The sequence below is a fragment of the Oscillospiraceae bacterium genome (assembly GCA_022483045.1).
In the GTDB taxonomy this organism is placed as follows: domain Bacteria; phylum Bacillota; class Clostridia; order Oscillospirales; family Acutalibacteraceae; genus Caproicibacterium.
The window spans coordinates 140,053-370,738 of sequence record JAKVOA010000001.1; the positions used below are offsets into that span (position 1 = coordinate 140,053).

208 protein-coding genes, 5 tRNA genes, 2 other RNA genes, 1 CRISPR repeat array and 2 riboswitches (2 of these 218 running past the window's edge) are annotated in these 230,686 nt (G+C 50.9%); of the genes, 154 read left to right on the forward strand and 61 right to left on the reverse strand.

Annotated features, from left to right (window positions below):
* From LKE53_00745 to LKE53_00810, 14 genes are all read left to right on the forward strand, one after another.
* Positions 1 to 279, forward strand: the 3' portion of a protein-coding gene (locus tag LKE53_00745; GenBank protein MCH3971293.1) for a peptidase dimerization domain-containing protein. It extends 933 nt beyond the left edge of the window; 279 of the gene's 1,212 nt are visible here — the last part of the coding sequence; the start codon falls outside the window, past its left edge; the stop codon is at positions 277 to 279.
* Positions 276 to 1,394, forward strand: a complete 1,119-nt coding sequence (locus LKE53_00750) for a threonine synthase (GenBank protein ID MCH3971294.1) — start codon at positions 276 to 278, stop codon at positions 1,392 to 1,394. The genes LKE53_00745 and LKE53_00750 overlap by 4 nt, the downstream gene beginning before the upstream one ends.
* A gap of 341 nt (positions 1,395 to 1,735) precedes the next feature.
* Positions 1,736 to 2,107: a DUF2294 domain-containing protein gene (locus LKE53_00755; protein ID MCH3971295.1), complete on the forward strand. Its 372-nt coding sequence runs from the start codon at positions 1,736 to 1,738 to the stop codon at positions 2,105 to 2,107.
* A complete protein-coding gene (locus LKE53_00760) occupies positions 2,104 to 2,676 on the forward strand; it encodes a UbiX family flavin prenyltransferase (GenBank protein MCH3971296.1) in 573 nt (190 codons plus the stop codon). Before LKE53_00755 ends, LKE53_00760 begins: the two co-directional genes overlap by 4 nt.
* The gene (locus LKE53_00765) at positions 2,663 to 4,003 is read left to right on the forward strand and encodes a UbiD family decarboxylase (protein MCH3971297.1); all 1,341 of its coding nucleotides are present in this window, start codon (positions 2,663 to 2,665) and stop codon (positions 4,001 to 4,003) included. The genes LKE53_00760 and LKE53_00765 overlap by 14 nt, the downstream gene beginning before the upstream one ends.
* 41 nt (positions 4,004 to 4,044) lie before the next feature.
* On the forward strand, positions 4,045 to 4,350 hold the full coding sequence (locus tag LKE53_00770; protein MCH3971298.1) for a BMC domain-containing protein: 306 nt from the start codon (positions 4,045 to 4,047) through the stop codon (positions 4,348 to 4,350).
* Positions 4,350 to 5,429 (forward strand): hypothetical protein, encoded by a 1,080-nt coding sequence (locus LKE53_00775; GenBank protein MCH3971299.1) that lies wholly within the window; start codon positions 4,350 to 4,352, stop codon positions 5,427 to 5,429. The genes LKE53_00770 and LKE53_00775 overlap by 1 nt, the downstream gene beginning before the upstream one ends.
* Positions 5,430 to 5,462: 33 nt before the next feature.
* The gene (locus LKE53_00780; GenBank protein ID MCH3971300.1) at positions 5,463 to 5,765 is read left to right on the forward strand and encodes a BMC domain-containing protein; all 303 of its coding nucleotides are present in this window, start codon (positions 5,463 to 5,465) and stop codon (positions 5,763 to 5,765) included.
* A gap of 32 nt (positions 5,766 to 5,797) precedes the next feature.
* Positions 5,798 to 6,091, forward strand: a complete 294-nt coding sequence (locus LKE53_00785; GenBank protein ID MCH3971301.1) for a BMC domain-containing protein — start codon at positions 5,798 to 5,800, stop codon at positions 6,089 to 6,091.
* Positions 6,092 to 6,097: 6 nt separating this feature from the next.
* Complete coding sequence (locus tag LKE53_00790; GenBank protein ID MCH3971302.1) at positions 6,098 to 6,727, forward strand: hypothetical protein; 630 nt, start codon at positions 6,098 to 6,100, stop codon at positions 6,725 to 6,727.
* A complete protein-coding gene (locus tag LKE53_00795) occupies positions 6,724 to 7,008 on the forward strand; it encodes a EutN/CcmL family microcompartment protein (protein MCH3971303.1) in 285 nt (94 codons plus the stop codon). The genes LKE53_00790 and LKE53_00795 overlap by 4 nt, the downstream gene beginning before the upstream one ends.
* A gap of 2 nt (positions 7,009 to 7,010) precedes the next feature.
* Positions 7,011 to 8,840, forward strand: coding sequence for an amidohydrolase family protein (locus LKE53_00800; protein MCH3971304.1), 1,830 nt, complete (start codon positions 7,011 to 7,013; stop codon positions 8,838 to 8,840).
* A gap of 2 nt (positions 8,841 to 8,842) precedes the next feature.
* Positions 8,843 to 9,520, forward strand: coding sequence for a cyclase family protein (locus tag LKE53_00805; GenBank protein ID MCH3971305.1), 678 nt, complete (start codon positions 8,843 to 8,845; stop codon positions 9,518 to 9,520).
* 27 nt (positions 9,521 to 9,547) lie between these two features.
* A complete protein-coding gene (locus LKE53_00810; GenBank protein ID MCH3971306.1) occupies positions 9,548 to 10,153 on the forward strand; it encodes an urea carboxylase-associated family protein in 606 nt (201 codons plus the stop codon).
* Positions 10,154 to 10,234: 81 nt separating this feature from the next.
* Here LKE53_00810 and LKE53_00815 read toward each other — a convergent pair whose 3' ends face one another.
* Positions 10,235 to 11,422 carry a M20/M25/M40 family metallo-hydrolase gene (locus tag LKE53_00815; GenBank protein ID MCH3971307.1) on the reverse strand — a complete coding sequence of 396 codons (1,188 nt, stop codon included), beginning with the start codon at positions 11,420 to 11,422 and terminating at the stop codon, positions 10,235 to 10,237.
* 142 nt (positions 11,423 to 11,564) lie between these two features.
* On the reverse strand, positions 11,565 to 12,617 hold the full coding sequence (locus LKE53_00820) for an IS30 family transposase (protein ID MCH3971308.1): 1,053 nt from the start codon (positions 12,615 to 12,617) through the stop codon (positions 11,565 to 11,567).
* Between the two features lie 320 nt (positions 12,618 to 12,937).
* Between LKE53_00820 and rihC the strand changes: the two genes are divergently transcribed.
* The 5 genes from rihC (at position 12,938) to LKE53_00845 (ending at position 16,406) form a co-directional block, all read left to right on the forward strand.
* On the forward strand, positions 12,938 to 13,858 hold the full coding sequence (gene rihC / locus LKE53_00825) for a ribonucleoside hydrolase RihC (GenBank protein MCH3971309.1): 921 nt from the start codon (positions 12,938 to 12,940) through the stop codon (positions 13,856 to 13,858).
* A 149-nt stretch (positions 13,859 to 14,007) separates the two neighbouring features.
* Entirely contained in the window at positions 14,008 to 14,250 is a 243-nt protein-coding gene (locus LKE53_00830; protein MCH3971310.1) for a hypothetical protein, read from the forward strand.
* Complete coding sequence (locus LKE53_00835; protein ID MCH3971311.1) at positions 14,217 to 14,474, forward strand: cell wall metabolism sensor histidine kinase WalK; 258 nt, start codon at positions 14,217 to 14,219, stop codon at positions 14,472 to 14,474. The genes LKE53_00830 and LKE53_00835 overlap by 34 nt, the downstream gene beginning before the upstream one ends.
* Positions 14,471 to 14,764, forward strand: a complete 294-nt coding sequence (locus tag LKE53_00840) for a sensor histidine kinase (GenBank protein ID MCH3971312.1) — start codon at positions 14,471 to 14,473, stop codon at positions 14,762 to 14,764. Before LKE53_00835 ends, LKE53_00840 begins: the two co-directional genes overlap by 4 nt.
* Before the next feature lie 175 nt (positions 14,765 to 14,939).
* The gene (locus tag LKE53_00845) at positions 14,940 to 16,406 is read left to right on the forward strand and encodes a sodium:alanine symporter family protein (protein ID MCH3971313.1); all 1,467 of its coding nucleotides are present in this window, start codon (positions 14,940 to 14,942) and stop codon (positions 16,404 to 16,406) included.
* A gap of 193 nt (positions 16,407 to 16,599) precedes the next feature.
* Here the strand turns inward: LKE53_00845 and LKE53_00850 are convergent, their stop codons facing one another.
* Positions 16,600 to 17,691, reverse strand: coding sequence for a PTS sugar transporter subunit IIC (locus LKE53_00850; protein ID MCH3971314.1), 1,092 nt, complete (start codon positions 17,689 to 17,691; stop codon positions 16,600 to 16,602).
* Positions 17,692 to 18,187: 496 nt separating this feature from the next.
* Between LKE53_00850 and LKE53_00855 the strand changes: the two genes are divergently transcribed.
* The 13 genes from LKE53_00855 to LKE53_00915 all read left to right on the forward strand — a co-directional run bounded on the left by LKE53_00855 (position 18,188) and on the right by LKE53_00915 (position 30,577).
* Entirely contained in the window at positions 18,188 to 19,087 is a 900-nt protein-coding gene (locus LKE53_00855) for a DUF2520 domain-containing protein (GenBank protein MCH3971315.1), read from the forward strand.
* Positions 19,077 to 19,931, forward strand: coding sequence for a 3-methyl-2-oxobutanoate hydroxymethyltransferase (panB, locus tag LKE53_00860; protein ID MCH3971316.1), 855 nt, complete (start codon positions 19,077 to 19,079; stop codon positions 19,929 to 19,931). Before LKE53_00855 ends, panB begins: the two co-directional genes overlap by 11 nt.
* 3 nt (positions 19,932 to 19,934) lie before the next feature.
* Positions 19,935 to 20,807, forward strand: coding sequence for a pantoate--beta-alanine ligase (gene panC / locus LKE53_00865; protein MCH3971317.1), 873 nt, complete (start codon positions 19,935 to 19,937; stop codon positions 20,805 to 20,807).
* Position 20,808: 1 nt separating this feature from the next.
* Positions 20,809 to 21,174, forward strand: a complete 366-nt coding sequence (locus LKE53_00870; GenBank protein ID MCH3971318.1) for an aspartate 1-decarboxylase — start codon at positions 20,809 to 20,811, stop codon at positions 21,172 to 21,174.
* Between the two features lie 204 nt (positions 21,175 to 21,378).
* A complete protein-coding gene (gene thiS, locus LKE53_00875; GenBank protein ID MCH3971319.1) occupies positions 21,379 to 21,573 on the forward strand; it encodes a sulfur carrier protein ThiS in 195 nt (64 codons plus the stop codon).
* Between the two features lie 2 nt (positions 21,574 to 21,575).
* A complete protein-coding gene (gene thiF, locus LKE53_00880) occupies positions 21,576 to 22,211 on the forward strand; it encodes a sulfur carrier protein ThiS adenylyltransferase ThiF (GenBank protein ID MCH3971320.1) in 636 nt (211 codons plus the stop codon).
* A gap of 87 nt (positions 22,212 to 22,298) precedes the next feature.
* Positions 22,299 to 23,075 (forward strand): thiazole synthase, encoded by a 777-nt coding sequence (locus tag LKE53_00885; GenBank protein ID MCH3971321.1) that lies wholly within the window; start codon positions 22,299 to 22,301, stop codon positions 23,073 to 23,075.
* A 13-nt stretch (positions 23,076 to 23,088) separates the two neighbouring features.
* Positions 23,089 to 24,342 (forward strand): 2-iminoacetate synthase ThiH, encoded by a 1,254-nt coding sequence (thiH, locus tag LKE53_00890; protein ID MCH3971322.1) that lies wholly within the window; start codon positions 23,089 to 23,091, stop codon positions 24,340 to 24,342.
* Positions 24,335 to 24,934 carry a thiamine phosphate synthase gene (locus LKE53_00895; GenBank protein MCH3971323.1) on the forward strand — a complete coding sequence of 200 codons (600 nt, stop codon included), beginning with the start codon at positions 24,335 to 24,337 and terminating at the stop codon, positions 24,932 to 24,934. Before thiH ends, LKE53_00895 begins: the two co-directional genes overlap by 8 nt.
* Positions 24,935 to 25,270: 336 nt before the next feature.
* Positions 25,271 to 26,149, forward strand: coding sequence for an ABC transporter permease subunit (locus tag LKE53_00900; GenBank protein ID MCH3971324.1), 879 nt, complete (start codon positions 25,271 to 25,273; stop codon positions 26,147 to 26,149).
* Positions 26,150 to 26,165: 16 nt separating this feature from the next.
* Positions 26,166 to 27,122: a carbohydrate ABC transporter permease gene (locus LKE53_00905; protein MCH3971325.1), complete on the forward strand. Its 957-nt coding sequence runs from the start codon at positions 26,166 to 26,168 to the stop codon at positions 27,120 to 27,122.
* Positions 27,123 to 27,215: 93 nt separating this feature from the next.
* Positions 27,216 to 29,009 (forward strand): ABC transporter substrate-binding protein, encoded by a 1,794-nt coding sequence (locus LKE53_00910; protein ID MCH3971326.1) that lies wholly within the window; start codon positions 27,216 to 27,218, stop codon positions 29,007 to 29,009.
* A gap of 83 nt (positions 29,010 to 29,092) precedes the next feature.
* Positions 29,093 to 30,577, forward strand: a complete 1,485-nt coding sequence (locus tag LKE53_00915) for an alpha-L-fucosidase (protein ID MCH3971327.1) — start codon at positions 29,093 to 29,095, stop codon at positions 30,575 to 30,577.
* A 107-nt stretch (positions 30,578 to 30,684) separates the two neighbouring features.
* Here LKE53_00915 and LKE53_00920 read toward each other — a convergent pair whose 3' ends face one another.
* Both LKE53_00920 and LKE53_00925 read right to left on the reverse strand, forming a co-directional pair.
* The gene (locus tag LKE53_00920; protein ID MCH3971328.1) at positions 30,685 to 32,241 is read right to left on the reverse strand and encodes a response regulator transcription factor; all 1,557 of its coding nucleotides are present in this window, start codon (positions 32,239 to 32,241) and stop codon (positions 30,685 to 30,687) included.
* Between the two features lie 33 nt (positions 32,242 to 32,274).
* The gene (locus tag LKE53_00925) at positions 32,275 to 34,068 is read right to left on the reverse strand and encodes a histidine kinase (GenBank protein MCH3971329.1); all 1,794 of its coding nucleotides are present in this window, start codon (positions 34,066 to 34,068) and stop codon (positions 32,275 to 32,277) included.
* A 240-nt stretch (positions 34,069 to 34,308) separates the two neighbouring features.
* Here LKE53_00925 and LKE53_00930 point away from each other — a divergent pair, with 240 nt between their 5' ends.
* The gene (locus LKE53_00930) at positions 34,309 to 36,462 is read left to right on the forward strand and encodes a glycoside hydrolase family 3 C-terminal domain-containing protein (GenBank protein MCH3971330.1); all 2,154 of its coding nucleotides are present in this window, start codon (positions 34,309 to 34,311) and stop codon (positions 36,460 to 36,462) included.
* A gap of 121 nt (positions 36,463 to 36,583) precedes the next feature.
* Positions 36,584 to 39,400 carry a beta-glucuronidase gene (locus LKE53_00935; protein ID MCH3971331.1) on the forward strand — a complete coding sequence of 939 codons (2,817 nt, stop codon included), beginning with the start codon at positions 36,584 to 36,586 and terminating at the stop codon, positions 39,398 to 39,400.
* Positions 39,401 to 39,559: 159 nt separating this feature from the next.
* On the opposite strand, the gene xylB is transcribed toward LKE53_00935, so the two are convergent.
* On the reverse strand, positions 39,560 to 41,077 hold the full coding sequence (xylB, locus tag LKE53_00940) for a xylulokinase (protein ID MCH3971332.1): 1,518 nt from the start codon (positions 41,075 to 41,077) through the stop codon (positions 39,560 to 39,562).
* Between the two features lie 32 nt (positions 41,078 to 41,109).
* Entirely contained in the window at positions 41,110 to 42,153 is a 1,044-nt protein-coding gene (locus LKE53_00945; protein MCH3971333.1) for a LacI family DNA-binding transcriptional regulator, read from the reverse strand.
* Positions 42,154 to 42,342: 189 nt separating this feature from the next.
* Here LKE53_00945 and LKE53_00950 point away from each other — a divergent pair, with 189 nt between their 5' ends.
* The gene (locus LKE53_00950; protein MCH3971334.1) at positions 42,343 to 42,963 is read left to right on the forward strand and encodes a DUF4867 family protein; all 621 of its coding nucleotides are present in this window, start codon (positions 42,343 to 42,345) and stop codon (positions 42,961 to 42,963) included.
* A 49-nt stretch (positions 42,964 to 43,012) separates the two neighbouring features.
* Positions 43,013 to 44,500, forward strand: coding sequence for a fucose isomerase (locus LKE53_00955; protein ID MCH3971335.1), 1,488 nt, complete (start codon positions 43,013 to 43,015; stop codon positions 44,498 to 44,500).
* Between the two features lie 145 nt (positions 44,501 to 44,645).
* On the opposite strand, the gene LKE53_00960 is transcribed toward LKE53_00955, so the two are convergent.
* Positions 44,646 to 44,722, reverse strand: a tRNA-Val gene (locus LKE53_00960).
* Between the two features lie 181 nt (positions 44,723 to 44,903).
* Between LKE53_00960 and LKE53_00965 the strand changes: the two genes are divergently transcribed.
* Entirely contained in the window at positions 44,904 to 45,758 is an 855-nt protein-coding gene (locus tag LKE53_00965; protein ID MCH3971336.1) for a patatin family protein, read from the forward strand.
* A 455-nt stretch (positions 45,759 to 46,213) separates the two neighbouring features.
* Positions 46,214 to 46,585, forward strand: a complete 372-nt coding sequence (locus tag LKE53_00970; GenBank protein ID MCH3971337.1) for a dinitrogenase iron-molybdenum cofactor biosynthesis protein — start codon at positions 46,214 to 46,216, stop codon at positions 46,583 to 46,585.
* Between the two features lie 373 nt (positions 46,586 to 46,958).
* Here LKE53_00970 and LKE53_00975 read toward each other — a convergent pair whose 3' ends face one another.
* The 6 genes from LKE53_00975 to LKE53_01000 all read right to left on the reverse strand — a co-directional run bounded on the left by LKE53_00975 (position 46,959) and on the right by LKE53_01000 (position 52,140).
* Complete coding sequence (locus LKE53_00975; protein ID MCH3971338.1) at positions 46,959 to 47,804, reverse strand: metal ABC transporter permease; 846 nt, start codon at positions 47,802 to 47,804, stop codon at positions 46,959 to 46,961.
* Positions 47,801 to 48,544, reverse strand: coding sequence for a metal ABC transporter ATP-binding protein (locus LKE53_00980; GenBank protein MCH3971339.1), 744 nt, complete (start codon positions 48,542 to 48,544; stop codon positions 47,801 to 47,803). The genes LKE53_00975 and LKE53_00980 overlap by 4 nt, the downstream gene beginning before the upstream one ends.
* A gap of 24 nt (positions 48,545 to 48,568) precedes the next feature.
* A complete protein-coding gene (locus tag LKE53_00985) occupies positions 48,569 to 49,462 on the reverse strand; it encodes a metal ABC transporter substrate-binding protein (protein ID MCH3971340.1) in 894 nt (297 codons plus the stop codon).
* 131 nt (positions 49,463 to 49,593) lie between these two features.
* Positions 49,594 to 49,946: RNase P RNA component class A (gene rnpB, locus LKE53_00990), an RNA gene on the reverse strand.
* 209 nt (positions 49,947 to 50,155) lie between these two features.
* On the reverse strand, positions 50,156 to 50,671 hold the full coding sequence (locus tag LKE53_00995; GenBank protein MCH3971341.1) for a YcxB family protein: 516 nt from the start codon (positions 50,669 to 50,671) through the stop codon (positions 50,156 to 50,158).
* A gap of 26 nt (positions 50,672 to 50,697) precedes the next feature.
* Positions 50,698 to 52,140 carry a nicotinate phosphoribosyltransferase gene (locus tag LKE53_01000; GenBank protein ID MCH3971342.1) on the reverse strand — a complete coding sequence of 481 codons (1,443 nt, stop codon included), beginning with the start codon at positions 52,138 to 52,140 and terminating at the stop codon, positions 50,698 to 50,700.
* Positions 52,141 to 52,552: 412 nt separating this feature from the next.
* On the opposite strand from LKE53_01000, the gene LKE53_01005 reads away from it, so the two are divergent.
* The 4 genes from LKE53_01005 (at position 52,553) to LKE53_01020 (ending at position 54,874) form a co-directional block, all read left to right on the forward strand.
* A complete protein-coding gene (locus tag LKE53_01005; protein ID MCH3971343.1) occupies positions 52,553 to 52,810 on the forward strand; it encodes a helix-turn-helix domain-containing protein in 258 nt (85 codons plus the stop codon).
* A gap of 180 nt (positions 52,811 to 52,990) precedes the next feature.
* Complete coding sequence (locus LKE53_01010; protein ID MCH3971344.1) at positions 52,991 to 53,422, forward strand: GNAT family N-acetyltransferase; 432 nt, start codon at positions 52,991 to 52,993, stop codon at positions 53,420 to 53,422.
* Between the two features lie 151 nt (positions 53,423 to 53,573).
* The gene (locus tag LKE53_01015; GenBank protein ID MCH3971345.1) at positions 53,574 to 54,200 is read left to right on the forward strand and encodes a TrkA family potassium uptake protein; all 627 of its coding nucleotides are present in this window, start codon (positions 53,574 to 53,576) and stop codon (positions 54,198 to 54,200) included.
* 11 nt (positions 54,201 to 54,211) lie between these two features.
* Positions 54,212 to 54,874 carry a TrkA family potassium uptake protein gene (locus LKE53_01020; GenBank protein MCH3971346.1) on the forward strand — a complete coding sequence of 221 codons (663 nt, stop codon included), beginning with the start codon at positions 54,212 to 54,214 and terminating at the stop codon, positions 54,872 to 54,874.
* A gap of 113 nt (positions 54,875 to 54,987) precedes the next feature.
* Here LKE53_01020 and LKE53_01025 read toward each other — a convergent pair whose 3' ends face one another.
* Complete coding sequence (locus LKE53_01025) at positions 54,988 to 56,367, reverse strand: cation transport protein (protein MCH3971347.1); 1,380 nt, start codon at positions 56,365 to 56,367, stop codon at positions 54,988 to 54,990.
* A gap of 300 nt (positions 56,368 to 56,667) precedes the next feature.
* Here LKE53_01025 and sufC point away from each other — a divergent pair, with 300 nt between their 5' ends.
* The 7 genes from sufC to LKE53_01060 all read left to right on the forward strand — a co-directional run bounded on the left by sufC (position 56,668) and on the right by LKE53_01060 (position 63,777).
* The gene (sufC, locus tag LKE53_01030) at positions 56,668 to 57,423 is read left to right on the forward strand and encodes a Fe-S cluster assembly ATPase SufC (protein MCH3971348.1); all 756 of its coding nucleotides are present in this window, start codon (positions 56,668 to 56,670) and stop codon (positions 57,421 to 57,423) included.
* Positions 57,420 to 58,832: a Fe-S cluster assembly protein SufB gene (gene sufB / locus LKE53_01035; protein MCH3971349.1), complete on the forward strand. Its 1,413-nt coding sequence runs from the start codon at positions 57,420 to 57,422 to the stop codon at positions 58,830 to 58,832. Before sufC ends, sufB begins: the two co-directional genes overlap by 4 nt.
* A gap of 86 nt (positions 58,833 to 58,918) precedes the next feature.
* Positions 58,919 to 59,953 (forward strand): SufD family Fe-S cluster assembly protein, encoded by a 1,035-nt coding sequence (locus LKE53_01040; protein ID MCH3971350.1) that lies wholly within the window; start codon positions 58,919 to 58,921, stop codon positions 59,951 to 59,953.
* A gap of 7 nt (positions 59,954 to 59,960) precedes the next feature.
* Entirely contained in the window at positions 59,961 to 61,169 is a 1,209-nt protein-coding gene (locus LKE53_01045; protein MCH3971351.1) for a SufS family cysteine desulfurase, read from the forward strand.
* The gene (locus LKE53_01050) at positions 61,159 to 61,611 is read left to right on the forward strand and encodes an SUF system NifU family Fe-S cluster assembly protein (GenBank protein ID MCH3971352.1); all 453 of its coding nucleotides are present in this window, start codon (positions 61,159 to 61,161) and stop codon (positions 61,609 to 61,611) included. The genes LKE53_01045 and LKE53_01050 overlap by 11 nt, the downstream gene beginning before the upstream one ends.
* Before the next feature lie 140 nt (positions 61,612 to 61,751).
* On the forward strand, positions 61,752 to 62,384 hold the full coding sequence (gene udk, locus LKE53_01055) for a uridine kinase (GenBank protein MCH3971353.1): 633 nt from the start codon (positions 61,752 to 61,754) through the stop codon (positions 62,382 to 62,384).
* Positions 62,385 to 62,421: 37 nt separating this feature from the next.
* On the forward strand, positions 62,422 to 63,777 hold the full coding sequence (locus LKE53_01060) for a GH1 family beta-glucosidase (GenBank protein ID MCH3971354.1): 1,356 nt from the start codon (positions 62,422 to 62,424) through the stop codon (positions 63,775 to 63,777).
* Positions 63,778 to 64,036: 259 nt separating this feature from the next.
* Here the strand turns inward: LKE53_01060 and LKE53_01065 are convergent, their stop codons facing one another.
* From LKE53_01065 to LKE53_01075, 3 genes are read right to left on the reverse strand one after another with little or no spacing between them, the layout of a single operon-like run.
* On the reverse strand, positions 64,037 to 65,032 hold the full coding sequence (locus LKE53_01065) for an ROK family protein (protein MCH3971355.1): 996 nt from the start codon (positions 65,030 to 65,032) through the stop codon (positions 64,037 to 64,039).
* Between the two features lie 20 nt (positions 65,033 to 65,052).
* The gene (locus LKE53_01070; GenBank protein ID MCH3971356.1) at positions 65,053 to 65,997 is read right to left on the reverse strand and encodes a class I mannose-6-phosphate isomerase; all 945 of its coding nucleotides are present in this window, start codon (positions 65,995 to 65,997) and stop codon (positions 65,053 to 65,055) included.
* Between the two features lie 5 nt (positions 65,998 to 66,002).
* A complete protein-coding gene (locus LKE53_01075) occupies positions 66,003 to 67,688 on the reverse strand; it encodes a phospho-sugar mutase (GenBank protein MCH3971357.1) in 1,686 nt (561 codons plus the stop codon).
* 252 nt (positions 67,689 to 67,940) lie between these two features.
* Here LKE53_01075 and LKE53_01080 point away from each other — a divergent pair, with 252 nt between their 5' ends.
* Complete coding sequence (locus LKE53_01080) at positions 67,941 to 70,124, forward strand: alpha-galactosidase (GenBank protein ID MCH3971358.1); 2,184 nt, start codon at positions 67,941 to 67,943, stop codon at positions 70,122 to 70,124.
* A 189-nt stretch (positions 70,125 to 70,313) separates the two neighbouring features.
* Positions 70,314 to 71,348 carry a LacI family DNA-binding transcriptional regulator gene (locus LKE53_01085; protein ID MCH3971359.1) on the forward strand — a complete coding sequence of 345 codons (1,035 nt, stop codon included), beginning with the start codon at positions 70,314 to 70,316 and terminating at the stop codon, positions 71,346 to 71,348.
* Between the two features lie 69 nt (positions 71,349 to 71,417).
* On the opposite strand, the gene LKE53_01090 is transcribed toward LKE53_01085, so the two are convergent.
* The gene (locus tag LKE53_01090) at positions 71,418 to 72,230 is read right to left on the reverse strand and encodes a helix-turn-helix transcriptional regulator (protein MCH3971360.1); all 813 of its coding nucleotides are present in this window, start codon (positions 72,228 to 72,230) and stop codon (positions 71,418 to 71,420) included.
* Between the two features lie 367 nt (positions 72,231 to 72,597).
* Here LKE53_01090 and LKE53_01095 point away from each other — a divergent pair, with 367 nt between their 5' ends.
* The 14 genes from LKE53_01095 (at position 72,598) to LKE53_01160 (ending at position 89,276) form a co-directional block, all read left to right on the forward strand.
* Positions 72,598 to 73,995, forward strand: coding sequence for an extracellular solute-binding protein (locus LKE53_01095; GenBank protein MCH3971361.1), 1,398 nt, complete (start codon positions 72,598 to 72,600; stop codon positions 73,993 to 73,995).
* A gap of 90 nt (positions 73,996 to 74,085) precedes the next feature.
* Positions 74,086 to 75,072: a sugar ABC transporter permease gene (locus tag LKE53_01100; protein MCH3971362.1), complete on the forward strand. Its 987-nt coding sequence runs from the start codon at positions 74,086 to 74,088 to the stop codon at positions 75,070 to 75,072.
* Positions 75,073 to 75,109: 37 nt separating this feature from the next.
* On the forward strand, positions 75,110 to 75,991 hold the full coding sequence (locus LKE53_01105; GenBank protein MCH3971363.1) for a carbohydrate ABC transporter permease: 882 nt from the start codon (positions 75,110 to 75,112) through the stop codon (positions 75,989 to 75,991).
* Between the two features lie 24 nt (positions 75,992 to 76,015).
* A complete protein-coding gene (locus LKE53_01110; GenBank protein ID MCH3971364.1) occupies positions 76,016 to 77,038 on the forward strand; it encodes a glycoside hydrolase family 130 protein in 1,023 nt (340 codons plus the stop codon).
* A 24-nt stretch (positions 77,039 to 77,062) separates the two neighbouring features.
* Complete coding sequence (locus LKE53_01115) at positions 77,063 to 78,259, forward strand: AGE family epimerase/isomerase (GenBank protein MCH3971365.1); 1,197 nt, start codon at positions 77,063 to 77,065, stop codon at positions 78,257 to 78,259.
* A complete protein-coding gene (locus LKE53_01120) occupies positions 78,246 to 79,427 on the forward strand; it encodes a glycosidase (GenBank protein ID MCH3971366.1) in 1,182 nt (393 codons plus the stop codon). The genes LKE53_01115 and LKE53_01120 overlap by 14 nt, the downstream gene beginning before the upstream one ends.
* A gap of 6 nt (positions 79,428 to 79,433) precedes the next feature.
* Complete coding sequence (locus LKE53_01125; GenBank protein MCH3971367.1) at positions 79,434 to 80,951, forward strand: sialate O-acetylesterase; 1,518 nt, start codon at positions 79,434 to 79,436, stop codon at positions 80,949 to 80,951.
* Between the two features lie 198 nt (positions 80,952 to 81,149).
* Positions 81,150 to 81,866: a LytTR family DNA-binding domain-containing protein gene (locus LKE53_01130; GenBank protein ID MCH3971368.1), complete on the forward strand. Its 717-nt coding sequence runs from the start codon at positions 81,150 to 81,152 to the stop codon at positions 81,864 to 81,866.
* A complete protein-coding gene (locus LKE53_01135) occupies positions 81,863 to 82,516 on the forward strand; it encodes a hypothetical protein (protein MCH3971369.1) in 654 nt (217 codons plus the stop codon). Before LKE53_01130 ends, LKE53_01135 begins: the two co-directional genes overlap by 4 nt.
* A 75-nt stretch (positions 82,517 to 82,591) precedes the next feature.
* Positions 82,592 to 83,209 (forward strand): ATP-binding protein, encoded by a 618-nt coding sequence (locus tag LKE53_01140; GenBank protein ID MCH3971370.1) that lies wholly within the window; start codon positions 82,592 to 82,594, stop codon positions 83,207 to 83,209.
* A gap of 676 nt (positions 83,210 to 83,885) precedes the next feature.
* Positions 83,886 to 84,872 carry a LacI family DNA-binding transcriptional regulator gene (locus tag LKE53_01145; protein MCH3971371.1) on the forward strand — a complete coding sequence of 329 codons (987 nt, stop codon included), beginning with the start codon at positions 83,886 to 83,888 and terminating at the stop codon, positions 84,870 to 84,872.
* 180 nt (positions 84,873 to 85,052) lie between these two features.
* The gene (locus LKE53_01150; protein ID MCH3971372.1) at positions 85,053 to 86,954 is read left to right on the forward strand and encodes a glucose PTS transporter subunit IIA; all 1,902 of its coding nucleotides are present in this window, start codon (positions 85,053 to 85,055) and stop codon (positions 86,952 to 86,954) included.
* The gene (locus LKE53_01155) at positions 86,951 to 88,315 is read left to right on the forward strand and encodes a glycoside hydrolase family 32 protein (protein MCH3971373.1); all 1,365 of its coding nucleotides are present in this window, start codon (positions 86,951 to 86,953) and stop codon (positions 88,313 to 88,315) included. The genes LKE53_01150 and LKE53_01155 overlap by 4 nt, the downstream gene beginning before the upstream one ends.
* The gene (locus tag LKE53_01160; protein ID MCH3971374.1) at positions 88,305 to 89,276 is read left to right on the forward strand and encodes a carbohydrate kinase; all 972 of its coding nucleotides are present in this window, start codon (positions 88,305 to 88,307) and stop codon (positions 89,274 to 89,276) included. Before LKE53_01155 ends, LKE53_01160 begins: the two co-directional genes overlap by 11 nt.
* A gap of 132 nt (positions 89,277 to 89,408) precedes the next feature.
* Here LKE53_01160 and glgB read toward each other — a convergent pair whose 3' ends face one another.
* Positions 89,409 to 91,235 carry a 1,4-alpha-glucan branching protein GlgB gene (glgB, locus tag LKE53_01165; protein MCH3971375.1) on the reverse strand — a complete coding sequence of 609 codons (1,827 nt, stop codon included), beginning with the start codon at positions 91,233 to 91,235 and terminating at the stop codon, positions 89,409 to 89,411.
* Between the two features lie 127 nt (positions 91,236 to 91,362).
* Complete coding sequence (locus LKE53_01170) at positions 91,363 to 92,178, reverse strand: Cof-type HAD-IIB family hydrolase (GenBank protein MCH3971376.1); 816 nt, start codon at positions 92,176 to 92,178, stop codon at positions 91,363 to 91,365.
* Positions 92,179 to 92,397: 219 nt separating this feature from the next.
* On the opposite strand from LKE53_01170, the gene LKE53_01175 reads away from it, so the two are divergent.
* Complete coding sequence (locus LKE53_01175; GenBank protein ID MCH3971377.1) at positions 92,398 to 93,060, forward strand: HAD hydrolase-like protein; 663 nt, start codon at positions 92,398 to 92,400, stop codon at positions 93,058 to 93,060.
* A 75-nt stretch (positions 93,061 to 93,135) separates the two neighbouring features.
* On the opposite strand, the gene LKE53_01180 is transcribed toward LKE53_01175, so the two are convergent.
* From LKE53_01180 to LKE53_01195, 4 genes are all read right to left on the reverse strand, one after another.
* Positions 93,136 to 93,432: a hypothetical protein gene (locus tag LKE53_01180; protein ID MCH3971378.1), complete on the reverse strand. Its 297-nt coding sequence runs from the start codon at positions 93,430 to 93,432 to the stop codon at positions 93,136 to 93,138.
* A complete protein-coding gene (locus tag LKE53_01185; protein MCH3971379.1) occupies positions 93,410 to 93,880 on the reverse strand; it encodes a hypothetical protein in 471 nt (156 codons plus the stop codon). The genes LKE53_01180 and LKE53_01185 overlap by 23 nt, the downstream gene beginning before the upstream one ends.
* 24 nt (positions 93,881 to 93,904) lie before the next feature.
* Positions 93,905 to 94,366 carry a Cys-tRNA(Pro) deacylase gene (gene ybaK, locus LKE53_01190; GenBank protein MCH3971380.1) on the reverse strand — a complete coding sequence of 154 codons (462 nt, stop codon included), beginning with the start codon at positions 94,364 to 94,366 and terminating at the stop codon, positions 93,905 to 93,907.
* A 93-nt stretch (positions 94,367 to 94,459) separates the two neighbouring features.
* Positions 94,460 to 94,885 carry a (deoxy)nucleoside triphosphate pyrophosphohydrolase gene (locus LKE53_01195; protein ID MCH3971381.1) on the reverse strand — a complete coding sequence of 142 codons (426 nt, stop codon included), beginning with the start codon at positions 94,883 to 94,885 and terminating at the stop codon, positions 94,460 to 94,462.
* Positions 94,886 to 95,275: 390 nt separating this feature from the next.
* Here LKE53_01195 and LKE53_01200 point away from each other — a divergent pair, with 390 nt between their 5' ends.
* From LKE53_01200 to LKE53_01245, 10 genes are all read left to right on the forward strand, one after another.
* Positions 95,276 to 95,587 carry a hypothetical protein gene (locus tag LKE53_01200; GenBank protein ID MCH3971382.1) on the forward strand — a complete coding sequence of 104 codons (312 nt, stop codon included), beginning with the start codon at positions 95,276 to 95,278 and terminating at the stop codon, positions 95,585 to 95,587.
* Between the two features lie 30 nt (positions 95,588 to 95,617).
* Complete coding sequence (locus LKE53_01205) at positions 95,618 to 97,633, forward strand: V-type ATP synthase subunit I (protein MCH3971383.1); 2,016 nt, start codon at positions 95,618 to 95,620, stop codon at positions 97,631 to 97,633.
* Positions 97,634 to 97,635: 2 nt separating this feature from the next.
* The gene (locus tag LKE53_01210) at positions 97,636 to 98,118 is read left to right on the forward strand and encodes a V-type ATP synthase subunit K (protein ID MCH3971384.1); all 483 of its coding nucleotides are present in this window, start codon (positions 97,636 to 97,638) and stop codon (positions 98,116 to 98,118) included.
* Positions 98,119 to 98,197: 79 nt separating this feature from the next.
* On the forward strand, positions 98,198 to 98,788 hold the full coding sequence (locus LKE53_01215) for a V-type ATP synthase subunit E family protein (GenBank protein ID MCH3971385.1): 591 nt from the start codon (positions 98,198 to 98,200) through the stop codon (positions 98,786 to 98,788).
* A gap of 36 nt (positions 98,789 to 98,824) precedes the next feature.
* Positions 98,825 to 99,790: a V-type ATPase subunit gene (locus tag LKE53_01220; protein ID MCH3971386.1), complete on the forward strand. Its 966-nt coding sequence runs from the start codon at positions 98,825 to 98,827 to the stop codon at positions 99,788 to 99,790.
* Entirely contained in the window at positions 99,783 to 100,109 is a 327-nt protein-coding gene (locus LKE53_01225) for a V-type ATP synthase subunit F (protein MCH3971387.1), read from the forward strand. The genes LKE53_01220 and LKE53_01225 overlap by 8 nt, the downstream gene beginning before the upstream one ends.
* Positions 100,110 to 100,231: 122 nt before the next feature.
* Positions 100,232 to 102,007, forward strand: a complete 1,776-nt coding sequence (locus LKE53_01230) for a V-type ATP synthase subunit A (GenBank protein ID MCH3971388.1) — start codon at positions 100,232 to 100,234, stop codon at positions 102,005 to 102,007.
* Positions 102,008 to 103,411, forward strand: a complete 1,404-nt coding sequence (locus tag LKE53_01235; protein MCH3971389.1) for a V-type ATP synthase subunit B — start codon at positions 102,008 to 102,010, stop codon at positions 103,409 to 103,411.
* Between the two features lie 33 nt (positions 103,412 to 103,444).
* Positions 103,445 to 104,119: a V-type ATP synthase subunit D gene (locus LKE53_01240; GenBank protein MCH3971390.1), complete on the forward strand. Its 675-nt coding sequence runs from the start codon at positions 103,445 to 103,447 to the stop codon at positions 104,117 to 104,119.
* A gap of 107 nt (positions 104,120 to 104,226) precedes the next feature.
* Positions 104,227 to 104,751 (forward strand): O-acetyl-ADP-ribose deacetylase, encoded by a 525-nt coding sequence (locus tag LKE53_01245; protein ID MCH3971391.1) that lies wholly within the window; start codon positions 104,227 to 104,229, stop codon positions 104,749 to 104,751.
* A gap of 68 nt (positions 104,752 to 104,819) precedes the next feature.
* On the opposite strand, the gene LKE53_01250 is transcribed toward LKE53_01245, so the two are convergent.
* Positions 104,820 to 105,467, reverse strand: coding sequence for a glycerol-3-phosphate acyltransferase (locus LKE53_01250; protein MCH3971392.1), 648 nt, complete (start codon positions 105,465 to 105,467; stop codon positions 104,820 to 104,822).
* Positions 105,464 to 106,606 carry a glycosyl transferase gene (locus tag LKE53_01255; protein ID MCH3971393.1) on the reverse strand — a complete coding sequence of 381 codons (1,143 nt, stop codon included), beginning with the start codon at positions 106,604 to 106,606 and terminating at the stop codon, positions 105,464 to 105,466. Before LKE53_01255 ends, LKE53_01250 begins: the two co-directional genes overlap by 4 nt.
* A 165-nt stretch (positions 106,607 to 106,771) precedes the next feature.
* A riboswitch (TPP riboswitch) is annotated at positions 106,772 to 106,881 on the forward strand.
* Positions 106,882 to 106,957: 76 nt separating this feature from the next.
* On the opposite strand from LKE53_01255, the gene thiM reads away from it, so the two are divergent.
* From thiM to thiD, 3 genes are read left to right on the forward strand one after another with little or no spacing between them, the layout of a single operon-like run.
* Positions 106,958 to 107,779: a hydroxyethylthiazole kinase gene (gene thiM / locus LKE53_01260; GenBank protein ID MCH3971394.1), complete on the forward strand. Its 822-nt coding sequence runs from the start codon at positions 106,958 to 106,960 to the stop codon at positions 107,777 to 107,779.
* On the forward strand, positions 107,766 to 108,410 hold the full coding sequence (gene thiE / locus LKE53_01265; GenBank protein ID MCH3971395.1) for a thiamine phosphate synthase: 645 nt from the start codon (positions 107,766 to 107,768) through the stop codon (positions 108,408 to 108,410). The genes thiM and thiE overlap by 14 nt, the downstream gene beginning before the upstream one ends.
* Before the next feature lie 9 nt (positions 108,411 to 108,419).
* Positions 108,420 to 109,220, forward strand: a complete 801-nt coding sequence (gene thiD, locus LKE53_01270) for a bifunctional hydroxymethylpyrimidine kinase/phosphomethylpyrimidine kinase (GenBank protein MCH3971396.1) — start codon at positions 108,420 to 108,422, stop codon at positions 109,218 to 109,220.
* On the opposite strand, the gene LKE53_01275 is transcribed toward thiD, so the two are convergent.
* A complete protein-coding gene (locus tag LKE53_01275) occupies positions 109,214 to 110,293 on the reverse strand; it encodes a YdcF family protein (protein MCH3971397.1) in 1,080 nt (359 codons plus the stop codon). The two genes, thiD and LKE53_01275, sit on opposite strands and share 7 nt — an antisense overlap.
* A 237-nt stretch (positions 110,294 to 110,530) precedes the next feature.
* Entirely contained in the window at positions 110,531 to 112,132 is a 1,602-nt protein-coding gene (locus LKE53_01280) for an L-lactate permease (protein ID MCH3971398.1), read from the reverse strand.
* A gap of 473 nt (positions 112,133 to 112,605) precedes the next feature.
* On the opposite strand from LKE53_01280, the gene larA reads away from it, so the two are divergent.
* From larA to LKE53_01305, 5 genes are all read left to right on the forward strand, one after another.
* Complete coding sequence (gene larA / locus LKE53_01285) at positions 112,606 to 113,883, forward strand: nickel-dependent lactate racemase (GenBank protein MCH3971399.1); 1,278 nt, start codon at positions 112,606 to 112,608, stop codon at positions 113,881 to 113,883.
* Positions 113,884 to 114,013: 130 nt separating this feature from the next.
* The gene (locus tag LKE53_01290; GenBank protein MCH3971400.1) at positions 114,014 to 115,435 is read left to right on the forward strand and encodes an FAD-binding protein; all 1,422 of its coding nucleotides are present in this window, start codon (positions 114,014 to 114,016) and stop codon (positions 115,433 to 115,435) included.
* 45 nt (positions 115,436 to 115,480) lie between these two features.
* Positions 115,481 to 116,284 (forward strand): electron transfer flavoprotein subunit beta/FixA family protein, encoded by an 804-nt coding sequence (locus LKE53_01295; GenBank protein ID MCH3971401.1) that lies wholly within the window; start codon positions 115,481 to 115,483, stop codon positions 116,282 to 116,284.
* 12 nt (positions 116,285 to 116,296) lie between these two features.
* Entirely contained in the window at positions 116,297 to 117,301 is a 1,005-nt protein-coding gene (locus LKE53_01300) for an electron transfer flavoprotein subunit alpha/FixB family protein (protein MCH3971402.1), read from the forward strand.
* Between the two features lie 35 nt (positions 117,302 to 117,336).
* Entirely contained in the window at positions 117,337 to 118,479 is a 1,143-nt protein-coding gene (locus LKE53_01305; protein MCH3971403.1) for an acyl-CoA dehydrogenase, read from the forward strand.
* 309 nt (positions 118,480 to 118,788) lie between these two features.
* Here LKE53_01305 and LKE53_01310 read toward each other — a convergent pair whose 3' ends face one another.
* Both LKE53_01310 and dcd read right to left on the reverse strand, forming a co-directional pair.
* Positions 118,789 to 119,235 carry a GNAT family N-acetyltransferase gene (locus LKE53_01310; GenBank protein MCH3971404.1) on the reverse strand — a complete coding sequence of 149 codons (447 nt, stop codon included), beginning with the start codon at positions 119,233 to 119,235 and terminating at the stop codon, positions 118,789 to 118,791.
* A 106-nt stretch (positions 119,236 to 119,341) separates the two neighbouring features.
* Positions 119,342 to 119,881: a dCTP deaminase gene (gene dcd / locus LKE53_01315; GenBank protein ID MCH3971405.1), complete on the reverse strand. Its 540-nt coding sequence runs from the start codon at positions 119,879 to 119,881 to the stop codon at positions 119,342 to 119,344.
* A gap of 216 nt (positions 119,882 to 120,097) precedes the next feature.
* Between dcd and cas3 the strand changes: the two genes are divergently transcribed.
* The 8 genes from cas3 (at position 120,098) to asnB (ending at position 140,304) form a co-directional block, all read left to right on the forward strand.
* The gene (gene cas3 / locus LKE53_01320; GenBank protein MCH3971406.1) at positions 120,098 to 122,269 is read left to right on the forward strand and encodes a CRISPR-associated helicase Cas3'; all 2,172 of its coding nucleotides are present in this window, start codon (positions 120,098 to 120,100) and stop codon (positions 122,267 to 122,269) included.
* A gap of 204 nt (positions 122,270 to 122,473) precedes the next feature.
* Positions 122,474 to 123,124, forward strand: coding sequence for a type I-C CRISPR-associated protein Cas5c (cas5c, locus tag LKE53_01325; GenBank protein MCH3971407.1), 651 nt, complete (start codon positions 122,474 to 122,476; stop codon positions 123,122 to 123,124).
* Complete coding sequence (gene cas8c / locus LKE53_01330) at positions 123,121 to 124,887, forward strand: type I-C CRISPR-associated protein Cas8c/Csd1 (protein MCH3971408.1); 1,767 nt, start codon at positions 123,121 to 123,123, stop codon at positions 124,885 to 124,887. Before cas5c ends, cas8c begins: the two co-directional genes overlap by 4 nt.
* Positions 124,880 to 125,797: a type I-C CRISPR-associated protein Cas7/Csd2 gene (cas7c, locus tag LKE53_01335; protein MCH3971409.1), complete on the forward strand. Its 918-nt coding sequence runs from the start codon at positions 124,880 to 124,882 to the stop codon at positions 125,795 to 125,797. Before cas8c ends, cas7c begins: the two co-directional genes overlap by 8 nt.
* Positions 125,794 to 126,462, forward strand: a complete 669-nt coding sequence (gene cas4, locus LKE53_01340) for a CRISPR-associated protein Cas4 (protein MCH3971410.1) — start codon at positions 125,794 to 125,796, stop codon at positions 126,460 to 126,462. Before cas7c ends, cas4 begins: the two co-directional genes overlap by 4 nt.
* Positions 126,459 to 127,490 carry a type I-C CRISPR-associated endonuclease Cas1c gene (gene cas1c, locus LKE53_01345; protein MCH3971411.1) on the forward strand — a complete coding sequence of 344 codons (1,032 nt, stop codon included), beginning with the start codon at positions 126,459 to 126,461 and terminating at the stop codon, positions 127,488 to 127,490. The genes cas4 and cas1c overlap by 4 nt, the downstream gene beginning before the upstream one ends.
* Before the next feature lie 7 nt (positions 127,491 to 127,497).
* Complete coding sequence (gene cas2 / locus LKE53_01350; GenBank protein MCH3971412.1) at positions 127,498 to 127,788, forward strand: CRISPR-associated endonuclease Cas2; 291 nt, start codon at positions 127,498 to 127,500, stop codon at positions 127,786 to 127,788.
* A 185-nt stretch (positions 127,789 to 127,973) separates the two neighbouring features.
* Positions 127,974 to 138,006: direct repeats of the CRISPR family, unit length 34 nt; unit sequence GTCGCTCCCTATTGCGGGGAGCGTGGATTGAAAT.
* A gap of 465 nt (positions 138,007 to 138,471) precedes the next feature.
* Positions 138,472 to 140,304, forward strand: a complete 1,833-nt coding sequence (gene asnB / locus LKE53_01355; protein MCH3971413.1) for an asparagine synthase (glutamine-hydrolyzing) — start codon at positions 138,472 to 138,474, stop codon at positions 140,302 to 140,304.
* A 253-nt stretch (positions 140,305 to 140,557) separates the two neighbouring features.
* Here asnB and LKE53_01360 read toward each other — a convergent pair whose 3' ends face one another.
* On the reverse strand, positions 140,558 to 141,787 hold the full coding sequence (locus tag LKE53_01360; GenBank protein MCH3971414.1) for a Zn-dependent hydrolase: 1,230 nt from the start codon (positions 141,785 to 141,787) through the stop codon (positions 140,558 to 140,560).
* Between the two features lie 756 nt (positions 141,788 to 142,543).
* Here LKE53_01360 and LKE53_01365 point away from each other — a divergent pair.
* The 11 genes from LKE53_01365 (at position 142,544) to LKE53_01415 (ending at position 153,602) form a co-directional block, all read left to right on the forward strand.
* Entirely contained in the window at positions 142,544 to 143,347 is an 804-nt protein-coding gene (locus LKE53_01365; GenBank protein MCH3971415.1) for an ABC transporter ATP-binding protein, read from the forward strand.
* A 3-nt stretch (positions 143,348 to 143,350) separates the two neighbouring features.
* On the forward strand, positions 143,351 to 144,157 hold the full coding sequence (locus LKE53_01370; protein MCH3971416.1) for an ABC transporter permease subunit: 807 nt from the start codon (positions 143,351 to 143,353) through the stop codon (positions 144,155 to 144,157).
* A complete protein-coding gene (locus LKE53_01375; protein ID MCH3971417.1) occupies positions 144,154 to 144,936 on the forward strand; it encodes an ABC transporter permease subunit in 783 nt (260 codons plus the stop codon). The genes LKE53_01370 and LKE53_01375 overlap by 4 nt, the downstream gene beginning before the upstream one ends.
* Positions 144,937 to 144,993: 57 nt before the next feature.
* Positions 144,994 to 146,076: an ABC transporter substrate-binding protein gene (locus tag LKE53_01380; GenBank protein ID MCH3971418.1), complete on the forward strand. Its 1,083-nt coding sequence runs from the start codon at positions 144,994 to 144,996 to the stop codon at positions 146,074 to 146,076.
* 21 nt (positions 146,077 to 146,097) lie between these two features.
* Positions 146,098 to 146,559 (forward strand): DUF523 domain-containing protein, encoded by a 462-nt coding sequence (locus LKE53_01385; GenBank protein MCH3971419.1) that lies wholly within the window; start codon positions 146,098 to 146,100, stop codon positions 146,557 to 146,559.
* 74 nt (positions 146,560 to 146,633) lie between these two features.
* The gene (gene hydA, locus LKE53_01390; protein ID MCH3971420.1) at positions 146,634 to 148,013 is read left to right on the forward strand and encodes a dihydropyrimidinase; all 1,380 of its coding nucleotides are present in this window, start codon (positions 146,634 to 146,636) and stop codon (positions 148,011 to 148,013) included.
* A gap of 12 nt (positions 148,014 to 148,025) precedes the next feature.
* Entirely contained in the window at positions 148,026 to 149,522 is a 1,497-nt protein-coding gene (preA, locus tag LKE53_01395; protein ID MCH3971421.1) for an NAD-dependent dihydropyrimidine dehydrogenase subunit PreA, read from the forward strand.
* A 24-nt stretch (positions 149,523 to 149,546) separates the two neighbouring features.
* Entirely contained in the window at positions 149,547 to 150,710 is a 1,164-nt protein-coding gene (locus LKE53_01400) for a PucR family transcriptional regulator ligand-binding domain-containing protein (protein ID MCH3971422.1), read from the forward strand.
* Between the two features lie 24 nt (positions 150,711 to 150,734).
* Entirely contained in the window at positions 150,735 to 152,057 is a 1,323-nt protein-coding gene (locus LKE53_01405) for an aminotransferase class III-fold pyridoxal phosphate-dependent enzyme (protein MCH3971423.1), read from the forward strand.
* A gap of 20 nt (positions 152,058 to 152,077) precedes the next feature.
* Positions 152,078 to 153,178 carry an iron-containing alcohol dehydrogenase family protein gene (locus LKE53_01410; GenBank protein MCH3971424.1) on the forward strand — a complete coding sequence of 367 codons (1,101 nt, stop codon included), beginning with the start codon at positions 152,078 to 152,080 and terminating at the stop codon, positions 153,176 to 153,178.
* Positions 153,179 to 153,200: 22 nt separating this feature from the next.
* Positions 153,201 to 153,602, forward strand: a complete 402-nt coding sequence (locus tag LKE53_01415; protein MCH3971425.1) for a hypothetical protein — start codon at positions 153,201 to 153,203, stop codon at positions 153,600 to 153,602.
* 240 nt (positions 153,603 to 153,842) lie between these two features.
* Here the strand turns inward: LKE53_01415 and LKE53_01420 are convergent, their stop codons facing one another.
* The 7 genes from LKE53_01420 to LKE53_01450 form a co-directional block, all read right to left on the reverse strand.
* Positions 153,843 to 154,139 carry a hypothetical protein gene (locus LKE53_01420; GenBank protein MCH3971426.1) on the reverse strand — a complete coding sequence of 99 codons (297 nt, stop codon included), beginning with the start codon at positions 154,137 to 154,139 and terminating at the stop codon, positions 153,843 to 153,845.
* Between the two features lie 75 nt (positions 154,140 to 154,214).
* Positions 154,215 to 154,664 carry a hypothetical protein gene (locus tag LKE53_01425; GenBank protein ID MCH3971427.1) on the reverse strand — a complete coding sequence of 150 codons (450 nt, stop codon included), beginning with the start codon at positions 154,662 to 154,664 and terminating at the stop codon, positions 154,215 to 154,217.
* Positions 154,665 to 154,759: 95 nt separating this feature from the next.
* A tRNA-Met gene (locus LKE53_01430) sits at positions 154,760 to 154,836 on the reverse strand.
* Positions 154,837 to 154,953: 117 nt separating this feature from the next.
* Positions 154,954 to 155,331 (reverse strand): MerR family transcriptional regulator, encoded by a 378-nt coding sequence (locus tag LKE53_01435; GenBank protein ID MCH3971428.1) that lies wholly within the window; start codon positions 155,329 to 155,331, stop codon positions 154,954 to 154,956.
* A 21-nt stretch (positions 155,332 to 155,352) separates the two neighbouring features.
* The gene (locus LKE53_01440) at positions 155,353 to 156,222 is read right to left on the reverse strand and encodes a DUF362 domain-containing protein (protein ID MCH3971429.1); all 870 of its coding nucleotides are present in this window, start codon (positions 156,220 to 156,222) and stop codon (positions 155,353 to 155,355) included.
* A gap of 285 nt (positions 156,223 to 156,507) precedes the next feature.
* Positions 156,508 to 157,377, reverse strand: a complete 870-nt coding sequence (locus tag LKE53_01445; protein ID MCH3971430.1) for an AraC family transcriptional regulator — start codon at positions 157,375 to 157,377, stop codon at positions 156,508 to 156,510.
* Positions 157,378 to 157,555: 178 nt separating this feature from the next.
* Positions 157,556 to 157,647, reverse strand: a tRNA-Ser gene (locus LKE53_01450).
* Positions 157,648 to 157,784: 137 nt separating this feature from the next.
* Here LKE53_01450 and LKE53_01455 point away from each other — a divergent pair.
* Entirely contained in the window at positions 157,785 to 159,026 is a 1,242-nt protein-coding gene (locus tag LKE53_01455) for an ATP-binding protein (protein ID MCH3971431.1), read from the forward strand.
* Positions 159,027 to 159,072: 46 nt separating this feature from the next.
* The gene (locus tag LKE53_01460) at positions 159,073 to 160,296 is read left to right on the forward strand and encodes a peptidoglycan-binding protein (protein ID MCH3971432.1); all 1,224 of its coding nucleotides are present in this window, start codon (positions 159,073 to 159,075) and stop codon (positions 160,294 to 160,296) included.
* 139 nt (positions 160,297 to 160,435) lie between these two features.
* Here LKE53_01460 and LKE53_01465 read toward each other — a convergent pair whose 3' ends face one another.
* From LKE53_01465 to LKE53_01475, 3 genes are all read right to left on the reverse strand, one after another.
* A complete protein-coding gene (locus tag LKE53_01465; protein MCH3971433.1) occupies positions 160,436 to 161,320 on the reverse strand; it encodes a DegV family protein in 885 nt (294 codons plus the stop codon).
* A gap of 145 nt (positions 161,321 to 161,465) precedes the next feature.
* A non-coding RNA gene (ssrS, locus tag LKE53_01470) (6S RNA) lies at positions 161,466 to 161,658 on the reverse strand.
* Between the two features lie 7 nt (positions 161,659 to 161,665).
* The gene (locus LKE53_01475) at positions 161,666 to 161,986 is read right to left on the reverse strand and encodes a DUF1292 domain-containing protein (protein ID MCH3971434.1); all 321 of its coding nucleotides are present in this window, start codon (positions 161,984 to 161,986) and stop codon (positions 161,666 to 161,668) included.
* Positions 161,987 to 163,369: 1,383 nt separating this feature from the next.
* Here LKE53_01475 and trxB point away from each other — a divergent pair.
* The 17 genes from trxB to LKE53_01560 all read left to right on the forward strand — a co-directional run bounded on the left by trxB (position 163,370) and on the right by LKE53_01560 (position 181,033).
* Positions 163,370 to 164,296: a thioredoxin-disulfide reductase gene (gene trxB / locus LKE53_01480; GenBank protein MCH3971435.1), complete on the forward strand. Its 927-nt coding sequence runs from the start codon at positions 163,370 to 163,372 to the stop codon at positions 164,294 to 164,296.
* A 178-nt stretch (positions 164,297 to 164,474) separates the two neighbouring features.
* Positions 164,475 to 165,671 carry an NADP-dependent malic enzyme gene (locus LKE53_01485; GenBank protein MCH3971436.1) on the forward strand — a complete coding sequence of 399 codons (1,197 nt, stop codon included), beginning with the start codon at positions 164,475 to 164,477 and terminating at the stop codon, positions 165,669 to 165,671.
* 459 nt (positions 165,672 to 166,130) lie between these two features.
* Positions 166,131 to 167,216 (forward strand): 3-phosphoserine/phosphohydroxythreonine transaminase, encoded by a 1,086-nt coding sequence (serC, locus tag LKE53_01490; GenBank protein MCH3971437.1) that lies wholly within the window; start codon positions 166,131 to 166,133, stop codon positions 167,214 to 167,216.
* 23 nt (positions 167,217 to 167,239) lie between these two features.
* Positions 167,240 to 168,397, forward strand: a complete 1,158-nt coding sequence (locus tag LKE53_01495; GenBank protein ID MCH3971438.1) for a 3-phosphoglycerate dehydrogenase family protein — start codon at positions 167,240 to 167,242, stop codon at positions 168,395 to 168,397.
* Positions 168,398 to 168,557: 160 nt separating this feature from the next.
* Complete coding sequence (locus LKE53_01500; GenBank protein ID MCH3971439.1) at positions 168,558 to 169,832, forward strand: dihydroorotase; 1,275 nt, start codon at positions 168,558 to 168,560, stop codon at positions 169,830 to 169,832.
* Between the two features lie 41 nt (positions 169,833 to 169,873).
* On the forward strand, positions 169,874 to 170,797 hold the full coding sequence (pyrF, locus tag LKE53_01505) for an orotidine-5'-phosphate decarboxylase (protein ID MCH3971440.1): 924 nt from the start codon (positions 169,874 to 169,876) through the stop codon (positions 170,795 to 170,797).
* Entirely contained in the window at positions 170,794 to 171,552 is a 759-nt protein-coding gene (locus tag LKE53_01510; GenBank protein MCH3971441.1) for a dihydroorotate dehydrogenase electron transfer subunit, read from the forward strand. The genes pyrF and LKE53_01510 overlap by 4 nt, the downstream gene beginning before the upstream one ends.
* A gap of 11 nt (positions 171,553 to 171,563) precedes the next feature.
* Positions 171,564 to 172,475: a dihydroorotate dehydrogenase gene (locus LKE53_01515; GenBank protein MCH3971442.1), complete on the forward strand. Its 912-nt coding sequence runs from the start codon at positions 171,564 to 171,566 to the stop codon at positions 172,473 to 172,475.
* The gene (locus LKE53_01520) at positions 172,469 to 173,140 is read left to right on the forward strand and encodes a histidine phosphatase family protein (protein MCH3971443.1); all 672 of its coding nucleotides are present in this window, start codon (positions 172,469 to 172,471) and stop codon (positions 173,138 to 173,140) included. Before LKE53_01515 ends, LKE53_01520 begins: the two co-directional genes overlap by 7 nt.
* Positions 173,137 to 173,577, forward strand: a complete 441-nt coding sequence (gene ruvX, locus LKE53_01525) for a Holliday junction resolvase RuvX (protein ID MCH3971444.1) — start codon at positions 173,137 to 173,139, stop codon at positions 173,575 to 173,577. Before LKE53_01520 ends, ruvX begins: the two co-directional genes overlap by 4 nt.
* An 85-nt stretch (positions 173,578 to 173,662) precedes the next feature.
* Positions 173,663 to 174,514: a pyridoxamine kinase gene (locus LKE53_01530; GenBank protein ID MCH3971445.1), complete on the forward strand. Its 852-nt coding sequence runs from the start codon at positions 173,663 to 173,665 to the stop codon at positions 174,512 to 174,514.
* Positions 174,515 to 174,669: 155 nt separating this feature from the next.
* Complete coding sequence (locus LKE53_01535) at positions 174,670 to 176,433, forward strand: FtsW/RodA/SpoVE family cell cycle protein (GenBank protein ID MCH3971446.1); 1,764 nt, start codon at positions 174,670 to 174,672, stop codon at positions 176,431 to 176,433.
* Position 176,434: 1 nt separating this feature from the next.
* Positions 176,435 to 177,826, forward strand: coding sequence for a penicillin-binding protein (locus tag LKE53_01540; GenBank protein ID MCH3971447.1), 1,392 nt, complete (start codon positions 176,435 to 176,437; stop codon positions 177,824 to 177,826).
* An 85-nt stretch (positions 177,827 to 177,911) separates the two neighbouring features.
* A riboswitch (TPP riboswitch) is annotated at positions 177,912 to 178,023 on the forward strand.
* A 97-nt stretch (positions 178,024 to 178,120) separates the two neighbouring features.
* Positions 178,121 to 178,423: a thiamine-binding protein gene (locus LKE53_01545; protein ID MCH3971448.1), complete on the forward strand. Its 303-nt coding sequence runs from the start codon at positions 178,121 to 178,123 to the stop codon at positions 178,421 to 178,423.
* Entirely contained in the window at positions 178,395 to 179,177 is a 783-nt protein-coding gene (locus LKE53_01550) for an ABC transporter permease (protein ID MCH3971449.1), read from the forward strand. The genes LKE53_01545 and LKE53_01550 overlap by 29 nt, the downstream gene beginning before the upstream one ends.
* Positions 179,178 to 179,223: 46 nt before the next feature.
* On the forward strand, positions 179,224 to 180,279 hold the full coding sequence (locus tag LKE53_01555; protein MCH3971450.1) for an ABC transporter substrate-binding protein: 1,056 nt from the start codon (positions 179,224 to 179,226) through the stop codon (positions 180,277 to 180,279).
* A gap of 10 nt (positions 180,280 to 180,289) precedes the next feature.
* Positions 180,290 to 181,033 (forward strand): ABC transporter ATP-binding protein, encoded by a 744-nt coding sequence (locus LKE53_01560; protein ID MCH3971451.1) that lies wholly within the window; start codon positions 180,290 to 180,292, stop codon positions 181,031 to 181,033.
* Positions 181,034 to 181,135: 102 nt separating this feature from the next.
* On the opposite strand, the gene LKE53_01565 is transcribed toward LKE53_01560, so the two are convergent.
* The 3 genes from LKE53_01565 to LKE53_01575 form a co-directional block, all read right to left on the reverse strand.
* Positions 181,136 to 181,540: an HIRAN domain-containing protein gene (locus LKE53_01565; protein MCH3971452.1), complete on the reverse strand. Its 405-nt coding sequence runs from the start codon at positions 181,538 to 181,540 to the stop codon at positions 181,136 to 181,138.
* A gap of 84 nt (positions 181,541 to 181,624) precedes the next feature.
* Positions 181,625 to 184,264 (reverse strand): cation-translocating P-type ATPase, encoded by a 2,640-nt coding sequence (locus LKE53_01570; GenBank protein ID MCH3971453.1) that lies wholly within the window; start codon positions 184,262 to 184,264, stop codon positions 181,625 to 181,627.
* 292 nt (positions 184,265 to 184,556) lie between these two features.
* Positions 184,557 to 185,552, reverse strand: coding sequence for a hypothetical protein (locus tag LKE53_01575; protein ID MCH3971454.1), 996 nt, complete (start codon positions 185,550 to 185,552; stop codon positions 184,557 to 184,559).
* Between the two features lie 170 nt (positions 185,553 to 185,722).
* Here LKE53_01575 and LKE53_01580 point away from each other — a divergent pair, with 170 nt between their 5' ends.
* The 5 genes from LKE53_01580 to LKE53_01600 are packed head-to-tail and all read left to right on the forward strand — an operon-like array spanning position 185,723 to position 188,769.
* On the forward strand, positions 185,723 to 186,073 hold the full coding sequence (locus LKE53_01580; GenBank protein ID MCH3971455.1) for a GntR family transcriptional regulator: 351 nt from the start codon (positions 185,723 to 185,725) through the stop codon (positions 186,071 to 186,073).
* Between the two features lie 5 nt (positions 186,074 to 186,078).
* Positions 186,079 to 186,933, forward strand: a complete 855-nt coding sequence (locus tag LKE53_01585; GenBank protein ID MCH3971456.1) for an ABC transporter ATP-binding protein — start codon at positions 186,079 to 186,081, stop codon at positions 186,931 to 186,933.
* Positions 186,930 to 187,544 (forward strand): ABC-2 transporter permease, encoded by a 615-nt coding sequence (locus LKE53_01590; protein ID MCH3971457.1) that lies wholly within the window; start codon positions 186,930 to 186,932, stop codon positions 187,542 to 187,544. The genes LKE53_01585 and LKE53_01590 overlap by 4 nt, the downstream gene beginning before the upstream one ends.
* Before the next feature lie 51 nt (positions 187,545 to 187,595).
* A complete protein-coding gene (locus LKE53_01595; GenBank protein ID MCH3971458.1) occupies positions 187,596 to 188,069 on the forward strand; it encodes a methylated-DNA--[protein]-cysteine S-methyltransferase in 474 nt (157 codons plus the stop codon).
* A gap of 7 nt (positions 188,070 to 188,076) precedes the next feature.
* Positions 188,077 to 188,769, forward strand: a complete 693-nt coding sequence (locus LKE53_01600) for a DNA alkylation repair protein (GenBank protein ID MCH3971459.1) — start codon at positions 188,077 to 188,079, stop codon at positions 188,767 to 188,769.
* Here LKE53_01600 and LKE53_01605 read toward each other — a convergent pair.
* Positions 188,766 to 189,380, reverse strand: coding sequence for a cytidylate kinase-like family protein (locus LKE53_01605; protein ID MCH3971460.1), 615 nt, complete (start codon positions 189,378 to 189,380; stop codon positions 188,766 to 188,768). The two genes, LKE53_01600 and LKE53_01605, sit on opposite strands and share 4 nt — an antisense overlap.
* 510 nt (positions 189,381 to 189,890) lie before the next feature.
* On the opposite strand from LKE53_01605, the gene LKE53_01610 reads away from it, so the two are divergent.
* From LKE53_01610 to LKE53_01620, 3 genes are read left to right on the forward strand one after another with little or no spacing between them, the layout of a single operon-like run.
* Entirely contained in the window at positions 189,891 to 190,940 is a 1,050-nt protein-coding gene (locus LKE53_01610; protein ID MCH3971461.1) for an ABC transporter substrate-binding protein, read from the forward strand.
* A gap of 46 nt (positions 190,941 to 190,986) precedes the next feature.
* Positions 190,987 to 191,907 (forward strand): ABC transporter permease, encoded by a 921-nt coding sequence (locus LKE53_01615; protein MCH3971462.1) that lies wholly within the window; start codon positions 190,987 to 190,989, stop codon positions 191,905 to 191,907.
* Positions 191,876 to 192,685, forward strand: a complete 810-nt coding sequence (locus LKE53_01620; protein MCH3971463.1) for an ATP-binding cassette domain-containing protein — start codon at positions 191,876 to 191,878, stop codon at positions 192,683 to 192,685. The genes LKE53_01615 and LKE53_01620 overlap by 32 nt, the downstream gene beginning before the upstream one ends.
* A 172-nt stretch (positions 192,686 to 192,857) precedes the next feature.
* Here LKE53_01620 and LKE53_01625 read toward each other — a convergent pair whose 3' ends face one another.
* The gene (locus LKE53_01625; GenBank protein ID MCH3971464.1) at positions 192,858 to 194,516 is read right to left on the reverse strand and encodes a polysaccharide biosynthesis C-terminal domain-containing protein; all 1,659 of its coding nucleotides are present in this window, start codon (positions 194,514 to 194,516) and stop codon (positions 192,858 to 192,860) included.
* A 268-nt stretch (positions 194,517 to 194,784) separates the two neighbouring features.
* Here LKE53_01625 and LKE53_01630 point away from each other — a divergent pair, with 268 nt between their 5' ends.
* Complete coding sequence (locus LKE53_01630) at positions 194,785 to 195,345, forward strand: TIGR01440 family protein (GenBank protein MCH3971465.1); 561 nt, start codon at positions 194,785 to 194,787, stop codon at positions 195,343 to 195,345.
* 247 nt (positions 195,346 to 195,592) lie between these two features.
* Here the strand turns inward: LKE53_01630 and LKE53_01635 are convergent, their stop codons facing one another.
* Both LKE53_01635 and LKE53_01640 read right to left on the reverse strand, forming a co-directional pair.
* Entirely contained in the window at positions 195,593 to 196,351 is a 759-nt protein-coding gene (locus tag LKE53_01635; protein MCH3971466.1) for a YwaF family protein, read from the reverse strand.
* Positions 196,352 to 196,380: 29 nt separating this feature from the next.
* Positions 196,381 to 196,878: a nitroreductase family protein gene (locus LKE53_01640; GenBank protein MCH3971467.1), complete on the reverse strand. Its 498-nt coding sequence runs from the start codon at positions 196,876 to 196,878 to the stop codon at positions 196,381 to 196,383.
* Between the two features lie 186 nt (positions 196,879 to 197,064).
* Between LKE53_01640 and LKE53_01645 the strand changes: the two genes are divergently transcribed.
* From LKE53_01645 to LKE53_01675, 7 genes are all read left to right on the forward strand, one after another.
* Complete coding sequence (locus LKE53_01645; GenBank protein ID MCH3971468.1) at positions 197,065 to 198,177, forward strand: SGNH/GDSL hydrolase family protein; 1,113 nt, start codon at positions 197,065 to 197,067, stop codon at positions 198,175 to 198,177.
* A 274-nt stretch (positions 198,178 to 198,451) separates the two neighbouring features.
* Complete coding sequence (locus LKE53_01650; protein ID MCH3971469.1) at positions 198,452 to 199,252, forward strand: transporter substrate-binding domain-containing protein; 801 nt, start codon at positions 198,452 to 198,454, stop codon at positions 199,250 to 199,252.
* A 79-nt stretch (positions 199,253 to 199,331) separates the two neighbouring features.
* On the forward strand, positions 199,332 to 200,063 hold the full coding sequence (locus LKE53_01655) for an amino acid ABC transporter permease (GenBank protein MCH3971470.1): 732 nt from the start codon (positions 199,332 to 199,334) through the stop codon (positions 200,061 to 200,063).
* Positions 200,050 to 200,784 (forward strand): amino acid ABC transporter ATP-binding protein, encoded by a 735-nt coding sequence (locus LKE53_01660; protein ID MCH3971471.1) that lies wholly within the window; start codon positions 200,050 to 200,052, stop codon positions 200,782 to 200,784. Before LKE53_01655 ends, LKE53_01660 begins: the two co-directional genes overlap by 14 nt.
* Before the next feature lie 210 nt (positions 200,785 to 200,994).
* Positions 200,995 to 201,885: a PRD domain-containing protein gene (locus LKE53_01665; GenBank protein MCH3971472.1), complete on the forward strand. Its 891-nt coding sequence runs from the start codon at positions 200,995 to 200,997 to the stop codon at positions 201,883 to 201,885.
* A 3-nt stretch (positions 201,886 to 201,888) separates the two neighbouring features.
* Positions 201,889 to 203,814, forward strand: a complete 1,926-nt coding sequence (locus tag LKE53_01670) for a beta-glucoside-specific PTS transporter subunit IIABC (GenBank protein MCH3971473.1) — start codon at positions 201,889 to 201,891, stop codon at positions 203,812 to 203,814.
* Between the two features lie 196 nt (positions 203,815 to 204,010).
* Positions 204,011 to 204,871 (forward strand): YitT family protein, encoded by an 861-nt coding sequence (locus LKE53_01675; GenBank protein ID MCH3971474.1) that lies wholly within the window; start codon positions 204,011 to 204,013, stop codon positions 204,869 to 204,871.
* Between the two features lie 57 nt (positions 204,872 to 204,928).
* On the opposite strand, the gene LKE53_01680 is transcribed toward LKE53_01675, so the two are convergent.
* Positions 204,929 to 205,780 (reverse strand): DegV family protein, encoded by an 852-nt coding sequence (locus LKE53_01680; GenBank protein MCH3971475.1) that lies wholly within the window; start codon positions 205,778 to 205,780, stop codon positions 204,929 to 204,931.
* Between the two features lie 250 nt (positions 205,781 to 206,030).
* Here LKE53_01680 and ptsP point away from each other — a divergent pair, with 250 nt between their 5' ends.
* Complete coding sequence (gene ptsP / locus LKE53_01685; protein MCH3971476.1) at positions 206,031 to 207,653, forward strand: phosphoenolpyruvate--protein phosphotransferase; 1,623 nt, start codon at positions 206,031 to 206,033, stop codon at positions 207,651 to 207,653.
* A gap of 311 nt (positions 207,654 to 207,964) precedes the next feature.
* Here the strand turns inward: ptsP and LKE53_01690 are convergent, their stop codons facing one another.
* The 4 genes from LKE53_01690 to LKE53_01705 form a co-directional block, all read right to left on the reverse strand.
* Positions 207,965 to 208,834 carry a MetQ/NlpA family ABC transporter substrate-binding protein gene (locus LKE53_01690; protein MCH3971477.1) on the reverse strand — a complete coding sequence of 290 codons (870 nt, stop codon included), beginning with the start codon at positions 208,832 to 208,834 and terminating at the stop codon, positions 207,965 to 207,967.
* 72 nt (positions 208,835 to 208,906) lie between these two features.
* Positions 208,907 to 209,566: an ABC transporter permease gene (locus tag LKE53_01695; GenBank protein ID MCH3971478.1), complete on the reverse strand. Its 660-nt coding sequence runs from the start codon at positions 209,564 to 209,566 to the stop codon at positions 208,907 to 208,909.
* Positions 209,556 to 210,569 carry an ATP-binding cassette domain-containing protein gene (locus LKE53_01700; protein MCH3971479.1) on the reverse strand — a complete coding sequence of 338 codons (1,014 nt, stop codon included), beginning with the start codon at positions 210,567 to 210,569 and terminating at the stop codon, positions 209,556 to 209,558. Before LKE53_01700 ends, LKE53_01695 begins: the two co-directional genes overlap by 11 nt.
* Before the next feature lie 428 nt (positions 210,570 to 210,997).
* Positions 210,998 to 211,252 (reverse strand): hypothetical protein, encoded by a 255-nt coding sequence (locus LKE53_01705; protein MCH3971480.1) that lies wholly within the window; start codon positions 211,250 to 211,252, stop codon positions 210,998 to 211,000.
* A gap of 427 nt (positions 211,253 to 211,679) precedes the next feature.
* Between LKE53_01705 and LKE53_01710 the strand changes: the two genes are divergently transcribed.
* Genes LKE53_01710 through LKE53_01725 form a run of 4 tightly spaced genes read left to right on the forward strand, consistent with a single transcriptional unit; the run spans position 211,680 to position 215,675 of the window.
* The gene (locus tag LKE53_01710) at positions 211,680 to 212,840 is read left to right on the forward strand and encodes an ABC transporter ATP-binding protein (GenBank protein MCH3971481.1); all 1,161 of its coding nucleotides are present in this window, start codon (positions 211,680 to 211,682) and stop codon (positions 212,838 to 212,840) included.
* Positions 212,837 to 213,652, forward strand: a complete 816-nt coding sequence (locus LKE53_01715; protein MCH3971482.1) for an ABC transporter permease — start codon at positions 212,837 to 212,839, stop codon at positions 213,650 to 213,652. Before LKE53_01710 ends, LKE53_01715 begins: the two co-directional genes overlap by 4 nt.
* Complete coding sequence (locus LKE53_01720) at positions 213,649 to 214,479, forward strand: ABC transporter permease (GenBank protein ID MCH3971483.1); 831 nt, start codon at positions 213,649 to 213,651, stop codon at positions 214,477 to 214,479. The genes LKE53_01715 and LKE53_01720 overlap by 4 nt, the downstream gene beginning before the upstream one ends.
* Positions 214,476 to 215,675 carry a spermidine/putrescine ABC transporter substrate-binding protein gene (locus tag LKE53_01725; protein ID MCH3971484.1) on the forward strand — a complete coding sequence of 400 codons (1,200 nt, stop codon included), beginning with the start codon at positions 214,476 to 214,478 and terminating at the stop codon, positions 215,673 to 215,675. The genes LKE53_01720 and LKE53_01725 overlap by 4 nt, the downstream gene beginning before the upstream one ends.
* Positions 215,676 to 215,753: 78 nt before the next feature.
* Here LKE53_01725 and LKE53_01730 read toward each other — a convergent pair whose 3' ends face one another.
* The 4 genes from LKE53_01730 to LKE53_01745 all read right to left on the reverse strand — a co-directional run bounded on the left by LKE53_01730 (position 215,754) and on the right by LKE53_01745 (position 220,726).
* Positions 215,754 to 216,557: a TatD family hydrolase gene (locus LKE53_01730; GenBank protein MCH3971485.1), complete on the reverse strand. Its 804-nt coding sequence runs from the start codon at positions 216,555 to 216,557 to the stop codon at positions 215,754 to 215,756.
* 81 nt (positions 216,558 to 216,638) lie between these two features.
* Positions 216,639 to 217,208 (reverse strand): GNAT family N-acetyltransferase, encoded by a 570-nt coding sequence (locus LKE53_01735; protein ID MCH3971486.1) that lies wholly within the window; start codon positions 217,206 to 217,208, stop codon positions 216,639 to 216,641.
* A gap of 10 nt (positions 217,209 to 217,218) precedes the next feature.
* Entirely contained in the window at positions 217,219 to 219,165 is a 1,947-nt protein-coding gene (metG, locus tag LKE53_01740; protein MCH3971487.1) for a methionine--tRNA ligase, read from the reverse strand.
* A 178-nt stretch (positions 219,166 to 219,343) separates the two neighbouring features.
* Complete coding sequence (locus LKE53_01745) at positions 219,344 to 220,726, reverse strand: LCP family protein (GenBank protein MCH3971488.1); 1,383 nt, start codon at positions 220,724 to 220,726, stop codon at positions 219,344 to 219,346.
* Between the two features lie 360 nt (positions 220,727 to 221,086).
* Between LKE53_01745 and LKE53_01750 the strand changes: the two genes are divergently transcribed.
* The 7 genes from LKE53_01750 to LKE53_01780 all read left to right on the forward strand — a co-directional run bounded on the left by LKE53_01750 (position 221,087) and on the right by LKE53_01780 (position 225,049).
* Complete coding sequence (locus LKE53_01750; protein MCH3971489.1) at positions 221,087 to 221,452, forward strand: hypothetical protein; 366 nt, start codon at positions 221,087 to 221,089, stop codon at positions 221,450 to 221,452.
* A 164-nt stretch (positions 221,453 to 221,616) separates the two neighbouring features.
* Positions 221,617 to 221,931 (forward strand): YbjQ family protein, encoded by a 315-nt coding sequence (locus LKE53_01755; protein ID MCH3971490.1) that lies wholly within the window; start codon positions 221,617 to 221,619, stop codon positions 221,929 to 221,931.
* Positions 221,932 to 222,208: 277 nt separating this feature from the next.
* A complete protein-coding gene (locus LKE53_01760; GenBank protein MCH3971491.1) occupies positions 222,209 to 223,006 on the forward strand; it encodes a lysophospholipase in 798 nt (265 codons plus the stop codon).
* Between the two features lie 138 nt (positions 223,007 to 223,144).
* Positions 223,145 to 223,233 (forward strand) — tRNA-Ser (locus LKE53_01765).
* Between the two features lie 50 nt (positions 223,234 to 223,283).
* Positions 223,284 to 223,373 (forward strand) — tRNA-Ser (locus LKE53_01770).
* Positions 223,374 to 223,683: 310 nt separating this feature from the next.
* The gene (locus tag LKE53_01775) at positions 223,684 to 224,790 is read left to right on the forward strand and encodes a DUF362 domain-containing protein (protein ID MCH3971492.1); all 1,107 of its coding nucleotides are present in this window, start codon (positions 223,684 to 223,686) and stop codon (positions 224,788 to 224,790) included.
* Between the two features lie 37 nt (positions 224,791 to 224,827).
* The gene (locus LKE53_01780) at positions 224,828 to 225,049 is read left to right on the forward strand and encodes an aspartate dehydrogenase (GenBank protein ID MCH3971493.1); all 222 of its coding nucleotides are present in this window, start codon (positions 224,828 to 224,830) and stop codon (positions 225,047 to 225,049) included.
* Here the strand turns inward: LKE53_01780 and gluQRS are convergent.
* Positions 225,046 to 226,050 carry a tRNA glutamyl-Q(34) synthetase GluQRS gene (gene gluQRS / locus LKE53_01785; protein MCH3971494.1) on the reverse strand — a complete coding sequence of 335 codons (1,005 nt, stop codon included), beginning with the start codon at positions 226,048 to 226,050 and terminating at the stop codon, positions 225,046 to 225,048. The two genes, LKE53_01780 and gluQRS, sit on opposite strands and share 4 nt — an antisense overlap.
* A gap of 123 nt (positions 226,051 to 226,173) precedes the next feature.
* Between gluQRS and LKE53_01790 the strand changes: the two genes are divergently transcribed.
* From LKE53_01790 to LKE53_01800, 3 genes are read left to right on the forward strand one after another with little or no spacing between them, the layout of a single operon-like run.
* Positions 226,174 to 227,307: an aldo/keto reductase gene (locus tag LKE53_01790; protein ID MCH3971495.1), complete on the forward strand. Its 1,134-nt coding sequence runs from the start codon at positions 226,174 to 226,176 to the stop codon at positions 227,305 to 227,307.
* A 42-nt stretch (positions 227,308 to 227,349) separates the two neighbouring features.
* The gene (locus tag LKE53_01795; GenBank protein MCH3971496.1) at positions 227,350 to 228,843 is read left to right on the forward strand and encodes an FAD-dependent oxidoreductase; all 1,494 of its coding nucleotides are present in this window, start codon (positions 227,350 to 227,352) and stop codon (positions 228,841 to 228,843) included.
* A gap of 24 nt (positions 228,844 to 228,867) precedes the next feature.
* On the forward strand, positions 228,868 to 229,443 hold the full coding sequence (locus tag LKE53_01800; GenBank protein ID MCH3971497.1) for a nitroreductase family protein: 576 nt from the start codon (positions 228,868 to 228,870) through the stop codon (positions 229,441 to 229,443).
* Positions 229,444 to 229,528: 85 nt separating this feature from the next.
* Here LKE53_01800 and LKE53_01805 read toward each other — a convergent pair whose 3' ends face one another.
* Both LKE53_01805 and LKE53_01810 read right to left on the reverse strand, forming a co-directional pair.
* Positions 229,529 to 229,981 carry an Lrp/AsnC family transcriptional regulator gene (locus LKE53_01805; protein ID MCH3971498.1) on the reverse strand — a complete coding sequence of 151 codons (453 nt, stop codon included), beginning with the start codon at positions 229,979 to 229,981 and terminating at the stop codon, positions 229,529 to 229,531.
* 209 nt (positions 229,982 to 230,190) lie between these two features.
* A complete protein-coding gene (locus LKE53_01810; protein MCH3971499.1) occupies positions 230,191 to 230,487 on the reverse strand; it encodes a GIY-YIG nuclease family protein in 297 nt (98 codons plus the stop codon).
* Between the two features lie 161 nt (positions 230,488 to 230,648).
* Here LKE53_01810 and LKE53_01815 point away from each other — a divergent pair, with 161 nt between their 5' ends.
* Positions 230,649 to 230,686 carry the 5' end (the start) of a C1 family peptidase gene (locus LKE53_01815; protein MCH3971500.1) on the forward strand. Its footprint extends 1,297 nt past the window's final position, so the window shows 38 of its 1,335 coding nt (coding positions 1-38); its start codon is at positions 230,649 to 230,651; the stop codon falls past the right edge of the window.

The window sequence follows — 230,686 nt, forward strand, 5'->3', positions numbered from 1 at the left end:
GCGGATTCTCAGCATTACTGCTGGGATATGGGAAATGTCAGTCATGTCTGCCCGTCTCTTGGCGCATACATGAAAATCGGCCCTGCTGACCTAGTCGGCCATACACCGGAATTTCGCATGGCCGCGGATTCATCACAGGCATATGAAGCTATGCTGAACGCGGCAAAAGCCATGGCAATGACGGCAGCCTCATACATCGTAAATGCTGCCTTCCGGGATGCGGTTAAAAAAGAATTTGCAGCTTTAAAACAGGGAACCGGGGAAAAGGAGCAGATATGAATTTTGTATGTACCAAATGCGGAAAGCGCGTACCTGTCTCTACGCGCATGCCAAATTGCGCGTGCGGCGGACTTTGGCAGTTGGAATTCACGCCGCCGGCTTTCACAGAAAGGGAAATCGACAAAGACTTGTGGGGCATGTTTCGCTATCACAACTTCATGGCGTTGGAAGATGACAGCTGGAAAGGCATAACGCTTGGAGAAGGTATGACGCCGATTATTCATTTTAATGACGATGTTTTGCTGAAAATGGATTATTTTATGCCGACGCTGTCTTTTAAAGACAGAGGAGCGGCGGCCCTCATTTCGCACTGCAAATCCATTGGCGTCCAAAAAGTTATTCAGGACAGCAGCGGCAACGCTGGCAATAGCGTGGCTGCCTATTGCGCAAGAGCGGGCATTACCTGTGAAATCTTTGTGCCACAGGGTACGTCACCGCAAAAAATAGGTATGATAAAGGCATACGGCGCAGAGGTAACCGTGGTGTCGGGCAACCGTGACCACTGCGCAGATGTCTGCCGGGAAAAGGTGAAAAAAGAGGGCGCTTATTATGCCAGCCATGTCTACAATCCGTTTTTCTATGAGGGGACAAAAACCTATATTTATGAAGTCTTTGAGCAACTGCACCGCATTCCGGAAAATTTGGTGGTGCCTGTCGGCAACGGTACCCTGTATCTCGGTATTTTTAAAGGACTGGAGGAATTGTACAGAAGCGGTGCCATTAGCCACATGCCGCAGGTAATCGCTCTGCAAAGCGAGTGCTGTGACCCACTGCTGCAAGCAGCTGCCCATAAAGAGAAAAAACCCCGCCAAGTGACCCCGCTGCCGACAATGGCAGAGGGAATCGCTATCGGCAGGCCAATGCGCGGCGAAGAAATTCTGCGGTATGCCGAAAAATACGATGTGCGCTTTGTGCATGCACCCGAAGACAGTATTTTAAAGGCACGGACAGAGCTGGCTTTGCAGGGGATTGACTGCGAATACACGACAGCAGCAAACTATGCGGCTTATAAACACTACTGTGCGCTGTATGGGAAAACACACGACTGCCTGATTACCATGTGTGGTGCGGGATTAAAATCTGGCTGTGCAGCGGGTGGCAGCGGCCTTGCCTGAATTTTCGCGAAACAGATTTTTGAAATTTCTGTGAAAAGGGGAAGAATGCTTGACAACTGTTTGCGTTGCAAGTATACTAAAACAAACTTATTTTTGAAATAAGCAAAAGGGAATGTACCATTTATGGTATATCCTAATTTATAAAGTTAACTGTAAGTCTTGTTTTCTCAGCGTTTACGTTGGCAAAAAAGTCGTTATGGGGTACTTAGTCGCATTCTCCGCAAGGATGCGGCTGGTTCCCATAGCGACTTTTGTTTTTACCTGCAATTCGGGACAATGGTGTCTGCTCAATTTTGAGATACCATTGTCCCTTTTTGACTTTTGGAAAGGAAGTGACTGTATTGACAGGTATATACACTACACAGGAATTCAAACGAAAACTTTTTAAAATTTACAATAGCGTCAATCAAGAAATTTACGGATTTGGCGTTAACGAGCTTCGCATTGCTTTTGTGGATGACATGATTATTTTTAGAACACGGCATAACCGTGTACGTGCACTGCAGGTCTTGGAGAATGATTATAAGGACTTAAAACAGTCCGTTGACTATGCGCTGTTTTTGGAATTTAAAAAACGGTTGCGCAGGCAGCTGCAGGAGCAGACCGATATGCATGTGGGTTCCCTGCTGCGAGATTATGACGCAAAAAGGGAAACCGCGATCACTGTGGTCTGTCTAGAAGAAAAACCGCAGGAAGAGGGAAAAGGGAAATGAGAATTGCGGTAGGAATTACCGGCGCCAGTGGCTCCATTTACGGATATGCGCTTGTGCGTGCGTTGGCACAGCACGGGGTGCAGGTTGCCGTGGTGCTGTCTGATATGGGTGCCAAAGTGATGCAGTATGAGTGCGGAATTGGTCCGGAAGCACTTGCTCCGTATGCACATCTTTACCGAGATGATGATTTGTTTGCGGATGTGGCCAGTGGATCGGCTCCGCTGAGCGGAATGGTAATTGCACCGTGTTCTATGAATACCCTGAGCTGCGTGGCGGGCGGAAGCGCACAGACACTTTTGACACGAATGGCTTCTGTCACGCTCAAGGAACAGCGCAAATTGGTGGTGTTGGTCAGAGAGGCCCCATTGAATGTGATTCAGCTGGAAAACATGACACGGCTTGCAAGGGCCGGAGCCTGTATTTTTCCCGCTTCCCCCGGCTTTTACGCGCGGCCAACCGAAATTTGGCAGCTGGTGCAGCAGATCGTTTTGCGCATTATCGGTCAATTTGGCATTGAAACAGAAAATCCGCAGCAGTGGAAAGGAGGAGAATTCATTGGCCATACCTGATTTCAGAACACTGCTTGCGCAGCAGGAATCTTCTGGCAAACTGCTGCATATCCGCAAAGAGGTTTCACAGCAGTATGAAACAGCTGCGCTTATGAAAAAAACACAGGGCAGGCGGCCAATGCTTTTTGAAAAAATAAAGGGCAGCCCGTGTCCTATGGCGTGCGGAATGGGTGGAACGCGGGAACTGCTTGCTACGAGCATAGGTTGCAATGTAGAGAAACTCAACGCAAGGCTTGCGCAGGCCATTTTGCACCCCGTACCGGTTACACAAGTAAAGCAGGCGGCTGTGCAGGAAAATACCGTCAGTGCACCTTTTTCGATCGGACAGTATATGCCGGTACTTACTTACAACGAAAAGGACTGTGCTCCCTTTCTGGTTTCGGGTATGTTGGCAGTACACAATTTGGCAGGGGACAGGCTGTATACTTCCATTCGCCGAATGCAGTACCTTGGTCAAAACAAGGCAACCATTTTGATTACCTCACATGAGATGAAAGAGCAGTTTCAGATTTGTGAAGCGCAGCACCGAAAGTTGGATGTTGCTGTCATGTTTGGTGTCGTTCCTGCGGTTGTTCTTGCCTCTCAGCTGAGTACGCACCTGTATGACTGCAATAAACTGGATGTCGCGGGCGCTTTGCTTGGGCAGCCGCTTGCGGTTGTCCGGTGCAAAACCGTTGATGTGGATGTCTTAGCAGACTCAGAAATGGTGCTGGAAGGGCGTGTGGTCGGCTGGAAAAAAGCGACAGAAGGCCCATTCGGAGAGATGGGGGGCTATTACGGTGGCGTTTCGCAGCAGCCGATTGTAGAGTTCTCAGCTCTGACTTACCGGGACAACCCGGTCATGCAGGGTATTTTTCCCTCCGGTTTCGAGGAAAAGCTGCCCATGGCCATTTGCCGCGAAGTGAGCTTATTCAGTACAATCCGCCAAACGGTCCCCGGGGTGCGAAAAGTATACATCACGCCGCCAACGCTTGGCCGCCTGCATGCGGTTGTGCAGATACACAAAATCCTACCCTCTGATGGAAAGCAGGCTGCTCTTGCGGCTTTTGCTTCTGACAAAGATTTAAAGCAGGTAATCGTTGTAGATGAAGATATCGATATTTGTGACGCGGAGCGTGTTGAGTGGGCTGTGGCCACACGGCTGCAGGCAGACAGAGATGTGTTTATCATCCCCGGCTGTGGTGGTTCACCACTCGAACCTTCACACTGTATTACTGGTACAACTGCCAAAATGGGAATGGATGCAACTTGCCCACTTGGGGATGAGCGCTTTTGTACAACGCATATTCCGGGTGAAGAGTCTATCCAGCTGAAAGATTACCTTTAGGTATAAAGCACGGTTCGTAAAAAAGAAGGAGGTGTTGCCAAATGGCAGCATTAGGAATTGTAGAAACAAGAGGAATGTCTGCTGCAGTAGAGGCTACCGATGCTATGTGCAAAGATGCCCGTGTCAGTGTTCGCCAAGTGGTGGTTCCGGGCGGCGGGCATATGGCCATTTTGGTGCAGGGGGATGTTGCCGCTGTTACTTCTGCGGTCAGCGCCGGATTGGCTGCTGCACAGAAAGTGGGCGGGGACATTATTTGTACGAATGTTATACCCAACCCGCATATTGAACTGCAGCAGTACCTTGACGCAGAGTTCCCCGGAAACACAGAGGAAGACGGTGAAGTCTGATGGATCAGTTTGTTGAAAAAATGGTTGATCAAATCTTGCAGCCGACTGCAGACAAGGCGACGGGTCCCAAAAATCAGATGCCTTTTCCTGCGCTTGCACGGCCCAATTACCAGCGGGAAAGCAGCCGAAAGCGGCTGCAGGTTTTTGATTTGAAATTGCCTCAGCTGCAGGCAAAGAAACCTGCAACAGCTTTTGAGCGCAGTACGAATCTGTGCCAGGCAGCACTTTCATCTGCTGCAGGCACAGAAAGACCGTTCCCGCTGGGCGTGCAGGGCGCTGACGGCTTAACGAAAACAGCGGAGGGGCCGTTTCCGCTGGGTTTGCAGGGCGCTGACGGCTTAACGAAAACAGCGGAGGGGCCGTTTCCGCTGGGTTTGCAGGGCGCTGACGGCTTAACAAAAACAGCCGAGGGGCCGTTTCCGCTGGGCGTGCAGGGCGCTGACGGCTTAACAAAAACAGCCGAGGGGCCGTTTCCGCTGGGCATACAAGACAGTAATCAAATACCGCAAGCGCCTTGTACCTGCCATGTACAGGCAAACGTGCAGCAAAATGAAACACGGGTGGCGGTTCTTGAGCACCCGGAAAAGCGCACGCTGCGCCTGTTGGGCCTTTACTGCCCTCAAAACAGCTCTGTTGGCATTGCAGCGTCCGATGTCTGTACGCTTCGGCAGCTTTTCGCGGCTGATGCCGCTTCTGCACAAGTCACGGGATTAAAGATTGAGATTGACTGGCAAGCGGATAAAAGCAAACCATTCCTTTTTCAGTTTTATGGAAACACAGAACAGGTAAAGAAAGCAGCGGCGACTTTCTCACGGGTGCTTTCGAGCAATATGCCGCTTTTTGCAGAGGCACCCACGGAAATGCTTCGCCGCAGGCTGTGTTTGGGCTCGGGCTGCGTCGGAGCGCTGGAAAACTGCAGCTTGCCGATGCTGCTGCCGGAAATGAATGATTACTGGCACTCGCACCCCGAGTCGACACTCGAAATTTTTCCGGGTAGGCAGTGGGTGCTGCTTGGCGGTGAAAAGCAGGAGCTGCAGCAGGCTTTGCAGCTTATGCAGCATCGGAAGAATAGCAGATAATAATGTCAGAAATAGGAGGCAGGCAAAGTGAATATGGGAAAACAGCATGCGCTGGGGCTAGTAGAGACGTTTGGCTTTGGCACGGCAATCAGTGCAGCGGATGCTGCCTTAAAAGCAGCGGCCGTTTCCATTCGGCGGATTGAGGAAACAATCGGTTCAGGCGGGTCGCTTGGCACAACCGTTTATCTGGTCGGCGAGGTGGCTGCCGTAAAGGCCGCTGTCGAGGCGGCCGAGATTGCGGCAAACCGTGTTGGGCGTACCGTTTCAACGGACATCATCCCGAATCTTGATGACAAGGTTTTAAGCGGTATGTATCACGGCTCTTTGGAATTTTAAAAACATCATACAAATTATTGGAGGTTACTGAAATGAATGAAGCTTTGGGTTTGGTTGAAACAAAAGGATTGGTCGGTGCCATTGAAGCGGCAGATGCTATGGTAAAAGCCGCAAATGTTACCATTACCGGCTATGAAAAAATCGGTTTCGGTTTAGTTACGGTTATGATTCGCGGGGATGTCGGTGCTGTAAAAGCGGCTACAGATGCAGGCGCTACAGCGGCGCGCCGTGTTGGAGAAGTCATTTCCGTACATGTTATTCCCCGCCCACATACAGAAGTGGAGCGTTGCATTCTGAAGCCGGTTGCCGATTCCGTTGGGGAGTAATCAGCGATGCGCCTGCTGATTATTTGGTGCGAAAAGGCACTTGGGCGCCAAGTCGCACAAAACGCACTGCGTACCCTTGTAAGCAAATGGAGCGGCGGGATAGGCTTGTGTACAGAAGAAGCATCTAATGAAATAGTACCTGGCGGGGCGGACAACAGGGAAGAAGCCCCGGAAGACCTTGTTATCAGGTATGACTGCTTTCTTGTGCCGCTGCTGCCCACAGAAATGTTGGGGCATTTGCTTGCGGCAAAAACACAGTCACCGGCCGAGGTCCTTCTGCGCGCGGCGCTTTGTTCGAAAAAACCGGTTCTCCTTTTGCCGGCTGCGCTAGGTCCGGAAAATGAGACGAATACGCGGGGAACATCTCCGCTTTTGAAAAAGGTTTTGCAGCAAAGGAAACAGGCGGCGCTTTTGGGCTTTCAAACGATGGACATGCAGAACATATTAAATCTGCAGCAGAAGCGGGCGGCCCCTTTTCAGCTTCAGAATAGGATTGTGACAGAAAAAGATATCCTTGAAGCTTTCAAGTCAGGCAGCCGCGTGGCTGCGCTGCCTGACAGTGCAGTTGTTACACCGCTTGCAGCGGATACTGCACGGGAAAAGAAAATAGAACTTGTGAAGGAGGGAGCGCCGTGAATCTGGGTATCATAATTGGCCAGGTTGTGGCAACCCGGAAAGACGAAAAACTGACAGGAAGCAAGCTAATGATTACACAGCCCGTTGATGCGTATTTGCACCCCGCCGGCGAAAAAATAGTAGCGGTTGATACAGTGGGTGCCGGCGTTGGCGAAACAGTTCTCTATGTACAGGGATATGCTGCAACGCGCGCTTTTTCGGACAGGGATATGCCGGTGGATGCGGCCATTATCGGCATTGTAGATAAAATTGACTGCTATGAAGCGAGAAAGGACGGCTGAAAATGGATATGTCAGAAGAAAAAAAGGCCATTCGCCGCCGCAGGATGATAGACACACTGCTTGGCGGCGGCAGCGCAGATCTCGTCTTTCATGGCGGTAATGTGATTGATGTTTTGACACGAGAAATCTACCCCGCAGATGTCGCGGTAAAGGATGAATTTATTCTGTATGTCGGTGACTGCAGTTTTTTAACTGGACAAAAGACAACGGTGGTGGATGTGGAGGGGAAATTTCTAAGCCCGGGTTTTATAGATGCACACATGCATTTTGAAAGTTCTATGCTGACGCCAACGGAGTTTTCCCGTCTTTCATTGCCAACAGGCACAACAACGGTTTTTGCGGACCCGCATGAAATTGGCAATGTACTCGGGGTAGATGGTATAGTGGAAATGATAAAAGAAGCGCGCACGCTGCCAAACCGCGTGCTATTTACAGTTCCAGCGCTGGTACCGGACTTACCGGGCCTTGAAACCCCGGGCCGAGAGATAAACAGTCAAAACATTGAAGGCTTGCTCGATGACTCGCTGGTGTGCGGCCTAGGTGAAATGCAGGGTTTCAGCAACGTAAAGCCTGTCTATGCGTATGCGTCTTCGCTGCTTGACGATATGCTGATTTCTGTGTTGGAATCGAAGAAACGGGGCAAGTCTGTCGAGGGCAATGCGCCCGGACTGAGTGACGCGGAACTTGCTGCGCACAACATCCTTTGCGGCGGCCACGCCTCCTGCCATGAAACGGTTACAAAAGAAGAGTGCGCCGAAAAACTGCGCTGCGGCTACACAGTTTTTATGCGCGAAGGCTCTACGCAGAAAAACATGAAAGAATGCATCCGTGTTATTACGGAAGATGGCATGGATTCTAGACATCTGGCTTTTGCAACTGACGATATGGTGGCAGAAGATCTGCTGACAGCGGGCCATATAGATGAAATCCTGCGCCGGGCGGTTGCCTGTGGCGTAGACCCTGTAGAAGCAATTCAGATGGCAACCATCAATCCTGCGGAACACTATGGAAAAAAAGAAATCGGTGCGCTGTCACCCGGCCGTGCAGCTGATATCTGTGTCATTAGCGACCTTGCCGCTATGCGTGTGGATGAGGTTTACGTTGCTGGAAAAACGGCGGCAAAAGACGGCAAACTGCTGCTGGATTTGCCAAGGTGGAAATATCCCGATACGGTAAAGAACACTATGAAATGTCCACGGGTCTCTGTACAGCAGTTACAAGTACCTTCCGGCCACAGCAGTGAACGTGTGCGCGTCATTAAAGTCATTCCGGAGCAAAATTTGACAGATGCCCTAGAGGCAGAGCTCCCTGTGCAGGACGGCTTTCTGGTTCCCTCAACGCAGCAGGATGTTTTGCCGTTGCTTTCTATAGAGCGCCACGGGCGCAGCAGCGGAAGAATCGCCCACGGATTTGTACAGGGAATGGGACTAAAAGCTGGGGCCATCGCTCAAAGCATTGCACACGATACGCACAATCTGCTGGTGTGCGGCGCGAATTATATAGATATGAAAATGGCGGCCGACCGTGTTATTGCCATGGGTGGCGGCATTGCCCTGGTGAAAAACGGGCGTGTTGCCGGTGACCTTTCGCTGCCGATCGGCGGGCTGATGACGGATGCTTTGACTGGTGCCGAGGTAGCTGAAAAAATTCGTCTGCTCAACGAAATAGCAAAGACAGAGCTTGGGTGCACACTGCCTTCGCCGTTTATGCATCTGTCCTTTTTGTCACTCGCTACAAGCCCTAAATGGAAACTGACCGACAAAGGCATTGTCGATGTAGCTTCCGGTAAAATCCTGCCGGTTCTGCTTTCCGGGGAAAGGGAGAAAATGTAAACATGGGTTATCAAATCATTGACCTTACACAAGAAATCTTTGAGGGCATGTCGGTCTTTCCCATGCATCAGAAAACCTTTATCTTTAAAAACATGACGCATGAAGAAAGCATCAAAAGATATGGATTTCCGTTCAGTACAAATAACTTGCTGATTAACGAGCACGGCCCAACACATACAGATGCCCTGTACGAGTTTGACCCGAACGGCGCTACCATTGAAAAAACCAATCTTGCGCTTTGTTTTGGTAGCGCGCTGTGTCTGGATGTTTCCTCTGTTTCGCCGGATGAATATATTACAGAGCAGGTACTATCCAAGGCGCTGCAGCGCTCTTCGCTGAAAATCAACAGGGGCGATATTGTGCTGCTGTATACTGGGCACTACAACCGAAGTTACGGTAAGGCAGAGTGGCAGACGCGCTATGCCGGTCTGGATATTTCCGGTGCGGAGTTTTTGGGGCGGCAGGGTGTCGTCAACATTGGAATTGACGCACCCGCTATCGATAACCCAAAAGATCAGAAATATTCCGGCCACCTTATCTGCCGCAAGTACAGAATGCTCAATACAGAAAATCTTTGTAATTTAGATAAAGTGGCGCAGAAACGATTTTTGTATATTGGCTTGCCACTTAAAATCCGTGGCGGCACAGGCAGCCCAGTTCGTGCGGTGGCAATTTGTTAATCATGATAAATGAGGGGGCTCAACAAAATGCAGAAGCTTAAAGAAAAAGTGTTTATTCCAGCTTACTCCGGCGGTGCAGTAAAGGTGATGGCTGGGCAAGAACTTTATTTAATTGATGTAGAGGGTCAGCAGGTCAGCGACTTCGTTTGTTTTAACCTCGATGACCTGAGCGAACACGTTTCGCCGGTGCATATGCGCTCGTCTCTGTCAAGTATTCGGTTGAAAGTCGGCGACTTCCTGTACAGCAATTATCGGGAGCATATGATGCAGCTGGTAGCAGACACAGTTGGTGTTCACGACTTTTTCTTTCCGGCGTGTGACTACTACAGGTATAAAGTAGACTTTGGTGTCGAAAATCATCCGAACTGTCACGATAACTTGATGAACGCACTCAAGCAGTACCATTTTGTGCCTGAGCTGCTTCCTGATCCAATCAACTGGTTTATGAACAACCATATGGATGGAACTGGCGACTATATTATCGAACCACCGCTTTCCAAACCGGGTGATTATGTCAAACTAAAGGCACTGAAAAATTGCCTGGTTGCCGCTACGTCCTGCTCGCAGGACTTTGTGCCCGTAAACGGTATGCACGTTTCACCTATAGAGCTGCAGGTTGTCGAGCAAGCATAACCTGCTGTGAAACAATGGCATATAAAAAACGTTCCCCATTCGTTAGCAGAGGGGAACGTTTTTTTATCGTCGATGCACGCTTTACAGGAAGCTGACGCAGGTATCGGTCCATTTGCGGTAAACATGAAATGCGCGGACAATATCAGTCCAGTCAGCTGTTTCATTTGTGCAGTGGCATTGAGCGGGATTGCCCGGGCCGAGTATGAGAAATGGCAGCTTTGGCTTATAGGGACATACCAGGGAAGCGTCCGTGTAAAAAAGCACGCCGCTGCGTGCCGAACTGCTGCCCTCTTGGCGGCAGAGCACGGCGGCTGCGGAAACGCCGGGGTGGGAAGAATCTGTTTCCAGCGCTTCGCGGCAGTTAAAATAGCGCAGATGAATCTGCAGTCCTTGCTGCTTTTCCTCTGCCTGCCTGGCCGACTGTTCAAAGATTGCTTTTAGGGAAGTGCTGCTGATGGTTGGCAGAAAGCGTGTGTCAACAGAAAAATCGGCAAAGTCGGGTATCATATTTATCTTTATACCAGAAGAAACGGCGGTCATGCAGCATGTGTTGCTCCCCAGCAGGGGATGCACAGGTACACAGGCACAAATCCGTTTTTGTGCTTCCTTTAAAAAGTCTGTACCGAGTTCCAGCGCATTGATTCCGTTTTGCGGCATGCTTGCGTGGCTGCTTTTGCCGTGTACGCTGGCTTTTGTCCACATACAGCCCTTTTCGCAGACACCCGGCGTACAGGCGGTCGGCTCACAGATAAACAGAAAAGACAGACCGTCAAAAGCACCAGCATCACGAAGCGCAGACACACCTAAGCCGCCGGATTCTTCATCAGCAGTAAAATAAAAACGCAAAGTCACCGGTGGCTTTTGTCTATTTGTAGCATAAGAAAGATACAGCAAAAGCATGGCGGTCAGCCCGCCTTTCATATCTGCCGCGCCGCGGCTTGTGACAGCGGTGCCGTTCACTGTGCCTGAAAATGGGCCGCAGCGCCAGTTGGCGGGGTCACTAACCGGAACCGTATCAAGATGGCCGGCAAACCCGACTGATTTTCCACAGCTTTGCCCCGGCAGTGTCAGTACCATGCTGGCTCGCCCGGCAGTATGGTGCAGAATCTGTACCTGCTTATCAGTGGCCGGCGCGCCGTATTTTTTTAGCAGCGCTAAGATGCAGTGTACCATATTTTCTTCGCTGCCGCCGGGATTTGTGCTGTTCACCTGCAGCAAGGCCCTGAAAATAGCCAGGGCCTTGTCCTGCAACTGTGTATTACTTTCCATTTTGGTTTTCGCCCTTTCCTGCTTCTTTATCTCCTTTTATATTCTTTTAGGGATAGGAAGTCAATAAAGACTGCAGTACTTTTAAAATGTCTCGAAAATTGCAATAACAAATTGAACACTCAGAAAGAATAAAAGTGTGGGGTCATGGCCGAGCACAAATCAAGTCAAGTTGGGCATCGAACAGTTCTTCTGGTGCGAGGTAACCAAGCCGCTTTCTCGGCAGTGCGTTTATCTCATCTGCAAACATTTGGACAGCTTCATTAAAGTAGTTTTGAATGGACACCCCTTTAGGTATGAAACGCCTCAAGACACGATTTGTACGCTCATTTACTGGCCGCTCCCAAGCGGAATAAGGATGTGCGAAATAGACGGTAGTTCCCAATGCCTCAAATGCAGAAAAAGCTGCGAATTCACTGCCATTATCCGTTGTAATACTGCGGAATATCTCGCCGAATCGTTCCCCAAACTGGTCGTGCAACTGCCTCATAGCATCGGCGATTCCGTTCGTTGTTTTCCCATCTACCCGAAAGGCGAGACAGTAGCCGGTCAATCGCTCCACAATGGTAAACACTACTGGCTCACCTTTCTTTTTTCGTCCAAGCACCGTGTCCGATTCCCAGTGGCCAAAGGTGTTTCGCTGATTCACTTCGGCCGGCCGTTCATCCAGACTTTTGCCGTTCAAACGTTTGGAAATGCGGGGGTTCCCACGCTTTCTCCTTGTCAGAGCCTCAGGAAGATCAAAGGGCGTAAGCACTATTTCGCCTTTCCAAAGAAGGTTATAGAGTGTTTTGGTACAGGAGATTTCATCTGCGGGAAACAAGCCTTTGCTCCTTGCATGGCCTACGCAGGCATCGAACGACCATTTATGCACACGCACCTGCTCCGCTGTCCAGCGAAGGAAGGCCGAGTCTCTTGGTATGCTTCTGGTGCGGCGGCAGTGGCTGCGGTTCGCACAGTATACGGCGGCTCCTCTCTTTGCAGTGTATCCGGGCCTGCGACCGTGACCGCAATAAGGAGGCGTTCCGCGCTGCAGCTCATAACCGACGGTTGATGGGCTGCAATTGATCATCCGGGCGACGGCTCTGTTTGAATATCCTAGCTTTTTTAGTTGTTGGATTGCTCCCCGTTCTTCTGCTCCCAGGTGCTGTCCACGCTTGCGTTCTGCCGAGATTATGATAGAATGACTATATTCCATGGCGTTTGGTCCCTTCTGTCAGAGTTTTGTGTGGTAACTTTATTCTAACAGATGAGTCCATTCACCATGGACCTTTTTATGTGTTCAATTCGATTTTACAATTTACCTTTTAAAATGTCTTTTGATTTTAAAGAAAACAGATTCATTTATATAGAAAATAAAGTGTACAGTAAAAAGTCCGCACTTGTAAAAATGTGGAGAGTGAAGTTGCAAAGGATCGCCTTTTTACGTTACAATAAAAAAGCCATCGTTTCTGTCTGTGGCGCGTTTTGACGCAGCGGGAATATGAGAAAAAGATGCTTTGGATGAGGAGTGGAAAAATGAACAGACGACCTGTTATAATTGACACAGACCCCGGAATTGATGATGCCGCTGCCTTGGCGGCTGCGTTGTTTAGTGATGAGCTGGATGTAAAGCTGCTCACAACTGCTGCAGGAAATGCGAGTCTGTCGAATGTAACGCGCAATGCGTTGTGCCTGCTTTCGTTTTTTGGTAAAAATGTGCCTGTGGCGGCCGGTGCCGAAAAACCGCTGGTGCGGGAATTCGTAAGCGCCGAAGATGTGCACGGATCCGGAGGAATGGAAGGATATCATTTTCCCGAACCTTCCGGTGCCCTTTTGCTGAATGAAAAAGCAATAAACGCTATGTATCGTGTCATTATGCAAAGCAAGACCCCCGTCACGTTGGTTTTGATAGCGCCGATGACAAATGCTGCCTTATTATTTCGAGTTTACCCTGAGGTTAAAAGCAGGATCCGCGAAATTGTCATTATGGGCGGTACCGCCGGCCGCGGAAATAAAGGAGTGCTCTCAGAGTTTAATGTGGCCACAGACCCAGAGGCGGCAAAAATTGTTTTCGGCAGCGGGGTGCCCATTGTTATGGCTGGTCTAGACGTGGGATGGAAGGCACTTGTTTTTGAAGAAGACAGTGAAAAATTGAAGCATATGAATCAAACCGGTCAGATGCTTTATTCATTGTTTCGCCACTACCGTGGTGGCAGCATGAAAACGGGTCTGAAAATGTATGACAGCTGTGCAGTTGCCTATCTGCTATGCCCGGGAATGTTCCAGATCCAAAAAACGTTTGTGGATGTAGAGTTGCGTGGAGAATTGACGGCTGGGTGCACGTTGGTCGATTTAAAAGGATATTTGCACAAACCAAATAATGCAGCTGTCTGTCTTGACCTCGACCGCGGCAGGTTTATTCAGTGGTTTATGAAAAGCATTGAAAAATGTATTTGAGCCAAAGCGGCCGCTCCTTTTCCTCCATTTGCGGGAACATGCCTTGAAAGATACTGGAAAAAGGCTGTGAGCGGGCTTATAATGACAGATATACAAAAACAGCTATCAATTCAGCTCAACAGACGGAGAAAAAGGTCACGGTTGCGCTGATGGATCGGGACCTTACGCAGCTGGCTGCTGCACTCAACCGAAACTTAGATTTACAGAAAAAGCTGCGGATTGATGTACGCCGAAATGACCTGCAGCTAAAAGAATCTATTGCAAATCCAAGCCATGATCTGCGTACACCGCTGACTTCCATTCTTGGGTATCTGCAGCTGTTGCAGAGCCCTGCCCGCCCGAAAAACAGAAAGCGTATTTGGCAGTCGTCAGCGAAAAGGCGCATACTTTAAAAACTATGATCAATACGCTGTACGAATTGTCGGCACTGGATATTGGGAAAGTTCCCTTGAAAACAGAGAAACTGGACTTAAACCAGCTGCTTCGTGAGGTTTTGGCCGGCCAGTATGAGCTTTCTGAGAAATTCAGCATGGTTTTCTCTGTCGATTTGCCTGATCGTCCGGTTTGGATTACCGGTGATCGTGTGCCTGTACACGCATTGCGCAGGATTTATTGAGCAATGCGTTTCGTTATGCAAAGAAAAATGAGGGCCTTGCTTTAGATAAAGACGGCAGCTATGCGCGGCTTTCTGTCTTCAACCCTGCCCCGCAGCTGAGAGCAGAGGACCTTGGGCATTTGTTTGAGCGGTTTTATACAGCAGACAAATCCCGCAGCAGCAGCGGCTCAGGACTGGGCCTTTCCGTTGTGAAAAAGCTAACGGAGGAAATGGGCGGCAAGATAACAGACGTGTCACTCAGCCAGCATATCTTGAAAATTAAAATCGGGTTTCCACTCTGCCAGAAATGAGGGAACTATACGAATCATTAGAAGATATAAGCAATTTGCAGATTTTCATTCTATTTTCTTCCAAAACACCTCACAGCGGCCTTTGCAAAGGCATCTTTCACCGATTTATTGAAATAAAGTGCAAAAGGTGGTACAATCATAAAATCACGATACTTTATATTTTGGAGGGAGATCGATGGAAAAGTCCCTGGATGCGTTTCTTTCTGCGGTAGACAAATATGTTTGGGGGATTCCGCTGATTGTACTGATCCTTTTGGTTGGCGCTATTTTTACCATACGGTTAAAAGGAATTCAGCTTCGTCATCTGCCGGAAGCCTTTCACTTCATGCGCTGGAAAGGAGAGGGAAAAGGCGAAATTTCCAGTTTCAGTGCGCTGTGTACAGCCCTTTCCGCTACCGTTGGCACAGGCAATATTGTTGGTGTTGCCACAGCAATTACGGCCGGCGGGCCGGGCGCCCTGTTCTGGATGGTGTTGGCCGCCTGTTTAGGCATGGCGACCAAATACGCCGAAGCAACGCTGGCGGTAAAGTACCGTAGCGTTGATAAAGAAAACCATGTGCTTGGCGGGCCGTTCTACTACATTGAGCGCGGCATGAAAGAAAAGTTTGGCCACAACTTTAAGTGGCTGGCAGTGCTCTTTGCTGTTTTCGGTATGCTGGTTGGTCTGCTGGGAATTGGCACAATGACCCAGATTAACAGCATTACCAGTGGCATACAGAATTTCTTTGACCCGAAAAAAGCCAGTACGGTTTCTATTTTTGGCGGCAGCTATTCTTGGGCGACCGTCCTTGCCGCTGTTGCAATCACGCTGTTGACGGCACTCGTCATTATTGGTGGGCTCAAGCGTATCTCTGCGGTAGCTACAAAAATTGTGCCCACCATGTTCGTTATTTATTTTGTCAGTGCACTGTATGTCATCGCTTTTAATGCACCAAAGCTCGGCGGCGCATTTGGCGCTATTTTCAGCGGCGCTTTTAATGGCACAGCAGCGGTCGGCGGATTTGCCGGTGCAGTTGTCGCGGAGGCAATCCGCAGCGGCATCGCCCGCGGCATTTTTTCCAACGAATCCGGTTTGGGCAGCTCTCCTATTGCGGCGGCTGCCGGCAAAGTGCTGCACCCGGCGCAGCAGGGCTTGGTCTCTATGCTGGGCACATTCTTTGATACCATCATTATCTGCAATGTGACCGGCCTGTGCATCATTTCTTCCGGTGCATACCAGGTAAAGGGACTTCAAGGCTTTTTCGTCACAGATTATGCGTTTCGCAAAGCCTTTTTCTTTGCGCCGCAGGTGGGCTCTTTCCTGCTGATGATTTGCTTGACGCTGTTTGCCTTTACCACAATCCTTGGCTGGAACTACTATGGCACCCGCTGCGTGTCTTACCTGACAGGCAGCAAAAACGCTGTGACAGTTTACAACTGGCTCTACATTGTCGCTTTGGCGGCAGGACCGTTCTTAGCGCTCAATTCTGTATGGACCCTCGCGGATATTGTAAACGGTCTGATGGCTTTTCCAAACCTGATTGCCCTCTTTGCACTTTCGGGAGTGGTGAAAAAAGAAACGGATTCTTTTTTCGATTACCTGCGCAGAAACCCGTATAAGAAGAGTAAGAAAAAGAAGAAAGACGAAGTACAGACCTGCTAGAGCTTTCTATCATAAAAAAGGCCGCCGAAAATCCCCCCTGTTCCTCTATAGGGAGTTTCGGCGGCCTTTTGTGCTTACTGGAATGGTACTGAAATGTTCACGAAATGCTTGATGCGGAATCTTTTCTATACAAAGTCCTTTAGAAAAATCCTCAGCCGCCTTTTAGGTGCAGCCGGGGACTTCTTTTGTTTGCTTATGACAAAGTCATATCCCCATCTTTGACCCAGCCCCTTTTGCGGCAGAAGTGATTGATCAGCGGGCACAGCACAGCGGGCAGTACAAAGCTTATCAGCAGCAGACCGGCCCAGTCCATACCGGTAATGGCGGCCTTGGTGCCAGCGGCAATGTCCTTTACCCAGCCCGTGTAAACACCGATTTGGCCGACCAGGCCGCAGGTGCCCATACCGGAAGAAACCGGGGTGCCGTTCATCTGCAGATGAAACAGGCAGGTGGCGATTGGTCCGGTAATAGCCGAGGTGACAATCGGTGCAATCCAGATGCGCGGATTCTTTACGATATTGCCCATCTGTAGCATAGAGGTCCCGATTCCCTGCGAAATCAAGCCGCCCCAGCGGTTCTCTTTAAAGGACATCACGGCGAAACCAACCATCTGTGCACAGCAGCCCGCCACAGCTGCGCCGCCTGCAAGGCCGGTCAGCGAGAGCGCTGCGCAGATTGCTGCCGAAGAAATCGGCAGGGTCAGCGCAATGCCTACCAATACAGAAACCAAAATGCCCATAAAGAAGGGCTGCAGTTCGGTTGCCCACATGATGAGGTCGCCGACTTTCATGGCGGCAAACCCCAGTGCGGGCGCCCACCAGGCAGAAAGTGCAACACCCAGGCCAATGGTGACCAGCGGCGTTACCAAAATATCAATTTTTGTTTCTTTAGAAACCGCCTTGCCGACCTCGGCGGTAATGATTGCGACAAACAAAACTGCCAGCGGGCCGCCTGCGCCGCCCAGCGCATTTGAGGCAAAGCCTACAGCGATAAGCGAAAACAGCACAAGCGGCGGGCAGTGCAGCGCATAGCCGATTGCTACAGCCATAGCCGGGCCGCTCATAGCGGTTGCAAGGCCACCAACGGTGTACTTTGTGCCGGCAATCGTTGCGACGGCGGTGGTCAAAAAACCAATGTGAAACTGCGTGCCGATTGTGTTGATAATGGTGCCAATTAAAAGGGAACAGAAAAGTCCCTGTGCCATGGCGCCCAGTGCATCAATTCCGTAGCGCTTTGCCGAAATAACAATATCTTTTCGTTTTAAAAATGCCTTTACTTTCTCCAAAAGGAAACACCGCCTGACAGGTTATTTACATGTGTCTTTACACATGTATTAACATCATACACAGGGAAAAGAAGATTGTCAACTTTTGACGGCGAAAAAATAGAGAAATTGTGCAGACGCAGAAGAAAAATTTTTTTATTTTGCACCTTGCAGTGACAGAGTGCCTAAAAAGGGCTTGCTTTTTTCGTATATTTATGTTATAGTGCTTTTTAGCCTATGGATTCTATTTCCTTTCCTGGCGGTATCCTTATGGAGCTGCACAGAGCATGGCGGTATCATCTAATGATGAGCTGTACAAAAAGGAAAAGTCTTTCGCGTAAAAAGTGGGGAGTCCCCGGGCTTTATAATCTGCTTTGATCCTCTGTGACAAAGACTGCATGAAGTATGAATGAATGTCTTTTTCATCTGTAACAGGATGCTTGTGCCCTTTTGCGGCATAAGCGGCAGGTGGAAAAGGCTTTTTTGCGTCTTTGAGCAAATTTACTGGAAACGGGAGATGAAAAAACTGAAAATTGGATTTATCGGCGCGGGCCGAGTCGGCCGGGCATTGGGCCTTTATTTTACCCACCATGGTCTTATCATTGCGGGATACAGCAGCAGAACCCCGGCCTCTGCAAAAGAGGCGGCGGCTTTGACAGGCAGCAAGTGGTTCTACCACATGGAAGAGACCGCTGCTGCAAGCGACGTGCTGTTTTTGACAACACCGGACCATGTGCTGCCCGAAGCAGATAAAGAAGCTGCTGCACTTTTGCAGCAGCACCCTGCATGGCGGACGAAAATCTGGCTGCATGTCAGCGGGGCGCATTCTTCTGCGTGCTTGGCGGCACTTTCCGCGGCGGGGTGCCCGGTGGGCAGTCTGCACCCGCTGCAGAGTTTCGGTGACCCGGCGGTCAGTGCGAAAATGCTGGAAAAGACTTATTTCAGCACAGAGGGTACCCCAAAAGCGCTTGAGGCAGTCGAGCGGATTTTAAAGCAGACCGGCGCAGCCTGCAGCAGAATTGAGACAGACAAAAAGCCGCTTTACCATGCGGGCGCCTGTGTGCTTTCCAATTACCTGGTTATGCTGATTGACACAGGTCTGCAGCTAATGCAGGTGGCCGGCATGGACCGCGAAACGCTGTTTCCTGCGGTCATGCCGCTGATTGATGGGACACTCGAAAATATCCGGGAGCAGGGCACCGTGCAGGCGTTGACTGGGCCGATTGTGCGTGCGGATTATGGCACTGTGGCGGCGCACTGCCGTGCAGTAGACCACAGCCTGCCGCAGCTGGCCGGCTGGTACCGCGCCTTGGCACTGCAAACGGTAAATTTCGCGGAAAATGGTGGAAGACTGGGCTGTGAACAGGCGGAAAATTTTCGCAAACTCTTACAAGGATGTGGCAGCAATGAACAGTAGATTCACTGTAAAATCGTTTCAAAAAGCAAAAGAGCAGCACGAAAGAATCAGCATGCTGACCGCTTACGACTATTCCATGGCAAAAATCGTGGATGCCGGCGGCATAGACGCCATTTTAGTGGGCGATTCCCTGGGTATGGTCATGCAGGGAAACAGCTCCACTCTGCCGGTCACCATGGACCAGATGGTTTATCACTGCCGGTGCGTTTCGCGCGGGGTGCAGCGGGCACTGGTGGTTGGCGATATGCCCTTTCTTTCCTATCAGGTCAGTACAGAAGATGCTGTGCGCAATGCCGGCCGGCTGATTCAGCAGGGCGGCGCCGGCGCGGTCAAGCTGGAGGGCGGCCGCGATATGGTGCCGGTGGTGCACGCCATTGTGCGGGCACAGATTCCGGTTATGGGTCACATTGGTCTTACCCCCCAGTCTGTCAATGTCCTGGGCGGATTTAAAGTACAGGGTAAAGAACTGCAGAAGGCGAAAGACCTGATTGCCGACGCACAGGCACTGGAAGAAGCGGGTGCTTTTGCGATTGTATTAGAGTCTGTACCAGAAGGATTGGCAGAGCTTATCACCGAAAAGGTCAGTATCCCCACCATTGGCATCGGTGCGGGCCGCTGCTGTGACGGGCAGATTTTAGTCGTTCACGATTTACTTGGCATGTTTGATGATTTTGTACCGAAATTTGTAAAGCAGTACGCACATATGAAGCAGGATATGTCCGGCGCGGTGTCCGCGTATGTTTCCGACGTAAAAGAGCAGCGCTTCCCCGAAAAGGCGAATACCTTTGCTATGGACGCCGCCGTCTTGGAAAAGCTGCAGGAAACAGAGGAAAAGGAGATCTAAAAAATGAAACTAGTTACAACCATCGCTCAGCTGCAGCAGGAACTGGCAGCACTCGGCCGCAAAAACAAAACACTTGGATTTGTGCCTACCATGGGGTACCTGCATGCGGGGCATCAGTCCCTGATTCGCAAAGCGAAAGAGCAGAACGACTTAGTCGTAGTCAGCGATTTTGTCAACCCGACTCAGTTTGGCCCCAACGAGGACTTTGACAAATATCCGCGTGACATCAGCCGCGACTGCAAAGCTGCCGAAGAGGCCGGCGCAGACCTTGTCTTTCACCCAGAGGCGAGTGAGATTTATCTGCCGGGCGCTTCTACAGAAGTTGAGGTAAAAGGTGAGATTACCCACAAGCTTTGCGGTGCTTCCCGCCCAATTCACTTTAAAGGGGTTGCTACTGTGGTCAGCACGCTGCTTCATATTGTGCAACCGGACCGCGCCTATTTTGGGCAGAAAGATGCCCAGCAGGTGGTCGTCATCAAAAAAATGGTGCGCGATTTGCACTTTCCGGTAGAAATCGTTCCCTGCCCCATTGTGCGTGAAAAAGATGGTCTGGCGCTGAGTTCCCGCAACCTGTACCTCACGCCGGAGCAGCACCGGCAGGCGCTTTCTTTAAGCCGCGGCCTGCAAAAGGCACGCGCCTATTTTGCGGACGGCGCTGCCGACCACGCCTCCACAGCAAAGCTGCAGGCAGTGATTCGGCAAGAGATTGCCGCCCAGCCGCTGGCAAAGATTGAGTACGTCGAGGTACTGGATGCCGATACACTGGATGAAACTGCGCAGATTCTGCCGGGCAAAAAAGCCCTGGCAGCAGTGGCTGTGCGCTTTGGCACCACACGCCTGATTGACAACACTATTTTAGGGCAGGAGGAAAACTGACATGCAGCTGACAATGCTGAAAGCGAAGATTCACCGTGCAACAGTGACACAGGCCGATATTCATTATGTCGGCAGCATTACCATTGATCAAAGCCTAATGCAGGCGGCGGGCATTCGCCCGTACGAGCAGGTGCAGGTTGCGGATATTGACAACGGCAGTCGTTTGGTTACCTATGCAATTCCCGGCAAAGCCGGCAGCGGCACTATCTGCATTAACGGCGCGGGTGCCAAGCTGGTGAATCGCGGCGATAAGGTCATTATTATGTGCTATTGCCAGGTGAGTGAGCAGGAAGCGGCCGCGTTTGAGCCAACCGTGGTGTTTGTAAACGCCGCGAATGCCGCCTGCGCACGCGAAAACTGTAATTAAAAAGCGCGAGAAAAAGGTGCTGCGGCACCGGTTTGCGTGTAAGCTGTTTTGTCACTTTTCCCGAAAACAGCTTGACACAGCCGGCAGATGTTGTTATACTGTAAACAAATTTGAACCGATAAGGTCACATAAAGGGGTACACCACCACGGGTGTAAACTTTTGTGTGGCCTTTTTTATTTTTATCGGGAAAAGGGGGCCGCACAGTGGCAGTTATCAATGGAGAAAAAGTAGAGACCGGCGAAAAAACAATGGCACAGTATCTTTCCGGGACTTCGTATGCGCTTTCCCGCATCGCGGTAGAACTCAATGGACATATCCTGCAAAAGCAGCGCTACGGTGAAACCGTGCTGAAAGACGGCGACGTGGTAGAAATCGTCAGCTTTGTGGGCGGTGGCTGAAAATGATACCAACACAAAAAGAAATGCAGCAGGCACTGGTCGAGCGCTGCGGTGCCGCGCTGCAGGAAAAATTCAGCAGAGCCTGTGTGGCAGTGTGCGGCTTAGGCGGGCTTGGCTCCAACATTGCCATTGCGCTGGCGCGGGCGGGGGTCGGCCGGCTGCACCTGATTGACTTTGACCGGGTCGATTTGTCAAATCTAAACCGGCAGCAGTACTTTGCAAATCAACTCGGCATGTACAAAACGGATGCCCTGCGCCAGACCCTTGCCATGACAGCCCCTTACTGTGAAGTGGTTACGGATACACTGCATGTCACAGCAGAGAGCATACCGGGTCTTTTTCGGCAGGAGAACTGTATTTGTGAAGCCTTTGATCGGCCAGAGCAAAAGGCAATGCTGGTAAACGGCGTACTGGAGCATTATCCAAAAACCTTTTTGGTTGCGGGCTCCGGTATGGCTGGGCTGGGGTCTGCAAACCGCATACGGACCCGGAAAGTGACAGATTGGTTCTACCTATGTGGGGACGAGGTCAGCAACGCCGGCGAGGGGCCGGGGCTTCTTTCCGCGCGGGTGCTGGTCTGTGCCGCACACGAGGCCAATATGGTGCTGCGGCTGCTTGCCGGAAAACGGCAGGCGTAAAGGCCGGCCGCAAAAATAATTTTGTCAGTTATTTTGTTTTCAATATATTTTCCATACATTAAAATACATTAAAAGAGGTAGAAACCCATGGAGAAAAACGACGACAAACTGGTCCTTGGCGGGCACGCATTTACATCCCGCTTTATTTTAGGCTCCGGCAAATATTCACTGCAGCTCATCAAGGCCGCGGTAGAGGACGCCGGCGCACAGATTGTGACAATGGCGGTGCGCCGCGCAAATACGCGCGAGCACGAAAACATTCTGGACTACATACCAAAGGGTGTCACCCTGCTGCCGAATACTTCCGGCGCGCGCAGCGCAGAGGAAGCCATTCGCATTGCCCACCTTGCGCGCGAGCTGGGCTGCGGCGACTTCATCAAAATTGAAATCATGCGCGACAGCAAGTACCTGCTGCCCGACAACAGCGAGACGATTCGTGCCACTGAAGCGCTGGCCAAAGAAGGATTTATTGTACTGCCGTATATGTACCCCGATTTAAATGCTGCCCGTGACCTTGTCAATGCGGGCGCCGCAGCGGTTATGCCGCTGGCGTCACCGATTGGCTCTAACAAAGGCCTTGCAACCAAAGAATTCCTGCAGATTTTGATTCATGAAATCGAACTGCCTGTGATTGTAGATGCGGGTATCGGCCGCCCTTCACAGGCATGTGAAGCGATGGAGATGGGCGCCGCAGCGATTATGGCAAACACCGCATTGGCTACAGCAGGCGACCTGCCGCTCATGGCAACTGCATTCCGCAAAGCGGTTGAGGCCGGGCGTGAAGCATATCTTTCCGGTTTAGGCCGCGTGTTGGTGCGCGGCGCGGCTGCTTCTGACCCGCTGACCGGCTTCCTGCGCAGCTAAGGGGGCGGTAAGTATGGCAAATGATTTTTTAGTAGATTCCGAATTCCTTTCGCCAGAGGCACTCAAGCGCAAGCATCAACTGGAGACGGACCCTTCCTGCCGGAAAGACCCGATGGAGTATCTGCCGGGCATGGAGCAGATCCATTCTGATATCTGTGATAAAGTCATTTCGCAGATGAAAGCGTATGACTGCACCCAGTATACCCCCAGAGATGTAATGGCCGCGCTTTCGCACGAAACATGTACGGTACAGGACTTTAAGGCACTGATTTCGCCTGCTGCCCAGCCTTTTTTGGAGCAGATGGCACAGCGTGCGCGCATGGAGACCCGCCGCCACTTCGGCAATACGGTTTACCTGTTTACGCCGCTGTATATTGCAAATTACTGCGAAAATTACTGTATTTACTGCGGCTTTAACTGCTACAACCATATCCACCGCAAACAGCTGAATCACGCGGAAATCGAGCACGAGATGAAAGTCATTGCCGATTCGGGTATGGAGGAAATCTTGATTCTGACCGGTGAAAGCCGCAAAATGAGCAGCCTTGCGTATATCGGCGATGCCTGTAAACTGGCGCACCAGTATTTCCGCAATGTTGGGTTGGAAATTTACCCGGTGAATACCGACGAATACCGCTACCTGCGCGAATGCGGCGCCGACTATGTCACGGTGTTTCAGGAAACGTATGACCTTAAAAAATATGAAACGCTGCACCTGATGGGGCACAAGCGAGTCTGGCCTTACCGCTTTGATTCACAAGAGCGTGCACTGATGGGCGGTATGCGCGGGGTCGGTTTTTCGGCACTGCTTGGCCTCTCTGATTTCCGCAAAGACGCATTGGCGACAGCGCTGCATGTCTACTATCTGCAGCGCAAATATCCGCAGGCAGAAATGTCCCTTTCCTGTCCGCGGCTGCGCCCGATTATCAACAACGAAAAAATCAACCCGCAGGATGTACATGAAACGCAGCTGTGTCAGCTTTTGTGTGCCTACCGCATTTTCCTGCCCTTTGCGGGCATTACGGTTTCTTCGCGGGAAAGCAGAGCTTTCCGCAACGGCATTGTCAAGATTGCGGCAACTAAGATTTCCGCCGGCGTTTCCACAGGCATTGGCGACCACGAGAGCAAATATACTGGCAAGCAGCTCGATGAGGTAGAGGGTGACGAACAATTTGAAATCTGCGATACTCGCAGCTTTGGCCAGATGTACGGTGATATGGCAGGAGAAGGCCTGCAGCCGGTGCTGAATGATTACTTGTATGTCTGATATTTTATGTGTCACCAGCCGGCATTTGTGCCGGGGGGATTTTTTGCAGCGCATGGCAGAGATTGCCGCGGCGCACCCGGCGGGTATTCTGCTGCGGGAAAAAGATCTTTCGCCGCAGGCGTACGAAAAACTGGCGAAAGAAGTGTTTTCCATCTGCCGGCGGTATGAAACGCCGCTCATTCTGCACAGTTACGCAGCGTGTGCACAAAAGCTCGGCTGTGATTCGCTGCATTTGCCGCTGCCGGTTCTGCGCCATTTGCCACAGCAGCAGCGCTGCCAGTTTCGTGTGCTAGGGGCTTCCTGCCACAGCGGTGCAGATGTCCTAGAAGCGGCGGCTCTGGGCTGTACGTATGTGACGCTGGGGCATATTTTTGCAACAGACTGCAAAAAAGGTCTGCCGCCGCGCGGAACGGCGTTTTTGCGGGAAGTGTGCACAGAGCCGCCGCTGCCGGTGTGGGCCATTGGCGGCATTGGCCCACAAAACGTGGGGCAGGTGCGCGCTGCCGGTGCAGCGGGGGCCTGCGTGATGAGCGGTTTTATGCAATGTGACAGTCCAACCGCGTTTTTGCGCGAAATGGAACGAAAAAAATAGCAGAATGATAAAAAAAGACAGTTGCTTTTTTAGGCAGCTGCCTTTTTTGTGCTTTTTGCACATGGTAAAATAGCTAGTTTTACGGTTTGTAAAGTGTAAGAATCAGACTATTTTTAAGATAAAAATTCTATTTATTTCTTTCTGCGTATAAAACATCCAATATTTTATAGAAATAGAATTCAATTTTGGCGGTATTCATGGTGAAAAGTGAGTGCTATAGTAAATTTACCGGATATGAAAAAGAAATCTTTCGGGAGGGGTTAAACAATGAGAAAGAAGGATACTTCCGGAAAAGTGGAAGCCAAGAAGAAAAAGTCAAATCCAGATAGCGTGCGCATGTTCTTGTATGTCCTGCCGTTTCTGGTACTTATCTTTTTGTTTTCCTATTTTCCACTGGCCGGCTGGGCGTACGCATTTTACGACTACAAGCCGCCGCTGGCGCTTTCGCAGTGTCAGTATGTAGGGACCAAATGGTTTCAGATGCTGTTTTCCAACCCAACACAGGTAAAGCAGCTGATTCAGGTCTTGAAAAACACCTTTGCCATGAGCTTGCTGGGCATTGCGACCTCCATTTTGCCGCTGCTGTTTGCAGTCTTCTTAAATGAAATTCACTGCAAATGGTTCCGCAATCTGGTACAGACACTGACCACGCTGCCAAACTTCATCAGCTGGGTTTTGGTGTTTTCCGTTGCATTCAGCCTGTTTTCCAACACAGGCATGGTTAACACGATTCTGCAGAACATGGGCGTTATTCAGACGCCAATTAAATTCCTCGACAGTGACTCGCACACATACCTATGGATGCTTTTCTGGAATACATGGAAGTGCCTAGGCTGGAACTCCATTATGTACCTAGCCTCTATTGCAGGCATTGACACTTCGCTTTACGAGGCTGCACGTGTAGATGGCGCCAACCGCGGCCAGATTATCCGAAACATCACGATTCCTTCCCTGATGCCTACCTTCTTTGTTTTGCTGATGCTTTCTGTTGCAAACTTCCTGAACAACGGCATGGACCAGTACTTCGTTTTCCAGAATGCTTTCAACAAAACACACATTCAGGTGCTTGACCTGTACGTTTACAACATCGGCATGACAGGCAACAGCCTTTCGCTGGCAACAGCAATCAGCATGATGAAGAGCCTGGTCAGTGTGGTGCTGCTGTGCGTGGTAAACACGGTTTCAAAGAAAACGCGCGGCGAGTCGATTATGTAAAAAGGAGGAATCAGCCATGTCTTCAAAGCCTAAAAAAAAGAGTGACCAGCTTGCAGCCGAGCCTGAAAAAAAGCATGAACGGCTTACGCCCGGCGGCGTTACCTTTAATGTTATCAACTATGTTATTTTTGGCATTTTAACTTTTATCTGCGCTTATCCATTTTATTATCTGATTATTAACTCAATCAGTGCAAACAACCTAAGTGAAAACGGCGTCATCAACTTTTGGCCGCAGGGTATTCACTTTGATAACTACGTGCAGGTGTTGCAACTGAGCGGCCTGCCCCTGGCGGCGGCGGTTTCTGTAGCACGTACTGTTTTGGGTACTGTCCTTACTGTGCTTGCGTCGGCTTTTCTGGGCTTCATGTTTACCCAGCAGAAAATGTGGGCACGCAAATTCTGGTACCGCTTCATGGTTATCACCATGTACTTTAACGCCGGTCTGATCCCGATGTTCATTACCATGAAAAACCTGCATTTGACCAACACTTTTTGGGTCTATATTCTGCCGGCCATTGTGCAGCCCTTCAACATTATCCTTGTAAAGACCTACATTGAGTCCATACCGCATTCGCTGCAGGAGGCAGCTGAAATTGACGGCGCAGGGGTCCTTACCATTTTCGGAAAGATTATTTTGCCGACCTGCAAGCCGATTATGGCGACCGTTGCAATCTTCTCTGCAGTTGCACAGTGGAACTCTTTCCAAGATACCTTGATTTACATTACGGACTCCAAACTGTACTCTCTGCAGTATTTGCTGTATCAGTACATCAACCAGGCAAATTCCCTGGCGCAGATGGTCAGGACCAGCGGCGGCTCCGGAATGAACATGGCGGCTCTGGCTACCCAACAGACAGCTACTTCCATACGCATGACCGTTTCCGTTGTTGTTGTGCTGCCAATCCTGTTTGTTTATCCTATTTTCCAAAAGTACTTTGTCAAGGGCATTATGATCGGCTCTGTCAAGGGCTGATGTGCCAAATTTCAGTTTGCTGACAAATAAGCTGCAAAAGGGTAGCTTATTTGCTCCATAGAGATTATACTTTTGTTGGGAGGAAATTCATTCATGAAAAAGACATTGAAAGCTGTCAGTTTGCTGCTTAGCGCGGCAATGCTGGTAGGCAGCTGTGCCGGCTGTGGATCTTCAAGCAGCTCAAGTGCCGCTGCTTCCGGCTCCACTTCAGACACCAGCACCAATTCAAAGTACAAAGATACGATTACCATTGATGTATTTGATGGTCAGGCAAACTACCAGGGCATTCAGTCCGGCTGGTTCGCCAAGGTTGTAAAAGACAAATTCAACATGAAGCTGAACATCATTGCACCAAACGTGGCCGGCGGCGGCGATACGCTGTTCCAGACCCGTTCGGCAGCCGGTAACCTGGGCGACCTGGTCATTATGGGCGCCGACAGCGGCAAGCTTTCTACTATGGTAAAAGCAAACCTGCTGATGGATATGACCGATTATATTAAGGATGAAAAGAACCTGTCAAAGTACAAGGAAGCTATTGCAGAGACAACGAAACTTGCCGGGAAGTCCGGTACATGGGCAATTCCAAGTGCAATTTCCAGCCAGTCCGCTGATACTCCTTCTGAGGGCCTTGACTTGACCTTTGGCCCGTATATCCGCTGGGATATCTACAAAAAGATCGGCTACCCGACAATGAATACCCTGGAAGACCTGCTGCCTGTGCTGCAGAAGATGCAGGCTGCTTCCCCGAAGAGCGATTCCGGCAAAAAGACCTATGGCTTCTCTCTCTTTAAAGACTGGGATGGCAACATGATGAACAACGCCAAGCAGCCTACTTGCTTCTATGGCTATGACGAGATGGGCTTTGCGCTGGCAAAGGCAGACGGCAGCGATTATCAGAGCATCATCGATTCCAATTCCATGTACACTCGTGTACTGAAACTGTTCTACAAAGCAAACCAGATGGGCCTGGTCGACCCTGAGTCTACCAGCCAGAATTATGACACCATGTCCAGCAAGTACAAAGACGGCCAAGTCCTTTATGCACCGTGGCCGTGGCTTGGTCAGAGCATGTACAACACCACTGAGCACAAAAAGGCCGGCAAGGGCTTTATGCTTGCTTCCATTAAAGACATGAAGGTCTTCTCTTATGGCTGCTCTCCGCATGGATCTGATAAAAACACCATTGCCATTGGCAGCAAGGCAAAGGACCCGCAGCGTTTGGCAGACTTTATCGACTGGCTCTATTCTCCCGAAGGAGTCGAGACCAGCTGCGCACAGACTGCCAGCACCTGTGGACCTAAGGGCCTGACTTGGGAAATGAAAGACGGCAAGCCGGTTCTGACTGAGTTCGGTAAGAAAGCACTGCTGGGCGACGGTACTGTGGCAATGCCTTCTGGCTGGGGCGGCGGCAGCTGGAAAGACGGCGTTTCTCAGCTCAACTACAGCGCGATTGGTTTGGTCGATATTGACCCGAATTCTAAGAGCACTTATACCTACAGCATGTGGGATTCTGTACTGAAAGATAACACAACTGCGCTTGACACCGATTGGCAGACAAAGATGGGTGCAAAGACAACGCTGAGCTATCTCGAAAAGAGCAAGCAGATCGCGGTTGCTCCTGGCAGTGACTTCTATCAGCCAGAGGAAACTTCCGATATCTCCACTCTGCGCAACCAGTGCAAGTCCACGATTGTAGCAGATTCCTGGAAGATGATCTTTGCTAAGGATGAAGCAGAGTTTAACTCTTATCTGAAAGATATGCAGACTACTGTCAAGGGCCTTGGCTATGACCAGGTGCTTGCCGTAGATATGAAGAATGCAAAAGATCAGCAGGCCGCGCGTGTAGCCATTATGAAGACAAATGGCAGCAGCACAAGCAGCAAATAAAAAAACAGCACTGATTTTTCAGCGCAGCTGGGGAGCACTGGAGCAATTCCAGTGCTCCCTTTGTCTAAGAGGGAGGGTGTTCTTTGAAAGAAACATGGAATGAAGAAGAGTATTTACAGGAAATAGAGCAGGTGGTTTCTCTGGGTCCCTTTCACGATACATGGGAGTCGCTGACCTCTTTTGTGACGCCCGCCTGGATGACAGACGCAAAGTTTGGCATCTTCATTCATTGGGGGCTTTACAGTGTGCCCGCCTACCGCAATGAGTGGTACCCGCGCAATATGTATATTCGTGATAAACCTGAATTTGAGCATCACCGCAGCACCTATGGGCCGCAAAAGCTGTTTGGCTACAAAGATTTTATTCCGCGGTTTACCATGGAGCATTTTGACGCAGACGCGTGGGCTGCATTGTTTGCCGCTGCAGGTGCAAAATATGTGTTTCCCGTAGCGGAGCACCACGACGGTTTTCAGATGTACCGCAGCCGCCTGTCACACTGGAATGCATATGAAATGGGCCCCCGCCGCGACCTTTTGGGAGATCTGCAGGCAGCATTGCAGGCGAAAGGGCTTATTTTCTGTACCTCTTCTCACCGCGCCGAGCATTGGTTTTTTATGAGCCATGGTCGGGAATTTGACAGCGATATCCGCGAGCCAATGCAGCGGGGTGACTTTTACTGGCCCGCTATGCCAGAGCCTGCCCCGCAGGATCTGCAAAGCAAGCCGTACCCCACGCCGGAGTTCCTGCAGGACTGGCTGTTACGTACATGCGAGATTATCGACCGCTACCACCCGCGGGTCCTGTACTTTGATTGGTGGATTCAGCACGAGGCATTTAAGCCGTGGCTAAAAAAGCTGGCGGCCTATTACTACAACCGCGGCCGGCAGTGGGGCACCCCTACAGCCATCTGCTATAAGCAGGATGCCATGATGTACGGCAGCGGTATCCCGGAAATGGAGCGCGGCGGATTTGCCGATACACAGCCGTTTTTCTGGCAGTCCGACACGGCCATTGCAAAAAATTCATGGTGCTACACGGACTCTCTGGTCTACAAAACGCCGCGGCAGATTATTCTGGAGCTGATAGAGGCGGTTAGCAAAAACGGCAGCCTGTTGCTGAATATCGGCCCGAAAGCAGATGGCACAATTCCCGAAACCGACTGCAGGATTCTCAAAGAAATCGGTAGCTGGCTGCGGGTAAATGGAGAGGCTATTTACGGCAGCCGACCCTGGCGCAAATTTGGCGAGGGCCACACCCGGCCGGCGCAGGGACAGTTTGCCGATGCCGAGGCACTGCAGTACGAGCCGGAAGATTTTCGCTTTACCGTACGCGGGGGAAATCTCTACATTTTTGCAATGGCTTGGCCGGAAAGCGGCTGCGTGACAATCCACGCACTGGGCCTAACGCAGAATGAGAGCATTCCGCATTTTCACGGATTGCTGAAAGGCGTGTCAGTGCTGGGCTTTCAGGAGGCACCGCAGTGGGTGCGGGACGAAGCGGGGCTGCATGTCAAAGCACCCTTTGTCAGCAGTACCCTGCCTGTCGTTTTGCGTGCGCAGGTGCTGTAGCTTCTGTTCAAAAATTTTGTAGCGCTCTGTAAAAATAAGAAAAGCCGGTCCTTTCCAAGCTTTTGGCTTGCGGAAAGAACCGGCTTTTTGTGATTGCGGGGCGGGAATTATTCCCCGCTGTTCTCTTGCGGCGGGCAGTTTTCCCGGCGGTATTTCGCGGGACTTACACCCACGTATTTGCGGAATTTCTTATGGAAGTAATCCACATTGCAGTAGCCCGCTTCTTCTGCAATTTCATAGACTTTCTTTTTGCTGCTTTTCAGCTGCTCGGTTGCGTAGCGGATGCGCACTTTATCGACATAGGCGTTGAAGCTGTCGCCGACTTTTCGGGAAAAAAGCTTGCCCAAGTAAGAGCTGTTATACCCAAAAAGCGGGGCGAGTGTTTCAAGCCGCAGATTTTTGCGGAAGTTGTTGTTTACATAGGTCAGCAGGTCGTCCAACACATTGTCACTAGAGGGAGTGCCGATTGCATTAAACCAAACCTCAAACTGCTCTGAGAAAAACTGAATGATTTCATACAGATACTGCTTGCTCTCGATAATGCCCAGCACAGTTGCATTTGAGGGAAACGGGATTTCCACAGTGGAGTAAACTTGAGCAATGTTCTGCTTGACCTGCAGGTAAATATCAGAAAGAAAATGCTGAATTTGGCTGATGCTGTCAGAGGCATAGTAGAGCATTTCCTGCAGGGAGTTAAGCGCCATGGCAATTTTTGTGCGGTTGTGTGTTTGAATATAATTAGAAAGCTCACCCTGCCAGTATGTAACCGCTTCATCATTGACAACGGCCTTTAAAGAATCCGCGGCAGGTAGGGCGTCTACGGTCAGAATATGCTGGTCCGGCTCACAGAAAAAGCGGCGGCGCTCCAGCATATTCACATCTTTCGCAGAGAGCGGCAGGTCCTCCAGCTGTGAGACCTGCCGCCCGCAGGCGAGAAACAGTGTGTCCAGTGGGGAGCCGCGGCGCGGTGTATAGTGGCTCAGCAGCATTTTCAGGTGCAGAATTGCCGAGCGGCCTTTGAGCAGGATATAATTTTTACTGTTGATTTCCAGGTTCTCGAAAGGCTGATTCCCCTGAAAAGCCACATTCAGGCTTTCTGCAAAGTTCCAGTGTGCAGCATAAAGCTTTCGATCATAGTTTTCATAGAGCATTACCTGGTAGACATCTGCTGTCAGGTCGAGGTCATGCAGGTCGAGGGAAGAAACATTGGCGGTGCCCTGCAGCAGGTCCTGCAAAATGACGTCCTTTGCTTTGGAGCGGTATTGGTTGAGTGCATGGCTCTTTTTCTGTTCTTTTTCAATGGACTGCCGCACTGTAACTACTGCATTCTGCAGCTCATCTTCATCAATCGGCTTAGTCAGGTAAAAATCAACGCCGCAGCGAATGGCTGTCTGCGCATATTTAAAGTCGGAAATACCGCTTAAGATAATGAATTTCCCGTCAAAGCCCTGCTTGCGGGCGGTTTCTACCACCTCAATCCCCGAAAGCTTTGGCATGCGGATATCCATCAGCACAAGGTCCGGGCTGAGCGATGAAATTTTATGCAGCGCCTCATCACCCGTCTTAGCTTCTCCGCAAATTGTAAAGCCGAGCCCCTGCCAGTCTATAATGCAGCGCAGGCCCTGCCGCACAATCGCTTCGTCGTCTGCAATCAAAAGTTTCATAGACGCTGTTCACTCCTTTGTAAAATTGATCTTCTATATCGTATGGTAAGGAATCGTCAAGTTTACTTTGGTTCCGCTGCCCGGTTTACTCTCTATTTCAATGCCATAGCATTCGCCGTAGCACAGCAGAATACGCTGATTGATGTTGCAAAGCCCAATGTGCCGGCTCTTTTCCTTGCTTGAGGTCAAGATACTGCGCCGCAGGGCTTTTACTTCTTCGTTGGTCATGCCGGCGCCGTTGTCAGAAACTGTCAGGGAAAGCACAGAGCTGCCCAGCAGCCGTACATCCAAGTCAATCAGCCCGCCCTCTGAGATATCGGAAAAACCGTGTGAAATGCAGTTTTCTATAATCGGCTGCAGCAGCAGCGGCAGAATTTCACATTTGGCGGGGTCAATCTCAGGCGCAGTGTGCAGGGTATAGTTGAATTTATCGCCAAAGCGCAGCTTTTGTATTTGCAGGTATACCGAAATGTAGTCCAGTTCCCTTTTTAGTGTGGTCGAGGAAGTCCCCGTGTTTTCCAGCACATAGCGCATGGATTTACCCAGCAGCTTAATTGCCGTGGCCACGTCGCGGTTTCCCTCTGTCAGGGCTTTCATTCGTATGGTTTCCAGTGTATTATAAAGGAAATGAGGATTAATTTGGTTTGCCAGCAGTTCATATTCCATCTTCTGCTGTTCGTTTTCCAGTTTTTGCTCGCGCAGCTGTTCGCGGTACATTTTGGCTTCTTTTACTTTCACCTGCTCCACCAGTCCCTGCAGGTCGCGGAAAGTATCGGAGAGCTCATCGTTTCCGTGAAAATCATCAATAATGTTGTAGTCATTGTTGCAGGCACGGTGCATTGCGCTGCGCAGGCACTCGACACGCACACTGAAATAGTGGGTAAACAGGAAAATAATGATACAGGAAACGGCCATAATGGCCAAAAGCAGCAGCAGCAGCATCTGCGTTAAGTGGTCAATCTCATCAAGGGCTGTGCTGTTCATAGAGACAATGTAAAACGAATCATCTGTATGGTAAGGCAGCAAGGTGCTGGTGCTTGTCAGACAGCGGCGGCCGTCAATGATATTTTCGGCGTTTTCTTTCTGGTAAAAGTGCCCGGCCTGCAGCGTCACGGGGCATTTCTGCATAACTAAATCTGACCAGGAACTGTAAAAGACAGGCTCGCTGTTGACAGACACAGCCGAGCACAGGGTGTTGTTTTCCAGTTGGTTGTGCAGAAAGTTGTTGCTCATGGAAATGGCCAGTACCGCATAGCTGTGTGTCTTTACCAAGGTAAAATGGCGGTAAAGTGTTACTTCATAAAGCGGATTGCCGAAAGAATCCTTTCGCGCGCACACCTGCCAAAACGGATAGTATGACGAGGCGGCTTTTTGAAACCACGCTGTTTTTTGTACGGCAGCGGTTGCCTGTTGAAAATGGGTAGAGGGGGCAATGCTGCTGTTTGAGGTGTACACACAAATGCTTGAAATAGCAGTGTCATTAAAAAAAACGTTTTTAAAGTTTCCGTACTGGTCGCAGGCTGCAGCAGACTGCTCTGGGGTGCTGTACTGTGTTTCCAGCAGAGTGGTGAGGCCTTTGTCGACAAGCAGCTGCTCTGAAAGGTTATAGAAGCGTGAAGTCGCATTAAAGAGAATCGACTCGACCCGCTGGTTGTCCGAATTTAGCAGATCAACATACTGCTGGTAGGTCTTTGAGCGGAATGTGTTTAGAATAATGCCACTGATAATGGTGACAGGCAGCAGGATCGCCAGCAAAAAGACAGTAACCAGCTGCTTTTTTACATTTGAGCGGCTCAGCCGCATAAATAAATGCTTTTTTATGGACATGGCTTTTCTTAAACCCCTTTTGTCTTTCTCAAAACCCACTTTATTATATCGTATTTTAGAAAAATGGTGAAGTCAATTTTCTAAAATGATGAATGATTTTGTATGAAAAATATTGTTTTCTCTAAAAATTATGGCAATATTGTTCCAAAAAGTTTGGTATGCAAGAATGTGCACGAACATATATAATGAAAATCATAGCAGGAAGCAGTGGATTGCCTGCACAGCGGAGGAGAATACAAAATGAAAACAAAAGAAGAAATGCAGCGCACCGCGCGCCAGCTCATCAGCCAGATGACACTGGAAGAAAAAACGGGCATGCTGCACGGCACGGGCTTGTTCCATACACAGGGCATTCCGCGGCTGGGGATTCCGCCGCTGAAGATGTCTGACGGCCCTATGGGTGTGCGCAGCGAATTTGAAAATGGCCAGTGGAAACAGATCGGCCTGCCAGATGACTATGTTACCTATTTGCCCAGCGGTACTGCAGTCGCCTCTACCTGGAACCCTGACCTTGCAGGAAAAGTTGGGGAGGTCTTGGGGGAAGAGGCCCGCGGCCGCGGCAAAGATGTCATTCTTGCGCCGAGCGTCAACTTAAAGCGCAGCCCCCTGTGCGGCAGAAATTTTGAGTACATGAGTGAGGACCCGTATTTAACGGCTTCTCTTGCGGTGCCGCTCATCCGGGGCATTCAGCAGTCCGATGTTTCTGCCTGCGTCAAGCACTTTGCGCTCAATAACCAAGAGACAAACCGCCTGGAGGTCGACGTAAAAGCGGACAAGCGCGCAGTACACGAGCTGTACCTGCCGGCTTTCCGTGCGTGCGAAAAAGTTTCGTATTCTTTAATGAGTGCGTATAACAGAATTGATGGTGAATACTGCAGCCACAACAAACCGCTGCTGACAGATCTGCTGCGCAAAAAGTGGGGATACGACGGCACAGTGATTTCTGACTGGGGCGCTGTGCACGATACGACCGCCCCGGCAGAGGCCGGACTGGATATTGAGATGTCCGTAACGGATAATTTCGAAGAGTACTATTTTGCACAACCGCTGTGCGCGGCGGTGCGTGCCGGAAAAGTTTCAGATACGCTGCTTGACCAAAAGCTGGAAAACATTCTGGTTCTTATGCAGCGGCTGCACATGCTCGGCGGGGAAAAGCGCAAGCCCGGCTGCTATGATACGCTGCCGCATCAGCAGGCAACTTTGGCGGCTGCACGCGAGGCAGTGGTGCTTCTCAAAAATGAGGACCGTCTGCTGCCGCTTGCCAAAGGCGCGGGCCGGATTTTGGTTATCGGGGACAACGCCGTGCGCGCACATGCACCGGGTGGCGGCAGTGCAGAGATTAAGGCACTGTATGAGATTACCCCGCTGCTTGGCATTCGTACGGTACTTGGCGGTGAAACAGATGTGCGCTGGGTGCCCGGCTATGCCGCCGCGCCGGCAAAAGCGCAGGACGAGAATTGGCAGGCCGACAGCTTAAAAGACCACGCACGTGATGAAACTGCTGAAGACCGGGAAACAGCGGCGCAGCAGAAAACCCTGCGTGATGAGGCTGTGCACCTTGCGGGACAGTATGACCGGGTGGTGCTGGTGTGCGGCTTGAGCCACCTGCAGGACACCGAGGGCGCCGACCGGCCGGATATGCGGCTGCCGTATGGGCAGGACCAGCTTATTTCGGAAGTGCTGAAAGCAAACCCGAATGCGGTAGTTGCGCTTATTGGCGGTTCGCCGATGGAGATGCCCTGGCTGCCGCAGGCAAAGGCTGTGCTGTGGAGCTCCTATGCGGGTATGGAGGGCGGCCGCGCATTGGCTGAGGTCCTTTTCGGTGAGGTCAACCCGAGTGGGCACCTGCCCGAGACTTTTGCGAAAAACCTGACAGATTATTCTTCACACAGCATTGGCGAATTTCCCGGTGGAAAATCGGTAGACTATAAAGAGGGTATCTTTGTCGGTTACCGGCACTTTGATGCGGCCAAAATTGAGCCGGCATTTTGCTTTGGCCACGGCCTTTCCTACACAACTTTTGCCTACACGGATCTGCAGGAAAAGCTTTGCGAAACTGAGCAGAAGCTACAGCTGACACTTTCCTGCCAGATTCAAAATACCGGCAGGCGGGCAGGCAAAGAAACCGTTCAGTTTTATGTCGCTGCTCCACAAAACGACCGTCCTATGCCTGTCCGAGCACTGTGCGGGTTTCAGAAGCTTGCGGTGGTTCCGGGCGAAACGGCCCGTGCCGAGGTGACTGTGCCGGTAAAGTGCCTGTCCTTTTACGATACGGCGCTGGGCGCGTTTGTGGCAGAGCCCGGTGAGTACCGCATCTTTGCGGGCTGCTCTTCTCGTGACCTGCGCCTGCAGGGCACGGTACAGCTGCAGTACCGCCATGTGACAACAGAATAATTTCCATACAAAAAAGTGTATAAGCTCCTGTTTTTATACAATCCCCGAAAGCTGCTGCCCGCACCATGAAAGGCGGCAGCTTTTTTGGCTACATCAATTCCTAGAAGGAGACAAGTTTTAAATGACGCATTGTTTCGATTTGAGCGGCACCTGGGCTTTTCAGCTTGGTCCGCAGAGCGGCTTTCCCAAGACCCCGTACGCGGATACCATTCACCTGCCGGGTACCACTTCCTATTACCGAAAAGGCAAAAAGAATGAAAAAGCAGAAACAGACTGTTTAACCGAAGAGTATCCATTTGCCGGCAGTGCATGGTATTCCCGTACCTTTACTGCCGCGGAAGATTACTCCGGGGAAAGCTGCTTTTTGCTTTTAGAGCGCACGCGCATTACTACCCTGTGGCTGGATGGCACCTGCCTTGGCACCCAAAACAGCCTGTGTGCGCCGCACGTTTATGATTTGGCCGATCATCTGACCAAAGGGGAACATGTCTTTACACTCTGTGTTTCCAATGTCGGCTACCCGACAAAAGGCGGGCACATGACTTCGAAAGATACCCAGACCAACTGGAATGGCGTGACCGGCCGCATAGAGCTACAGGTCTTTCCCAAAAACCGTCTTTCAGAGATCCAGGTACGGCCGGACGCCGCAAAAAAAGAGGCTGTCATTACGGCAACAGTCTGCGGCGGGCAGGCCGGCACAGTTTCAATTTCTGCCGAGAGCTTTAACAGCATAGGGACCCATCGGCCAGAGCCGCGGGTTTACCCTGCTGCCCCCGGGACCTTGCGGGTTGTCTTTCCTATGGGCAGAGATGCCCTGCTCTGGAGCGAATATCAGCCTGCACTTTACCGCATGAAGCTTACTTTTTCGGCGGGCGGCACAGCGGATACAGAAGAGGTAACGTTTGGTCTGCGCGATTTTCGCACAGCAGGCGGAAAATTTACCATCAATGGGCAGGAAACGTTTCTGCGTGGCAAGCACGAAGCCCTTTTATTTCCGCTTACCGGCTTTGCGCCCACATCGCTTGCGGCGTGGATGGAAAAACTGGAGCGCTCAAAGGAATACGGCATTAACCACTACCGCTTCCATACCTGCTGTCCGCCAGATGCCGCGTTTACTGCTGCTGACCTTTTGGGTGTGTATATGGAGCCAGAGCTGCCTTTTTGGGGAACGGTGCCCGAGCCGGATACCGCTGACAAGTCCCTGCGGGAAGAGCAGGATTACCTGGAGGCAGAGGGCCTGCGTATGCTGAAAGCCTATGGCAGCCACCCTTCTTTTGTCATGCTGTCGCTTGGCAATGAGCTTTGGGGCAGCAGCCGGCGCATATCGCAGGTCCTGCAGAATTATCATGCCTTTGACAGCAGCCGTTTGTACACCCAGGGCTCCAACAACTTTCAGTTTTGCCCTGAAATCCTGCCGGAAGATGACTTCTTCTGCGGCGTGCGCTTTTCAAGGGACCGCCTGATCCGCGGCTCCTACGGAATGTGTGACGCACCTTTGGGACATGTGCAGGAGGAAGTGCCGGGCACGATGAAAGATTACGACGAGGCAATTTACCCTGAACAAAAAGCCGGCCAAAAAGCAGCCGCAGGGGAAAAGACTATTCAGATACAGTTTGGTACAGGAACCAAAACCGTAAAAGCCGCGGGAAAGAACGACATGGTGCTGCCGCAGGTTCCGGTGGTTTCGCATGAAGTAGGTCAGTACGTTGTTTTTCCGGATTTTCGGGAGATTGCGCAGTACACCGGCCCGCTGAAAGCAAAAAACTTTGAGATTTTTCAAAAGCGCCTGCGTGACAAAGGAATGGGGGACTGCGCCGAAAGCTTCTTTTACTGTTCCGGTAAGCTTGCTGCACAGTGCTACCAGGAAGAGCTGGAGGCAGCGTTCCGCTCACAGAAACTTGCTGGGTTTCAACTGCTCGATTTGCAGGATTATAGTGGACAGGGCACAGCAACAGTCGGTATGCTCAATGCTTTTATGCGGCCCAAGGGCCTGATTTCGCCGGAAAAGTGGAGGAGCTTCTGCTCTGACGCAGTTTTGCTGGCACGTTTTCCGAAGTTTGTCTATCTTTCAGGGGAAACATTTCGCGCTGCGCTGCAAATGCGCTGCAGTCGCCCGGGCATTCCCCAAAAGCTGACACTTTTTTGGACGCTGCAAATGGGGGATACCCTTTTGGCACACGGCCGGCAGGAAGCAGAGAGCATACAGAATGGCTGCTGTTGGTTTGGCAAAATTGCCTGTATGCTGCCGCAGGCAGCGGAGTTGCGCGAAGTGACGCTTTCCCTTGCTCTGCCCGCGCTGCATCTTAAAAAAATATATACGGTTTGGGTCTGCCCGGAAAAGGAAGAACCAGCATCGGCGGTTCCCGTCTTTGAGCGCTTGGATTCACAGCTGATTTCTTTGTTGCGGAAAGGCGGCAGTGCCCTGCTTTTTGCAGATGAGGCGCTGCCGGAAAAGACCATTAAAACAGCTTACTGTGCTGATTTTTGGTGTTACCCAATGTTTCGTTCCATTTCAGAAAGCATGGGAAAGCCCCTGCCGGTAGGTACCCTGGGCCTGGTGATTGACAAAGGACACCCTGCGCTGCGGCACTTTTCCAGCCGGGAATATGCAACAGAACCTTGGCGCAGCATTGTTACAGATGCCCCCGCGCTGATTTTAGACACTGCGTCGCCGCAGCTGCACCCGATTGTGCAGGTTATCGATAACTTTGAGCGCAACCACAAGCTCAGCCTTTTGTTTGAGTGCCGCGTGGGTGCGGGCAGGCTGCTGGTCTGCTCCTGCCCCAAAAAGCAGTTGCAGCGGACGCCCGAGGGCCGGCAGCTTTTCAGCAGCCTTTGCGAATATGCCGCCAGTGATCGCTTCTGCCCCACTGTTTCTCTTTCGGAAAGGGAACTGAAGGCTTTCTTTACAGCGTCTGAAGACTGGGGAACTGCCTGAAGATTTTTATTTCCTATAAAATTTATATCAAAATAATGGTACAAAAAGGCCCCCAATCGCAGGAAAAACTGCGGCTGGAGGTCTTTGTTTATATATAAGGGAAAAGAAAACAGTTCTTAGAATCGTTTAAAGGGCAGAGAAAGAGGGCCAGTTGTTAAGTCATTTTGCCAGCTGCTGAAAACTGTCTTTCAGGCAGGAGTAGAGCCCAGTGTAAATGCGGTAAAAATGTTCGTACTGCGGAATGTTTTCGGGGATAGGTTTGCAGGTGGAGCTGGTGCTGACAAACTGTGCGCAGGCTTCCTGTACGCTTGGGAACATGCCAGCACCCACGCCGGCAAGAATCGCCACGCCCAGTGCCGGCCCCTCGGACTGCACCGTGCTGACAGGGCAGGCATAGACGTCTGCAAGCATCTGGCGCCACAGCGGGCTGGTTCCGCCGCCGCCGCAGGCCATCATTTCCTCTATGGAAACGCCCATTTCCTTGAGCACTTCATAGCAGTCACGCAGGGAATAGGTGACACCCTCCATCACGGCACGCAGCAGGTCACGCCGTGTGTGAATACCCGAAAGCCCGACAAAGGCGCCGCGGCAGTTAGAGTCCAGGTGGGGTGAACGCTCGCCCATCAGGTAGGGCAGGTAAAGCAGGCGGTTTGCACCGATCGGTGATTTTCCCGCTTCGCGGTCCAGCAGTGCATAGGAGCTTACCCCCATGGCTTCGGCAGTCTGTATTTCTGCATTGCAGAAATTATTGCGGAACCATTTAAGCGAAAGCCCCGCTGCCTGGGTGACGCCCATTACATGCCAGCAACCCGGCACTGCACAGCAGAAGGTATGTACGCGCCCCTTTGGGTCAATCGAAATCTTTGAGGTGTGCGCAAATACAACGCCGCTGGTGCCAATCGTTGTAAAGGCGTGCCCATCCTGTACAATTCCGGTGCCGACTGCGGCGGCAGCGTTGTCGCCTGCACCGCCGACTACCGGTGTGCCTGCGGCAAGGCCGGTCTGCTTTGCAATTTCCGGCAGTACTTCGCCGGTGATTTCCGGCGATTCGTAGACTTTGGCCAGCAGGGCAGGGTCTATTTCCAGTTTCTGCAGCACTTCTTGGCTCCACTGCCGCTTGGGTACATCCAGCAGTTGCATACCGGAAGCATCACTTACTTCGGTGGCAAATTCTCCGGTCAAGATAAAGCGGATGTAATCTTTTGGCAGCAGAATGTGTGCACAGCGGGCGTAATTTTCCGGCTCATGGCGGCGCACCCACAGAATCTTAGAGGCTGTAAAACCAGCCAGCGCGGGATTGGCGGTAATTTGAATCAGCCGGTCGCGGCCGATGCGCTCAGTGATTTCGGCGCACTCAGCTTCTGTACGCTGATCGCACCAGATGATGGCGGGGCGGATGACGCGGTTCTCTTTGTCGAGCATAACTAGGCCGTGCATCTGCCCAGAAAGGCCGATGCCCTTTACCGCGTGCGGGTCGACGCCAGTTTTTTGCAGCACCGCGGCAATGGTTGTAAGCACTGCGTTTTTCCAGTCCTCCGGGGCCTGCTCAGCCCAGCCGTTGCGTGGCTGTGAAAGCGGATATTCCTGGCTGGCGCTTGCGAGCGGGTGGCAGTTTTCGTCAAATAAAACAGTCTTTGTGGCAGAGGTGCCTAGGTCAACGCCGATGAGGTATTTCATGCAGGGAACAACTCCTTTTCTGTATAGCGGTTTTATATTTTAGAAGCATCGGATGGAAAGCTTTCTGTAATGCGAATTTGATTATCCATAAGAATGCGGCCGCTGGCCGGCACTTCGCCGGTCAAAAGATTGCGGTAAGCGGCCTGTACCGCTTCATAGCCCTGCCGGTAGGGCTGCTGGTCGATAACGGCCTGAATAAAGCCCTGCTCCAGAAATTCCCGCACCTGCGGGGTGGTATCGAAGCAGACAATTTTCGGCGCATTGCCGGGGCGCACTTCCTCCACTGCGCGGCACACGCCGTACGTGCCCGCGGCAGATAAAAACAGAGCATCAATTTCCGGGTGGTCCCGCAGCAGATGTTTTGCGTTGCTGTAGCCGATGATATCGTCATCTTCCGTGGCAATTTCGCCTATAACCTGAAAACCAGGACAGTTTTGCCGCATGGCTGTGCAAAATCCTGCAATGCGCTGAGCATGGCCCAAAAGCTGCCGTGAACCGGAAACAATGCCCAGATGTGCCTGCCCGCCGGTAATCAGCCGCAAAGCGCCGCAGGCAAGCCGCCCGCCGGCTGTGTAGTTGCTGCCGACATAGCAGACGCGGCTGCTGCCCTCAATATCTGTATTGATAGTAACTACAGGCTTGCCCGCTTTGGTCAAAGCATTGATTTCGTGCAGCACAGCCGGCCGGTTCACCGGCGTCAGCACCAGCGCATGAAAGTCTGGCGGAAGAGAGCGCATTTTTTCCGCCAGAGAAGCGTCATCGTAGCCTTTGCAGGTATAAAGCCGCACCCGCACACCAAAGTCGGTCAGTTCCTCTGCTGCGGCGCGGATACCGCGGATGATTTCGTCAAAGAACGGGTTCCCTTCCGAGCAGAGCAGCACCGCAATGACATAGGACTTTTTGCGTGCGGCCAGTGCTTTGCCGGCCATGTTTGGCTGGTAGCCCAGCTGCTCTGCAACCCGGCGCACCAGCGCCTCTTTTTCCGGCGCAACATGCCCGCGACTGTTGAGTACACGGTCTACTGTTCCGCGGGAAACACCGCTGAGTTCCGAGATTTGTTTGATGGTGACGGCCATTTTTTGAGCCCCCTTGTGTACGTGCACATCATAGTATTACTATAGAATAGGATTATGGATTTGTCAACCAAAAAGTTTTCAGTAATTAGCAAAATTTCTGTTGACATTCTGCAAGTTTCATGATAGGTTATAAGAAGTAAAGAAAATGTGCCCGTGCACATTTATGCACCACAAAAATAGGAGGACGAAATGAAAATTCAAAGAATTGACACCCCGGCGTTTGTCCCTTACGGCCGGGTCATTCGGGGCTTTTCCTGTGCTGCTCTGCAGCAGGTCATGGAAAAGCTGCCTGCACCGGAAAGTGTGATTTACCAGCCCTCTGTTCCGGCACTGGAAGAGCTGCCGATTGCAAAAGAAATCAGCCAGCGGCTTTACGGCGGTCTGCCGGTACAGGTGGGCTGCTGCAACGGCGAAAACCGGAAATTGGATGCTGTGGAGTATCACCGCAGCAGCGAAATCAATTACGCCGCGACCGACCTAGTTCTTCTGCTGGGTAAAGAACAGGAAGTAGACCCCGTGACGTTTCACTATGACACCGCGAAAATGCAGGCGTTTTTAGTGCCTGCGGGCACCTTGCTGGAAGTGTACGCGACAACCCTGCACTATGCGCCTTGCCGCGCGGACGGAAAATTCCGCTGTATGGTCGCCTTGCCAAAGGGCACAAATGAACCGCTGCCTTTTGCGCCGCAGCAGACCGGCGAGGACGCTTTGCTTTTTGCCTGCAACAAATGGCTGATTGCGCACCCGGAAAGCGGCCTGCAGAAAGACGGCGCGTTCATTGGCTTGACCGGAAGCAACCTGTCTGTGTAAAGTAAAAATTATTTATGTAACAATAAAATTTAATTTGGAGGTTTTCGTTATGCAGAATATCCCACAGGTAAAACTTGGCCTGATCGCGGTCAGCCGCGACTGTTTCATCGTTTCCCTTTCCGAGCGCCGCCGCGCCGCGGTTGTTGCTGCCTGCAGCAAAAAGGGCGTTGAAATTTACGAAGCAAAGACCGTTGTCGAAAACGAAAAGGACGCACAAAAGGCAGTACAGGAAGTACAGGCACAGGGATGTAACGCGCTCTGTGTGTTTTTGGGCAACTTTGGTCCTGAAACACCGGAAACATTGATTGCAAAATTCTTTGACGGGCCGGTCATGTATGCTGCGGCAGCGGAAGAATCCGGCAAAGACCTGATCAATGGCCGCGGCGATGCTTTCTGCGGTATGCTCAACTGCTCCTATAATCTGGGCCTGCGGCATCAGCGTGCCTATATTCCGGATTACCCGGTCGGCACTGCAGAAGAAGTCGCCAATATGATTGCGGATTTTGTTCCGGTTGCACGCACAGTGCTGGGGCTTGCTTCTTTAAAGATTATTACCTTTGGTCCGCGCCCACAGGATTTCTTTGCCTGCAATGCGCCAATTAAGCCCCTGTATGACCTGGGTGTTGAAATTCAGGAAAACAGCGAACTGGACCTGCTGGTTGCTTACCGCGCTCATGCCAAAGATTCCCGTATTCCGGCTGTCGTGGACGACATGGCCAAAGAGCTGGGTGCGGGCAATCAGTTCCCGGACCTGCTGCCCCGCATGGCGCAGTTTGAGCTGACTCTGCTGGATTGGGCAGAAGAAAACAAGGGCTCCAGAAAGTATGTCGCTTTTGCTGATAAATGCTGGCCTGCCTTCCCGAAAGAATTTGGCTTTGAGCCCTGCTATGTCAACAGCCGCATGAATACCCGTGGAATTCCAGTTGCGTGTGAAGTGGATATCTACGGTGCTTTGTCCGAGTATATCGGCATGTGTGCAACAGGCGATACCGTTACCCTGCTGGATATCAACAACTCGGTGCCTGCAGATCTGTTTGCAAAAGAAATTCAGCCGCAGTATCCGCAGTATACCCTGAAAGATACATTTATGGGCTTCCACTGCGGCAATACGCCGAGCTGCAAACTGTGTGCCGGCCGTGCTGTGAAATATCAGCTGATTCAAAACCGCCTGCTCGAAAACGGCGGCACGCCGGACTTTACGCGCGGCACGCTGGAGGGCAGCATCGTCCCCGGCGACATTACGTTTTACCGCCTGCACGGCACTGCCGACGGCAAGCTGCAGGCGTACACAGCACAGGGCGAAATCCTGCCGGCAGACCCCTGCAGCTTTGGCGGCATAGGTGTATTCGCTATTCCGGAAATGGGCCGCTTCTACCGCCACGTGCTGCTGCAGAAACACTATCCGCACCATGGCGCGGTGGCGTTCCAGCACTGCGGCAAGACGCTGTTCCGCGTATTCCAGTATCTTGGCGTACAGGATATTGCCTACAATCAGCCGATTGGTGTGCGCTATCCGGACGAAAACCCATTTGACTAAAAACACGGTACAATCAATATAGAAAGGCCTGTGCGGCTGTATTCGCAGCTGCACAGGCCTTTTGTCTGTATCAAAAAAGAATCACAGAAGATAAAAAAGAACCCCGAAAAGCGGCTTTTGCCGTTGCTTTCCGGGGCTTACTGTTTGGTGGACGTTACAGGACTCGAACCTGTGACCTTCCGCACGTCAAGCGGATGCTCTAGCCAGCTGAGCTAAACGTCCAAATCAATCCATACTTTAACAGCGCTTGATTATTATACTGCACTGCGCAAAAAAAAGCAAGTATTTTTTTAGCACTTGGCGGAATTTGGCGTCACCTTGTTTTTCGCTGCGGCTTCCTTTATAATAGACCATAGTTTGATTTTTTTGTAACAATAAGGCAAGCAATGGAGGGATACGCTTTATGCCTACAGGTTTGGTGTTGGAAGGCGGGGGCCTGCGCGGTGTTTACACTGCAGGAGTGCTGGATGAATTTATGAAGAATAAAATTTCCTTTCCGTCTGTATATGCGGTTTCTGCCGGGGCGTGCTGTTCGCTCAGCTACCTTTCTGGGCAGTATGAGCGAAATAAGGATATTTTTTACCATTATGTTCCGGATGACCGCTATGTCAGTTTTAAAAACATGAGGGAAACAGGCTCCCTTTTTGGTTTTAATTTCATTTTCGGGGAGCTGTTTCACAAACTCAATCCGTTTGATTATGAGGCGTTCCGCAAGTCTTCCGTGCGTCTGATGATCGGCGTAACGGATCTGCTTACCGGAAAGGAAGCGTACTTTACCAACAGCGATATGGACGAAAACTTTTTGCCGGTGCAGGCCTCCAGTTCGCTGCCGTTTTGGTCGCCGATTGTCTGGATTAACGGCCGGCCTTATATGGATGGCGGCCTTGCCGCGCCGGTGCCGTATGAGCGCTCGATTCAGGATGGCAACGGCCGCAATGTCGTGGTGCTGACACGCGACCTTTCTTACCGCAAGCGCTTTGCACCGGATTATCCGCGCGGGATGATTCATGTACATTACCGTGACTACCCGAATTTTGTCAAGACACTGGAGCGCCGGGGGTACCTTTACAACCGCCAGATGGCCTTTATCCGCCAGCAGGAGCGCGCCGGAAACATGGTGGTCATTCGCCCAAGCTCACCTATCAATCTGGGGCGCTGCGAGAAAGATGCGCAAAAACTGCTGAAAGTGTATTATCTGGGCCGGCGTGATGCCGCGGCCCGCATTTCGGCCGTCAAAGCGCTGACTGCAAAAAAATAAAGAAAGAACCAAAGACGGGGAGCCGCAGATACCACTCCTTCCGTCTTTTCTTTTACAAGCGGTGAAGAGAGCAGCCCTGTTTCCAATAGACAGTGCATGATTTGTAAATTTTTGGTTTGCTTTTGTGCCGGTTTTGCAGCCGGGTATTCACCGCTTTTCATAAAAGACAGAGAGCATGAAAGTATCCTTTTGTGGGGAATCCCGTAGAGCAGCGGACTCCCTTGACTTTTACAGGGGATTCTGTTATGCTTGCATGGTAAGAGAAATACAGAGTTTTCCAGATTAGGGAGAAAATTAAGCAGCCTTTTGCCGCAAAATGGCTGCCCCTGCGAGTGGAAAAATTTGTTTTTCAATGCGGCTCTATACACCTGCCGACAGCCGCTGCGGCTGTTTTTCTGTGTGGAAAATACAGGAAAACATAAGACTGCCGGACGACAAAACGGAGGAAAGAACAAATGAAAATTGCGGTACCTTATGATGAAAACGGAATGGTTTTTCAGCACTTTGGGCATACCCAGACTTTTAAGATTTATACGACCAATGAAAAGGACATATACTCGTCTGCACTGCTGGAAACCAACGGCAGCGGCCACGGCGCACTGGCCCTTCTGCTGAAGCAGAACAATGTGGATGTTCTGATTTGCGGCGGCATTGGCGGCGGCGCAAAGACTGCGCTTGCTAAAGTCAATATTGTAGTTTATCCCGGTGTCAATGGCAGCGCGGACCAGTCGGTGCAGGCTTTGTTAAACGGCACCTTGCTTTACAATGCCAATGCGCAGTGCCAGCATCACAGCGGCCAAACCTGCGGTGAGCACAAGTGCCTGTAAGACAAAACGAGAAGGACAGAGTTTCCCTTTTCCTGTGCTTCTAAAAAAGTGCTGCTTTTGCGCAGACCCAGCCCAAAAATTCTATAAAAACAACTACCCGCCGAAAGAACTTTTTTCGGCGGGTAGTTTTGTGTGAGGCTATGCTTATTCTGCAAAGCGGATAAAATCTGTAAAGGGAGATGTGATGGACATACTGAATAAGGTTTTCCCGTTTTCGACGGGACGGTTGTCCGTTTCAATTCTCAGCCAACTATGTGTATTATCGGGTAAACAAGGGTTATATCGAGTGTTTCGCATCGAATTTTGCCGTACATAAATGCCGCACATCTGTTTTGGCAGGCCGTTTTGTATTTTGTGCGGCTTTGTGCAGGCTTCAGGCACGCTCAGCCCGCCGTCCTAAGAAGAAAGAAATAAAGAAAATAACGGCGGAAACCAGTACAATCGTGCCGCCGGCAGCTGTGCCTGCGTAGTAGCTGAGAATCAGGCCGGAAACACCCGAAAATAGACTGATGCCGATCGACCAGAAGTGATAGCTGCGCATAGAGCGGGCTAGGTTGCGCGCCGCTGCGGCCGGCAGCACCAGCAGGGAATTGATGAGCAGAATGCCGACCCACTTAATGGTACTGGTCACCAAAATGGCAATTAGCAGCACAAAGATGTTTTGCAGCAGCTTGACCGGTATGTTTTTACTGGCGGCAAGGTCCGCGTTGATACTGGTCAGCAGAAATTTATTAAAGAAGAAAACCCACAGCAGAATCACCGCGACCAGCAGCACCGCCAGCATAAGAATCTCTTTTGGTTGTACGGTCAGAATATCGCCGATTAAATAGCCAGAGTATTTTGCAAAGCCGCCTGTTGCCGAGAGCAGCACAATGCCCAGCGCCATACCCACCGAAGAAAATACGCTGATAATGGTGTCTGCACTGGAGGTGCCGCTGCCGATAACTGCCGAAATGCCCAGTGCAAACAGCAGGGCAAAACCCATCATCGAGAGCAGGTAATTGTCGGTGCCCAGCAGCACGCCGATTGCAATGCCCGTCAGGGCAGAGTGCCCCAGTGCATCGCTAAAGAAAGACAGCTTGTTGTTGACAATCATAGTGCCTACCAGCCCAAACAGGGGGGTAATCAGCAGAATAGCCAGCAGAGCGTTTTTCATATAGGCAAATTCTGTCCAGTCAAAGGGCAGAATTGTATCGATAAAAGCATAAATATAACTCAATGTCCGCTGCCTCCTGCCAATTTCAGGCCGAATGTTTCCTGTACGGCGTCTGTACGCATAACCTGGTCGACCGGGCCGCTGACAATGACCGTGTGATTAATCAGTGCAGCGCGGGTTGCGTATTTCAGTACATGCGAAAGGTCGTGCGACACCAAAATAATCGGCATTGCGTGCTGTTTGCGCATGTGCGTTACCAAATCGTAAAACAGCTCAATGCCGCGCCGGTCAACTGCAGAAACCGGTTCGTCCAGCAGCAGCAGGTCAGGCATGGGCGTCAGCGCAAAAGCCAGCAGCACGCGCTGCAGTTCACCGCCAGAGAGCGCCCCCAGCCGCTTTGGCAGCAGGTCAGGTGAGCCGCCCACTTTCTGCAGCATCTTTGCGGCAAGGTCTTTCTGTTCTTTGCGGTGGCCAAGCCAAACCGGAAAGCGGGTCAGGTTTGCGCTGAGCATATCCAGCACAGTGACCGGCGTTGCCCGGTCAAAGACAAGGTTTTGCGGCACATAGCCAATATGCGGGTCTTTGAGCACGCTGCCGTCTGCGCTGTGAAAAGTGATGGTGCCTGTATACGGCAGGCGCCCCAGCAGCGCTTTCAGCAGTGTGCTTTTTCCGGCACCGTTTTGGCCTATCAGGGCCATAATTTCGCCGTGGTGTACATCTAAATTGACATCGTGCAAAATCTGTGCACCGTGCCGGCGAACGCCGAGGCTGCGGATTTGTGTACTGCATTTGCAGGATTCCATAAAAATTCCTCCTTTTGTCCGCTTTTACGCCAATGCTTTTTTCAGGGTAGCCGCATTCTTTTTCATTGCGTCTAGGTAAGCGTTGGGGTCGTCTTTTCCGGTTACGGCGGGGTCCAGCGTATAAAAAGCTGCGCCGCTTTCCGTGGAAATAATCTGTGCTGCGGACTGCTCGTATTGGGGTTCGGCAAAGACAGCCTTGACACCGCTTTTGCGAATCATGTGGATAGTTTGGGCCAGTTCTTTGGCGCTCGGCTGACTGTCGGGTTCCCGCTGTACAGTCTGGACAATGTGTAGATTAAATTCTTTCGCGAAATAGGGAAATGCCTCGTGAAAGGTGATGATGTTTCGGTTTGGCAAAGAGTCCAGTTCAGCGTGCATCTGCGTGCGCAGGGTGCGCAGCTTGTCTAGGTATGTGTTTGCGTTGGCTTTGTACTGCGCCGCGTGGGCGGAGTCGGCTTTTTCCAGACCAGCAGCAATCGCCTGTACCTGCTGCATACAGCTGCTGATGCTGACCCACATGTGCGGGTTTGTCTCGCCGGTGTTGTCTGTAATGCGTGTGACGCCGGTGCTACTGTCTAGTACCTTTAGCTTTGGCAGCTGGTCAGTCACGCGGGTCATAAAGGACTCCATACCGGCGCCGTTGATAATAAAAAGCTGTGCCTGCGAAAGGGCCTGCATGTCTGAGCTTTGCAGCTGATAATCATGCAGGCAGCCGGTCTGCTGGCCGGTCATGTTGGTGACTTCCACGCCTTGTATACCATTTGTAATATTTATGGTCATAATATACACAGGGTAAAAAGAAGCCACAATACGAAACGTAGATTTGTCAGCAGAGCGGCGTGCACAGCCGGAAAATACGCTAAGAATACAGGCTGCCGCCAAACACAGGGCAGTCAATTTTTTCATAAAATGCTTCATGCTTTCCTCCGGCCTTTCTAAATGCAAATAGTTTGCATTACCGAGTATAGCACCGCAAACGGGACTTGTCAAGAAAAGCGGCAAATATGGGCAAGAAAAAACAGCTGCCGGGAAAATCCCAAACAGCTGTATGTGTGACCAAACCTGTAAGCCGGGTTCTGTTGCAGACGACCATCTATCTTGGCCGGGCGTTGCCGCCACGGCTCGATGCCACCTTCTCGGGACGCGCCGGGCCGGCGCTGTGTGTCCCTCTGCGGTGTTGCTCCGGATAGGGTTTGCAGAGCCGCCAAGTCTCCTTGGCGCTGGTGAGCTCTTGCCTCGCCGTTCCATCCTTACCGCGGTAAAAACCGCGGCGGTTGTTTTCTGTTGCACTTTCCCTGGGGTCGCCCCCGGCGGCTGTTAGCCGTTATCCTTGCCCTGTGGAGCCCGGACTTTCCTCGGAAGTTCGCTTTCGCAAATCCCCCGCGGCCGTCCAGTTTGCTCACAGTTATTTTATTATAGAAGAATCTGTCGATTCCGTCAAGTCGGGAATTCCACTCAGGCAGACGTACAGCAGTTTTTCAGCCCGATTTTCTAAAAATCGCTGCTGTGGCCAGCTTTCGTGTATTTTAAAATTTTTAAAATCTTTTCGCTTTGGCATGAAAAATCCCTGCCGGGAAGCAAAGCTGCTTTCGCGGCAGGGACAGAAAAAATTTATCGGTAGGTGTATTTGGCATAGGGGCATCTTTGCCGGATAAACTGCTGAAAATTCCCCATGTCACCCAGCAGAAAGCCGTTTTTCGCTACAACAATGGCAACCGAGTGCTTGACAACTAAGAGAATCATGTTTTTGGTTTCACAAATCTGCGTAATTTGTGCGTAGTCAAAATATGATTCGCCTTTATTAGAGGAAATCAAATGAATGCGGTCGGAAAATTCAGTTGTCACTTCCCGCGGTCTGCCGTTGTTTAGCAGCAGCTGCTGATTGTATCCACGCTTAATCAGTACACCGCGCAGAATGGACGGATAGCAAAACATAAAAACAGAGAAGAGTGTAAAAAAGAGGAACCAACCCATTTTGCCAATCATCACATAAATGACAGCAAATACCGCCAAAACGACTGCGCAGATGAGAATGATCGCCTGCACGCTTTTGCGAAAAGTGGATTTTACATATTCTCGGTAACATTCCTCAGAGCAGATAATATGGTTAGCAAAATAAAGATTCATCTTGTTTCCTTTCAGGTATAGCAAGATTAGTAGGTGTAATTGTCCAGCATTTTCTGTTTAATATCCCACAGCGAATGGCTCAGGTCCACATAGTAGCGATGCGGGTTGTCAAAGCGCAGCACTTCGTCCCACAAAGTGCCGACCTGCTTTGCGCAGGAATCCTGCAGCTGTTTTAAGGTCTTTTCTTTGGCAAGGCACTTGCCGTGGTCAAAAATCTTTTCCCGCAGCGGCACAGCGCGGAAGTTGGTGATCGTTTTGCGCTTCCAGACATGAATCGGGTCAAAAATTTCATAGGGCTTTGAGTCGTCAATGACCTCATCGTGCAGGGTCACCACGTCGGCAATTGCTTTGCTGGTGGTGCGGTCGTACAGGCGCCACAGCTTTTTAAAGCAGGGGGTGGTGATCTTTGTCACGTTTTCGCTGACCTTGATTTTAGGAATAATGCGGCCGCTTTTGTCTTCTACAGCAGAAAGCTTGTAGACGCCGCCAAAAACCGGGTGGCTGCTGCTGGTAATCAGGCGTTCGCCTACGCCGAAAGAGTCGACCGGCGCACCCTGAATGAGCATGTCCTGAATAAGATGTTCGTCTAGTGAGTTGCTTGCGCAGATTTTGCAGTCCGGGAAGCCGGCATCATCCAGCATTTTGCGGGCCTTTTTCGCCAGGTAGGTGATGTCGCCGCTGTCAATGCGGATGCCCGCCGGGCGGTAGCCGCGCGGCAGAACTTCTTCATTAAAGGTCTTAATCGCATTCGGTACACCGGATTTCAGTACATTATAGGTATCTACCAATAGCGTGCAGCTGCTGGGGTACTCCCGGGCATAGGCGCGGAAAGAATCCAATTCGCTGTCAAAAAGCTGTACCCAGCTGTGTGCCATGGTGCCCATGGCTGGTACGCCGAAGTTTCGGTCGCAGATAGTGCAGGCAGTGCCGCAGCAGCCGCCGATGTATGCGGCGCGTGCACCCAGCATAGCGCCGTCGGCGCCCTGTGCTCTGCGTGAGCCAAATTCCATGACGGGCCGGCCCTGCGCTGCACGTACAATGCGGTTTGCTTTGGTCGCAATCAAGCTTTCGTGGTTAATGGTCAAAAGAATCATGGTTTCAACAAACTGTGCCTGTATGACCGGCCCGCGCACGGTGATAATCGGCTCGCCCGGGAAAATCGGCGTGCCCTCTGGTACAGCCCACACGTCACAGCTGAAGTCGAGGTGGGCCAGGTACTGCAGAAAATCTTCACTGAAAATTTTGCAGCCGCGCAGGTAAGCAATATCCTCCGGCTCAAAATGCAGATTATTCAGGTAGTCTACCACCTGCTGTACGCCGGCCATAATGGCAAAGCCGCCGTTGTCCGGCACTTCGCGGAAAAACATATCGAAATAGGCAATACAGTCTTTCAGGCCGTTGTCAAAGTAGCCGTTTGCCATTGTAATCTCATAGAAGTCTGTCAGCATGGTCAAATTCGTTTTTTCCATGATGTTTTCCTTTCCTACATCCCGGTTGATAAAAGTTTTTTGTCACTGCAGCCCATGGTTGCAACATACTATAAGAAGGAGAGTGACGATGCTCCTATTATAGCAAAAACAAACAGGAATAACAAATATAAATTCTTGTTTTGGCCAAAGGCTGTGCACTGTAGCAAATATGACTGTATTTGTCTGCTTTGCTATAGAAAAAGACGGAATATCGACTTTTATTTGTGCAAATTATTTAGGACTTTTTGTGTTTTCCTTGCAATGAGATAAAAATTCGATTATACTATAATCAATGAAATAAAAAGCAGCTGTTTTCCTGTACACTTTTTGTGCAAAAAGCTGCTTATCTGCGGCTGCCTGGCGGCCGCAGGCATACCCGATAATCTGTGCTGGAAATAGGAGATGAACCAAGTTGAGATTACGCAAGCAGGCGCTGGGCAGCCGAAATCTGGTAGGTGCCCGCGTAGAGGCAACTCGTAAAAGCGAAGGAATGAAACAAAAGGAACTGCTGGCCCAGTTGCAGGTGCAGGGAGTAGATATGAATGCTTCCGGCCTTTCTAAGTTGGAAGGGCAGCTGCGCTATGTGACAGACTATGAGCTGGTAGCGCTTGCCAAAGTCTTTAATGTTTCGGTTGACTGGCTGCTGGGGCTGAAAGACGCAAAACCCTGAAAAAGGGATTGCGGCGGTTTCACCGGTCAGGTATTCCGGCGTGGTTTCTGTTTTTCAGGGCTGCTGTGGTGCCCCGCTTCTGTTTGGGAGCGGGGCATTTTTGACGCCCCGCTCCCAAAGCCCGCTTGTGCCCCTTTTCAGAATGTGCTATACTCACCCATGGCAGAGGGGAGCAGAGCAGTGAAAATACAGTATACAAAAAATGATTTACAGGTAAAGGAATATGAATCCCTGCGTGCGCAGGTGGGCTGGCAGCCCTTTAGTGCGCGGCAGTCGCTTTTGGCGCTGCAAAACAGCCTGCTTGTGCTGTGTGCCCGCGACGAAGCGGGAAAGCCGGTGGGCATGGGGCGCATTGTCGGCGACAGCGCAACCATTTGTTATGTGCAGGATTTAATTGTGGTGCCGGCATACCGGCGGCGGCACCTTGGCACTGCCCTCATCGAACAGCTGAAAGACTACGTGCGTTCGCTGACCGAGGGGGACGAAACCATGCGACTGTGCCTGATGTGTGCAGTGGGCCGCGAGGCATTTTATGAAAGCTGTGGTTTTGTGGCCCGTCCCACGCCAAACCTTGGCCCGGGCATGATTTGCCTGCTGAAAACAAGCCGATAAGAATTGCCGGAAAATGGTCTTGCCATTTTTGAACAACTGTGCTATGATAGTGGCGCTCTCATAATAGCAAAATAAAGCACTGGGCCTATGCTCGGTGTTTTTTTGATATTACCGATTGTTTTTTTAAGTGTCAGAGAGGATGCATAAAGGAATGAATGTTTTGGTAATCGGGTGCGGCCGCTTGGGCGCCCGCCTGGCGGCCATGCTGGATGAGCGCGGCCACGAGGTCGTAGTGGTAGATGAGTCCCCCGGAATGCTGGAGCGCCTGCCGGATGGTTTCAATGGGCAGACAATCACAGGTATGCCGATGGATATGTCTGTGCTGAAAAGTGCCGGCATAGAAAATTGTGATGCCGTAGCGGTTGTTACGCCGGATGACAACCTGAATATTACAATTTCTCAGGTTGCGCGTCAGTTCTTTCACATTGACAATGTCGTTGCGCGTATCAGCGACCCCATGCGCGAGCGCGTCTTTGCTGCATTTGGTCTGCATACCGTTTGCCCCACTAAGATGGCCTGCGTCACGCTTTACAATGCGCTGACAGAGCCGTGGGAAAACCGAGAGCTGACTTTTGGCTCAGCGACTGCGTCTTTCCGCGTGTGCGAGGTGGACCACAGCTGCTATGGAAAGTCACTGGAAGAGGTGCCTCGCTACCCGGGCGAGACCGCTTTTGCCATTGTACATCCCAATGGGCGGCTGGAACTGGCACACGCCGGCCAAGAGTTCCTAACGGTCAACGAAGGTGACCATGTCGTCATGGCATCGGTTGTGGATTAGGGGGCAGAAAGATGAATATTGTAATTTTAGGCGGCGGCAAATTGGGCCGTCAGCTGGCGCGCAATATGCTGGACCGCAAATATACAGTCCACCTGATCGAGAAAAACAAACTGCGCTGTATGAACCTTGCCAACGAACTGGATATTGAAATCATTTACGGCGATGGCACCGAGCTTGAGGTGCTTGAGCGTGCTCAGACACGAAATGCAGACTGCTTTCTTGCCGTGGGCGGCAGCGACCAGGACAATCTGGTTGCCTGCCAGCTTGCCCGTAAGGAATTCGGTGTACAAAAGGTAATTGCCCGTGCAAATGACCCGCGCAATCTGCCGGTTCTACGTACATTAGGTGCGGAAATTGTCGTGAGCAGTACGGAAATTATTACAAATTTGATTGAGCAGGAAGTCGATATGGCCGAAATGCGCATGCTGGCGACCCTGAATAAAGGCCGTGCTGCGATTTGTGCGGTTACCCTGCCCGAAAAGACACGCCTGAAAGGCGTTGCACTGAAAAATTTGGATCTGCCCAACGGCTCTCTGGTGATTTCTGTAGTGCGTGGGGAAAAGATGGTCGTACCAAACGGCGAAACAATTTTTCAGCCGGGTGATGAAATCATCGCTGTCTGCGAGGGTTCTTCTCAAAAGAAGCTGCAGTCGCTGATGACTGCAGCGGAATGATTCTATACATCTTAATAGAGCTGCTTATACAAAAGCTGCCGCAGAGAGCTTCTCTGCGGCAGCTTTTTATTTGCCTTTTTCTGCTTTGGCACAGGCTGAAAAACCGGTGCGCCTCAGCCAACGATAATTTTCCCTTCCGGCAGAACACTGGAAGTGTGTACATGACCGTGCTTAATCGAGACAGCCAGCCCGAGGGAAAGCGGACCGACACGCCCGATGTACATTGTCAAAATGATAGCGATACGGGAGATAACCGAGAGCCGCGGGGTCAGGCTCGCGCTCAGACCGACGGTGGCAAAGGCACTGGTCGCTTCGTACAGGGCGTCCAAACCATTTACATTTGGTGTTGTAGAAGTGATAATGCCCGTGACAATCAAAATCAGCAGCATGGCAAAACCGGTGATGGCAAGTGCACGGTAAACTGTGAATTTATCGATGCGGCGGTGATTAAAAGTTGCCTCATCTTTTCCGCGCAGTACGGAATGTACCGAGCAGATCAGTACCAGGGCGGTTGTGGTTTTAATACCGCCGCCGGTAGAGCCCGGCGCCGCGCCGATAAACATGAGGATAACAGAAAAGATTTTCGTAAAATCGTATTCTTTTGCGATATCAATGGAGGCAAAGCCGGCGGTGCGGGGTGAAACAGACTGCAGCAGCGCGGCATTTAGCTTTGCTCCGAAATTCGGCAGGGCGGCCAGCGTATTTCCGTACTCAAGCGCCATAAAGACAACGGTGCCGATGACGATGAGCAGAGAAGCCATTAAAATAACAATGCGTGCATGAAAGCTGAGCGGCCGGCGCGTCTCGTGGTGCAGCGTCGGCTGTATTTTGGTGTGATAAATATTGCTGATGACGACAAAACCAAGACCGCCTACAACAATCAGTGCATCAATCGTCAGGCACACCAGCGGGTCGGCCGCATAGGGAATCAGGTTGCCGTTTCTCATCACAGCACCCAAAATATCAAATCCGGCGTTGCAGTAAGCAGAGACTGCCAGAAAGACCGAAACCCAAATACCGTGCAGGCCCATTTGCGGCAGAAAGCGAATCATCAGAATCAGTGCACCGATGGCTTCACAGCTGAAAGTGAACTTCAGAATAATACGGATAAAACCGCCGATGTCGCTGCTGTCGCCGTTGGTGTTTTCTACGGCCAGCTCCATGTTGCGCAGGCCGAGCTTTTTGCGCATCATCAGGGTAAACCCGGTCGTAAAAGTAACCAGCCCCAGGCCGCCGATTTGTATAAGAACCAGAACAATAACCTGCCCGAGCGCGGTCCAGTGCCAGTAGGTGTCAAACAGCACCAGTCCCGTCACGCAAGTGGAGGAAGTGGCCGTAAAAAGAGCGTCCAGGTAAGTTGTCACTTCGCCCGGCCGTGTACAGGCCGGCAGGCACAGCAGCAGGGACCCTGTTAAAATGACAGCAGCAAAACTGATGACAATTACCCTGCCGGGCGGCACCCGGTGCATCCACATTTTTATCTTTACAAGCATTGCAAATTTCTACCTCCGTTTTCTCCTCTTCCTAATAACCAACATATAGTATCACAAACAAATGTGTTCGTACAGACCAAATTCCATATTATGGTAAATACTTCTCGACAAAAAATAAACGGGCTATTTTTTGCAGTTTGTCTGCTCAAGACTTCCTCCTTTTTGCAAAAGTTTTTAAGGAAAAGAGATAAAAAGGGAAAAACGGCTTGATTTTTTAAGGAAAGCGGGTACAATATATTATACACTAATTTAGTACATATTGAATGATTGATATATCGCATTGAGGAGTGTTTAAGGAACATGGCAGCAAATTTACTGGAAGTCAGCGACCTGCACGCAAGTGTAGACGACAATCAAATATTAAAAGGCCTGAATTTAAAAGTCGCCCCCGGCGAGACCCATGTCATTATGGGACCAAACGGCGCGGGCAAGTCTACTTTGGGCAATGTTATCCTGGGCAATCCGCAGTACCATGTGGATTCCGGCTCTATTTTCTTTGAGGGCGACGAGATTACCAAGGAACCAACCGATGCGCGTGCTCGCCGCGGTATTTTTATCTCTTTCCAGAGTCCGGAAGAAGTCCCCGGCGTTACCCTGGAGGATTTTCTGCGTGTCAGCAAGTCGGCCATTACCGGCAAGCCGCTGAAAGTCTTTGCTTTTCAGAAAGAGCTGAAAAAAACAATGGAGGCGCTGAATATGGACGCCTCTTATGCACGGCGTGACTTAAATGTCGGCTTTTCCGGCGGCGAAAAGAAAAAGGCAGAAATCCTGCAGATGCTGATGCTCAAGCCAAAGCTTGCCATTTTGGACGAGACCGACTCTGGCTTGGATGTGGATGCGGTTAAAATTGTATCCGAGGGCATTCGCCGCTACAAAAATGAAAACAATTCTCTGCTAATTATTACTCATAATGCAAAGATCCTAGAGGACTTGACCATTGACTATGCCCATGTCTTAGTCGATGGCAGAATCATCCGCACCGGCGGCCCCGAGCTGGTAGATGAAATCGAGAGTGAGGGCTTCCGCCATATTGAGGAAGAGGGTGCCGCCCAATGAGCAGCCCGGTAAAAAAAGAACAGCTGCAGGAGGTAGACCGCAGCCTGTATGACTTTAAAGATGCGGTGCATCCTTCTTATGAAACGGACGCCGGCCTTACCCCCGAAATTGTGGAGCAGATCAGCCGCGAAAAAGGGGACCCCGCGTGGATGCGCGACTTTCGCCTGAAATCCCTGGAAATTTACAATAAACTTTCTGTGCCCGACTGGGGCCCGCCGCTTGATGGGCTGAACATGAAAGATATTGTTACCTATGTGCGCCCGGATACGCCTATGCGCGGCAAGTGGAGCGAAGTGCCCAAAGACATTAAAAATACTTTCGAGCGTCTGGGTATTCCAGAGGCTGAGCGCAAGTCGCTGGCCGGTGTCGGTGCACAGTACGACTCTGAAGTGGTTTATCACAATGTGCGTAAAGAAGTGGCCGAGCAGGGTGTGGTTTATACCGATATGGAAAGTGCGCTGAAAGGCGACTATGCCGATATGGTGCGTGACCGCTTTATGAAACTGGTGCCGCCCACCGACCACAAGTTTGCGGCGCTGCACGGCGCGGTCTGGTCCGGCGGTTCGTTTGTGTATGTTCCGCCGAAGGTTTCTGTTGAAATTCCGCTGCAGTCTTATTTCCGGCTGAATGCACCGGGTGCCGGGCAGTTTGAGCATACACTGATTATCGTGGACAAGGGCGCTTACCTGCACTTTATCGAGGGCTGTTCTGCCCCAAAGTACAATATCGCCAACCTGCACGCCGGCTGTGTGGAGCTGTATGTAGCAGAGGGCGCACGCCTGCGCTACTCCACTATAGAAAACTGGTCAAAGAATATGTATAACCTCAACACCAAACGTGCTTTAGTTGAAAAAGACGGCATTATGGAGTGGGTTTCCGGTTCGTTTGGTTCCCATACTTCTTATTTGTACCCCATGACTATTTTAAAGGGCGAAAATTCGCGTATGGAATTTACCGGTATTACATTTGCCGGCCAGGGCCAGCAGCTCGATACCGGCGCAAAAGTAGTTCATGCTGCGCCGCACACCAGCTCGCATATCAACACCAAGTCGATTTCCAAAGACGGCGGCGAGTGCACTTACCGCAGCGCCGTCACCATCCAAAAAAACGCGGTGGAAAGTAAATCTTCCGTTTCCTGCGAGTCCCTGATGCTCGACAGCCGTTCCCGCTCTGACACCATTCCGGCAATGGATATCCGCAATGATGACTCGGATGTCGGACACGAGGCAAAAATCGGCCGTATCAGCGATGATGCAGTGTTTTATCTGATGAGCCGCGGTATTAGTGAAGAGGATGCCCGTGCTATGATCGTCAGCGGCTTTGCAGAGCCAATTGCAAAAGAGCTGCCGGTAGAGTATGCGGTCGAGATGAACAACCTCATTAAACTGGAAATGGACAATAAACTTTGATACAGCGCGCGGCGGAAATCTGATGCGGCCGGCAGCGGCGCAGCTTGGCGCCTGCCCTGGCCGCAGGGAACCTTTGGAGGAAGACAATGGAACAGCAGCTTAAAAATATCAATACGCTTCCGGCGCTTACGTGGAACTGGCTTGATGTCAACTGCGCCTCATTTTTGGCGCAGCGCCCGCAGCAGGTAAAGCCTGTGCAGATGGCCCCGGAATTTGCAGAAATAGAGACTGGCATGGGTGCGCAGGCGGCCGACTTTGCCGCCCAGTATTGCACCGACTGCCATGTGGTAGATGTACCGGAAAATACAGAAGATAAAGAAGAAAAGACTTTTCAGTATGTGCTTTCTGCTGAAAAACCAGTCGTTGATGTCAATTTGATTCATGCCCGCAAAGGCAGCAAAGTGACTGTGCTCGAGTCCTACACAGCGGGCGATGATACGCCTTGCTTCCACGGCGGCCTGACCAAGATCTTGGCCGACGAGGGTGCTCAGGTGCGTTTGGTGCAGGTGCAGCTTTTAAGCGGAAACAGCCGTCATTTTAATGATGTTGGTATTAAGCTTGGCGACAACGCCCATGTTGAAGTGGTGCAGGCAGAGCTTGGCGCGGCACGCGCGTTTTCGGGCTGCCTTGTGCTTTTGGCCGGCTACCGCAGCAGCTTTAATGCAGACACCGTTTACTTTGGCGACGAAAAACGGAAATTGGATCTAAACTATATTGCGCGCCATACCGGCCGCAAAACAAACAGTGAAATGCACGCCGCTGGTGCCCTGCTGGGCCAGAGCGACAAAGTTTACCGCGGAACCATTGACTTCATCCGCGGCGCGGCAGGTTCGGTGGGACACGAGGCAGAGGAAACGCTGCTTTTCAGCCCGCAGGCCCGCAACCGCACAGTACCGCTGATTCTCTGCAGTGAAGAGAATGTAGACGGACAGCACGCGGCAACCATTGGCCGTATCAACGAAGCGCGCCTTTTCTACTTAAAGTCGCGCGGCCTGACCGAGGCGCAGGCAAAGCAGCTGATTATTGAGGCGCAGTTTGCGCCGGTTATCGGCAAAGTATCGGATACCGCCCTGCAGGCGGCCGTGAAAGATTACCTGGGAAGGAGAATGCAGCTTGACTGACGCAGAAATCATTGGGCAGTTTCCGCTTCTGCAAAAAAAGCAGGATGGCAAGCGGCTGGTCTACTTAGACAGCGGCGCGACTTCTCAGCGGCCGCAGGCTGTGTTGGATGCTGTAGACAATTTTTATAAAGAAGCCAATGCAAATCCGCACCGCGGGGTCTATACCCTGGGCGAGCGCGCAACAGAAGCCTATGAATCCTCCCGCAAAGAGGTCGCGGCGTTCCTGCATGCAAAGCCTGAGGAAGTCATCTTTACCCGCAATGCAACGGAAGCGCTTAACTTGATCGCCTACACATGGGGTTTGCAGAATTTAAAGCGCGGCGACCGGGTTGTGGTTTCTATTCTAGAGCATCACAGCAACCTGATTCCGTGGCAGCAGGTCTGCCGTGCGACAGGTGCAGAGCTTACATTCCTGTACACCGGCAGTGACGGCGTGATTACACAGGAAGAAATCGAAAAGAAAATTACTAAGGGTGTTAAATTAGTTGCCTGCACGCATGTTTCCAATGTACTGGGGCTTGTTTCGCCTGTACAAGCAATCAGTGTGCGCGCGCACGCGGTGGGCGCCGTGTTTGTGCTGGACGCTGCCCAAAGCGCGCCGCACCTGCCCCTGGATGTAACTAAACTTGGCGCCGATTTTCTGGCTTTTTCTGGGCATAAACTGTATGCACCGCTGGGTATCGGTGTTTTGTGGGGCCGGCAGGAACTGCTCGAAGCCATGCCGCCGTTTTTGACAGGCGGCGATATGATTGAGTCAGTGCGGGAGCAGGACGCCACTTGGGCGCCCCTGCCGCAGAAATTTGAGGCCGGCACACAAAACGCCGGCGGCGCGGTCGGTCTGGCTGCTGCAATTCGCTGGATGCAGTCCATCGGCTTTGAGGAAATTGCCCGCCGCGAACAGGACGTGTATCAATATGCCTGGCAGACACTGGCAAAACTTCCGCATATCACACTGCTCGGTACAGAAAAAGGACAGCACAGCGGTGCGATTTCCTTTACAGTAGAGGGTGCCCATCCACATGATGTTGCCACTATTTTGGACGCCGACGCGGTCTGCGTGCGCGCGGGGCACCACTGCGCACAGCCGCTGCTGCACCATTTGGGCCTGAATGCCTGCTGCCGTGCAAGCTTTGCCGTCTACAATACGCGCGCGGATGTTGACGCGCTGGCGGAAAGTTTAATGAAAGTTAGGAAGTGGTTAGGCTATGGGGCTTGAGCAGATTTATACACAGATTATTACAGAAAACAGCCGGTCTACCGAGCACCGCTATCAGGTAAAGGACCCGACCCAGGTGGTCGAGGGAGTCAACCCATCCTGCGGAGATGACATTACGCTGCAGCTGCGTGTAAAAGACGGCGTTATTGATGATGCTGCTTTTTTGGGTGATGGCTGCGCTATTTCACAGGCTTCCGCATCCATTATGATAGACCTGATTAAAGGGAAAAGCTTAAAAGAAGCACAGCATTTGTCAGAATTGTTCCTTGGCATGATTAAGGGCACTGTGACAGATGATGACCAGCTGGATGAACTGGAGGACGCACAGGCGTTCCGCGATATTTCGCACATGCCCGCGCGGGTAAAGTGTGCGGTTTTGGGCTGGCATACTCTGCAGGATGCTGTGAAAAAAGCAGACAGCGGAGAAAAGGTAAAACCGTAACGTAAAAATATTTCTATTGAATTTATTTTGTACATTTTTTGGCCGGTACAGAGAACACTTCTGCACCGGTTTTTTGTTTGTACCAAGCGGCAGAATGTGCTATACTTTTCAACAGATTGATTAAGAAAGCAGGAGAAAACATGAAGCAAACCCCGTATGTGCTTGGCGTGGCGGGTGGCACCGGCTCTGGCAAAACCACTTTGGCCAATAATCTGCTGGAGGCTTTTCCAGAAGAGGCGCTGATTCTTTCACATGACTATTACTATCTGCCGCATGCGGACCTGTCCCTGGAAGAACGCAAAAAACTGAATTACGACCACCCAAACGCGTTTGAAACCGACTTAATGATACGCGACGTAAAAAAGCTGTGTGCCTGTCAGCCGATTGACCGGCCGGTTTATTCGTTTGTCGACCATACGCGCTTGTCACAGACCGTGCACGTAGAGCCGAAGCCGCTGATTATTTTAGAGGGAATTCTGCTGTTTGAAAATGCAGATTTGCTGAACCTGATGGATATGAAAGTGTATGTCGACACCGACGCCGATATCCGCCTTATCCGCCGGCTGGAGCGCGACGTGAAAGAGCGCGGCCGCAGTTTGGATTCCGTTATTAGCCAATACATGCATACGGTAAAACCCATGCATGAGCAGTTTGTTGAACCAAGTAAGAAAAAAGCAGATATTATCATACCAGAGGGCGGCGAAAACCAGGTTGCCCTGCAGATGCTGATTGACCGGCTGGACGCGGTGCTGCACCGCTCTTCTGACCGGTAATGGGCATATAAACAAAACAAAAGGAGAGTCGATTTACATGCCGTTTCCAAAAGATTTTGTTTGGGGCACTGCCACAGCAGCCTATCAGGTAGAGGGCGCGTGGAATGAAGACGGGCGCGGGCCATCTATATGGGACGATTTCTGCCACAGTGTGCCGGGTGCGGTCTTTGGCGGGCAGACCGGCGACACAGCCTGCGACCATTACCACCATTTTCGGGAGGACGTTCAGCTGATGAAGCAGATGGGAATAAAAGCTTACCGCTTTTCCATCAGCTGGCCGCGCATACTGCCACAGGGGGTTGGGGCTGTTAATGAGGCGGGCCTCCGCTTTTACGAAGACCTTGTGGACGAACTGCTGAAAAATGGCATTACGCCCTATGCCACACTATTTCACTGGGATTACCCGACAGCGCTGTCGCGCCGGGGCGGATGGCTTAATCCGGAAAGTCCAAAGTGGTTTGCCGCGTATACCCGTGTCATTGCCGAGCGGCTGGGTGGAAAAGTAAAGCGTTTCTTTACAATCAATGAGCCACAGTGCTTTACCGGCCTTGGCTATATTACGGGGGAGCATGCTCCGGGACTTCATTGCAGCCGAAAAGATACGCTGCAAATGGCGCACAATGTGCTGCTGGCACACGGCATGGCAGTAAAAGTGCTGCGCGAAACCATTCCCGGGGTCAAGGTCGGCTATGCGCTGGCTGGCGGCAGCTTTTACCCTGTGACAGAGAGCGCCGAAGATATTGAGGCGGCGCGGCGGGCAACTTTTGCGGTGTCGGACGGCTGGTGTTTTTCTATTGGCTGGTGGAGTGACCCGGTGTTTTTGGGTCATTACCCCGAAGAGGCGGTGCGCTCTTTTGGCAGCGATATGCCGGAAGTGGGGCCGCATGATCTGGAAGTAATTTCGCAGCCGCTCGATTTTTACGGCCAGAATATCTACAACTCTGTGCCGGTAAAGGCTGGCGGGGCTGCCGGCTGGCGGGAGGTGCCGCAGCCGGCCGGCCATACGCGTACGGCTGCCGACTGGCCGGTGACGCCGGAGAGCCTTTATTGGCTGCCCAAATTCCTATATGAACGTTATCATAAGCCGATTCTCATTACAGAGAACGGCATGTCCTGCCACGATGCGGTTTCTCTGGACGGCAAAGTGCATGACCCCAACCGTGTGGATTTTCTGTACCGTTATTTAAAGCAGCTTGCGCGCTGTGTGGCAGAGGGAAATGATATCCGCGGCTACTTCCACTGGAGTCTGCTGGATAATTTCGAGTGGTCGCGCGGCTATGATGAGCGCTTTGGCCTTGTCTATGTCAATTACCAGACGCAGCAGCGCATTCCCAAAGACAGTTTTTATGCCTATCAAAAGCTGATTGCCGACAACGGCGCCGGCTTATTCTAAAAAATTCCCTGCTTTTCAATTTGAAAAGCAGGGAATTCCTATTTTTTGCGGTAAATCAGCAGAGCTTTCATCTTTGTAGTTCGATTCTGCGTTTTGTAAATCAGTGCTTTTCCCGCCTCGGTGCAGCCGGGCAAAATTTTGATCTGAGTCGCGTTTTAATAAATCAATGGTATATAGAATAGCGTCTGCACGCCGGTGGGGGGCACTTCTACAGCCAAACCGGCCGCAGAAAGTGCCTTTTCATAGAAGAACGATTCAATTAGAATTTAGAATTTCTGACGGAAGCGAGGTTCGCCGCGCCGATGATGCCCGCGTTGTTGCCAAGTGCTGCAGTGCGAATTTTGGGCAGGAAAGACGCGGACCTGCCGAATACTTCTTTGGCAACCAGTTTTTCCAAAGGATTTGTCAGGTAGGTGCCCTCTTTGCTGATGCCGCCGGAGAGCAGAACTGCTTCTGGGCGAAAGATGTTGACTGCGTTGGCAATGCCTGCAGCCAAGTATGTGGTGTACTGCTGCACAACCTGCAGCCCGGTCGGGTCGCCGCGCCGGGCCGCTAGGAAGGGAATGTGTCCGTTCATACGTGCGAGGTCCCTTTTGCACAGAGTGGCCAGCAGGGACTCCGGGTACTTTTCGGCGGCGCGCTTTGCCTGCCGAATCAGCGCCGACGCGGAAGCATAGCTTTCAAAACAGCCGCGCCGCCCGCAGGTGCAGGGTTCACCATCCATTACCAGCAGGGTGTGGCCGAATTCTGCACCGCCGGGTCCGCCGCCCTCCAGCAGTCTGCCGTCTGTTAAGATTCCGCTGCCGATACCGGTGCCAAGGGTGAGCAGCACGACATTTCGGCAGCCTTTTGCCGCACCTGCGCAGGCTTCTCCCAGCACGGCGCAGTTTGCATCGTTGCTGACAAAAAGTGGGAGCGAAAAAGTCTTTTCGAGTGTCTTGATAAGTGGAACGTCTTTCCATCCCAGGTTGTTGGAGTAAATGACGGTGCCGGTTTTTGCACTGATGATGCCCGGGCAGCCGATTCCGACCGAGAGGCACTGGCTTTCGTCGGCGCCGGCATCCTTTAAGGCAAGTCGGGCAGCTTTTGCCGTATCCTGCACAACTGCCTGCCATGGCCTTTGTGTGCAAGTGGGAACCACAGCCCGGCCGAGAATTTGATGGTCGCTGCTGACTGCTCCGGCTTTAATGCCGGTGCCGCCGATGTCAATTCCCAGGCGAATGCCGGAAAAATTCGCGTATGATTTCTGCATCATTTTATTTTACCTTTTGTACGTTATTCTGCAGCGGGCGGAACGGTGGTGCGCACGATAGTGCAGTGGCCGCTGACCGTATAAGTGCCGCTGTCTGCCGGCAAAAAGAGACTGTCGCCCTGCTCAAACGGCATTGTTTCTGTACCGCAGGTGACGCTGCCGTCTCCCTTTGTAACCAAAAGAGAGTGAAAAGTGCTGCCGTCTGTACGTGCAGTCAGCGTAGAGCCGTTTAGCTGCAGCAGGTCGGTTACAAAGGAATTGCAGCAGCCCAGATGCCCGCCAAAGTCGTAATCGGTGCGGGGCGATGTCAGCCGGGTGACATCCACCGCCTTTTGTACATGCAGCTGGCGGGGCTTGCCATCCGTGCCAAGGCGGTTGTAGTCAAACACGCGGTAGGTCACATTAGAGTTTTGCTGAATTTCTGCAATGATAATACCCTTGCCAATGGCATGGATGGTGCCGGACTCAATAAAGAAAACACTGCCGGGCTTTACCGGCGCGGCATTGAGCACTTCTGTCAGGGTGCCGTTTTGGATACGGGTGCGGAATTCGTCTTTACTGATATTCTTTTGAAAGCCGTAGTACAGAAAAGCACCCGGCTCACAGTCGACCACATACCACATTTCGGTTTTGCCAAACTGTCCCTCGTTTTTCAGGGCATAGGCGTTGTCGGGGTGTACCTGAATGGAAAGGTCGCGTTTGGCGTCAATCAGTTTGATTAAGACCGGAAAATCCTGAAAACGGGCGCAGTTTGTGCCGGCCGCCGCCGGAACAGCTTTCAGGTATTCCGGCAGGGTTTTGCCGGTGAAGGGGCCGTTGGAAACTGTGCTGGGGCCGTCCGGGTGGCAGGAAAGCTCCCATGTTTCGGCGAGAATGTCGCCGTCAAACTGTTTATGGTAATCTGTTTTCAGCTTTTGGCCGCCCCACAGGTAAGATTTGCAGGCAGGATTTAATTTGATGATTGACATTACGCTTACGCCCTCGCTTTCCCAAAGTCATTGATTATTTTCGATACTACTTTGCGGCAGGCTTCACAAGCGGCAGAGGCAGCTGCCGCTGTCTTGCCGACGGCCGCACAATACAGTTTGAGTTTTGGTTCTGTACCGGAAGGACGAATCGTTAGGCAGGTGTCGTCATCCAGTACATACTGCAGTACGTCGCTGCTTGGCAGCGCGGGGAATTGCACCGGCTTGCCGGGCGTGTGCAGGTAATCTTTTACCAGCACAATTTTGTGTCCGCAGACATCTTTCGGCGGATTTTTGCGCAGATATACCATGAAATCCTGCATAATATGGAAACCGGCTTCGCCCTCAAATGCAAAGGAATCCAGACTGTTTTTGTAAAATCCGTAGGTCTTGTAAAGGGCCTCCATGGCATCAATTAAAGACATACCCTTTGCCTGGTAATCTGCTGCCATATCGCACAGCAGCAGGCAGGCATTTACGGCGTCTTTATCGCGCACATGCGCGCCGGACAGGTAGCCGTAGCTTTCTTCAAAGCCAAAGATGTACCGGCTGACTTCACCGTCTTTTTCCAAAAGACCGATTTGCTCGCCGATATACTTAAAGCCGGTCAGCACATTGCGCAGCTCAACACCGTAATGTTTGGCGACTTTTACGGCCATTTCGGTGGTAACAATCGTTTTGACCGCGACCGGTTTTTCCGGCATGCGGCCAAGGGCGATACGGCGGCGGCAGACATAGTCGAGCAGCAGCACGCCTACTTCATTGCCGGAAAGCAGCACATAGTCGCTGCCTTTGCGTATGGCAATGCCCATGCGGTCACAGTCCGGGTCTGTTGCCAGAAGCAGGTCGGCTTTGGTTTCGCGGCAGAGCTTGATGCCCTCGGCCAGTGCCTCTGGAATTTCCGGGTTTGGATACGGGCAGGTCGGGAAGTTGCCATCCGGCTTTTCCTGACTGGGCACAACGGTGATATCCTGATATCCGGCACGCTTCAGCACGGTCGTTACCGGGACAAGGCCGGTGCCGTTAAGCGGGGAATACACCAGCTTGAGCGGGGCAGGCACTTTGGTTTCCAGGCGCTGTGCCAGTACAGCACTGTAAAAATCTTCAAATAGGCTTTGGGAAACTTCCTGTACCGTTTCGGCGCTGTCCTGTGGCAGTGGGTCAAAGTAGCCGAACGACTGAATGCAGGCGGTGATTTCTTTTGCAGCGCGGGTGGTAATTTGGCAGCCATCTGGGCCATAGGCTTTGTAGCCGTTGTATTTTGCGGGGTTGTGGCTCGCGGTAATCATGACGCCGGCACCGCAGTGCAGTTTACGTACGGCAAAGGAAAGGGCCGGGGTTGGCATCAGCTGCGGGAAAAGATAGGTCTCTATGCCGCAGGCGGCAAAGGTGCGGGCGGCTTCTTCAGCAAAGCGGCGCGACTTGATACGGCTGTCGTAAGAAATAACAGCGCGCTTTTCTGTCTGCCCTGCAAGCCACTTGGCAATGCCGCGGGTCGCGCGGCGTACGGTGTAGATGTTCATGCGGTTTGTGCCGGCGCCGATAACCCCACGCAGGCCGCCTGTGCCAAAGGCAAGGTCACGGTAAAAGCGGTCCTCTATTTCGGCCGGCTGATTTTTTACCTCGGCGAGTTCTGCGGCGATATCCGGGTCTTCTGCTGCCAGTGCTGTCCACTGTGCATAGATTGTTTCCATTTCCAAAACAATTCCTCCATTTTCCTTAAAATAAGCTTATTTAAATTAATTTACCTGAATTAATTTACTTAATTTAATCTCTAAGCAAATGGTAAATGGAATATTAGGTGCTGTCAATCATATAATATTGTTATTTATTGTATTATATTGGCTGATTGCAAAGAACCGGCTAGACAAACAAGAGAGAAATTGCTTTAATGGAAGAACGAATTTACTTAAAAATATTGGCTGAAGATAAAGGAGAATACAGACATGCAGATTCATCAGTTTTCATCGTCCCTTTACCCGCAGGCTTTTCGTCTGGACACCCCGCACAGCAGCTACGTAATGGGGATTTCCAAAGAGGGTTTGGCGGTGCACCTTTACTATGGTGCAAAACTTTCGGATACAGATATGCAGACACTTTGTGGTGCCGAGAATTCGCCGTGGTTCCCTGCGACACCCGGCGAGACTCTGCTAGATCATGTGCCGCTGGAGTATTCCGGGGCGGGCATGGCTGACCTGCGCCCGGCAGCGCTGAGCGTTTTGTGGGAAGACGGCGACAATATCGCTGACCTGCGTTTCACCGGCTGCCGGATTTTTGCCGGTAAACCGTCGCCGCGTGGTCTGCCGCATGTTTACGTTGAGCAGGACAAAGAGGCCCAGACATTGCTGGTGACTTTGGCAGATGAGAAAGGCTTGAAAGCAGACCTGTACTACACAGTCTTTGCTCAAAATGATGCACTTGTGCGCCGGGCGGTTTTGAGAAATGACAGCAGCCAGTCGGTTTCCCTGCAACGGGTCATGAGCGCGAGCACCGATTTTCCCGACAGCAGCATGCAGATGGTGCATCTTTACGGGAAGTGGGCACGGGAACTTCAGGCAGAGCGCATACCGCTGGGGCACTGTGAGCAGCGCATTGGCAGCTTCTGTGGTGCCTCCAGTCACCAGCACAACCCCTTTGCGGCGCTTGTTTCGCCGGACTGTACCGAAACCGCAGGCGAAGCGTACGGTTTCAGTTTTCTGTACAGCGGAAACTTCTGCATTGAGGCCAATGTAGATGCCGGCGAGCGGTTGCGTGTCAATGTCGGTCTTTCTGACCGCGCTTTTTCCTGGAAGCTGGCTCCGGGCGAGTCTTTTGATACGCCTGAGGCAGTGTTGGTTTATTCCGGTGCCGGTCTGGGGCAGATGTCGCGCACCTATCAGCAGCTGTACCGCAGCCGTGTCTGCCGGGGTGTTTGGCGGGACTGCCCGCGCCCGGTGCTGCTGAATACCTGGGAAAGTTTTTACTTTAATTTCGACCGCAGCAAACTTCTGCACTTGGCAAAATCCGCTGCCGGTGCAGGGGTGGAGCTGTTTGTAATCGATGACGGCTGGTTTGGTCACCGCGCAGATACCAGCAGCTCCCTGGGTGACTGGACCCCATGGGAAGAAAAACTTGGCTGCACGCTGCCGCAGCTGGCAGCGGATATCAATAAAATGGGCATGGGCCTTGGCTTGTGGGTAGAGCCTGAAATGGTTTCACCAGACAGCGACCTTTACCGTGCGCATCCGGACTGGGCGCTGTGCCGTCCCGGGCGCAAGGCAACTTTGGCCCGCTCACAGCTGATTCTGGATCTTTCCCGCACAGAAGTGCAGGATTACTTGATCGATGCAATGTCAAAACTGTTTTCCAGTGCACCGATTGCCTATATTAAATGGGATATGAACCGGAATATGGCAGAAACCGGCTCCTTTTCCGACCGGAAGATCAGTGCAGGCGCTCTGATGCACCGCTATATGCTGGGCCTGTATCGTGTCTTAGAGACTTTGACTTCCCGCTTTCCAAAGATTCTGTTTGAAAGTTGTGCCAGCGGCGGCGGCCGCTTTGATGCGGGCATGCTCTATTACATGCCGCAGACCTGGGTCAGCGACAATAGCGATGCGATTCAGCGGCTGAATATCCAGGGTGGCGCTTCTCTGGTTTACCCCACTACGATGATGAGCTGTCACGTTTCTGCTTCTCCCAACGAGCAGGTTGGGCGCAGCACATCGCTCGACACCCGCTGGAACATTGCAGCGCTGGGCGGCGGCTTTGGCTATGAACTGGACCTGACCCGCCTGCCCAAAGCTGACATGGAAGAGATTACCCGCCAGATTGCCGCCTATAAGTGCGAGCGGCAAAGCCTCTTTTCCAGCCAGTTTTACCGTCTTTCCGCGCCGGGAAACACAGCTGCTTTTGAGCAGATTTCTGCTGATGGCCGGCGGATCGTCGTTACCTGCTGCCGCAGGCTTTACGATGCAAAGAACGAGCCGCTTTGGCTGCGCCTGCAGGGCTTGCAGCCGCAGGCAGAATACCAAAATGTCAGCACCAAAGAAAACAGCAGCGGCGCTGCACTGATGAGCAAAGGCGTGCGCCTGCATTTGCTGTCAAAGGATTTTTCCAGTGTGCGCATTGTGCTGGAAATTAATTCTTAATCGTTTTCATTCAAATGACCGCCTGACAGAAATTTCTTCTGTCAAGCGGTCTATTTTTATAGAAATAGATTGACTTTTTAAGTTCTCCTAGGTACAATAAACTTAATAAGTTGAAAAAGTAAACAAAATTAGCTAATAGATAATCTGGCAGTCAATAGATTACTGCTAACTAAGGGAGGAGGAAGAAGAATGCCGAAAGCAGTTCGCATGGTAGATATTGCGAAGCGGGTCGGGGTAAGCACCGTTACGGTTTCCAAAGCTTTGGCTGACAAAGAGGGCGTCAGCGACGAAATTCGGGAGCGTATCAAAGAGACCGCCCAGCAGATGGGCTATCAGATGGTGCCTGCCTCACGTAAAAGCCGCCAAAGCGGTACCGGAAATATCGGCATCGTTGTTCCGGCACGCTTTATCAACTACAGCACAAATTCATTTTACTGGGAAATGTACGAAAAAGCGGTCAATCGCCTAATGACCAGTGATTATTACGGTATTTTAGAGCTGCTGGCAGAGGACTCTGAGCGCAACCTGATTTTGCCGCGTGTTTTGCAGGACAACAAAATTGACGGCCTGATTGTAATAGGGCAGCTCAGCCGCGCGTACCGCGCCATGCTGCAGAAAAAGATGCTGGTGCCCACCGTTTTCTTGGATTCCTATGATGCCTATGGCGGCGGATACTCTGTCATTTCTGATGGCTATTACGGGATGTATGCTGTTACCAACTATGTGCTTTCCATGGGCCACCGAAACATTCACTTTTTGGGGGATATTAACGCGACCAGCAGCATTTGCGACCGCTACTTTGGCTACTGCCGCGCAATGATGGAGCACAATATTCCGGTTACGCCGGATATGATTCTTTCGGACCGCGACCAAAGCGGGCAAATCGGCTTTGCTCTGCCGGAAAAGCTGCCTACGGCTTATGTGTGCAACTGCGATGTATCTGCTTTTGAGCTGATTAATCGTTTAGAGGATCGCGGCCTGCATGTGCCGCAGGACGTTTCAGTAGCGGGCTTCGATAATTACAGTGTACCGTATATTTCCATGCCCAATATCACGACCTATGCCGTGGATATGTCCGGTATGGCGCGTGCCTGCGTCGACGGCCTGCTGCATCAGATTCGGCATAAGCATTTCAGCACCGGTATTAAAATTATCAGCGGGCGCATTGTTGTGCGCGGCAGTGTCAAAAAACTGGATTCCGCTGAACCTCAGGACCCCGCTTAGGTTTTCTGATTTTTATGACCATAAAGAAAGCGCAGGCTTATCGATTGCCTGCGCTTTTTGTTTTGCACGCTATACTGATTTCTTTTGTTCTTCCTGACTTGAAAAATGTGCCCGGTATGCGAGCGGAGACATACCCATCCGGCTTTTAAAAAGGCGGATAAAGTAAGAGGCATTTTCTACGCCCACAGCCAAGCCGATATCCAGCACACTGCGGTTGGTTGTGCGCAGCAGATGACAGGCTTCCTGTACCCGCACGGATAAAAGGTACTCAAAAGGGGAAAGACCATAATAAACTTTAAAGTCTTTGTCCAGTTTATACTTATTCCAGTGCAGCTCCTTTGAAAGAGAATCCAGCGTCAGCCTTTCGGCATAGCGGGTTTCTAGGATTTGATGCAGCAGCTGAATGGAAGCGGGCGGCAGCATGCCGTCCGGCAGAAGGGGCTGCATTTCTCTTTGCAGGGCGTCAAGCAGGGCTTGCAGTATTTGGCTTTCCTGTGGGCAGGGCAGCTGGCAGAGCATGCGGGAAAAATCAGCAAAAACCGTGCTGCTGCTTTTTGGGACAAAGACAGAGGGCGCAGCTGACGTCGGCAGAGGGCAGCTTTCCCCTTCGGCTAAAAGCCCAGCGAATGCCAGCGGCTTGTTCAAAGCAAAAAGCGTGGGGGTCTGTCCCGCACGAATGCAGATGAGGCTTTCTTTAGGTAGGTGCCAGGTCCTGCGGCACTCCTCTAAACGGGCTTCGTCGGCAATGCAGTAAAAAGCGGCTGCCATACGGTAGGGGCAGCTGAGCAGCAGGCTGTGCGGCACAGTGCCCTGCATGCCGCCCCGAAAATGCAGAGTCTGCTCTTTCTGCGGGATGTGATGCGCTGCAGTTTTACTTTCCATAATGCTCGATTCCCCCCCTTTTTGTGCAAAATTTTATTGCTATTATGTATTATAACACTTCTGTAGAAAATAAATAGAATTCGCAAAAAGAAACGAATACTTTTTTACAGGCGCCAAAAGAGATAAAGTAACAAAAATAGAAATAATTTAGCTAATCATACATAGCGTTTGCTTAATAAATTGATTGCATATTAGAATATTCACTATATGTATCAAACAAGATATTAAAAAAACATTAATAATATATAAATGAACCAATATAATGATATTGAAACCAATATAATGTAGTGACAGAATAAAGTAAATGAGATATTATTTAGCTAAAGTTAATTCATACATATTAGCTTAAAAATGGGAGGTAGCAAAAATGAAAAGTGTACAAAAAGTTCTGAGCGTTGTATTGGCCGGCGCGATGATCGCGGCTTCTGCAACGGCGTGCGGTTCTTCTAGCAGCAGCACTGCAGCCGCCAGTGGTACCGGCACCAGCAGCAGTTCCTCCGACTACTTAAACCTGAAAGTGGGCGAGAGCAACAAGGACATCAAGGCTGACTTGAAAGTCCTGACCAACCGTACCGACATTGTCGATACGAAACTCAAGCAGTATGCTGCTGAGTTTAAAAAGCTTTACCCAAATGTGAACATTAAGTTTGAGGGCGTTACCAACTACGCCGACGATGTGACAACCCGCCTGAGCACGAAAGACTGGGGCGATATCTGCAAGATCCCGAGCTCCGTCGATAAGAATGAATTTGCCGATCACTTCATTTCCTATGGCTCTACAGACGAGCTTGGCAAAAAATACCGCTTTGTAACCGATAAATCCTATGACGGCCAGTGCTACGGCATTGCTTCTGTCGGCAACGCACAGGGCATTGTTTATAACAAAAAGGTCTTTAAGGAAGCCGGCATTACCACCATGCCAAAGACCCCGGACGAATTCATCAAAGACCTGCAGACCATTAAGACAAAGACAAGCGGAAAAGTCATTCCGCTGTACACCAACTTTGCTGCAAAGTGGACCATGGGCGCATGGGATTCCTACATCGGTGTCAACGCCACTGGCGATGCAACCTTTATGAACCAGAAACTTGCTGAGACAAAGAATCCATTTGCAAAGGCTTCCTTTACAGAAGGCACCGGCCCATATGCGGTTTACAACATTCTGTACACAGCTGTAAAAGATAAGCTGACAGAAAGCGACCCAACCACAACCGACTGGGAAAGCAGCAAGACAAAACTGAACAACGGTCAGATCGCTACCATGGTCCTGGGCTCTTGGGCAGTCAACCAGTGCAAGACAAGCGGCAAAACACCTGATGACGTTGGCTACATGCCTTTCCCGATTACTGTAAATGGCAAGCAGTACACCTCTATCGGCAATGATTACTGCTATGGTATCAACAAGAACGCTACCAAAGACAACCAGACCGCTTCCCTGCTCTTCGTTAAGTGGATTACCGAAAAATCCAACTATGCTTACAACGAGGGCTGCATCCCGATCGTAAAGACCGATAAGCTGCCGTCCATCCTCTCTGAAATCGAAAAGACAACCATGCTGGAAGATACACCTGCTGTAAAGGGTAAGGAAGACGAGTTTACACAGGTCAACAGAGACTCCGAACTTAGCCTGAAAGACGACAACAAGCATGTACAGGATATTGTCGAAGCTGCACAGAAGGGCTCTAAGACCCTTGACCAGATTGTTTCTGACTGGAACACAAAGTGGTCTGATGCACAGAAAAATGACAATATTGAAGTAAAGTAAGATCTCGTTAAGCAAACCGTACAAAAAACGGCTTAGCCAGGCGGCCGGCGCTGGTGCGCCGGCCGCTGTTTTGTAGAAGGAGGATTTCCAATGAAACAAACAGGTAAAAAACAGGCGCCTGTACACACGACGAGTCTGCGCAGTATTCGTGGGCAGCAGCGGTTGGTTACTGTGCTGTTTATGATCGTTCCGCTTTTCCTGCTGATCCTTTTTACTTACCTTCCATTTGCTAAAATGATTCAGTTCAGCTTTTTCAACATGAAATACACCGGCACACGCAGATTTATCGGCTGGCAGAACTACATTTCCGTATTTACCCGCTCTGATATTTTCCCGGCCTTAAAGCTCAGCTTGTTTTACATGGCCGGCGCGGTGATTCAGATGGCACTGGCTCTGTTCTTTGCCACCATGCTTACCGGCAAGCTGAAAGGCGGTGCATTCTTTAAGGGCGCACTTTTCTTCCCGTACCTCATCTGCGGCATTGCAGTGGGCTACATTTTTAAATTCTTCTTTACACACGGCTTTGTGCTGGATACCCTGCTGACCAGTGTCGGCTTTAAGCTGCAGAACCTGCCGTATTGGTTAAAAGATACGCGCATAAACAACATTATGCTGGCGGGCACTTCCGTTTGGCGATATTTGGGGCAAAATATGATTATGTTCATCGGCGCCATGATGTCGGTGGACGAAGATGTGTACGAAGCGGCAATGATCGACGGCGCCAATGCTTGGCAGAAATTCTGGTCGATTACAATGCCTGGCATTAAGACCATGGTTGTCTTAAACCTGATTCTTTCTATCAGTGGCTCTTTGAGCGCTTTTGAACCGCCTTACGTTATTACCAATGGTACTTTTGGCACCGGTACTTACTTTGTCGTCATGGACCGTATTGCCCACGTCAACCTGAAAGTTGGTTTGGCTTCTGCCATGGCGGTTGTGCTGATGATTCTAATCATTTTGGTCACCGTCCTGCAAAAAGTGGTCTCGCACCTGATGCTGGATGAAGACGAAACCGGACATACCTACCGTGAGCGCCGCGCCGAAAAGAAGCGCCAGGCCGCCCAGGCAGCAAAGTGAGGGGGAATTTTCAATGGCAGCTTTAGATAAAACAATGATGTCGCCCGCAGAGAAGAAAGCAGAACAAAAAGCAGAGCACCCCGGCCGCGGCAGAAAAATCGTTATTCGCATCTTAGAGTATGCAGCGCTGATTTTCGCGGCGTTTTGGGCACTGATTCCGGTCGTTTCCTGTGTTATCACAGCATTTAAAACACCGGATGAATACGCCAATACCAATGTAATGACACTGCCCAAGAGCTGGCTTTACTTCACCAACTTTCAGGGCGCATGGGAAAAGGCAAATATGGGCCTGTCCTTTGTCAACTCTTTCCTGATTTTGGCGGTCGTGCTGGTCTGCTGCATTCTCATCAGCTCAATGCTGGCGTTTGTGCTCAACCGCTTTAAGTTCCGCGGCAATGGCCTTATTCGCAACCTGTTCCTGTTTGCATCGCTGGTTCCCGGCATTGCCATGCAGGTTACCGTTTATCAGATTATGTACAAATTGGGCTTAATCAACAGCCTGCCCGGCTACATGCTGCTGCTGATGGGTACCGATGTTATCTCCATTTATATCTTCTTGCAGTTCTTTGAAAACCTGTCCGTTTCGCTGGATGAATCGGCGATTCTGGACGGCTGCACGTACTTCGGTGTATTCTTTAAAATTCTGCTGCCGCTTTTGAAACCAGCAATCGTCACGGTTTTGATTCTGAAAGGTGTCAGTACCTACAACGAATACTACATGGCAAACCTGTACCTGCAGGACAAGACCGTTTACCCGGTTGTGTCTACCTGCCTGTACACATTCTCCGGCCCAATGGGTACCCAGTACAACTTCATCTGCGCCGGCGTTCTGATTACTGTTATCCCGATTCTGATTATCTTCCTGATTTTCCAGAAGCAGGTGTACCGCGGCCTTGCTGCCGGTGCTGTAAAGGGATAATGTCTTAACGGAGGAATTTATAATATGAGCAATGTGAAACTTTATACGGGCAGCCTGCCCAACATGCCCTGGCAGGAAAGACCCGCCGGACAGCAAAACGGCCCTTTGTGGCGCTATACAGAAAACCCGGTGATTCACCGCAACCCGCTGCCGGGCGTTGCCCGCATTTTCAACAGCGCGGTCGTGCCATTGGACGGTGCCTTTGCCGGTGTTTTCCGCGGCGAGCAGACAAACGGCGTTCCGTTCATCTACTTTGGCCGCAGCAAAGACGGCATTCACTGGGATATTAACTCAGAGAAGATTCAGTTTACAGACGAAAATGGCAAGCCCTTTATGCCGCGCTATGCGTACGACCCGCGTTTGGTCAAAGTGGACGATACCTATTACGCCATCTGGTGCCAGGATTTTTACGGTGCAGCGATTGGTATGGCCAAGACCAAAGACTTCAAAACTTTTACCCGGCTGGAAAATCCATTTCTGCCGTTCAACCGTAATGCCGTTCTCTTTCCGCGTAAAATCGGCGGCAATTTCGTAATGCTTTCCCGTCCGAGCGACAGCGGACACACGCCTTTTGGCGATGTATTCCTGAGCGAAAGCCCTGACTTAAAGTACTGGGGCCGCCACCGCCATGTCATGGGCCGCAGCAGCGAGTGGTGGGAATCCCTGAAAATCGGCGGCGGTGCCGCCCCAATCGAGACAAGCGAAGGCTGGCTGCTGTTTTATCACGGCGTCACCAGTACCTGCAACGGCTATGTTTACAGCATCGGCGGCGCTATTTTGGATATTGACGAACCTTCCCGTGTCAAATACCGCTGCACAAATTATCTGCTGACTCCAGAAGAGTGGTACGAAGAGCGCGGCTTTGTGCCGAATGTCACATTCCCCTGCGCGACCTTGTGCGATGCAGATACCGGCCGCATTGCCGTTTATTACGGCGCAGCAGATACTTACGTGGCTTTGGCCTTTACGACCGTGGACGAAGTCGTTTCATACATTAAAGAAAACAGCGTAACCAGCCCGGACGATACTGAAGTGGGCAGACGGTGAGTTTTCCGCAAAGGAGGAAGCACAATGTATGTCAAAGATGCGGAACAGATGCTTACGCAAAAACTGATTCCGTTTTGGCAGGGCATGCGGGACAATGAAAACGGCGGTTTCACCGGCTGGATGGACTTTGACCAGAAGAAAAATCTCAAGGCAGAAAAAGGCTGCATTTTGCACAGCCGTATCCTTTGGTTCTTCTCTACAGCGTCTATGGTTCTGCACCGGGCTGACCTGCTGGATGATGCAACACATGCTTACAAATTTTTAAAACAGTATTGCGTTGATAAACAAAACGGCGGCATTTACTGGTCTGTCAATTATGACGGAAGCGTGCTCGACAGCACTAAGCACACCTATAACCAGGCATTTGCTATCTATGCGTTTTCCGCTTATTACCGCGCTTCCGGCGACAAAGAGGCGCTGGCGGCGGCAAAGGCTCTGTACAATTTAATTGAGCACAACTGCACAGATACGGTTGGTTATTTAGAGGCATTTGACCGGCAGTTCCGCCCGGTTTCCAACGAAAAGCTTTCGGACAACAAGACACTGCTGGCACAGGGCAAAGTAGCAGAGAAAACCATGAATACCCTGCTGCATGTGTTTGAGGGCTACAGCGGCCTGTATGAGGCAGCCCACGACCCGCAAGTCGGCCAAAGCATGCGCCATATTCTACAGATTTTCTTAAATTCTGTTTACAATCCCCTAAAACGCAGACAAGAAGTCTTTTTCGACAAGAACCTTAACAGCCTGATCGACATGCAGTCTTATGGCCACGATATTGAAACCTCCTGGCTTTTGGACTGGGGCTGCGGCCTGCTGCACGACAATGCCCTGGACCAGCAGGTGCAGGACGCCGATTCTGCATTGGCCGCAGAGGTTTACCGCAGCGCGTACCACAAGCATTCTGTATGGAATGAATGTGTACTGGGGCAAGTGGACAAAACCCGCGTTTGGTGGGTACAGGCAGAGTCGGTAGTCGGCTTTTTAAATGCCTATCAAAAGCACCCCGAACATAAAGAGTACCTGCAGGCAGCTGCAAATATCTGGCAGTACATCAACGACCACTTGGTCGACCCGCGCGCGGGTTCAGAGTGGTTCTGGCAGGTGGACGATGACGGACAGCCGGACCGCAGCAAACCAATCGTAGAGCCATGGAAGTGCCCGTACCACAACGGCCGCATGTGCTTTGAAATTATAAGGAGGGGTATCGATGCTCCATGCTGAGTATTACTGCCAAAAAGAAAAACAGGAGCGTCTGCTTGCCCGCCCTAATGTGCCGCAGGAGGGCTACAACGGCATTTTTACCCGCTGGGAATACCCTGTCTTAACCCGCGAGCATATTCCGCTGTACTGGAAGTACGACCTGAATACAGAAACAAACCCCTATTTCATGGAGCGCCTTGGCGTCAACACCGTTTTTAATGCTGGTGCGCTGGAACTCAACGGAAAGTTTTATCTGGTTGCCCGCATAGAGGGGGCCGACCGCAAGTCTTTCTTTGGGGTCGCGGAAAGCGATAATCCGGTACAGGGCTTTCGCTTTTGGGACTACCCGGTTCAACTGCCGGACACCTGCCCGGATGAGACCGATGTGTACGACATGCGCTTGACCAAACATGAAGACGGCTGGATTTACGGCGTTTTCTGCTCAGAAAGCAAAGATAAAAGTGTAAACGACCTTTCGGCTGCCACAGCTGCCGCGGGAATCGCGCGCACAAAAGACCTGAAGCACTGGGAGCGGCTGGAAAACTTAAAGACTCTGCATTCTCCTCAGCAGCGCAATGTGCTGCTACTGCCGAATTTTGTAAACGGCAAGTACGCTTTCTATACTCGCCCCATGGACAGCTTCATCGACACCGGTTCTGGCGGCGGCATTGGCTTTGGTCTGTGTGACGACATCTGCCATGCGGTTATTGACGAGGAAAAGATCACCAGTGCACGCCATTTCCACCGGATTACCGAAGAAAAGAACGGCGCCGGTGCGGTGCCAATCCGTACGGACCGCGGCTGGCTTCACATTGCGCACGCTGTGCGCAACACAGCGGCAGGTCTGCGGTATGTTCTGTACGCATTTGCGACGGACCTCAATGATCCCTCCAAAGTGATTGCCGAGCCAGGTGGCTATCTGCTTGCCCCGTTTGGTGATGAGCGCGTAGGCGATGTTTCCAATGTCGTCTTTACCAATGGGGCCATTGCCCGCGAAAACGGCGAAGTTTATATCTATTACGCTTCCTGTGACACACGCCTGCACGTTGCCTCTACCACGATTGATCGTTTGACCGATTATGTGTTCTCAACCCCGCGCGATGCAGACCGTTCAGCCGACTGCGTAAAGCAGCGCAGTGCACTGATTGCGAAGAATTTGGACATTTTAAAGGCGGAAGGGGAACTGTAAAGCATTATGAAAAAGGAAGCATTCTTTTGTGCGGCTGTATTTTCCAGTCACATGGTTTTACAGCGTGAAAAAGCAGTGGAAATTTTCGGTGCCGGCCGTGCGGGCAGCCGCGTGACGGTTACAATCGACGGCTGCCGTGCACAGTCTGCTGTCAAAGAAAGCAGATGGTGTGTCAAGCTGCCGCCGCACTCAGCCGGTGGGCCGTACACCATGGCAGTAACCGACGGCACAGATACTTTTACCTTTACAGATGTACTGTTTGGTGAGGTCTGGCTTGCGGGCGGGCAGAGCAACATGGAGTTTGAGCTGCAGAACTGCAAGGGCGGCAGGGCAGAACTGACCGCCTGCCAAAATGACCAGCTGCGCTTTTATAATGTAGGAAAATGTGCAAACCAAAATGAAGAACTGCTGGAGTCGGAACGGAAGAACTGCTGGCGGGTCAGCTCTGAAAAAGCCTGTGCAGATGTTTCTGCGGTTGCCTATTTCTGTGCAAAAAAGCTGCAGAAAGAGCTGCAGGTGCCAGTTGGTATTATCGATTGCTACTGGGGTGGCACCTCTATCAGCTGCTGGATGCCAAAAGAGCAGCTGATGCGCTCCTTAGCGGGCCGGCGGTATATCGATGTGTTTCAGGAGCAGGTCGGCAGCACAACGGATGAGGAATTTGAGCGGGACATGCAGGCGTTTCAGATAAAAATTGACGCTTGGAATGACCGCGTCAAACAATGCCGTGCAGTAGACCCGGATATTTCCTGGGCAGCACTCAGTGAGCGCTGCGGGGCATGCCCGTGGCCGCCGCCTATCGGCTGGCCTTCACCGTACCGGCCCGCCGGGCTGTACGAGACTATGCTGCAGCGCGTCATGCCGTACACAATCCGCGGCTTTCTGTATTATCAGGGAGAACAGGATGAGGACTACTGCAAAGATTACGGCGAGATGATGCTTTACCTGATTGCCCAGTGGCGTGCTGATTGGCATGACGAGGCGTTGCCATTCCTGTTTGTGCAGCTGCCCATGTATGCCGCAAAAGAAGAGTATGACAAAGGTCTGGACAATGGCCGCTGGTGTATTCTGCGGCAAAAGCAGCAGTGGGTCTGCCGCTTTGTGTGCGGCACGGCAATGGCGGTTGCACTGGACTGCGGGGAGCTCGACAACATGCACCCGACCAACAAAGAGCCCGTTGGCTGCCGCTTAGCGCTGCAGGCTCTGCAGAAAGTGTACGGCTTCCCGGTAAAGGCAGATGGTCCGGTCTGCACAGGCTGCCGCCCGGAAGGACATTCTCTGCGTGCTTTTTTTGCGCACACAGGCGGTTTCCTGCAGCTCAAAGGGCCCTGCGGCAGTGCATTTGAGACTGCCGGAGAAGACGGCCGCTTCTTTGCTGCACAAGCGCAGGTGCAGGGACAAACCCTGCTGCTCACCGCTGCAAAGGTGCCCATGCCTTGCCAAGTGCGGTATGCGTGGAAAAATTTTGCACAGACGCCGCTTTACGGCGCAGAAAATCTGCCGGCGGCACCTTTTTGCCGCTGAAAAATAAAAAGACAGCTGCAGGAGCTTTTTCGGGGCTTCTGCAGCTGTCTTTGCTGCATATAAGGAAAGATATTCCTAAATTACGACACTTTTGTAACCGGTTTTTTCCAGTTTAGCCTTTTCTACAAGAGCGGAAACATGTATAATGATAAAAAGAAATTTTTTCGTAAATGTCACAATTCAGCAGGAGTGAGGACAATGCCGATACCGATAAAAATTGCAGTATGTGACGATGACGCCGTTTTTTGCGAGCAGCTGAAACAGGAAATTGCACAGTACTTTGCGTCGCGGCAGTTGGAGGTGGAAATCTCTGTTTTTCATTCCGGAGAAGAGCTGACAGCACAGCCTAAAAGTTACCATTTGGCTTTTTTGGATATCGAAATGGAGAAAATGAACGGAATTCAGGCGGGCCGTTGGCTGAAAAAGCAAAACCCAGACGTGCTTCTGTTTTTCATTACGGCGTATGACTGCTACTTGGACGATGCCTTTGACCTCGACGCATTTCGGTACCTGAAAAAACCGGTGGACAAAGACCGCCTGTACCATGGGCTGGACGTTGCCCTGCAAAACAACCACCGCCTTTCCTGCATGATTGACGGCAAACTGCGTATCATTTTTGTACGGGATATTGTGTGTGTGTACGCCGAAAAAGGAAAATCTGTTTTAATTACGCAGGACAGTACCTTTTATACAGCTTATCCCCTGGCACATTGGAAAAAGCAGCTGTACGAGCCTTTCTTTTCGCAGCCGCACAGCAGCTATATTATCAATTTCTATTATGTTGCCAAGTTTGAAAAGGAAGCGGTAACCCTGCAGTACGGCAAAAATCAAATGAAAATTTACATCTCGCAAAGAAGGTACTACCCCTTTCGGCATGACTTTTTTCAGTGGATGGAGAGCGGGCAGAATACATGAACACTGCCGCAGCCATTTTTCTGTATTTATTTGAAGAAATCGTTATTTTCGATTATTTCAATGCTTTTTTTTGCTGCAGAAAGAACAAATGGGGTACGCTGGCAGCCTTTTCGGCGGGCGCTGCTCTGCAGGGAGCGCTGTTTTTCCCGGACAAAATGGTCTTAAATTTTGTGTTGTTTATGGCGGTCAACGTTCTGTTGCTTCATTTTTGCTATCAGGTCAAGCTGAAAATAGCCTTTTTTCAGTGCCTGCTCTTATCTGTCTTTATTTACGTTAGTGGTATGATTGTCAGTTCCTCTATGCATCTTGTTGCAGCAAAGCCTGACTTTGGCACGGATTCTTCGCGTATGCTGCTGCTTTCGGCTTTAAGCAAGCTTCTGTTTTTTGTTTTTTGCCAGATTGCAAAGCACTTTGCCGTGCGGGAAGAGGAGCAGAGCAGGCTGCCCATAAAGTCGCTGTGGTTGTACATGCTGCCGGCTTGTTCTCTGCTTTTGCTGTACTACGGCTATGCACTGTCGCTGCAGACTCAGACCCCATATCTGCAGCATGTTCTTCTTGCAGGTTCTCTGCTTCTGTTGTTTTCCAATATTCTGGTGTTCATGGTCTATGAAAATCTGGTAAAAACCATACATGCGGTAACCAAATTGTAGCTGGAGCGGCAGAAAGATAAAATTGAGCATGCCTATACCGGTATTTTACAGTCACAGAATGAAAATTCGCGTAGGTTGATCCATGATATCAAAAATCATTTAGCTGCGATCGAAATATTAGCAGAAAAAGGCGATACAGAAAAAATTAAAAACTATATTGCCTCTATTGATAAAAGCTATCAGCTTCCTACACAGGCTGTGGCACAGACAGGCAGTATTTTAAATGCTATCTGCAGCTATAAGCAGGAACAGTGTGAAAAAGAAGACATTTCTTTTACCGTGCAGAATACGGGTGCTGACTTCGCTTTTTTGGATGATGCAGATCTCTGCACAGTTTTAACCAACTTGTTGGATAATGCAATGGAGGCCAGCCGTGTTTCACAGGAAAAGAAAGTTTCGGTTTTGTTTTCTGCCCGCAAAAACTGTTTCCAGACGATGAATGTATGTAACAGCTGTGACAGGCCGCCACTGCTTTTTGGCCGCTGCTTGATTTCGCGCAAAAAGGGCAGTGGGCATGGTTTGGGTATGCGCAGCATTGAGACGGTCGTAAAAAAATACAGTGGTGTGCTGGACTACCGCTATGACGACAAAAAGCGGGTGTTTCATGCCAATGTCCTTTTTCCGCAACCGGCTTCTTTTGCTCATAAAACAGCTCTTGCTGCTTCAGGAAAAAAGACAAAAGCTGTAAAATGATAGAACAATCTATATCGTTTATCACTCGTTTTTTATCACTTATCGCTTTCGTGTTGCAAATCACGAAACAAAAAGCGTAAACTAGAAAGCGTTCTAGAAATTCTTTTTCATCGATTATAACCAAGGCATTTAAAAAGCTGCTGAATGCAGACCCCTGTTCTGTACAGAGCTTTTTGGTGCCGGCAAATCGCCGGGGACTGCACTGTAAACTTTGTGAAAGCACGTTGTGTGCAACACGAATGAATGTGGCTTTATGTCACCTTTTGGTGCAGTTTACAGTAAAAGACAGCCAAAAATTCCGTTTCTTTGTTGTTTAAGTTCAGAATGTTTTGTCTTCAATGTTTTGCCTCTTTTCTTCTGTAGATCAATTTTGCAGTTAGCCCCTGCAGAGTTGTATGGCTGTCTTGGCAGGAAAGCCTGCTTTGTGAAAGTTAAAATGCCCGGCGCTGGTTTTGGGATAGAGTAACTGCCGCATCAGTTACTCTATCCTTTTTATTTTTTTCGCTGCGGCGCTGCTTTTGTGCAGAGAAAAGAAGCTTTTTGGCATAAATGTGATATAATAAAAAATATATCAGATGGTTTTTCATATATTTTGCAGAAGTACTGGAATTTTGTGCAAAAAAGGCCATGCCGGCTGATGACAGTGAAATCGATTTCACAGGGAGCTTAGCAAATTATGAATATTACCGAGATTGCAAAGTTGGCGGGCGTCTCAAAGGCGGCGGTCAGCCGCTACTTTAACGGCGGGTATTTAAGTGCGGAAAAGAGTGAAGCAGTCAGGCGGGTAGTGGAGCAGACTGGCTATGAGCCAAATGTGCAGGCGCAAATGCTGCGCCGCCAGCGCACCCGGCAAATCGGCGTGGTGCTGCCAAAACTGAGCAGCGAAAGCTGCGCCCGCGTGACAGACGGTATCAGTTCTGTCCTGAGCGGCTATGGCTACCAGTTGATGCTGGCGAATACGGCAAATGACCCGAGCAAAGAGATTGCCTATCTTGACCTGCTGCGCCGGCACCATGTTGAGGGGGTCATTTTCCTTGCCAGTATTTTTACGCCGGAGCACGACAGCGTGCTGAAAAACATGCACATTCCGGTAGTCATTGTCGGGCAGCGGCATGCGGGCTACAACTGTGTCTATCACGATGACCGTGGTGCGGCAGAGGCCGTAACCAGTTTAATGCTGCGCCATGGCTGTCGCAGGCCCGGCTATATCGGGGTCACGGCAAAAGACCACGCCGCCGGCTACGAGCGGCTGCAGGGCTATCTGCAGGCGCTGAAAGCGGCCGGCCTGCATGCGCAAGAGCGCTTTATGAAAACGGCTGCGTTCAATATGGATGCCGGCTATGAAAAAGCGAAAGAACTGCTTTGCGAGCGTGAGCGGCCCGACGGCATTTTCTGTGCGACTGACAACATCGCTGTCGGTGCCATGCAGTACTGCCGTAAGACCGGCCTGCGCATTCCACAGGACGTGATGGTTGCCGGCATTGGGGATTCCCGCATGGCGCAGGTCACAGCGGTGCCGCTGACCAGTGCACATCTTTTTTATAAAACCAGCGGGGAAGAGGCCGCGCAGATGATGCTGACGCTGCTGCAAAAACATACGAGCGGCACCCGCAGTCTGCAGCTTGGTTTTCAGGTGGCTGAGCGCGAGTCTACCCACCGATAAACGCTTAAAGTGCGCTTTTGATATGAAACCGTATGAAACCCATAACACTTTGTATGAAAATTGAGAATGCTTGTCAATAGACATTTCTCCCTGTATTCTTGTACAATATAGATAAAGGAAATCTTAGAAATCTAGAGAAGACTCCGAAAACACTGTATTGAAAAGGAAAGGAAGAGAGAGATGGACTACAAATCTTGTGCACAGCAGATCTTAAAGGAGATTGGCGGCAAAGATAATCTGATTAGCGCGGCGCACTGCGCGACCCGGCTGCGGCTGGTTATCTCTGACAACAGCAAATGCAACAAAGAGCATCTGGAAAACATCGATGGCGTAAAGGGCGTGTTTGAGGCGTCTGGGCAGCTGCAGATTATCATCGGCACCGGTACAGTCAACAATGTTTACGACGAATTTATCAAAGCGGCCGGCGTGACCGGCGCAACCAAAGAAGAGGCAAAACAGGCGGCTGTAAACAAAGCCCCCCTGTGGCGCAGAGCAATTAAGGTACTGTCCGATATCTTTGTACCGATTATTCCCGCTATCGTGGCAAGCGGCCTTTTAATGGGCCTTTTAAACGGCTTTGCCTCGATTTACCCCGCGATCGCAAATGACGGTTCTTACAAATTGGTTTCTCTGTTTAGTAACGCGGCATTCGTTTTTCTGCCGGTGCTTATCGCCATCAGCGCGGCAAAAGCGTTTGGCGGCAACCAATTTCTAGGTGCCGTTATCGGTATGATCATGATTCACCCGGACCTGACCAACGCCTATACGGCGGCAACTATGCTGGCTGCCGGAAAATCCGTTCCGCAGGTGAGCGTTTGGTTTGGCCTGTACAACATCAATCTGGTTGGCTACCAGGGGCATGTCATTCCCATCATCATTGCTGTATGGGTTATGTGCCTGATTGAAAAGAAACTGCACAAAATTGTTCCCTCTATGCTTGACCTGTTCGTTACACCGCTTGTTTCCGTTTTGGTAACCGGCTACCTTTCCCTGACCATCTTTGGGCCGGTGTTCTCTTTCTTAGAGAGCGGCCTGCTTTCAGGTATCAAAGCCCTGATTACCCTGCCCTATGGCATTGGCGGCCTGATTTGCGGCGGTGTTTATGCGCCGATTGTTGTTACCGGCCTGCATCAAATGTTCAACGGCCTTGAAACTGGCCTGCTTTCCGCGTACAAATACAACAACTGGATGCCGATTGCAACGGCGGCAAATATCGCACAGGGCGCAGCCGCTCTGGCAGTTGCACTGAAGACCAGAAACGCAAAGACCAAGTCAATGGCGCTGCCGTCCTCTCTTTCTGCTTTCCTCGGCATTACAGAGCCGGCAATCTTTGGTGTCAACCTTCGTTTTGTAAAGCCGTTTGCATGCGGCTGCATCGGCGGCGCGATTGGCGGCATGTTTGCCAGCTGGATGGGCATTAAGGCGACCGCCATGGGCATTACCGGCCTGTTTGGCATTATGATTACCACCGCGTACCTGCCCCAGTACCTTTTGGAAATGGCAATTTCGTTTGCGGTTTCGTTTGGGCTGACCATGCTGGTCTACCGCGAAAAGAAACCAGAGACAATCACTGTCGCTGCCGGCACAGAGCAGGCAAAGCCCGCCCTGCGTGCAGACGGAAAAACTGAGATTTCCAGCCCGCTTACAGGCAGCATTGTCGCACTGAAAGATGTACCGGATGCGACCTTTGCAGAGGGGATTTTAGGCCAGGGCGTTGCTGTACAGCCCACCGAGGGCAAGGTCGTTGCTCCTGCCGACGGTGTTGTCAGCACCCTGTTTGAGACACACCATGCCATTGGTTTGACTTTGGACAGCGGCGAGGAACTGCTCATTCACATCGGCCTGAATACTGTCGAGCTGGAGGGCGAGGGATATATGGCCCATGTTGAGGTTGATGACCGTGTTACAAAAGGGCAGACCCTTATCACCTTTGATATTCCACTGATTGAGAAAAAAGGCTACAAGACCGTTACGCCGGTTATCGTGACCAACAGCGATGCCTATGATGTTTCCGTCCTGGCACAGGGCAGTGTTCAGTCAATGCAGCCCCTGCTAGCGACAAAGAAAGGAGTGCAGGGATGAGTATAAATCGCTGGCGTCAGGCGTTTCATCTCGAGCCGCCGCATGGCTGGCTCAACGACCCAAACGGCTTATGCTGGTTTGGCGGCAGATATCATGTGTTCTTTCAGTACAGCCCGGAAAGTGCCGCGGGTGCCGGCGAAAAATGCTGGGGCCATTACGAAAGCCCCGACTTTCTGCACTGGCAGTTTACTGGAATTGTCCTGCGGCCGGATACGGCAGATGACTGCAGCGGCGTTTATTCCGGCAGTGCCGTGGCGGCAAAAGAAATTCTGCATTTATTTTATACAGGAAACGTCAAAATGCCCGGCAGCTACGACTATATCACAGCAGGGCGTGGCAGCAATGTCTTGCACGTGACCAGCAGAGACGGCCGGCAAATGAGCCCCAAGCGGTGCCTGCTGCGCAATGCGGATTACCCAGGGTGCACCTGCCATGTGCGTGACCCGAAAGTTTGGCACAGCGAGCAGGGGTGGAAAATGGTGCTTGGCGCCCGCAGCACAGCGGACAAAGGCCAGGTGCTGGTCTTTCACGGCAGTGACCTGGACCATTGGCAGTACGCCGCCACCATTACTACACCGGAACCTTTTGGCTATATGTGGGAGTGCCCGGATTATTTTCGACTTGACGGCCGCGGGGTGCTCAGTGTTTCGCCGCAGGGCCTGCCGCACAGCGCGCTGCGCTACCAGAATGTCTATCAAAGCGGCTGGTTTTCGGCGGCAGGCAAACTGGAAGAAGGGCACCTGGACGCCTTTACCGAGTGGGACAGAGGCTTTGATTTCTATGCGCCGCAGACTTTCTGTGCACCGGACGGCCGCCGTATCCTCATTGGCTGGATGGGTTTGCCTGACATTGCATACCAAAACCCAACCACTTCCTTGGGCTGGCAGCACTGCCTGACCGTTCCGCGGGAATTGTCGTGGGACAAAAAGGGCCGGCTGTGCCAGCACCCGGTGCGCGAGCTGCAGGCGCTGCTTGGCACCGCACAGACTCTTTCAGCCGGCAGCAGCACTGCTGCAACTCTGCCGTTTGCGCTCTCTGCATCACCGGAAAAGAGCTTTTCCATTACCCTTGCAGAGGGACTTACCTTGCGGTACAATGAAGAAGAAAAGCTGTGCCAGCTATGCTTTACCGACAAAGCACTGGGCGGCGGGCGCACTCTGCGCAGTGTGCAGATGGACTGCTGCCATGATGTGCAGATTTTGGTGGATCGCTCGTCGCTTGAGATTTATCTTAACGGCGGTGCGGTGGTATTTAGTACCCGCTTTTATCCGAAGGAAGAAGAAATTGCCCTGCAGCTGTCGGGCACAGATGCAGCTTTGCGTCCGATGCGGGCTATGGAGGTGATTGGCTTTGTCCAATAAAAAATTGTACGCCATAGGGGAGGCTCTCATCGACTTCATTCCTGGACAGACAGGCTGCGCTTTTAGCGAAGTGAAAAGCTTTTCTCCGGCTTTGGGCGGTGCGCCGGCAAATGTTTGTGGCGCTTTCACCCGGCTGGGCGGCAAAAGCGAAATGATTACGCAGCTGGGGGATGACCCCTTTGGACACAAAATTGCAGATGAATTAAAAGAATACGGTGTGGGCACTGGCCACATCTGCTTCACAAAGGCCGCAAATACGGCGCTTGCCTTTGTCAGCCTTGGCAAAAACGGAGAGCGTACATTCTCGTTTTACCGCAGTCCGTCTGCCGATATGCTGCTGACGCCAGAGCAGATTGAGCGCCCGTGGTTTGACGATGCCTTTGCCCTGCATTACTGCAGTGTTTCTTTAGGGGATACCCCGATGAAGCGTGCGCACGAGGCTGCCATTCGCTACGCAAAAGAGGCGGGCGCCATCATTAGCTTTGACCCGAACCTGCGCTTTTCCCTTTGGCAGGATGCAGATGAGCTGCGCCGGGTAGTGCTTTCCTTTATTCCTTGTTCTCATGTACTGAAAATTTCAGATGAAGAATTGAAATTTCTGACGGGTACAGCGGATATTCAAAAAGCGTTGCCACAGCTTTTTCTGGGGGATGTGCAGCTAATTCTGTACACCTGCGGCAAAGAGGGAGCGTGGGCCTTTACACGCAGCGCACAGGCTTTTTCACCAGCCGACAAACAAACACGCGCGGTGGACACCACCGGCGCAGGCGATGCCTTTGCCGGATCGTTCCTGTACAGCCTTGCTGCAAATAATATTACCGCACATCAGCTTGCTGGTCTTTCGGAAGAGGAACTGTATCGTTTCCTGGCATTTTCAAACCGCTGCTGCGATTTCAGTGTGCAGAGGCATGGTGCACTCGCTTCTTACCCGAAACAGAGTGAAGTACAGGAAGAATTTTAAATAGCACTGTAAAAGCATCTGAATAAAACGATAAAAGAAGCGGGACTCTCGGCGGCTGTTATGCTGCCGAAGAGTCTCGCTTTTTTGTTTTCCTGTATTGTCTTTATATAGAGATTGTTTTGCTTTTTGCGTTTATCTTTTGCGGAAGACCAGGCCGGAGTAGGCGGGCAGGTCTATACAGATGCCCTCGGTGTTCCTGCGGCGGGAAGAAGTATCCGGATTGTGGTGGCCGTTTCCGCCGTAATCGGTGAGGTCCGTGTTAAAGACTTCCGTATAAGTGCCCGGTTGACGTACCGGCAGGAAATAGCTGATTGCAGGGCGTGCGGAAAAATTCAGCGCGATGTACAGCTCTTCGCAGCCGGTGGACTCTATGTTTTCTCGGCAGTACGAGAAGATACACCGCCCACTGTTGGAAAGATCCATCCATTCAAAGCCCTTGGGGTGGTAGTCACTGCGGTATAAAGCGGGGTTATCCCGGTAAAACTTCTGTAGGGCAATGACAAAGCGGTGAAAAGCGTCGTGCTTTGGGTATGTCAGCAGGTTCCAGCCGAGTTCGGCGTCCTCGTCCCATTCTTTAAACTCTGCCAGTTCATTGCCCATAAAATTCAGCTTTTTGCCGGGGTGGGTAAACATGTAGAGCCAGAACAGACGCAGCTGCGGAAATTTGTCGTCGTAGTCACCGTATATTTTATTGATAATCGTACGCTTGCCGTGTACGACTTCATCATGCGACAGTGGCAGTAGGAAAATATCATTATAAAAATAGCTCATGGAGAAGGTGATTTCCTGCGAAAAAGCGGGGCGCTCGTCTGGGCGCTTCATCATGTAGTCCAGGGCGTCATTCATCCAGCCCAAATCCCATTTATAGTCAAAGCCAAGTCCGCCGTACTCGACCGGCGCGGTCACTTTGAGAAAACTGGTGGAATCTTCAGCAATCAACATGGCAGTGGGGTGGCGCTGCTGCATGGCATAGTTGGCGTTGCGCAAAAACCACACGCCCGCGTCATTTATGCCGCGGTTTTCTTGGCCGCAGACATACAAAAGGCGGGAGACCGCGTCGTAGCGGATACCGTCAAAGTGGTAGTAGGTCAGCCAGAAATCGACAGAGGATTTCACAAAGCTGACAACGTGCGGTTTAGTGAAGTCAAAGAAAGTGGTGCCCCATTCGCTGTTTCGCAGCGAGGGGTCGGCGCTTTCATATAAATAGGTACCATCGAATTTACTGAGCGCATAGTTGTCGCTAATAAAATGCGCCGGTACAAAGTCCATGATTACGCCGATTTGCTCCCGGTGGCAGCAGTCAATGAAGTGCATCAGCTGCTGCGGGGCGCCATAGCGGCTGGTGGCAGAAAAATAGCCGGAAACCTGGTAGCCCCAAGAGGCATCCAGCGGATGTTCAGTCAGTGGCAATAGCTCAATATGGGTAAAGCCTTCCTGCTTAACATAGGGCAGCAGGGTATCAATGAGTTCATCATAAGTGTAAAAGCGGTCTGCATCTTTTTTCTTTTCTTTTATGCGCCAAGAGCCGGGGTGGACCTCATAAATGGAAAGCGGCGCATTGTAGTTTTTCGTGCGGGAAGCCATCCAGCCGGCATCGGTCCAAGTGAAGCCGTCCAAGTCACAGACTCGGCTGGCCGTGGCGGGGCGCACCTCTGCGTAAAAACCAAAGGGATCGGCCCGGTCAAAGTACCCCTCAGGGGTTTGTATGCGGTATTTATACATTTGTCCATCGCGGGCGCCCTCTACGAAAATAGACCAAAAGCCCGCCGGAGAACGCTGCATCTGCCAAGCGTTCCACTCGGAAAATTCCCCAATCAAAAAGACACTCTCTGCATGGGGTGCATATACCGTAAAGCGAAAGCCCGCTTGTCCGTATTCATCGGCTTTGTGTGCGCCCAGCGCCAGGTATGCTTCACAGCTCTGTCCCTGCAGGTATTCGCGCAGGATTCTTTCATACATGATAAAAGCCCTCTTTTCGTTTTGGCATTCAAGAACCGGCACGCCCGGAAGACCAAGCGGATTCTCTTACCATTATAAACGAAAAAAAGGCAAAAAGCGAATGATTTTTTACAGAAAGGAGTTCTTTTTACGTTTTGTGAAAAATAAATTTCTGCACAGCATAGGCGACGCCGTCATTATCGTTGGTGCGGGTGACAAAGTCGGCGGCTTCTTTTACCGGCGGCTGTGCATTTTCCATGGCGACCCCCATGCCTGCAAAGCGCACCATAGAGATGTCGTTAAAGCCATCCCCACAGGCCAAAAGAGAGCTGCGGTTTAGCCCTAGCCGGCCCAGCAGAACCGAAAGCGCCTGCCCTTTGTCGACATTATTCGGCATTACTTCCAGGTAGTACGGCTCACTGCAGTAAATGCTGCAGGTGGGGAATTCCCTGCGCAGAGAGGGCAGAAGGTTTGCAATATATTCCGGGTCGCCGGCAAAGAGAAATTTATTTACGTGAAAATCAATGCGCTGCAGAAGGTTGGGTACTTCTTCAATCGGCATATGATTGATACGGCCGTCCGAGCGCGCATACTGGCTGTCGGGTGTTTCGGTGACAATGGTGTCGCTGCTGTAAACCATTGTGACCAGCGGGTGCTTTTTATTCAGGCCGCACAGCCGCGGCAGCAGTTCCTGCGGCAGGTAGCGCTCGTAAAGGACATTGCCGGTCTTGCAAGACACAATTTTTGCGCCGTTGAAAGAGACAATGTAGCCGTCCCAGCGGTCCATCTGCAGCTGCCGGGCCAGCGGCAGTACGCCGGGGGTCGGCCTGCCCGAAACCAGCGCGAGCCGGACCCCCTCGTGCTGCGCACGCAGCAAAGTTTCCTGAGTAGCGGGACTGATCTTCTTTTTTGAAGTTGTCAAAGTTCCGTCCAGGTCCATCGCGATCAGTTTATAGTCCTCCATACAGCGGTCCGCCTTCCAGTAAAGTTATAAAACAGCGATTCTTATTTTACTCGCAATGGCGGTGTGCCGCAATGGACAGGAAAGAGAACCTGAAAGTTCCCGCCGCCGTTTTTTGTATAAAAAAGAAGAAGCCGCCGCACTTGCGCTTTTTTGGCGGGGCAAGTATAATAAAAACAGATTTTAGTAGAAAAAGTGAGTGCTATAGGAGGAAATACTACTTTGCAGTTATGCTACCAAACCGTTTTGTTTGATTTTGACGGAACTATTTGTGATACCGGCGAGGGCATTATTGAGTGTGTAAAGCTTGCACTGCAGGAAATGGGGCAGCCGGTGCCGCCGCTCGAGACACTGCGCCGGTTTGTCGGTCCGCCGGCCGAGCAGGGTTACATGATGTACTGCGGTATGCCGCTGCAGCAGGCGACAGAGGCGGTTCAGCATTTTCGCGTCCATTATAATGCAGACGGCTGGAAAAAGACAACCATCTATCCAGGTATTCCCGAGCTGCTGCGCGACCTGAGGCAGTGCGGTGCGGCAGTGTGCATTGCTTCTTCCAAGCCGCAGCCTATGGTCGAGCGCCTGCTGGAAAAGTTTCAGATTCAGCAGTATTTTACCGCGGTCAGTGCGGCCGACAGCAGCGACCAGCATTCTGAAAAAGAAACGGTTATCCGCCACGCACTGAAAATGTGCCCCGCCGCCGGCAGGGACAATTCGGTTATGGTCGGCGATACGCGCTTTGATGTGCTCGGCGCCCGTAAGGTTGGCCTGCCCTTTTTAGGCGCTGCCTATGGCTACGGCGGCCCCCAGGACCTTTGTGCCAATGGGCAGTCGGTGCCGCTTGCGGATTCCCCGGACGGCCTGCGGCAGTATCTTTTTCGCGCATAATATCTATTATCTTATATAAATATAAAAATAGAAAACCGATGCTTTGCAGGAACCCCGCGGAGCATCGGTTTTGTTTTATGAGTTGTCGCGATTTTTGTGCAGCCGCTGTGTGCTGCGCACCCCACAGACCAGTGCGGCGGCCGAAAGAATCAGCGTAATCACAAGCAACGGAAAATCCAGACCGAGCCGTGTCTGCGACAAGCGGATTTCGTCCCAGATAAGCAGGACAAGCAGCATGCCGGCCAGCAGAAAAGACAGCACAGCGGTGCGCAGAAAACCGGCATGGTTTGGTGCGGCGGCTTTGCCGCCCGCAAAGTGCTCAACAACTAAGTCCAAATACAAAAGGCATTTATTTGGCGTATTTCTCTGCATAGCTTTCTCCAAACCAAATGGTTACTTCCCGGCGGAAAGATTCCGGGCTGTCACTTGCATGAATCAGGTTTTGACAGCAGTGTCCGTCAATTTTGCACTTTTCGTAGCTGTCAATGCCAAAATCGCCGCGGATTGTGCCCTTTTCCGCTTTGGCAGGGTCGGTTGCGCCGGCAAGTTTGCGGATACGCGGAATGATATCTGACTGCTCAGACTTGACAATCATGGGCAGTACCCAGCGGTTGGTAAAGTAATCAGCGTACTTTAAGACGAAATCATTGCCTCTTTCAGCAATCACATCGGCATAGTGTTGGCAGAGCAGTTCTGTACTGGGCTTGCGGCAGTCCAGTACCTCAATTTCAATCCCGGCATCCTTTAGGCGGGCCATAATCGGCATGGTCAGACCGCGCTCAACGGCGTCCGGTTTCAGCATAATAAAACTGTAATACATCGCAAAACCTCCATAAAATAAAATTTAGTTATGCAAAACGGCAATGGCGGCAGTCGTGCCGCCGGTCAAGCGCAGCAGATCTTGAATAGAGAGCTGCACCTGTGTGCCGATTTTTCCTCCGCTGACATAGATGGTGGGAAACTGCAGGGCGCTTTCATCAAAGACGGTGACAAAGCGCTTTTTCATGCCGATAGGGGAGCACCCGCCGCGGATGTAGCCGGTTATACGGTTTATCTCCTTCACATGGATCATCTCTACGCTTTTTGCGCCGACACTGCGGGCCGCAGCTTTCAGGTCAAGCTCTTCCGCGACAGGCAGTACAAAGACATAGTAGTCGTGGTCTGCCCCCTGTGTAACCAGGGTTTTAAAGACCTGCGCAGTCGGTTGGCCCAGTTTGCGGGCGACCGCCTCGCCGTCGATCTGTCCATCGGTGTGGTCGTAAAAATGCGCCGTATAGCTGACCGCAGCTTTGTCCAAAATCCGCATGACGTTGGTTTTATCATCTTTCTTTTTTGCCAAGAGAAACACCCTCATTTCGCCTTTATTATACGCCGGCGGCGAATGCCTGTAAACCTTTGGTTAGGCAGATGTGCCCGTGCCATAAATGCGGCGAAAAACTGCCGGCGGCGTTGCTGCAAGTGCACGGACCAGTTCCGCATCCGCCGGGCAGAACGAAAACAGCGGAAGCTTTTGGGGCGGCACCCACTGCAGTTTTTCATGTACATTTTTCGCAATTTTTCCGCCTGTGATTTCTGCGTAGTAAAAGGTAAGGAAAACTTCCCGTTCCGGGTACCGGTAAAGAATCTGCCGGCAAACGGAAAGTGGTTCGACCTGAAGAGACAACTCTTCGCGGCATTCGCGCACCATGCAGCCGGCCGGCGTTTCGCCGGGTTCCTGTTTTCCGCCGGGAAATTCCCACAACAGCGAGCAGGCGCCGCCCGGCTTTCGCTGGCAGATCAGCAGGCTGCCGCTTTCATAAAGGATTGCTGCAGAGACTTTTACCATATAAATGCCGCCTTTTTGGAAATAAAATGATAAAATATTAAAATAATAGTAACATGCGCTGTGCTGGATTTCAAGCGGCTGCAGCATAAAATGAAACGCTGACCGGCAGCGAAAGCCTGAAAATGGGCGCCTTTCTGGTCGTTTTCGGCGGAAATCTTTTTCGGCGGCTTTCGTCATTGTTTTTAAAATTTTTACTTTCATTTGCAAAAAATTGTGTTATAATTATAAAAGCTTTGAAGCGAAATTCCTTTATAATTTTTAATTTTTCATTTTTGGAAAATAGTGCTATAATAACTTTATTCAGACAAAGCTTTAAAGCAGACCTGTAAAGAGCAGCTGTTCCCTCCTGCTTTTTGCAGAAATTTTTACAAGGATGGGCGGTGGCAGTTTTTGGCAAAAGAAACAATCGATGCAATCCGTAAGGTAGAGCTTGAAACACAGCAGTCCGAAAAGGATGCACACGCCAAAGCAGAGCAAACGGTCCGGCAGGCACAGGCGGATGCGGCAGCTTTGCTGAAAGACACAGAAAAGGCTGAGAGACAGAAAGCGCAGCAGACACTGCTCAGGGAGCAGGACCAGGAAAAAATAATGCTGCAGGAAAAAGAAAAAGAGACCAGCCGGCAGCTGGCTGCCCTGCGGCAGGCTGCTGCTGAAAGAGAGAACCAGGCAGTCGGCGCAGTTTTGCAGGCGCTGGCTGAATGACGAAAACTGTAGGAAAGGAGTGGTGCGTTTATGGCTGTGCTGCCGATGAAGCGAGTGCTCATCTGCGCACTGAAAAAAGACCGAAAACCGATTTTGGAGCTGCTGCAGCGCATGAGTGTGGTTCAGGTGGAAAGCAGCGGCCCAGAAGATGAGGTCTTTGCAAAGCAGGACCGTTCCGAAGCAAAAACCGCTTTTCAAAAAAACGCTGACACTGCCCAAAAAGCGCTGGAACTTTTAGATTTTTATGTTCCGCAGAAGAAAACCCTTGCTGAAAAGGCAAAAGGCAGACAGCAGGTTTCCGTAGAGGCGTATGAAAAGCAGACACAGAAGCGGGACGAAACCATGCAGGTTTGCCGCAAAATCCTTGCGCTGGAAAAAGAGCGCGCGGAAAATGCCGCGAAAATCCCTAAGCTAGACTCGCAAATGGTTTCGCTTGAGCCGTGGCTGTCGTACGACTTGCCGCTAGACTGTGACGGCACTGGAAAAACAACGATTTTTACCGGTACGCTGCCCAATGAAGTAAAACTGGAGGAGGTTTACCGCCAGCTTGGGGAGCATGCCCCACAGGCAGAGGGAGTCGATGCAGAGGTCATCAGCTCCAGTCAAGAGCAGACCTGTATCTTTGTCGTCTGCTCCAATAAAGACGCCCCCGCGGTGCAGGGCGCGCTGCGCAAAATGGAATTTGCAAAACCGCCGCTGACTGCAGTTAATCCGCAGCAGGCGATGAAAGAACTGCAGCAGCAGAAAGCAGAGCTGCAGAAGAACATGGATTCTTTTGTGCAGCAAATCAAAGATTGCGCTGCACAGCGGGCAGACATTGCCTTTGCCGTCGATTATTTTCATGTACGCGCTGAGAAATACGATGTAATCAGCCAGCTTTCTCAGTCACAGCGCACTTTTGTACTGGAGGGGTATATCCCCGCCCAAAACACGCAGAAACTGGAAGCCCGGCTGGAAACGTCGTTTGATGTTGTTGTGGAGTATGCAGACCCCGGCGAAAAAGACGACGTGCCAGTCCTTTTGAAGAACAATGGCTTCGCAGAAGCGGTAGAACCAGTTGTCGAGAGCTACTCTCTGCCGTCAAAAGGCGAGCTTGATCCCTCTATGCTGGTAGCCTGCTCCTATTATGTCCTATTTGGCATGATGCTTTCAGATGCCGCCTATGGGCTGATTATGCTGATTGGCAGTGCTGTCTGCCTGAAAAAAATGAAAGATATGTCAGACAGCCTGCGCAAAACGCTGAAGATGTTCTTTTACTGCGGCATTTCCACCACTGTTTTTGGTTTCTTGTTTGGCTCTTTCTTTGGGGACGCGGTCAATGTCATTGCGACAACGTTCTTTAACCGGCCCGATATCAAGCTGGCACCGCTGTGGTTTGAGCCGATCAATAAACCCATGAAGATGCTGGTCTTTTGTTTTGCCGTCGGTATTCTGCATTTGTTTGTCGGCCTGGGTGCAAAGCTGTATATGTGCATTAAAAACGGGCATCCGCTGGACGGCGTCTTTGACGTTATTTTCTGGTATATGCTGGTCGGCGGCGGAATTGCTTTTCTGCTTTCTCTGTCGCAGTTTACGACCATGATGGGCATCAGCTTCACGATTCCGGCGAAAGCGGGCAAAGTGATCGGCATTATTGCACTGCTCGGCGCGCTCGGAATTGTGCTGACAGGCGGGCGAGAATCCAGGAACTGGGGCAAGCGCATTTTAAAGGGCCTGTACAGTGTCTATGGAATCACCAGTTATTTAAGCGATATTCTTTCGTATTCCCGGCTGTTGGCACTGGGGCTTGCCACCAGCGTCATTGCCACCGTTTTCAACAAAATGGGCAGTATGATTGGCAATTCCCCGGCCGGTGTGATTGTTTTCATTCTGGTCTTTTTGATTGGTCATACGCTCAATTTGGCAATTAACGCACTGGGCGCCTATGTGCACACCAATCGTTTGGAATATGTAGAATTTTTCGGAAAATTTTATGAGGGCGGCGGCAAAAAATTTGAACCCTTTGCCGCACACACCAAGTATTACAAAATTGAGGAGGACAATTAAGCATGAATAACTTCGGAGTCTTTTTCGCATTGTTGGGAGCAGTTCTTGCTGCGCTGCTTTCCGGTATCGGAAGCGCAAAAGGTGTCGGCATGACCGGCCAGGCGGCCGCGGGTGTCTGCACAGATGACCCGTCTAAATTCAGCAAGGTTCTGATTTTGCAGCTGCTGCCTGGTACACAGGGCATTTATGGGCTGCTGATTGCCTTTTTAACCATGACGCAGATCGGTATTATGGGCGGCAGCGCGGACATTTCGCTTGTCAAGGGCTTAATGTACCTGGCAGCCTGCTTGCCGATGATTATTGTCGGCCCGATTTCCGCCATCCATCAGGCCAAAACCGCAGTTGCCTCTATTGCCATGGTTGCAAAAAGACCGGACCAGTTCGGCAAGGCAATGATTTTCCCGGCAATGGTTGAAACGTACGCAATTTTAGCACTGCTGATTTCCATTCTTGCTATTTTCGGCATCGGCAGCCTTAAGCTCTGAGAATGATAGGCCTGCATATGCGGGAATATCATGCCATACAAAATAAACGCGATACAACTTTGGCGGGATGGGTATGACTATGACTGGTTTAGAAAAAATTATGGAAGACATCCGTCAGGAGTCCGGCGGGGTTGTCTCTAAAATAACAGAAGAAGCAGGGGCTCAGGCTGCGGGTATCGGAAAAGATGCCCAGGACCAGGCGGAAAAGCTTTGCCTGCAGATACAGCATGAAACCGAAAGAAAAGCAGCCGACAGCAAAGCCCGCGCAGCCTCTGCAGCACAGCTGCAGCAGCGGCAGAGCTTGCTTGCCTGCAAGCAGGAACTTATTGCGGGCGTGCTGCAGAAAGCACTGCAGAAAGCTTCTGCCTTGCCGGCAGAAGAATACTTTGCCGCTGTCATCAAAATGGCGGCAGGAGCCGCACACGCGGGGGCGGGCGAGATTTGCTTTAATCAGCGTGACCTTGGCCGCCTGCCTGCCGGCTTTGAAGCAAAGCTGAACAAGGCCTTGAAAACAGGCGCAAGCCTGCATGTGTCTAAAAAAACGGCCGAAATTGACAGCGGCTTTCTGCTGCTGTACAACGGCATTGAAGAAAACTGTTCCTTTGACGCGGTCCTTGCTGCCAGGCATGAGGAGCTGCAGGATAAGGTACGGGCAATCCTGTTCCCATGACGGCAGGAAAAATGAGAACAAAAGGAGGGACCGGATATGCCTGATGACAGTTTTATTTATGCGGTTGCACGCATTCGTACCAAAGAACTGCAGCTGCTGAATGCCTCCTTTCTGGAACAGCTGCTGGCCGCCCCCAACGAAGAGCAGTGCCTGCGCCTTTTGCAGGAGCGCGGCTGGGGCGAAAGCGGTATGGGCGCCGAAGAAATGCTGACGCAGGAATACCGAAAAACCTGGGATTTGATTGGGGAACTGGTAGAGGATAAATCTATTTTTGATGTATTCCTATATCAGTATGATTACCATAATCTGAAAGCGGCTGTCAAAGAAAGCTGCACCGCCGGTACACATCCGGGTATTTTTGTGCAGCAGGGCACTATTCCGTATACACGCATACAGGAAGCTGTGGAAAAGCGCGACTATTCGCTGCTGCCAGAGCGCATGCGCAAAACAGCAGAGGAAGCAACCAATACGCTGCTGCATACCCGCGACGGACAGCTGTGCGACTGCATTATCGACCGCGCAGCGCTGATTGAAATTGAACGTGCGGGAAAAGAAACCAAGAATGAGCTGCTGGCTTTATATGGGGAGCTGACCGCAGCGACGGCAGACATCAAAACGGCGCTGCGCGCTGAGGCAACAGGAAAAGACCGCGCATTTCTGCAACGCAGCCTTGCCCCATGCGATACGCTCGATATTGCCCGCTTAACTGACGCCGCCTTGGAAAGCTTCGATGCAGTGTGCAGCTACTTGGATACGACGCCCTACGCCGACGCCGTGCCGGAGCTGCGTATTTCCGCAGCTGCCTTTGAGCGCTGGTGCGACAACCTGATGATTCGCCGCATTCGCCCGCAGCTGCACAATCCTTTCGGTATCGGGCCGCTTGCCGCGTACATTCTTGCACGCGAGAGCGAGATTAAGACCGTGCGGATTATTTTATCTGGAAAGCACAACGGCCTTTCGGAAAAATCAATTCGGGAAAGGGTAAGGGAAACGTATGTATAAAGTGGCAGTCATGGGCGACTGGGACAGTATCTATGGATTTGGCGCACTGGGTCTAGACACCTTTCGCTTTACCGCAGAGCAGGGCGAGGAAGCAGGCAAAACGCTGCGCAAACTGGCCGAGGCGGACTACGCCGTTATTTATGTAACCGAGGCGCTTGCCGCGCAGATGCAGCGGCAGATTTCTTACTATAAAAGTATGCCAAGACCGGCAATTATCCTGATTCCGGGTATTTCCGGCAATACGGGAGAGGGGCTTGCCGCCGTGAAAAAATCGGTGGAGCAGGCGGTCGGTTCCGACATTTTGTTTCAGAATCAATAGCAGCATAACTGAAAAAGCCGAAGAAACCCACAGCGCTTTTTCTGCGGCGGGCAAAAAAATTGCCGTCCGCCGGCACGGTGCAGAGAAAACAGCGCTTTGCGGGAAGAAAGGATAGCTGTTTCATGAGTAAAGGAACGATCAAAAAAGTTGCCGGGCCTTTGGTCGTCGCCAGAGGAATGCGCGACGCAAATATGTTTGACGTTGTGCGTGTCAGCGACGAGCGGCTGATCGGCGAAATTATAGAGATACACGGCGATGAGGCTTCTGTACAGGTATACGAGGAAACCTCTGGTCTGGCACCGGGAGCACCGGTCGAGTCAACTGGTGCCCCCATGAGCGTGGAACTTGGGCCGGGCCTGATCGGCAGCATCTATGACGGCATTCAGCGCCCGCTGGATACCATTATGGAGGTGACAGGCAGCAACCTGCTGAAGCGCGGGGTCGAGGTTCCGTCCCTCAAGCGCGACAAGGTCTGGCACTTTGTGCCGGAAAAAAAGGTGGGCGATAAAGTTGTCTCCGGCGATATTATCGGCAAGGTACAGGAAACACGCATTGTCACCCAGAAAATCATGGTTCCGCCGGGCATTTCTGGTACGATTAAAAGCATTGCCGAGGGCGATTACCATGTGACCGATTCGGTTGCGGTGCTCACAGATCAAAGCGGAAAAGATCAGCCGGTTACCTTAATGCAGAAGTGGCCTGTCCGGCGCGGCCGGCCCTATCAGCAGAAGCTGTCGCCAAACCGCCCGCTGGTTACCGGGCAGCGCGTAATCGACACGCTGTTCCCCATTGCAAAAGGCGGCGTTGCCGCAGTGCCAGGGCCTTTTGGTTCTGGTAAAACAGTGGTGCAGCATCAGCTTGCCAAGTGGGCCGATGCGGATATCGTGGTTTATATCGGCTGCGGCGAACGCGGCAACGAAATGACCGATGTTTTAAATGAATTCCCGGCACTGAAAGACCCGAAAACCGGCTATTCGCTGATGGAGCGCACCGTGCTGATTGCAAATACTTCCGATATGCCTGTGGCTGCACGTGAAGCTTCCATTTATACCGGTATTACGATTGCAGAGTATTTCCGTGATATGGGCTATTCTGTGGCACTGATGGCAGACTCCACTTCCCGCTGGGCAGAGGCTCTGCGTGAAATGAGCGGCCGCTTGGAAGAAATGCCCGGTGAAGAGGGCTACCCAGCCTATTTGTCTTCTCGTTTGGCTCAGTTTTACGAGCGCGCCGGCCGTGTGGTGGCTTTGGGCAGCGACAACCGCGAGGGTGCGCTTTCCGTAATCGGTGCTGTTTCGCCGGCCGGCGGCGATATTTCAGAGCCGGTCACGCAGGCAACGCTGCGCATTGTCAAAGTTTTCTGGGGCTTGGATGCCAACCTTGCCTATAAGCGGCATTTTCCCTCTATCAACTGGCTGACCAGTTATTCGCTGTATACAGATTCTTTAGGGGATTGGTTTAATCAGAACGTTGGCGAAAACTGGATGCAGATGCGCGGCGATATTATGCGCCTGCTGCATGACGAGTCAGAACTCAACGAAATGGTACAGCTGGTCGGTATGGATGCCCTTTCTGCACCGGACCGCCTGAAAATGGAGGCGGCGCGCAGTATCCGTGAAGATTACCTGCAGCAGAACGCGTTCCATGAAGTGGACACATACGCTTCCCTGCACAAGCAGTACCTGATGATGCAGATGATTTTGGATTACTATGATTTCTCTAAGCAGGCTCTAGAGCAGGGTGCCTCTATCGACAAACTGGTCAGTATGCCGGCACGCGAAAAGATTGGGCGCTTTAAATATATACCGGAAGACCAGATCGACGAGGCCTACCCGCAGCTGATTCATGAGCTGCAGACTGAAATCGGGAACATTACGGCAGCAAAGGAGGATTTATAAATGCCCAAGGAATACAGAACGATCCAGGAAGTTGCGGGTCCTCTGATGCTGGTCCGCGGTGTTGAAAATGTTGCATACGATGAATTAGGCGAAATTGAGCTGGCAAGCGGCGAAAAACGCCGCTGCAAGGTACTGGAAATCGACGACGGCAACGCACTGGTGCAGCTGTTTGAAAATTCCGCCGGTATTAACCTGCAAAGCAGTAAAGTCCGCTTTTTGGGCCGCAGTATGGAGCTCGGCGTTTCAGAAGATATCCTTTCCCGTGTGTTTGATGGACTGGGCCGCCCGATTGACGGCGGACCGGATATTCTGCCCGAAGAGCGGCGCGATATCAATGGCCTGCCGATGAACCCTGCTGCCCGCAGCTACCCGCAGGAGTTTATCCAGACCGGTGTTTCTGCTATTGATGGCCTAAATACGCTGGTCCGCGGCCAAAAGCTGCCGATTTTCTCTGCCTCCGGCTTGCCGCACGCGCAGCTTGCCGCGCAGATTGCGCGCCAGGCTAAGGTGGTTGGCACCGATGAGCCTTTCGCGGTTGTCTTTGCCGCCATGGGTATCACTTTTGAGGAGGCCAACTTTTTTATTCAGAGCTTTAAAGAAACCGGCGCCATTGATCGTACCGTACTGTTTATCAACTTGGCAAATGACCCGGCTGTCGAGCGCATTGCAACACCGCGTATGGCCCTGACTGCCGCCGAATATCTTGCTTTCAAAAAAGATATGCACGTACTGGTTATTCTAACGGATATTACGAACTACGCGGATGCGCTGCGTGAAATTTCCGCCGCACGAAAAGAAGTGCCAGGCCGCCGCGGGTATCCGGGCTATATGTACACCGACTTGGCGTCCCTTTACGAACGCGCCGGCCGCCAAAAAGGCAAGAAAGGCTCTATAACCCTGATTCCTATTTTGACCATGCCAGAAGACGACAAGACCCACCCGATTCCTGACCTGACCGGCTACATCACCGAGGGCCAGATCATTCTGAGCCGCGATTTGTACCGCAAGGGGATTCAGCCGCCTATCGATGTACTGCCCTCTCTTTCCCGCTTGAAAGATAAGGGCATTGGTAAAGGCAAGACCCGCGAGGACCATGCCGATTTGTTAAACCAGTTGTTTGCGGCGTATGCGCGCGGCAAAGACGCAAAGGAACTGATGATGATTTTGGGCGAAGCTGCCCTGACGGATATTGATAAGCTGTACGCAAAGTTTGCGGAAGAATTCGAAAAAGAATATGTTTCGCAGGGTTACCGCACCGACCGCAGCATTGAGGAAACACTGAACCTTGGTTGGAAGCTGCTGCGTATTCTGCCGCGCTCGGAACTCAAGCGTATCAAAGACGAATATCTGGATAAATACTATGAGGAAAAACCTGCAGAAACGATCGAGCAGACCAAGGCGTAACAGCCGGCGCCTGCTCTAAAAGGAGGTGCAGCTTTGCCAGCGGCAAATGTAAATCCAACGCGAATGGAATTGACGCGCCTGAAAAAGAAACTGATTACTGCCCGGCGCGGCCACAAGCTTTTGAAAGATAAGCGCGACGAGCTGATGCGCCAGTTTCTCAGTTTGGTGCGCGAAAATATGGATATGCGCAAAAAAGTGGAGCAGGGGATTAAAGAAGCCAATCAGAATTTTGTGTTGGCGCGCTCTGCTATGTCCGACGAAGCGGTGCGGGTCGCTTTTATGGCGCCCAAGCAGGAAGTCTCGCTTTCGATTGCGACCCGCAATGTAATGAGTGTCGAGATTCCGGTCTATACACCGCACACCCGCACTTCTGACAGCAATGACATCTACTCTTATGGTTATGCCTTTACTTCTGGGGAACTGGACGATGCGGTCAAAAAGCTGTCTGACCTGCTGCCGGATATGCTCAAGCTGGCGGAAAGCGAAAAATCCTGTCAGCTGCTTGCGTCAGAAATTGAAAAGACGCGCCGGCGCGTAAATGCACTGGAGCATGTCATGATTCCGCAGATGGAAGTCAATATCAAATTTATTACCATGAAATTGGACGAAAATGAGCGCAGCTCACAGGTTCGCCTAATGAAGGTAAAAGATATGATGTTGGAAGAAGCACATCATTACAAAGAACGGCAGGAAGAAGAATACGCGTAAAACAATGCGTTGCTAAAAGTTTTCCGCTGCAGAGGCTGTGTCTGCGGCGGGACTTTTTGCTTTTTTGCACAAAGACGGTTGCCTTTGCACAGGAGGAGTTTTATCTCATGCAAATACATATTGAATTGGGCGATATTACGGTCTGCCGCACCGACGCCATTGTCAATGCGGCGAATACGACCCTTTTGGGCGGCGGTGGGGTAGACGGTGCCATTCACCGGGCGGCCGGACCACAGCTGCTGGAAGAATGCCGCACACTGCACGGCTGCCGTACCGGGCAAGCGAAGCTAACAAAGGGTTACCGCCTGCCCGCAAAGTATGTCATTCATACGCCTGGGCCGATTTGGCGGGGCGGCACAGCGGGGGAGGATGTACTTTTGGTTTCCTGTTACAAAAGCTGCCTGTACCTGGCGGAAAAACAGGGCTGCCATACTGTGGCGTTTCCCTCTATCAGCACGGGCGTTTACCGTTTCCCGCTGGAGCGCGCAGCAAAAATTGCTGTACGGGAAATTGCAGATTTTTTAAAGACAGCTGTGCAGGTAACAGATGTATCGATCGTTTGCTTTGACAAAGCCACGCAGGCTGCCTATGAAACAGCACTTGCAGATTGGCAAAAGGCCGCAAAAAGTTGAGGCCTGCCGTATGTTGGGTACAAAAAATTCCTTCGGAAAAAGATTCCGAAGGAATTTTTTGTACATTTTTAGTTGGAGCGATGTGCACGCAGACGAAGCAGCGGCTTGCCTAAGGTGACACCGGCTTTTTCGTGGTTTGGGTTAAATGCTAGTTTCAGCACAACAATGAAAGATGCAGCTAAAAAAGCGACGCGCACGAAAAAACTCTGTTCTTGAAACAACGAAAACAAGAAAGAAATGCAGATGCTGACGCCCACGGACAGGGAATCCGGGTGAATAACAATGATAAATTTAAATAGAACGACAAAAACAAGAAGCAGCAGGACAATCTTTGACAGGCTCCACAAACCAAGCAGCGCACCAAACAGAGAGGAAATTCCTTTTCCGCCCCGGAACTTTAAGAATGGGGAAAATACATGCCCCAGTACCGGCGCCGCTGTCACGGGAATCAGCTGTATTTCCCGTATGCCGCCAACCTTTACCGCCAGCAGGACCGGAATAAAAGCTTTTAAAACGTCCAGCACAATGCACAGCAGACCAATCCCCATTCCGGCCGCGTGTATGGCGTTCATGCCTCCGGGATTATGGTCGGCGGCCGTTTTGCGTATATCTATTTTACAGAAGACTTTGGGAATCCAGTAGGAATACATGACAGCACCGGAGAAAAAACCGACCGCGCTGTAAAAAATCCACGAAGTCAAAAGAACCGATTTCATATAGTTTCCCCTTTTTGTACAGTTTCCTGTAAAGAATTTTGTCCGGTACGCCCCACTTCGATTAAGTAGTCGGCAATCCGCTCGGCCGCGTTGGCGGGGATAAAGCGCTTTTGTGCAGCAATCATCTTCTGTGCGGCGGCGGGGTAGCAGGCAAGGCGGCAGGCCTCCTTTGCGGCACGCTCAATATTTTCGGAAAAAGCGGCCGCACCGACAGAGGCCAGGTACTCGGCGTTGCGGTCTTCACAGCCCGGAATCGGCCGGGTCAGGACCGTGGGAACACGCTTGGTCAGCGCTTCTGTGGAAGAGAGCCCGCCGGGTTTTGTCAAAACAACGTCGGCTGCGTCCATCAGGAGAGAAACATGGTTTGTATACTCCATTGGAATTACGCGGTCAATGTGGGAAAGCGCCTGAAAAAGCCGCTGGTTATGTCCGCACAGGGCAACCACCTGTGCATGCGGGTCTGCAGCTGTCAGAGCAATTGCTAATTCTTTCATCTTTCCGTAGCCCATGCTGCCGCCCATGACTAAGTACATGTGCTCTGCACGCATCTGAAACCAGCGGCGGGCCTCCTCTTTGGGGCGGCTGTCAGAAAAAGCGGCCGCGACCGGAATACCGAGTGGCTTCAGCTTTTCTTTGGGAATACCTTTTGTGGCAAAGTCCGTTATTTGGTACTTTGAGGGAATGATATAACTTGTCAGGTTAGACTCTTCCCAAAAAGGAATGCAGGTATAGTCAGTGGCAATACCAACGGCAGGGATGCGCAGCCCATAGTGTTCCTGCAGGCAGGTAACAGCCTGTGCACTGAAAATATGCGTACAAATTAGCACATCCGGCTGCAGGCGCCGCACAAGATAAGCAAGCTGCCGCGCGTAAAGCGTGTTGGCTGCATAGATAGGGGAGCGCCCCTGCGGCGAAGAAATCAGTTCGCCCAAATGATAAAGAAAGCCAAAAAATCGCGGCGAGTTTACAGTCGTTTTTCCGTAAAGTTTTGCAACCCGCTGAGAAATTTCTTTATTCTGCAGTTTCAGTACGTCCAGTGTATGGGCAGTGCAGCCTTTTGCCCTCAGCGCTTCTGCAACAGCCAGCGCAGCGGAGTTGTGCCCCTGGCCGGTCGCTGTAGAGAGGATTAAAAATTTCATTTCATCACACCAAATTGTTCATTTTTGTACGTTTCTATTCTATATCAGGTACATCTTTTTTGCAATTCCCAAAAATACCGAAAATTTTTTATTTCTGCAGGGCTTTACCGCCTTGCCGGAAACAGAGAGATTGACAAGACCGGGCAAAATGCTATAATATTTTTATAATCAAATAAGGGGAGCTTGTGAAAACAGGCTGAGAGGAAGCTTCTGCGCTTCGACCCTGACACCTGATGTGGACAATGCCACCGTAGGAAGCAGTGAAACTTGCTGAAAAGCGGAGAGCAGGCCCTTTGGGGTTTGCCCTCTTTTTTATTTCCCGGGGGCTGAAAAAATGGGAGGAATCTTAAAATGCTGAGTCAAATGCTGGAAAATGTGCGCAGCGGACAGCCGCTGGTACATAATATTACAAATTATGTTACGGTAAATGACTGCGCGAATATTCTGCTGGCCTGCGGCGGTTCGCCGATTATGGCAGATGAACCGCAGGAAGCGGAGGACATCACAGCGGTATGCGGTGGGCTGAATCTCAACATCGGCACGCTCAACAGCCACACAATTCCCGCTATGCTTGCCGCGGGCAAAAAGGCAAATACTCTGGGCCACCCGGTGCTGCTGGACCCGGTTGGCGCGGGAGCTTCACGTCTGCGCACAGAGACAGCGCTGCGCCTGGTGCGTGAGGTAAAGCTTACAGCGGTGCGCGGCAACGTCTCTGAAATGAAGACGATTGCTTTTGGTGCCGGCTCTACCAAGGGGGTAGATGCAGATGCACTCGACGCTGTGACAGAGGCATCTCTGCCAAAAGCAGTGGCTTTTGCAAAGGACCTTTCGCAGAGAATCAATGCAGTGGTTGCCATGACCGGCGCCATTGATATCGTTGCAGACAGCCAGACTGCCTATGTGATTCGCAACGGCTGCCCGATGATGAGCCGCATTACCGGTTCTGGCTGCATGCTCAGCGCAATGATGACCGCTTACCTTACCGCAAACCCAAAAGAGCCGCTGCGGGCTGCCGCTGCGGCTGTGTGTGCCATGGGGCTGTGCGGCGAGGCCGCCTTTGCGCGCTTAAAAGAGCACGAGGGCAGTGCAACTTTCCGTACCTATCTGATAGATGAAGTGTATTGCTTAAACGGCAAAACACTGGAAGAGGGTGCAAAGTATGAAATGCAGTAAGCAGACCATGCTGCTTTATGCTGTGACAGACCGCGCGTGGGTCGGGAAAGAAACACTGCTGCAGCAGATAGAGGACGCCCTAAAAGGCGGCGCCACGTGTATACAGCTGCGCGAAAAAGAATTGGACGACACGCATTTTCTGCAGGAAGCCCTGCAGGCAAAGGCCCTCTGCCGCCGCTACGGCGTTCCGTTTATCATCGACGATGATGTAGAGATCGCCGTCAAAAGCGGCGCAGACGGCGTTCACGTTGGCCAGCACGATATGCAGGCGGGCAGGGTGCGTCGGCTGATTGGCAGCGGCATGATTTTGGGCGTTTCCGCGCAGACCAAAGAACAGGCCCTTGCTGCACAGGAAAACGGTGCGGATTATTTGGGCGTGGGGGCTGTGTTCCCAACCGAAACCAAAAAAGACGCAGATGCGGTATCTTACAGTACGCTGAAAGAAATCTGCGCGGCGGTTTCCATTCCTGTATGCGCTATCGGCGGCATTTCCCAGAAAAATCTGCTGCAGCTTACGGGCAGCGGCATTGATGGTGTGGCGCTGGTTTCGGCCGTCTTTGGCAGCCCCAATATTGAAAAAAGCTGCAGGGAACTGCTGGCACTTTCCAGGCAGGCTGCAGCAAAGGAATGAGGTGCGGTGATGCAGAAAGTTCTTACTATTGCCGGCTCAGATTCCAGCGGAGGCGCCGGCATTCAGGCGGATATAAAAACGATCACGGCGCATAAAATGTACGCGATGAGCGTTATCACTGCACTGACTGCACAGAATACAACCGGTGTGTTTGGCATAGAGGATACGCCCCCTGCGTTTGTCGCAAGCCAGATAGACGCCGTTTTTACAGATATTTTTCCGGATGCTGTCAAAATCGGCATGGTTTCCAGTACAGAGATCATACATATCATTGCTGAAAAACTGAAACAGTACGCACCTAAGAATCTGGTGATTGACCCGGTCATGGTGTCTACCAGCGGCTGCCAGCTGATTACCCCGCGGGCATGCAGTGCTCTGCGTACCGAACTGTTGCCGCTGGCGGATGTTGTGACGCCTAATCTGCCGGAAGCAGAGGTGCTGTGTGGGTTTCCAGTTCATACAGAATCGCAAATGGAACATGCTGCGCAGGAAATCGGCGAAACCCTGCATGCGGCGGTATTGGTAAAGGGCGGCCACCTGGCGAAGGACGCTGCCGACTGCCTGTATGACCACGGCACGCTTTCCTGGTACCGCTCTAAGCGGGTTGCAAATCCAAACACCCACGGTACGGGCTGCACGCTTTCTTCGGCGATTGCCTGCAATCTGGCGGCTGGCAAGCCGCTGCAGCAGAGCATTAGCGATGCAAAGGACTATTTGACCGGCGCACTCCAAGCAATGCTGAATTTAGGCCGTGGTTCCGGCCCGCTGGACCACACCTATTGGCTGGAAATCTGCCGCGAAAATCAGTGAGAAAAGGAAACAACGACAATGGCCGTCTGCAAAAGGGCCAAAATACTGGCAAAAGCTATCTGAAAGCGTCGATTGATGTACATGACTGCCAAGTATTCGCGCAAAACAGCGTTTGGGAAATAATATTTCGCCGTTTTTGCGCCAAGACCCTGTATCTTGCGAAAACCGGCAAGCCTTGCGTAGTAAATAGCGCGGTAAAGATGATAGTTGTTGGTTACCACCATACAGCGCGTCTTTGCTGCGCCTTTTGGGGTTTCTTTTACGTCGATGATTTCTTTGGAAAACCGCAGGTTTTCTTCTGTGTTTTTTGAGTTTGTCTCTGCCAGCAAATCTTCTGCCGGAATTCCTTTTGCCAGCGCATAGCGGTACATAGCGGTCCCCTCAGGCAGGGCCTCGTCGCCGCCCTGCCCGCCAGAGAGCAGAATGGTGGGGTGCTGGCCCCTCTTTCTGGCCCGCTGATAAAAGTGAATGGCTTTGTCAATGCGGCCGGCGAGCATGGGCGAGACATCGCTGCCATGCAGTAGCCCGCAGCCAAGCACAATCAGATAGCGCACCTTTTTATAGTGCGGCCGGTGAAGGTGCAGCAGAATCAGCATTGTTAAAAAGGCGGTCATTGTGAGCAGCAGAAAAAATTCGCCGACGAAAACATAGGAAAAAATCAGCGAAACGACAGGCTTTTTATAGATGTTCCAGCCAAACGCAATGCCGATTACAATTTGTGCAATAATGCCGACCGTTAAAATCAGAGAAAGCATATTTGGCAGGCTGTGCTGTTCGCGCTTTAGCATTTGTACCGAACTGGTAAATAAATAAAAGAATAAAATAAATACGCCGCACAGCACCAGCAGAAACAGCACGATGGCCAAAGCAACCGCAAGAGTGGAGATGATCTTTTGCTGAACAGAGACCATCCAGCACAGCAGGCCCCCCAGTGCGGCGATTAAAAAAGCATCAAAAAGGAATCCGTTTCGCAGCCGGGCAGGATGTACCGTATACGTGATGCAAAACAGAATAAAGCAGAAAGCTGCTGCCCCTAAAAGTGCTCTTGAGAGCACGTCAAGCGTAAGTGACATACGTCTGTTCCTCTTTTCTTTTTCTGTGCGTACGTAAAAATAGGCTGATAATTCTTTCTTTCAGTTTATCATATTTTTCTATAACAAAAAAGAGATACATAAAAAATGGCCGGTGCTGTAAAAAGCACCGGCCATTTTTATGACAAATTCAGCTTTTAGGAATGTGATGGACTGCTTCAGTATCGGGGTACTGTATAGCTAAAGCTGAAAGTCAGACAAATAAAATACGGAAATGTGTCAGTTGATAAGCGAAGGAGCGATTCCCTGCAGCAGACCAACAACCAGGCAAGCAATTACCAGCAACAGGATAGCCCACTTGAAAATGCCTTTGAGCAGCTTGCTGTCCTGACCTTCCAGGCCAACAGCGGCAACTGCGGTTGCAATGCACTGTGGAGACATAATCTTGCCAATGCCGGCGCCCAAAGAGTTCGCTGCAGCCAGCCAGTAAGGCGAAACGTTAATTGCTTTTGCCGCCTGTACCTGCAGAGACCCCAGCAGGACCTCGGTATTTGTGCCGCTGCCGGTGACAAATGCACCAATCGCCGCAATAATCGGGGCGACAAACGGATAGAACTTGCCGGTCAGTGTGACAAAGAGCTTTGCCATATCGCCGATCATGCCGGAGAAGGTCATAATCTTTGCCATAGCCATAACCGACATAATGGTGATAATGGTCTTTACCATCTGCTTGAAAGTAGCACCCAGAGTCGCCAGCATATCACGGCCGGAAATGTGCTGTGCAATACCGCCGATAATTGCGGCAATGAAAATTAGCACACCGGGGGTGTTGATCCAGCTGAACGTTGTCTTTGTCTTGGACATGGTGCTGATGATGACAGAAGTCTTGAATTGACCGAGGAAAGTGTTGATCGGCGGAACCAGCTTAGAGGTGAGCAGCAGGAATACAAAGATCAGGATGAAAGGAAGCCATGCGATGATAGGCTTCATATCTACCTGTTTTTCTTTTGCTGCCGCTGCAGCGCCGCCGCCTTCTGCACGCATATCGTACTCGGCAGGAACAGGCTTGCCTTTGCGTGCGCGGGCCATTAGAATGGTGCACAGCAGAGAAACAATGCAGCCGACGATAACGGTCAGTTCCGGGCCGATGAACTTGGAAACAATCAGCTCAGGAATCAGGAAGCTGATGCCGGAAACCAGGGTGATACCGACAACACCTTTCAGTGCCTTGGGGCCGCCGCCGCCGACAATGATCATCAGGAACGGGACTAAAATCATAAACGGAGCCATCTGTACAATGGTTGTAAAAGAAATTGCGGTTGGGACTAAGCCGGTGCCGCCGAAGTTTGCTGTAAAGGTGGCAGCAGTGGAGCTTATAAGGGTCGTTGTAGGAATACCAACAGAGCCGAATGCTGTTGGGAAAGCGTTGGCCAGCATACATACCAGGCAGGCAAGCACGGGGTTCATGCCCATGCCAGCCAGCATGCTTGCAGGGATTGCAATGGCGGTGCCGAAACCTGCCATGCCTTCCAGGAAGCCGCCGAAGCACCAGCCGATAAGCAGGATGATGATGCGCTTATCAGCGGAAATACCGGTGAGCATTCTTTTAATGACATCCATGGCACCGCTGCGCAGCGACAAATTATATGTAAAAATTGCTGCGATGATGACTAGGATGATTGGCCACAGTGCTGAAAGGAAACCTTCCAAAGCAGAGGTGGCCATGCCAACAGCCGGCATTTTCCACATGGTCAGCGCAAGCACAATGGCGATCACCATAGCGCTTAGGCAGGCCCAGTGACCGGGCATTTTTAGCGCGGTCAGAGCCACGATAATCCATATGATTGGTACGAGTGCAATAATGGACTGTAGTAATGACATAAAGAAACCTCCTTCATTTTTTGCGGTGGCAGAAGCCTTTCTGCCGCCAAAATTATTTGTCGCTAATACGAAATTCATACTAGCAAATTACATAAAAAAGTTGTATAATATAAAAAAATAAATTACCAAAGAGGTAGGACCCCAAAGCTAAAGAACAAGCATCCAGCTTCGTGCCGGTGGGCGGTTTAGCCAAATTGGATGGACCGCTTAACATGGTTATTATATGCCCCAATCGTTAAAATGTCTATAATTTTCTGCAAAACAAATAGAATTTTTACTATATATACAAAGAATACAGTGAAAAATTGTGAGAAAGTTAGAAATTCCATTTAGGGGATTGCATTTAGCGATATTTGTGTTAAAGTTTTAGAGAAGCCGAAAAGTGGTTTAACCAATCTTGCAAAGAACCAACACTTTATTATAAAAGCCAAGAGGACCCAAAAGCCTCTTGCAGAAACGGAGGGAAACAAAGCATGGATACCATTAAAATCCCATTTGGAAAAGCAGGCATGACTCTGCACGCCGATTTGTCAAAGGCAGAGGTCCTCACCTCTCACATCGGCGAGCTAAAAGCAACCGGCTCTGAAGATGCCCTGGTACAGGAAGCCATGGCACATCCAATTGGGTCCCCACGCCTGAGTGAGCTCAGCAAAGGAAAAAAGACCTGTACAATTATTATCAGCGACCACACCCGCCCTGTTCCCAGCAAACATATCATCCCCTTTATGCTCAAGGAACTGCGGGAAGGAAATCCCGACATCGATATTACATTGTTGGTGGCGACCGGCTTCCACCGCCCGTCGTCAAAGGAAGAAATGGTTTCAAAGCTTGGGCAGGAAATCGTTGACAACGAAAAAATCGTTGTTCACGACAGCCGTAATCCCGACACCAATATGCAGGTCGGTGTGCTGCCATCTGGCGCACCCTGTGTTATCGATAAGGCTGCCGCAAAAGCGGACCTGCTGGTGTCAGAGGGCTTTATTGAAACACACTTTTTTGCCGGATTTTCCGGCGGACGCAAGAGCGTTCTGCCCGGTGTCTGCGACCAGGTAACGGTGCTCGGAAACCACTGCTCAAAGTTCATTGCTTCACCGTATGCGCGCACAGGCATTCTAAAGGGCAACCCGCTGCACAAAGATATGCTTGAGGCCGCAAGACTGGCCGGCCTGAAGTACATAGTAAATGTAATTATCGATGAAAACAAAAAAGTCGTTGCGGCTTTTGCCGGTGACTCTGTAAAAGCACATCAGGCCGGCTGCGACCTGCTGAGCAAGTATTGTAAAGTAAGTCCCAAGCAGAAAGGCGACATCGTCATTTCCAGCAACGGCGGCTATCCGCTTGACCAGAACATTTACCAGAGCGTAAAAGGCCTGACCGCTGCTGAGGCTGCTGCCGCTGATGGCGCTGTGCTGCTGATGGTTGCAAAATGCAACGATGGCCACGGTGGAGAGGGCTTCTACAATGCACTGAAAAATTGCGCTTCACCTGAAGAGCTGACCAAAGAAATTTTGGCCACACCGCAGAACAAGACAAAGCCTGACCAGTGGGAATTTCAGATTTTGTGCCGCGTTCTGTGCAAGCATCATGTTATCTATATTACTGACCCTGCGCAGAAGCAGATTATCGAAGATATGAAGATGGAGTGGGCACCCGACGTTGACACCGCACTTGCGCGCGCCCGTGAATTAAAAGGTGCAGATGCACACCTCGTTGTAATACCTGATGGAATTTCTGTAATGGTTTTGCAATAGTTCATATTATTTACAAAATTTTTAGTAGAAATATACGTACTGAAGCAAAAAATTTCAAAAAAAACGAAAAAAAGAGATAATTACACTTGATAATTATTTCTCAAAGAATTATCCTTAAGGAGGAGCTGTTATGGCTAATTACAATTCAATCACACCTGAGATCCTAGCCGAACTTCAGAAGGCTGCGCCCGGTCATGTTGTTACCGGTGCAGATGTCAATCCGGACTACGCAAGAGACGAAATGCCGATCTACGGCAGTCATATGCCGGACATTTCCATCGATGCACAAAGCACTGAGGAAATTTCCGCAATTATGAAAATCTGCTACGAAAACAACATTCCGGTCACTACCCGTGGTGCCGGTACCGGCCTTGCAGGTGCCTGCGTGCCTATCTATGGCGGCGTGGTTATCTGCACAACAAAGATGAACAAGATCCTTTCTTATGATCTTGACAACTTTGCCGTGACTGTACAGCCTGGTGTACTGCTTCAGACCCTGGCTGACGATGCCCTCAAGCATGGCTGCATGTATCCCCCAGATCCGGGCGAAAAACTGGCTACATTGGGCGGCAATGTTTCGACCAACGCAGGCGGTATGCGTGCTGTTAAATACGGTGCAACCCGCGACTATGTCCGTGCAATGACTGTTGTTCTGCCGACCGGCGAAATCGTGCATTTTGGTGCGACTGTTTCCAAAACCAGCTCTGGCTACAGCATGACCAACCTGATGTGTGGGTCTGAGGGCACGCTGGGCATTATCACTGAACTGACCCTGAAGCTGATTCCTGCTCCGCAGGCAACAATCAGCCTGATGGCGCCTTTTGAGGACCTTGCCGCGTGCATTTCCACTGTCCCGAAGTTTGCAAAGAACCATTTCCATCCGCAGGCTCTGGAGTTCTTTGAGAAAGAAATTCTGGTTTCTTCCGAAGAGTATCTGGGCAAACAGGTCTTCCCGCGCAAGATCGAGGGCAAAGATGTCGGTGCTTACCTGCTGATTACCTTTGATGGTGATTCTCAGGATGAACTTGACCCAATCGTCGAGAAAGCTGCTGACATGCTGCTTGAAAACGGTGCTATGGATGTTTTGGTTGCAGATACTGCCCCGAAACTGAAAGATACCTGGGCCGCTCGTTCTTCTTTCCTGGATGGCATCGAGGAGCAGACCAAACTGCTGGATGAATGCGATGTTGTTGTTCCTGTCAACGCCATTGCAGATTACGTTGGCTTTGTTGCTGACATCAAAAAGAAATTTGACTTCTCTGTCAAGTACTTTGGTCATGCCGGCGATGGCAACCTGCACATCTACACCTGCTCGAATGACATGGATCCCAAAGAGTTCAACAAGCAAGTCGATCAGTTCATGAGCGCAATCTATCAGAAGGCCATGGCGCTGGGCGGCCAGATCTCCGGCGAGCACGGCATCGGCCTTGGCAAGACAAAATACCTGGCAGAGGCCCTCGGCCCGGTCAATATCCGTCTGCAGCAGGGCATCAAGAAGGTATTCGATCCTAAGCTGATTCTGAATCCTGGCAAGGTCTGCTACAGAGCGTAAGCCGCTTCAGCGTCAACTTGTAAGCAAATAGTTAGGAGTGTTGTTATGAATATTTTGGTATGTGTTAAGCAGGTACCGGACACCACTGAAATCAAGATTGATCCTGTGACCAATACTTTGGTTCGTGACGGCGTGCCCAGCATTGTAAACCCCTTTGACGGGTATGCCCTGGAAGCAGCCGCCCGCATTAAGGACAAGAACCCTGACACCAAAATCGTGGTGCTCTCTATGGGTCCTGGTCAGGCAGAAGCCGCACTGCGCGACTGCCTGGCAATTGCGGCCGACAAGGCCTATTTAGCAAGCGACCGTGCTTTTGGCGGGTCCGATACGCTGGCCACCAGTTATATCCTCAGCGCAGCTGTTAAAAAGGTTGAGGAACTGGAAGGTAAATTCGACGCTATCTTCTGCGGCAAGCAGGCAATCGATGGCGATACTGCACAGGTCGGTCCTGAGATGGCTGAGCATTTGGGCTATCCGCAGGTCACCTATGGCCTGGAAGCCTCTGAAGAAGCGGACGGCCTTCATGTTCTTCGTGAAGCTGAGGACGGTACTGAGCTCGTGGGTATACAGCTGCCCTGTGTGGTAACATTTACCAAACCAAGCTATGACCCCCGTTTCCCCACCATTAAGCGTAAAATGGCCGCTCGCAGAGCAAAAATCGAGCAGCTTGCTGCTGCCGATTTGTCTACGATCGATCTTTCCCGCGCTGGTTTAAAGGGCTCACCAACTAAGGTGAAAAAGACCTTTGTACCACAGCGCAAGGCTGCCGGCGTAATCATTAAGGAAGAAACACCTGAGGATTCCGCTCGCAAGCTGTTCCACATGCTTAACGATGCACATGTCATTTAAGGAGGGCCATACATGGAAGTTAAGAGCAAAGACCTTTGGGTTTTTATTGAAACAAAGGAGGACGGCTCTGCCAAGAACGTTGGCATTGAGCTGTTAAATCCTGGCCGCGAACTGGCTGACAAGCAGGGCGGCGCACTGGTAGCAGTCGTCATTGGCAGCAACACAAAGGCAGCGGTAGAAGATGCCGGCACACATGGCGCTGACAAAGTCATTGTCGTAGACAGCGAAGAGTTTAAAGTATACTCCACCGATGCCTATGAACTGGCTATGGTACATCTGATTGAAAAGTATGCACCGACTACAATTCTGATCGGCGCTACTCCAGAGGGCCGCGATTTGGCACCTCGTATTTCCTGCAATCTGAAAACCGGCCTGACTGCTGACTGCACCGCGCTGAGCATTGATGATGAGACAGGCAACATGGTTTGGACCCGCCCGGCATTCGGCGGCAACCTGATGGCTTGCATCATGTGCCCGAACAACCGCCCCCAGATGGGCACGGTTCGTCCTGGCGTATTCAAGAAGCCTGCCGATACAGAAAACAAGGCAGCGGTTACTACAGAAGAATTCCATGTTTCTCCTGAGCAGATCCGTACAAAGATTCTGAAAGTCATGAAGGAATCTACTGCTGACTTTGTCGACCTTGAGGGTGCTGATATTATCGTATCCGGCGGCCGCGGTGTTGGCGGAGCAGAGGGCTTTAAGCCGATTAAAGAACTGGCAGATGCGTTGGGTGGCGTTGTTGGCGCTTCCCGTGCGGCTGTTGATGAGGGCTGGATCGCCCATTCTCATCAGGTTGGCCAGACAGGTAAGACAGTTGGTCCGAAGCTGTACATTGCCTGCGGCATTTCTGGCGCTATTCAGCATTTGGCTGGTATCAGCGGTGCTGACGTGGTTGTTGCTATCAATAAAGATGCAGATGCACCGATCTTTGGCAGAGCTGATTACGGTGTTGTCGGCAACTTGTTTGATATTGTTCCGGTACTTACCGAAGAGGTCAAAAAGCTGAAAGGCTGATTGCCGTTTAAAGTTTACGAAAGGGGTACTGTATAATGAATTTTAAGTTCAACGATGAAGAAAAAGATATCTTAGGCATGGTACATGATTACTGTGTAAAGAATGTTGGCCCGCGCGCTGCTGAAATTGATGAGCAGGAAAAATTCCCGGAGGATGCTTGGCATGAGCTGTCCGAAATGGGCATGATGGGTATGCCTTATCCGGAAGAGTACGGCGGCTCTGGCATGAGCTACCTGTGCTACATTGCTACAGTTGAAGAAATCTGCAAGTACTGCGCCTCTACCGGCACAATGCTTTCTGCACATACTTCTCTGTGCACATGGCCTATCTTTACCTTTGGTACAGAAGAACAGAAGAAAAAGTATATGCCTGACCTGTGCTCCGGCAAAAAGCTGGGTGCTTTCGCTCTGACAGAGCCTGGCGCCGGCACTGATTCTGCTATGCAGAAGACAGTTGCAGAGGACAAGGGTGACTACTTCCTGCTCAACGGCAGCAAGGTATTCATTACCAATGCTGGCTTTGCGTCTGTGTTTGTTGTCTTTGCTATGACTGATAAGTCAAAGGGCAACCACGGTATTTCCGCCTTCATCATTGATCGCGACACTCCTGGCTTCACGATTGGCGCACATGAAAAGAAGATGGGTATTCGCGGTTCTTCCACCTGCGAGCTGGTTTTTAACGACTGCAAAGTCTCTAAGGATCATCTGCTGGGTGAAGTAGGCAAGGGCTTTAAGATTGCTATGGCTACTTTGGATGGCGGCCGCATCGGCATCGGTGCACAGGCTGTTGGTATTGCACAGGGCGACATTGATCAGACTATTCCTTACCTGACTGCTCGTACACAGTTTGGCAAGCGCATCAGCCAGTTCCAGAACACACAGTTCCAGCTGGCTGGTCTGCAGACCAGAACTGATGCAGCCCGTCTGCTGGTTTATCGTGCAGCACAGGCAAAACAGGACGGCGAGCCGTACAGCGAACTGGCCGCTATGGCTAAGCTGGACGCTGCTGTTGTTGCCGGCGATGTAGCACGTGAGTGCCTGCAGCTGGTTGGCGGCTACGGCTATACCCGTGACTATCCGTATGAGCGTGCAATGCGTGATGCAAAGATTACCGAGATCTATGAAGGTACTTCTGAAGTACAGCGCATGGTCATTGCAAAATGGATGGGCGTTAAATAATTTCAACTCCTATAGGTTTGCATAAAAAAGGACCCTGCGGCAGGCTTTACACTGCCGCAGGGTCCTTTGCTCATTTTATGAAAAAACTTATAATTAAAACGGCAGGACACCCAGATGATTTGTCTTTTGGTGCCCTGCCGTTTGCAATTTTGTGTGTATGAGAAGGATTTCTCCAACCGGGGTGCAGCCCTCCATACTTGCAAAGAGCAAGCGCCTTTTTTGCAGCTGCCTGTCAAAATAGGCATTGGCCCAGCCGTAAATACCCGGCCAAAGGCCGCAGAATATGCTCATTCCTTCCGTAATGGAATCCTAAATGAAATTTTTTTCCATCTTTACATGCTCGATTCCTGCCTCTATAAATAGATCAGACATTTTTCTATACCCGCATTTTTCATAAAAGCCGCATACTTCAAATTTAGCATCCATGACGATTTTGATTATACCTTTTTCACGATATTTTTTTTCGATATACTCCATAACCGCTTTGCCTAAACCATCTTTGCGGAAATGCTTGTAAAAACAGAATCGCTGAATTCGGATTACAGTATCAGATACTTTTAAACAGCGAATGGTACCTGCATTTTCATTCTTAAATTGAATTAGAAAGTGTGTACATTGGTCATTCAGGCAGTCGTATTCGTCGATTTCAATAGATTTAGGGACACCCTTTTCAAGGGTAAAAGCAGCATTTCGTATTTGCAAACACTGTTTTAAAGTATTGTTGTCTGTAGCGGGCAGCATTTTTAAATTTTCCACTTTTTCTCCAAGGCTTCAGGTTTCGGTATTTAGTATTGTAAAATGAATCTACAGACGATAAAAAAGGCAGGCGATGCCTGCCTAAAAGCGGTTTGATAAGCTCTGCTTAATCATTAATTTCATCATCAAGATAGATTTTAGAGCCTGTGGCACCGCGCTGCCCCTGGTATTTCCCATGGTAGGGGTGCTGTGCTTCGCCGTCAAGCTGCTCAAGTACCAGCTGTCCAATGCGCCGGCCGCTTTGCAGTTCGATTGCGCATTTGTTGGCGTTAAAAAGTTCCAGCGTAATTTCGCCTTCAAACCCAGGGTCTACCCAGCCGGCATTTTGAATGAAAAGCCCCAGCCGACCAATGGAACTGCGGCCTTCAACAAAGGCGGTTAGATTATTTGGCAGACCGATGTACTCCAGGGTAGTTGCCAGCACAAACTGCCCCGGCAGCAAAATGTATTTTTCTGTTTGAATGGTTTTGTACGTAACAGCCTTTGTCATTTGCACAATCGGCTCACTGTCATCCTCTACAATACTGAAAGTGCTGCCCAGCCGGATATCAACACTGGCCGGCTGAATCTGCTGATCCTCCAGCGGCGAAATCTGCAGTGTTCCGTTTTGCAGCATATACCGTATGCTTTTGTCAGAAAGAATCATAGTAACCCTCTTAATTATATATATTCCTTATTATTATACAGGAAAGTGCCGCCTGTGGCAACGTTTTTTTAAGCAGTGGTATGTTCCTATTAGAAAATAAAATTGATACCAGAAAATAGCATATTAGCTTGAAATTAGTCAAATCAAAGTATATTATAATAAATAATTACAGTAATTTTATGAAAAATTTGTATGAAGCAAAAGGGTGACGAAAAAATGGAGAAAGGCAGACCCTTTGCTGCACATATTGCAGAGAACGGCCGAGTGCAGACTGTGCAGGAACATCTTCTCGGCACTGCACAGAGGGCACGTGCGTTTGCGGCGGTATTTGGTGCGGGCGACATGGCCTATCAGTGCGGGCTGGCACACGATGTGGGAAAATTTTCAGATGCTTTCCAGCACCGCATTTGGGACAACGGCCCCAAAGTGGACCATACCTCTGCAGGAGCAAAAATCATAGGGCCGCTGACCGGTTATCCGGCTGCTTACAGCATTGCTGGTCACCACGCTGGCTTGATGGACGGCGGCAGTTCCGGCGATGTAACATTTGCAGGGACCCTGCAGGCCCGCCTTTCTAAGCCTGTCGACCCAAAGGTACTGGAACGCTACCCAAAGGAAGTACAGCTGCATAGGCCGGCCTTTCCGCCGCTGAAAATGCTTGGCAGCGGCGGCTTTACAGAGTCTTTCTTTACGCGCATGCTTTTTTCGTGTTTGGTAGATGCTGATTTTTTAGATACAGAAGCATTTATGAAAAATGGCAAGACCAACCGCTCGCATGGATGTGACATATATTCTCTTTCTGACAAGCTGGATGCGTATGTGCAGCCGTGGTGGAGCGCAAAAACAGAGCTGAACAAAAAACGCTGTAAAATTTTGCGCACCTGCCTAACGGCCGGCGAAAAAATGGAAAAGGGTTTATTCACGCTGACGGTCCCTACTGGTGGCGGAAAGACTATTTCTTCTCTGGCCTTTGCGTTGCACCATGCCAAAGAACATGGGATGAAGCGGATCATCTATGTAATTCCGTATTGTTCGATTATTGAGCAGACTGCCGACGTTTTTCGCGAAGCTTTGGGTACACAGAACGTGTTGGAGCATCACTCCGGTGCACAGTACGATGACAGCGAGAATGAGGAAATGTCGCCTAAGCGTCTGGCTGCTGAAAACTGGGACATGCCGGTTGTTGTGACAACAGCGGTGCAGTTCTTTCAGTCTTTATTTGCCAGTAAAACTTCTGCCTGCAGAAAACTGCACAATCTTGCCGACAGCGTCATCATTTTTGATGAGGCGCAGACTCTGCCACTGCCGTATTTAAAGCCCTGTGTGCGCGCTATTGCAGAGCTGACAGTTAATTACGGTTCCTCTTGCGTGCTGTGTACGGCAACCCAGCCTGCATTAGGGCCTCTTTTTCGCGAAGTATCGCCGAAAATTGAGGCGCACGAAATTTGCCCGGACACAAAAAATATGTATTCCTTTTTCCGCCGGGTCCGCTACGAAAAAGTTGGAGAACTGACAGACGAGGTACTGGCAAGCCGCCTTTCTGAAGAGCAGCAGGTCCTGTGCATTGTTACAACCCGCAATCAGGCGCAGAATGTTTACCAAATGCTAAAGGGACCCGGAAGTTTTCATCTCTCTACACTGATGACGCCAAATCATCGGCGTGCGGTGCTAAAAGAGATTCGACACAGGTTGCAAGAGGGGCAGCCGTGCCGTGTGGTTTCCACGAGCCTGATTGAAGCTGGCGTGGACGTCGATTTTCCAACTGTTTACCGCGCCTGTGCCGGGCTTGACAGCGAAATACAGGCAGGCGGTCGCTGCAACCGTGAAAACAAGCGGCCTGCAGAAAAAAGCGTGGTTTACCTGTTTCAGCCGGAAAGTAAATACCGCCGGCATCTGCCTGCCGTTTTAAGTTTGCCGGCACAGACGGCAGAAAAGGTGACGCGCGGTGTTGATGAAATTGATATGCCAGAGGTGATTACAGCTTATTTTTCAGAGCTGTATCAGCTTAAGGGCGAAACCCTGGATTCTCAGCAGATTGTGCCGGACTTTGAGGAAGGTATAGAGAACCATCACAGCTTTCCGTTTCGCACGGTTGCACAGCATTTTCGCTTAATCCCGGACAACACCCGCGCAATTTTGATTCCGCGCGACGATGAAAGCCGACTGCTTGCTGCCCGTCTGCAGGCGGGCGAGCGCAGCAGAGAGCTGTTTCGTCAGCTGGGGCAGTGTAGTGTCAATGTTTATGAGCGCGATTTTATGGCGCTGATGCCGTCTCTGGATACTTCTACGCTGGACGAGAGCATTGCAATTCTGGTCAACCCGAAGCTTTATCACGATGACACAGGACTGCAGCTTTCAGATGAGGGCGGCTATGGATATCTGGTATAAGTGCTGAGTAGAAAGCTGTAGATCAATCCATATATAAAAAGCAATTCAGGGCTTTTATAAGATACCGTAAAACAATCAAATAAAAGTCTTTATATTATCATAGATAGTTGTCAAAAGCAGAGAGTGGAGATGAGCAAAGATGTTGTACAAAAAGAACCACAACACTTATCTTTCGGGCGATAACCCGAAAAAGGGGGTGACGCTATGAGCTATGGAATAAAGGTAGAGGTATGGGGCGACTATGCACTTTTCAGCCGGCCTGAACTGAAAGTAGAGCGTGCCAGCTATGACGTGATAACGCCCTCTGCTGCACGTGGGTTGGTCGAGGCTATCTATTGGCACCCGGGGCTGCGCATTTTAATAGACCGCATTTATGTTTTAAATCCTATTTGCTTTACTAATATTCGCCGCAATGAGGTAAAAAGCAAGGTACAGGCAAGCGCAGTAAAACGCATGATGACAGGCGGCCCGGTTCCGATGCTCTGCACGAGCGCCGATATTCAGCAGCGGGCGGCGATGCTGCTGCGGGACGTGCACTATGTCATTGAGGCCCACTTTGAGTTGACCGACAAAGCTGCGCCTACGGATAATCCCGGCAAGTTCAAGGATATTTTTCGCCGCAGATTGGAAAGGGGCCAGTGCTATCATACCCCTTATTTTGGCTGCCGGGAATTTCCGGCGCATTTTCGTGCATGGCAGGGAGAAATAGTCCCGGCTGTTCCAGAGACGCGGGATTTAGGGCTGATGCTGTACGACCTTGATTACAGCAACCCGTGCGACATTGAGCCTATGTTCTTTCACGCGCGTTTGCAAGATGGCATCATGCAGGTAGCAGGAGAGGAGATTCTCCGATGATTTTACAGGAATTAACAGCCTATTATCAGGTGCTGCGCGCAAAGGGAAAAATCAGCCTGCCTGGCTGGAGCAGCGCAAAAGTTCCTTATGCGTTGCAGCTTTCGCCGCAGGGCAGCCTGACGGATATCCTTACGCTGAAGTATTTACCGGAAGGGGCCAAGAAAGAAATCCCACAGTCCTTTTCCGTACCGGAGCAGGTGAAAAGGTCTGTTGGAATCATATCAAATTTCCTTTGTGACAGCAGCAGCTATTTGCTGGGAATAGATGCAAAGGGAAAACCAGAGCGCAGCAAAAAGTGCTTTGCCGCGGCGAAAGACCTGCATCATGCTGTTTTGGACGGCGTAGAAAGTCCTGCGGCAAAAGCTGTGCTTGCTTTCTTTGATACGTGGCAGCCGGAAACAGCTGCGGAAAATTCAGTACTTGCCCCTAAACTAGAAGAAATTTTGTCCGGGGTAAATCTCATCTTTCGTGTGGGCAGTGCGTATGCACAGGATGACACGGCCATTGCACAAGCATGGGAAAACAGCCGCAAAGCTTCATCAAGCGGCAAAAAAACAGGCCGCTGTCTGGTGACAGGCAGGCGTGTACCGATTGCCCGCCTGCACCCGAGCATTAAAGGTGTAAAAGGGGCACAGTCTTCTGGTGCATCGTTGGTTTCTTTTAATGCGGACGCATTTGAGTCATTTGGGCATGAACGGGGCGATGATACAGGGCAGGGCTATAATGCACCGGTCAGCGAAGACGCTGCCTTTGCATACACGACCGCTCTGAATCACCTCTTGGCAGACAGAAAGCATGTACAACACATTGCTGATACTACGGTGGTTTACTGGGCGGAAGATGCTTCTGCCGGCAGTCAAGATCTGTTTGGTGCTGCTGCGTTTGGTATGGAAGATAAGACGATTACACAGGGAGATATGAAAAGTGCCATAGACGCTTTGGCACAGGGCAGACCATATAATGTAAATGGCCTGCCGCTGAATCCTGAAAATCACTTTTATGTGTTGGGGTTAGCACCTAGTGCGGCCCGGCTCTCTGTGCGTTTCTTCCTGCAGGATACATTTGGCAATATGCTGAAAAATCTGCAGGAGCATTACAACCGGCTGGAAATTGAGAAGCCGAGTTTTGAAACTCATCCGGTTCTATCCCTGTGGTGGCTGCTCAACGAAACGGCCAACCAGAAGTCACAGGACAAAGCGCCCCCGGCACCCATGTCAGGGGCAGTGCTGCGGGCGATTCTAACCAATACTCCTTACCCTTCCTCGTTGTTTGAGGCGGTCATGCTGCGTATTCGCGCTGAACAGGATATTGGCTGGAGAAAAGCTGCTATTTTAAAAGCTTATTTTTTGAAAAATAAAAGCATTTATGTTCCTGAGGAGGTTTTAAAAGTGAAACTCGATGAGCAAAGCAACTATACACCGTATGTGCTGGGACGCCTGTTTGCTGTTTTGGAAAAAATCCAGACAGATGCAACCCCTGGCATTAATACAACCATTCGTGACAGATATTTTAACAGTGCCTGTGCCACGCCGGCCGCTATTTTTCCGCTGCTGATTAATCTCTCACAGCACCATCAGCGAAAACTTGCAGAAGGTTCTCGTATTTACTATGATAAAATGATTACGGAACTTGAGAGCCGCATTCAGCAGACCTTGCCCAGCCGCATGAATCTGCAGGAGCAGGGCGCTTTCCATTTGGGCTATTACCACCAGAAGCAGGCACTTTACACGAAGAAAAATAAGGGGGATTCCGACAATGGCTGAAGCAATTAAAAATCGCTATGAATTCGTAATTTTATTTGATGTAGAAAATGGCAATCCCAATGGCGATCCTGATGCCGGCAATATGCCGCGTATCGACCCGGAGACAGGCCTGGGTTTGGTGACAGATGTCTGCTTAAAGCGTAAAATCCGCAACTATGTCGAGATCGTAAAAGAGGATAAACCCGGCTACCGCATTTACATTAAGGACAAAGTGCCGCTTAATCGCAGCGATAATGAAGCTTTCGCACAGGTTGGCATTGACAGAGCCGCCGAAAAGAAAACAGACGAGCTGAAAAAACTTTTAAAGAAAGCAAAAGAGAAGCAGGACGTTGACAGCGTGATTCGTGACTATATGTGCAGCCAGTTTTTTGATATCCGTACATTCGGTGCGGTTATGACAACGATGGTTAAGGGTGCGCTGAACTGCGGGCAGGTGCGCGGCCCGGTGCAGCTTGGCTTTGCACGCTCTATTGATCCAATTCTGCCGCAGGAGATTACCATTACCCGTGTGGCCATTTCTACAGAAGCAGATGCAGAAAAGAAAGGCACCGAAATGGGACGTAAATACATTGTTCCTTACGGCCTTTACCGCTGCGAAGGGTATGTTTCGGCAAATTTAGCGCGCAAAGTGACTGGCTTTTCTGAAGAGGACCTGCAGCTGCTCTGGAAAGCAATTCTCAACATGTTTGAATATGACCATTCGGCTGCACGCGGTCAGATGGCTGTGCGTGAGTTGATTGTATTTCAGCACAGCAGTGAACTGGGCGAAGCCCCCGCTTATAAACTCTTTGATACGGTACATGTACAGAGAAAACCGGAAGTTTCGGTTCCGCGCAGCTATAGCGACTATACGGTTACAGTCGAACAGGATAAACTGCCGGAAGGTGTTTCGTGCACCCGGATGGTATGATTCCACTGCCGGAAGAAGAATATCGGCAGCTTTCCGAGCTGCAGCACTTTGCTTTTTGCCGGCGGCAGTGGGCGCTGATTCACGTAGAACAGCAGTGGGGAGAAAACCTGCGCACGATTGAGGGGGAAATCCTGCATGAGCGTGCGCATGATGAGCAAAAGACCGAACATAGGGGAGACCTGCTGATTGTACACGGCCTGCGCGTTGTCTCACATCAGCTGCAGGCAACGGGCGTCTGTGACATTGTGGAGTTTCGCCGCAGCCCAGACGGCGTTTCGCTTTACGGGCAGGAGGGGCTCTGGAAGCCCCGGCCAGTGGAGTATAAACGCGGCCGCCCAAAAACGCACGATGCAGATGAACTGCAGCTTTGCGGACAGGCTGTGTGTTTGGAAGAAATGCTTTGCTGTGAAATTACAGAGGGAGATTTGTTTTACGGAGAACCACATAGACGCACAGCGGTTTCCTTTACGCCGCAGCTGCGCGCCCGTGTTGCAGACCTGCTTCGCGAAATGAACAGCCTTTTCCAAAAAGGTTATACACCCAAGGCAACACCTGGAAAATTTTGCAGCGCATGTTCTCTAAAAGATGTTTGTCTGCCGCAGCTAAAAAGGGCACCAACTGTAACAGATTACCTGGCATCGCATGCACGAGAGGAAAAATCATGAAACGACTGCTTAATACCTTGTTTGTCCTCAGTGAAGACAGCTATTTAGCGCTGGAAAATGAAAATATCGTTATTTGGGGGGAAGAGGGAAAGCGGGGACAGTTTCCGCTGCTCGGCTTAGAGAGCGTTTTCAGCTTTTCCTATAAAGGAGCCAGCCCGGCCCTGCTGGGTGCCTGCACAAAGCGTGGAATTGGATTTACTTTTCTTACGCCAAACGGCCGCTTCTTAGCGCGTGCCTGCGGTGCTGCACAGGGGAATGTACTGCTGCGCAAAACACAGTACCGCATTTCAGATGACCCCAACCAAAGCTGTTTCGCGGCGCGCTGCTTCATTTTTGGCAAACTCTATAACAGCCGCTGGTGCTTGGAAAGGACAGTGCGGGATCATGGCCTGCGAGTCAATGTGGAGGCGCTGAAACGCTCTGCGTCCTTTTTGTCAGCAACAGCTGCAGAGGCACTGAAAGAAACCAATTTGGATACTTTGCGCGGTTGGGAGGGACAGGCGGCAACCGAATACTTCCGTGTATTTAATGAGATGATTCTCAATCAAAAAAAGGACTTCTTCTTTACAGTTCGTTCACGCCGCCCGCCGCTTGACTGCGTCAATGCAATGCTTTCTTTTGGGTACAGCCTGCTTGCCAGTGACTGTGCAGCCGCACTCGAAAGCGTTGGCCTAGATTCGTATGTTGGCTTTCTTCACCGAGATCGGCCCGGTAGGGAATCTTTAGCACTGGACTTGATGGAAGAACTGCGCAGCGTTTTTGTAGACAGATTTGTCATTACACTGATTAATACAAAACAGATTTTGCCTAAGCAATTTGACAAAATGGAAGATGGTGCCGTGCTTTTGAATGATGTCGGGCGAAAGACGTTTCTCAATGTTTGGCAGACTCGAAAGCGTGAGCAAATTACACATCCGTATTTGCAGGAAAAGATGCAGTGGGGCTTGGTACCATATGTACAAGCATTGCTTTTAGCACGCTGGCTGCGCGGAGATTTGGACGCTTATCCGCCTTTTTTATGGAAATGAGGTAGACATGCTGGTCTTAATAACGTATGATGTAAATACGACAGATGGCGAAGGGAAAAAGCGCCTGCGGCAGGTTGCCAAGCAGTGCGTACGTCATGGGCAAAGGGTGCAGTGCTCAGTCTTTGAGTGCCTGTTGGATCCTGGACAGTGCAAAGCACTGCAGGCGGCGCTCTGCAGAATCATCAATATGGAAAAAGACAGCCTGCGTTTTTATTATTTGGGTGACCATTATCAAACAAAAATTAAACATTTCGGGGTAAAAGCAGGCTATGAACCAGAGGGCGTACTGATAATGTAGCAGCAAGTGCGAACTGTAAACACTCAAAGAAATGCGGACTGTTCGCACCGAAAAAGAGTGCAAATTTAGAAAGATCAGGAATACAAAGGCAGAGAAATACGCTGCTTTTTTGAAAAGGAGGATGAGATTGTATTGTAAAATACAAAAATGCACAAAACCATGATAAATAATTGTGCATTTTCGCTGTCGCTCCCTATTGCGGGGAGCGTGGATTGAAATCCATATAGTCCATCAAATGACCGACCGGATTTTCGTCGCTCCCTATTGCGGGGAGCGTGGATTGAAATGGATCAGCGTGTTTTGCGAACATGTAGGCCACAGTCGCTCCCTATTGCGGGGAGCGTGGATTGAAATTGTATCCCCACACCGCTCACCGCATCATAGCTGTGTCGCTCCCTATTGCGGGGAGCGTGGATTGAAATAATTTTATCGTTTTGTAAAATTAAAGTCCTGTTTGTCGCTCCCTATTGCGGGGAGCGTGGATTGAAATCAGACCATACCCAGCCGAACCAGCCGGCCACGGGTCGCTCCCTATTGCGGGGAGCGTGGATTGAAATCCCAGTGCCGATTGTGATAGGCTTCGGCAATGCGTCGCTCCCTATTGCGGGGAGCGTGGATTGAAATTATTGCTCAAGCTAGAAAATTTTCTGGCAAAACGTCGCTCCCTATTGCGGGGAGCGTGGATTGAAATAAGGATATCATCGTAAATCGTCACGACAGGAAAGCGTCGCTCCCTATTGCGGGGAGCGTGGATTGAAATAGAATAGCCAGCTTGCAAAGGCCTTGGCTGAAAACGTCGCTCCCTATTGCGGGGAGCGTGGATTGAAATTCGTGGGCGCCTAGGAAGTTCGTCATGGTCGCAATGTCGCTCCCTATTGCGGGGAGCGTGGATTGAAATACAAAGAATTCGGAGCCCCCAATTTTGGGGTTTGTCGCTCCCTATTGCGGGGAGCGTGGATTGAAATTGCACCCCACACAAGCAAACAGATAAAGATCAGCGGTCGCTCCCTATTGCGGGGAGCGTGGATTGAAATACAGGAATCTCATCCGTGATTTCTGGGGGTAAATCGTCGCTCCCTATTGCGGGGAGCGTGGATTGAAATTTTCAAAACGTTGATGTACCCATCGATATCACGGACGTCGCTCCCTATTGCGGGGAGCGTGGATTGAAATCAGATTATGACGTCCGTATATATGAACCCCCCGAGTCGCTCCCTATTGCGGGGAGCGTGGATTGAAATATGTTACTCCATCGCAGAATAGCGCTATAGATACCGTCGCTCCCTATTGCGGGGAGCGTGGATTGAAATACTTCCTCCTCCAGTAAATGATGAAGCTGTTCATGTCGCTCCCTATTGCGGGGAGCGTGGATTGAAATTGCTCAGTTTCCAGCGTTACCCGCGCGGAGTTTTTGTCGCTCCCTATTGCGGGGAGCGTGGATTGAAATCATGATAATACCTCCATTTATTTTAGTTGTATTTGTCGCTCCCTATTGCGGGGAGCGTGGATTGAAATATTTGAACGTCCTGTATCATCGCAAGACGCTCTACGTCGCTCCCTATTGCGGGGAGCGTGGATTGAAATGTCGCAGTTGGAGTAACCGGGGCAGTTGGCGAAGTCGCTCCCTATTGCGGGGAGCGTGGATTGAAATGATGCCATGCCCACCGCCCGCGTTCAAGTGGACGGGTCGCTCCCTATTGCGGGGAGCGTGGATTGAAATACACTATAACATCAATCTTCTAAACCATTGCACGTCGCTCCCTATTGCGGGGAGCGTGGATTGAAATAAAATGAGCGCGTGCCTCCGCATCTTGTCGCGCGTCGCTCCCTATTGCGGGGAGCGTGGATTGAAATTTCTATCGTTTTGTACCGGCCTAAAAAGTACTGGTCGCTCCCTATTGCGGGGAGCGTGGATTGAAATGCTCTTGACAATGGTACAAGCTAATGCTACTATGTCGCTCCCTATTGCGGGGAGCGTGGATTGAAATCACAAATGATAGCACTTGGACCGGCTCTGATACGTCGCTCCCTATTGCGGGGAGCGTGGATTGAAATCTAGATGTTCTGGTCTCAAATTCTGCGGAATCAGGTCGCTCCCTATTGCGGGGAGCGTGGATTGAAATGCTTCTCCCAACATGGCGATGCCGTTTGCAATGGGTCGCTCCCTATTGCGGGGAGCGTGGATTGAAATAGCTACGTTTGAATATGACGCTTGGGGGAGGTGGGTCGCTCCCTATTGCGGGGAGCGTGGATTGAAATATTTTTGATTACCTCTTTCATTTTTTTATCTATCGTCGCTCCCTATTGCGGGGAGCGTGGATTGAAATTTCCCTGACACAACATGAGGATACGTCGTAACGGTCGCTCCCTATTGCGGGGAGCGTGGATTGAAATTACATCGTCAAGCAGCGCCATCTAATCTCCCCCGGTCGCTCCCTATTGCGGGGAGCGTGGATTGAAATTACTGTAATACCCTTAATGTTGTTTGCCATTTTTAGTCGCTCCCTATTGCGGGGAGCGTGGATTGAAATCAGTGGCTGCCCCCGCGAAAGCGGCAGCCGCATCGTCGCTCCCTATTGCGGGGAGCGTGGATTGAAATCAGCTTTGCAATCTGCGTATCAGCCGCAGACGAGTCGCTCCCTATTGCGGGGAGCGTGGATTGAAATGCTGCCCGATCGACCACGGCACCGCTGTGTTTGAGTCGCTCCCTATTGCGGGGAGCGTGGATTGAAATGTCGATACCGCCCGCAGCCGTACGTTTTGTGCTCAGTCGCTCCCTATTGCGGGGAGCGTGGATTGAAATCATTTTTTAACCTCAAATCATGCTTTGATAATCAGTCGCTCCCTATTGCGGGGAGCGTGGATTGAAATGTGAGGGATACAAAAAATGGATCAAACAAAGGAGGTCGCTCCCTATTGCGGGGAGCGTGGATTGAAATAAAAAAAATATTGATTATTATCTACTTTCAGCGGTCGCTCCCTATTGCGGGGAGCGTGGATTGAAATGTTTTTGTTGCTTGCGGATATGACCGCAAAAAGGTCGCTCCCTATTGCGGGGAGCGTGGATTGAAATATCTGTTGTAATCTCAGTAATTGCCTGCTCGAACGTCGCTCCCTATTGCGGGGAGCGTGGATTGAAATGGTAGTAATTAAAGATGCTGTGTTGCTTGCGGTGTCGCTCCCTATTGCGGGGAGCGTGGATTGAAATATATCACAATATGCCTTCCATATGGCCGGCATAGTCGCTCCCTATTGCGGGGAGCGTGGATTGAAATGAGTATAGGCGGTACATCCTTATTTGTCAATACCGTCGCTCCCTATTGCGGGGAGCGTGGATTGAAATGCAAGGGCGAGTTTGGGGACATAATCAGAGATGGTCGCTCCCTATTGCGGGGAGCGTGGATTGAAATAAGACTGCCGTCAATAATGTTTGTTGCTGTCATGTCGCTCCCTATTGCGGGGAGCGTGGATTGAAATATCTCGGCGGCATGGTAAGCCATGCGGATAGCGGTCGCTCCCTATTGCGGGGAGCGTGGATTGAAATAGCTCGTCGGCCCAGTCAGAAAACGAATCATACGGTCGCTCCCTATTGCGGGGAGCGTGGATTGAAATAACGGTTATGTATGGCCGGGAATTGTAGGACAAGGTCGCTCCCTATTGCGGGGAGCGTGGATTGAAATAGCTGCGCGGTCAACTGCAGAACCGCTGAATTTGTCGCTCCCTATTGCGGGGAGCGTGGATTGAAATCGGACTCTGACGGCGGTAGTTTTAAACACAAATCCGTCGCTCCCTATTGCGGGGAGCGTGGATTGAAATATAATATAGAAGCGGCCATTGAAGCTGGAATCATGTCGCTCCCTATTGCGGGGAGCGTGGATTGAAATCAAAACCCGCTACGCTCGCAAGAATTGCGGCCGCGTCGCTCCCTATTGCGGGGAGCGTGGATTGAAATATCACAATCTCATGTGTCACAGTGGGAGTTAGGGAGTCGCTCCCTATTGCGGGGAGCGTGGATTGAAATTTTTCGAGGTCTTGCAGGCTTAGAGTGGTGTAAGTCGCTCCCTATTGCGGGGAGCGTGGATTGAAATATCAGTGCCCGTGCTTGATGAGTCCTCGATATCTGTCGCTCCCTATTGCGGGGAGCGTGGATTGAAATATCTATGCTGTACATTCCGCTGGTTATCAGCTTGGTCGCTCCCTATTGCGGGGAGCGTGGATTGAAATTGCTGCAACGCCGCCAGACAAGATATATCCGTCGTCGCTCCCTATTGCGGGGAGCGTGGATTGAAATAATCAATTCTAAAGAACTACAAGTCTTGTGTGTAGTCGCTCCCTATTGCGGGGAGCGTGGATTGAAATGGAACGGGCGTTATATTTGGTACGGCGACAGGCGTCGCTCCCTATTGCGGGGAGCGTGGATTGAAATATAATGCCATCCAGACCGACGAGGGGCGTGACTGGTCGCTCCCTATTGCGGGGAGCGTGGATTGAAATAACGTTATGTCGCCGACCAAGTATTCAAACGAAGTCGCTCCCTATTGCGGGGAGCGTGGATTGAAATAGGAGACGTAATTGAAAAAGTAATTGGCGTGGCTCGTCGCTCCCTATTGCGGGGAGCGTGGATTGAAATGTCGATTTCATAACAGCCATCAGCACCGGTTTTGTAGGTCGCTCCCTATTGCGGGGAGCGTGGATTGAAATCTGTCACGCAAATCTTTTAAAATTTGAGCCTGAGTCGCTCCCTATTGCGGGGAGCGTGGATTGAAATATCCAAGGTGCATCACGTCCTTATAAGTTTTGATGGTCGCTCCCTATTGCGGGGAGCGTGGATTGAAATATGTTTGCTTGCGGAATTTCGGTGGTGGAGGTATGGTCGCTCCCTATTGCGGGGAGCGTGGATTGAAATAACGAAAGACTTTCAGACGGGATATGCTGAAATAGTCGCTCCCTATTGCGGGGAGCGTGGATTGAAATTGCGCTGCTCTCTTTGCTCTCTTTGCTCTCTTTGGTCGCTCCCTATTGCGGGGAGCGTGGATTGAAATTAACTAAGCAAACTCATTAATCCGCAATTATATAGTCGCTCCCTATTGCGGGGAGCGTGGATTGAAATGTCACTTTCGGGGTCGTCGCCCTCTGCCACGAGGAAGTCGCTCCCTATTGCGGGGAGCGTGGATTGAAATGGTGACTAACATACTCGTTGCACAACGCGTGATGTCGGTCGCTCCCTATTGCGGGGAGCGTGGATTGAAATGCTGCCCAATCGACCACGGCACCGCTGTGTTTGAGGGTCGCTCCCTATTGCGGGGAGCGTGGATTGAAATAACCATCTGGTCAGTTGTGAATTTGCTGTAAATGTCGCTCCCTATTGCGGGGAGCGTGGATTGAAATACCGTGTCGGTCAGACACAAAAATGCAGCTATAGTCGCTCCCTATTGCGGGGAGCGTGGATTGAAATTGAAATCACCCACCAGGTGAAACTTTGGGAGCAGGTCGCTCCCTATTGCGGGGAGCGTGGATTGAAATATCCAACAACCTGCTATCTTGAAATTGGCAAAGAGTCGCTCCCTATTGCGGGGAGCGTGGATTGAAATTTTTTTTGCGGCCTGTGCATCCGCAAGGAACCGGTCGCTCCCTATTGCGGGGAGCGTGGATTGAAATCTAATTGTGGATGAAAGCCTGCTCTGCAAAAGTCCGTCGCTCCCTATTGCGGGGAGCGTGGATTGAAATCAGCTTGATTTTATAAAGTGTTCCGGCACCTGCGTGTCGCTCCCTATTGCGGGGAGCGTGGATTGAAATTCCCAATCTTTTGCAGGAGCTGCGGCAGGAATAGTCGCTCCCTATTGCGGGGAGCGTGGATTGAAATCCCTCCCCACAGCGGCTGAGGAAGAATATGAAAAGGTCGCTCCCTATTGCGGGGAGCGTGGATTGAAATAAAAAAAATATTGATTATTATCTACTTTCAGCGGTCGCTCCCTATTGCGGGGAGCGTGGATTGAAATCAATTTGCGCGCTTTGCCGGAGATAACGCAGTTGTCGCTCCCTATTGCGGGGAGCGTGGATTGAAATCTTCCGCTCAAACAAACAAACTGCCTTGTCGTGGTCGCTCCCTATTGCGGGGAGCGTGGATTGAAATAAGACTTCCGGCGATAATGTTTGTTGCTGTCATTACGTCGCTCCCTATTGCGGGGAGCGTGGATTGAAATATCCTGCCATCCTCCTGTTTAAAATTTGTGATGCGTCGCTCCCTATTGCGGGGAGCGTGGATTGAAATATTTTGGTTTTTGACCGATGACATCAACCGGCAGTCGCTCCCTATTGCGGGGAGCGTGGATTGAAATCCGGTGCGGCGGACAGCCACCGGAAGCTGGCGGCGTCGCTCCCTATTGCGGGGAGCGTGGATTGAAATGGATACTACGCACCGGCTGATAGCCGCTACTGCGTCGCTCCCTATTGCGGGGAGCGTGGATTGAAATTTTTAAATCCATAGTAAGCCTTCCTGCCGCAGATTGTCGCTCCCTATTGCGGGGAGCGTGGATTGAAATAGTATGAGGTTGGCAAGACATACGAGGAGCCGGGTCGCTCCCTATTGCGGGGAGCGTGGATTGAAATTTTTCGGTAAATGCAGTGCAGTATTCTGCTATCAGTCGCTCCCTATTGCGGGGAGCGTGGATTGAAATAATAATGGTCTGTGCGTCAGCTGCAGTGAGGTCGTCGCTCCCTATTGCGGGGAGCGTGGATTGAAATCCTATACTCTATTTATTTACATATACATCATATAGTCGCTCCCTATTGCGGGGAGCGTGGATTGAAATAGCAGCAAATCGGATTGCTGGGAAACGCCGCAAGACCGTCGCTCCCTATTGCGGGGAGCGTGGATTGAAATTTGGGACATCCCGTGTTGTACGCGCAATTTTTTTGTCGCTCCCTATTGCGGGGAGCGTGGATTGAAATAAGGCACTGGTGGAACTGCCTGAGTTTGAGCCAGTCGCTCCCTATTGCGGGGAGCGTGGATTGAAATTCTTCAGCTGCCGGTATCTTAAAACAGTTTATCACGTCGCTCCCTATTGCGGGGAGCGTGGATTGAAATTTCTGCGTCGTCAATGTCTACAACCACATACGGTGTCGCTCCCTATTGCGGGGAGCGTGGATTGAAATCATCAATGTGCATCATGCTGCATCATCTCCCAAGTCGCTCCCTATTGCGGGGAGCGTGGATTGAAATGGTTGAAAGAAGCCGAAGGGAATCTCGGTATGGGTCGCTCCCTATTGCGGGGAGCGTGGATTGAAATCTCCGCCCTTTACAAGAGAAAAGCCAGCGTCCATAGTCGCTCCCTATTGCGGGGAGCGTGGATTGAAATTCCGCTGTCAGATAAATCCGCACTTGCGCAGATGTCGCTCCCTATTGCGGGGAGCGTGGATTGAAATCCCGCCGAGTGTTTTCGCTACACTCGCGGCATTGGTCGCTCCCTATTGCGGGGAGCGTGGATTGAAATGTCTACCAGTTCCACATGATTCCCAAACTGTGTGGGTCGCTCCCTATTGCGGGGAGCGTGGATTGAAATCCAAACTGTGTGTTAGCCGGGACGCATTTTGGGCTGGTCGCTCCCTATTGCGGGGAGCGTGGATTGAAATTAATATGTATTGGAGCTTATCGCTCCCGCGGCGGAGGTCGCTCCCTATTGCGGGGAGCGTGGATTGAAATTAACTGAGATTTGTATTTTTCAAGACTTGACTGTGTCGCTCCCTATTGCGGGGAGCGTGGATTGAAATGGATTCAAGTGTCGATATAGTCGTGGAGAAATCCCGTCGCTCCCTATTGCGGGGAGCGTGGATTGAAATAGGGCTGAATGTGCTTTCCGGCACAGACGGGATGTCGCTCCCTATTGCGGGGAGCGTGGATTGAAATTGGCACCGTTTTAACTTGCGGAGTTGGCTCAGTGGGTCGCTCCCTATTGCGGGGAGCGTGGATTGAAATCACTTGGGAAAATGGCAAGAAAGAACCCCGCATGTCGCTCCCTATTGCGGGGAGCGTGGATTGAAATCAGGGCGCGGGTTGCAAACGTGTGGCGATAAACAGTCGCTCCCTATTGCGGGGAGCGTGGATTGAAATGAAGTGGTCGTTTCAGCAGCTTTTTTAGTCATACGTCGCTCCCTATTGCGGGGAGCGTGGATTGAAATAACGAAATCATTTGAGAATTGTGTGTTTAGGCCGGTCGCTCCCTATTGCGGGGAGCGTGGATTGAAATGACACTATCCGGGCCTTTTTTTGCACCTCGCGCGGGTCGCTCCCTATTGCGGGGAGCGTGGATTGAAATTCCTAATTCCATCTGCGCTATTTTAGCAGCTTCGTCGCTCCCTATTGCGGGGAGCGTGGATTGAAATTGCGCGAAGCGCAATAAAAAACACGACTGTACCAGTCGCTCCCTATTGCGGGGAGCGTGGATTGAAATGACACTATCCGGGCCTTTTTTTGCACCTCGCGCGGGTCGCTCCCTATTGCGGGGAGCGTGGATTGAAATTCCTAATTCCATCTGCGCTATTTTAGCAGCTTCGTCGCTCCCTATTGCGGGGAGCGTGGATTGAAATTGCGCGAAGCGCAATAAAAAACACGACTGTACCAGTCGCTCCCTATTGCGGGGAGCGTGGATTGAAATGACACTATCCGGGCCTTTTTTTGCACCTCGCGCGGGTCGCTCCCTATTGCGGGGAGCGTGGATTGAAATTCCTAATTCCATCTGCGCTATTTTAGCAGCTTCGTCGCTCCCTATTGCGGGGAGCGTGGATTGAAATTCCTAATTCCATCTGCGCTATTTTAGCAGCTTCGTCGCTCCCTATTGCGGGGAGCGTGGATTGAAATCCAAAAATTGGAAGAAATGCACAATGAAAAGACTGTCGCTCCCTATTGCGGGGAGCGTGGATTGAAATGCAGCGTGCACAATGACATTAAGCACGGTGGCCAGTCGCTCCCTATTGCGGGGAGCGTGGATTGAAATCGGTACTGCGTGGGGTGCGACGCTGGCAGAGGTAGTCGCTCCCTATTGCGGGGAGCGTGGATTGAAATAATCCTACTCGACGGTCTCGAGCTGACGAGCGGAGTCGCTCCCTATTGCGGGGAGCGTGGATTGAAATAATCCTACTCGACGGTCTCGAGCTGACGAGCGGCGTCGCTCCCTATTGCGGGGAGCGTGGATTGAAATTGGGTTTTTCTTTTTGTATTCAAGGCTGGCGGCGTCGCTCCCTATTGCGGGGAGCGTGGATTGAAATACGTGAAGTCTACTGCTGCTTTGCGAAATGAAGGTCGCTCCCTATTGCGGGGAGCGTGGATTGAAATATGCCTCCAATATCTGCGCAGCGTCCAATAGACGTCGCTCCCTATTGCGGGGAGCGTGGATTGAAATAAACCGAAAAAGACAACGGACGATTGTTACACGGTCGCTCCCTATTGCGGGGAGCGTGGATTGAAATCTCTTGTGTGAATAAGTAACCATAGGATTTTTTCGTCGCTCCCTATTGCGGGGAGCGTGGATTGAAATCTCTGCAGGATGGATGGGTGATAGCTGATAGCTGTCGCTCCCTATTGCGGGGAGCGTGGATTGAAATGAAAGATATGTAGCAGGGGAAAGTCAGGCTCAAATGTCGCTCCCTATTGCGGGGAGCGTGGATTGAAATTTTATCTCGCCCTGAGCATGGCGTTAAAAGGCTCAGTCGCTCCCTATTGCGGGGAGCGTGGATTGAAATAGTTCCCGCGGAAGGGCCACAAAATCGCTGCAAAAGGTCGCTCCCTATTGCGGGGAGCGTGGATTGAAATCACGGGGGGGGTGAGACAGGATGAAAAACAAGTATTAGTCGCTCCCTATTGCGGGGAGCGTGGATTGAAATCAGACTGGCACACCAAACCCCAATGTGCCGGAAGGTCGCTCCCTATTGCGGGGAGCGTGGATTGAAATCTACAGGATACAATGGAGCGCCGCGTGGACAACGTCGCTCCCTATTGCGGGGAGCGTGGATTGAAATACAAGCTGAGGCAAGATGGTTTTTATGGCGGGCAGTCGCTCCCTATTGCGGGGAGCGTGGATTGAAATATCCAAGCCTTAACCGGTTTGGGGTCATATCCGGTCGCTCCCTATTGCGGGGAGCGTGGATTGAAATAAAGATGGTAAACCCACTTTCGATTATACGGTACGGTCGCTCCCTATTGCGGGGAGCGTGGATTGAAATTTCTGCATATTTAGGACGTCTTGGGTGCAAAAAATACCGCCGGGTGTGTGCTGAACGGCTAACAAGCAATAAAACAGCAGAGCAACCGTATTTCTATGATTGCTCTGTTGACCTTGGTATTCGGCGGGTGGAGCCCTTCCTGCATTTCTTTTGATCCATAGGGCGTGTAGCGGACAGTCTCTGCTTCAAACACCTTTTCTTATTTTATGACACCCTGAATTCTTTTCTATCGACTGCGGATTTTCAGGTAGGACTGCTTTATTTGCAGCGGAATATGTAACCCCATTTTTCTTTGACAGTAGTAAATGCCCAGCAGAGGGATTGCATATCATAGGGAATCTGTGTATAATAATGGTATTATTGGTTTGCAGAAAATTCGCTTCCAACCATTTTGCAGATTGTACGTTTAACAACAGAATGAATATTGTTTGCCGAGAATGAGAGAAAAACAGGAGAAAATAGAATATGTGCGGAATTGTTGGGTTTGTAGGTGCGTGTGCCGATATGCGGCAGACACTGCAGGAGATGATGGACGCCATCGCTCACCGTGGGCCGGATGGACAGGGGCAGTTTATTGAAGGGGAAACCGCCCTGGGACAGCGCCGTCTTTCAATTATCGACATACAGGGTGGTAAGCAGCCTATGTACAATGAAGATGGCAGTATTGTAATCGTGTATAATGGAGAAATTTATAATTTTAAAGAGCTTGCCGCGGAACTTGCCGCCGCCGGCCATACTTTTGTGACACACTGTGATACAGAAGTGCTGATTCATGGTTATGAGCAATGGGGAAAAGATTTGTTGACCCACCTGCGCGGGATGTTTGCATTTGCCCTGTGGGATAGAAAAACGCAGACGCTGTTTTGTGCTCGCGATCATTTTGGTATTAAACCGCTGTACTACTACCAAAATCCTGAAACGGGTATCTTTTTGTTTGGCAGCGAAATTAAAAGCTTTCTCCCGCATCCGGCATTCAAAAAAGAGCTGAATGAAAGTCAACTGGAGCTTTATCTTTCTTACCAGTATTCGCCGGGGGAAAATACCTTTTTTAAAGGGGTAAAAAAATTGATGCCGGCTCATTCGCTGACCCTGCACGCCGGCAAAATCAAATTAGAGCGCTATTGGCAGCCAAAGTTTGTTCCGGATTCCACAAAGGACCTGTCAGAGTGGGAAGAGGAAATCGCCGCAGCCATGGAAGAAAGCGTGCAGGCCCATAAAATAGCAGATGTTGAGGTGGGCAGTTTTCTTTCCTCTGGTGTAGACTCCAGTTATGTGGCGGCTTTGGCGCATGTGCACAAGACCTTTACTGTCGGCTTTTCCAACAAGCAGTACGATGAAACGGACTACGCCAAAGAATTTTCTAAGTATATCGGTGTAGAAAATGATGCCTACCGCATTACATCAGAGGAGTATTGGGCAAACCTCGGCAGAATTCAGTATTACATGGACGAGCCGCTGGCTGATGCCGCCAGTGCGGCGCTGTTTTTTGTTAACCGGGAGGCGGCAAAGCAGGTTAAAGTCTGTCTTTCTGGTGAGGGTGCCGATGAGTTCTTCGGCGGTTACAATGTCTACCAGGAGCCGTTTACCGCTTCTTGGTACAATAAAGTGCCGCTGCTGCTTCGTCGTGCGATTGGTGCGGTGGCGGAACTGCTGCCGCCGGTGCGCGGCGTAAACTTTCTGGTGCGGCGCGGCAAACCGCTGGAGGAGCGCTATATCGGCAATACCAACCTAATGGGGGAGCGCCGCAAAAAGCAGCTGCTGCGTCATTACACCGGTGCAGTAAAGCCAATCGAACTTGCCCGCCCGTACTTTGACGAGACCAGGGGACAGGACACCATTACCCGCATGCAAATCTGTGACCTGAACCTCTGGATGGTGGGTGATATCTTGTTGAAAGCGGATAAAATGAGCATGGCAAATTCTTTGGAACTTCGTGTACCTTTTCTCGACCGCAAAGTGTTTGAGCTTGCCTGCCAAATTCCAACCGGCTGCAGGGTAAATGCGCAGCAGACAAAGATTGCCCTGCGCGGTGCTGCGGAAAAGATGGTGCCCCGCAAAACGGCCGACAAAAAGAAACTCGGTTTCCCGGTGCCGGTGCGTGCATGGCTGCGGGAAGAGCCCTATGCCGGTGTTGTACGCGCGGCGTTTCATACCCCTGTTGCACAGAAGTTTTTTAACACCGCTGAACTGGACCGCATGCTCAGCCAGCACGTAGCAGGGAAGCGGGACAACTGGCGCCAAATTTGGTGTGTGTTTATGTTCTTGATCTGGTACGATGAGTATTTCGTAAAACGATAAAGCAGATGCTGAGAATCACATTCTGCAGCTAAAACAGAAGAGTGCATATAAAAAACCGCCTTGCTGCAAAGCAGGCGGCCTTTTTTTATATGAGAATGGAGGGAGAGTCGATTCTGTAAAGCTGAATTTTTAAGACGGCATAAAAAACAGACAGTATCCGGCTTTTCGGCATAGCAGAATACTGTCTGTTTAGTTGTTGCGGAAGCGCAGCTCTATGATGAGGGAGTTTCTTATACTTTAATACAGAGAAAAATTAAAATGCGGAATGCTTATCCATTTCCAAAGCTGTCTGCAGCAGCACGTTGGCGCCCTGCCAGCACTTTTCAATCGGCGTATATTCAATTTCGCAGTGGCTGTGCCCGCCAACGCTCGGAACAAAGACCATGGTCGTCGGCACGACATCAGCTAGATACTGTGCATCATGGCCGGGGCCGCTGTACATGCGCATATTAGAGTAGCCGAATGCGTTTGCTTCTTTTTCTACAATGTTTACCATTTCCGGGTTGTAAGCAACCGTTTTGCGGGACCAGAGTTCTTCATAGCTGACAGAGCACTTGTCCATTTCTTTCGGAACGTTTTTGATGATTTCTACGACCTGCTTGATGACGTTCGGGTCCTGATGACGTGCATCCAAAGTAAAACGAACATCGTCTGGAATGATGGTGTGTACATTTGGTGAGCAGAGAATGCGCCCGGTTGTGTAGACCAGCTTGCTGTCTAATTTGTCGAGCTCTGCATGCAGATACTTAATCACGTCGCAGGCGGCAAGCAGGGCGTCTCGGCGGTAGCTCATGGGGGTTGTGCCGGCATGGTCGGCCTGCCCGCGCATCCGGAACTCATAGTTTACCATACCGACGACACCTTCGACAACGCCGATATCTTTCTTTTCTGCTTCCAGTACAGGGCCCTGCTCAATGTGCAGTTCCAGCAGGCCGAGCGTCTTTTTGGGGTCAAGGCGGTTGCTCTGGTCGCCTTTATAGCCGCTTGCGTCCAGTGCTTCACCAAAGGTGGTGCCTTTCGGGTCTGTGCTTTTCAGCATGTCTTCCTTTTTGAATTTTCCGGTAACTACACCAGAGGACATCATCGCCGGGTCAAAGCGTGCGCCCTCTTCATTTGTCCATACCAAAACGGTGATGGGGTGGCGGTGAGGGATCTTTTCGGTTACAATCGTTTCGGCTGCTTCCAATGCGGTCAGTACACCGAGAATACCATCGTAATTGCCGCCCTGCACAACCGAGTCAATATGAGAGCCCATGCAAAGCGCCGGCAGGTCTGCTTCCCCGGGAATCGTCGCATAGAGGTTGGCCATGTCGTCGCTGATGACCGACATGCCCAGCGCTTTGCAGCGCTTGCAGAACTCTGCGCGGGCAGCCAACGCCGCGGGGGAAAGGGAAAGGCGGGTGATACCGCCGTTTCCGGTTGCACCAAACTGGCTGAAAGTCTTAATCTTTTCTTCCATTCGGTCTTTACTGCATGTCAGCATAACAAATCGCACCTTTCATAATAAGAATAACAGAGTTAATAAGTAAAGAGGAATCAATGTGCATACAAGAAAGGCGCCTGCATAGAAAACCCATGCAAGCGCCTTTGCTGTGTGTAGAACTGTTGTTTTGAAACTGCAGTTATTATAGCATTTCATGAAAATATACGTCAACGTACAATGCGGATTTCTTGCATAATTATTAAAATATAGATTCATTCCTATAAAAGCATTGGTAATGTTTCAGTCTGGCTTTAAAAAACAGGCAAGCTGTTTTGTGCTGCGGTTGACAGGAACCTGTTTTCCGCACGAACTGTGCAAAAACTGCTTCTGTAAAACAAGGTACAGTAAAGCATAAAACAGGAAATCATGCTGGAATACTTGAAAAGGTCAAGGCTTCTGCCCACTTTATACTAAAGATTGGACAGGGAAAATTTACTGTCTTTGTGCAGCAGCACAAAGACAGGCTGGAATAGCACAAAGAAAGCATAGAAAAGCAGTGTGTAGAAAACAGATTGTACTAGAATTTATATGCAAATGAATTATCAGAATATAAAATATTCATAAATATCAGAAAACGCATTGACGCATAGAAAATGGAAATCTATAATGGAACCCATAAACAGCAAATACAAGTGCTTTTCAAAGGCACTTAGAAAAACGGAGCAGTTGCCCAATGGCGGGCAGGCTGCTCCGTTTTCTGTTTATCTTATCAGTATTGTCTAAAATCAGCTCTTTTTGTAGAACGGGGGAATCCATATGGCAGAAGCAGCAAAGGACATGCGCACAGAAGATGCAAATGTGCAGATTTTAATGGATCACATCGGCATGACGTATACAACTGACAGTGGAAACGATGTACAGGCCCTTACAGATGTCAGTCTTTCGATTGCAAAAGGCGAGTTCGTTTCTCTGCTGGGTCCTTCTGGGTGCGGCAAGACAACGCTCCTGCGCATCATTGCAGACCTGCTCCAGCCTACCAGCGGCACCATTCGCGTGGCTGGTGAAACGCCGCATCAGGTACGTTTAAAGAAAAAGTACGGAATTGTATTTCAGAGCCCGGTTCTGTACGATTGGCGCACAGTGCGCAGAAACGTCTGTCTGCCGCTTGAAATCATGAAAATCGATAAGGCAGAGCGTGAGGCGCGCGTGGACCACATGCTGGAGCTGGTTGGTCTTTCTGATTTTGGAGATCACTACCCGTTTGAGCTCAGTGGCGGCATGCAGCAGCGCGTCGGCATTGCCAGGGCGCTGGCGGTCAATCCAGAGATCCTTTTAATGGACGAGCCGTTTTCTGCACTTGACGAATTTACTAAAGAAAAGCTGCATGAAGATCTGCTTCGTATCTGGCGCAAGACCAACAAAACCATTGTCTTTGTCACGCACAATATCGAAGAAGCCGTGTTCCTTTCTGACCGTGTGTGCGTGCTTTCGCCGCACCCGGGCCGCCTCTCGGCAGTGGTTGACATTACGCTGGAGCGGCCGCGCAGGCGCGAAATGCGCACGCTGGCGCAGTTTTCACAGTTGGTTTCACAAATTCGGAGCAGCTTTGAGGGGGTGTGAAATGTGAAAACCAAAAAGCGTAAAAAGAACCGCTTCCTTGTGCCGGCGGTCTGGATTATTGGGGTTGCCGCAGTGTGGGAGCTGGTTGCTTTTCTGCTGGACGCTGTCCTGAAAGATCCGCAGGCAGAAAAAAAGCTGCCTTATCTGCACAGCGTCATCATCGCTTTCGGGCAAAACTGGCAGACTATGCTGCAGGCCGGCGGCGTAACCCTTTCCCGGGCAATTTTAGGTTTTCTGCTTGGCATTGCCATTGGGTTTGTCCTTGCAGTTTTAATGAGCCTTTCTCAGATTATCGAAAAAATCGCCATGCCGTATCTTTTGATTATGCAGATGATTCCGATTTTGGGGCTGGCACCGATTATTTTCAGTTTGGTGAAAGATTTGGATACATCGCGGATTGTAATTGCAACCTACATTACATTTTACCCGATTGCAATTAATACGCTCAGCGGTTTTCAGTCAGTGCCGCAGGACCGAAAGGATTTGCTTTACACCTATGCGGCCGGCAAACTTACGGTTTACGCAAAACTAATGTTTCCGTCGGCGCTTCCTGCTTTGTTTACCGGCATGAAGATTGCCGCGCCAATGGCTGTGACGGCGTCTATTTTGGTGGATACATTGAGCAACAAAGACGGCATCGGCGCCATTATGATTTATTCGCTGTATGGCGGCGGCGATAAGTTTTGGCCAGCAGTGCTTACAGGCATTCTCATGGGCATCCTCAGTACGGTTGCAGTTTCTCTGCTGGAGTGGCTGTGTGTTCCGTGGAAGCGCCACTCGGCGCAGCAGCAGGGAGGTGCTTCTGTATGAGTAAAAAAGTAAAAAACAGAATTGCCAGTATTGCGCTGCCGGTGCTGGTAGGCGTTGTGTTTGTTTACATCTGGCAGATTGGTCTGCTGAATGCTGCCGGCGGCCTGACAACCATGCAGCTGCCGCTGCCGTCAGATATCTATGTGGCAATGCAGCAAAAAGGAAGCAAAATCTTTTCAGATGCCGGTGTCACACTGGCCGCTTCGCTGATAGGACTTGCCATTGGCTGTGCAGTCGGCTACTTTGTGGCAATACTGGCAACCATGGCGCCACGCTGGGGCTATGGCAGCCTGACTGTCCTTTCGGCGCTGAATGCTGTACCGATTGTTGCACTGGCATGTATTATGAATCGCTGGTTTTCTACAGCGATGGGGTCAAAAATCGCCGTTGTGGCAATCGTATGCATGGCTACTATGGGTATCAATGCGTACCGGGGGCTGAACGATTTACAGCCTTTTGCGTGCGACCTGATGAAAAGCTACGCGGCACCCCGCAGCGCCGAGTTTTTGAAGCTGCGCATTCCAAACAGCATTCCCAATATCTTTGTTGCGCTGAAAATCAATATTGTCAACAGCATGATGACTGCCCTGATTAGCGAATACTTTTCCAAAGATACGGCCGGCCTGGGATTTACCATTAAGACCAGCATGAAAATGGGCAACCAAAAGGCCACAGGGTGGGCGTACATTGTGGTTGCCGCACTGCTCAGCATTCTTCTGTATATTGTGATTGCTCTCGTTGAGCGCCGCGCCTTGCGCTGGCACGCTTCTCACCGATAACAATAGATAAAGCCAAAAGAGAAAAATCTTAGAAATTCATGAAAAGAGGTAAATGTTATGAACAAAAAACTGGTGTCTCTAGTTGGCGGTCTGCTGGCTGCCGCGTTCGCTTTCTCAGGCTGCGGAAGTGCTGCTTCTTCCAGTACGCAGGCATCTGCTGCCGCCTCCGGGACTTCAGCTGCTTCGGTAAGCAGTGCTTCCGGAAAAATGGACAAGATTGTCTTACAGGATAAGTGGCTAGCGCAGGCACAGTTTATGGGCTATTATGTGGCCGATAAAAAAGGCTACTACAAAGACGAAAATATTGCCATTACCATTACGCCCGGTTCCAGTGACTTTACCGCAGAAGATCAGGTCATTAATGGTACAGCAAATTTTGGCCACACATGGTACTCCAGTTTGCTGACCTACCAGGAAAGCGGCAATGACCTTATCAACGTATCACAGATTTATCAGAAGAGTGCTCTGCAGCTGGTGACGAAAAAAGGCTCTGGCATTACTACAGGCAAAGACTTGAAAGGAAAGAAAGTCGGCAACTGGTTTGGCGGAAATGAATACGAGATTTATGCGCTCTTAGGCAAGTATGGATATAACAAAGATAAAGACGTTTCCTTGGTACAGCAGGACTTCACAATGGATGCCTTTAAAAACAACGAGATTGATGCAGCTTCTGCCATGACCTATAACGAAATGGGCTTGGTTTTGGACGATGACGATAACAACATGAAAAATTATCAAACAATCGATATGAATACAGAGGGCGTTGCCATGATGGAAGACTGCCTGTGCGTCAGCAAAAAGTGGGCCGAGGCAAACAAAGACCTGGTTGTCCGCTTTCTGCGCGCTTCCCTGAAAGGCTGGCAGTACGCCTGCGCACATACCGACGAAGCGGCACAGATCGTTTGGGACGCCGGCAAGAGCGTCAGCCTGAAGCATCAGCAGTTCATGGCTAAGAAGGTGGCTGAAACAGTCTGCCCAAGCGGAATGGATACAAAGACGATCGGTAAATTGGATGAAAAGAAGCTGCAGCAGACCATTGACCTGGGCAAGAAGTACGGCCTGATTAAGAAAGCAATCAGCCTCAGCAGCAGCATTGATGCGAGCTACTGGAAGGAAGCAACCGGCTCCACTGCTTCCTAAAAGAGAAAGGCGGAAGGCAACATGAAAAAAATCCTTGTAAGCGGCTACCTTTATGGCTGGCACTGCCGGTATGATGCAGTCGACTGTCCCTGCACGGTTCCACAGTTTTTGCAGTGGAAAGCAGAGGGGCGTCTGGTCCCGGTTTGCCCGGAGACTTTTGGCGGGCTAAAAACCCCGCGCCCGGATGCACAGATCGTTGGCAGCTGCGTGAAAATCGGCAGCGGAGAGGATGTAACACAGGCCTACCGCTGCGGTGCAAAAGAAGCGCTGCGCCTGGCACAGGAAAACGACGTGGTATTTGCTGTCATGAAAGAAGACAGCCCTTCCTGCGGAAGCAAATACGTATATGACGGTACTTTTACCGATGTTAAACGGCCCGGTCAGGGATGTGCGGTACAGCTGCTGCGGGACAATGGCTTTCTGGTAATGGACGAAAACGAAATTGACCAGGCAGCAAAGTTCTTGCAGCAGGCAGAAGAATAAGATAAAAAAGCGGGCCGCCTTTTTTCGGGAAGGCGCCCGCTTTGAGAAAAGAAAACTGAAGGAGGGAATTTTTAATGTATGACTTATTGATTCAAAACGGGAAAATTGTAACACCCTCATCTGTCTTTACAGCAGACCTTGCGGTAAAAGACCAGAAAATCGCTGCCATTGGAAAAGACCTGGGCCCTGCGGAAAAGACTGTAGATGCAGCCGGAAAATATGTGCTGCCGGGCGCCATAGATGCGCACACCCACTTGGCAATGCCTTTTGGCGGTACGGTTTCTTCCGATGGATACGGTGCAGGCACGCGCGCGGCAGCCTGCGGCGGAACGACCACTGTCTTTGATTATGCGCCGCAGATAAAAGGCCATGGTATTGTCGAGAGCGTGGAAGCCCGGCGGAAAATGGCTGAAAATGAGGCCTGTGTCGATTATGCCTTCCACTGCTATGTGACCGATATGCTGGGCGGTAAATTGCTGGAAGAGTGGCCGGATATCATTCATTACGGTGTTACCAGTATTAAGTGCTTTACCGTCTATAAAAAAGAGCACATGATGGTGACTGACGGCGAAATCGTACAGATTCTGCAGCGCGGTAAAGAGACCGGTATGCTGACCAACGTACACTGCGAAAACCCCGATGTCATTGACCTAAACACCGAGCGCTTCTTAAAAGAAGGTAAGACCAGCGCCTGGTACCATTACTTAAGCCGCCCGGAATTTGTCGAAGCCGAGGCCGACAAGCGGGTAATTCACTGGGCAAAGTCACTGAATGCGCCGGTGTATATTGTCCATTTGGCCAATAAAGAAGGAATGGACGAAGTAACCAAGGCGAAAGATGAGGGCTACCCGATTTATGCAGAGACCTGCCCGCAGTATCTGCACTTTACCTGTGAAGTCTATAAGCGCCCGGATGGCCGCAACTTTATCTGTTCGCCGCCAATGAAAGGGCAGGCAAGCCAGGATGCCCTTTGGGCAGGCATTCAGCGCGGCGATATCGACACCATTGCCACTGACCACTGCCCGTTTCAGTCGTACGAAAAAGACTGGGGCAAAGATGATTTTACAAAGGTACCAAACGGCTGCGCCGGCATTGAAAATATGTATCCTTATATGCTGGCAGCAGCAAACAGCGGCAGAATCACCTTTGAAAAAGCAGTGGAACTCTGCTGTGCCAATCCGGCCCATATTTTTGGCTGCCCGCGGAAAGGCCTGCTGGAAGTTGGCCGAGATGCCGATATCGTTGTTTATGACCCGGAAAAAGACTTTACGATTACGCAGAAAGCCATGCACTCTGACTCTGACCACACCATTTGGGAGGGCCTGAAACTGCACGGTTACCCAGTGCAGACCTACAGCCGCGGGAAACTGGTATACAACAACGGTGAATTTGTAGGGCAATACGGCTGGGGAAAGTATATTCACCGTGAACCACACCGTGACGAAAACTTTTAAGGGGGGATTCCTATGCAGACCGCCTGCGGGCACAGCTCTTTACTACAGGCAGTTGCGGCTGATGATGCCGCGCGCTGTTTGCTCTGCTACAATGCACCATGCACAGCGGCATGCGAAAAAGGAAAAGACCCCGCGCGCCTGGTACGGGCGCTGCGGTTTGAAAACTTAGCCGGCGCCGCTGCTTCTGCACCGCACTGCGCCGATTGTGCAGCCCCCTGTGAAAAGGCGTGTCTTTCTCCGGTGAGGCCGGTGCCAATCAAGCAGCTGTCCGCCTTTGCAGAAGCGTACGCTGCCCCAAAGCAAGCGGTTTCACTGGCAGTTCTCTTTTGCGGGATTCCGTGTGAAAATCCTTTTTTCCTTTCATCGTCTATTGTCGGCAGTAATTACGAAATGTGTGCGCGGGCGCTGCGGCAGGGCTGGGCCGGTGTTGTCTTTAAGACAATTGGTTTTTTGCAGCCAAAGGAGGTTTCCCCGCGCTTTGACACCATCCGCAAAGAGGGAACGCCCTGGGTTGGATTTCGCAACTTAGAGCAGATTTCCGACCATACACTTGCAGAAAATCTGCAGTATCTGCATGACTTGAAGCGGGACTTTCCGCAGAAAGTCATTGTCGCTTCCATTATGGGACGCAATGAAGAAGAATGGACCCGCCTTGCGGAATTGGCGACACAGGCCGGTGTTGATATGATTGAGTGCAACTTCTCCTGTCCACACATGAGCGGCAGCGGTCTTGGCGCAGATGTCGGCCAAAAACCGGATGTGGTGGCGCGCTATACCGCCGCTGCAGTCAAGGGCACCCACTTGCCGGTGCTTGCCAAAATGACACCGAATGTCGGCAATATGGAGCCGCCCGCTATTGCAGCGGTAAAAGCCGGTGCCACAGGTTTGGCGGCTATCAATACCATTAAAAGTATTACAGGAATTCATTTAAGAACATTTTCAGCCAATCCGGAGGTGGCCGGGCAAAGTGCTGTTTCTGGCTATTCCGGAAAGGCAGTCAAGCCGATTGCACTGCGGTTTATCCATGATATGGCAAAATGTCCACAGCTGAAAGAGGTGCCTATCAGCGGCATGGGCGGCATTGAAACCTGGCGAGATGCGGCTGAATTTCTACTTTTGGGCTGCAGCAACCTGCAGGTAACGACCGCGGTTATGCAGTACGGCTACCGCATTATCGATGACTTGACAGACGGCCTTTCACACTTTTTGGCGCAGGGCGGGTACACTTCTGTTTCTCAGATTATTGGGAAAGCACTGCCGCATATGGTGCCGGCAGATCAGCTGGACCGGGAAACAATTTCTTTGCCGGTTTTTCATAAAGAATCCTGTATCGGCTGTGGAAGATGCTACATTGCCTGCGCAGATGCGGGCCATCAGGCAGTCAGCTGGCAGACAGATAAGCGCAGGCCGCAGTTGATTGGTAAAAAATGCGCAGGGTGTCATTTGTGCCTGCAAGTCTGTCCCGCTGGCGCTGTCTCTGCCGGCAGACGGGTGAAAAAGCCGGAATAGCTTTCTGCAGAATGGGGGCTGCTTATGGCAATTACACTGGAAAAATTATATAGTACGGCAAAAAAGACCTACCAGATGGAATTGCTGGCCGGCCGGGCCGGGCTGCACAACTATGTGCGCTGGGTACACATGATTGAAGATATGCAGGTGCCGTCTTTTCTGCATGGCAGCGAGCTGGTCTTTACCACTGGGATTGGGCAGCAGGGAACAGACTGGCTGCTGGACTTTGCAAAACGCCTATACGAAAGCAACGGCGCAGGGCTGGTGGTAAACCTTGGGCCGTATATCGATGCTGTACCGCCGCAGGTTGTTGTCTTTTGTGAACAGCACGGGCTGCCCCTTTTCCGCGTACCGTGGAAAGTACATTTGATTGATATTACTTATGATTTCTGCCACAGAATTATTGCTAATGAAGAGAATGAAATCAGCCTTGCCAATGCGCTGCGGGACCTGATCTTTGCTTCCCGCGGCCTGCGAGATTTGCAGCCGACTTTTGAGCGGCACGGCTTTTTAAGTGCCGGTGTGTACTGCGTTGCCGTTTTTCGTTTGAGCTGCTGCGGCGCACCCATCAGCGGCGAGCAGGCGGCAATGCTTCGCTTTCATGCGCACCGTCTGCTGGGGCGGCTGGGCTGCAAGTTCAGCCTGTTTTACCAAAACGGCAGCCTTGTTGTGGTGACCAGCGGCCTGCAGACAGACCAGGTGCAGATGTTTGCAGAAAACCTAATCCAAATTTGTGCCGACCGAAAACCTTCAATTCAGGCACGTGCGGGTATTGGCAAGCAGACATCCGGCTATGAGGGGATTCCCGAGGCGTACCGTCAGGCGTGTGCGGCTCTGAAAATTGCCGCCTGCCGCGGGAAAACCTATCTGCACTATGATGAACTGGGCATTTACAAACTGCTGATTTCTGTAAAAGATTTTTCAGTGCTCAGGGACCTGTACCGGGAAGTCCTAGGTCCGCTTGCGGACTATGACGAAAAAAACGGCACAGAGTACATGAAAATACTGCGCGATTATCTTGCACACGACTCCAGCGTACAGGTCCTTTCACAGCTGAACGGTGTGCACCGCAATACGGTAAATTATCAAATCAAGCGTATTCGGAAAATTCTGCAGTGTGAATTGACACAGGAAGATAAACTGAAGATTCTTCTTGCGTTTTATATTGAAGACCTGCTGAAAGAGTAGCAGGCGATTTTTGGAGGGACTGAAATGACAGGTCAGGAAATCAAAGAACTTTCTTTAACCTACAATCTGCATTCTTGGAGCAAGCAGAAAGCAATTGACCCGATTCCGGTTGTTGGCGGAGAGGGCATTTATTATTATGATGCTGATGGAAACCGCTACAGCGATATGTCGAGCCAGTTGGTAAATCTGAATGTCGGCCATGGCAACCGCCAGATTATTGATGCGATTAAGGAACAGGCAGAAAAATACTGTTTCATTTCACCGGCCGCCGCCAGTGAGCCGCGCGCCAAACTTGCCAAAATGGTCATTGACCGCATGCCCGACAATATGGGCAAAGTCTTTTTTACCAACGGCGGCGCAGATGCCAACGAAAATGCAATTAAAATTGCGCGCCTTTACACCGGCCGTAAAAAAATCTTTTCCCGATACCGCAGCTACCACGGCTCTACATTTGGTGCGGGCAACTTGACCGGTGAGCCCCGGCGCTACCCCTTGGAGCCGGGTATTCCCGGATTCGTTAAATTCTTTGACCCCTACCTTTACCGGGAAAAGGCACCATTTACAAGCGAAGAAGAGGCTTCTGCCTATTATGTAGACAAACTGCGCGAGCAAATCATCTATGAGGGAGCCGACAGCGTTGCGGCTATCGTCATGGAGACCATTACCGGCTCTAACGGCGTCATCATTCCGCCAAAAGGCTACCTTTCCGGCGTGCGAAAAGTGTGCGATGAATTCGGTATTATGATGGTTTGTGACGAAGTCATGGCAGGCTTCTGCCGTACCGGAAAGATGTTTGCTTTTGAGCATTTCGGTGTAAAGCCAGACATTGTTTCCTTTGCAAAGGGAATTACCAGCGGCTATGTACAGCTGGGCGGCGTGGTTGTCAGCAAAAAAATTGCAGCCTATTTTGATGACCATGTGCTGCAGTGCGGCCTAACCTACAGTGGCCATCCGCTGGCCTGTGCCGCTGGCATTGCCTGCCTGCACTTTTACGATGATGCACATATTCTTGACAAGGTAGCGGTGACCGGCGGTCTGCTGGGCGAGCTGTTGGAAGACCTGAAAGTAAAGCACGCCTGTGTCGGCGATGTGCGGTATATCGGCCTGTTCTCTGCGATAGAGCTTGTAAAAGACAAAAAGACAAAAGAGCCAATGGTATCTTATGGCGGCGACCCCACAGGCGTTATGAAAGCAATTATTCAAAAGCTGGCCGCGCGCCGCTTTATGACGTATTCGCATGAAAACATGATTATGATTGCGCCGCCACTTATTATTACGCCGGAACAGCTGAAAGAAGAAATGGCAAAAATGGATGAGGTCCTTACCGAAGTGGACCAGGAACTTTAAAAGAGAAGGGAGCAGGAAACATGCAGTATTACATGCCTACCCGAATGTTTTTGGGCAGCGGCTGTGTCAAAGAAAACGCTTCTATGCTTTCTGAAATCGGGAAACATGCGCTGATTGTTACAGGCGCACATTCGGCGCGGGTCAGCGGGGCACTGGAGGATGTGCTGGCGGCGCTGCAGACAGCCGGCTGCCTGTGGACCCTGTTTGATCAGGTGACAGCAAACCCAACGATTGACTGCGCTTATGCAGGCGCCCATATGGCCTGTGCAGCGGGGGCGGACTTTGTGCTTGCTATTGGCGGCGGCTCTCCCATGGACGCCGGAAAGGCGATTGCCCTTTTGGCTAAAAATCCGCAACTGACACCGCAGACGCTGTTTGCCGGCAGCTACCCGGGTGGTGCACTGCCGATTGTCTGTATTCCTACCACAGCGGGCACTGGGTCTGAGGTGACAAAAGCCTCGATCCTTACCAATGATGCTGCAAAGACGAAAAGCAGCATTGCAAATGAACTGCTGTTTCCCAAAGTTGCTTTTCTAGATGGTAAATACACGGAAGAACTTCCTCTGCGCACAACGATTCATACTGCTGTCGATGCCCTTTCACATGCGGCAGAGGGAATGCTTTCCTGCAAAGCCTGTGTTATTACAGATGCCCTTGCAAAAGAGTCTTTGGGCCGTATCGGCGCCTGCTTTTCTTCTTTACAGAAAGGCAGCCTTTCCCCGCAGCAGAGGCAGAGCCTTTTGGCTGCATCCACAGAGGCGGGTATGGTCATTGCCAACACCGGCACCACAGCGGTTCATGCGATGGGCTATTCGTTGACGTACTTTAAACATATTGACCACGGCCGTGCAAACGGCCTGCTCTTTGCCGATTTTTTGGAGTTTGTTTGCAAAAAATCTCCCCAGCGGGTACAGCAGGTGCTGTCTGCGCTGGGCTGCACTTCTGTTGCACAGCTGCGCGGCGTTCTCTCTGCACTGCTGGGAAAACCAGAGCCGCTTTCTGAGAAGGAAGCAGAGCAGTTTGCGGCGATTGCCATACGCTCTAAAAATATAGAAAACTGTTTAGTAAAGCCAACTCAGCAGGATTTGCTGCACATCTACCGTGCAGGATTTTCTTTGTAGCTGAAAAACAGGAGGTGCTTTTATGGCAGCAAAACGCTATCAGAATGCTGAATTTGTCGTGCTCCAAACCTTTATGACACCAGATCACTTTCGTACGGTATTTCCGCAGATGCTGTCAATTCCATGCGGCCTTGGCGAAATACCGGTCGAATTGGATTTATCAGCGGACTACATACGTACTTTGCCGTCTGGCCTTTCCGATGACGGCATTACAGTTTATGGCTTTGTCCGGCCGAATGCGGCGCTGCGTGCCCGCTTTGGCGATGCACTGAAAAGTCGCCGCGCAAAGTGCAGCATTACTTTTTCCGATTGGGATAGTCGCTTCCTGTTTCTATGCGAAACGGGCGAAGAGAGTATTCCTGCTTTTGTAAAAAAAGAGGAAGTTACCGAATTGCTGAAAAACTGCCTGCATGCTTCCCGGTGAGGCGGAAAGGCAGCCTTGCAGCTGCCTGCGCAAAAATATAACAGCCGTACAAAAAATGCCGCCCTGCTTTTCAGCAGAGCGGTATTTTTTCTTATAAAACTTCTGCAATTTTTCCGACTTAACTTTGTATCTGCAAAAAAACTTTTTGCCTGCCGTATCTTTCTATACCGGCTCTAGGCAGCTGCTTTTTAGGCCTTTTCTTTTGCGCCTTTAGGAAGAAGGCGGAAATCCGCAATACGATTATTTTCTGTGTTTCTGCAGAAATGTCCCTGCCAGCGTGCCCAGCAGCACCCCAAAGCATATCCCGTAGGAGAGCGCCGCTGTACCGTATTTCTGCATCAGCGCCACACCGACGACTGTCCCGAGGCAGAGCCCTGTCCCGACGCCGCTTGAAAGCGCATGACTGGAAGCTGCGTCATCTTTCTGTGTGTTTTCTTCTGCTTGAAATTGCTCCCGACTGGAAAAGACGAGAATTACCGAAATCCCGATCGCAATCCACGGCAGGGCAGCCAGCAGAAATTCTTTAATTGCATTCATACTCTCGTTTCCTTTTCTAATCCATTCGTATGCGGGAAAAAAAGCAGGGACCCAAACTTTCCCGTACGGCAGTTCCTATTTGCGGTAGGGCGGAAGAGAAATCTTTGCGGCGGCCGTATCTAATTGGGCAATAAATTCTTTTAAGTCACATTGGTCCACCGTAAAACAGAATTTCAGCAGCTGCGGCCCTTCCCTGAAATTGTCGCAAAGGGTTCCTTCTATATGGATATGTCCGGTTTTGTCTGCCTCAAAGGCGACGCTTGATTCACAGTCTGCCAAGTCAGTAATATCGGCCGTTCCCGATAAAGAACGGTACATTTCGGAAAGGTCATTTACAAATTCTGAAAATATCGTGTAGTCTGTATTAAATACTGCACAGCCGCTCCACAAGCCGTCTTTTACAGCGACAGTAAAATTAAAATCTGTATCGTAAGGGTCATGCCGGCTTTTTTTTCTGTAAGCGAAGGCAGAGAACTGCATCTTTTTTTCTCCACAGGAAAAAGAACACGTATCGCTGATAAACATGGGGCTTCCTCCTGCCTTTTTCAGGGACAGATGTGGCAGATATACTGTATCGAAATATAAAAAAGACCTGACAGAATTTTCTCTGCCAGGTTTCATGGTTGCGGAGGCTGGATTTGAACCAACGACCTTCGGGTTATGAGCCCGACGAGCTACCGGACTGCTCCACTCCGCGATATCCTGTTGACTGCACCCCTTCTTGAGAGTGCTTATATATAATACCACGCACAATAAAGAAAGTCAACAGTTTTTTACTCTTCTGCTTCTAAAATCAAAAAATACAGGAATCGGCCTATTTCAGTTTTTCTTCCTCATAGCGAAGCATGCGGTTTTCATAGCCGTCAATTTTCCAGTCCAGTTTGGCAAGGACTTCATTTAAATCTTGAATGCGTTCCGCAATCTGCTCCCGTTGCTCTAAAAGAAGCTTTTTGCGTGCGTCAATGGTAGCGGGACCTTGATGAAACAGTGTGACGTACTCAATCAGGGCTTCTACCGAAATGCCGGCGCCCCGCATACATTTAATGTACTCGACCCAGTTGCAGTCACTCTCGGAATACTTCCGTACGCCGCCGGGCGTGCGGCCGATTTTCGGCAACAGCCCAATGCGCTCGTAATAGCGCAGCGTGTCCGGTGAAATGCTGTATTTCTTACTGACTTCTGTAATGGTCATTTTTCTCACCTCTGTCGTCTTTTAAATAGAAACCAGCGTGTATTTGCGGCTGCCAAGGCCCAGTGCGGCGGCAGTCTCGACCGTATGAATGCCGTGGCGGGACTCCATTCGCTCAATCAGTGCAGCTTTGCCGCTGTCCGGGGAAGCGTAGACCTGATCCACACATGCCTGGTCCAGTGCAACCGGGTCCGCGGAAGCCAAAATGCCGATATCGGCCATTTTTGGTTCGGCGGGATTGTTACTGCAGTCGCAGTCTACTGAAAGTCGGTTTGCAACGCTGATATAGAGAATGTTTTCCCGGCCCATAAAGTCCATAACGGATTCGTCCGCTTCAGCCATAGACTCCAGGAACGAGTCGTGGTCGGTTGTAAACATCGCGTCAAAGCTTTCGCCGAGGCCGGCATTATGAATACGCAGTTTACCGTGGGAAGAAGCAACCCCAATGGACATGTTTTTCAGTGCACCGCCAAAGCCGCCCATGATGTGCCCCTTAAAATGAGAGAGAATCAGCATGAAATTATAATTTTTCAGGTGTGCACCGACAAAATTTTCTTTCAAATGCTTTCCAATGTGGACCGGCAGCGAAAGCTCTCCCTCTTCGTCCATAATATCACAGGGTGCAATCGCGGCATAGCCGTGGTCACGAATCGTCTGCCAGTGCATATGGCTTTCATTGCGTCCGCCGGGATAGGCGGTGTTGCATTCCACAATTGTACCGTTCAGCTTCTGCACCAGCGGCGCAATCAGTACCGGTTGCAAAAAGTTGTGCCCGCCCGGCTCACCGGTAGAGATCTTTACCGCGGCCTTGCCGGGCAGGGAAATACCGAGCGCTTCATAAATACGGATTAAACTTTTTGGGGAAATTTCTTTTGTAAAATAAACAGTTGCCATTGTGGTTCCTCCTTGTGCTGTCTGCCGGGTGCATTTATTCTTTGCCTCTTTTGGCTACAGCATATACCATGGAGTGAACTCCAAGTCAATCACTTTTCAAAAGAAATTTATAAAATGTTGGGGTAGCATATAAAAATACCTGCAGGCGGCAAAACCGTGTGCAGGTATTTTGGGAAAAGACTGATCATTTTGATACAGGGTGCAGATTTTTAGAGGGAAAGCTCTGGGCAGGTCTGAATCCTTCTGCGGCGTATGCAAGTGTAAATCCATTCTTTCGGATTATCCTCATAACGTAGGTTGCTTCTTTTTAATGGGAATCCAAATCTCGCTGTCATACTTTTCATCTTGAGTCCCTTTTTCATAATCGTTTGGGTTGGAATAATATTCGAAATTATATCCTCCGTCAATTTCATAATCTGTGCAATTCGGCAGCCATTCAGAGAATATCTTTGTGTTGACTTTCTGTAATACTTTTGGCAGAGGGCCGACGCATGGAAAGACTGCCCATGTATGCTTTGGAATTTCAAAAATCTTAAACTTTTCGGGTAAACGTTTTTCCGCATTGTAATCATCTGCAATCAAGTATTCAAATTCTTGACTTTTTTCGTCTTTTTCAATGCACACACCATACATACCGCAGATGTATTTTCCGTTGTCAGATTGAGAATGCTCCGTCCAAAATGCGGGGATATCCTTATACGAGGTTTCACCATTGAATATTTTTGATACGCCGATTACCTTAAAAGCTTCTTTTTCAACAATTTTGTAATCCATAATATAACCGCCTTCCAATAAAAATTTGAGTTTTAGCGGTGCAAATGTTTTAATCGTTTTACCGCCTTTTCTCACCGCAGTAGGCGTAGCACCATGGAATCGAGTGAATGCTTTTGTAAAGCTATCCGGAGAATCATATCCATACTTCATGGCAATACTAATGATTTTTTCATTTGTTGTAAGCAAGTCCTTTCCCGCATTGGCTAATCTGCGGTTGCGAATATACTCTCCAACAGTGAATCCACAAAGCAAGCTGAAGGCTTTTTGAAAATAAAACGGTGATATAAATGCTTTTGCAGCTATATCTTCTACTTTTAATTCCTTTTCCAAATTGTCTTCAATATACTGGATAGCTTTGCTTATACTTTCAATCCAGTTCATGAAACCAACTTCCTCTCTGCATTTTTATTATAGCGCTTCCGTATTATTTGCTCCCGACAGTTTGTGTTTAAATGTGTCTATAAAGGTTATACAAATAATCTGCACTTTGAATCCAAAAGAGACAGCGGAATTTATAAAAAATCCACCGCGGCTTTGTATCAAAGCTGCGGTGGATTTTTGGCGGAGGATCAGGGATTCGAACCCTGGCGGCGCTATACACGCCCTACGAGATTTCGAGTCACGCCTCTTCGACCACTTGAGTAACCCTCCGTATTCTATTTTTGCAGAACATATCTATTCTATAAAAAAAGGAACAGATTGTCAAGAGGAAAAGTACTGGTGAAAACTTGACGATTTCGGACGATTTAGGTACAATGATAAAAATGAGGAAGTGAGGGACTTACAATATGAATCTGATGAGACGGGCGGCGGAAGAAATGGCTTCGCTCTCAATTTATCGTGGCATTTTAAACAGGACCGTGCCAGCGGCCTTTTACCGGCTGCTTTGGGCTGACACCCGCGAAAGTTTTCTGCGCGCGTGGGGCGATTTCTTTGCGGTGCTGTGTGAGCGCGACAGCAGCGAAAGCTTTGCAAATCACTTAACCAGTACCGCACTGTATGATGAAAACGGCTTTTCGCTGGCTGCCGCAGGGGGCCAGACACAATTTGCCCCGTCCATGATGGACGCAGTCCGGCGCGATTTACAGATTATTCTGCGCCTTGCAGAGCTGACACCAGACGACCTTTTGGCTGACTGCAGCTTTGAAGATCTGCCGCCGCTGCCCCGCTGGAAGTGCGGCAAGCCTATGCCGCAGCTTTCTGGTACGCCGTCAGAGTATCTTCCGCGCATGGCTGAGTATTACCGCAAAAATGGCTGCGGCATGTACGCGCGCTACCGCGCATTTATTTGGCGCGATAAAAAGATTTTGCCGGTTGCTCACCCGGACCCGCAGCGCATGGAGGACTTGAAAGGCTATGAAGTGCAGCGCGGCCAGGCCATTGATAATACAGTCGCATTTCTGCGCAATCTGCCGGCAAATAACTGCCTGCTCTATGGAGACCGCGGTACCGGAAAATCTTCTACTGTAAAGGCACTGCTTAATGCTTTTTATACAGAAGGTCTGCGCGTGATTGAAATGCCGAAAGAGTACCTGATGGATTTCCCGTATCTGGTTGATCAGATTGCAGCCATTCCCATGCACTTTATTATTTTTATCGATGACCTGTCGTTTTCCAGCCAGGACGGCACATATGCGGCGCTCAAGTCGGTGCTGCAGGGTGGTCTTGCTGCCAAGCCGGAAAATTCGCTGATTTATGCGACATCAAACCGCCGGCATTTGCTGCGCGAAAACTTTGCAGACCGCGAAGGCGACGACGTGCACCGCAACGACACAATACAGGAATCACTGTCTCTGTCAGACCGCTTTGGCCTTGCAATCAATTTTATCAACCCGGATAAAGCCCATTTCCTTGATATTATTGCAAAGCTGGCTCATCAGCGGCAGATGGATGCGTATCTGCCGCAGCTGCAGGCCGGTGCCGAGCGCTGGGCAACCATGCATGGCGGCCGTTCACCGCGGGTTGCACAGCAGTATATCCGCGCCGCAGAAGCAAAAGTGCATCTGCAGCAGCCATTGGAGGACCTGTGAAATTCAGCGGACCAGTGCGGCCCGCTTAGTTGGAAGGAGAGCAATTTTGAAGATATCCAAACGAATAACGGCTGCGCTGCTCAGTGCGGCCATGGTGCTGGGCGCTTTTTCCGGCTGTGGTTTTTCAACAGGCGGCACAGCTTCCACAGCTGCCAACCCGAAAGATTGGCCCGCCACGGTCAACGGTGTTACCCTGAGTGGGGAGCCTGCCGGTGTGGCAGTCGTTTCGCCGAACCTTGCCGATGTGGTTTTGTCGCTGGGATATGAACTGCAGCTAAAAGGAAAGAGCAAAGACTGCACACAGAGCGCTGTTTCCAGTTTGACGAATGTTTCACTGGACGACCCGCAGCAGATGAAAAAACTTGGTGCTACGGTGGTGCTGACTGACACAAAACCGACCGATACCCAGCAGGATGCGCTGAATAAAGCCGGTGTACAGGCAATTACCATTCCTGCGGCGACTAGTCGTACCAATCTGCAGACTTTGTACACTGCGGTGGGCACAGCGATAAAGGGCAAAGAAACCGGTGCTCAGTGCGGAGAAAAAGCCGCTAAAAGCGCTTTGCTGACGATTGATTCTGTTACGCGGCTGATTCCAAAATCGCAGACAGTGACGACCGGCGTTTATCTCTATGATGTGGCAGGCAATGCGGCGACCGGCGACACAATGGCCGGCACCTTGCTGACTGCTGCGGGTATTACAAATGTTGCCGCCGGCAGCAAAGGCGGAAAAATGGCGGTCGCCAACCTAAAGACAGCCAACCCATCGCTGATTTTCTGCCCAAAGGGCCTGCGCAATACGCTGCAGAAAACAGACGGCTACAAAGACCTGACGGCGGTGCAGAACAACAAAGTCTATGAGATGGACCCGCTGCTGATGAAAACGCAGGGAGAGAACATGCTTTCTGCAGTTACATACATGGCCGGTGTTGCGTATCCGGCTCTGTTAAAGACGACTTCTGCAGCTGCCAGTTCTTCTTCCGGCAGCAGCGCTGCAAGCGGCGCAGTCATTCCCAACAGCACCATTCCTGCCGGTACGACATTGCAGCAGGGGGATCAGAACGACAACGTCAAGGCAATGCAGAACCGCCTGAAAGAACTGGGCTATCTATTTGTCAATGCAACAGGCTTGTACGGCGACGGAACAGTACAGAGCGTAAAAGATTTTCAGACCTATAATCAGCTGGACACGACCGGCGTTGCTGATGAAAAGACGCTGACAAAGCTCTTTTCAAAGGACGCGGCATCCAATCCGGACAGCAACGGATAAATAAACAGACAAAATTCCGCAGGCACCTTGCAGGTGTGTCTGCGGAATTTTTATGCGCTGAAATAAAAAACCGCCGCTGAAAAGACAGGCGGCGGTACCGTATAAAATTCTAAATATAAAATATATAAGAATACAGAGATTACTCACGATCTTTTGCAATATAGAAAATTGCCATTGCGTCCGGCCCAGTGTGGGCGCCGATAACCGGCCCCAGGGTGTTGACGTAAATGTGAGATGGCTTAAAGCGATCGTGCACCGCTTTTTCCACTGCCTTTGCATCGGCAGGGCAGTCGGCATGTACAATAAAGACCGTCTGCAGAGAAGTATCTTTGGTAAACCGCGTCTCCATTTTCCCCAGAAGGTTTTGAATTGCGTTGCGGCGGCCGCGGGCTTTTTCGCGCACAATCAGTTTCCCTTCGCGGTTGATCTGCAAAATCGGCTTAATACCCAGCATAGAGCCGACCAGTGCCGCTGCGGTGCTTACCCGCCCGCCACGTTTCAGGTGGTTGAGGTCATCTACCAAAAACCAGCCGGAAACACACATGCGGTACAGCTCTGTCCATGCTTTCAGTTCATGCAGGTTCAGGTCTTCCTGCTGCTGCTTGCAGCAGGCCAGGTATACGAGAAGCCCCTCGCCAAGGGTAGCCGTCAGGCTGTCTACACCCTCTATGCAGCGCTGGGGATATTCTTTGCGCAAAATGTTCATTGCCTCGCAGGCACGCTGCCAGGTACCGGAAAGCCCGCTGGAAAATCCGATGTACAAAACATCTTTTCCCGCCTCAAGATAGGGACGAAAAGCGTCTGCAAAGTCAGCTGCCGTAATCTGAGAAGTAGTAACCCATTTTCCGGCACGCAGGGCGTCGTAAAATGTATGTGCGGGGTATTCACGGTTGTCCGGGTATTGGCGGTACTCTCTGCCGTCCATCACAAACGGCATAGGGATAATGGCCAGATGCAGTTTTTCCACCAGATCAGCAGGTAGGTCACAGGTTGCATCAGTAATAATTTGATAAGAACAGTCCATAAAAGCGGACAGCCTCCTTCCGCAGGGTACAGCACCATAAAAGAATACGCTCTATTTTAGCACAAAAAAAGGTGGCTGTCTACCAAACAGGACGAAAAAAGGCTGCCGCAGACGCAACCGCGCCCACAGCAGCCTATCTTGTTTCAAAAAGCCCGCCTGGCCGTAAAGTGCAGAAATAACCTGCCTACGAAAGACAGGTGGGTGCCCACCCAACGGTTTCATACTCCCATCGTCCGACCGTAAGGCCGGGAGGTCTGCATTCTGCCGCCGGAGTAAAGCTCCCGATTAAAAAGTGTAGGGTTATTCAATGCACGGGTCCGCGAACCAGGCAGGAAGCCATTTTTTTTATTTGTCGCTGTCGTCATCAAAAGCTTCCCCTTCGTCAGGGTAAAGCTCGGCAAAATGTGCCTCAAACTGCTTTGCTAAGCCGCTCAGCAGGTTGTCGTCTTCCACTTCAGCAAGTTCCTGCTCTCCGTTTTCATCAATGCTCTGGAAGATATAATAGGTACCCTCGTCGTTTACCTTGTCTTCCGGGTCATCAAAGGTTGGCAGCAGAGCATAAAAAGTACCGTTGTCGTTATCGATGACATCTAAAACTTCAAACTCATGTTCCTGGCCTTCTTCATCGACCAGCGTGAGCAAATCAGGACCGTATTCTTCGCTCATTACAGCGTTGCCTCCACTCGACCGGGAAATACCCGGCAGATTTTTCATTTTTACGGGCTCTCATTTTTTGAAAGCGCGGCTTGCAACAGCGCTTTTTACATTCCTTATTGTACACAGCTGAAGGTAGGAAGTCAAGGCACAATTTTTTGTGTGCAGAAAAAGAAATCTCAAAAAGTGCACACAATGTTCATAGTTTTTTAATAATAAAATTTAAAAAAGTATTGACATTGTACACAAGGACAGGTATAATACAGATAGAAACAAAGAAGCAGATAAACAAAAGCCCGGCACCCAGCCGCAGGAGGGAACCCAAAAAGGTTCTTGAAAAAGCGGGTGCAGCAGTTGGGAAAGGTTACCTGCTGAATTGTTGTAAAACTCTTAGCTAGTATAGCGATAGAAAGGAGCGAGTCCCATGGGCGAAGAACCGATCGGCAGTTTAGCAGTGCAGCTTGTGTGGCTGCGCTGCAAATAAACTGACATTGTGTTCCGAAAGGAACCAAAGCCGCGTGTCTTTGCAGCGGCGGCTGCTTTATCTTTTGCAGCAGATGAAAGCCGGAGAGCCGAGAGGTCGGCAAACGACAAAGTAGACGTGCAGAAGATTCGGCAGCAGATAGAGCGGATCTTGTTTGGGCAGCAAAGCGAACCATTGAGGAAATCAGGAGCAGGCATCGGGATGTATTGCCGGCGGTCTGAGAAGTAATCGTGGCACAGCATGCTAGCCGTAGATACCGCAAAGCGGAGGGAATGTAGTCCAATGGACAGTGTTCGTTCTTCCTAGCCAAAAAGAAGAGTAACTGGGTAAAGGAGCTTGACGGAACAGAAAGGATTTGAGTCCCAAATACAGGATGCAGAACCTTATCTTTCTGAAAGGATGGATACTCGTTACGAATCAGGCAAAAAGAATGAGTACTTCAGCGTGATCTGGAATTGGCGGTCCCCAGTATTAGCCTGACTTATCAGGCAGCCCCGCGGGGCATTTGAGTAGGGATGTTACCAATGAAGCAGTAGAAAACACCTGGAGAACTCGAAAACACGGAACATCCGGGTGAAACCAATGCAGTAACTTCCATATGTCGTAAGAGCAGCTGTTCAAACGATTGGAAATAAGTGGTTCCGGTTGGCTGTCTAGCCGCCGGGGCCACTTTTTTGTCTGCTTTTTTAGGTCTGCCTCTGTTTTAGGAGACAGGCCTTTTTTCTGTATAGGCCGTTTCTCTGCAAATTTTGTAAGATACCACGGACTTGCAAAGGCTGCCTTTTCGCCCTGAAAATCTGTTTTCTTTTGCTTTAGAGTGAAAACTTACTTTTATTTTATGCGCCAATGTTTAAAATATGTTATGATGTAAAAAATATAAAATGAAAATTTAGGGAGTTGGAGGCAGCTTTATGCAGGATGTCATCATTATCGGCGGGGGTCCGGCCGGCTACACAGCGGCTATGTACTGTGCGCGTGCGGCACTGTCCGTTACGCTGTTGGAAACATTTGCGCCGGGCGGCCAGATGGGGACGACGGAAACCTTGGAAAATTATCCTGGATTTCCTCAGGGCGTCGGTGGCTTTGAGCTGGCACAGTCTATGAAGCAGCAGGCGGAAAATTTTGGTGCCGTGACAAAACTGGAAAGCGTTGAGTCTGCAGAACTGAGCAGTGCTGCGGAAAAGATTGTGCACTGCACAAGCGGCAGCATTTATAAAGCACCAGTGGTCATTGTGGCGAGTGGCGGTTCCCCGCGGGAGCTTGGCCTGCCAAACGAGCGTGCTCTGCGCGGAAAGGGCGTTTCGTACTGCGCTACTTGTGACGGAATGTTCTTCCGCGGTAAAGAGGTCGTTGTAGTCGGCGGCGGCGACACTGCAGCGGCAGATGCAGTTTATCTTGCCCGCATTTGCAAAAAAGTTACAGTGATTCACCGGCGCGACACCCTGCGCGCGTCACGTGCCTATTTGGAGCCGCTAAAAAAAGCGGAAAATATTGATTTCCTGTGGGACAGTGTGGTTACAGAAATTGTGGGCGCACCGGTCAGCGGAGTAAAAACTGCCAACAAAAAGACCGGTGAAGTTTCCAGTGTGCCGTGCAAGGGAGTCTTTGTTGCGGTGGGAAATCTGCCGAATACTGCATTTTTAAAGGGACAGATTTCCTTGACTAACGGCGGCTACGTTGATGCCGGAGAAGATACCTGCACCAATGTGCCCGGCGTCTTTGCGGCGGGCGATGTGCGCCGCAAGCCGCTGCGGCAAGTAGTTACGGCGGTTTCTGACGGAGCAGTCGCGGCGCATATGGCAGAGGACTACCTGATGAAGCTTTCAAGCAAATCTTAAACAAATATGGCCTTTTTAAAGCTTCCCTGCCGCTTTTACGGCGGGGAATTTGTCTTTTTTGTACAGACACCGTTGCAACAGATACATTCCTGTGGTAAATTATATTTATACGCAGATTCCTGTATATTCATTCATTTACATATTGTATAAAAATCATATATAGTACAAGGAGGATACAATGGACGTAAAAGAAGAATCCATGCGGATGCACAAACAGTGGGCAGGAAAATTAGAGGTGCACTCGCGGGTGCCAGTGAAAAACAGCCGTGATTTGTCTCTTGCCTACACGCCCGGTGTCGCACAGCCGTGCCTTGCCATCCAAAAAGACCCGTCACTCAGCTATACGCTGACCCGTCGCTGGAACACCGTTGCAGTCATTACAGACGGCACCGCGATTCTGGGCCTTGGCGATATCGGCCCCGAAGCGGGTATGCCGGTTATGGAGGGCAAGTGTGTTCTCTTTAAAGAATTTGCAGATATTGATGCGGTTCCGCTCTGCTTAAAGACAAAAGATGTGGATGAATTGGTGCGTACAGTTTACCTGCTTTCCGGTTCTTTTGGCGGTATCAATTTGGAGGACATTTCCGCGCCACGCTGTTTTGAGGTGGAGCGCCGGCTGAAAGAATTGTGCGATATTCCGGTCTTTCACGATGACCAGCACGGAACAGCCATTATTGTGGGTGCCGCGCTGATGAATGCTCTGAAAGTGACCGGCAGAAACATCGAGACGGTGCACTGCGTGATCAACGGCGCCGGCAGCGCGGGCATTGCCATTGGCAAACACTTGATGCGCCTCGGACTGAAAAACCTGGTTCTGTGCGACCGTTTCGGCATTCTGTGTGAGGGAATGCAGGGGTTAAACCCCGCACATGAAGAAATGAGCCGCTTGACCAACCGGGAGCACAGACAGGGTGCCTTGGCAGATGCACTGCAGGGCGCGGATGTCTTTATCGGTGTTTCGGCGCCGGGTGTGCTTACGGCGGAAATGATTCACGGCATGGCGAAAGACCCCATTGTATTTCCTATGGCAAACCCTGTACCGGAAATCATGCCGGAAGAAGCGCTCGCCGCGGGTGCGGCGGTAGTAGGCACCGGCCGCTCGGACTTCCCGAATCAGATCAACAACGTCCTGGCGTTTCCGGGCATTTTCCGCGGCGCACTGGATGTGCGTGCAAGCGATATTAATGACGCCATGAAATTGGCGGCTTCCTATGCTTTGGCCGGCATTTTGACAGACAAGGAACTTTCTGTACAGTGCATTCTGCCCAAGGCTTTTGACCCGCGGGTCGTGCCTGCTGTGGCAGAAGCAGTGGCAAAGGCTGCTTGTGACAGCGGCGTTGCCCGCTGCCCGCAGGGGCCGGCAGGAAAAAAGTAAAAGCCGGAATGTATTCTTTATAAGGCATTGTGCACCACGTTTATTTACAGAAATTTTGCAGCGACGCGGAAAAAGATGCCATACGGCTGCTTTCGTGTCAAAAACAGGAGCGAGCGCATACCTATAAGAACAGCTGCCTGCAAAGTCTTTCTGTATTGCATTTTATCTTTTCAATGCACAAAAACAGAAAAAAACGAAAAACGATTGATTTTTTCGGCTGTAAAAATCAGCGGGGCCTGAGTTTTCAAATATTTGGAGAGTGTGGGCAATACTTTAAAAACAACTGCATCAGTGCCGCAAAATGCCCTCTGCAGGCGGGCAAAAACTTATTGTTTATGACTTTATCTTGACTTTACTGTTTTAAAGCAATATAATTCAAATAATATATTTTAAAATATATGTTAATAAAGAGCGGCACCGGCTGGCGCTGCCCTGCCAAAAAAATGGAGGTTCAGTCGTATGAAACGTGTGTACAACTTTTCTGCAGGCCCTTCTATGCTGCCGGAAGAAGTCCTTCGCCGTGCTGCAAATGAAATGCTCGATTATCATGGCAGCGGCCAGTCTGTCATGGAAATGTCTCACCGCTCCAACCTGTTCCAGGGCATTATCGACCGTGCAGAATCCCTTTTGCGCACAGTCATGAAGATCCCCGACAACTACAAAGTGCTGTTTTTGCAGGGCGGCGCCTCCAGTCAGTTTGCCATGGTACCGTTTAACCTGATGAATGGGTCACACAAAGCGGACTATGTGCTGACAGGGCAGTGGGCAACCAAGTCGTGGAAAGAAGCTTCCCGCTACGGTGAAACAAAAGTCATTGCCAGCAGCAAAGATAAAACTTTTACTTATATTCCAAAGCTTGACCCCGCTACTTTCACCCCGGATGCAGATTACTTTTATATCTGCATGAACAACACCATCTACGGTACGGTGTACCACGAGCTGCCACAGACCGGCAAAGTGCCGCTGGTTGCGGATATTTCTTCTTGCATTTGCAGCGAGCCGCTGGATATCAGCAAATTTGGTCTGGTGTTTGCCGGCGCACAGAAGAACCTGGCTCCGGCCGGCCTTACGGTCGTTATCGTACGCGATGACCTGGTGGGCCACGCACAGGAAATGACCCCAACGATGATGAATTACCAGACCCATGCTGACCATGGCAGCATGTTTAACACGCCGCCGTGCTGGACCATTTACATCTGCATGCTGGTGCTGGACTGGATTCAAAACACCGTGGGCGGCTTGGAAGAAATGGGCAAACGCAATCATAAAAAAGCAAAGCTTCTGTATGATTTTCTGGACAGCAGCCGTATGTTCCACGGCACTGTCGTACCGGAAGACCGCTCTTTAATGAATGTTCCGTTTGTCACGGACAGCGATGTCCTCAATAAAAAATTTGTACAGGAAGCCGCGGACAGCGATATGGTCAACCTGAAAGGTCACCGTACCGTTGGCGGTATGCGCGCTTCTATTTATAATGCGATGCCCTATGAAGGCGTTGAAAAACTGGTAGAGTTTATGGAGAACTTTGAGAAAGAAAACGGCTGATACAGCAGGAGGCGGAGTTTCCAATGTATAAAGTTCAGTACCTGAATAAAATTTCCCCGGCGGGCACTGCGCGCTTTGGCAAAGATTATCAGGTTGGCGACAGTGTCACCGACCCTGATGCAATTATGGTGCGCTCTGCTTCTATGCTGGAAGCAGAGCTGCCCAAAAAGCTTTTGGCCATTGCCCGTGCGGGTGCCGGCGTCAACAATATTCCGCTGGACAGATGCAGCGAGCAGGGTGTTGTTGTTTTCAATACCCCCGGCGCTAATGCCAACGCGGTAAAAGAGCTGGTGCTCTGCGGTTTGCTGCTGACTTCCCGCAAAGTGGTTTCCGGTATTGAGTGGTGCAAAACCCTTACCGGCGACAATATTCCAAAGCAGATTGAAAAAGGCAAAAGCCAGTTTTCCGGTCCTGAAATTTATGGTAAAAAGCTGGGCGTTATCGGCCTGGGTGCCATTGGCGTATTGGTTGCCAATGCGGCGAAAAGCCTTGGCATGGATGTATACGGCTATGACCCGTTTTTGTCGGTCGATGCGGCGTGGGGGCTTTCCCGCTCGATTCAGCATGCCCGTTCTCTGGACACTATTTGGGAAAACTGCGATTACATCACCATTCATGTTCCGCAGACCCCCGACACCAAGGGCATGATCGGCGAAGATGCGCTTTCAAAAGTAAAAGACGGCGTGCGTGTGCTCAACTTTGCGCGTGGCGGTTTGGTAGATACCGCGGCAATGCTCAAAGCAGTGGAAAGCGGCAAAGTAGCGGCTTATGCCACCGATTTCCCCGCACCGGAAATGATCGGCAAAAAGAATATTATCACAGTGCCGCATCTGGGTGCTTCTACTCCAGAAAGCGAAGACAACTGTGCCCGCATGGCAGCCAATGAACTCAAAGAATACCTGGAAAACGGTAATATCCGCAACAGCGTCAATATGCCGGCGGTCTATATGCCGCGCGACGGCGGCGAGCGCATCTGCATTCTGCACCGCAATGTGCCAAACACCATTGGCCACTTTGCAAACAAGGTCGCCAGTATGGGCCTGAATATTGAGAATATGCAGTCGAAGTCCCGCAAAAATTACGCTTATACCATTTTGGACGTAACAGGAAAAATCACGCCGAAGATGACTGAAGAGCTGGAAAGCCTGGAAGAAGTCATTCGCGCGCGTGCAATTCTTTAAGAAGAGCTGCTAATCTAAGAACAAATTGCAAAAGTTCAGTGGACCGCCGCACAGGGCCAACCCCCCTTTGCAGCGGTCCGCTTTTCTTTCTGGAAAAGGGTCTGTCTATTTTTTGCAAAATATTGTATAATACAAAACAGAAACATAAGGAGGACCTGCCATGAAGATCTTGCTGAAAAATGCCAGTCTGGCGGACCCCGAGCGCCCATCTCCCCAGACAGGCGACCTGCTGCTGGCAAATGGGTGTATTGTGGCCTCTGGCGGACACATTACGGTGACAGATGCTGAAGAGATAGACTGCAGCGGCCTAGTGGCTGCGCCGGGTCTGGTAGATATCCATGTTCACCTGCGCGACCCGGGCTTTACCGAAAAAGAAGACGTGATTACCGGCTGCCGCGCAGCGGCGGCCGGCGGTGTAACGACTCTGCTGTGCATGCCAAACACCAGACCCGCGATTGACGAGCCTGACACCGTTGCGTATATCCAGGAAAAAGCCCGCCATGCGGATGCCCGGGTGTGTGTTGCGGGCGCGCTGACTACTGGCCTAAAAGGGAAAACGCGCACCAATCTGCAGGCACTGCTTTCTGCCGGGGTTCGTGCCCTTTCCGATGACGGCCGCCCAGTCGAGAATACACACCTGATGGCAGAGGCTATGAAAGAGGCTGCCACACTTGGTTTGCCCATTGTTTCGCACTGCGAGGTGCCCGGCATTACAGCGGGCGGCGTCATGAATGAAGGGGCCGTCAGCCGTGAGCTGGATGTGCCCGGCGCGCCTGCAGCAGCGGAGGAATGCGGTATTATGCGGGAACTGACTCTTGCGGAAATGCTGGATGTTCCAATTCATATCTGCCATGTCAGCAGCAAAAACAGTGTTGCGATGATTCGTGCCTGCAAAAAGCGCGGCGTAAAAGTTACCTGTGAAACGGCGCCGCATTATTTTGCCCTGACAGAGGAAGCTCTGCGCAGCAAAGACGCTGACCTGCGCATGAGCCCACCGCTGCGTACCGAAGAGGACCGCCGCGCAGTAATTCAAGGCCTGCAGGACGGCACAATCGATATTATTGCAACAGACCACGCACCGCATACCCCTGCCGAAAAAGAGAATTTTTTAACGGCGCCCAACGGTGTGGTCGGCATGGAAACCAGCCTTGCGGCGGGCATTACGTATTTGGTAGATCCGGGGTACCTTACTCTGAATCAGCTACTTTACAAAATGAGTGCTGCACCTGCAAAACTGCTGGGTCTGCCATACGGCGGGCTGCTTTCCGGCTCGGTTGCAGATATTGTGCTGTTTGACCCGAAAGAGCATTGGAAAGTGGACCCCGAAGCCCTGCACGGCAAGAGCAGAAATGCTGTTTTCAAGGGCATGACTCTGTGCGGCCGGGTCAAGCGCACATACTGTGGCGGCCGTTTGGTTTATCAGGACAAGGCATAAAAAATTTCTGCATTTTCAGCTGTATATAAAAGGAGAAATCTATGGACAGACTTATCGAAGCAATCCGCGCAAAGCAAAACCCCACTGTCGCCGGGCTGGACCCAAAACTTTCTTATCTGCCGCAGTACCTTTTAAAAGATGCGTACAGCCGCTGCGGCGAAACACTGGAGGGTGCCGCAGAGGCAATTCTGCAGTTTAATAAGGGCCTGGTCGATGCGCTGGCACCTATTGTGCCGGCGGTCAAGCCACAGTGCGCTTATTATGAGCAATACGGCTGGCAGGGCATGCGTACCTTGGAAGCGACGATTCGCTATGCACAGAAAAAGGGCTTGTATGTTATTTTGGACGGCAAGCGAAACGACATTGGTACGACAATGCAGGCCTATGCGAATGCGCACCTTGGCACAGCCGCTGTGGCGGGAAAGGAACTGCCTGCCTTTGCGGCGGATGCCCTTACAGTCAATCCGTATCTGGGTGCCGACGGCATTGCGCCGCTGCTGCCCGTTTGCGAAAAGCAGGATGCTTCTGTTTTTGTACTGGTTAAAACCAGTAATCCATCTTCTGGTGAACTGCAGGACCGCCCCTTTGCCGACGGCAGGACCCTGTATGCCACGGTGGGTTCTTTGTGTGAAAGCTGGGGAGAAAAGGCCCGCGGCAGCTACGGCTACAGCCGGGTGGGCGCGGTGGTGGGCGCAACTTACCCCGCACAGCTTGGAGAACTGCGCAAAGCGCTGCCACACACCTTTTTCCTTGTGCCCGGCTATGGCGCGCAGGGCGGCGGCGCAAAAGACGTGGCGCCTGCTTTTGACAAGCGCGGTCTTGGCGCCGTTGTCAATGCCTCCCGCAGTATTATGACCGCCTGGCAGAAAACCGGTGCGGAAGAGCACAGCTTTGCTGAGGCGGCCGCACAGGAAGCTCTGAAAATGCGCGACGCAATCGTCTCGGCAATCGGAGGTATCCAATGAAATACGATACGGAAGTATGCCGAATTTTAGAGCGCCGGCAGCTGACACCGGATACGTTTCGCTTGCGGGTATCTGCACCGAAACTTGCGCCGATGGCGAAACCGGGGCAGTTTGCACAGGTGCTTGTGCCCGGCATGGCGCTGCGCCGGCCGATTTCTATTTGCAAAATAGAGCCGGAGGCGCTGTGCTTTGTGGTGCAGGTGCGTGGTGAGGGGACCCGCCGGCTTTCCCTTTTGCAGCCGCAAGACCAGGTGGATCTGCTGGCGCCGCTGGGAAATGGCTTTCCGCTGGCAGGAGACAGTGGCAGGCATGCAGTATTTGTCGGCGGCGGCATTGGGGTGCCGCCGCTGCTGGGCGCAGCGGCAGCCTTTTCCGGCAGATGCAGCGCAGTTTTGGGTTTTCGCAGTGCCAGTGCTGTTATCTTAACAGACGAATTTGCCCATGCAGGCTGTCAGGTGCAGGTTGCAACCGATGATGGCAGCTTTGGCGTACATGGCCTTGTTACTGATATTCTGAAAACAATATCCTTTGATGTCTGCTATGCTTGCGGCCCACTGCCTATGCTGCGCGCAGTGGCAGCGCTGTGCAGAGAGCGCAAGACCCCCTGCTGGATTTCCATGGAACAGCGCATGGCGTGCGGCATTGGTGCGTGCCTAGGCTGTGCGGTGGAGCTTTGCCGCGCAGACGGCAGCCATTATTATGGCCATGTGTGTAAAGACGGGCCTGTCTTTTCGGCAGACCAAGTTGTACTGTAGGGGGCAGGAAAATGGCAGATATGCAAGTAAAAATTGCCGGAGTTCCATTTGCAAACCCACTGATCGGGGCAAGCGGCACAGTCGGCTTTGGCCGGGAATATGCGGAGTTTTACCCACTTTCCCGTTTGGGCGGCATTTCCTGCAAGGGCATTACGCTGCAGGAGCGTCCCGGAAATCCGCCGCCGCGCATTGCGGAAACACCGGCCGGTATGCTCAATTCGGTAGGACTGCAAAATCCGGGCGTCGAACATTTTGTAGCGGAGGACCTGCCATGGCTTAAACAGCAGGGCACCGTTGTCATTGCAAATATTGCCGGCAGTACGCCGGAAGACTACTGTGCCATGGCCGAGCGGCTAAACAGCACAGCGGTGGATATGGTTGAGCTCAACATTTCCTGCCCGAATGTCAAACAGGGCGGGGTGCAGTTTGGTGTGACCTGCCAGGGTGTCGAGAGCATTACAGCAAAAGTCAGGAAGCACTGCACAAAGCCGCTGATGGTCAAGCTTTCGCCGAATGTTGCCGATATCGCCGAAAATGCGGCCGCAGCAGAGGCGGCCGGTGCGGATGCTGTGTCGCTCATCAACACGCTGACGGGCATGCGCATTGATATCCATACCCGCCGGCCAATTTTAAAAAACAACACGGGCGGGCTGAGCGGCCCGGCGGTATTCCCGGTGGCGGTGCGCATGGTATGGCAGGCTGCCCAGCGGGTCAAAATACCGGTCGTGGGTTTGGGCGGAATTTCCTCTTGGCAGGACGCAGTCGAAATGATGCTGGCGGGCGCTTCGGCGTTTCAGGTAGGCACCGCATTCTTTACGGACCCTTATGCGCCGGTAAAGATTTTGAAAGGTCTTGAGAAGTATTTGAATACCAATCATATAAAATCTGCTGCAAAATTGACAGGGGGCGTGCGCCCGTGGTAGACCTTTATTTGGTGCGCCACTGTGCGGCCCGCGGCAATGTGGACGGCGTTTATCAGGGACGCGGCGACAGCGATATTACCGACCTAGGCCGCAGGCAGCTGGAGGCGGTCGCGGTGCGGCTGCGCAATGTGCCGTTCCACGCAATTTACACCAGCCCCTTGAAACGTGCCCGCGCAACGGCAGAGGCAATCAATCAGTACCATCATGTGCCGCTGTATGCGGACAACAGCCTGCTCGAAATCGATGTCGGCCAAATGGAAGGCTTAAAGTGGAGCGAGCTGCCCAAGCGCTTCCCCAAAGAGGCCGACGCCTGGCAGAGACACCTGGCCGATTTTAAAGCGCCGGGCGGCGAGAGCACTCTGCATGTACAGCAGCGCATTTGGAGCGGCATTGAAAAAATCGTAAAGAAAGAGAATCAGCCGAATCAAACGGTCAAGGTCTGTGTGACAACCCACGGTTGTGCACTGCGCTGCTTTTTCTGCAAGGCGCTGGGGTGGCCGCTTTCACGTATCGATGAAGTGCCGCTGTGCGACAATACTGCCATTTCAGAGGTCACTTTTGCCGAGAACGGCAAAGTCAATGTGCTGCGCATCGGCGATGCCGCACATCTGGACCAAAGCATGTCGGTTTTAAAAAACATGGGCTGGGGGTTAAAAAAAGCGTGAAAATTCTCGGCGTAGATTTGGGCCATGCCCGCACCGGCCTTGCCCTGAGCGACGAAAGCGGTTTTTTGGCGTCGCCAATCGGAGTAGAGACTTCTTATAATTGGGAAAAACTGCTGCCATGTCTGGTGCAGAAAGTGAAAGAAACCGGTGCCGGCCGGGTAGTGGTTGGCCTGCCGCGCAATATGGACGGCAGCGAGGGAGAAAGCGCCCAAAATGCCCGCGCATTTGCTGAAAGTCTGCAGTCGGCCTGCGGGGTGCCAGTGGTTTTGTGGGACGAGCGCGGAACAACAGTGACAGCCCACGGCTACTTAAATGAGAGCAATGTCCGCGGCAAAAAGCGCAAGGCTGTGGTAGATGCAGTTGCAGCTACGATTATTCTGCAGGGATATCTGGACCATCTGCGCCAGACAGCCCCGAAGCCCGCCGAAAAACTGTGAAGTGCTTTTTTCTGCGACAGGTTTCCCCTTGACCCGTACGCTGCGGTATGTTACCATTTTCTGTAAAACGGTTTGAGGTGAGAAAATGATTTCCAAGCAAAAACGAGTGGCTGCTATCCATGACCTTTCCGGTTTTGGCAAGTGCTCGCTCAGTGTGATTCTGCCGGTGCTCAGCTGCATGGGGCATGAGGTCTGCTGCCTGCCGACAGCGGTGCTTTCCTCACACACGGGCGGGCTGCCAGATGTGACCATACGTGACCTGACCCCAGAAATGCGCGGCTCTCTGCGGCAGTGGCAGGAGCTGGGCATTCCTTTCGACAGTATTTACACAGGCTTTTTAGGCAGTGCAGAGCAGATTGAAATCGTGCAGGAATTTCTGCAGATTTTCCGCAGAAAAAATACGCTGGTTATGGTAGACCCTGCTATGGCCGACGATGGAAAACTTTACGATACATATACAAAAGAGATGGCTGCCGGCACCGCCAAACTGTGCACAGAGGCAGATGTCGTGGTGCCAAACCGGACCGAGACCGCCATGTTGCTGCAGGAACCATATGAAGAGGGCCCCTGCACCCGTGCGGGGGTTTCAGAGGCGCTGCACAGCCTGACCCAGATGGGCCCGCGGGTCGCTGTTATGACCGGCGTTTGGTTTTCACCGGAGCTGATCGGTGCGGCAGGCTACGACCGTGCCACCGGTGAGCTGAGCTATGCGTTCAGTCCGCACATTGAGGGCAGCTACCAGGGCACAGGGGATCTGTTTGCGGCGGTGCTGCTGGGTGCGCTGCTGCAGGAAAAGCGGCTGCGTGATGCGCTGCAGCTGGCGGTCGACTTTACTGCGGGCGCAGTCCGCCGCACCCGCGAGGCTGGCACCGACCCGCTGTGGGGGGTCCACTTCGAGCAGGGCCTGCCCCGTCTAATGCAAAATCTTGGCCTGTAAAGCAGGGCTGGCCTGCCGCTTTTCCTTTACAAACTCAGTAAAAAAGGGTATACTACTTTATTAACAGCAGAGAAAAATCAAGGAGCCGCCGCTTCTTGATTTTTTGCTGTTTCTGCCTTTTCTGAAATAACTGAAAATTATGAGGAGGTGAGCATGTGTCGGACATTTCGGCGCTGCTTTCCGTACTAAAGCCGGTCTTTTTTGTCCTGCGCGGCGTGGCGGCCGTATTGATGGTTTTTCTGGCCATTGGCTGCTACACGTCCCTGCGGGCCGGCCGCCGGCGTGAAGAACCGGTTGTCTTTCTGGAAAACCAAAAAAATCGAAAGAATATCCCGGTGCTTTATTGGGAAAACAGCCTTGGCCGCAGCCCCAGCTGCGATATTGTGCTGCCCGACAGCGCGGTCAGCCGTGACCACGCGGTGCTTATGCGGCGGGAAAGCGGCTGGCTTTTAACCGACACGGGCTCTAAAAGCGGAACCTACTTAAATGGACAGAAAATCAAGGGAAGCACGAAAGTAATTCCCGGCGACCTAATCGGCATTGGCCGCACAAATCTGATTTTCCGCCGCGTGACAGATGCCAATGTGCCATCGCCGCGTCAGCGCCGCCGCCGTACCCCGCACCCGGCAGGTCTGCTGGCACTGGGGACTGTTGTACAGCTTTTGTGTTTTGTACAGGCCTTTTTTGCGGACAACCAGTTTTCCATGCTGCCGCTTTTGCCTCTGGTTGCGGTGCTGATGACAGAGTGGATTTACTATTCTATATCCCGTCATGTGCTTGGCCGCATTAATTTTGAGTTGGAAACGCTTGCCTTTACGCTGTGCGGTATCAGCACGGCGCTGCTGTGTGGTACCCGCGAAAAATTGACAAAGACCCAGACAGCACCCACTGCCTTTACACTGTTTCACCGCACAATGGATGCCGCCTATACGCAAGTGCTGATGATGATTGCGGGTGTTGTACTGTTTTCATTCTTAATCTGGTTTATGAAAGACTTGGACCGCGTAAACCGCTGGCGTATACCGATTGCAATGGTGGGGCTGCTGCTTTTGGCGGCACCGCTGGTGATTGGCCGCAGCGTAAACGGATCTAAAAACTGGATTTATCTGGCGGGCTTTTCGCTGCAGCCGAGTGAATTTGTAAAGCTCTGCTTCATCTTTTCGGGTGCCGCTACCCTGGACCGTCTGCAGACTAAGAGAAACCTCATTGGCTTTATTGGCCTTTTGGTATGCGTCATGGGTATCTTGATTTTGGAAAAGGACATCGGCGGCGCGGCGGTCTTTTTTGCAACATTTCTGATTATCGCCTTTATGCGCTCCGGGTCCATCCGTACAGTGGTACTCAGCATTGCAGCCGCAGGCGTGGGCGCACTGACGGTGGTGGGCATGTTCAGTCATGTCAAAGAACGCTTTGCCGTGTGGCACCATATCTGGGAGCCGGCCTTTCTGTATGACAAGGGCCTGCAGCAGACCCGTGTGCTTACGTACTCTGCCAGCGGCGGGCTGTTTGGTGTTGGTATCGGCAACGGCGGCCTTGGCGGTGGCCTTGGGCCGCTCAAGGGCTACACAACCATTGCCGCAAACACCAGCGACTTGGTTTTTGGTATGCTGAATGAAGAACTTGGCCTTTTAATGTCGGTTGTCATTGTTGGCGTGATTGCGCTGTTCATCCTCTTTGCCCGTAGCGATGCGACCCGTTCGCGCTCCACCTTCTATTCCATTACAGCTTGTGCTGCCGCGGGCATGATGCTCTTTCAGGCATGCCTCAATGTCTTTGGCAGCACAGATGTTATTCCGCTCACCGGCGTGACACTTCCCTTTGTCAGCGCCGGCGGCAGCAGCATGATGGCCGTGTGGGGTGCCTTGGCATTTATCAAGTCCAGTGACGAGCGCACCTATGCAGTTAGGAGGCGAAGATAACATGAAAACAACCGGCAAGCGGTCTTTGTTTCTGTTTTTCTTTTTAATTCTCTTTATATCCGGCATGTGCTATTTTCTGTATGAGTACACGACGCAGGGCAGCAAATGGGCCATGCAGCCGTATAACGCTCATCTGCAGGGAACCTCTTCTGTGGCAAACGGCACGGTCTCTGACCGCAACGGCGTTTCTCTGCTGACAACGAAAAATGGTCAGCGCACCTATGCGGACAACACAACCCTGCGCAAAGCCACACTGCACCTAGTGGGCGATTCTGCCGGCAATATTTCTACTGGCGTGCAGAACGCTTTTAAAACACAGTTGACCGGCTACAATATCGTGACCGGTTTGGCAGACGTGCATCCCTCCAAGACGGGGGGCACCATTTCCCTCACGGTGGACAGCCGCCTGAATAAATTAGCATACGAAGAATTAGCCGGCCGCAAGGGTGCCGCGGTCCTCACCAACTGGAAAACCGGCGAAATCCTCTGTATGGTCAGTACGCCGACTTTTGACCCGGCAAATCCGCCAAGTGACCTCAAAACCAACGAGAGTGCCTACAGTGGCGTGTATGTCAACAAGGTGCTTTCCGGTCAGCTGACCCCCGGCTCGATCTTTAAGATTGTAACAGCCGCCGCGGCCATACAGAATATTTCAGACCTCGACAGTCGTACATTTACTTGTAACGGCTCTATTAAGGTCGATGGGACAGACATTACCTGCACCAACCGCGAGCAGCACGGCACACAGAATTTTCAGCACGCATTTGCCAATTCCTGTAATGTCACGTTTGCAACCCTTGCTATGGAAATGGGCAAAGACAAAATGACAGCCGCCGCCAATGCGCTGGGGGTCAACTCCAGTTTTACGGTAGATACGCTGACTGCTGCAAAGGGCAGCTATGATGTTAGCAAGGCCAGTACCAATCAGCTGGGCTGGTCCGGCGCGGGGCAGTATACCGATCAGGTAAGCCCCGGCTATATGGTGCGGCTTTTGGGCGCGATTGCCAACGGCGGCTCGCCGCAGGAGCTTCGCGTTATCAAGAGCGTGAGCGGTGACCTGACCAATGCCAATGAGTTTGGCAATGTGAAAACAGGGAGCCAGCTGATGGACTCGGAAACAGCCGGCAGACTGAAAAACTATATGCGCGGCAATGTTAAAATTTCTTACGGCGATGATTTCTTCAGCGGAATCAGCAATGTCTGCGCAAAGACCGGCACCGCCGAACTCGGCAGCGGCCGCGGAAACAACGGCTGGATGGTTGCTTTTTCGGAAGATGAAAGCACACCGTATGCTGCTGCAGTCGTGGTAGAGCGCACGGATTCTTTCGGCATCAATTCTGCCGGCCCGATTCTGCGGGACCTGCTGGCCTCTGCCGCAAAGTATAAAGAGTGAATTTTCTTTTGCCTCTTTTAGGGCTTTTCGGCGGCGCTCTGCAGCATTTGACAAAAAGCTTTCGCTATAGTACAATGTAGCTGTAAAAATGGAAATGGGGAGCTTGGCCTTACGGGGCCCGGCTGAGACGGGAGAAATCCCGAACCCTCTTTTGCCTGATCCGGATAATACCGGCGGAGGTAACAATAAGCAAAATTGATTTTGAGATTCTGCCGCCTGTGCCTTTCCGGTACAGGCGGTTTTGTTTTTTATTTCGGTATACAATACAAAGAATAAAGAAAAGGAGATTGTAAAATGGAAGAATTTCCCGCAAGTGTTGCGATTCAGGTTCTGCCGCATGTCGATACAGATGAAGAGGTTGTCCGTATTGTCGATGAAGTGATTGCTTATATCAAAAGCACCGGTGTCAATTATTATGTTGGTCCCTTTGAAACAACTTTGGAGGGTGACTATGAAGAACTGATGGAAATTGTGAAGCAGTGCCAGTATATCGCCATTAAGGCCGGCTGCCCACAAGTCGCTTCCTATGTAAAGATCAGTTACAAACCGCAGGGAGGGGTACTGACCATTGCGCAGAAAGTTACAAAGTATCACTGATAAACTTTCGCCGTTTTTCTTAATTGTCATTATCCTTTTGGTTTGGCAGGGCTTGGTTTCCTTCAGCATTGTGCCGAATTTTATGCTGCCCAGCCCGGTACAAGTCGTACAGGCTTTTATCGATGACTTTCCCTCGCTGATGTCAAATGCGGCTACTTCGCTGCAGGAAACCTTTTACGGAATGCTCATTGCAGTCGTTTTGGCGTTTCTTTCCGCGTTTTTAATGGACCGTTTTCGTCTGGTGAAAAAAAGCCTGTACCCGATTTTGATTTTAACCCAGACCATACCGACCGTGGCGATTGCGCCGCTTTTGGTGCTGTGGCTTGGCTATGACATGACACCAAAAATTGTACTGGTGGTTATTTCTTGCTACTTTCCCATTGCGGTCGGGCTGTTGAATGGCTTTTGCAGCGCTGACCCGGATGTGATTAACCTGATGCGCACCATGGGCAGCACCCGCTGGCAGATTTTCTGCCATGTAAAAATTCCGAGTTCGCTCAACAATTTCTTTTCGGGATTGCGCATCAGTGTTTCCTATTCGGTCATTGGGGCAGTTGTAGCTGAGTGGCTGGGCGGCAATTCCGGTTTAGGTGTTTATATGACCCGCGTGCGCAAAAGCTATGCCTATGACCGCATGTTTGCGGTTATTCTGTTGGTATCGGTCATCAGTTTGGTGCTGATGAAGCTGGTCGATGTGGTACAGCGGCTGTGTATGCCGTGGGAGCGCAGCCGCCGAGAAGCGGAGGCTGCTTAGTGTACTGCATTTTTACAAATTGATGGAGAAAAAGGAGTTCTTTCTTATGAAAAAGATTGGTCAGTCCCTGACAGCAGGCCTTTTGGCGGCCGCGATGGCCGTCTCTATGACCGCCTGCGCCGGTGGAGCTTCGTCTGCGGCAAGTGGTGCTACCGGTACGGCTTCTGGTGCATCGTCACAGGCTTCTGGTAAGCTGGAAAAGGTAAAATTTGTACTGGACTATACCCCGAATACCGACCACACCGGCATTTATGTTGCGCAGGCGCTAGGCTATTTTAAAGAGCAAGGCCTTGAGGTCGAAATTGAGCAGCCGCCGGAGTCCGGTACGGCTGCATTGGTTGGTTCTGGCAATGCACAGTTTGGCGTGGGTTTTCAGGATACAGATATGGCGTCAGCCTTGACCTCTGCAACACCGCTGCCAATCACCGCGGTTGCGACAATCATTCAGCACAATACTTCTGGTATTGCTTCGGTCAAGAGCAAAAACATTACCCGCCCCAAAGACATGACCAACCACTCTTATGCTACATGGGACACCCCTGTGGAAAAAGGCATGGTCAAGTATGTTGTCAACAAAGACGGCGGCGACTTTTCTAAGGTGAAGTTGGTGCCCTCAGGCGACAATTCCATCGTACAGATTCAGTCTAATGCGGATACCGCGTGGATTTATTACGGCTGGGACGGCATTGCCGGTGAAGTGCAGGGTGTAAAACTGAACTTCCTGCCATTTAAAGATATTGACCCTGTATTTGATTACTACACGCCGGTGATTATTGCCAACAACAGTTTCTTGAAAAAAGAGCCAGAAACGGCCAAAAAGTTTTTGGCCGCCTGCAAAAAAGGATATGAGTATGCAGTCGATAAACCAGACGCCGCTGCAAAGCTTTTGATTCAGCAGGTGCCGGATTTGAAGAGCAGCGAAAAGCTGGTCACCAAGAGCCAGGAGTGGCTGAAAGATAAGTACAAAGCCGAAGTAAACCAGTGGGGTTATATCAATCCTTCCCGCTGGAATGCGTACTATAAATGGCTTTACCAAAACAAGCTGATCAGCAAAGAAATTCCTGCAGGCACCGGCTTTTCTGATGATTACCTGAGCAAGTGAGGAACCAGACATGGAAACAAAATTGACAGCAGAGGGTATCTCTAAAAGTTATGGAGACAACAAAATTTTAGAGAATGTAAGCATTGAGCTACGCGACCAGGAGATTGTCAGCCTTCTGGGAATCAGCGGTGCCGGAAAGACCACTCTTTTCAATGTGATTTCCGGTCTGATGCAGCCGGACTGCGGCCATGTGTACCTGAAAGGCAAAGAGATTACCGGCTGCGCGGGACACGTTTCCTATATGCTGCAAAAAGACCTTTTGCTGCCTTACCGCACGGTGGTGGACAACACCGCTCTGCCGCTCATCCTGCACGGTATGCCCAAAAAAGAGGCACGTGCAAAAGCCGGTGCACACTTTGCGGAGTTCGGGCTGGAGGGAACCCAGAAAAAGTGGCCGTCCCAGCTTTCCGGCGGCATGCGGCAGCGCGCCGCGCTGCTGCGCACCTATCTTGGCAGTGAGGGTGTTGCCCTTTTAGATGAACCTTTTTCCGCACTCGATACGATTACAAAAGATGCAATGCACACATGGTATCTCAATGTAATGCAGAAAATAGAGCTTTCTACACTGTTTATCACGCATGATATTGACGAAGCAATTCTGCTTTCTGACCGCATTTACATTCTTTCGGGGCGGCCAGGCAAAATCATCGCCGAGTTTCCCGTGACAGAGCCGCGCCCGCGCACGCGCGAGTTCCTTTTAACCGATACTTTCTTAAAATACAAGCGCAGGATTATTGATTGCCTGAAGATCTGAATATACAAGCAAAGCGGCAGAGAAAACTCTCTGCCGCTTTGCTATATCTATTCTTTTGTGGCAGAGAGTTGTTTTTATCACTTCCGCGTTGAACGAATGAGTTCAGTTGTCTGCTCTTTCTATCTGTTCTTTCATGCGGCGGTCAAGTTCCGCCAAAGTGCCGAATTCCAGCTTACAGATGATTTTAGTAAAGCTTGTGAAACATACCCGCACGTAAAAGCGCTTTGGTACACGGTCGTACAGGCGTCCGGCGCTCATGGTGCCGCCGGCAGTAGTGCTGGGGGAATTTGCTACATAACCGACGGTGCCGAGCATTGGCAGCGAACAGCAGATTGCCTCGTCATCATAGACATTTTCCGGCTCTTTGCGACAGCGAATCAGCTGACCGATGCGGAAAGGCTGCAGCCCATAATAATGCTTAAAACCTGTAATCGTCAGGTAGATATCGGCTGGCACGGTTGTCTGTGTGCTGGGATGCTTTGGATGCAGCTTGCAGTGATAAGTCATATTTCTCACCTCCTGCTTTTATTTTAGCAGGAGGAAAGTACTATTATCTGTACTTATAAAGAAATACAGGAAAGACAGAATGGCTTACATGTCTTTGCCGGCGCGGCGGTTCATACTGTCGAGAAGCACTTTGATTATTTGAATGATGACGGTTGGTGCAAAGGCCAGCAGCGCAATCTGCAGGACCAAGCCGCCGGTAAGCGGCGCCACCTGAAACAGGCGGGAAAGGCCCGGCACAAATAGTACCAGTGCCAAAAGCCCGGTCCCCGCACCAAAAGCCATTAAGGAGTAGGGATTGGAGGTAAGGCCCAGGCGGAAAATAGATTCTCTGCCGCGGCAGTTAAAGCCGTGGAACAGACGCGCGAAGGTCAGTGTTGAGAATGCCATGGTGCGTGCCAGCGCGGCACCGCCTGCCGAAAGACCGCTGTAGTAGGCAGTCATAACGAAAACGGCAATCAGCGCGCCCTGCCCGAGAATTTGGAAAAACAGACTGCGGGTTAAGATGGGCTCTTTCGGGTTGCGCGGCTTTTGGTCCAAAAGGCCGCGGCGGGCAGATTCCATACCGATTGCAACAGCAGGCAGGCTGTCGGTCAGCAGGTTGATAAACAAGAGGTGCACCGGCGCAAAAGGCACCGGCAGCATCATCAAAGAAGTAAACAGCACACATAGAATGGCTGACATGTTGCCGGAAAGTAGAAATTTAATTGCATTTTTAATATTGCGGTACAAATTGCGGCCATTGACAACTGCCTTGACAATGGTTGCAAAGTTGTCATCTGAAAGAATCATAGAGGCGGCATCTTTGCTTACCTCAGTGCCGGTAATGCCCATGGCTACGCCAATATCGGCCTGCTTTAGGGCCGGCGCATCATTTACGCCGTCGCCTGTCATAGAAACAACACAGCCGCGTCTTTGCCAGGCTTTGACAATGCGGATTTTGTGTTCAGGTGAAACACGGGCATAGACAGAAATCGAGGGAAGCTTTTGGTCCAGTTCTTCGTCGGTCATTGCGTCCAGTTCCGGGCCGTCTACAGCAATATCGCCTGGCTCAAAGATACCGATTTGTTTTGCAATGGCGGCGGCTGTTACTTTGTGGTCACCGGTAATCATCACCGTGCGGATACCAGCGCGCTTTGCGTCCGCAACAGACTGCACAGATTCTTCACGCGGCGGGTCAATCATGGAAATCAGGCCAATAAAGGTAAAGTGCTGTTCGTCTTCCAGGGTTAGCGGGCGCACTTTTGGCAGGCGCCGAAATGCAAAGGCCAGCACGCGCAGGCCCTGTGCGGAAAGGCTGCGGTTGACTTCTGCAATCTCCTCGCGGTCCTTTTGGGTCAGCGGCACCTCGCCTTCGCTGGTATACAGCTTGTCACAGCGCTTTAAAAGCACATCAATTGCGCCTTTGGTCAGCATGGTGGGCACGCCCTCCAGACAGTGCAGAGTGCTCATCAGTTTGCGGTCAGAGTCAAAGGCAAGCTCGCTCAGGCGCGGGTGCTGTCTGCGGTAAGTTTCCTCTTCTACGCCGAAATAGACGCCAAGGTGTACCAGGGCTACTTCGGTAGGGTCGCCAATGGGCGCGCCCGTTTCGTCGTCAATTGTGGCGTCGCTTGCCAACAGAGCGGTCTTTAAAAGCAGGCGCTGCGGGTCATTCGGCAGCTGCAACTCTTTTGCGGGCAGCAGTGTTCGGTCAGCGTAAATTTGCTGTACCGTCATGCGATTTTGGGTTAAGGTTCCTGTTTTGTCAGAGCAGATTACCGATACACACCCTAAGGTTTCTACAGCTTTCAGTTCTTTGATAATCGCATGCTGCTTTGCCATCTTTTGGGTACCGATTGCCTGCACAATAGTTACAATCGAGCCGAGTGCCTCTGGAATAGCGGCGACCGCCAGGGCAACCGCAAACATCAGGGAGTCCAGCACCGACATACCTGTGCGCAGATAAGAGAGCAGGAATACAATGGCACATATAGAAATGATGACAGCAGAAAGCTTTTTGCTGAAATCGTCCAGGCTTTTCTGCAGGGGTGTGCGGCGCTCTTCAGCCTGCCCCATCAAGGAAGCAATATGCCCCAGTTCGGTGTTCATACCGGTGCCGGTGACAACGATCGTTGCGCGTCCGTAGGTCACCAGCGAGCCGGAAAAGACCATGTTGGTTTGGTCACCTAAAGCAATTTTTCCTGCGGGCAGGGGTGCGGCGGCTTTTTCCACATCCACGCTTTCGCCTGTCAGTGAACTTTCATTTACTTTTAGAGAGTAGCTTTTCAGCACACGGCCGTCTGCCACCACCATATCGCCGGCTTCCAGCAGCACAATATCGCCGGGTACGACCTGCTCAGAGGGGATTTCTTCCCGGCTGCCGCCGCGCAGAACTTTGGCAGTGGGGGAAGAGATGGCTTTTAGGCTGGCAAGCGATTTTTCCGCTTTAGTGTATTCCACAGTACCTAAAATAGCATTCAGAAGAAGTACGGCGAAAATAACAATCGTGCTTTCTCCCTGGCCCGAAATCATAGAGATAATTGCCGCCACGACCAAAATACCCACCAAAAGATCTTTAAATTGCTCTAAAAAGACGACCAGCGTACTTTTACGTTTGCCCTCTTTCAGTCGATTGGGGCCAAAGCGCTGCAAGCGCTCGCCGGCCTCTTGGGCAGAAAGGCCCTCGTGCCGGCTTTCCTTTTCCCGCAGAACTTCTTCTGCGGATTTGCTGTAAAAATTCTCTGCCATGTAAAAACGCTCCTTTGGTTTACTGTAAGCGGCAGGCAATAAAAAAAGACTTTTCGCCGGCCGTTCACGCAAAATGAACAGTCATTCGAAAAGTCTTGTTACCGAATTCGGCACACGCTGCCAGGCCCGCAGGCCGAGGTGTTGACAGTCGCGTTTTCAAACTACTCCCCTTTAGAAGACGCTTCTAGTATACGAGAAGCAGCAGAAAATGTCAAATTATTTTCGCTTGCTGCTGCGGCAATACAGAAAGTATGCCCGAAAAAGCATCGGTTTATGTTCTTGTGCAAAAAAGTCAGTTGGTGCCGTTTGCCGTGTCGTTGGTTGTGCCGGCATCATTTCCGCTGGCAGAGGTGGTTTCTTCCTGCTGCTTGCTGGAAGCCGGCTGCTCGGGTGTTTTGCTCTCTGCTGCAGAGGGCGCTGCGCTTTCTGCTTCTTTGCTGGAAGCTTCCGTGTACTTTTCCGAAGAAGCGGTGCCGCCATTGTCATTGTTGGCACTGCTGTGGTGGGAAGAGTGGCTTTGCGGCGTATTATCTGTATTGCCGCCGTTGTCAGTTGCACTGTTTCCGTTGTCAGCAGCAGAGTAGTTGTCTGTCTGTTGGGTACTGTCGGTTTGCTCGCTGCTGTCAGAGGATACAGCGGAGGAAACAGAGGAAGAAACAGTAGAGGAGGCTGTACCGCTGAAATTGCAGGAATGTCCCAAAACGGCAAACAGCAGAACCACGACTACAATGGCAACAATCACACCGATGACAACCAGTGATTTATTGCCACGGCCGGGGTCCGGCGCGGGGCGGCGCTGATCTTCATAGTAGTTGTCATAGCCGTCGTCGGCGTCATCAGGATTATTGTATCTGCGGTCATCCTCGTAGTCTTGATCGTCTTCATAGCCGCGGTTATCATAATCGCGGTCATCATCGTAGTCTTGGCCGTCTTCATAGCCACGGTTGTTATCCTTGCGGTCATCCTCGTAACCTTGCCCGCCTTCATAACCGCGGCTGTTATTCTCGCGGTCATCCTCGTAGCCTTGGCCGTCTTCATAGCCGCGGTTGTTATCCTCGCGGTCATCCTCGTAGTCTTGGCTGTCTTCATAACCGCGGCTGTTCCGCTCATTCCGGTAACTGCGGCCGTTATCATTCTGGCTGCCACCGTAATCTTCATCTTCCGGATAGGGCGGGTAGCTTTCGCGGCCGCCGGTCTGCTGCTTTGACGAATTGCTGCGCTGACTGCGGGGAATATACTGCGTATCATTCATAGAGGGGTCCTGTTGGTTCTTTCTGCCCCATTTCATGTTTATATTCACTCCTTCTGTCAATAGCTGTTTCACAGTATACCATAAAACAGCCTAAAAGGAAAACGGTATTTTCCTGTTGAAGCAGTTGACAGCAATACATAAGCTGTATATACTGTATATATACAGCCATGAACGGAGGCGTTCCTTTGAAAATCTGGGTAGACCGCATGGGCAGTCAGCCTATTTACAGCCAAATCTGCCTGCAAATCAAAAAGCAGATCTGTACAGGCAAACTGAAAGAGGGGGAGCTTCTGCCTTCCATTCGTTCCCTTGCAAAAGAGCTGCGCATCAGCGTTATCACCACCAAGCGTGCTTATGAGGAACTGGAGCGTGAGGGTTATCTTTACACAGTGGTGGGTAAAGGCAGCTTTGCTGCCAAAAAAGAACTGCCGCCGCTGCAAAAGGAAAAACTAAAAAAGCTGCGCGGGCTGCTGCAGCAGGCTGGGGTGCTTGCAAAAGAATGCGGAGTCAGCGATGAAGAGCTGTTGGGGCTGTATCAAAGTTTGAAAAAGGAGTAAGTTGTATGGACGCGATTGAAATGACAGATCTTTCCAAGCACTATGAGGATTTTGCGCTGCAAAACATCAATCTGCGCCTGCCGTCAGGCTGTATCATGGGGCTTGTCGGTGAAAATGGAGCAGGAAAAAGCACAGCAATTCGCCTGCTGATGAATGCCATTGCCCGCGACAGCGGCGAAGTAAAGGTCTTAGGGGTAGACAACACCCTGCCGCAGTTTAATGCTGTCAAGCAGGAAATCGGCATTGTGCTGGATGAGGCGCATTTTCCAGAGGTGCTGAATGCCCGGCAGGTAAACAATATTATGCGCGGTACCTATACCCGCTGGGATGAAAAGCAGTATTACAGTTACCTGAAAAAATTCAATCTGCCGGAAAAGAAAGCCTTTAAAGATTACTCCCGCGGCATGACGATGAAGCTTGCCATTGCTGTTGCGCTGTCACACCACGCGCGGCTGTTGGTGCTGGATGAGGCTACCGGCGGACTGGACCCGATTGCCCGCGACGAGATTCTCGATATCTTTTACGATTTTACGCGGGAATCGGATCATTCTATTCTGCTTTCGTCCCATATTGTCAGTGATATGGAAAAGCTGTGCGATTATATTGCTTTCCTGCACAAAGGGAAGCTGCTGTTTTGTGAGGAAAAAGACCGCTTGCTGGAAATGTACGGCGTGGTGCACGGCAGCAGGGAAGAAATCGAAAAACTGCCGGCAGAGGCCCGGCGGGGCAGCTTGCGCCGAAATGACTTTGGCGCAGAAGCGCTGGTGCTGCGCAGCAAGGTGCCTGCGGGAGTTCCGGTTGACCGTGTCAATATCGAAGATATTATTATATTTTTGGGCAGGGAGGAGAGTCGGATATGAAAGCGTTGCTGCTGAAAGATTTTTATGTGATTACCAAACAGATGAAATTCTTTCTCATTTTAATCATTGTATTTGCAATGATACCGAATACCTCTATGGTCGCTTTTGCCACGATGTACGCGGCAATTCTGCCGGTCAGTGCCATGGGCTATGATGAGCGCTGCAAATGGAACACGCTGGCGTGTATGATGCCCTATTCCGCAAAAGCGATTGTCATGAGCAAGTATGTAATGGGTTACCTGGCGGTTGCAGTGGCGGTTGCGGCGGCAACTGTCGGCACTTTGGTACAGAGTATCTTTATGGGCAGCAGCGTGCTGACTACATTTTTGCCGACTATGCTTGTTTGCGTCTGCATAGCGCTGGGTATGCTGGCGCTGCAGATGCCGATTATGGTTTCCAAAGGGGTGGAAAAGGGGCGTATGTTCCTGCTGATGACCTTTTTTCTAATTTTCTTTATGGTAATTTTCCTCTCGAATTTTGCTGAGGCCGCGAACCTTTCAGCACTGCCCTTTTGGAAAGCGGCCTTTTGGCTGTTGCCGTTTTTGATTGCTGCGGCAAATGTATTGTCCATTCATCTTTCCAAGCGTTCCTATCAAAAAAAACGCGGTTAAAACCACGCTTTTGGAAATAAGACTTCTTCCTTATAAAAGGGGTACCGTGAAATGCTTTCCTATATAAAAATGAAAAGCCCGGTCGGCACGCTGCTTTTGGCGGAGGACGGCAGGGGACTGTGCCAGGTGGAGCTGAAGGAAACGCTTATGGGAGCGCAGAAAAGGCAGACACCGCTGCTTTTGCAGGCAGAAGAGCAGCTGAACCAATATTTTGCCGGAAAGCGCCGCAAATTTTCCCTGCCGCTTTCTGCCCACGGTACACGCTTTCAAATGCAGGTTTGGCAAGCATTGCAGCAGATTCCTTACGGTGAAACACGTACATACGCCCAAACCGCCGCGGCGGCCGGCAGCCCGCGGGCTTTTCGTGCGGCGGGAATGGCCTGCAACCGCAACCCACTGATGATTGTGGTGCCGTGCCATCGGGTAATCGGTAAAGACGGTTCTCTGACCGGCTTTGGGGCCGGAATCTGCGTCAAACAGTTTTTGCTGCAGCTGGAACAGAAAACGCTGCGGGGAAAGGTATAAAGACAGCATGACAGAAGAAACACTCATCACCAAACTGAAAGCTTTGGCAGAGCCGGGCTACCGTACATTTTCCGGCAGGCTGCTGCCACCACAGCAAGCCGAAAAACTGCTGGGGGTGCGCCTGCCGCAGCTGAGAAAAATTGCCTGGGAAATTGCCCGCGGCGACTGGCGCTCTTTTTTGCGGGAATGCCCGGACAATTATTTTGAGGAAACCATGCTTCAGGGAATGGTTATCGGCTGTGCGGCAAAAGAACCGGCAGAGGCCATTTTGTACAGCAAAGCTTTTTTACCGAAAATTGACAACTGGTCGGTCTGCGACAGCTTTTGCGCGGGGCTGAAACTGGCCCGTAAATATCCGCAGCAGATGTGGGACTTTGTTGCGCCCTGTGTTACTGCAGAGGGCGAGTTTACCGCACGCTTTGGTCTTGTAATGCTGCTGGATCATTTTGCAGAGGAAGCCTATGCTCCGCGTGCGTTTTCGCTACTGGACCGCATGCACAGCAGCGGTTACTATGCCAAAATGGCAGCGGCCTGGGCGGTTTCCGTGTATTACGTCCACTGTCCGCAGATGACGGAAGCTTATCTAGATTGCAGCCAACTGGATGATTTTACGTACAATAAAGCTTTGCAAAAAATCACAGAATCTTACCGCGTGACGCCTGCGCAAAAAGCCGCCGTGCGCGCCAGAAAACGCGGTTAATTTGTTTTCATGCTGCTTGCTTCGATAATCAACTGTACAGCACCCTCAAAGCTGATGTTTCCGGTATTTAGGCACAAATCGTAGCATTCGGGGTCGTTCCAGTGCTGACTGGTATAAAAGCTGCAGTAAGAAGCGCGCTGCTTGTCGGTCTTGGTGACGATTTCTTCCGCCTTTTTGGGGTCAATGCCGTAGTCACTGACAGCGTGCTGTACGCGAAATTTGCGGTCGGCATAGAGAAAGACCCGAAAGATGTGCGGCCGGTCGCGCAGAATATAATTGGCACAGCGGCCCACAATTACACACGGGCCTTTTTCGGCAGCTTCTTTGATAATTTGCTCTTGCAGCAGAAACAGCTGATCATTCAGGGGCAGGTTGGTAGCGGTCCTGGGCATTCCGAAACAATAATTGCCCATTACCAAAGAATACAGAATGCTGCTGGCATGCTTTTCGTCTGCGGACTGAAAGAAAGCTTCGCTGACGCCGCTTTTTTTGGCGGCCATAGCTACCAGCTGCTTGTCGTAAAACGGCACCTGCAGTTTTTCTGCCAGCAGCTGGCCGATTTGGCGGCCGCCGCTGCCGTATTGGCGGGCGATGGTAATCAGGTTTTGCATAAGAATGCGCCTCACTTTTAGCATAATATACAAATTATATATTTTAAGTATACTGTAAATGCGGCAGTATGTCAAATAATCGTGTGAAAAACTGCCTTTCGTGCGGGTTGGTTCCTGTTGTAAATTTTGCTTGACAAATGCTTCCCGCTGTTTTATGATAGGGCTAATCAAATAGTTTTTGAAACCTGTGAGAAAGACGAGTATGCCGACAGGCACTTTTGCAGAGAGCCGCGCGTAGATGAAAGCGCGGCATAGTGCGGCGGGCAGAATGGACTTTTGAGGGCAAACCAAACGGCCGCATGGCCTAGTAGGGGCGACGGATTCTTTCTCCGTTAAAAAGGAAGCGCGTATGTTTCTGTGCGCGGCAGAGCGGGCGTCTGCTTTTTGGCGGCGTCAATCCGGGTGGTACCGCAGGAGTGTAAGTTATGGCTCTTGTCCCTGTTTTATACGGGGGCAGGGGCTTTTTTATACCTGCTCCCCAGCTTATAAACAGTCTATGAGGAGGAATTTATGATGAAAAAGTATGGCAAACGTTTTTTGGCGGCAGCTCTTGCGGGGGTTATGGCACTGGCCTGCACGGCCTGTGCAGGCAGCGGTGCGGCAGCTTCTTCCGGCAGTGCGTCTGCTGCCGGTTCTGCGGCGGCAGGCAGTAAAAAAATCGGCGTAATTCAGTATACGACCGTTCCTTCATTGGACAACTGCTACAAGGGCTTTTTGAAGGGCCTTGAGGACGAGGGCTATGTCAAAGATAAAAACCTGACGATTGATTTCCAAAACGCCCAGGCAGAAACCGCTACAGCAGATACAGAAGCCCAAACCATGGCAACGAAAAAATATGACCTGATTGGTGCCATTGCCACTCCGGCAGCAATGAGCGCCTATGCCGCAGCAAAGGCAAATGATATTCCGGTCGTTTTTACGGCAGTCAGTGACCCGGTGGCGGCAAAATTGGTGAAGAGCCTCGACCAGCCCGGCAGCGTTGCTACCGGCAGCAGCGACCAGCTGCCTCTGGAAGCACAGGTCAAGATGATTCGCGCGTTTTTGCCAAAAGCAAAGAAAATCGGTATTTTGTATACCACCAGTGAGCCCAATTCTGTTTCTACTTTAGAGCGGCTGAAAAAGATCGCGCCAAAGTACAATTTTGAGGTGGTCGGCCAAGGCGTAACCAACGACAGCGAGGTAGCTTCTGGTGCACAGGCACTGGTTGCCAAGGGCGTTGACTGCTTTAACAACTTCACCGACAACAACGTAGTCAACAACCTGCAGAGCGAACTGCAGGCAGCTAATAAGGCTGGCATTCCGGTTTTTGGCTCGGAAGAAGAGCAGGTACGCGGCGGATGCCTTGCCTCTGTCAGCATCGACTACACCGCCCTGGGTGAAGAAACCGGCAAAATCGCCGGCAAGATTTTGAAAGGTGAAGCAAAACCGCAGGATACAAAAGTGTATACCAGCGAAAGTGGTACACCAATTTATAATACGGATGTTGTCAGCACTTTAAAACTGACAGTGCCGACAGATTATCAAAACGCCACAAAGACCACAACAACTAAAAAAGCCTGAGTAAAACAGGGCCTTGGCTGCGGAATAAAAGAAGGGGAGTAAAGCTTTGGATATCTTTCTGGGCCTTGTGCAGGTTGTGCTGCGTGAGGGATTCATTTACGGCATTATGGCAGTGGGTGTCTACATCACCTATAAAGTGCTGGATTTTCCGGATTTAACCGTAGACGGCTCGTTTCCGCTGGGCGCGTGCACGGCGGCAATGCTGATTACGGCGGGGGTAAACCCATGGCTTGCCTGCCTGATTTGTTTCGCGGCTGGCGCGGCGGCTGGCGCAGTTACAGGCTTTTTGCATGTGCGGCTGCATATTACAGACCTGCTTTCCGGTATTTTGGTGATGACAGCCCTTTACAGTGTGAATATGGCGATTACCGGGAAGAAAGCGGTTGTGTCTTTCTTTGATATGCCCACGATTTTCAGCAGTGGGCTGGGCGGCACTCTGCACAGCGCTTTGGGCCAGTGGGGCTGGGTCATTATGGCCGCCATTGTGTGTCTGGTAATTAAGCTGGTTATTGACCTTTACCTGAAAACGCGCTCGGGCCTTTTGCTGCGGGCGGCAGGCAGCAACGCAAAGTTCGTTGTTTCGCTGGGCAAAGATCCCGGCCGTATGAAGATTTTGGGCTTGATTTTGGGCAATGGCCTTACGGCCCTTTCTGGCTGTGTACTGGCACAGCAGAAAGAGAGCGCTGACGTTACCTCTGGTACCGGCATGGTGGTTATGTCACTGGCAGCGGTTATCATTGGCGTATCTCTGCTGGGCAGAGTGCGCTGGATGAAGCCGACGATGATGGCGGTTATCGGCATGATTCTGTACCGCGCCTGCTTGACTGTCGCCATGCAGCTAGGGCTGGATACCAATTACCTGAAAATGCTGATGTCTATTATCTTTGTCATCGCGCTGGTAGCAAGCCGGTTTGCGTCCGGGAGGAGGAAGCACAATGTCGTCACAGTCGACCGCAGCAGCATCTGAGCCGCTGGTTCGTATGCAGCATATCTACAAAACCTTTAATCCCGGTTCTGTCAATGAAGTGGTGCTGTTCCAGAACTTTAATCTGCAGATTGAAAAGGGTAGCTTTGTCGCGGTGGTTGGCAGCAACGGCTCCGGAAAAACCACGATTTTAAACCTGCTCTGTGGCAGCATTCCGGTAGATTCCGGTTCTATCTTTTTGAAAAAGCGTGATATCACAAAGCTTAAAGAACACACGCGCTCGCGCTTTATCGGCCGTGTGTTCCAAGACCCAGCCATGGGCACGTGCCCGTCTTTGACAGTGCTGGAAAATATGGCGCTGGCCGACAACAAGGGCGGCAGCTTTTTACTGCAGCCTGGTATCAACCGCCGCCGCGCCGATTATTACAAACAAGAGCTTTCTCTGCTTCACATGGGGCTTGAGGATAAACTCGGCGTACAGGTGGGCAGCCTTTCGGGTGGGCAGCGGCAGGCGCTGGCGCTGCTTATTGCAACCATGACGCCGATTGACCTGCTGATTTTGGACGAACACACCGCTGCACTGGACCCGAGTTCCAGCAACAATGTGATGGAGCTGACGCAGCGGGTTGCCGAAGAAAAACACGTGACTATGCTGATGGTAACGCATAATCTGAAGTTTGCGGTTGCCTATGGCGACCGGCTCATCATGATGCACCGCGGAAATATCATTTTAGATGCGGCTGGCGAAAAGAAAAAAGCACTGGATGTCCACGACCTGACCAATCGCTTTGATGAAATCAGCGTAGAGGACGGCAACTGAAATATAAATATTAAATATAAATAAGAAGCGGGCGGCAGCAGTGCCGTCCGCTTCTTATTTAGGTGCATTTTAGAGCAGAGAAACGGCCTTGCTGTAAAGAAGCAGCGGCTGCTTCCTATATCGCTGCAAACAAAAAGAGCCACGCGGCAAAAGCCGGTGGCCCAAGATTCTTTTAGTGGCGGTAACGGTCATGTGAAAAATCCTTGTCCTCTTTTTTCGCCTGCTCTTGCAGGTAGGCTTCATAGTCAAAGCCGTCCTCTTCATCAACGCTCGAACTGCCGTGGCTGTGATGCTGCTGCGGGGCAGGCTTCTTGCTGCGCGCGTATTCTTCATCGCGGGCGAAGGCCTCGCGGGTGTGGGTGCTTTCTGTATGGGGAGCTGCCTTTTGAACGGAAACGGATTTCTTTTCACCGGAAAGCCATGTGGGCATTTTTTCCAGTACATTAGCCGGCAGTACTTTGCGCACAGACTGCATCAGCGGCTGGAAATTCATGATAATCATCAGCAGGGTCAAGAGCGCACAGTAAAGAATGCTGTGGGAAACATTCTTAATCATAACAAATGCTTCAAAAGAAAGCAGCAGGCTGTCGGCCAAAAGGCGCATGGGGCTAAAATGCACCCGGATAAAGCGGCGGGTGTCAATTACGCGTATGACAAACATAACCAGGTAAGAAATTAAAGTGGCTGTGGCGGCGCCTTGCGGGCCCCATTTGCGAATCAAGAGCAGATTTAAAATAACATTGATTACAGCGGCAATAATCGTTGTAACCATGTTGTTAATGCTGCGCTTTTCCACCATATAAACCGTGCCTAAAAAGCTGCATAGGCAGGAGAAAGCAGTGGCAAGCACCAAGATAGGCACATAGACCCAGCCAACATGAAAGCTGTGTGCAGTCAGCAGATTAATCAGTGGACGGCACAGCAGAATCACCAGCGCGCTGCCGACAAAGATAATGGCGGACATGGCGTGAAAGACCTGTGTAAAGAAGCGCGCCCGGCCCTTTTCTTCTGTAATCGAGGACATCTGCCAGGCATCCAAAAAGACACTGACGACCAAAGAAATCAGGTTTGGTATTTTATACGAGGCTGCAAAAACACTGCTGATGGTTTTGTTTGTCATTACCTGAACCATCATGCGGTCAGAGCAGTTTGTAATCCAGAAAGCAATTTTGTTTGGAATCAGCGGGGCAGAGTATTTGAGCATCTGTGCCGCGGTCAGATGGTCCAGACCGCGGAAACGGACAAACTGCTTTAGGTCTGCTATCCAGAATAAGAAAATTGCGCCCAAAAGATCCGGCAGAATAATGCCAAGCATAAATCCTGTGACACCCATGTGCAGCGGGTACAGGAACAGCAGCGTAAAGACAACCGTGGTAAAGGTCGTTAGAATTCCCTCAAAGGCATAGAGCTTTACCATTTCGCGTGCACGCACAAATTGACTGCACATATTGCGCAGCGAAGAAGTAAAGACAAAGATGGCGACCAAAAGGCTGCGCCCTTGTATAAAAGTCAGCCCCGGTATCTTTTCCAGCAACGGTGACAAAATCAAAAGCACAGCCGCGCCAATGCAGGTTACCAGCAGACTGACTGTAAAGACATCTTTTTTGTTGTAGCGGCGGTCCAGACCAAAGCGGGTGACACCGTCGACAATCTGCAGAGAAAACAGCGGAATTAGCACGTTGCCCATATCCTGCAGGACACTGGCAGTGCCAAAATCACTGCCCAGAGCCGCTGTATTGAAGCGAGTCATCAGAATGGTGAGAATTTTGGAACTGAAAGTGCCGATTGCAAAAATCAGCGTATTGGACATTAGTTTTTTATATTTATTCAAGTCCAGCTCTCCAGTCAAAAGTGAAAAATAACAAAATACGAATGTACAAAAATCGTTCTTTATTATAGCATACCCGCAGGTGAAAGTTCAATGGCAGACCAAGTATAGCTTTGTATGTCTGCGGCAGAGTTTCTGTGCAAAACAGAGCAGGAAAAGGTTTCTGTATAAAAATTGCGGCCGAAAAGGTGCGCTTTGACCCACTTTGTGCTATACTGAAATCGTAAAAAGATTTGCTCCATTTGAAAAATTGTAGGGAGGGTGTTCCTTTATGAGTGAAAGTTTGGAAGAACTGCGTACACTTGCCGGAAAAGCTGCGGAAGAATTGCTGCAGATAGCAAAAGTGCGGCCCGGCGGGCTGATGGTTGTCGGCTGCTCTTCCAGCGAGGTTGGCGGGCACCGCATTGGCACTGACAGCAATGTGGAAACAGCCGCTGCCATTTTTGACGGCATCTATGAGCAGGTAAAAAAGCACGGCCTGTTTTTGGCAGCTCAGTGCTGCGAGCATTTAAACCGTGCGCTGATTATCGAGCGCGAAGCGGCGGAAAAATTTGGGTACGAGCAGGTGAATGTTGTGCCGCAGCCAAAGGCCGGCGGCTCTTTTGGCACCACCGCCTATGCGCGCTTTGCCGACCCGATTGCGGTAGAGCATGTACGCGCGGACTGCGGCATGGACATTGGCGGAACTCTGATTGGTATGCACTTAAAAGAAGTTGCGGTGCCTGTGCGCCTTTCGATAGATCATTTGGGTGAGGCGGTACTGCTGTGTGCGCGCACCCGGCCAAAGTTTGTCGGCGGGGGCCGGGCACACTATGATGACAGCCTGCTGTAAAAAGCAGACGGCTTTTTGCGCAGATTCCTTTGGCAGTACAGAATGAGAAAAGCCGCATTTCGGCTTGACAAAGTGAAAGCGGTCTGCTATACTACTATACATAGCGACGAAGATGCCGCGCTCCTGTTTGGAGCGCGGCACTTTTTATTTTGTTTACAAGTTTTTCTACATACAAAGCCTCTCTTTTCTTACTCAGCTGTACAGAAATTGTGCAGCGCCCTCAGCCTCAGCCCGGTTGAGGGCTTTTTTATGCTCTGTTGTGCTTTTTGTGCCGACCAGCAGCCGGCAGGTACATCAGCAGCATAATTGCCAAAGTCAGTCCTGCATAGCCGAGCAGGTACCCGGGGTTGCCCATGCGGTCGGCAAACCACTGCAGCGGGGTGCCCGCCTCTGGTACGCACAGGAAAAAGTAATTGGCGGCAAAGTGCAGGTCAAAAAGATAGACCGGCGGCAGTACGACCGCCAGGAACACAAGCGGTTTCCAGAAATGCCTGAAGTTTGGCTGGATTCTGCCGCAGGCCAGTGCACACGCCACATACAAAACGATGAGTGCATGCAGCAGAAAGCTTTGTATTGTGATGAAATGAAACGCGGGGTACTTTATCCAGTTTGGAAATAGCAGCGCTGCCAGCGTGCCCGGCAGACACAGCGCATACAGTACCTGCGAAAGCCAGTCCCATTCGGTATACGCGTGCAGCAGGCACAGAAATCCCGCCATACCACACAAGTGCAGCGGCAGTTCGTAGACGGACAGGCGATGAATGTGCCACAAGACATATAAGCGCATTCCTTCCAGCAGCACCTGTATAATGCCGAGCCAGCGCAGCGCCCGTTGCTGCTTTTTCTTGTTCCAGTGTGAAAAGCGGCGATAAAACAGCAGGCCGCATACAAATAAAAGTCCCAGCCACACGAGGTGTGCTGTCCCGAAATGAGAGAAGCCGATTCCTTCCGGCAAATCAGATTCGTATGTAAAAAAGAACTTTAAATAAGGCGCTGCCTGCTGCATGCTATTCCTTCCTTTGCAAATTCATGTATTTAGCCGATGGTATGAATTCTTGTGCTGTCAAAGCGGTCCTGTGCAGCGGCGGCTTTTTCGGGGTAGCCAACCGGCACAATCGAGAAAGCTTCTAAAGTTTCGGGCAGATGCAGAGCGGCTGCTGCTGCCTGCATACGGTCCTTTTGCGGATAAATGCCCAGCCATACGGCGCCAAGGCCCAGTGCGGTAGCCTCCAGCAAAATGTTTTCACAGCAGGCGCTCATATCCAGTGGGGCGTCCTCTGCATAGCGCAGGCCCTCTTTTCGGCAGCAGAGCACCAGCGCGGCGGGCGCCTTTGCAGTGCAGCCGGAATAGGGGCTGGCCTTTGCGAGCTTTTGCAGGACGGCGGGGTCCCGCACCACGTAAAATTCCCATGGCTGCTGATTCCCCGCGGAGGGTGCCGCCATACCGGCTTTTAAGAGCAGCTGCAGGTCCTTTTCCCCTATCGGTTCCTTTTGGTAGCTGCGGATACTGGTCCTGGTAAAAATCGGGTTCAAAACGAATTCCTCCTTTTCCCTATCTGAGATCAATGTAAGGCACTTTTCCTTTTCATTTATTTTACACCCGGCGCAAAGGCACGGCAACAGGACCGTCAGCAGATTTTTTTGTCGCAGGGTCTAGAAATTCCAGCGGGGAACGCTTAAAATAAGAGAGCAAAAAGTAATTTTGACGGGGGAACAACGATGCGGGAAATGCAAATTGACCAGGTTCCAAATCTGCATATTTTCGGCCGGGCGGGCAAAATCCGCTGCCCACTGAACCTTTTTTGGACAGGCAGCGGGATTGAGATGAACGTGCGCGCGGGCGAGCTTTGGATAGAAACTATAGCAGATTACGGTTTGTACGAGCCATGGTTCTGTGTTTTGGTCGATGATGTTCCGGTTATGCGGCAGATGGCTCTGCGCGGGCAGCACTGGGTCCCAATTCTGCGTACAGCAGAGGGAACAGAAGAACTGCACAATGTTAAAATCATACGGGAAGTGCAGGCGATGCACGGCGACCCCCAAAGCTTTCTGCAGTTGAATGCAGTACGCACCGACGGTGAGTTTTGTCCGCTGTCAGCAAAAGCCGGCCGTATTGAGTTTATCGGCGACAGCATTACAGCGGGAGAGGGCACAGTTGGCACAAAAGGGGAGATGAACTGGAGCTCTATGGTCTTCAGTTCCGTGCGCACTTATGCGTATCAAACTGCGCATATGCTGCACGCGGATTTCCGCATTCTGGCGCAGAGCGGCTGGGGCATTCTTTCAGATTGGGAGGGCGACCCTGCATGCAGTCTGCCGCGATACTATACAAAGGTGTGTGGCGTGCTCTGCGGCGAAGAAAACCGGCAGCGGGGGGCTTTAACGGAGAATGACTTTGCCTCGTGGCAGCCGAATGTGGTGGTTATCAACCTTGGCACAAATGACCGGGGCGCTTTTGACCAGCCGCCCAAATTCCGCGATGCAAGCGGTGTGCTGTTCGACCAGAAACTGTGTGCAGACGGCAGCATGGATAAAGCCTGTGTGCGGCGGCTGCAGCACGCCGTGGTCGATTTTCTGTATCAGCTGCGGCAGTGCAATCCCGGTGCGTGCCTGATGTGGGCCTACGGGATGCTGGGAGCAGATTTAGCCGATACGCTGCGGCAGGCGATAGAGGCCTATAGGGCAAAGAGCGGCGACAGCAATGTCAAATTTGTGCTGCTGCCGCAGGCCACAGAAGAAACGATTGGTTCCCGTGGACACCCCGGTTCCGAAAATCACCGACAGGCCGCCGAGGTTTTGGCGCCAAAAATCATTCCGTATCTGAATAAATGACTTCAAATATGCAAAAAAGCGCGTATATCAGTGTATGTTATTGAGTATTTCAGACAAATAATGAAAAAATATTCGTTTTTCCTTGCATTCTGCACTTTACTGTGCTACAATAAAAACACTTTCAGGACAAAGGCGTCAGCGACGTGTGCCGCTGACGATTTTTGTATATTTGGTTGAGAGAGTATTTCCAACAATACAGGCGCGCCATTTGTGTTGCCGGCGATTTTGCGCCGGGTCTTTATGGGGCAGCAAAAGGATTAAGGAGAGATCAGCAATGAAAAAAGGGAAAATTATTCTTGCGGCAATGCTGGCTGTGTCCATGTTGGTTCCAATGGCGGCCTGCGGCAGCAGTACGGCGTCTTCCAGTGCGGCGGGCAGCACAGCGGCCTCTGGCACAGCGGCAGCCGGCGGCACAATTACCATGTCGACCAACGCAGAGTTTGAGCCATTCGAGTACAAGAGCAACAATAAAATTGTCGGTATCGATGTAGACATCGGCAACAAAATTGCTGCAAAACTCGGCAAAACGCTGCAAGTGCGCGACGTAGCTTTTAATTCGCTTTCCGCAGAGCTCAGCGCAGGCAAATGCGACTTTGTCGCGGCAGGTATGACTATTAACAACGACCGCAAAAAGAATATGGATTTCTCTGACCCGTATTTTGATGCTGCACAGTCGATTATTGTTACAAAGAACAGCTCCATTAAGAGCAAAGATGACTTAAAGGACAAGAAAATCGGTGTACAGCAGGGTACCACAGGCGACGATTACTGCACGAAAAACTACAGTGCACCAAAGCGCTATAACAAAGGTGCCGATGCAATTTCCGATCTGATTTCCGGCCGCCTTGACGCGGTCGTCATTGATGATTATCCGGCACAGAAGTTTGTTTCCAAAAACGCAGGAAAGATTCAGAAGCTGTCGGATGCTTTAACAGTCGAGCATTACGCAATCGCAGTGAAAAAGGGCAACACCCAGCTGGTCACCACGATTAACAGTGTCATTAAAGAAATGAAATCCAACGGCGAAATGGATAAGGTTATTAGCAAATACAAGGAAACCCTTGAAAATGCTTAATCGGAAATGGTAGAAACCAAAACGGCAGGGAGGGGGACTTTCGCTCCCTGCTGTTTTTATTTTAATTGGGAGGACGACAATGAATCATCTGTTTGCGGCGGCGCCGCTGTCATTCTTTTCATCTGTCGGGGATCAGCTTTATCAGTCTTTGGTGGTCGAAAACCGCTATCAGTATATTCTGACCGGCCTCGGCAATACTTTAGTCATCAGCATTTTTGCGGTTATCATTGGTCTGGTGCTTGGCACCCTGGTGGCATTGGTCAAAACCACTCACCAGAACAACCCCAAAAAGATGCGCGTGCTCAACGCCATCTGTTCGCTGTATCTGACGGTTATCCGCGGGACGCCGGTTGTTGTGCAGCTGATGATTATGTACTACATTATCTTAGTGGGCACATCCTTGAGCGATGTCGGCACAGCTATTTTGGCATTTGGCATTAACTCTGGCGCCTATGTCGCCGAGGTCATCCGCAGCGGCATAATGTCGGTAGACCGCGGGCAGACAGAGGCCGGCCGTTCCCTGGGGCTGACAGAGCGCACTACAATGGTAAAAATCGTATTTCCGCAGGCGCTGAAAAATGTGCTTCCCGCAGTGGGCAATGAATTTATCTCTCTACTGAAAGAGACCTCGGTCGCGGGCTATATTGGCATACAGGATCTGACCAAGGGCGGCGATATTATCCGCAGCACTACCTATCAGCCGTATGCGCCGCTACTGCTGACCGCGGCGGTTTATCTGGTTATCGTGATCGGTTTGAGTACTCTGCTGAGCAAGGCAGAAAGGAGGCTGCGCAGAAGTGATTACCGTTAAAGACCTACATAAAAGTTTTCGTACGCTTGATGGCCCTGTAGAAGTGCTGAAAGGAATCAATCAGGAAATAGGAAAAGGGGAAAAGGTCGTTGTTGTGGGACCTTCTGGATCCGGCAAAAGTACCTTTTTGCGCTGCCTCAATCTGCTAGAAAAGCCCACCAGCGGCGAAATCTGGTTTGAGGACAAGCAAATTAACGTCCCAGGCTTTAATATTGACCGCCTGCGCCAAAAAATCGGCATGGTCTTTCAGCATTTTAATTTGTTCCCGCATCTGACTGTGCAGCAGAATATCACGCTGGCTCCGGTTTCACTGAAACTGAAAACACAGGAGCAGGCAGATGAGCAGGCACTGTCGCTTTTAAAGCGCGTAAACCTTTCTGATAAAGCAGATGCCTACCCGGGGCAGCTTTCCGGCGGGCAGAAACAGCGCATTGCGATTGTGCGTGCACTTGAGATGGAGCCGGAAGTGATGCTTTTTGATGAGCCTACCAGTGCGCTCGACCCTGAAATGGTCGGCGAGGTACTACAGGTTATGAAAGAGCTTGCCGATGACGGCATGACCATGGTGGTTGTCACCCATGAAATGGCTTTTGCCCGCGAGGTGGCCAACCGGGTGCTGTTTATGGACGGTGGCCAGATCTTAGAGGAAGCCGACCCTGAAACTTTCTTTGCGCACCCCAAGTCCCCGCGTCTACAGGACTTCCTCAATAAAATCCTGTAAGAAAAGATAAAGTACACAAATTTGTGCATTCCTTTTCATTTAAAATGTATCTTGTATGGAAGGCCATGGTATGTTATACTGTTTATTACAAAAGTAAATAACTTTATTGTGGATTGTGACTGGTAATGCAGGCAAAACCAAATGAGGGCTTTTTTTAAAGCTTTCCATTTGTGTTTTGCCTTTTTTATTTGTCAAAAAGGGGTGAGAAAATTGAAAATCCGAAAAGTGCTGAATAACAACGCAGTGGTTGCCGCCGACAAAGACGACCGCGAAATTGTTGCTATGGGCAAAGGAATTGCCTTTCAGAAAAGGCCCGGTGCTTTGGTGCCGGAAGAAAAAGCAGAAAAAGTTTTTTATTTGGAAGATAAAAAAACTTTTTCACGCTTTCAGGACTTAATCTGCTCGATACCAATGGCTCACCTGCTTTTGTCAGAACGCATTATCAACTACGGCAAAACGTCGCTGGGCAAAAAACTGCACGAGATTATTTACGTTACACTGCCGGACCATATCTCCAGTGCCATTGAGCGCTACCAAGAGGGGCTGAAGCTGAAAAACCCGATGTATTGGGATATCCGCCGCTTTTACCCTGAGGAATTTGAGGTTGGGCAGAAAGCAGTGGAAATCGTAAAAGAAGAGACAGGTGTAGAATTCCTGCCAGATGAAGCGGCCTTTATTGCAGTGCACTTTGTAAATGCAGAGCTCAATGACGACATGAGCCGCATGTATCACTTAACGCAGATTATGGAAGATTCATATACATTGGTAAAAAATTATTTTCATACCGAATTTGACGAAAATTCACTGGACTGCTATCGCTTTTTAACACACCTGAAGTTCTTTGCCCAGCGCGTGGTTGACAATACCCATTACCATGACGATGACGACGAAGACCTGCTGGAAGTGGTCTGTATGAAGCACCCCAAGGCCTATGACTGTGCGCGCCATATTCAGCGTATGATTCAGGAAAAATACCATTCTGCTGTAACAGAGGAAGAGGTTTTGTACCTTACCATTCATATTGCACGCGTAACACGCCGTCAAAACTTAAAACCTGCCCTGCAGGAAAAGGAACCAGACGGACCAGACAAGGAGAAATAACTGATGAATTATGCAAAAACAGCCGCTGAGATTCTGCGCGGGGTCGGCGGAGAGAAAAATGTTTCCAGTATGACACACTGTATGACCCGTCTGCGGCTCATTTTGAAAGATGACCAAGTCCCAAAGGACAGCGAGATGTTGAAAATCCCCGGGGTCCTGCGTACGGTGCGCCAGGGCGGCCAGTACCAGATTGTCATAGGTAGTCAAGTAAGCCATATATATGATGAACTGCAGAAACTGGGGAACTTTACAGCAGCTTCTACTGATGAAGAGGCCCCAAAAAGCGCGCAGAAAGAAAATATCCTTTCCCGCCTGTTTGGCTTTATCGCCGGCTGTATGACACCGCTGCTGCCGGCTTTGATGGGCGGCGGCATGCTCAAGGTGCTGATTACCCTTTTGACAGCTCTCGGGTGGATTTCCACCAAAGGCAGCACCTATGCAGTGCTGAATATCATGGGCGATGCGCCTTTCTATTTCCTGCCGATTATGCTGGCCTACACCTGTGCACGGCGTGTCAGCGTAAACCCAATTTTGGCTATGTGCATTGCGGGCGTGATGCTGCACCCCAATTTGGCGGCTTTATTTAAAGCCGGGCAGGCGGTTACTTTCTTAAAGCTTCCGGTGACAGCCACTACTTACAGCGGGTCTGTTATTCCCATTCTGATGATGATTCCGCTGATGAAGTACATTGAACGTTTTGCAGAAAAAATTTCGCCGGATATGGTCAAAGTCTTTTTAAAGCCGATGCTGGTCCTGCTGATTTCCGCGCCAGTAGCGCTGATTGTGGTAGGTCCGCTGGGCGGCATTATTGGCGGCTGGCTTGCGACGGGCGTTACTTTCCTCTATACGCATGCTGGCTGGCTCACCATTATGCTGTTGGCGGCTGTTTTCCCATTTATTGTGATGACTGGCATGCACTATGCGCTGTTCCCCATTGCGCTGAATTCGATAGCTGCTATGGGCTATGACCCGATTTTAATGGTCATCATGTTTTGCTCAAACCTTGCGCAGGGCGCAGCCTGCTTTGGTGTGGCAGTGCGCACAAAAAACAAGACGATGCGCCAAACAGCTTCTGCGGCCGGCGTGACCGCCATTGTCGCTGGTGTTACAGAGCCTGCACTGTATGGTGTCACTTTAAAGTTGAAGCGTCCGCTTGCGACTGCCTGCATAGGCAGCGGAATTGCCGGGCTGTTTTGCGGCATTGTCGGTGCGCGCGTTTTTGCCTTTAATGCCACTTCTAATGTTTTCACACTGATTACAATGATTGGCGGCGGCAGCATGAAGTACCTGATTTACGGCCTGATTGCCATGGCAATTGCACTGATTGTCAGCTTTGTCGGTACCCTGCTGGCCGTGCGCATGGATGATCCGGATATGCAGCCCGAAACAGCCGAAGAGACCAGCGAGGCAGAAGCAGCGCCGGCCTGCAAGGAGCAGCCAGCTTTGGAAAACAAAGAAGCGCAGCCGCTGCAGAAAAAGTTCCAGCTGAGCAGTCCCTTGAGCGGCTATGTGGTTCCGTTGGAAAAGGTAAACGACGAAACCTTTGCTTCTGGTGTAATGGGCAGCGGCGTCGGCATACAGCCGGCGGACGGCCGGGTTTATGCACCGGCAGACGGAACAATCGACTGCCTGATGGATACAAACCACGCAATCGGTATGCACACGGATTCTGGTGCCGATGTACTGATCCATATTGGAAAAGACACAGTCAATCTGCAGGGCAGATTCTTTACGCCGCATATCAAAACCGGCGATACAGTAAAGCAGGGCGACCTTTTGCTGGAATGTGACTTGGCAGGGATTCGCAAGGCGGGCTATGACACCATTTCGCCAGTTACCGTAACGAATTCTGCAGATTATCTGGAGGTCCTTTCGCACCCAGAAGGCGAGGTAAAAGCCGGTGAAAAGCTGATTACGGTTTTGCAGTGACAGTATACAATAGAGTTCAGCCCCCTTTGCAGCTGTGCTTAAGTGAGTGTAAAAATATGGAATAAAAAGTAAATAAAAGGGTTTTTGTACAAAAAGGTTCCCTTTTTGCGAAGAAACAGGTATAATGTTTTTTCGGAAGAGGGTGAAAGCTGTGTCCTTCAAACGGAAAAAACGGTTGAGGGATTTGCGGCGGGTTATGAAACAGGGAAAAGTTCAGTCGGAAGTAAAAGAATATGCACAGATGACGCTGGCAACGACCATTATGGTAATTGGCATTTATTTTTTCAAATTTCCCAATAACTTTTGTTTTGGGGGTGTTACCGGCATTGCGGTTTTATTCAGCGGCTTTTTAAAGATGAGCGCGTCGGATATTACGTTTATTATCAATATGTTAATGCTGGTGGCCGGGTTTATCTTTTTGGGCAAAGGCTTTGGCGTAAAGACCGTGTATGTCAGTGTGATGATGTCAGTTGCCCTCAGTGTTTTGCAGAAAGTATACCCTATGTCAAAGCCGCTGACCAATGAGCCTGTGCTGGAATTTATGTTTGCCGTATTTCTGCCTGCACTTGGTTCGGCCATGCTGTTTGACATGGATGCTTCCAGCGGCGGCACCGATATCCTAGCCATGATTTTAAAGAAGTATACAACGATGAATATCGGCGCGACGCTGATGCTGGTAGATGTGCTGATTACCGTGGCGGCCTTTATCATTTATGGGCCAAAGACAGGTCTATTTTCGTTTGCGGGGCTGCTGAGCAAATCTCTTGTCATTGACAGTGTCATTGAAAACCTGAATCTGTGTAAGTACTTTACGGTTATCTGCGACGACCCGGAGCCAATCTGTGACTATATCCATAAGGAACTGAAACGAAGTGCAACCGTTTTCAGTGCAGAGGGTAGCTACCTGCACAACCGCAAAAAAATTGTTTTAACGGTTATGCGGCGCAGCCAGGCGGTGCTTTTGCGCCGCTTTATCCGCAAAAACCAGCCGCAGGCGTTTATTATGATAACAAACAGCAGCGAGATTATCGGCAAGGGCTTTCGCGGAACGAATTGAACGCAAAATAAAAGTGCCCAGCCGTATTTTTACAGCTGGGCACTTTTTTATTTCCATTTAGTCTGCCTGAAAAACACAGATGCCTACCAGCCCCGGGCCGGTATGTACGGCCATAGAGGCAGTAATCTGTGACTCGACCATAAGCTGTCCCTTCGGAAAAAAGCTCATCAGCTCTGTTTTTAGCGCATGAGCCTGCTCGGCGGCACCGCCGTTCATCAAGGCGAGCCAGGTCTTTGCTTTGCTGGCACATTTGCCTACGGTGTCCAACAGGCGGCGTGCACCGCCCTTTTTACCGCGGACCATAGAAACTGTATAGTAGGTTCCCTCGGTGTTGCAGGAAATAATGGGGCGGATATTCAATACCTTTCCGATTAGGCCGGTGATTTGTCCGATTCTGCCGCCAGCCCGCAGATAGTCCAAAGAATCCATGTAAAAATAGATTTTGCTGTCCCGCTGCTTGCGCTGCAGCGCGGCGGTAATCTGCTGAAAAGACATGCCGTCTTTTACAGCTTTGGTTGCCCACAGCGCATAAAGTCCCGCACCGATAGAAATATTTTTGCTGTCAAAGACGAAAGTTTCCAGTTCGGGGTATTCTTCAGCTGCAGTATGAATGGTGTGATAGGTGCTGCTCAGTCCGCTGGAAATACATACGGCAATTACTTTCTGATAGCCCTTTTCCTGCAGTGCTTTCAGGGTGTCTTTTGCTTCCTGCAGGTTTGGCGCGGAGGTCGTGGGAATTTCCTTTGGGAAACGGCTGTAGACCGTCTGCGGCGTAATATCGATGCCGTCTCGGTAAATTTCATTGCCGTAAATGACACGAAGCTCCATTGTTGTAATATGATATTCTTCCTTTAGGGCTTCTGGCAGGTCGCTGCCTGAGTCAACCAAAACTGCAATCTTTTCTTCCATGGGGGTATCTCCTTTTCCGCGTTTTGCGGCGAGTAACATCTTTGATCTCAATGTCTATAGTATGGCAATATATGGCGGTAAAAATTCCTATTTTATTTATTAACCGCCATTTATAAAATCAAACGAATTTTATTATAGAATAGACTTGCCTGTGATTTTATTGTATAATGTGACTAATCTATACAGGGTATTGTTGCAATAGGCAAGTGCTTTCGGATACTTTTGTATAAAAATGAAGGAGGATATGATCATGACAGTATTGAAAGGGGAAGGCGTCAGCAAAGGGGTCGTGTTTGGTAAAATCCGGTTTTTCCGCCGGGTTGCAGCCCATGTAGAAAAACGTTTGGTCACCGATGTGCAGGCAGAAGTCAAGCGCTTTGAAGATGCCCGCGCTGCTGCAGTCGCTCAGCTGGCAAATCTGTATGTAAAGACACGCGACGAGCTGGGCGAAGAAAACTCTCTTCTGTTTCAGATTCATCAAATGATGCTGGAAGATGTCGATTACGGCGACTCTATTTTGAATAAAATTAAGAATGACAAAGTCTGCGCCGAGTACGCAGTTTCAGAAACTTCAAAGGAATTTGCCGAGATGTTCTCTCAAATGGAAGACGAGTACATGCGCGGCCGCGCGGCAGATGTAAAGGATGTCTCTGCGCGTGTGATTGCGATTCTGACCGGGCAGCAGACAGAGGAAGACGGCGGCAGCGAGCCGTGTGTGCTGGCAGCGGATGAACTGGCACCGAGTGAAACAGCCCAGCTGGATAAATCCAAAGTACTGGCGTTTGTCACTTCCGGCGGATCGTACAATTCGCATACTGCTATTTTTGCCCGCACCATGGGTATTCCGGCGGTTATCGGCCTGAAAGACCAGCTGACGAAAGAAATCAATGGCAAAGAAGTCATTGTCGATGGTTCCACAGGCTGCATTTATTTGGATGCAGATGAAGCAACCCGTAAAGAAATGAACGATAAGCACCAGCAGGAGGAAGCCCGCAAGCGCCTGCTTTCACTGTACCGCGGCAGGCCCACTGTGACAAAGAGCGGCCATCATATTGAGCTGTGCGCTAATATCGGCAACCCCAAAGATATGTCTGCTGTGCTGGAAAACGATGCAGAGGGCATAGGCCTGTTCCGCAGCGAATTCCTGTATTTGGAAAGCAGCGACTACCCTACAGAAGAACAGCAGTTCGCAGCATACAAAACTGTCGCTGAAAAGATGAAAGGCAAACGCGTCGTTATTCGTACTTTGGACATCGGCGCGGATAAACAGGCAGCCTATTTCAATCTGCCAAAAGAGGAAAACCCAGCCATGGGCATGCGCGCTATCCGCATCTGTCTGACTCGGCCTGAAATCTTTAAAACACAGCTGCGTGCGCTGTACCGTGCCTCTGCTTACGGAAAAATTGCCATCATGTTCCCGATGATCACTTCTGTAGAGGAAGTACAGCAGTGCAAGCAGATTGCTGCGCAGGTGCGGGAAGAGCTGACTAGTGAGGGGGTTCCGTTTTCATCTTCAGTGGAGCTTGGTATTATGGTGGAAACGCCGGCCGCCGCAATTATCAGCGATGACCTTGCCAAAGAAGTGGATTTCTTCAGCGTTGGTACCAACGATCTGACGCAGTATACGCTGGCCTGTGACCGCCAGAATCTGGAGATTTCCCGTTTTTGCAACACCCATCATAAGGCAATCCTGCGCCTGATTCGCACTGCCGCAGAGAATGCGCATAAAGCGGGCATTTGGATTGGCATTTGCGGTGAACTTGGTGCAGATGAAACGCTGACCCAGACTTTTGTAGATATGGGTATAGACGAACTTTCTGTTACACCGGCCTCTATTTTAGGCCTGCGCGCGGCTATTTCAGAGATTGAGTGAAGAAGTAGAAGCGCTGTATAAATACACAAGCGGCGGCTTTGCGGCACAGGGCGTTTTCAGACCTGCGGCAAAGCCGCATTTTATAGACATTTCAGGGCTTGTACGAAACAGAAGAAGCTTTTTCTGCTGCTTTTTCTAAAATTTGTTTCAGCCAAAACAACTATGATTGTTTACTCTATCATAAATTACTTGGTAAAACAAGAGAGAAAGTATTAACACTTTTATAAATATACATTAATAATCAAAAAAGAAAGGCATTTTCGCTTCCCCAAATGAGGAAAGCGGAAATGCCTTTAAATGTTTGTAAATAATCAGGAAACAGTGGAAGGAACTACCGCACCTGCATAGTGCTGTGTGATGTAGTCCTGCGTTTCTTTACTGGTCAGTGCCTTGTAAAGGGCTTTCAGATCCGCACGGTTTTCGTCGCCCTCACGCACAGCTAAAACATTGGCATAGGTTTTAGCTGCAACAGAAGTGTTCTTTTCCACAGCCAGCGCGTCCTTTACTTTCAACCCGCCGCTGATTGCATAGTTACCGTTGATAACAGCGAGGTCTACGTCCTGAATGGAGCGGGGCAGCTGTGCTGCTTCAATTTCCTGGATCTTAATATTTTTGGGGTTGCTTTCGATATCTTTCTTTGTGGCGGTAATACCTGCACCGCTTTTCAGTTTGATAATGCCGTTGTCCTGCAAAAGCAGCAGGGCGCGCGCTTCATTGGTTGTGTCGTTTGGCACAGAAATGGTTGCGCCGTCTTTTAAGTCAGCAAGCTTTTTGGTCTTGCCGGCATAAATACCGAAAGGCTCATAGTGGACAGGCCCCATGGAGACAATGTGTGTGTTCTTCTCTTTGTTGAAGCTGTCCAGGTACGGTTTGTGCTGGAAGTAGTTGGCATCTAGGCTCTTGCTGTCCAGTGCAAGGTTTGGCTGCACATAGTCAGAAAACTCTTTGACAACCAGGGTGTAGCCCTCTTTTGCCAGCTGCTGCTTGACAACGTTGTTTAAAATCTCTTCATGCGGGGAAGGGGAAGCACCTACAGTAATGGTTCCGCCCTTTGCCGCAGTGGTGGTGGTGGAAGCTGCTGCAGAAGCACTTCCCGCCGCAGAGGAAGCCGAGCTGCCGCAGCCGGCCAAAGTGCCTGCTGCAAAAACAGCTGCTAAAGTGAACGCAAGTATCTTTTTCATAAAGTATCCCTCCTGATAATTAAATCTGAAACTATTGTATGTACAATCGGCAAAACGCCGAAAGAAACCGAATCAAAGCTTTCGTTTGTCGGAAGCGTTGGCAATTTTCAGGCCCACGCCCTGTAGAATTTGGGTAATAACAACCAGCAGGACCACGGTAATCAGCATGGTCACACTGTCATAGCGATAGTAGCCGTAGTTTGTAGCAATGGTGCCAAGCCCGCCGCCGCCGATAAAACCAGCCATAGCCGAGTAGCCGAGAATGGTGGTTGTAGCGATTGCCATGTTGCGCAGCAGGCCGGGCTTTGCTTCTGGCAGCAGAACTTTCCAAATTGTCTGCCAAGTGGTACAACCCATGGACTGCGCAGCCTCAACCACGCCGGCATCTACATCGGCCAAGGGGCTCTCAACCAGCCTGGCGACAAAGGGGGCGGCACTGATAGTCAGCGGAACAATGGTAGCGTTGGTGCCAATTGAGGTGCCAGCAATCATTCGCGTAAAAGGAATGATTGCAACCATTAAAATCAAAAACGGAACGCTGCGCGTGATGTTGACGACAATATCTACAATTTTATAAACACCGGCATTTGGCCGAATACCGTTTTTCGCGGTAACAACCAAGATAACACCCAGCGGCAGACCAATTACATAGGCAAAGAATGTACTGAAAAGGACCATGTACAGAGACTCTAAAATTCCCTGCCCAAAAAGCGGAAGCATATCACTGCTCATCTGCTGTCACCTCCTCTGCGGTTAAGCCGCGTGCTTTGCAGAAAGCAATCATGCGGTCACCAAGGCTGCGGTCTTCCGGCAGCTGCAGTACCATCTGGCCCACAGCTTTTCCGTTTATGTCGCGTGTGTCGGCATACATAATGTTGACCTCAGACTGAAAGTGCAGTACCAGCTGCGCAACGACCGGCTCACAGGAATCAACACCGTCAAAGACAATCCGCACCTGCCGCCGGCCGAGCGCCTGCTCTTTTTGCCCGGGGCCGGGCAGCACCAGCTTTTTGGCTGCTTCGGTTTTGGGGTTTGCAAAGATTTCGCGTACCGGGCCGGTTTCTACGACTTTTCCGCTGGAAAGAATTGCAACCTTGCTACAGATTTCCTCTATAACGTTCATCTGGTGCGTAATAACCAGTATCGTAATGCCGTACGTGGTGTTGATTTTTTTGAGCAGCTGTAAAATACTCAGTGTAGTAGAGGGGTCCAGTGCACTGGTGGCTTCGTCGCACAGAAGCATTTTCGGCTCTGTTGCCAAGGCGCGTGCAATGGCAACACGCTGCTTTTGTCCGCCGGAAAGCTGGCTGGGGTAGCTGCCTGACCAATCGGAAAGGCCAACGGTTTCGAGCAGGTCGGCCGCTTTTGCGCAGGCCTCTTTTTTGGGTACGCCGGCGATTTCCATAGGGAAGCTTACGTTGCGCAGGGCAGTGCGCTGCATCAGCAGATTGAACTGCTGAAAAACCATGCTGATGGAGCGCCGCGCTTTGCGCAGCTGGGCCGGGGCAGCTGCCACCATGTCCTGCCCATCAAACAGCACGCTGCCACTGGTGGGCGTTTCGAGCAAATTGATACATCGCACAAGGGAGCTCTTCCCGGCGCCGCTCATTCCGATGATTCCGAAAATTTCGCCGCGCTCTACAGTTAGGTCCACATGCTGCAGGGCTTCCACTTCACCGCCGCGGGTGGTGTAGGTCTTGCAGAGGTCGCGGACCTCTAAGATCGATTTTGCCATAAAATTTCCTCTTTCCATACTTTTTAAAAAAGCTGGGTAACGCAAAAAGATAAAGAAAAAAGCGGCACAGCTCGCAGGCTGCTCCGCTGGATCAATCCCGTAATTACAAAAGACAGGCAGCCTTTTGACAGGGGAAGCTCCGGCCGGCAGTTTTGCAGCGGCACATCATCACAGTACACATCACACACATGCGGCACATAATCTTCCCTCCATTCTGCAAACGCTGAAATCTTACAAACTTTATCTATTTAGTATGTATTTCATGGTATAGTGTACACACTCTCATTTGCTTTGTCAAGCTTTTTTAAAAAGAAATCTTCTTTTCTGCATAAAGAGCAGCGCTAAACTGCAAAAAGAAGCGGGTGAGTTCTGTATTTTCCACAGAAGACAGCCCGCTTCTGCCGTTTTGCGCATTCTTTCTGCCGGTTTCAGTCGTCCGGCATCCATTCATAAAAGCCAATGATACGCGGAATGAACTCATGAAAGTATACATTTGCGTCCTGTGGGGAAACAAGGAAATGGCCCTGCACGCGGTAAACGCCGTCTTTGTACACGGCATTTGCACGCCGGGCGCTGCCGCAGGCACCGCAGTTTTCACAGGTGGCGGCGTCTGGATTTTCAAACTCAACCCAGACCAGTTTTCCTTCTTTATCCGACAAGTCCCTTAGCTTTTTGCCTTTCATTAAAACACCTTCTTTTTGTTGCATTTCTAGTATACCCCGCGTGCGGCAGTTTGTAAACGCCTTTCCCCGGGGCAATGCAGCTGGAAAAAAGCAGCAGGCGAAAAAAGTGCAGATATGCGAGAGAGAATTGAAGGATCCAGAAGAAAAACCCACACAAAGCCGGTGATTTTTAGAGGCTGTTTAAAAATCTGTTGAGATATGACGGAATTTTCAAAAATATATTGACAGAATATGAATTTAACACTATTATATCTGTTGTTGCGTTTGCATCTGACGAAAACCCGGTACCGTTCTGCTGCCGCAGCTGAAAAAGCCTTTTTGCTGCGAAAAATCCTTTGCGGGGCGCAGCAGAGATACAGCACCGGGGGTAGCGTTTAACCATGCCTGGCTCAACGTAACTGAATAACCGCAAAGGGGATGCATTTCTATGGAAAAAGAACCAATCATTGCGCTGAAAGACATTGCCGTGGCTTTTGACGGCGAGCCGGTACTGCAGGACTTCAACCTCAGTATTCGTGACGGGGAATTTGTCACGCTGCTGGGGCCTTCCGGCTGCGGAAAGACCACAACGCTCCGCATTATCGGCGGTTTTGTGCAGCCTGACCGGGGTGATGTCTTTTTTAACGGCCGGCGTATCAACGATACACCGGCGTACCAGCGCGAAGTAAACACCATCTTTCAAAAGTACGCACTGTTTCCGCATTTAAATGTGTACGACAATGTAGCTTTTGGCATGCGCGTACACAAAAGGCCGGAGAAAGAAATCCGCACGGCTGTGCGCAGTATGCTGGAAATGGTGAATTTGCGCGGCTTTGAGCACCGCAGTGTCGAGCGGCTTTCCGGTGGGCAGCAGCAGCGGGTGGCTATTGCGCGGGCGCTGGTCAATCACCCAAAGGTGCTTTTGCTGGATGAGCCGCTGGGTGCGCTGGATATGAAGCTGCGCAAAGATATGCAGGTCGAGCTGAAAAAGATTCAGCAGCAGACCGGCATTACCTTTTTGTTTGTCACGCATGACCAGGAAGAAGCCCTCTCTATGAGCGACACGGTCGTGGTTATGGATGCCGGCCGCATTCAGCAGATTGGTACGCCGCAGGATATTTACAATGAACCCAAAAATGCCTTTGTTGCGGATTTTATCGGTGAATCCAATATTATAGACGGCATTATGCGGCAAGATTATCTGGCAGAGTTTGCCGGGTGCAAATTCCGCTGCGTCGATAAAGGTTTTGCGCCAAATGAAGCAGTGGATGTCGTTATCCGCCCGGAAGACATCGATGTGGTCGCGTCAGAGAAAAGCCCGCTGCACGGCGTGGTTACGAATGTGACTTTTAAGGGCGTGCACAATGAAATTATTGTAGATGTAGGCGGATTTAAATGGATGATTCAGTCGATTCATTATACCGGCGTAGGTGAGCACATCGGGCTGGAAATTGAGCCGGATGATATTCATATTATGCACAAATCCAGTTACTCCGGTTCGTTTGGTGACTACAGCACCTTCAGCGACGAAATGGAGGAGGATATTCTGACTTCTGAAGAAGCCGAAGCCCAGGAAGAGGCCAAGCAGGAACAGGGGGAAGAAGCATGAAATCTAAAAAGGCGTTTTCTCCCTACATTGTTTGGATGATTCTTTTTACAGTGGTGCCAATGCTGCTGGTCCTGTACTTTGCCTTTACCGACCGCAGCGGTGCCTTTACACTGGAAAACCTGCGCCAAGTGGGGCAGTACAGCAATGTATTTCTGCGCTCTATCTGGCAGGGTGCGCTGGCTACCGTTATCTGTCTGGTGCTGGGCTATCCGCTTGCGTACTGTATTGCACATATGAAATTAAAGACACAAAGCGTGATGGTGCTGCTGATTATGCTGCCCATGTGGATGAACTTTCTGTTGCGCACCTATGCCTGGATGACAATTTTAGAGGACAATGGCATTTTGAATTCTCTGTTTGTCATGCTCGGCCTGCCCAAAGTGCACATGATTAATACGGCCGGCGCGGTGGTGCTGGGCATGGTGTACAATTACATTCCCTATATGATTTTGCCGATGTATACTGTGCTTACGCGTATTGATACCTCTGTACTGGAAGCAGCACAGGACCTTGGCGCAAACCGGGCACAGGTTTTTTGCCGGGTAACACTGCCCATGAGCATGCCGGGGGTCATTTCCGGCATTACCATGGTATTTGTGCCGGCAGTCAGCACCTTTATTATCAGCAAGATGCTGGGCGGCGGCAGCAACCTTTTGATTGGCGATGTCGTCGAGATGCAGTTCCTCGGCTCTGCCTATAACCCGAATCTCGGGTCGGCTATTTCGCTGGTGCTTATGCTGCTGATCATTGTCTGCCTCGGTATTATGAATGAATTCGATGAGGGCGGCGAACAGGAGGCGGTGCTGGTATGAAGGCTGTTTCCAAAGTTTATATGGTGCTGATTTTCCTGTTTCTGTATGCGCCGATTTTTGTACTGATTCTGTTTAGCTTTAATAATTCCAATGCTATGAGCCGCTCTGTGTTTTCGGGCTTTTCGCTGCGCTGGTACCGTCAGCTTTTTGGGGACCGCATGATTTTAGAGGCGCTGCGCAATACACTGATTATTGCGGTGGTGGCTGCAGCGGTCGCTACCGTGCTGGGGACCTTGGGCGCAATTGGCATTAACAGCCTCAAGGGCAAGTGGGCCCGCCGTATGGCAATGGACGTGACAAACCTGCCCATGGTCAACCCCGAGATTGTCACCGGCGTATCGATGATGCTGCTGTTTGTTATTGCAATGCGCGCTGTTGGTGCCGGCCTTGGCTTTGGCAGCTTGATTATTGCACACATCACATTTTGCCTGCCGTATGTCATCCTTTCTGTGCGGCCAAAGCTGCTGCAGATGGACCCGCATCTGTACGAAGCAGCGCAGGACCTAGGCTGTACGCCTGTGCAGGCCTTTTTCAAGGTTGTGCTGCCACAGATTGCGCCCGGTATTGTTTCCGGCGCCATGATGGCCTTTACGCTGTCGATTGATGATTTTGTAATCAGCTACTTTACCAGCGGCACAACGCAAACTCTGCCAATCTATATTTACTCCATGACGCGCAAGCGCATCAGCCCCGAAATCAATGCCCTTTCCACGGTGCTGTTTGCGGTGATTCTGGTACTGCTCATTGTGGTCAATGTGAGTCAGTCGGGCAGCGCAGCCCGGGCGGCCCGCCGCCAAGCGAAAGCAGAGGAGGCGGAGGAGCTGTGAAAAAAAGGATTTGCTCTTTTCTGCTGGCACTGCTGGTAGCCTGCAGCAGCGCTGCACCGGCTTTTGCCTCTGCCGGAAGCAACAGTTCCAGAGCGCTGGCCGGCACCACAATTCATGTTTATAACTGGGGTGAGTATATCAGCAAAGGCACAGACGGCAGCATGGATGTCAATGCTGAGTTTACTCGCCGCACCGGTATCCAGGTAGACTACACCACTTTTGATACCAATGAATCGCTGTACTCCAAGCTGGCAGGCGGCGGCGCGCAGTACGATGTGATTGTTCCCTCGGACTATATGATTAACAAGCTGATTAAGCAGAATATGCTGGAAAAGCTGGATTATCAGAATATTCCGAATTATCAGTATATTGACAAACAGTACAGAAATCTTTCTTACGACCCCAAGGGCACTTATTCGGTGCCTTACACCTGGGGCACGGTGGGCATTCTGTACAACAAAAAGTACGTAAAAAAAGAGGAAACTACTTCTTGGGATATCCTGTGGGATAAAAAATATGCCGGCAAGATTTTAATGTTTGACAACCCGCGCGATGCCTTTGGCATTGCGCAGAAAAAGCTGGGGATTTCTTATAACACCACAGATAGCAATGAGTGGGAGGCTGCCGCTGCGCTGCTAAAGCAGCAGAAGCCGCTAGTGCAGTCCTATGTAATGGACCAGATTTTCGATAAGATGGATTCTGGGGAAGCATGGGTGGCACCCTATTATGCGGGTGACGGCGAGTCGCTGTCGCGGGAAAACCCCAATATCGGCTTTACGATTCCCACAAAACAGGGAACCAACTTCTTTGTAGACGCACTCTGCGTTCCCAAAGGCTGCCAAAATAAAGCCGCTGCAGAAGCCTACATCAATTTTCTCTGCAGCCCAGAAGTCTCTGCCGCCAATATGCAGACAATCGGCTACTCCACCCCGGAAACGGCTGCGCGCAAACTGCTGCCCAAAGAGATGGCCCAGAGTATGATCTGCTACCCGCCGCAGTCTATTTTGGACAAAGCGGAGGTCTTTACCAATCTGCCGGACAAAACGCTGACCTTGATTGATGAATTGTGGACAGAAGTCAAGATGGGTGGTTCCGGCGATACGCTGACGCTGATTTTTGTGCTGTGTGCGTTTTTGGCAGTGTATGTAGGCATTGTTATTTACAAAAAGCAAAAGCGAAAAAAGGAAATGGAATAAAAAGAAGCACTGCCGCAGGCCGTTTTGGTTTGCAGCAGTGCTTTTGATTTTGTATGGAAAAGATAGATAAAAAACGTATTAAACAGCCGGCGCAACGGAATCAGAAACTGCAAACAGGCGTTTCGCATTTTCACAGCCGGCGTCCAATACTTTCTGAGTGGAAATGCCGCGCACAGCGGCAATGACCTTTGCAGAGTAAGGAATCATGGTAGAGTCGCAGCGTGCCCCTCGCAGTGGAACCGGCGCCATGTAGGGGCAGTCTGTTTCGTTCAGCAGACGGTCCAGCGGCACTGCTTCTGCAACACGCAGCGGCATCTTTGCGTTTTTAAATGTCACTGCGCCGCCCAGCCCAATGTACATGCCCAGCTTTAAGATTTCCTGCATTGTTTCGACACTGCCCGAAAAGCAGTGAACAACACCCTGCGGCCGATACTGCTGCAGCAGTTTCAGGGCATCTGCATGTGCATCGCGGTCGTGTACAATGACAGGCAGTTTGTATTTGGCAGCCAGCTGCAGCTGTGCAGCAAAGGCGGCTTTCTGTACATCACGCGGCGGGTTGCCGGCAAAATGGTAATCCAAGCCGATTTCACCGACGGCGACGATTTGGTTTTCTTCTTTTTTCTGCAGAAGCTTTTCCAGCTGCTGAAGCCAGTTTTCCGGTGAAGCGCCGACTTCTTCCGGGTGAATCCCGACCGCTGCGTGAATGTAGGGATACTTTTGTGCAAGCTCGACTGCGGCCCTGCACCCCGCCAAAGTGGCGCCGCAGTCAATGACATGGCAGACACCCTGCTGCGGCAGGGTCTGCAGCAGCACGGAGCGGTCGGGGTCAAAGGCGGTATCGTCGTAATGTGCGTGACTGTCAAAAATATGATGATAGGTCAAAACAAGGACCCTCCTCTGTAAAAAGCAGGGCTGCTGAAGCCGAACCCAGCAGCCCTGAAACATTTCTTTTAAAGTTTGCCGTCAGCCGCGGCCCATGGCTTGCCACTCTGAGCGCAGAATAGACCACAAAACAACATCGACTAGGCGGCCCTGATTATTTTGGTGATACTGCCGCAGGATTCCTTCACGGCGCATGCCGCTTTTTTGCATGACTTTGCCGGAAGCAGGATTCTGTGTATTGTGAAAAGCCTGTATCCGGTTATACCCGCCTTTCGAAAACAAAAAATCTTCCATGGCTGTCAGAGCTTCTGTCATAATCCCATGTCCCCACAGACGGCGTGTCAGGCAGTAGCCGGCGGTTGCACATAAATTTGTGCGGTCCTGTTCGACAGCGTCAATGCAGCCAATGGGTTCATCGGTGTGTTTGTCAGCAATGCACCAGCGGTAAGTTTCTGGTTTTGCGTACAGCATGACCCATACGCATAAAAGCCTCTCACTTTCCGCTGCAGAATGGTGCGGCTGCCAAGTGAGATAGCGCGTTACCTGCGGGTCGTTGGCCCAGTTGCAGTACATGGCAGGGGCATCTTCAATCGTAAAGCGCCGCAAAAGCAGACGCTTTGTTTCGATGTCCTGTGTGCCGATGTGGTTCATAAAAATCTCCTTACCGAATTTTGCTGCCGGCAGGTACATTTTCCAAAAAGACTACTTTAACGTCATTTTCGCCGGCGTCTGCCGCCAGAATCATGCCCTGGCTCTCTACGCCACACAGCTTGGCGGGCTTTAGATTTGCCACCAGCACAACCGTTTTGCCGATTAAATCTTCTGGTTTGTACCACTGCGAAATCCCGCTGCACACAGTGCGCGGGGTGCCTGTGCCGTCATCTAAAGTTAACTTCAAAAGCTTTTTTGCGCGCTTGATTTTTTCGCAGTCCATAATTTTAGCGGCGCGCAGTTCCACTTTTGCGAAGTCATCAATACCGATCTGCGCAATGCCTGCCAGCTCTTCTTTTACTTTGTTTTCCTGAGAGGCGGCTGGGTTGGGGATCAGTTTGTTAAGTTCTTCAATTTCCTTTTCCACATCAATACGTGGGAATAAAGGGCTGCCTTTCTTTACGGTGCAGCCGGCAGGGAAGCGGCCAAAGCTGCCCGCACGGGCATAGGTGCAGTCTGCAGCGGAAAGGCCGAGCTGTTCCTGTATTTTAGGTGCAGTATCGGGCATAAAGGGGGCCAGCAAAATAGAAATGATGCGCAGTGCTTCGCACAGATGGTCCATTACAGCGGCAAGACGTGCTTTTTTGGCTTCCTCTTTACCCAAAGCCCATGGCTCTGTTTCATCAATATATTTATTGGTGCGTGCGATAAAGCGCCAGATCTCTTCCAGTGCTTTGCTGAATTGATAGGCATCAATATCCGTGTCACACTTGCCGCGCAGGGCATTCCCCATTGCTTCCAGTTCACCGTCGGGGTCAGCGGTTTCCTGTTCCTGCGGAATGCTTCCAGCAAAGTATTTCTGTACCATGGCAGTAGTGCGTGAAAGCAAGTTCCCCAGGTCGTTGGCAAGGTCAGAGTTAATACGGTTGATCAGCGCTTCATTGGTAAACAGGCCGTCACTGCCAAAAGGAATTTCGCGTAGCAGGAAGTACCGAATAGCGTCTACGCCGTAGCGCTCGCACAAAATATACGGGTCAACCACGTTGCCCTTGCTTTTGCTCATTTTGGTGCCGTCGCCGAAAAGCAGCCAGCCGTGGCCGTATACCTGCTTTGGCAGCGGTAAATCGAGTGCCATCAGCATGGCAGGCCAGATAATTGTGTGGAAACGGACAATTTCCTTGCCGACAAAGTGCACATCGGCAGGCCAGTATTTTTTAAAATCACTGTCGTCATCGCTGCCGTATCCCAAAGCTGTGATGTAGTTCGGCAGGGCGTCCATCCAGACATAGACCGTGTGCTTAGGGTCAAAGTCTACAGGAATGCCCCACTTGACACTGGTGCGCGAAACGCACAGGTCCTGCAGGCCTTGGTTAATGAACGAAATCATTTCGTTTTTGCGGCTTTCCGGCTGTATAAAATCGGGATGATCTTTGTACAGCTGCAGCAGACGGTCGGCGTACTTGGAAAGACGGAAGAAATAGGCTTCTTCTTCTGCCCACTTTACCTCACGGCCGCAGTCAGGGCATTTGCCGTCTTTCAGCTGTGTTTCCGTCCAGAAAGATTCACAGTCGGTACAGTACCAGCCGGTGTATTTGCCTTTGTAGATTTCGCCCTTGTCGTGCAGCTGACGAAAAATTTTCTGTACGCCTTTTACATGGTAGCTGTCGGTAGTACGGATAAAGCGGTCGTTTGAAATATTCAGCAGTTTCCACAGGTCTTTAAAGACCTTGGTCGTGCCGTCAACATATTCCTTTGGAGTAATGCCGGCAGCGGCCGCTTTCTGCTCAATCTTTTGTCCATGCTCATCTGTGCCGGTCAGGAACATAACATCGTAGCCCTGCATTCGCTTGTACCGGGCAATCGCGTCGCTGGCCACGGTGCAGTAGCTGTGGCCGATGTGCGGTTTGCCAGAAGGGTAGTAAATGGGCGTTGTGATGTAAAAAGTCTTTTTCTCCATGTTTCTGCCTCCACTTGAGTTTTGAACAAATTTGCTTTTTTATTATACACGCATTCTGCGGGGATTACAATTCTGCTTTTGCTTTCTTTTTGCCGCTTTTGCGGCAGAAAAAAACCGGGCGGCTGCTTTCGGTTTGCGGAAAGACAGCGGCCCGGCAGTCTGTACGGTTTCGGTACAGTTAATTTGTACTGCTGGTTTCATAAATAAACTGCCGCAGCAGAGTGCAGTTTTTCTCCATATCAGCCACTTCCACCCAGCCGGCTGAGCGCAGCGTTTCGCCCTTAAAGGTGCCGTCTGCAGGAATCTGCTGTGTCTGCTGCTTTGAGAAAAGCAGCGGCAGGCTGGTTATGCAGATGCCGGCCAGTTTGTTGGCGGGTATGTTTGTCCACATCAGCGGCAGAAACTTATTGAGGGTAGAGGTTAGCTTAATCGGGCCGGAAAGCGCAAGCTTTTTCATCAGCTGGCCAATCACTTCACGCTGACGCTGAGCGCGGCCGTAGTCGTTGCCGTAGTTGCGGATACGGGTATAGTACAGGGCCTGTACACCCTTTAAGTTGTATTTGCCGGGCGTAAAATGGGTTGCCAGGTTTTTGTTGAATTCCGTACATAGGCCCTGGTCCAGGGTTACATCAATGCCGCCCACGTCATTAATAATGGTTGCGAAAGAATCAAAGTCCACTGCCATGTACATATCAATTTTAATACGGTAATTGTTTTCCAGCGTCTGCATTGTCATGGCCGCGCCGCCGTAGGCAAAGGCGGCATTCAGCTTCTGCCGGCTGTGGTTGGGGATTTCTACATAAGTATCGCGCAAAAAAGAAGTCATCTTGATTTTATTGTGTACGTGGTCGAGCGAAAGCAGAATCAGCGAGTCACTGCGGCGAGCCCCGCCGCCGGAGTCCTGGTCCATGCCGATCAAAAGGATGTTGGTGACCCACGGACTGGACATGACATTCCACGTCGGCGCATGTTCTGGTGTGCGCACATAGGTCGTTTGGCTTACTTTGTTGTGTGTGCGGTCCATGTGTGAAAACAGCGCGGTCAGCCACGCACAAGAGACGACCAGCAGCGCCAGCAGAATGCAGACAATGTTGCGTACAACGTGGTGCTTGTGGCGCTTTGGGCGCTGCCGATAGCCGCTGTTATTATAGTTATTGTTATAATGATTGTAATTGCGGCTGCGATTGTTGTTACCGTTATCATAGTTGTTTCCCCGCGGCGCGGCAGAGCGGCGCGAGTCTACGGCTGCTGCACGGTCATCGGGGTCAAAGCCATCGTGGTAGCGTACCTGTGTAGGCCGTGTGCGGCGGGTATTGGCGTGCCGGCGCCGGTCGCTGTATGAAGAAACATCTACCATCGGCTCTCCCTGCTGTGCACGGCGGGAAGAGTGCGAGTAAACATCGCGCTCACTGCCTCTGCCGCGCTGGGAGCTGCTGGAAGGATTCTGCCGCGGCGTTTTGTGCCGCCCAGAATCCTGCGGAGTATATGCCATAAAATAAGCCTCGTTTTCTGTAAAAATAGCGTTCATCTTCATTTTAGCGGGCGGCATGACAGTTGTCAAGTTATGTAAACTTTCTGTAACCGAGGACTTTCCTGTTTCCTCTTCTGCAAAAATGTGCTAAACTATCTACAAGAAACAGTCTGTGTAAAAAAGCGCATTTCAGGAAGAAAGGAACTTTGCCATGCAGGAAAAGAAACGAAAGATGCTTGTTCGCGTGGTTGCACTGGTGTGCGCTGCGCTCATTGCAGTCAGTGCCTTGGCGGCGGCGTTTCTATAAAAAGAAAAGCGGCAGGGCAGGCCCCAGAAGCTCAAAAGCTTTTGGGGCTTTCGTTTTGCAAGTTTTTGTTTTGCTTTTCTCTTTTGTATGATAGAATCATAATAAGAATTGTAACGTGCGCAGTCGGAAAAGGGGGCAGGGCAGTGGCTTGGGGGATTTTGGCGGCAGCGGCCTTTTTGATTTCGGCAGTCAAGTTTTTGACAAAGCGCCTGCCCTGCCCGAAACTGGATACCGCCGCAAGAAAGCTGCATCCATTTTCCAGCGTGGCGCTGTACTTGTTTGCAGTCATTCACCCGATTGTGGTTTGGCACCTGCATGTACGGCTGCCGGCAGTCGTGGCTGTTTTCGGCTTCTTGATGCTGGCCGGCATTTCAGTGACCCTGCTCAGCCATATCTTCGCAAAAAAGCTTGGCAGGCACTGGCTTCCACTTCACCGGGCGGCTTCAGTGGAAATTTGTGTTTGTCTGGTTTTTCATGTTTTCTTTCAGGCCAGCGGGATATGCGCCTAAGCCAGCATAGAATACGGTTTGCAACAAAAATTATGAACATGTGATGCATCTGCCTGATTTTTATATATAGAAAGTTATCCACAGTGCAGTGGAAAAATAAAATGCCTGTCGTATGGGCTGCTGAAAGACAGTCTGCTTTTTGATAAATAAAGGAGTGTATGGAAATGATACTAGTAAACACAGATTACATTACAGGAAAAGAGCTGCAGATGCTGAGCCTTGTCAAAGGTTCTACCATTCAGTGTAAAAATGTCGGCCGCGATATTTCACAGGGCTTTAAAACTTTGGTGGGCGGCGAGCTGAAAGCCTATACCTCCATGATGAACGACGCCCGTGAAATTGCGCTGCAGCGTATGATTGCAGATGCGGAAAAATTGGGAGCGGATGCGGTCGTCAACGTGCGCTTTGCTTCCTCTTCCATCATGCAGGGGGCGGCAGAAGTCATTGCTTATGGAACGGCAGTAAAGTTTAAGGAATAAAACAAAAGAATAACAGAGGCCTTTGCCCTAAAAAAGGGGGCAGGGCCTCTTTTCTTTTTATAAAAGAAAGAAACACCTTTTCTCTGCTTTTCCAGTTGACAGGCGGGCAGTGTGTGTTTATAATAAGATAAGCAAAAATACACATAATTTTGCATTAGTATGCTAAAAAGATAGGCAATCTAACGGCAACTGCTTTTCAGCAGAAAACTTGTGCGGCACCCGGTTCCCGCTTTGCTTCCCGGGTACAGCGCAAAAAAGTGGGAGGTATGGGTTTATTATGTATATCAAATCTTTTGACGATACCAAGCTGTTTTTAAACAAAGAAACCGCGCCGGAGGATAAATGCGTTTGTGTTATTGTGCACGGCTTGGCAGAGCACCAGGGACGCTACGATTATCTTGCACAGAAGTTCCACCAAAACGGCATTGGTACATACCGCTTTGACCTGCGCGGCCACGGCCGCAGCGACGGCGAGCGCGCCTACTACGCATGCTACCAGGATATGCTGAAAGATGTCGATACCGTTGTGGAAATGGCCCTTACGGAAAACCCGAAAAAGCCGGTCTTTCTGCTGGGGCACTCTATGGGCGGCTTTGCGGTTGCGCTTTACGGTGCGGCTTACCCGAATAAGCGCCTGGCGGGGCTGATTACTAATGGCGCAGTGACGCGCGACAATGCACATCTGCTCAGCGGCGTGCCGGAGGGGGCAGACCCGCATCAGCGGATTCCCAATCAAATGGGTGACGGCGTCTGCTCGGTGCGCGCGGTTGTCGACTGGTACCAAAAAGACCCCTATAACTGCATGACTTTTACCGCCGGTATCTGCATGGCAATTCGGGACGGCATCAGTTGGTTTGCAAAGCATGGGTCTGACTTTTACTATCCGGTGCTGATGATGCACGGCGAAAAAGACGGCCTGGTCAGCGTGAAAGATACACAGGAATTTTTCGGTATGATTAGTTCGGAAGACAAGCAGATGAAAATCTATGGAAAACTTTTCCACGAAGTTTTCAATGAGTACCGCCGCGATGAAGCAATCAGCGATGTGATACACTGGATTAACAACCGCATTTAAAGTTCTGCTTTGGCCGCGGGCCGCTTGTGCTGCCCGCGGCTTTGTGTTGCCAAAAGCCAAAAAAGCAAAAAAACACTTGACAGAAGCAATGTAGATATGATACTATAACTTACGCACTTGTACTGCTGTTACTGCTGTGGAGAGGTGTCCGAGTGGTTTATGGAGCTGGTCTTGAAAACCAGTGATCCCGAAAGGGACCAAGAGTTCGAATCTCTTCCTCTCCGCCATCGAAAATTAGTGTAATAAATTGAATTATATTTTTTAGAGATTCACCCATGGAGAAATACCCAAGTGGTGAAGGGGCTCCCCTGCTAAGGGAGTAGGTCGGGAAACTGGCGCGAGGGTTCAAATCCCTCTTTCTCCGCCAAAAGGCTGAAACCCCGCATGAATGCTAGATTTCTAGTATCCGTGCGGGGCTTCTTTTTGCTTTCAAAAGGTACTTTTACCAGCCGTACCAAAACAATTCTGCTGCGTTGCAGGGGAAGTGCTGTGTAAGGTTTTTTCCACAGCCTTTTCTGTACTCTCTGCAGCCAATTCCCTCGTACGGGTGCGAAAAATTGTGCCTGCATTTTTGACCATTGGTTTCAGTTTTGTTTATAGTATTTTAAAAAAGGCAGTGTTATAATGTAGGCAGAAAAGACAGCTTTTAATTTCATGTGTAAACAGGAGGACGGCTTATGGAACCATCTAAAGTATATTGGACGGATATGCACGTAACCCTGCAGGAGAATCTGCTGCAGAAGCTTCAGCGGCTTTTAAAAGCGGCCGGTATCGAGCAGATTGATTTTCAAAATAAATTTGCTGCCATTAAGCTTCACTTTGGCGAACCGGGCAACCTGGCTTTTCTGCGGCCGAATTATGCGAAAGTGGTCGCAGATACCGTCCGTAAATTGGGCGGCAAGCCGTTTTTAACCGACTGCAACACGCTGTACGTCGGCGGGCGCAAAAATGCGCTGGACCACTTAGACTCAGCAAATCTAAATGGTTTTTCCCCTGCAACGACCGGCTGTCAGTTGATAATTGCCGACGGCCTCAAGGGCACAGACGAAGAATTGGTGCCTGTGCAGGGCGGGGAATACGTCAAAGAGGCGAAAATCGGCCAGGCTGTTATGGATGCCGATGTCATTATTTCACTTACACATTTTAAGGTGCACGAGGCGACCGGCATTGGCGGCACCCTGAAAAATATCGGCATGGGGTGCGGGTCGCGCGCTGGAAAAATGGAGATGCACAGCAGTGGCAAGCCGCATGTGGACCACAGCAAATGTGTCGGCTGCGGTTCCTGCCGAAAAAACTGTGCGCACAGCGCCATCACCATTACAGATCGAAAAGCGACAATCGACCACAGCAAATGTGTTGGGTGCGGCCGGTGTATCGGGGCCTGCCCCATGGACGCGGTCCTGCCTGCTTCGGACGAATCAAACGATATTCTCAATAAGAAGATTGTTGAATATTCTTATGCGGTGCTGCACGACCGCCCGCAGTTCCATATCAGCTTGATTGTAGATGTTTCGCCAAACTGCGACTGCCACGCGGAAAATGACCTGCCGATTATTCCAAATGTTGGTATGTTTGCCTCCTTTGACCCGGTTGCGCTGGACCTCGCCTGCGCACGTGCGGTCAACAGCCAGCCGGTCGTACCGGGCAGCCTGCTCGACAAGAGCAGCGAGACCTGCGGCGATTACTTTACTGCGCTGCACCCGACGACCAACTGGAAAACGATGATTGAGCACGGGGTGAAAATGGGCCTTGGCAGCAGCGACTATGAACTGATCCGCGTATAAGCAGCAGTACAGAATCTGCAAAAAAGAGGTGCGCTGAATGTTTGGACGGAAAAAGCCAAAGCAGCCCCTGCCTTTTGACCGCACAAAGCAGCGCCCAGTCATTCGGGCCTCAATCTGTACCGGTGAGCGGGTCGCGGGCTTTCGCAATCTGCAGACGGGCAAATTTGAGGGCGTTTTGCTGCTGCGCAGCCCCGCCGACAAGGAACGCTTTCTGCAGATGTACGGTCTGGCTGCTGAAGAAGTGAAAACAGAGTACTAGCGTCGGCTGGCCTGCCGCGGCAGAGTGGAATCCCACTGCTGCAGCGGTGCTTCATACCATGCTTTCGGTACGCGAATGTCTTCTTTGGGCACTTTGTCCCAGGAAAACAGTGGTAGCAGTTCCCGTGGCGTCAGCGGACGCGGCGCGGGCAGCTGTCCGCACAGGTATGCCAAGAGCCCCACTAATGGCCGGGCATCCGGCAGGTCTTGCCGCAGGGACTGCAGGCTGAGGTCGTGGTCGCGTTTGGAAAGGCGGCGGCCGTCCGGTGCAAGCAGCATGGGAATGTGCCGGTAAAGGGGTGCCGGATCGTTTAAAAGCCAGTAAAGATACAGCTGCCGCGCGGTTGAAGAGAGCAGGTCCTGCCCACGCACCACTTCGGTGACCCCCATGCGGCTGTCGTCGACAACGACTGCCAGCTGATAGGCAAAGACGCCGTCAGAGCGGCGCACCAAAAAGTCCCCGCATTCCCGTGCGAGGTTTTCACGGTGCAGGCCCAGACGGCCATCTGTAAAGGAAACTGTTTCGTCGGGGACCCGCAGCCGAACAGCAGGGGAACGCTTTTTTGACAGCCGCTTTACATCTTCTGCCGAAAGGGAGCGGCACCGGCCACTGTAAATGACCTGTCCGTCGGAAAGATGTGGTGCACTGGCTGCGTGCAGCTGCGCCCGCGAGCAAAAGCAGGGATAGAGCAGCCCCTGCTGCTTCAGTTTCTGCAGGGCCTTTTCGTACAGTGGCGCGCATTCGCTCTGGTAATAGGGCCCGTGCGGCCCGCCTTTACTGCCGCCCTCGTCCCAATCTATGCCAAGCCAAAGCAGGTCGTCTTCCAGCAGCTTTGCGTAGCTGCGGGGACAGCGCATGGCGTCTAAATCTTCTATCCGCAGTACAAAGCGGCCGCCTTGTGCGCGCGCTGAAAGCCACGCGAGCAGGGCACACAGTACGTTGCCCAAGTGCATACGGCCGCTTGGGGTCGGTGCAAAGCGTCCGCAGACTGTTTCATTCATGTTTTATCGCATCCAGTTTCTATTACAATTCTTTCTTTTATTATAATGCCGCCTGTACAAAAAGCAAATTGCACAGCTGGCGAAAAGCCCAATATAGTTTATTGAGAAAACGGAGGAACCGGAATGATTTCCAGAGGATATCGCAACACGGACGCCAAACCTTCTCTGCTGGGGTTTGGCTGTATGCGCCTGCCGCGCCTGAAGCCCGATCAGCCGCAGATTGATAAGGTGCTTGCGCAGAAAATGATCGATTACGCTTACCGAAACGGGGTCAATTATTTTGATACCGCCTTTATGTACCATGATGGCCTTTCCGAGGCATTTATCGGGCAGGCGCTCAGTAAATATCCGCGCGAAAGCTATTTTTTGGCCGACAAAATGCCCGCGTGGAATATGACGGATGAGTCTCAGGTAGACGAAACGTTTCAGACACAGCTGGTGCGCTGCGGAGTCGATTACTTTGATTTTTACCTGTGCCACGGGCTGGATGCTCGTGTATGGGAAAACTTTAAAAGATTTCATATTCTCTCGTACTTAAAGCAGAAAAAAGCAGAGGGGAAAATCCGCCGGCTCGGGTTTTCGTTTCATGACTCTCCTGCGGTTCTCAAAGAGATTCTTTCAGTGTACGACTGGGACTTCGCGCAGATTCAGTTGAATTATTTTGACTGGCAGGCGCAGGACGCCAAGGGGCAGTATGAGCTTTTGGCACAGCACGGTATTCCGGTTGTTGTGATGGAGCCGGTGCGCGGCGGTTCCCTGGCCACCCTTTGCCCGGATGCAGAAAAGGTGCTGAAAACAGCCGAGCCGCAGGCAAGCCTTGCCTCGTGGGCCATTCGTTTTGCGGCCTCTCAGCCAGGGGTTATGACCGTGCTGAGCGGTATGAGCACTGCAGAGCAGGTAAAAGACAACGTGCAGACTATGCTGCATTTTCAGCCGCTGAGTGGCAAAGAGCGCGATGCGCTGTCGCAGGCAGTTCAGCTTTACCGGCAGTACCTGACCATTCCCTGCACCGGCTGCCGCTACTGTATGGAGTGTCCTTCCGGCGTATCTATTCCAGAGATATTTAAAATGTATAATCAGTTTTCTGTTTCGCACCAGGAAGTAGAGTTTATGAAAGCCTATGAGTCACTGGATGATACCCAGCGCGCATCGGCTTGCGTTGGCTGTGGCCGCTGTGCCGAGCACTGCCCGCAGCATATCAATATTCCGAAAAAAATGAAAGAAATCTCTGCGGCTGCTGAAAAAATGCTTTCGTAACCATTCACAGTAAAAGATTTAGCAGCAGAGGGAGGCGGCCTGTTGAGAGGACAAAAACGGATAGCCATTATCGGTGGTGGCATTGCCGGTCTTTCTGCCGGCATTTATGCACAGCTGCATGGATTTCGTACAACCATTTATGAAAAAAACTCAAAACCGGGCGGGGCCTGCATGGGCTTTCTCAATGCAGGGGTTCCGGTAGAGCCTGCTATACGCTTTTTGGCGGGCACTAAGGAAGGCACGCCGCTGTACCGCTGCTGGTGTGAAACCGGCGCTTTGGGCAGCACCTTGTTTGTCACACCAGACAGTTTCTTTACACTGGAGAGTTCCGGCACTTCCGTAAATTTTGGTCAGGATATAGAGGCTTTTGAGCAGGATGCGGCAGAGATCAGCCCGGAAGATGCGGAAACCATTCGGCGCTTTTGCAGTGAAGTGCAGACAGTACAGGCATACGAACTGCCTGCAGAGTGCCCGGCAGATTTGCTGCCGCCGTTTAGAACTTTTCGAACGGGTTCAGCGGGGGAGGCTGGCAAACTGCTGGCACGGCTGCAGACTGTTTCTCTGGCTGATTTTTCAGAGCAGCTGCATCATCCGGCGCTTTCCTGTGCGTTTCAGCAGGTAATGCCGGCCGGCAGCACTTTAGCGCAGCTTGTTTTATACTATGCCAAGTTCCTTTCCGGTGAACTTGCGGTGCCGGTGGGCGGCTCTGCCGGTATTATACAGCGCATGGTCGACTGTTACCTTGCCAATGACGGGGAACTGCAGCTGAATGCGCCTGTTAAGGAAATTATTGCTGCAAACCGCGCCGCGCGCGGTGTAGCGCTGGTGGGCGGCGAACATCTGCTGACCCACTGGGTTATTGCGGCGTGTGACCCGGCATATACCTGCCGGGTACTGCTGCAGGACCGCTATGGTTTGGAAAAGAAGCTGCAGGCGCGGTACTGTGCACCTGAAAAGTATACAACGAATTCGCTTGTGCGCCTTTTCTTTTCTGTTCCAGTGCAGACAGTGCCGCTGGCACGCACATTTTCCTTTGAGACCGGCGTGATTCCTGCGGCTGGCGAGGGAATTGACCGGCTGACGATGACACAGTTTGCCGATGACCCTACGTTTGTGCACAGCGGCCGCACGGTTTTGGCAGTGGATATTCCCATGCCGGGCCGGCAGGCTTTTCGCTACTGGGAATCGCTTGCGCAGAAGCCCCGGGCATACCAGACGGAAATCGACGGAATTGCGGCCAGTGTACAGCAGGAGCTCGAAAAATATTTTCCTGAAATGCTGGGGCAGGCAGTCTTTCTCAGCTGCCGCACCCCCATCGACTATGCCCGGCAGAGCAATGTGTACCAGGGCTCATGCACGGCATTTATTCCGACTGCACAGGCAAAACCGGCAGCTTTTACTGGCCGCCTGCCAGGGCTTGACCACTTGCTTTTGGCTGGCCAGTGGCTGGGGCCGCACGCCGGAATGCACACAGCACTGGTGCAGGGCAAATTTGCCGTGCAGCGCATTTGTCATGATGAACATTTGACATGGTGATTTTTTATATAGGAGGAATGCAGGATGATTCGTGACTTGGTGGAAAAAAGCAGAAGCTGGCGTGGCTATGACGAAAGCCGCAAAGTTTCCAGAGAAGAACTGCTGCAGCTGGTAGACTGTGCCCGGCTGACCCCGTCGAGTGTAAACCGGCAGCCGCTGCGGTATTACTTAGCCTGTACGCCGGAGCAGACGGCGAAGATTCAGCCGCTCACCCATTGGGCACGTGCACTACAGCCGATGCAGTTGCCACACCCGGGCCACTGCCCGCCTGCTTTTATTGTGATTTGTCAGGACACAAACGTGGATCCCTCTTTGGAGCGCTACCAGAAAGATGTGGGAATCGTTGCCCAGACCATGCTGCTGGCGGCTACCGAAAAAGGCCTTGGCGGCTGCATGATCAATAACTTTAGTCCCAAAGAAATGACAGATGCTTTGCAGCTAAAGGCAAACCTTGTTCCGATGCTGGTAGTCGCCATTGGCAAACCCGACGAAACCATTGTGTTGACCGATGTCAAGAATGGCAGTACCAGCTATTATCGCGACGAAAATGACGTGCATTACGTACCGAAACGCAGCCTTTCTGATCTTGTGATTGACTAAAAAAAGAAGCGCATGTTTTTGCAGCAGGGAGCTCCCTGTACAGAACATGCGCTACTTTTTGCTTTCTTTATGTACTTCAATTTCCTTAATTTCCGGCAAGTTCGGTGTTCACCACGACACCACGCGCCTCTACCGGAGTCGAGAACACAATTTGTGTAGAGGTCGCACCAAAATGCTGCAGCTGGCCGATGAAGGTGTCCAGTTCTGAGGTGCTGGGGTATGCAACTTTGATAAGCATAGAGTAGGCACCGGTCACGCAGTCACATTCCAGCACATTGCGGCACTGGCGGATAAAGGGGTAAAACTCTGATTTTTGGTTTGGAGTCATCTGCAGGTTGATAAAGGCTTTAATATGATACCCAAGTTTAATAGGGTCCAGCTGGGCGCGATAGCCCTGAATGATTCCCTGATTCTCTAATTTTTCGATTCTTGCGGAAATAGCCGGTGCAGAAAGAAAGACCTTTTTGGTCAGTGCCTTAATTGGTACCCGGGCGTCTTCCTGCAGGCTTTCCAAAAGAGCAGCGTCAATTTTATCCAAACGAAATCATCTCACTTTGTTAAACAAAATCGGTGTGCGGCGGAGAAAATGCAGCGCTTCCGTCTGACTTAATAAAAAACGGCGCGCAGCCCAAAAAGGGCGCGCACCGTTGCGTTCTGTATTCTATTATGAAACAAACAATACAAAAAAGCAAGCTTTTTTATGCCATTTACGAAAATTTAATTTTTTACGCCCTTGTTTTTGCCAAATCAAACAGCCGGCGGGGTAAGTCTGCTGTGGGCAATCAGCTGCAGCTTTTCCTGCCGAGAGAGCTTTTTCAGCGCGGCTTCACGCTTTAGGGCGGCACTTTTTGAGGGCAAACGTTCCCAGTAGACCAGCTTTACCGGCAGTCGGGCGCGCGTGTAGCGGGCACCTTTTCCGGTTTGGTGTGCCTTTACGCGGTGGGCAAGGTCGTTGGTCCAGCCAGCGTACAGGGTGCCATCGGCACACTGCAGCAGATAGACAAAGGCATTTTCTTTTTCCGCTAGAGCTGCGGCTGATTCCACGCTTTCCACCTTCTTTCGTATCATTTTAGCAGCAGCGGCCAAAAATTGCAAACATACGGTGCCTGTGCTATACTAGATAAGCCAAAACGACGAAATCATGTGTTTTTTGGTGCTTTTTAATAGAGCTTTCTATTTTAAATAGACGAAAGGAACCTGAATTAATGAAAATGAATGGTATTTCTGAAAAGGAAACAGAGGC

What these genes read in the sequence shown, in the direction of transcription:
- LKE53_01790 (MCH3971495.1), top strand. Translation starts at nt 226,174, where the DNA reads ATGATTTCCAGAGGATATCGCAACACGGACGCCAAACCTTCTCTGCTG.
- LKE53_01595 (MCH3971458.1), top strand. Translation starts at nt 187,596, where the DNA reads ATGCTTTCCTATATAAAAATGAAAAGCCCGGTCGGCACGCTGCTTTTG.
- LKE53_01650 (MCH3971469.1), top strand. Translation starts at nt 198,452, where the DNA reads ATGAAAAAAGGGAAAATTATTCTTGCGGCAATGCTGGCTGTGTCCATG.
- LKE53_00970 (MCH3971337.1), top strand. Translation starts at nt 46,214, where the DNA reads ATGAAAATTGCGGTACCTTATGATGAAAACGGAATGGTTTTTCAGCAC.
- LKE53_00870 (MCH3971318.1), top strand. Translation starts at nt 20,809, where the DNA reads ATGCAGCTGACAATGCTGAAAGCGAAGATTCACCGTGCAACAGTGACA.
- LKE53_01210 (MCH3971384.1), top strand. Translation starts at nt 97,636, where the DNA reads ATGAATAACTTCGGAGTCTTTTTCGCATTGTTGGGAGCAGTTCTTGCT.
- LKE53_01560 (MCH3971451.1), top strand. Translation starts at nt 180,290, where the DNA reads ATGGAAACAAAATTGACAGCAGAGGGTATCTCTAAAAGTTATGGAGAC.
- LKE53_00845 (MCH3971313.1), top strand. Translation starts at nt 14,940, where the DNA reads ATGGAAAAGTCCCTGGATGCGTTTCTTTCTGCGGTAGACAAATATGTT.
- LKE53_01485 (MCH3971436.1), top strand. Translation starts at nt 164,475, where the DNA reads ATGGACGTAAAAGAAGAATCCATGCGGATGCACAAACAGTGGGCAGGA.
- LKE53_01235 (MCH3971389.1), top strand. Translation starts at nt 102,008, where the DNA reads ATGCCCAAGGAATACAGAACGATCCAGGAAGTTGCGGGTCCTCTGATG.
- LKE53_01070 (MCH3971356.1), bottom strand. Translation starts at nt 65,997, where the DNA reads ATGTCAATCATCAAATTAAATCCTGCCTGCAAATCTTACCTGTGGGGC.
- LKE53_01400 (MCH3971422.1), top strand. Translation starts at nt 149,547, where the DNA reads ATGGCAATTACACTGGAAAAATTATATAGTACGGCAAAAAAGACCTAC.
- LKE53_00820 (MCH3971308.1), bottom strand. Translation starts at nt 12,617, where the DNA reads ATGGAATATAGTCATTCTATCATAATCTCGGCAGAACGCAAGCGTGGA.
- LKE53_00985 (MCH3971340.1), bottom strand. Translation starts at nt 49,462, where the DNA reads ATGAAGCATTTTATGAAAAAATTGACTGCCCTGTGTTTGGCGGCAGCC.
- LKE53_00935 (MCH3971331.1), top strand. Translation starts at nt 36,584, where the DNA reads ATGACGCATTGTTTCGATTTGAGCGGCACCTGGGCTTTTCAGCTTGGT.
- LKE53_01185 (MCH3971379.1), bottom strand. Translation starts at nt 93,880, where the DNA reads ATGTATTACAGTTTTATTATGCTGAAACCGGACGCCGTTGAGCGCGGT.
- LKE53_00805 (MCH3971305.1), top strand. Translation starts at nt 8,843, where the DNA reads ATGGGTTATCAAATCATTGACCTTACACAAGAAATCTTTGAGGGCATG.
- LKE53_01230 (MCH3971388.1), top strand. Translation starts at nt 100,232, where the DNA reads ATGAGTAAAGGAACGATCAAAAAAGTTGCCGGGCCTTTGGTCGTCGCC.
- thiE (MCH3971395.1), top strand. Translation starts at nt 107,766, where the DNA reads ATGAAATGCAGTAAGCAGACCATGCTGCTTTATGCTGTGACAGACCGC.
- LKE53_00920 (MCH3971328.1), bottom strand. Translation starts at nt 32,241, where the DNA reads ATGAAACTTTTGATTGCAGACGACGAAGCGATTGTGCGGCAGGGCCTG.
- LKE53_00885 (MCH3971321.1), top strand. Translation starts at nt 22,299, where the DNA reads ATGGAGAAAAACGACGACAAACTGGTCCTTGGCGGGCACGCATTTACA.
- thiF (MCH3971320.1), top strand. Translation starts at nt 21,576, where the DNA reads ATGATACCAACACAAAAAGAAATGCAGCAGGCACTGGTCGAGCGCTGC.
- LKE53_01735 (MCH3971486.1), bottom strand. Translation starts at nt 217,208, where the DNA reads ATGAACCACATCGGCACACAGGACATCGAAACAAAGCGTCTGCTTTTG.
- sufC (MCH3971348.1), top strand. Translation starts at nt 56,668, where the DNA reads ATGGCAGCAAATTTACTGGAAGTCAGCGACCTGCACGCAAGTGTAGAC.
- LKE53_01125 (MCH3971367.1), top strand. Translation starts at nt 79,434, where the DNA reads ATGAAAAAGGAAGCATTCTTTTGTGCGGCTGTATTTTCCAGTCACATG.
- LKE53_01205 (MCH3971383.1), top strand. Translation starts at nt 95,618, where the DNA reads ATGGCTGTGCTGCCGATGAAGCGAGTGCTCATCTGCGCACTGAAAAAA.
- LKE53_00750 (MCH3971294.1), top strand. Translation starts at nt 276, where the DNA reads ATGAATTTTGTATGTACCAAATGCGGAAAGCGCGTACCTGTCTCTACG.
- LKE53_00955 (MCH3971335.1), top strand. Translation starts at nt 43,013, where the DNA reads ATGCAGAATATCCCACAGGTAAAACTTGGCCTGATCGCGGTCAGCCGC.
- LKE53_01360 (MCH3971414.1), bottom strand. Translation starts at nt 141,787, where the DNA reads ATGCTGACATGCAGTAAAGACCGAATGGAAGAAAAGATTAAGACTTTC.
- pyrF (MCH3971440.1), top strand. Translation starts at nt 169,874, where the DNA reads ATGGACAGACTTATCGAAGCAATCCGCGCAAAGCAAAACCCCACTGTC.
- LKE53_01705 (MCH3971480.1), bottom strand. Translation starts at nt 211,252, where the DNA reads ATGAAAGGCAAAAAGCTAAGGGACTTGTCGGATAAAGAAGGAAAACTG.
- larA (MCH3971399.1), top strand. Translation starts at nt 112,606, where the DNA reads ATGGATACCATTAAAATCCCATTTGGAAAAGCAGGCATGACTCTGCAC.
- LKE53_01135 (MCH3971369.1), top strand. Translation starts at nt 81,863, where the DNA reads ATGAACACTGCCGCAGCCATTTTTCTGTATTTATTTGAAGAAATCGTT.
- LKE53_01120 (MCH3971366.1), top strand. Translation starts at nt 78,246, where the DNA reads ATGCTCCATGCTGAGTATTACTGCCAAAAAGAAAAACAGGAGCGTCTG.
- cas3 (MCH3971406.1), top strand. Translation starts at nt 120,098, where the DNA reads ATGGAGAAAGGCAGACCCTTTGCTGCACATATTGCAGAGAACGGCCGA.
- LKE53_00830 (MCH3971310.1), top strand. Translation starts at nt 14,008, where the DNA reads ATGGATCGGGACCTTACGCAGCTGGCTGCTGCACTCAACCGAAACTTA.
- cas1c (MCH3971411.1), top strand. Translation starts at nt 126,459, where the DNA reads ATGAAACGACTGCTTAATACCTTGTTTGTCCTCAGTGAAGACAGCTAT.
- LKE53_01305 (MCH3971403.1), top strand. Translation starts at nt 117,337, where the DNA reads ATGAATTTTAAGTTCAACGATGAAGAAAAAGATATCTTAGGCATGGTA.
- LKE53_01095 (MCH3971361.1), top strand. Translation starts at nt 72,598, where the DNA reads ATGAAAAGTGTACAAAAAGTTCTGAGCGTTGTATTGGCCGGCGCGATG.
- LKE53_01215 (MCH3971385.1), top strand. Translation starts at nt 98,198, where the DNA reads ATGACTGGTTTAGAAAAAATTATGGAAGACATCCGTCAGGAGTCCGGC.
- LKE53_00965 (MCH3971336.1), top strand. Translation starts at nt 44,904, where the DNA reads ATGCCTACAGGTTTGGTGTTGGAAGGCGGGGGCCTGCGCGGTGTTTAC.
- ybaK (MCH3971380.1), bottom strand. Translation starts at nt 94,366, where the DNA reads ATGCGGATTTTGGACAAAGCTGCGGTCAGCTATACGGCGCATTTTTAC.
- LKE53_01545 (MCH3971448.1), top strand. Translation starts at nt 178,121, where the DNA reads ATGGAAGAATTTCCCGCAAGTGTTGCGATTCAGGTTCTGCCGCATGTC.
- LKE53_01065 (MCH3971355.1), bottom strand. Translation starts at nt 65,032, where the DNA reads ATGATGCAGAAATCATACGCGAATTTTTCCGGCATTCGCCTGGGAATT.
- LKE53_01225 (MCH3971387.1), top strand. Translation starts at nt 99,783, where the DNA reads ATGTATAAAGTGGCAGTCATGGGCGACTGGGACAGTATCTATGGATTT.
- LKE53_01610 (MCH3971461.1), top strand. Translation starts at nt 189,891, where the DNA reads ATGATGAAAAAGTATGGCAAACGTTTTTTGGCGGCAGCTCTTGCGGGG.
- LKE53_00995 (MCH3971341.1), bottom strand. Translation starts at nt 50,671, where the DNA reads ATGAATCTTTATTTTGCTAACCATATTATCTGCTCTGAGGAATGTTAC.
- LKE53_01130 (MCH3971368.1), top strand. Translation starts at nt 81,150, where the DNA reads ATGCCGATACCGATAAAAATTGCAGTATGTGACGATGACGCCGTTTTT.
- LKE53_01635 (MCH3971466.1), bottom strand. Translation starts at nt 196,351, where the DNA reads ATGCAGCAGGCAGCGCCTTATTTAAAGTTCTTTTTTACATACGAATCT.
- cas8c (MCH3971408.1), top strand. Translation starts at nt 123,121, where the DNA reads ATGATTTTACAGGAATTAACAGCCTATTATCAGGTGCTGCGCGCAAAG.
- LKE53_00895 (MCH3971323.1), top strand. Translation starts at nt 24,335, where the DNA reads ATGTCTGATATTTTATGTGTCACCAGCCGGCATTTGTGCCGGGGGGAT.
- LKE53_01465 (MCH3971433.1), bottom strand. Translation starts at nt 161,320, where the DNA reads ATGGACTGTTCTTATCAAATTATTACTGATGCAACCTGTGACCTACCT.
- preA (MCH3971421.1), top strand. Translation starts at nt 148,026, where the DNA reads ATGCAGACCGCCTGCGGGCACAGCTCTTTACTACAGGCAGTTGCGGCT.
- cas5c (MCH3971407.1), top strand. Translation starts at nt 122,474, where the DNA reads ATGAGCTATGGAATAAAGGTAGAGGTATGGGGCGACTATGCACTTTTC.
- LKE53_01715 (MCH3971482.1), top strand. Translation starts at nt 212,837, where the DNA reads ATGAAATCTAAAAAGGCGTTTTCTCCCTACATTGTTTGGATGATTCTT.
- LKE53_00945 (MCH3971333.1), bottom strand. Translation starts at nt 42,153, where the DNA reads ATGGCCGTCACCATCAAACAAATCTCGGAACTCAGCGGTGTTTCCCGC.
- metG (MCH3971487.1), bottom strand. Translation starts at nt 219,165, where the DNA reads ATGGAGAAAAAGACTTTTTACATCACAACGCCCATTTACTACCCTTCT.
- LKE53_01255 (MCH3971393.1), bottom strand. Translation starts at nt 106,606, where the DNA reads ATGAAATTTTTAATCCTCTCTACAGCGACCGGCCAGGGGCACAACTCC.
- LKE53_01365 (MCH3971415.1), top strand. Translation starts at nt 142,544, where the DNA reads ATGGCAGAAGCAGCAAAGGACATGCGCACAGAAGATGCAAATGTGCAG.
- LKE53_01690 (MCH3971477.1), bottom strand. Translation starts at nt 208,834, where the DNA reads ATGAAAAAGATACTTGCGTTCACTTTAGCAGCTGTTTTTGCAGCAGGC.
- LKE53_01250 (MCH3971392.1), bottom strand. Translation starts at nt 105,467, where the DNA reads ATGAAATCGGTTCTTTTGACTTCGTGGATTTTTTACAGCGCGGTCGGT.
- udk (MCH3971353.1), top strand. Translation starts at nt 61,752, where the DNA reads ATGAAGCAAACCCCGTATGTGCTTGGCGTGGCGGGTGGCACCGGCTCT.
- LKE53_00775 (MCH3971299.1), top strand. Translation starts at nt 4,350, where the DNA reads ATGGATCAGTTTGTTGAAAAAATGGTTGATCAAATCTTGCAGCCGACT.
- LKE53_01020 (MCH3971346.1), top strand. Translation starts at nt 54,212, where the DNA reads ATGAATATTGTAATTTTAGGCGGCGGCAAATTGGGCCGTCAGCTGGCG.
- LKE53_01775 (MCH3971492.1), top strand. Translation starts at nt 223,684, where the DNA reads ATGGAACCATCTAAAGTATATTGGACGGATATGCACGTAACCCTGCAG.
- LKE53_01100 (MCH3971362.1), top strand. Translation starts at nt 74,086, where the DNA reads ATGAAACAAACAGGTAAAAAACAGGCGCCTGTACACACGACGAGTCTG.
- LKE53_00780 (MCH3971300.1), top strand. Translation starts at nt 5,463, where the DNA reads ATGGGAAAACAGCATGCGCTGGGGCTAGTAGAGACGTTTGGCTTTGGC.
- LKE53_01425 (MCH3971427.1), bottom strand. Translation starts at nt 154,664, where the DNA reads ATGTTTATCAGCGATACGTGTTCTTTTTCCTGTGGAGAAAAAAAGATG.
- LKE53_01420 (MCH3971426.1), bottom strand. Translation starts at nt 154,139, where the DNA reads ATGAATGCAATTAAAGAATTTCTGCTGGCTGCCCTGCCGTGGATTGCG.
- rihC (MCH3971309.1), top strand. Translation starts at nt 12,938, where the DNA reads ATGAACAGACGACCTGTTATAATTGACACAGACCCCGGAATTGATGAT.
- thiH (MCH3971322.1), top strand. Translation starts at nt 23,089, where the DNA reads ATGGCAAATGATTTTTTAGTAGATTCCGAATTCCTTTCGCCAGAGGCA.
- LKE53_01380 (MCH3971418.1), top strand. Translation starts at nt 144,994, where the DNA reads ATGAACAAAAAACTGGTGTCTCTAGTTGGCGGTCTGCTGGCTGCCGCG.
- LKE53_01585 (MCH3971456.1), top strand. Translation starts at nt 186,079, where the DNA reads ATGGACGCGATTGAAATGACAGATCTTTCCAAGCACTATGAGGATTTT.
- LKE53_01115 (MCH3971365.1), top strand. Translation starts at nt 77,063, where the DNA reads ATGTATGTCAAAGATGCGGAACAGATGCTTACGCAAAAACTGATTCCG.
- LKE53_01385 (MCH3971419.1), top strand. Translation starts at nt 146,098, where the DNA reads ATGAAAAAAATCCTTGTAAGCGGCTACCTTTATGGCTGGCACTGCCGG.
- LKE53_00910 (MCH3971326.1), top strand. Translation starts at nt 27,216, where the DNA reads ATGAAAAAGACATTGAAAGCTGTCAGTTTGCTGCTTAGCGCGGCAATG.
- LKE53_01475 (MCH3971434.1), bottom strand. Translation starts at nt 161,986, where the DNA reads ATGAGCGAAGAATACGGTCCTGATTTGCTCACGCTGGTCGATGAAGAA.
- LKE53_00785 (MCH3971301.1), top strand. Translation starts at nt 5,798, where the DNA reads ATGAATGAAGCTTTGGGTTTGGTTGAAACAAAAGGATTGGTCGGTGCC.
- LKE53_01720 (MCH3971483.1), top strand. Translation starts at nt 213,649, where the DNA reads ATGAAGGCTGTTTCCAAAGTTTATATGGTGCTGATTTTCCTGTTTCTG.
- LKE53_00905 (MCH3971325.1), top strand. Translation starts at nt 26,166, where the DNA reads ATGTCTTCAAAGCCTAAAAAAAAGAGTGACCAGCTTGCAGCCGAGCCT.
- LKE53_01040 (MCH3971350.1), top strand. Translation starts at nt 58,919, where the DNA reads ATGGAACAGCAGCTTAAAAATATCAATACGCTTCCGGCGCTTACGTGG.
- LKE53_01110 (MCH3971364.1), top strand. Translation starts at nt 76,016, where the DNA reads ATGAGCAATGTGAAACTTTATACGGGCAGCCTGCCCAACATGCCCTGG.
- LKE53_00810 (MCH3971306.1), top strand. Translation starts at nt 9,548, where the DNA reads ATGCAGAAGCTTAAAGAAAAAGTGTTTATTCCAGCTTACTCCGGCGGT.
- LKE53_01085 (MCH3971359.1), top strand. Translation starts at nt 70,314, where the DNA reads ATGCCGAAAGCAGTTCGCATGGTAGATATTGCGAAGCGGGTCGGGGTA.
- LKE53_01530 (MCH3971445.1), top strand. Translation starts at nt 173,663, where the DNA reads ATGATTTCCAAGCAAAAACGAGTGGCTGCTATCCATGACCTTTCCGGT.
- LKE53_01075 (MCH3971357.1), bottom strand. Translation starts at nt 67,688, where the DNA reads ATGGAAACAATCTATGCACAGTGGACAGCACTGGCAGCAGAAGACCCG.
- LKE53_01500 (MCH3971439.1), top strand. Translation starts at nt 168,558, where the DNA reads ATGAAGATCTTGCTGAAAAATGCCAGTCTGGCGGACCCCGAGCGCCCA.
- LKE53_01575 (MCH3971454.1), bottom strand. Translation starts at nt 185,552, where the DNA reads ATGAAATGGGGCAGAAAGAACCAACAGGACCCCTCTATGAATGATACG.
- LKE53_01015 (MCH3971345.1), top strand. Translation starts at nt 53,574, where the DNA reads ATGAATGTTTTGGTAATCGGGTGCGGCCGCTTGGGCGCCCGCCTGGCG.
- LKE53_01155 (MCH3971373.1), top strand. Translation starts at nt 86,951, where the DNA reads ATGAGTATAAATCGCTGGCGTCAGGCGTTTCATCTCGAGCCGCCGCAT.
- LKE53_01710 (MCH3971481.1), top strand. Translation starts at nt 211,680, where the DNA reads ATGGAAAAAGAACCAATCATTGCGCTGAAAGACATTGCCGTGGCTTTT.
- cas4 (MCH3971410.1), top strand. Translation starts at nt 125,794, where the DNA reads ATGATTCCACTGCCGGAAGAAGAATATCGGCAGCTTTCCGAGCTGCAG.
- panC (MCH3971317.1), top strand. Translation starts at nt 19,935, where the DNA reads ATGAAACTAGTTACAACCATCGCTCAGCTGCAGCAGGAACTGGCAGCA.
- LKE53_01695 (MCH3971478.1), bottom strand. Translation starts at nt 209,566, where the DNA reads ATGAGCAGTGATATGCTTCCGCTTTTTGGGCAGGGAATTTTAGAGTCT.
- LKE53_00760 (MCH3971296.1), top strand. Translation starts at nt 2,104, where the DNA reads ATGAGAATTGCGGTAGGAATTACCGGCGCCAGTGGCTCCATTTACGGA.
- LKE53_01445 (MCH3971430.1), bottom strand. Translation starts at nt 157,377, where the DNA reads ATGAACTGGATTGAAAGTATAAGCAAAGCTATCCAGTATATTGAAGAC.
- LKE53_01415 (MCH3971425.1), top strand. Translation starts at nt 153,201, where the DNA reads ATGGCAGCAAAACGCTATCAGAATGCTGAATTTGTCGTGCTCCAAACC.
- dcd (MCH3971405.1), bottom strand. Translation starts at nt 119,881, where the DNA reads ATGATTCTTTCTGACAAAAGCATACGGTATATGCTGCAAAACGGAACA.
- LKE53_01025 (MCH3971347.1), bottom strand. Translation starts at nt 56,367, where the DNA reads ATGCTTGTAAAGATAAAAATGTGGATGCACCGGGTGCCGCCCGGCAGG.
- LKE53_00925 (MCH3971329.1), bottom strand. Translation starts at nt 34,068, where the DNA reads ATGTCCATAAAAAAGCATTTATTTATGCGGCTGAGCCGCTCAAATGTA.
- LKE53_00815 (MCH3971307.1), bottom strand. Translation starts at nt 11,422, where the DNA reads ATGGAAAGTAATACACAGTTGCAGGACAAGGCCCTGGCTATTTTCAGG.
- LKE53_01675 (MCH3971474.1), top strand. Translation starts at nt 204,011, where the DNA reads ATGAAACAGGGAAAAGTTCAGTCGGAAGTAAAAGAATATGCACAGATG.
- LKE53_01555 (MCH3971450.1), top strand. Translation starts at nt 179,224, where the DNA reads ATGAAAAAGATTGGTCAGTCCCTGACAGCAGGCCTTTTGGCGGCCGCG.
- cas7c (MCH3971409.1), top strand. Translation starts at nt 124,880, where the DNA reads ATGGCTGAAGCAATTAAAAATCGCTATGAATTCGTAATTTTATTTGAT.
- LKE53_01435 (MCH3971428.1), bottom strand. Translation starts at nt 155,331, where the DNA reads ATGACCATTACAGAAGTCAGTAAGAAATACAGCATTTCACCGGACACG.
- gluQRS (MCH3971494.1), bottom strand. Translation starts at nt 226,050, where the DNA reads ATGAATGAAACAGTCTGCGGACGCTTTGCACCGACCCCAAGCGGCCGT.
- LKE53_00855 (MCH3971315.1), top strand. Translation starts at nt 18,188, where the DNA reads ATGAAAAAACTGAAAATTGGATTTATCGGCGCGGGCCGAGTCGGCCGG.
- LKE53_01630 (MCH3971465.1), top strand. Translation starts at nt 194,785, where the DNA reads ATGAGTGAAAGTTTGGAAGAACTGCGTACACTTGCCGGAAAAGCTGCG.
- LKE53_01090 (MCH3971360.1), bottom strand. Translation starts at nt 72,230, where the DNA reads ATGGAAAGTAAAACTGCAGCGCATCACATCCCGCAGAAAGAGCAGACT.
- LKE53_01220 (MCH3971386.1), top strand. Translation starts at nt 98,825, where the DNA reads ATGCCTGATGACAGTTTTATTTATGCGGTTGCACGCATTCGTACCAAA.
- LKE53_01105 (MCH3971363.1), top strand. Translation starts at nt 75,110, where the DNA reads ATGTCGCCCGCAGAGAAGAAAGCAGAACAAAAAGCAGAGCACCCCGGC.
- LKE53_00770 (MCH3971298.1), top strand. Translation starts at nt 4,045, where the DNA reads ATGGCAGCATTAGGAATTGTAGAAACAAGAGGAATGTCTGCTGCAGTA.
- LKE53_01300 (MCH3971402.1), top strand. Translation starts at nt 116,297, where the DNA reads ATGGAAGTTAAGAGCAAAGACCTTTGGGTTTTTATTGAAACAAAGGAG.
- serC (MCH3971437.1), top strand. Translation starts at nt 166,131, where the DNA reads ATGAAACGTGTGTACAACTTTTCTGCAGGCCCTTCTATGCTGCCGGAA.
- xylB (MCH3971332.1), bottom strand. Translation starts at nt 41,077, where the DNA reads ATGAAATACCTCATCGGCGTTGACCTAGGCACCTCTGCCACAAAGACT.
- LKE53_01050 (MCH3971352.1), top strand. Translation starts at nt 61,159, where the DNA reads ATGGGGCTTGAGCAGATTTATACACAGATTATTACAGAAAACAGCCGG.
- LKE53_01570 (MCH3971453.1), bottom strand. Translation starts at nt 184,264, where the DNA reads ATGGCAGAGAATTTTTACAGCAAATCCGCAGAAGAAGTTCTGCGGGAA.
- LKE53_01620 (MCH3971463.1), top strand. Translation starts at nt 191,876, where the DNA reads ATGTCGTCACAGTCGACCGCAGCAGCATCTGAGCCGCTGGTTCGTATG.
- LKE53_01145 (MCH3971371.1), top strand. Translation starts at nt 83,886, where the DNA reads ATGAATATTACCGAGATTGCAAAGTTGGCGGGCGTCTCAAAGGCGGCG.
- LKE53_01150 (MCH3971372.1), top strand. Translation starts at nt 85,053, where the DNA reads ATGGACTACAAATCTTGTGCACAGCAGATCTTAAAGGAGATTGGCGGC.
- LKE53_01280 (MCH3971398.1), bottom strand. Translation starts at nt 112,132, where the DNA reads ATGTCATTACTACAGTCCATTATTGCACTCGTACCAATCATATGGATT.
- LKE53_01245 (MCH3971391.1), top strand. Translation starts at nt 104,227, where the DNA reads ATGCAAATACATATTGAATTGGGCGATATTACGGTCTGCCGCACCGAC.
- LKE53_01455 (MCH3971431.1), top strand. Translation starts at nt 157,785, where the DNA reads ATGAATCTGATGAGACGGGCGGCGGAAGAAATGGCTTCGCTCTCAATT.
- LKE53_00800 (MCH3971304.1), top strand. Translation starts at nt 7,011, where the DNA reads ATGGATATGTCAGAAGAAAAAAAGGCCATTCGCCGCCGCAGGATGATA.
- LKE53_01510 (MCH3971441.1), top strand. Translation starts at nt 170,794, where the DNA reads ATGAAATACGATACGGAAGTATGCCGAATTTTAGAGCGCCGGCAGCTG.
- glgB (MCH3971375.1), bottom strand. Translation starts at nt 91,235, where the DNA reads ATGTATGAAAGAATCCTGCGCGAATACCTGCAGGGACAGAGCTGTGAA.
- LKE53_01645 (MCH3971468.1), top strand. Translation starts at nt 197,065, where the DNA reads ATGCGGGAAATGCAAATTGACCAGGTTCCAAATCTGCATATTTTCGGC.
- LKE53_01580 (MCH3971455.1), top strand. Translation starts at nt 185,723, where the DNA reads ATGGGCAGTCAGCCTATTTACAGCCAAATCTGCCTGCAAATCAAAAAG.
- LKE53_01755 (MCH3971490.1), top strand. Translation starts at nt 221,617, where the DNA reads ATGATACTAGTAAACACAGATTACATTACAGGAAAAGAGCTGCAGATG.
- LKE53_00900 (MCH3971324.1), top strand. Translation starts at nt 25,271, where the DNA reads ATGTTCTTGTATGTCCTGCCGTTTCTGGTACTTATCTTTTTGTTTTCC.
- LKE53_01600 (MCH3971459.1), top strand. Translation starts at nt 188,077, where the DNA reads ATGACAGAAGAAACACTCATCACCAAACTGAAAGCTTTGGCAGAGCCG.
- LKE53_01540 (MCH3971447.1), top strand. Translation starts at nt 176,435, where the DNA reads ATGAAAACAACCGGCAAGCGGTCTTTGTTTCTGTTTTTCTTTTTAATT.
- LKE53_01760 (MCH3971491.1), top strand. Translation starts at nt 222,209, where the DNA reads ATGTATATCAAATCTTTTGACGATACCAAGCTGTTTTTAAACAAAGAA.
- trxB (MCH3971435.1), top strand. Translation starts at nt 163,370, where the DNA reads ATGCAGGATGTCATCATTATCGGCGGGGGTCCGGCCGGCTACACAGCG.
- panB (MCH3971316.1), top strand. Translation starts at nt 19,077, where the DNA reads ATGAACAGTAGATTCACTGTAAAATCGTTTCAAAAAGCAAAAGAGCAG.
- LKE53_00930 (MCH3971330.1), top strand. Translation starts at nt 34,309, where the DNA reads ATGAAAACAAAAGAAGAAATGCAGCGCACCGCGCGCCAGCTCATCAGC.
- LKE53_00980 (MCH3971339.1), bottom strand. Translation starts at nt 48,544, where the DNA reads ATGGAATCCTGCAAATGCAGTACACAAATCCGCAGCCTCGGCGTTCGC.
- LKE53_01565 (MCH3971452.1), bottom strand. Translation starts at nt 181,540, where the DNA reads ATGACTTATCACTGCAAGCTGCATCCAAAGCATCCCAGCACACAGACA.
- LKE53_01515 (MCH3971442.1), top strand. Translation starts at nt 171,564, where the DNA reads ATGGCAGATATGCAAGTAAAAATTGCCGGAGTTCCATTTGCAAACCCA.
- ptsP (MCH3971476.1), top strand. Translation starts at nt 206,031, where the DNA reads ATGACAGTATTGAAAGGGGAAGGCGTCAGCAAAGGGGTCGTGTTTGGT.
- LKE53_01195 (MCH3971381.1), bottom strand. Translation starts at nt 94,885, where the DNA reads ATGGTAAAAGTCTCTGCAGCAATCCTTTATGAAAGCGGCAGCCTGCTG.
- LKE53_01700 (MCH3971479.1), bottom strand. Translation starts at nt 210,569, where the DNA reads ATGGCAAAATCGATCTTAGAGGTCCGCGACCTCTGCAAGACCTACACC.
- hydA (MCH3971420.1), top strand. Translation starts at nt 146,634, where the DNA reads ATGTATGACTTATTGATTCAAAACGGGAAAATTGTAACACCCTCATCT.
- LKE53_01680 (MCH3971475.1), bottom strand. Translation starts at nt 205,780, where the DNA reads ATGGAAGAAAAGATTGCAGTTTTGGTTGACTCAGGCAGCGACCTGCCA.
- thiD (MCH3971396.1), top strand. Translation starts at nt 108,420, where the DNA reads ATGCAGAAAGTTCTTACTATTGCCGGCTCAGATTCCAGCGGAGGCGCC.
- LKE53_01290 (MCH3971400.1), top strand. Translation starts at nt 114,014, where the DNA reads ATGGCTAATTACAATTCAATCACACCTGAGATCCTAGCCGAACTTCAG.
- LKE53_01080 (MCH3971358.1), top strand. Translation starts at nt 67,941, where the DNA reads ATGCAGATTCATCAGTTTTCATCGTCCCTTTACCCGCAGGCTTTTCGT.
- LKE53_01590 (MCH3971457.1), top strand. Translation starts at nt 186,930, where the DNA reads ATGAAAGCGTTGCTGCTGAAAGATTTTTATGTGATTACCAAACAGATG.
- cas2 (MCH3971412.1), top strand. Translation starts at nt 127,498, where the DNA reads ATGCTGGTCTTAATAACGTATGATGTAAATACGACAGATGGCGAAGGG.
- LKE53_01495 (MCH3971438.1), top strand. Translation starts at nt 167,240, where the DNA reads ATGTATAAAGTTCAGTACCTGAATAAAATTTCCCCGGCGGGCACTGCG.
- sufB (MCH3971349.1), top strand. Translation starts at nt 57,420, where the DNA reads ATGAGCAGCCCGGTAAAAAAAGAACAGCTGCAGGAGGTAGACCGCAGC.
- LKE53_01800 (MCH3971497.1), top strand. Translation starts at nt 228,868, where the DNA reads ATGATTCGTGACTTGGTGGAAAAAAGCAGAAGCTGGCGTGGCTATGAC.
- LKE53_01295 (MCH3971401.1), top strand. Translation starts at nt 115,481, where the DNA reads ATGAATATTTTGGTATGTGTTAAGCAGGTACCGGACACCACTGAAATC.
- asnB (MCH3971413.1), top strand. Translation starts at nt 138,472, where the DNA reads ATGTGCGGAATTGTTGGGTTTGTAGGTGCGTGTGCCGATATGCGGCAG.
- LKE53_01410 (MCH3971424.1), top strand. Translation starts at nt 152,078, where the DNA reads ATGCAGTATTACATGCCTACCCGAATGTTTTTGGGCAGCGGCTGTGTC.
- LKE53_00790 (MCH3971302.1), top strand. Translation starts at nt 6,098, where the DNA reads ATGCGCCTGCTGATTATTTGGTGCGAAAAGGCACTTGGGCGCCAAGTC.
- LKE53_01180 (MCH3971378.1), bottom strand. Translation starts at nt 93,432, where the DNA reads ATGCAGAGAAATACGCCAAATAAATGCCTTTTGTATTTGGACTTAGTT.
- LKE53_01670 (MCH3971473.1), top strand. Translation starts at nt 201,889, where the DNA reads ATGAATTATGCAAAAACAGCCGCTGAGATTCTGCGCGGGGTCGGCGGA.
- LKE53_00950 (MCH3971334.1), top strand. Translation starts at nt 42,343, where the DNA reads ATGAAAATTCAAAGAATTGACACCCCGGCGTTTGTCCCTTACGGCCGG.
- LKE53_01170 (MCH3971376.1), bottom strand. Translation starts at nt 92,178, where the DNA reads ATGGAGGACTATAAACTGATCGCGATGGACCTGGACGGAACTTTGACA.
- LKE53_01405 (MCH3971423.1), top strand. Translation starts at nt 150,735, where the DNA reads ATGACAGGTCAGGAAATCAAAGAACTTTCTTTAACCTACAATCTGCAT.
- LKE53_01060 (MCH3971354.1), top strand. Translation starts at nt 62,422, where the DNA reads ATGCCGTTTCCAAAAGATTTTGTTTGGGGCACTGCCACAGCAGCCTAT.
- LKE53_01000 (MCH3971342.1), bottom strand. Translation starts at nt 52,140, where the DNA reads ATGGAAAAAACGAATTTGACCATGCTGACAGACTTCTATGAGATTACA.
- LKE53_01780 (MCH3971493.1), top strand. Translation starts at nt 224,828, where the DNA reads ATGTTTGGACGGAAAAAGCCAAAGCAGCCCCTGCCTTTTGACCGCACA.
- LKE53_01605 (MCH3971460.1), bottom strand. Translation starts at nt 189,380, where the DNA reads ATGCAAAACCTGATTACCATCGCCCGCCAATACGGCAGCGGCGGCCGC.
- LKE53_01655 (MCH3971470.1), top strand. Translation starts at nt 199,332, where the DNA reads ATGAATCATCTGTTTGCGGCGGCGCCGCTGTCATTCTTTTCATCTGTC.
- LKE53_01440 (MCH3971429.1), bottom strand. Translation starts at nt 156,222, where the DNA reads ATGGCAACTGTTTATTTTACAAAAGAAATTTCCCCAAAAAGTTTAATC.
- thiM (MCH3971394.1), top strand. Translation starts at nt 106,958, where the DNA reads ATGCTGAGTCAAATGCTGGAAAATGTGCGCAGCGGACAGCCGCTGGTA.
- LKE53_01375 (MCH3971417.1), top strand. Translation starts at nt 144,154, where the DNA reads ATGAGTAAAAAAGTAAAAAACAGAATTGCCAGTATTGCGCTGCCGGTG.
- LKE53_01275 (MCH3971397.1), bottom strand. Translation starts at nt 110,293, where the DNA reads ATGTCACTTACGCTTGACGTGCTCTCAAGAGCACTTTTAGGGGCAGCA.